The sequence below is a fragment of the Arthrobacter sp. D1-17 genome (assembly GCF_054130535.1).
The window spans coordinates 1,656,226-1,881,905 of the sequence record NZ_CP096382.1 but is presented as its reverse complement, the minus strand read 5'-3'; the positions used below and the strand labels follow the sequence as shown (position 1 = coordinate 1,881,905).

At 64.6% G+C, this 225,680-nt stretch carries 225 protein-coding genes, 9 tRNA genes, 1 other RNA gene, 3 pseudogenes and 2 riboswitches (2 of these 240 only partly in view); of the genes and pseudogenes, 68 read left to right on the top strand and 170 right to left on the bottom strand.

What is annotated here, in order from left to right; genetic code table 11:
* A protein-coding gene (locus M1E01_RS08885; protein WP_457974663.1) for a DUF349 domain-containing protein crosses the window boundary here: on the top strand, positions 1-189 show its 3' end. 1,506 nt of this gene lie to the left of the window's left edge; the window shows 189 of its 1,695 coding nt (coding positions 1,507-1,695); the start codon falls outside the window, past its left edge; its stop codon occupies positions 187-189.
* A 678-nt stretch (positions 190-867) separates the two neighbouring features.
* Here the strand turns inward: M1E01_RS08885 and M1E01_RS08880 are convergent.
* The 9 genes from M1E01_RS08880 to pdxT form a co-directional block, all read right to left on the bottom strand.
* On the bottom strand, positions 868-3,261 hold the full coding sequence (locus M1E01_RS08880) for a RelA/SpoT family protein (protein ID WP_457974662.1): 2,394 nt from the start codon (positions 3,259-3,261) through the stop codon (positions 868-870).
* Between the two features lie 146 nt (positions 3,262-3,407).
* Complete coding sequence (secF, locus tag M1E01_RS08875; protein ID WP_457974661.1) at positions 3,408-4,424, bottom strand: protein translocase subunit SecF; 1,017 nt, start codon at positions 4,422-4,424, stop codon at positions 3,408-3,410.
* Positions 4,424-6,181, bottom strand: a complete 1,758-nt coding sequence (gene secD, locus M1E01_RS08870; protein ID WP_457974660.1) for a protein translocase subunit SecD — start codon at positions 6,179-6,181, stop codon at positions 4,424-4,426. The genes secF and secD overlap by 1 nt, the downstream gene beginning before the upstream one ends.
* Positions 6,182-6,292: 111 nt before the next feature.
* A complete protein-coding gene (gene yajC / locus M1E01_RS08865; RefSeq protein WP_457974916.1) occupies positions 6,293-6,676 on the bottom strand; it encodes a preprotein translocase subunit YajC in 384 nt (127 codons plus the stop codon).
* A gap of 231 nt (positions 6,677-6,907) precedes the next feature.
* Entirely contained in the window at positions 6,908-7,996 is a 1,089-nt protein-coding gene (gene ruvB / locus M1E01_RS08860) for a Holliday junction branch migration DNA helicase RuvB (protein ID WP_457974659.1), read from the bottom strand.
* Positions 7,989-8,633 carry a Holliday junction branch migration protein RuvA gene (gene ruvA / locus M1E01_RS08855; protein ID WP_457974658.1) on the bottom strand — a complete coding sequence of 215 codons (645 nt, stop codon included), beginning with the start codon at positions 8,631-8,633 and terminating at the stop codon, positions 7,989-7,991. Before ruvA ends, ruvB begins: the two co-directional genes overlap by 8 nt.
* Positions 8,634-8,793: 160 nt before the next feature.
* Positions 8,794-9,372, bottom strand: a complete 579-nt coding sequence (gene ruvC, locus M1E01_RS08850) for a crossover junction endodeoxyribonuclease RuvC (RefSeq protein ID WP_457974657.1) — start codon at positions 9,370-9,372, stop codon at positions 8,794-8,796.
* A 16-nt stretch (positions 9,373-9,388) separates the two neighbouring features.
* Complete coding sequence (locus M1E01_RS08845; protein WP_457974656.1) at positions 9,389-10,144, bottom strand: YebC/PmpR family DNA-binding transcriptional regulator; 756 nt, start codon at positions 10,142-10,144, stop codon at positions 9,389-9,391.
* A gap of 4 nt (positions 10,145-10,148) precedes the next feature.
* Positions 10,149-10,871: a pyridoxal 5'-phosphate synthase glutaminase subunit PdxT gene (pdxT, locus tag M1E01_RS08840; protein ID WP_457974655.1), complete on the bottom strand. Its 723-nt coding sequence runs from the start codon at positions 10,869-10,871 to the stop codon at positions 10,149-10,151.
* Between the two features lie 90 nt (positions 10,872-10,961).
* Between pdxT and M1E01_RS08835 the strand changes: the two genes are divergently transcribed.
* Positions 10,962-12,251: a MurT ligase domain-containing protein gene (locus M1E01_RS08835; RefSeq protein ID WP_457974654.1), complete on the top strand. Its 1,290-nt coding sequence runs from the start codon at positions 10,962-10,964 to the stop codon at positions 12,249-12,251.
* A gap of 59 nt (positions 12,252-12,310) precedes the next feature.
* Entirely contained in the window at positions 12,311-12,988 is a 678-nt protein-coding gene (locus M1E01_RS08830) for a type 1 glutamine amidotransferase (RefSeq protein ID WP_457974915.1), read from the top strand.
* Between the two features lie 140 nt (positions 12,989-13,128).
* Here M1E01_RS08830 and M1E01_RS08825 read toward each other — a convergent pair whose 3' ends face one another.
* On the bottom strand, positions 13,129-14,277 hold the full coding sequence (locus M1E01_RS08825) for a CapA family protein (protein ID WP_457974653.1): 1,149 nt from the start codon (positions 14,275-14,277) through the stop codon (positions 13,129-13,131).
* 270 nt (positions 14,278-14,547) lie between these two features.
* On the opposite strand from M1E01_RS08825, the gene M1E01_RS08820 reads away from it, so the two are divergent.
* Positions 14,548-16,560, top strand: coding sequence for a M3 family metallopeptidase (locus M1E01_RS08820; protein ID WP_457974652.1), 2,013 nt, complete (start codon positions 14,548-14,550; stop codon positions 16,558-16,560).
* Positions 16,561-16,793: 233 nt separating this feature from the next.
* On the opposite strand, the gene pdxS is transcribed toward M1E01_RS08820, so the two are convergent.
* From pdxS to M1E01_RS08790, 6 genes are all read right to left on the bottom strand, one after another.
* Positions 16,794-17,720, bottom strand: a complete 927-nt coding sequence (pdxS, locus tag M1E01_RS08815) for a pyridoxal 5'-phosphate synthase lyase subunit PdxS (RefSeq protein WP_400480042.1) — start codon at positions 17,718-17,720, stop codon at positions 16,794-16,796.
* Between the two features lie 162 nt (positions 17,721-17,882).
* Positions 17,883-18,503 (bottom strand): phosphatidylinositol phosphate synthase, encoded by a 621-nt coding sequence (gene pgsA, locus M1E01_RS08810; protein ID WP_457974651.1) that lies wholly within the window; start codon positions 18,501-18,503, stop codon positions 17,883-17,885.
* Entirely contained in the window at positions 18,493-19,080 is a 588-nt protein-coding gene (locus M1E01_RS08805) for an HIT family protein (RefSeq protein WP_457974650.1), read from the bottom strand. The genes pgsA and M1E01_RS08805 overlap by 11 nt, the downstream gene beginning before the upstream one ends.
* A gap of 21 nt (positions 19,081-19,101) precedes the next feature.
* The gene (gene thrS, locus M1E01_RS08800; RefSeq protein ID WP_457974914.1) at positions 19,102-21,066 is read right to left on the bottom strand and encodes a threonine--tRNA ligase; all 1,965 of its coding nucleotides are present in this window, start codon (positions 21,064-21,066) and stop codon (positions 19,102-19,104) included.
* A 175-nt stretch (positions 21,067-21,241) separates the two neighbouring features.
* Positions 21,242-24,868: a DNA polymerase III subunit alpha gene (locus M1E01_RS08795; RefSeq protein ID WP_457974649.1), complete on the bottom strand. Its 3,627-nt coding sequence runs from the start codon at positions 24,866-24,868 to the stop codon at positions 21,242-21,244.
* Positions 24,865-25,236, bottom strand: a complete 372-nt coding sequence (locus tag M1E01_RS08790; protein ID WP_457974648.1) for a DUF6504 family protein — start codon at positions 25,234-25,236, stop codon at positions 24,865-24,867. The genes M1E01_RS08795 and M1E01_RS08790 overlap by 4 nt, the downstream gene beginning before the upstream one ends.
* A 143-nt stretch (positions 25,237-25,379) precedes the next feature.
* On the opposite strand from M1E01_RS08790, the gene M1E01_RS08785 reads away from it, so the two are divergent.
* Positions 25,380-25,766, top strand: a complete 387-nt coding sequence (locus M1E01_RS08785; RefSeq protein ID WP_457974647.1) for a hypothetical protein — start codon at positions 25,380-25,382, stop codon at positions 25,764-25,766.
* 51 nt (positions 25,767-25,817) lie between these two features.
* On the opposite strand, the gene M1E01_RS08780 is transcribed toward M1E01_RS08785, so the two are convergent.
* Positions 25,818-26,144 carry a chorismate mutase gene (locus tag M1E01_RS08780; RefSeq protein ID WP_457974646.1) on the bottom strand — a complete coding sequence of 109 codons (327 nt, stop codon included), beginning with the start codon at positions 26,142-26,144 and terminating at the stop codon, positions 25,818-25,820.
* 14 nt (positions 26,145-26,158) lie between these two features.
* Between M1E01_RS08780 and M1E01_RS08775 the strand changes: the two genes are divergently transcribed.
* Positions 26,159-26,578 (top strand): VOC family protein, encoded by a 420-nt coding sequence (locus M1E01_RS08775; RefSeq protein ID WP_457974645.1) that lies wholly within the window; start codon positions 26,159-26,161, stop codon positions 26,576-26,578.
* Between the two features lie 15 nt (positions 26,579-26,593).
* On the opposite strand, the gene M1E01_RS08770 is transcribed toward M1E01_RS08775, so the two are convergent.
* Complete coding sequence (locus M1E01_RS08770) at positions 26,594-27,325, bottom strand: SOS response-associated peptidase (protein WP_457974913.1); 732 nt, start codon at positions 27,323-27,325, stop codon at positions 26,594-26,596.
* Between the two features lie 122 nt (positions 27,326-27,447).
* On the opposite strand from M1E01_RS08770, the gene M1E01_RS08765 reads away from it, so the two are divergent.
* Positions 27,448-27,705, top strand: coding sequence for a mycoredoxin (locus tag M1E01_RS08765; protein WP_457974644.1), 258 nt, complete (start codon positions 27,448-27,450; stop codon positions 27,703-27,705).
* 15 nt (positions 27,706-27,720) lie between these two features.
* Here the strand turns inward: M1E01_RS08765 and M1E01_RS08760 are convergent, their stop codons facing one another.
* Positions 27,721-28,602 (bottom strand): LysR family transcriptional regulator ArgP, encoded by an 882-nt coding sequence (locus tag M1E01_RS08760; RefSeq protein ID WP_457974643.1) that lies wholly within the window; start codon positions 28,600-28,602, stop codon positions 27,721-27,723.
* Positions 28,603-28,674: 72 nt separating this feature from the next.
* On the opposite strand from M1E01_RS08760, the gene M1E01_RS08755 reads away from it, so the two are divergent.
* Positions 28,675-29,295 (top strand): LysE/ArgO family amino acid transporter, encoded by a 621-nt coding sequence (locus M1E01_RS08755; RefSeq protein ID WP_457974642.1) that lies wholly within the window; start codon positions 28,675-28,677, stop codon positions 29,293-29,295.
* A 60-nt stretch (positions 29,296-29,355) separates the two neighbouring features.
* On the opposite strand, the gene M1E01_RS08750 is transcribed toward M1E01_RS08755, so the two are convergent.
* The 4 genes from M1E01_RS08750 to M1E01_RS08735 form a co-directional block, all read right to left on the bottom strand.
* On the bottom strand, positions 29,356-29,922 hold the full coding sequence (locus M1E01_RS08750; protein WP_457974641.1) for a hypothetical protein: 567 nt from the start codon (positions 29,920-29,922) through the stop codon (positions 29,356-29,358).
* A gap of 60 nt (positions 29,923-29,982) precedes the next feature.
* Complete coding sequence (locus M1E01_RS08745) at positions 29,983-30,732, bottom strand: lipoate--protein ligase family protein (RefSeq protein ID WP_457974912.1); 750 nt, start codon at positions 30,730-30,732, stop codon at positions 29,983-29,985.
* A gap of 180 nt (positions 30,733-30,912) precedes the next feature.
* Positions 30,913-31,716, bottom strand: coding sequence for a thioesterase family protein (locus tag M1E01_RS08740; protein WP_457974640.1), 804 nt, complete (start codon positions 31,714-31,716; stop codon positions 30,913-30,915).
* A 145-nt stretch (positions 31,717-31,861) separates the two neighbouring features.
* Positions 31,862-32,146 (bottom strand): DUF427 domain-containing protein, encoded by a 285-nt coding sequence (locus M1E01_RS08735; protein ID WP_457974639.1) that lies wholly within the window; start codon positions 32,144-32,146, stop codon positions 31,862-31,864.
* Positions 32,147-32,365: 219 nt separating this feature from the next.
* Here M1E01_RS08735 and M1E01_RS08730 point away from each other — a divergent pair, with 219 nt between their 5' ends.
* A complete protein-coding gene (locus tag M1E01_RS08730) occupies positions 32,366-33,070 on the top strand; it encodes an endonuclease/exonuclease/phosphatase family protein (protein WP_457974638.1) in 705 nt (234 codons plus the stop codon).
* A 5-nt stretch (positions 33,071-33,075) separates the two neighbouring features.
* Here M1E01_RS08730 and M1E01_RS08725 read toward each other — a convergent pair whose 3' ends face one another.
* The 3 genes from M1E01_RS08725 to M1E01_RS08715 all read right to left on the bottom strand — a co-directional run bounded on the left by M1E01_RS08725 (position 33,076) and on the right by M1E01_RS08715 (position 34,218).
* The gene (locus M1E01_RS08725; protein ID WP_400480020.1) at positions 33,076-33,264 is read right to left on the bottom strand and encodes a DUF1918 domain-containing protein; all 189 of its coding nucleotides are present in this window, start codon (positions 33,262-33,264) and stop codon (positions 33,076-33,078) included.
* Positions 33,265-33,346: 82 nt separating this feature from the next.
* Positions 33,347-33,700 (bottom strand): TraR/DksA family transcriptional regulator, encoded by a 354-nt coding sequence (locus M1E01_RS08720; RefSeq protein ID WP_457974637.1) that lies wholly within the window; start codon positions 33,698-33,700, stop codon positions 33,347-33,349.
* A complete protein-coding gene (locus M1E01_RS08715; RefSeq protein WP_457974636.1) occupies positions 33,697-34,218 on the bottom strand; it encodes an NUDIX domain-containing protein in 522 nt (173 codons plus the stop codon). Before M1E01_RS08715 ends, M1E01_RS08720 begins: the two co-directional genes overlap by 4 nt.
* Before the next feature lie 32 nt (positions 34,219-34,250).
* Here M1E01_RS08715 and M1E01_RS08710 point away from each other — a divergent pair, with 32 nt between their 5' ends.
* Complete coding sequence (locus M1E01_RS08710; RefSeq protein ID WP_457974635.1) at positions 34,251-34,763, top strand: metallophosphoesterase family protein; 513 nt, start codon at positions 34,251-34,253, stop codon at positions 34,761-34,763.
* A gap of 33 nt (positions 34,764-34,796) precedes the next feature.
* On the opposite strand, the gene M1E01_RS08705 is transcribed toward M1E01_RS08710, so the two are convergent.
* From M1E01_RS08705 to M1E01_RS08695, 3 genes are all read right to left on the bottom strand, one after another.
* Positions 34,797-34,973 carry a CsbD family protein gene (locus tag M1E01_RS08705; RefSeq protein ID WP_457974634.1) on the bottom strand — a complete coding sequence of 59 codons (177 nt, stop codon included), beginning with the start codon at positions 34,971-34,973 and terminating at the stop codon, positions 34,797-34,799.
* Between the two features lie 376 nt (positions 34,974-35,349).
* Positions 35,350-35,796: a DUF1810 domain-containing protein gene (locus tag M1E01_RS08700; RefSeq protein WP_457974633.1), complete on the bottom strand. Its 447-nt coding sequence runs from the start codon at positions 35,794-35,796 to the stop codon at positions 35,350-35,352.
* A gap of 8 nt (positions 35,797-35,804) precedes the next feature.
* Positions 35,805-36,104 carry a hypothetical protein gene (locus M1E01_RS08695; protein ID WP_457974632.1) on the bottom strand — a complete coding sequence of 100 codons (300 nt, stop codon included), beginning with the start codon at positions 36,102-36,104 and terminating at the stop codon, positions 35,805-35,807.
* Positions 36,105-36,460: 356 nt separating this feature from the next.
* Here M1E01_RS08695 and M1E01_RS08690 point away from each other — a divergent pair, with 356 nt between their 5' ends.
* On the top strand, positions 36,461-37,867 hold the full coding sequence (locus tag M1E01_RS08690) for an ammonium transporter (RefSeq protein ID WP_457974631.1): 1,407 nt from the start codon (positions 36,461-36,463) through the stop codon (positions 37,865-37,867).
* Positions 37,868-37,935: 68 nt separating this feature from the next.
* Here M1E01_RS08690 and M1E01_RS08685 read toward each other — a convergent pair whose 3' ends face one another.
* Entirely contained in the window at positions 37,936-38,622 is a 687-nt protein-coding gene (locus M1E01_RS08685; protein ID WP_457974630.1) for a DNA alkylation repair protein, read from the bottom strand.
* 418 nt (positions 38,623-39,040) lie between these two features.
* Positions 39,041-40,258, bottom strand: coding sequence for a pyridoxal phosphate-dependent aminotransferase (locus M1E01_RS08680; protein WP_457974629.1), 1,218 nt, complete (start codon positions 40,256-40,258; stop codon positions 39,041-39,043).
* 74 nt (positions 40,259-40,332) lie between these two features.
* Here M1E01_RS08680 and M1E01_RS08675 point away from each other — a divergent pair, with 74 nt between their 5' ends.
* Positions 40,333-41,244, top strand: coding sequence for a ribonuclease Z (locus M1E01_RS08675; RefSeq protein WP_457974628.1), 912 nt, complete (start codon positions 40,333-40,335; stop codon positions 41,242-41,244).
* A 40-nt stretch (positions 41,245-41,284) separates the two neighbouring features.
* Positions 41,285-41,407 (top strand): hypothetical protein, encoded by a 123-nt coding sequence (locus tag M1E01_RS08670; protein ID WP_457974627.1) that lies wholly within the window; start codon positions 41,285-41,287, stop codon positions 41,405-41,407.
* A 40-nt stretch (positions 41,408-41,447) separates the two neighbouring features.
* Here M1E01_RS08670 and M1E01_RS08665 read toward each other — a convergent pair whose 3' ends face one another.
* The 3 genes from M1E01_RS08665 to M1E01_RS08655 all read right to left on the bottom strand — a co-directional run bounded on the left by M1E01_RS08665 (position 41,448) and on the right by M1E01_RS08655 (position 43,459).
* Positions 41,448-42,428, bottom strand: coding sequence for a dienelactone hydrolase family protein (locus M1E01_RS08665; RefSeq protein WP_457974626.1), 981 nt, complete (start codon positions 42,426-42,428; stop codon positions 41,448-41,450).
* 165 nt (positions 42,429-42,593) lie between these two features.
* Positions 42,594-42,995, bottom strand: a complete 402-nt coding sequence (locus tag M1E01_RS08660) for a DUF1304 domain-containing protein (protein WP_457974625.1) — start codon at positions 42,993-42,995, stop codon at positions 42,594-42,596.
* Positions 42,992-43,459, bottom strand: coding sequence for a cupin domain-containing protein (locus M1E01_RS08655; RefSeq protein ID WP_457974624.1), 468 nt, complete (start codon positions 43,457-43,459; stop codon positions 42,992-42,994). The genes M1E01_RS08660 and M1E01_RS08655 overlap by 4 nt, the downstream gene beginning before the upstream one ends.
* An 87-nt stretch (positions 43,460-43,546) precedes the next feature.
* On the opposite strand from M1E01_RS08655, the gene M1E01_RS08650 reads away from it, so the two are divergent.
* Both M1E01_RS08650 and M1E01_RS08645 read left to right on the top strand, forming a co-directional pair.
* Positions 43,547-44,593, top strand: a complete 1,047-nt coding sequence (locus tag M1E01_RS08650; RefSeq protein ID WP_457974622.1) for a helix-turn-helix transcriptional regulator — start codon at positions 43,547-43,549, stop codon at positions 44,591-44,593.
* A gap of 427 nt (positions 44,594-45,020) precedes the next feature.
* Positions 45,021-45,233, top strand: coding sequence for a hypothetical protein (locus tag M1E01_RS08645; RefSeq protein WP_457974621.1), 213 nt, complete (start codon positions 45,021-45,023; stop codon positions 45,231-45,233).
* A gap of 21 nt (positions 45,234-45,254) precedes the next feature.
* Here M1E01_RS08645 and M1E01_RS08640 read toward each other — a convergent pair whose 3' ends face one another.
* A complete protein-coding gene (locus tag M1E01_RS08640) occupies positions 45,255-45,764 on the bottom strand; it encodes a mycothiol transferase (RefSeq protein ID WP_457974620.1) in 510 nt (169 codons plus the stop codon).
* A 342-nt stretch (positions 45,765-46,106) separates the two neighbouring features.
* Between M1E01_RS08640 and M1E01_RS08635 the strand changes: the two genes are divergently transcribed.
* Positions 46,107-46,631 (top strand): DUF2087 domain-containing protein, encoded by a 525-nt coding sequence (locus M1E01_RS08635; RefSeq protein ID WP_457974619.1) that lies wholly within the window; start codon positions 46,107-46,109, stop codon positions 46,629-46,631.
* 34 nt (positions 46,632-46,665) lie between these two features.
* On the opposite strand, the gene M1E01_RS08630 is transcribed toward M1E01_RS08635, so the two are convergent.
* From M1E01_RS08630 to M1E01_RS08615, 4 genes are all read right to left on the bottom strand, one after another.
* Positions 46,666-47,091: a ChaB family protein gene (locus tag M1E01_RS08630; RefSeq protein ID WP_457974618.1), complete on the bottom strand. Its 426-nt coding sequence runs from the start codon at positions 47,089-47,091 to the stop codon at positions 46,666-46,668.
* Positions 47,092-47,133: 42 nt separating this feature from the next.
* The gene (locus M1E01_RS08625) at positions 47,134-47,988 is read right to left on the bottom strand and encodes a GPP34 family phosphoprotein (RefSeq protein WP_457974617.1); all 855 of its coding nucleotides are present in this window, start codon (positions 47,986-47,988) and stop codon (positions 47,134-47,136) included.
* A 446-nt stretch (positions 47,989-48,434) separates the two neighbouring features.
* On the bottom strand, positions 48,435-48,590 hold the full coding sequence (locus tag M1E01_RS08620; protein WP_457974616.1) for a hypothetical protein: 156 nt from the start codon (positions 48,588-48,590) through the stop codon (positions 48,435-48,437).
* Between the two features lie 50 nt (positions 48,591-48,640).
* The gene (locus M1E01_RS08615; protein WP_457974615.1) at positions 48,641-48,922 is read right to left on the bottom strand and encodes an HAD domain-containing protein; all 282 of its coding nucleotides are present in this window, start codon (positions 48,920-48,922) and stop codon (positions 48,641-48,643) included.
* 218 nt (positions 48,923-49,140) lie between these two features.
* Between M1E01_RS08615 and M1E01_RS08610 the strand changes: the two genes are divergently transcribed.
* From M1E01_RS08610 to M1E01_RS08600, 3 genes are all read left to right on the top strand, one after another.
* A complete protein-coding gene (locus tag M1E01_RS08610; RefSeq protein WP_457974614.1) occupies positions 49,141-49,539 on the top strand; it encodes a nuclear transport factor 2 family protein in 399 nt (132 codons plus the stop codon).
* A 471-nt stretch (positions 49,540-50,010) separates the two neighbouring features.
* Complete coding sequence (locus M1E01_RS08605) at positions 50,011-50,826, top strand: hypothetical protein (RefSeq protein ID WP_457974613.1); 816 nt, start codon at positions 50,011-50,013, stop codon at positions 50,824-50,826.
* A 1,071-nt stretch (positions 50,827-51,897) separates the two neighbouring features.
* Positions 51,898-52,659, top strand: a complete 762-nt coding sequence (locus M1E01_RS08600) for an SDR family oxidoreductase (RefSeq protein WP_457974612.1) — start codon at positions 51,898-51,900, stop codon at positions 52,657-52,659.
* Here M1E01_RS08600 and M1E01_RS08595 read toward each other — a convergent pair.
* From M1E01_RS08595 to M1E01_RS08545, 11 genes are all read right to left on the bottom strand, one after another.
* Entirely contained in the window at positions 52,656-52,940 is a 285-nt protein-coding gene (locus M1E01_RS08595; protein WP_457974611.1) for a hypothetical protein, read from the bottom strand. The genes M1E01_RS08600 and M1E01_RS08595 overlap by 4 nt on opposite strands.
* Complete coding sequence (locus M1E01_RS08590; RefSeq protein WP_457974610.1) at positions 52,913-53,170, bottom strand: hypothetical protein; 258 nt, start codon at positions 53,168-53,170, stop codon at positions 52,913-52,915. Before M1E01_RS08590 ends, M1E01_RS08595 begins: the two co-directional genes overlap by 28 nt.
* Positions 53,171-53,379: 209 nt before the next feature.
* Positions 53,380-53,676 carry a hypothetical protein gene (locus M1E01_RS08585; protein ID WP_457974609.1) on the bottom strand — a complete coding sequence of 99 codons (297 nt, stop codon included), beginning with the start codon at positions 53,674-53,676 and terminating at the stop codon, positions 53,380-53,382.
* A gap of 158 nt (positions 53,677-53,834) precedes the next feature.
* Positions 53,835-54,209 (bottom strand): hypothetical protein, encoded by a 375-nt coding sequence (locus tag M1E01_RS08580; RefSeq protein WP_457974608.1) that lies wholly within the window; start codon positions 54,207-54,209, stop codon positions 53,835-53,837.
* Entirely contained in the window at positions 54,187-54,495 is a 309-nt protein-coding gene (locus M1E01_RS08575; RefSeq protein ID WP_457974607.1) for a hypothetical protein, read from the bottom strand. Before M1E01_RS08575 ends, M1E01_RS08580 begins: the two co-directional genes overlap by 23 nt.
* Before the next feature lie 165 nt (positions 54,496-54,660).
* Positions 54,661-55,152 carry a hypothetical protein gene (locus M1E01_RS08570; RefSeq protein ID WP_457974606.1) on the bottom strand — a complete coding sequence of 164 codons (492 nt, stop codon included), beginning with the start codon at positions 55,150-55,152 and terminating at the stop codon, positions 54,661-54,663.
* A 507-nt stretch (positions 55,153-55,659) separates the two neighbouring features.
* Positions 55,660-56,064, bottom strand: a complete 405-nt coding sequence (locus M1E01_RS08565; RefSeq protein ID WP_457974605.1) for a hypothetical protein — start codon at positions 56,062-56,064, stop codon at positions 55,660-55,662.
* Complete coding sequence (locus M1E01_RS08560; protein ID WP_457974604.1) at positions 56,042-56,407, bottom strand: hypothetical protein; 366 nt, start codon at positions 56,405-56,407, stop codon at positions 56,042-56,044. Before M1E01_RS08560 ends, M1E01_RS08565 begins: the two co-directional genes overlap by 23 nt.
* Positions 56,408-56,537: 130 nt before the next feature.
* Entirely contained in the window at positions 56,538-56,828 is a 291-nt protein-coding gene (locus M1E01_RS08555; RefSeq protein ID WP_457974603.1) for a hypothetical protein, read from the bottom strand.
* A 639-nt stretch (positions 56,829-57,467) separates the two neighbouring features.
* A complete protein-coding gene (locus M1E01_RS08550; protein WP_457974602.1) occupies positions 57,468-57,800 on the bottom strand; it encodes a hypothetical protein in 333 nt (110 codons plus the stop codon).
* A gap of 379 nt (positions 57,801-58,179) precedes the next feature.
* Entirely contained in the window at positions 58,180-59,301 is a 1,122-nt protein-coding gene (locus tag M1E01_RS08545; RefSeq protein ID WP_457973336.1) for an IS110 family RNA-guided transposase, read from the bottom strand.
* 391 nt (positions 59,302-59,692) lie between these two features.
* Here M1E01_RS08545 and M1E01_RS08540 point away from each other — a divergent pair, with 391 nt between their 5' ends.
* Positions 59,693-60,058 carry a hypothetical protein gene (locus M1E01_RS08540; RefSeq protein WP_457974601.1) on the top strand — a complete coding sequence of 122 codons (366 nt, stop codon included), beginning with the start codon at positions 59,693-59,695 and terminating at the stop codon, positions 60,056-60,058.
* On the opposite strand, the gene M1E01_RS08535 is transcribed toward M1E01_RS08540, so the two are convergent.
* A complete protein-coding gene (locus tag M1E01_RS08535; protein ID WP_457974600.1) occupies positions 60,045-60,302 on the bottom strand; it encodes a hypothetical protein in 258 nt (85 codons plus the stop codon). The two genes, M1E01_RS08540 and M1E01_RS08535, sit on opposite strands and share 14 nt — an antisense overlap.
* Positions 60,303-60,796: 494 nt before the next feature.
* Between M1E01_RS08535 and M1E01_RS08530 the strand changes: the two genes are divergently transcribed.
* Positions 60,797-61,360 (top strand): dihydrofolate reductase family protein, encoded by a 564-nt coding sequence (locus M1E01_RS08530; protein WP_457974911.1) that lies wholly within the window; start codon positions 60,797-60,799, stop codon positions 61,358-61,360.
* Positions 61,361-62,459: 1,099 nt separating this feature from the next.
* Here the strand turns inward: M1E01_RS08530 and M1E01_RS08525 are convergent.
* Both M1E01_RS08525 and M1E01_RS08520 read right to left on the bottom strand, forming a co-directional pair.
* Positions 62,460-63,320, bottom strand: coding sequence for an alpha/beta fold hydrolase (locus M1E01_RS08525; protein WP_457974599.1), 861 nt, complete (start codon positions 63,318-63,320; stop codon positions 62,460-62,462).
* Between the two features lie 135 nt (positions 63,321-63,455).
* Positions 63,456-63,611 carry a hypothetical protein gene (locus tag M1E01_RS08520; protein ID WP_457974598.1) on the bottom strand — a complete coding sequence of 52 codons (156 nt, stop codon included), beginning with the start codon at positions 63,609-63,611 and terminating at the stop codon, positions 63,456-63,458.
* A 287-nt stretch (positions 63,612-63,898) separates the two neighbouring features.
* On the opposite strand from M1E01_RS08520, the gene M1E01_RS08515 reads away from it, so the two are divergent.
* Together M1E01_RS08515 and M1E01_RS08510 are read left to right on the top strand one after the other, a co-directional pair.
* Positions 63,899-64,693: an SDR family NAD(P)-dependent oxidoreductase gene (locus tag M1E01_RS08515; RefSeq protein WP_457974597.1), complete on the top strand. Its 795-nt coding sequence runs from the start codon at positions 63,899-63,901 to the stop codon at positions 64,691-64,693.
* 160 nt (positions 64,694-64,853) lie between these two features.
* Positions 64,854-65,336: pseudogene (locus tag M1E01_RS08510) on the top strand (SRPBCC family protein).
* Here the strand turns inward: M1E01_RS08510 and M1E01_RS08505 are convergent.
* Both M1E01_RS08505 and M1E01_RS08500 read right to left on the bottom strand, forming a co-directional pair.
* Entirely contained in the window at positions 65,284-65,529 is a 246-nt protein-coding gene (locus M1E01_RS08505) for a hypothetical protein (RefSeq protein ID WP_457974596.1), read from the bottom strand. The pseudogene M1E01_RS08510 and the gene M1E01_RS08505 overlap by 53 nt on opposite strands.
* A gap of 300 nt (positions 65,530-65,829) precedes the next feature.
* Positions 65,830-66,252, bottom strand: coding sequence for an Hsp20/alpha crystallin family protein (locus M1E01_RS08500; RefSeq protein WP_457974595.1), 423 nt, complete (start codon positions 66,250-66,252; stop codon positions 65,830-65,832).
* A 206-nt stretch (positions 66,253-66,458) separates the two neighbouring features.
* Between M1E01_RS08500 and M1E01_RS08495 the strand changes: the two genes are divergently transcribed.
* The 3 genes and pseudogenes from M1E01_RS08495 to M1E01_RS08485 all read left to right on the top strand — a co-directional run.
* The gene (locus M1E01_RS08495) at positions 66,459-66,797 is read left to right on the top strand and encodes a hypothetical protein (RefSeq protein WP_457974594.1); all 339 of its coding nucleotides are present in this window, start codon (positions 66,459-66,461) and stop codon (positions 66,795-66,797) included.
* Between the two features lie 195 nt (positions 66,798-66,992).
* Positions 66,993-67,502 (top strand): hypothetical protein, encoded by a 510-nt coding sequence (locus M1E01_RS08490; RefSeq protein WP_457974593.1) that lies wholly within the window; start codon positions 66,993-66,995, stop codon positions 67,500-67,502.
* Positions 67,503-67,704: 202 nt separating this feature from the next.
* Positions 67,705-67,839 (top strand): annotated as a pseudogene (locus M1E01_RS08485) (AMIN-like domain-containing (lipo)protein); the annotation flags it as partial.
* Positions 67,840-68,037: 198 nt separating this feature from the next.
* Here the strand turns inward: M1E01_RS08485 and M1E01_RS08480 are convergent.
* From M1E01_RS08480 to M1E01_RS08460, 5 genes are all read right to left on the bottom strand, one after another.
* The gene (locus tag M1E01_RS08480) at positions 68,038-68,901 is read right to left on the bottom strand and encodes a hypothetical protein (protein WP_457974592.1); all 864 of its coding nucleotides are present in this window, start codon (positions 68,899-68,901) and stop codon (positions 68,038-68,040) included.
* 175 nt (positions 68,902-69,076) lie between these two features.
* Positions 69,077-69,271: a hypothetical protein gene (locus M1E01_RS08475; RefSeq protein ID WP_457974591.1), complete on the bottom strand. Its 195-nt coding sequence runs from the start codon at positions 69,269-69,271 to the stop codon at positions 69,077-69,079.
* Positions 69,261-69,428: a hypothetical protein gene (locus M1E01_RS08470; protein ID WP_457974590.1), complete on the bottom strand. Its 168-nt coding sequence runs from the start codon at positions 69,426-69,428 to the stop codon at positions 69,261-69,263. The genes M1E01_RS08475 and M1E01_RS08470 overlap by 11 nt, the downstream gene beginning before the upstream one ends.
* A 5-nt stretch (positions 69,429-69,433) precedes the next feature.
* On the bottom strand, positions 69,434-69,805 hold the full coding sequence (locus tag M1E01_RS08465) for a hypothetical protein (RefSeq protein WP_457974589.1): 372 nt from the start codon (positions 69,803-69,805) through the stop codon (positions 69,434-69,436).
* Between the two features lie 1,234 nt (positions 69,806-71,039).
* Complete coding sequence (locus tag M1E01_RS08460) at positions 71,040-71,864, bottom strand: alpha/beta hydrolase (RefSeq protein ID WP_457974588.1); 825 nt, start codon at positions 71,862-71,864, stop codon at positions 71,040-71,042.
* Positions 71,865-72,012: 148 nt separating this feature from the next.
* Between M1E01_RS08460 and M1E01_RS08455 the strand changes: the two genes are divergently transcribed.
* Together M1E01_RS08455 and M1E01_RS08450 are read left to right on the top strand one after the other, a co-directional pair.
* Positions 72,013-72,309 carry a hypothetical protein gene (locus tag M1E01_RS08455; protein ID WP_457975031.1) on the top strand — a complete coding sequence of 99 codons (297 nt, stop codon included), beginning with the start codon at positions 72,013-72,015 and terminating at the stop codon, positions 72,307-72,309.
* Positions 72,310-72,677: 368 nt separating this feature from the next.
* Entirely contained in the window at positions 72,678-73,454 is a 777-nt protein-coding gene (locus M1E01_RS08450; protein ID WP_457974587.1) for a DUF429 domain-containing protein, read from the top strand.
* Here the strand turns inward: M1E01_RS08450 and M1E01_RS08445 are convergent.
* From M1E01_RS08445 to nrdH, 5 genes are all read right to left on the bottom strand, one after another.
* Positions 73,432-73,827: a hypothetical protein gene (locus M1E01_RS08445; protein ID WP_457974586.1), complete on the bottom strand. Its 396-nt coding sequence runs from the start codon at positions 73,825-73,827 to the stop codon at positions 73,432-73,434. The two genes, M1E01_RS08450 and M1E01_RS08445, sit on opposite strands and share 23 nt — an antisense overlap.
* Before the next feature lie 311 nt (positions 73,828-74,138).
* Positions 74,139-75,113 (bottom strand): class 1b ribonucleoside-diphosphate reductase subunit beta, encoded by a 975-nt coding sequence (nrdF, locus tag M1E01_RS08440; RefSeq protein ID WP_457974585.1) that lies wholly within the window; start codon positions 75,111-75,113, stop codon positions 74,139-74,141.
* Positions 75,114-75,204: 91 nt separating this feature from the next.
* Positions 75,205-77,361: a class 1b ribonucleoside-diphosphate reductase subunit alpha gene (gene nrdE, locus M1E01_RS08435; protein WP_457974584.1), complete on the bottom strand. Its 2,157-nt coding sequence runs from the start codon at positions 77,359-77,361 to the stop codon at positions 75,205-75,207.
* 26 nt (positions 77,362-77,387) lie between these two features.
* On the bottom strand, positions 77,388-77,894 hold the full coding sequence (gene nrdI, locus M1E01_RS08430; protein ID WP_457974583.1) for a class Ib ribonucleoside-diphosphate reductase assembly flavoprotein NrdI: 507 nt from the start codon (positions 77,892-77,894) through the stop codon (positions 77,388-77,390).
* Between the two features lie 54 nt (positions 77,895-77,948).
* Positions 77,949-78,194 (bottom strand): glutaredoxin-like protein NrdH, encoded by a 246-nt coding sequence (gene nrdH, locus M1E01_RS08425; protein WP_457974582.1) that lies wholly within the window; start codon positions 78,192-78,194, stop codon positions 77,949-77,951.
* A gap of 503 nt (positions 78,195-78,697) precedes the next feature.
* On the opposite strand from nrdH, the gene M1E01_RS08420 reads away from it, so the two are divergent.
* A complete protein-coding gene (locus M1E01_RS08420) occupies positions 78,698-79,615 on the top strand; it encodes a LysR family transcriptional regulator (protein WP_457974581.1) in 918 nt (305 codons plus the stop codon).
* A 44-nt stretch (positions 79,616-79,659) separates the two neighbouring features.
* The gene (locus tag M1E01_RS08415; RefSeq protein WP_457974580.1) at positions 79,660-80,166 is read left to right on the top strand and encodes a DUF2004 domain-containing protein; all 507 of its coding nucleotides are present in this window, start codon (positions 79,660-79,662) and stop codon (positions 80,164-80,166) included.
* 95 nt (positions 80,167-80,261) lie between these two features.
* Here the strand turns inward: M1E01_RS08415 and metE are convergent, their stop codons facing one another.
* Together metE and M1E01_RS08405 are read right to left on the bottom strand one after the other, a co-directional pair.
* Positions 80,262-82,592 carry a 5-methyltetrahydropteroyltriglutamate--homocysteine S-methyltransferase gene (gene metE, locus M1E01_RS08410; protein WP_457974579.1) on the bottom strand — a complete coding sequence of 777 codons (2,331 nt, stop codon included), beginning with the start codon at positions 82,590-82,592 and terminating at the stop codon, positions 80,262-80,264.
* 142 nt (positions 82,593-82,734) lie between these two features.
* Entirely contained in the window at positions 82,735-83,700 is a 966-nt protein-coding gene (locus M1E01_RS08405) for a methylenetetrahydrofolate reductase (protein WP_457974578.1), read from the bottom strand.
* A gap of 410 nt (positions 83,701-84,110) precedes the next feature.
* Between M1E01_RS08405 and M1E01_RS08400 the strand changes: the two genes are divergently transcribed.
* A complete protein-coding gene (locus tag M1E01_RS08400) occupies positions 84,111-84,308 on the top strand; it encodes a hypothetical protein (protein WP_457974577.1) in 198 nt (65 codons plus the stop codon).
* Positions 84,309-84,397: 89 nt separating this feature from the next.
* Here M1E01_RS08400 and M1E01_RS08395 read toward each other — a convergent pair whose 3' ends face one another.
* The 3 genes from M1E01_RS08395 to M1E01_RS08385 all read right to left on the bottom strand — a co-directional run bounded on the left by M1E01_RS08395 (position 84,398) and on the right by M1E01_RS08385 (position 87,224).
* Complete coding sequence (locus tag M1E01_RS08395; RefSeq protein WP_457974576.1) at positions 84,398-85,597, bottom strand: ROK family transcriptional regulator; 1,200 nt, start codon at positions 85,595-85,597, stop codon at positions 84,398-84,400.
* Positions 85,598-85,775: 178 nt separating this feature from the next.
* Entirely contained in the window at positions 85,776-86,918 is a 1,143-nt protein-coding gene (locus M1E01_RS08390; RefSeq protein ID WP_457974575.1) for a class I SAM-dependent methyltransferase, read from the bottom strand.
* A 233-nt stretch (positions 86,919-87,151) separates the two neighbouring features.
* A tRNA-Ala gene (locus M1E01_RS08385) sits at positions 87,152-87,224 on the bottom strand.
* A 240-nt stretch (positions 87,225-87,464) separates the two neighbouring features.
* Between M1E01_RS08385 and M1E01_RS08380 the strand changes: the two genes are divergently transcribed.
* Positions 87,465-87,854: a hypothetical protein gene (locus tag M1E01_RS08380; RefSeq protein ID WP_457974574.1), complete on the top strand. Its 390-nt coding sequence runs from the start codon at positions 87,465-87,467 to the stop codon at positions 87,852-87,854.
* Positions 87,855-87,908: 54 nt separating this feature from the next.
* Here M1E01_RS08380 and M1E01_RS08375 read toward each other — a convergent pair.
* The 12 genes from M1E01_RS08375 to M1E01_RS08320 all read right to left on the bottom strand — a co-directional run bounded on the left by M1E01_RS08375 (position 87,909) and on the right by M1E01_RS08320 (position 101,557).
* Positions 87,909-87,984, bottom strand: a tRNA-Ala gene (locus M1E01_RS08375).
* Positions 87,985-88,134: 150 nt separating this feature from the next.
* Complete coding sequence (rsfS, locus tag M1E01_RS08370) at positions 88,135-88,545, bottom strand: ribosome silencing factor (RefSeq protein ID WP_457974573.1); 411 nt, start codon at positions 88,543-88,545, stop codon at positions 88,135-88,137.
* Between the two features lie 43 nt (positions 88,546-88,588).
* Entirely contained in the window at positions 88,589-90,052 is a 1,464-nt protein-coding gene (locus M1E01_RS08365; protein WP_457974572.1) for a hypothetical protein, read from the bottom strand.
* Positions 90,053-90,059: 7 nt separating this feature from the next.
* Positions 90,060-90,719, bottom strand: a complete 660-nt coding sequence (gene nadD, locus M1E01_RS08360) for a nicotinate-nucleotide adenylyltransferase (protein ID WP_457974571.1) — start codon at positions 90,717-90,719, stop codon at positions 90,060-90,062.
* Between the two features lie 13 nt (positions 90,720-90,732).
* Entirely contained in the window at positions 90,733-90,957 is a 225-nt protein-coding gene (locus M1E01_RS08355) for a hypothetical protein (protein ID WP_457974570.1), read from the bottom strand.
* Positions 90,958-91,061: 104 nt separating this feature from the next.
* Positions 91,062-92,411: a glutamate-5-semialdehyde dehydrogenase gene (locus M1E01_RS08350; protein ID WP_457974569.1), complete on the bottom strand. Its 1,350-nt coding sequence runs from the start codon at positions 92,409-92,411 to the stop codon at positions 91,062-91,064.
* 26 nt (positions 92,412-92,437) lie between these two features.
* The gene (gene proB, locus M1E01_RS08345; protein ID WP_457974910.1) at positions 92,438-93,535 is read right to left on the bottom strand and encodes a glutamate 5-kinase; all 1,098 of its coding nucleotides are present in this window, start codon (positions 93,533-93,535) and stop codon (positions 92,438-92,440) included.
* Between the two features lie 64 nt (positions 93,536-93,599).
* Positions 93,600-95,189 carry a GTPase ObgE gene (obgE, locus tag M1E01_RS08340; RefSeq protein WP_457974568.1) on the bottom strand — a complete coding sequence of 530 codons (1,590 nt, stop codon included), beginning with the start codon at positions 95,187-95,189 and terminating at the stop codon, positions 93,600-93,602.
* A 117-nt stretch (positions 95,190-95,306) separates the two neighbouring features.
* On the bottom strand, positions 95,307-95,570 hold the full coding sequence (rpmA, locus tag M1E01_RS08335; protein WP_003803426.1) for a 50S ribosomal protein L27: 264 nt from the start codon (positions 95,568-95,570) through the stop codon (positions 95,307-95,309).
* Between the two features lie 59 nt (positions 95,571-95,629).
* Positions 95,630-95,938 carry a 50S ribosomal protein L21 gene (gene rplU / locus M1E01_RS08330; RefSeq protein ID WP_079596325.1) on the bottom strand — a complete coding sequence of 103 codons (309 nt, stop codon included), beginning with the start codon at positions 95,936-95,938 and terminating at the stop codon, positions 95,630-95,632.
* A gap of 347 nt (positions 95,939-96,285) precedes the next feature.
* Positions 96,286-97,824: a bifunctional hydroxymethylpyrimidine kinase/phosphomethylpyrimidine kinase gene (gene thiD, locus M1E01_RS08325; protein ID WP_457974909.1), complete on the bottom strand. Its 1,539-nt coding sequence runs from the start codon at positions 97,822-97,824 to the stop codon at positions 96,286-96,288.
* Positions 97,825-97,881: 57 nt separating this feature from the next.
* Positions 97,882-97,979: riboswitch (TPP riboswitch) on the bottom strand.
* A gap of 158 nt (positions 97,980-98,137) precedes the next feature.
* Positions 98,138-101,557 (bottom strand): Rne/Rng family ribonuclease, encoded by a 3,420-nt coding sequence (locus M1E01_RS08320; protein ID WP_457974567.1) that lies wholly within the window; start codon positions 101,555-101,557, stop codon positions 98,138-98,140.
* A gap of 463 nt (positions 101,558-102,020) precedes the next feature.
* Here M1E01_RS08320 and M1E01_RS08315 point away from each other — a divergent pair, with 463 nt between their 5' ends.
* Positions 102,021-102,704: a vitamin K epoxide reductase family protein gene (locus M1E01_RS08315; protein WP_457974566.1), complete on the top strand. Its 684-nt coding sequence runs from the start codon at positions 102,021-102,023 to the stop codon at positions 102,702-102,704.
* Positions 102,705-102,862: 158 nt separating this feature from the next.
* Here the strand turns inward: M1E01_RS08315 and ndk are convergent, their stop codons facing one another.
* The 4 genes from ndk to ileS are packed head-to-tail and all read right to left on the bottom strand — an operon-like array spanning position 102,863 to position 108,503.
* Complete coding sequence (gene ndk / locus M1E01_RS08310) at positions 102,863-103,276, bottom strand: nucleoside-diphosphate kinase (protein WP_457974565.1); 414 nt, start codon at positions 103,274-103,276, stop codon at positions 102,863-102,865.
* A 39-nt stretch (positions 103,277-103,315) separates the two neighbouring features.
* Positions 103,316-103,771: a DUF4233 domain-containing protein gene (locus tag M1E01_RS08305; RefSeq protein WP_457974564.1), complete on the bottom strand. Its 456-nt coding sequence runs from the start codon at positions 103,769-103,771 to the stop codon at positions 103,316-103,318.
* Complete coding sequence (locus M1E01_RS08300) at positions 103,771-105,132, bottom strand: bifunctional folylpolyglutamate synthase/dihydrofolate synthase (protein WP_457974563.1); 1,362 nt, start codon at positions 105,130-105,132, stop codon at positions 103,771-103,773. Before M1E01_RS08300 ends, M1E01_RS08305 begins: the two co-directional genes overlap by 1 nt.
* Positions 105,133-105,137: 5 nt before the next feature.
* Complete coding sequence (gene ileS, locus M1E01_RS08295; RefSeq protein WP_457974561.1) at positions 105,138-108,503, bottom strand: isoleucine--tRNA ligase; 3,366 nt, start codon at positions 108,501-108,503, stop codon at positions 105,138-105,140.
* 385 nt (positions 108,504-108,888) lie between these two features.
* Here ileS and M1E01_RS08290 point away from each other — a divergent pair, with 385 nt between their 5' ends.
* Entirely contained in the window at positions 108,889-110,100 is a 1,212-nt protein-coding gene (locus tag M1E01_RS08290) for an endonuclease/exonuclease/phosphatase family protein (protein WP_457974560.1), read from the top strand.
* Positions 110,101-110,113: 13 nt separating this feature from the next.
* Here M1E01_RS08290 and M1E01_RS08285 read toward each other — a convergent pair whose 3' ends face one another.
* On the bottom strand, positions 110,114-110,890 hold the full coding sequence (locus M1E01_RS08285) for an SDR family oxidoreductase (protein ID WP_457974559.1): 777 nt from the start codon (positions 110,888-110,890) through the stop codon (positions 110,114-110,116).
* Between the two features lie 48 nt (positions 110,891-110,938).
* Entirely contained in the window at positions 110,939-111,307 is a 369-nt protein-coding gene (locus M1E01_RS08280) for a DUF488 domain-containing protein (RefSeq protein WP_457974558.1), read from the bottom strand.
* Between the two features lie 65 nt (positions 111,308-111,372).
* Between M1E01_RS08280 and valS the strand changes: the two genes are divergently transcribed.
* Positions 111,373-113,994 carry a valine--tRNA ligase gene (valS, locus tag M1E01_RS08275; RefSeq protein ID WP_457974557.1) on the top strand — a complete coding sequence of 874 codons (2,622 nt, stop codon included), beginning with the start codon at positions 111,373-111,375 and terminating at the stop codon, positions 113,992-113,994.
* Between the two features lie 341 nt (positions 113,995-114,335).
* Here the strand turns inward: valS and M1E01_RS08270 are convergent, their stop codons facing one another.
* The 6 genes from M1E01_RS08270 to M1E01_RS08245 form a co-directional block, all read right to left on the bottom strand.
* Positions 114,336-114,950, bottom strand: coding sequence for a mycothiol-dependent nitroreductase Rv2466c family protein (locus M1E01_RS08270; RefSeq protein ID WP_457974556.1), 615 nt, complete (start codon positions 114,948-114,950; stop codon positions 114,336-114,338).
* A gap of 86 nt (positions 114,951-115,036) precedes the next feature.
* Positions 115,037-116,326: an ATP-dependent Clp protease ATP-binding subunit ClpX gene (gene clpX, locus M1E01_RS08265; protein ID WP_457974555.1), complete on the bottom strand. Its 1,290-nt coding sequence runs from the start codon at positions 116,324-116,326 to the stop codon at positions 115,037-115,039.
* Between the two features lie 184 nt (positions 116,327-116,510).
* On the bottom strand, positions 116,511-117,170 hold the full coding sequence (locus tag M1E01_RS08260; RefSeq protein WP_205654046.1) for an ATP-dependent Clp protease proteolytic subunit: 660 nt from the start codon (positions 117,168-117,170) through the stop codon (positions 116,511-116,513).
* Positions 117,171-117,208: 38 nt separating this feature from the next.
* Complete coding sequence (locus M1E01_RS08255) at positions 117,209-117,805, bottom strand: ATP-dependent Clp protease proteolytic subunit (RefSeq protein ID WP_457974554.1); 597 nt, start codon at positions 117,803-117,805, stop codon at positions 117,209-117,211.
* 267 nt (positions 117,806-118,072) lie between these two features.
* Complete coding sequence (gene tig, locus M1E01_RS08250; RefSeq protein WP_457974553.1) at positions 118,073-119,458, bottom strand: trigger factor; 1,386 nt, start codon at positions 119,456-119,458, stop codon at positions 118,073-118,075.
* 80 nt (positions 119,459-119,538) lie between these two features.
* Positions 119,539-119,613, bottom strand: a tRNA-Pro gene (locus M1E01_RS08245).
* Between the two features lie 132 nt (positions 119,614-119,745).
* Here M1E01_RS08245 and M1E01_RS08240 point away from each other — a divergent pair.
* A tRNA-Gly gene (locus tag M1E01_RS08240) sits at positions 119,746-119,816 on the top strand.
* A gap of 125 nt (positions 119,817-119,941) precedes the next feature.
* Here the strand turns inward: M1E01_RS08240 and M1E01_RS08235 are convergent.
* The 3 genes from M1E01_RS08235 to M1E01_RS08225 form a co-directional block, all read right to left on the bottom strand.
* A complete protein-coding gene (locus M1E01_RS08235) occupies positions 119,942-120,904 on the bottom strand; it encodes an Fpg/Nei family DNA glycosylase (RefSeq protein WP_457974552.1) in 963 nt (320 codons plus the stop codon).
* On the bottom strand, positions 120,904-121,398 hold the full coding sequence (locus M1E01_RS08230; protein ID WP_457974551.1) for a ribose-5-phosphate isomerase: 495 nt from the start codon (positions 121,396-121,398) through the stop codon (positions 120,904-120,906). Before M1E01_RS08230 ends, M1E01_RS08235 begins: the two co-directional genes overlap by 1 nt.
* 104 nt (positions 121,399-121,502) lie before the next feature.
* On the bottom strand, positions 121,503-122,519 hold the full coding sequence (locus tag M1E01_RS08225; protein ID WP_457974550.1) for a hypothetical protein: 1,017 nt from the start codon (positions 122,517-122,519) through the stop codon (positions 121,503-121,505).
* Positions 122,520-122,654: 135 nt separating this feature from the next.
* Here M1E01_RS08225 and pepN point away from each other — a divergent pair, with 135 nt between their 5' ends.
* From pepN to M1E01_RS08205, 4 genes are read left to right on the top strand one after another with little or no spacing between them, the layout of a single operon-like run.
* Positions 122,655-125,207, top strand: a complete 2,553-nt coding sequence (gene pepN / locus M1E01_RS08220) for an aminopeptidase N (protein WP_457974549.1) — start codon at positions 122,655-122,657, stop codon at positions 125,205-125,207.
* A 9-nt stretch (positions 125,208-125,216) separates the two neighbouring features.
* Entirely contained in the window at positions 125,217-125,717 is a 501-nt protein-coding gene (locus M1E01_RS08215; protein WP_457974548.1) for an OsmC family protein, read from the top strand.
* 57 nt (positions 125,718-125,774) lie between these two features.
* Positions 125,775-126,446, top strand: a complete 672-nt coding sequence (locus M1E01_RS08210; RefSeq protein ID WP_457974547.1) for a mechanosensitive ion channel family protein — start codon at positions 125,775-125,777, stop codon at positions 126,444-126,446.
* 2 nt (positions 126,447-126,448) lie between these two features.
* Positions 126,449-126,907: a globin gene (locus M1E01_RS08205; RefSeq protein ID WP_457974546.1), complete on the top strand. Its 459-nt coding sequence runs from the start codon at positions 126,449-126,451 to the stop codon at positions 126,905-126,907.
* 27 nt (positions 126,908-126,934) lie between these two features.
* Here M1E01_RS08205 and M1E01_RS08200 read toward each other — a convergent pair whose 3' ends face one another.
* Entirely contained in the window at positions 126,935-127,597 is a 663-nt protein-coding gene (locus M1E01_RS08200) for a hypothetical protein (RefSeq protein WP_457974545.1), read from the bottom strand.
* 62 nt (positions 127,598-127,659) lie between these two features.
* On the opposite strand from M1E01_RS08200, the gene M1E01_RS08195 reads away from it, so the two are divergent.
* Positions 127,660-128,631 (top strand): acyl-CoA thioesterase, encoded by a 972-nt coding sequence (locus M1E01_RS08195; RefSeq protein WP_457974544.1) that lies wholly within the window; start codon positions 127,660-127,662, stop codon positions 128,629-128,631.
* A gap of 211 nt (positions 128,632-128,842) precedes the next feature.
* On the opposite strand, the gene ettA is transcribed toward M1E01_RS08195, so the two are convergent.
* Genes ettA through M1E01_RS08180 form a run of 3 tightly spaced genes read right to left on the bottom strand, consistent with a single transcriptional unit; the run spans position 128,843 to position 131,798 of the window.
* On the bottom strand, positions 128,843-130,525 hold the full coding sequence (ettA, locus tag M1E01_RS08190) for an energy-dependent translational throttle protein EttA (RefSeq protein ID WP_457974543.1): 1,683 nt from the start codon (positions 130,523-130,525) through the stop codon (positions 128,843-128,845).
* A 45-nt stretch (positions 130,526-130,570) separates the two neighbouring features.
* Positions 130,571-131,179, bottom strand: coding sequence for a DUF6993 domain-containing protein (locus M1E01_RS08185; protein ID WP_457974542.1), 609 nt, complete (start codon positions 131,177-131,179; stop codon positions 130,571-130,573).
* A gap of 55 nt (positions 131,180-131,234) precedes the next feature.
* Entirely contained in the window at positions 131,235-131,798 is a 564-nt protein-coding gene (locus M1E01_RS08180) for a single-stranded DNA-binding protein (RefSeq protein ID WP_457974541.1), read from the bottom strand.
* Between the two features lie 182 nt (positions 131,799-131,980).
* On the opposite strand from M1E01_RS08180, the gene M1E01_RS08175 reads away from it, so the two are divergent.
* Positions 131,981-132,053: transfer RNA gene (locus tag M1E01_RS08175), tRNA-Arg, on the top strand.
* 120 nt (positions 132,054-132,173) lie between these two features.
* On the opposite strand, the gene M1E01_RS08170 is transcribed toward M1E01_RS08175, so the two are convergent.
* Positions 132,174-132,389 (bottom strand): hypothetical protein, encoded by a 216-nt coding sequence (locus tag M1E01_RS08170; protein ID WP_457974540.1) that lies wholly within the window; start codon positions 132,387-132,389, stop codon positions 132,174-132,176.
* Between the two features lie 206 nt (positions 132,390-132,595).
* On the opposite strand from M1E01_RS08170, the gene M1E01_RS08165 reads away from it, so the two are divergent.
* On the top strand, positions 132,596-133,057 hold the full coding sequence (locus M1E01_RS08165) for a LapA family protein (RefSeq protein WP_457974539.1): 462 nt from the start codon (positions 132,596-132,598) through the stop codon (positions 133,055-133,057).
* A gap of 234 nt (positions 133,058-133,291) precedes the next feature.
* Here M1E01_RS08165 and map read toward each other — a convergent pair whose 3' ends face one another.
* Together map and mptB are read right to left on the bottom strand one after the other, a co-directional pair.
* Positions 133,292-134,059: a type I methionyl aminopeptidase gene (gene map, locus M1E01_RS08160; RefSeq protein WP_457974538.1), complete on the bottom strand. Its 768-nt coding sequence runs from the start codon at positions 134,057-134,059 to the stop codon at positions 133,292-133,294.
* A 20-nt stretch (positions 134,060-134,079) separates the two neighbouring features.
* Positions 134,080-135,651: a polyprenol phosphomannose-dependent alpha 1,6 mannosyltransferase MptB gene (mptB, locus tag M1E01_RS08155; protein WP_457974537.1), complete on the bottom strand. Its 1,572-nt coding sequence runs from the start codon at positions 135,649-135,651 to the stop codon at positions 134,080-134,082.
* A gap of 184 nt (positions 135,652-135,835) precedes the next feature.
* On the opposite strand from mptB, the gene orn reads away from it, so the two are divergent.
* The 3 genes from orn to def all read left to right on the top strand — a co-directional run bounded on the left by orn (position 135,836) and on the right by def (position 137,408).
* A complete protein-coding gene (gene orn / locus M1E01_RS08150) occupies positions 135,836-136,489 on the top strand; it encodes an oligoribonuclease (RefSeq protein WP_457974908.1) in 654 nt (217 codons plus the stop codon).
* A 148-nt stretch (positions 136,490-136,637) separates the two neighbouring features.
* Positions 136,638-136,710 (top strand) — tRNA-His (locus M1E01_RS08145).
* Positions 136,711-136,835: 125 nt separating this feature from the next.
* Positions 136,836-137,408, top strand: coding sequence for a peptide deformylase (def, locus tag M1E01_RS08140; RefSeq protein ID WP_457974536.1), 573 nt, complete (start codon positions 136,836-136,838; stop codon positions 137,406-137,408).
* Between the two features lie 78 nt (positions 137,409-137,486).
* Here def and M1E01_RS08135 read toward each other — a convergent pair whose 3' ends face one another.
* The 5 genes from M1E01_RS08135 to rnpB all read right to left on the bottom strand — a co-directional run bounded on the left by M1E01_RS08135 (position 137,487) and on the right by rnpB (position 141,417).
* Entirely contained in the window at positions 137,487-138,284 is a 798-nt protein-coding gene (locus tag M1E01_RS08135) for an HNH endonuclease family protein (RefSeq protein WP_457974535.1), read from the bottom strand.
* Positions 138,285-138,401: 117 nt separating this feature from the next.
* Positions 138,402-138,611 carry a hypothetical protein gene (locus M1E01_RS08130; RefSeq protein ID WP_457974534.1) on the bottom strand — a complete coding sequence of 70 codons (210 nt, stop codon included), beginning with the start codon at positions 138,609-138,611 and terminating at the stop codon, positions 138,402-138,404.
* A 105-nt stretch (positions 138,612-138,716) separates the two neighbouring features.
* Entirely contained in the window at positions 138,717-140,210 is a 1,494-nt protein-coding gene (locus M1E01_RS08125) for a glyceraldehyde-3-phosphate dehydrogenase (RefSeq protein ID WP_457974533.1), read from the bottom strand.
* Between the two features lie 332 nt (positions 140,211-140,542).
* Entirely contained in the window at positions 140,543-140,995 is a 453-nt protein-coding gene (locus M1E01_RS08120; RefSeq protein WP_457974532.1) for a hypothetical protein, read from the bottom strand.
* 30 nt (positions 140,996-141,025) lie between these two features.
* Positions 141,026-141,417, bottom strand: an RNA gene (rnpB, locus tag M1E01_RS08115) — RNase P RNA component class A.
* A 73-nt stretch (positions 141,418-141,490) separates the two neighbouring features.
* Between rnpB and M1E01_RS08110 the strand changes: the two genes are divergently transcribed.
* Complete coding sequence (locus M1E01_RS08110) at positions 141,491-142,381, top strand: alpha/beta hydrolase (RefSeq protein WP_457974531.1); 891 nt, start codon at positions 141,491-141,493, stop codon at positions 142,379-142,381.
* Positions 142,382-142,426: 45 nt separating this feature from the next.
* On the top strand, positions 142,427-143,191 hold the full coding sequence (locus M1E01_RS08105) for a YaaA family protein (RefSeq protein ID WP_457974530.1): 765 nt from the start codon (positions 142,427-142,429) through the stop codon (positions 143,189-143,191).
* Positions 143,192-143,213: 22 nt separating this feature from the next.
* Here M1E01_RS08105 and M1E01_RS08100 read toward each other — a convergent pair whose 3' ends face one another.
* Complete coding sequence (locus M1E01_RS08100) at positions 143,214-143,951, bottom strand: zinc ribbon domain-containing protein (RefSeq protein ID WP_457974529.1); 738 nt, start codon at positions 143,949-143,951, stop codon at positions 143,214-143,216.
* 60 nt (positions 143,952-144,011) lie between these two features.
* Entirely contained in the window at positions 144,012-144,920 is a 909-nt protein-coding gene (locus M1E01_RS08095; protein WP_457974528.1) for a Nif3-like dinuclear metal center hexameric protein, read from the bottom strand.
* A gap of 98 nt (positions 144,921-145,018) precedes the next feature.
* Here M1E01_RS08095 and msrA point away from each other — a divergent pair, with 98 nt between their 5' ends.
* The 3 genes from msrA (at position 145,019) to epsC (ending at position 147,169) form a co-directional block, all read left to right on the top strand.
* Positions 145,019-145,543 carry a peptide-methionine (S)-S-oxide reductase MsrA gene (gene msrA / locus M1E01_RS08090; RefSeq protein ID WP_457974527.1) on the top strand — a complete coding sequence of 175 codons (525 nt, stop codon included), beginning with the start codon at positions 145,019-145,021 and terminating at the stop codon, positions 145,541-145,543.
* Between the two features lie 64 nt (positions 145,544-145,607).
* Positions 145,608-146,543: a cysteine synthase A gene (gene cysK / locus M1E01_RS08085; protein WP_457974526.1), complete on the top strand. Its 936-nt coding sequence runs from the start codon at positions 145,608-145,610 to the stop codon at positions 146,541-146,543.
* A gap of 41 nt (positions 146,544-146,584) precedes the next feature.
* On the top strand, positions 146,585-147,169 hold the full coding sequence (gene epsC, locus M1E01_RS08080; protein WP_457974525.1) for a serine O-acetyltransferase EpsC: 585 nt from the start codon (positions 146,585-146,587) through the stop codon (positions 147,167-147,169).
* 196 nt (positions 147,170-147,365) lie between these two features.
* On the opposite strand, the gene gndA is transcribed toward epsC, so the two are convergent.
* Complete coding sequence (gene gndA, locus M1E01_RS08075) at positions 147,366-148,802, bottom strand: NADP-dependent phosphogluconate dehydrogenase (protein ID WP_457974524.1); 1,437 nt, start codon at positions 148,800-148,802, stop codon at positions 147,366-147,368.
* 257 nt (positions 148,803-149,059) lie between these two features.
* On the opposite strand from gndA, the gene M1E01_RS08070 reads away from it, so the two are divergent.
* Complete coding sequence (locus M1E01_RS08070; protein ID WP_457974523.1) at positions 149,060-149,800, top strand: FadR/GntR family transcriptional regulator; 741 nt, start codon at positions 149,060-149,062, stop codon at positions 149,798-149,800.
* Positions 149,801-149,985: 185 nt separating this feature from the next.
* Here M1E01_RS08070 and M1E01_RS08065 read toward each other — a convergent pair whose 3' ends face one another.
* From M1E01_RS08065 to M1E01_RS08045, 5 genes are all read right to left on the bottom strand, one after another.
* Positions 149,986-150,276, bottom strand: coding sequence for a hypothetical protein (locus M1E01_RS08065; protein WP_457974522.1), 291 nt, complete (start codon positions 150,274-150,276; stop codon positions 149,986-149,988).
* Positions 150,277-150,381: 105 nt separating this feature from the next.
* A tRNA-Val gene (locus tag M1E01_RS08060) sits at positions 150,382-150,454 on the bottom strand.
* A 96-nt stretch (positions 150,455-150,550) separates the two neighbouring features.
* On the bottom strand, positions 150,551-151,480 hold the full coding sequence (locus M1E01_RS08055) for an NAD-dependent protein deacetylase (protein WP_457974521.1): 930 nt from the start codon (positions 151,478-151,480) through the stop codon (positions 150,551-150,553).
* A gap of 4 nt (positions 151,481-151,484) precedes the next feature.
* Entirely contained in the window at positions 151,485-151,988 is a 504-nt protein-coding gene (locus tag M1E01_RS08050) for a peroxiredoxin (protein WP_457974520.1), read from the bottom strand.
* Positions 151,985-152,404, bottom strand: coding sequence for a DUF3052 domain-containing protein (locus M1E01_RS08045; protein ID WP_457974519.1), 420 nt, complete (start codon positions 152,402-152,404; stop codon positions 151,985-151,987). The genes M1E01_RS08050 and M1E01_RS08045 overlap by 4 nt, the downstream gene beginning before the upstream one ends.
* A 363-nt stretch (positions 152,405-152,767) precedes the next feature.
* Here M1E01_RS08045 and aceE point away from each other — a divergent pair, with 363 nt between their 5' ends.
* The 6 genes from aceE (at position 152,768) to M1E01_RS08015 (ending at position 160,787) form a co-directional block, all read left to right on the top strand.
* Positions 152,768-155,533, top strand: coding sequence for a pyruvate dehydrogenase (acetyl-transferring), homodimeric type (aceE, locus tag M1E01_RS08040; protein WP_457974518.1), 2,766 nt, complete (start codon positions 152,768-152,770; stop codon positions 155,531-155,533).
* Positions 155,534-155,688: 155 nt separating this feature from the next.
* On the top strand, positions 155,689-156,930 hold the full coding sequence (locus M1E01_RS08035) for a PucR family transcriptional regulator (RefSeq protein ID WP_457974517.1): 1,242 nt from the start codon (positions 155,689-155,691) through the stop codon (positions 156,928-156,930).
* A gap of 88 nt (positions 156,931-157,018) precedes the next feature.
* Positions 157,019-157,948 carry an ACP S-malonyltransferase gene (locus M1E01_RS08030; protein WP_457974516.1) on the top strand — a complete coding sequence of 310 codons (930 nt, stop codon included), beginning with the start codon at positions 157,019-157,021 and terminating at the stop codon, positions 157,946-157,948.
* Positions 157,945-159,033 (top strand): beta-ketoacyl-ACP synthase III, encoded by a 1,089-nt coding sequence (locus M1E01_RS08025; protein WP_457974515.1) that lies wholly within the window; start codon positions 157,945-157,947, stop codon positions 159,031-159,033. The genes M1E01_RS08030 and M1E01_RS08025 overlap by 4 nt, the downstream gene beginning before the upstream one ends.
* Before the next feature lie 81 nt (positions 159,034-159,114).
* Positions 159,115-159,360 (top strand): acyl carrier protein, encoded by a 246-nt coding sequence (locus tag M1E01_RS08020; protein WP_003806076.1) that lies wholly within the window; start codon positions 159,115-159,117, stop codon positions 159,358-159,360.
* Between the two features lie 191 nt (positions 159,361-159,551).
* Positions 159,552-160,787 (top strand): beta-ketoacyl-[acyl-carrier-protein] synthase family protein, encoded by a 1,236-nt coding sequence (locus M1E01_RS08015; RefSeq protein ID WP_457974514.1) that lies wholly within the window; start codon positions 159,552-159,554, stop codon positions 160,785-160,787.
* 176 nt (positions 160,788-160,963) lie between these two features.
* Here M1E01_RS08015 and M1E01_RS08010 read toward each other — a convergent pair whose 3' ends face one another.
* The 17 genes and pseudogenes from M1E01_RS08010 to M1E01_RS07930 all read right to left on the bottom strand — a co-directional run bounded on the left by M1E01_RS08010 (position 160,964) and on the right by M1E01_RS07930 (position 174,781).
* Positions 160,964-161,467: a DUF3145 domain-containing protein gene (locus M1E01_RS08010; RefSeq protein WP_457974513.1), complete on the bottom strand. Its 504-nt coding sequence runs from the start codon at positions 161,465-161,467 to the stop codon at positions 160,964-160,966.
* Positions 161,468-161,702: 235 nt separating this feature from the next.
* On the bottom strand, positions 161,703-162,629 hold the full coding sequence (locus M1E01_RS08005) for a tyrosine recombinase XerC (protein WP_457974512.1): 927 nt from the start codon (positions 162,627-162,629) through the stop codon (positions 161,703-161,705).
* A 90-nt stretch (positions 162,630-162,719) separates the two neighbouring features.
* Positions 162,720-163,862 (bottom strand): DNA-processing protein DprA, encoded by a 1,143-nt coding sequence (dprA, locus tag M1E01_RS08000; RefSeq protein WP_457974907.1) that lies wholly within the window; start codon positions 163,860-163,862, stop codon positions 162,720-162,722.
* A 54-nt stretch (positions 163,863-163,916) separates the two neighbouring features.
* The gene (locus M1E01_RS07995) at positions 163,917-165,461 is read right to left on the bottom strand and encodes a YifB family Mg chelatase-like AAA ATPase (RefSeq protein ID WP_457974511.1); all 1,545 of its coding nucleotides are present in this window, start codon (positions 165,459-165,461) and stop codon (positions 163,917-163,919) included.
* Positions 165,462-165,818 carry a YraN family protein gene (locus tag M1E01_RS07990; RefSeq protein WP_457974510.1) on the bottom strand — a complete coding sequence of 119 codons (357 nt, stop codon included), beginning with the start codon at positions 165,816-165,818 and terminating at the stop codon, positions 165,462-165,464.
* A gap of 228 nt (positions 165,819-166,046) precedes the next feature.
* On the bottom strand, positions 166,047-166,373 hold the full coding sequence (locus M1E01_RS07985; RefSeq protein WP_457974509.1) for a DUF2469 domain-containing protein: 327 nt from the start codon (positions 166,371-166,373) through the stop codon (positions 166,047-166,049).
* 114 nt (positions 166,374-166,487) lie between these two features.
* Positions 166,488-167,159, bottom strand: coding sequence for a ribonuclease HII (locus tag M1E01_RS07980; protein WP_457974508.1), 672 nt, complete (start codon positions 167,157-167,159; stop codon positions 166,488-166,490).
* Positions 167,159-167,911, bottom strand: coding sequence for a signal peptidase I (lepB, locus tag M1E01_RS07975; protein WP_457974906.1), 753 nt, complete (start codon positions 167,909-167,911; stop codon positions 167,159-167,161). Before lepB (M1E01_RS07975) ends, M1E01_RS07980 begins: the two co-directional genes overlap by 1 nt.
* A gap of 315 nt (positions 167,912-168,226) precedes the next feature.
* A complete protein-coding gene (gene lepB, locus M1E01_RS07970; protein WP_457974507.1) occupies positions 168,227-168,907 on the bottom strand; it encodes a signal peptidase I in 681 nt (226 codons plus the stop codon).
* A gap of 86 nt (positions 168,908-168,993) precedes the next feature.
* A complete protein-coding gene (gene rplS, locus M1E01_RS07965; protein ID WP_003806064.1) occupies positions 168,994-169,353 on the bottom strand; it encodes a 50S ribosomal protein L19 in 360 nt (119 codons plus the stop codon).
* 404 nt (positions 169,354-169,757) lie between these two features.
* Positions 169,758-170,552 (bottom strand): annotated as a pseudogene (gene trmD / locus M1E01_RS07960) (tRNA (guanosine(37)-N1)-methyltransferase TrmD); the annotation flags it as partial.
* Positions 170,553-171,176: a ribosome maturation factor RimM gene (gene rimM, locus M1E01_RS07955; RefSeq protein ID WP_457974506.1), complete on the bottom strand. Its 624-nt coding sequence runs from the start codon at positions 171,174-171,176 to the stop codon at positions 170,553-170,555.
* A 167-nt stretch (positions 171,177-171,343) separates the two neighbouring features.
* Positions 171,344-171,586, bottom strand: a complete 243-nt coding sequence (locus M1E01_RS07950; RefSeq protein ID WP_457974505.1) for an RNA-binding protein — start codon at positions 171,584-171,586, stop codon at positions 171,344-171,346.
* 1 nt (position 171,587) lies between these two features.
* On the bottom strand, positions 171,588-171,998 hold the full coding sequence (rpsP, locus tag M1E01_RS07945) for a 30S ribosomal protein S16 (protein WP_457974504.1): 411 nt from the start codon (positions 171,996-171,998) through the stop codon (positions 171,588-171,590).
* Positions 171,999-172,217: 219 nt separating this feature from the next.
* Complete coding sequence (locus tag M1E01_RS07940) at positions 172,218-172,655, bottom strand: hypothetical protein (RefSeq protein ID WP_457974503.1); 438 nt, start codon at positions 172,653-172,655, stop codon at positions 172,218-172,220.
* 88 nt (positions 172,656-172,743) lie between these two features.
* A complete protein-coding gene (locus tag M1E01_RS07935) occupies positions 172,744-173,619 on the bottom strand; it encodes a VOC family protein (RefSeq protein WP_457974502.1) in 876 nt (291 codons plus the stop codon).
* Positions 173,620-173,698: 79 nt separating this feature from the next.
* Positions 173,699-174,781 (bottom strand): amidohydrolase family protein, encoded by a 1,083-nt coding sequence (locus M1E01_RS07930; protein WP_457974501.1) that lies wholly within the window; start codon positions 174,779-174,781, stop codon positions 173,699-173,701.
* Between the two features lie 38 nt (positions 174,782-174,819).
* A riboswitch (TPP riboswitch) is annotated at positions 174,820-174,927 on the top strand.
* Between M1E01_RS07930 and thiC the strand changes: the two genes are divergently transcribed.
* The gene (gene thiC, locus M1E01_RS07925) at positions 174,922-176,778 is read left to right on the top strand and encodes a phosphomethylpyrimidine synthase ThiC (protein WP_457974500.1); all 1,857 of its coding nucleotides are present in this window, start codon (positions 174,922-174,924) and stop codon (positions 176,776-176,778) included. (Overlaps the previous riboswitch by 6 nt.)
* A 119-nt stretch (positions 176,779-176,897) precedes the next feature.
* Here thiC and M1E01_RS07920 read toward each other — a convergent pair whose 3' ends face one another.
* Positions 176,898-177,632: an alpha/beta fold hydrolase gene (locus M1E01_RS07920; protein WP_457974499.1), complete on the bottom strand. Its 735-nt coding sequence runs from the start codon at positions 177,630-177,632 to the stop codon at positions 176,898-176,900.
* Between the two features lie 58 nt (positions 177,633-177,690).
* The gene (ffh, locus tag M1E01_RS07915) at positions 177,691-179,274 is read right to left on the bottom strand and encodes a signal recognition particle protein (RefSeq protein WP_457974498.1); all 1,584 of its coding nucleotides are present in this window, start codon (positions 179,272-179,274) and stop codon (positions 177,691-177,693) included.
* Between the two features lie 143 nt (positions 179,275-179,417).
* On the opposite strand from ffh, the gene M1E01_RS07910 reads away from it, so the two are divergent.
* Positions 179,418-180,821: a glucose-6-phosphate dehydrogenase gene (locus tag M1E01_RS07910; protein WP_457974497.1), complete on the top strand. Its 1,404-nt coding sequence runs from the start codon at positions 179,418-179,420 to the stop codon at positions 180,819-180,821.
* A 77-nt stretch (positions 180,822-180,898) separates the two neighbouring features.
* Here M1E01_RS07910 and M1E01_RS07905 read toward each other — a convergent pair whose 3' ends face one another.
* Entirely contained in the window at positions 180,899-181,237 is a 339-nt protein-coding gene (locus M1E01_RS07905; protein ID WP_009356573.1) for a P-II family nitrogen regulator, read from the bottom strand.
* Positions 181,234-182,610 carry an ammonium transporter gene (locus M1E01_RS07900; protein ID WP_457974496.1) on the bottom strand — a complete coding sequence of 459 codons (1,377 nt, stop codon included), beginning with the start codon at positions 182,608-182,610 and terminating at the stop codon, positions 181,234-181,236. The genes M1E01_RS07905 and M1E01_RS07900 overlap by 4 nt, the downstream gene beginning before the upstream one ends.
* A 227-nt stretch (positions 182,611-182,837) precedes the next feature.
* On the opposite strand from M1E01_RS07900, the gene M1E01_RS07895 reads away from it, so the two are divergent.
* Entirely contained in the window at positions 182,838-184,097 is a 1,260-nt protein-coding gene (locus tag M1E01_RS07895) for an MFS transporter (RefSeq protein WP_457974495.1), read from the top strand.
* 58 nt (positions 184,098-184,155) lie between these two features.
* Here the strand turns inward: M1E01_RS07895 and ftsY are convergent, their stop codons facing one another.
* The 7 genes from ftsY to coaD form a co-directional block, all read right to left on the bottom strand.
* Positions 184,156-185,364 (bottom strand): signal recognition particle-docking protein FtsY, encoded by a 1,209-nt coding sequence (ftsY, locus tag M1E01_RS07890; RefSeq protein WP_457974494.1) that lies wholly within the window; start codon positions 185,362-185,364, stop codon positions 184,156-184,158.
* A gap of 38 nt (positions 185,365-185,402) precedes the next feature.
* On the bottom strand, positions 185,403-189,113 hold the full coding sequence (locus M1E01_RS07885; RefSeq protein ID WP_457974493.1) for an AAA family ATPase: 3,711 nt from the start codon (positions 189,111-189,113) through the stop codon (positions 185,403-185,405).
* Positions 189,114-189,234: 121 nt separating this feature from the next.
* Positions 189,235-190,191 carry a bifunctional DNA-formamidopyrimidine glycosylase/DNA-(apurinic or apyrimidinic site) lyase gene (mutM, locus tag M1E01_RS07880; RefSeq protein ID WP_457974492.1) on the bottom strand — a complete coding sequence of 319 codons (957 nt, stop codon included), beginning with the start codon at positions 190,189-190,191 and terminating at the stop codon, positions 189,235-189,237.
* An 8-nt stretch (positions 190,192-190,199) separates the two neighbouring features.
* Complete coding sequence (gene rnc, locus M1E01_RS07875) at positions 190,200-190,925, bottom strand: ribonuclease III (RefSeq protein WP_457974491.1); 726 nt, start codon at positions 190,923-190,925, stop codon at positions 190,200-190,202.
* Between the two features lie 21 nt (positions 190,926-190,946).
* Complete coding sequence (gene rpmF / locus M1E01_RS07870; protein ID WP_009356569.1) at positions 190,947-191,150, bottom strand: 50S ribosomal protein L32; 204 nt, start codon at positions 191,148-191,150, stop codon at positions 190,947-190,949.
* 36 nt (positions 191,151-191,186) lie between these two features.
* Positions 191,187-191,711 carry a YceD family protein gene (locus M1E01_RS07865; RefSeq protein WP_457974490.1) on the bottom strand — a complete coding sequence of 175 codons (525 nt, stop codon included), beginning with the start codon at positions 191,709-191,711 and terminating at the stop codon, positions 191,187-191,189.
* Positions 191,712-191,833: 122 nt separating this feature from the next.
* Positions 191,834-192,334: a pantetheine-phosphate adenylyltransferase gene (coaD, locus tag M1E01_RS07860; protein WP_457974489.1), complete on the bottom strand. Its 501-nt coding sequence runs from the start codon at positions 192,332-192,334 to the stop codon at positions 191,834-191,836.
* Between the two features lie 93 nt (positions 192,335-192,427).
* Here coaD and M1E01_RS07855 point away from each other — a divergent pair, with 93 nt between their 5' ends.
* A complete protein-coding gene (locus M1E01_RS07855) occupies positions 192,428-193,636 on the top strand; it encodes an aminotransferase class I/II-fold pyridoxal phosphate-dependent enzyme (RefSeq protein ID WP_457974488.1) in 1,209 nt (402 codons plus the stop codon).
* Positions 193,636-194,424, top strand: coding sequence for a spermidine synthase (locus tag M1E01_RS07850; protein ID WP_457974487.1), 789 nt, complete (start codon positions 193,636-193,638; stop codon positions 194,422-194,424). Before M1E01_RS07855 ends, M1E01_RS07850 begins: the two co-directional genes overlap by 1 nt.
* Positions 194,425-194,428: 4 nt before the next feature.
* Here the strand turns inward: M1E01_RS07850 and rsmD are convergent, their stop codons facing one another.
* The 4 genes from rsmD to thiL form a co-directional block, all read right to left on the bottom strand.
* Positions 194,429-195,034, bottom strand: coding sequence for a 16S rRNA (guanine(966)-N(2))-methyltransferase RsmD (gene rsmD, locus M1E01_RS07845; RefSeq protein ID WP_457974486.1), 606 nt, complete (start codon positions 195,032-195,034; stop codon positions 194,429-194,431).
* 63 nt (positions 195,035-195,097) lie between these two features.
* Positions 195,098-197,368, bottom strand: coding sequence for an ATP-dependent DNA helicase RecG (locus M1E01_RS07840; RefSeq protein ID WP_457974485.1), 2,271 nt, complete (start codon positions 197,366-197,368; stop codon positions 195,098-195,100).
* Positions 197,369-197,370: 2 nt separating this feature from the next.
* Positions 197,371-198,366, bottom strand: a complete 996-nt coding sequence (locus tag M1E01_RS07835; protein ID WP_457974905.1) for a DAK2 domain-containing protein — start codon at positions 198,364-198,366, stop codon at positions 197,371-197,373.
* Between the two features lie 22 nt (positions 198,367-198,388).
* On the bottom strand, positions 198,389-199,414 hold the full coding sequence (thiL, locus tag M1E01_RS07830) for a thiamine-phosphate kinase (protein WP_457974484.1): 1,026 nt from the start codon (positions 199,412-199,414) through the stop codon (positions 198,389-198,391).
* A gap of 229 nt (positions 199,415-199,643) precedes the next feature.
* Between thiL and M1E01_RS07825 the strand changes: the two genes are divergently transcribed.
* Positions 199,644-200,093, top strand: coding sequence for a DUF3515 domain-containing protein (locus tag M1E01_RS07825; protein WP_457974483.1), 450 nt, complete (start codon positions 199,644-199,646; stop codon positions 200,091-200,093).
* Between the two features lie 75 nt (positions 200,094-200,168).
* Here the strand turns inward: M1E01_RS07825 and M1E01_RS07820 are convergent, their stop codons facing one another.
* From M1E01_RS07820 to leuC, 6 genes are all read right to left on the bottom strand, one after another.
* Positions 200,169-201,314 carry a D-alanine--D-alanine ligase family protein gene (locus M1E01_RS07820; RefSeq protein ID WP_457974482.1) on the bottom strand — a complete coding sequence of 382 codons (1,146 nt, stop codon included), beginning with the start codon at positions 201,312-201,314 and terminating at the stop codon, positions 200,169-200,171.
* A gap of 2 nt (positions 201,315-201,316) precedes the next feature.
* Positions 201,317-202,369 carry an NAD(P)H-dependent glycerol-3-phosphate dehydrogenase gene (locus tag M1E01_RS07815; protein WP_457974481.1) on the bottom strand — a complete coding sequence of 351 codons (1,053 nt, stop codon included), beginning with the start codon at positions 202,367-202,369 and terminating at the stop codon, positions 201,317-201,319.
* On the bottom strand, positions 202,366-203,112 hold the full coding sequence (locus tag M1E01_RS07810; protein ID WP_457974480.1) for a lysophospholipid acyltransferase family protein: 747 nt from the start codon (positions 203,110-203,112) through the stop codon (positions 202,366-202,368). Before M1E01_RS07810 ends, M1E01_RS07815 begins: the two co-directional genes overlap by 4 nt.
* Before the next feature lie 9 nt (positions 203,113-203,121).
* The gene (murA, locus tag M1E01_RS07805) at positions 203,122-204,447 is read right to left on the bottom strand and encodes a UDP-N-acetylglucosamine 1-carboxyvinyltransferase (RefSeq protein ID WP_457974479.1); all 1,326 of its coding nucleotides are present in this window, start codon (positions 204,445-204,447) and stop codon (positions 203,122-203,124) included.
* A gap of 238 nt (positions 204,448-204,685) precedes the next feature.
* Entirely contained in the window at positions 204,686-205,288 is a 603-nt protein-coding gene (leuD, locus tag M1E01_RS07800; RefSeq protein ID WP_457974478.1) for a 3-isopropylmalate dehydratase small subunit, read from the bottom strand.
* Positions 205,289-205,296: 8 nt separating this feature from the next.
* Positions 205,297-206,751 carry a 3-isopropylmalate dehydratase large subunit gene (gene leuC, locus M1E01_RS07795; RefSeq protein ID WP_457974477.1) on the bottom strand — a complete coding sequence of 485 codons (1,455 nt, stop codon included), beginning with the start codon at positions 206,749-206,751 and terminating at the stop codon, positions 205,297-205,299.
* A gap of 111 nt (positions 206,752-206,862) precedes the next feature.
* Between leuC and M1E01_RS07790 the strand changes: the two genes are divergently transcribed.
* Positions 206,863-207,582: an IclR family transcriptional regulator gene (locus tag M1E01_RS07790; RefSeq protein WP_457974476.1), complete on the top strand. Its 720-nt coding sequence runs from the start codon at positions 206,863-206,865 to the stop codon at positions 207,580-207,582.
* An 89-nt stretch (positions 207,583-207,671) separates the two neighbouring features.
* Complete coding sequence (locus M1E01_RS07785; RefSeq protein WP_457974475.1) at positions 207,672-208,223, top strand: DUF1697 domain-containing protein; 552 nt, start codon at positions 207,672-207,674, stop codon at positions 208,221-208,223.
* 38 nt (positions 208,224-208,261) lie between these two features.
* Here M1E01_RS07785 and M1E01_RS07780 read toward each other — a convergent pair whose 3' ends face one another.
* The 4 genes from M1E01_RS07780 to M1E01_RS07765 form a co-directional block, all read right to left on the bottom strand.
* Complete coding sequence (locus M1E01_RS07780; protein WP_457974474.1) at positions 208,262-209,878, bottom strand: GTPase; 1,617 nt, start codon at positions 209,876-209,878, stop codon at positions 208,262-208,264.
* On the bottom strand, positions 209,875-211,632 hold the full coding sequence (locus M1E01_RS07775; protein WP_457974904.1) for a dynamin family protein: 1,758 nt from the start codon (positions 211,630-211,632) through the stop codon (positions 209,875-209,877). Before M1E01_RS07775 ends, M1E01_RS07780 begins: the two co-directional genes overlap by 4 nt.
* Before the next feature lie 141 nt (positions 211,633-211,773).
* A tRNA-Glu gene (locus tag M1E01_RS07770) sits at positions 211,774-211,846 on the bottom strand.
* A gap of 130 nt (positions 211,847-211,976) precedes the next feature.
* Positions 211,977-212,048, bottom strand: a tRNA-Gln gene (locus M1E01_RS07765).
* 179 nt (positions 212,049-212,227) lie between these two features.
* Here M1E01_RS07765 and M1E01_RS07760 point away from each other — a divergent pair.
* Together M1E01_RS07760 and M1E01_RS07755 are read left to right on the top strand one after the other, a co-directional pair.
* The gene (locus tag M1E01_RS07760; protein ID WP_457974473.1) at positions 212,228-212,440 is read left to right on the top strand and encodes a hypothetical protein; all 213 of its coding nucleotides are present in this window, start codon (positions 212,228-212,230) and stop codon (positions 212,438-212,440) included.
* A 16-nt stretch (positions 212,441-212,456) separates the two neighbouring features.
* Positions 212,457-213,134 carry an SGNH/GDSL hydrolase family protein gene (locus M1E01_RS07755; protein ID WP_457974472.1) on the top strand — a complete coding sequence of 226 codons (678 nt, stop codon included), beginning with the start codon at positions 212,457-212,459 and terminating at the stop codon, positions 213,132-213,134.
* An 11-nt stretch (positions 213,135-213,145) separates the two neighbouring features.
* On the opposite strand, the gene M1E01_RS07750 is transcribed toward M1E01_RS07755, so the two are convergent.
* The 11 genes from M1E01_RS07750 to M1E01_RS07700 all read right to left on the bottom strand — a co-directional run.
* Positions 213,146-214,606, bottom strand: a complete 1,461-nt coding sequence (locus tag M1E01_RS07750) for a protein adenylyltransferase SelO (protein ID WP_457974471.1) — start codon at positions 214,604-214,606, stop codon at positions 213,146-213,148.
* A 131-nt stretch (positions 214,607-214,737) separates the two neighbouring features.
* Positions 214,738-215,466, bottom strand: a complete 729-nt coding sequence (locus M1E01_RS07745) for an HAD family hydrolase (protein ID WP_457974470.1) — start codon at positions 215,464-215,466, stop codon at positions 214,738-214,740.
* Positions 215,467-215,483: 17 nt separating this feature from the next.
* On the bottom strand, positions 215,484-217,007 hold the full coding sequence (gene gltX / locus M1E01_RS07740) for a glutamate--tRNA ligase (RefSeq protein WP_457974469.1): 1,524 nt from the start codon (positions 217,005-217,007) through the stop codon (positions 215,484-215,486).
* A 154-nt stretch (positions 217,008-217,161) separates the two neighbouring features.
* Positions 217,162-217,938, bottom strand: coding sequence for a fumarylacetoacetate hydrolase family protein (locus M1E01_RS07735; RefSeq protein WP_457974468.1), 777 nt, complete (start codon positions 217,936-217,938; stop codon positions 217,162-217,164).
* 70 nt (positions 217,939-218,008) lie between these two features.
* Positions 218,009-218,809 carry an MBL fold metallo-hydrolase gene (locus M1E01_RS07730; RefSeq protein ID WP_457974467.1) on the bottom strand — a complete coding sequence of 267 codons (801 nt, stop codon included), beginning with the start codon at positions 218,807-218,809 and terminating at the stop codon, positions 218,009-218,011.
* Between the two features lie 616 nt (positions 218,810-219,425).
* Positions 219,426-220,538 (bottom strand): branched-chain amino acid aminotransferase, encoded by a 1,113-nt coding sequence (locus tag M1E01_RS07725; RefSeq protein WP_457974466.1) that lies wholly within the window; start codon positions 220,536-220,538, stop codon positions 219,426-219,428.
* A gap of 100 nt (positions 220,539-220,638) precedes the next feature.
* Complete coding sequence (locus M1E01_RS07720) at positions 220,639-221,691, bottom strand: 3-isopropylmalate dehydrogenase (protein ID WP_457974465.1); 1,053 nt, start codon at positions 221,689-221,691, stop codon at positions 220,639-220,641.
* Positions 221,692-221,798: 107 nt separating this feature from the next.
* Positions 221,799-222,704, bottom strand: a complete 906-nt coding sequence (locus M1E01_RS07715) for a sortase domain-containing protein (RefSeq protein WP_457974464.1) — start codon at positions 222,702-222,704, stop codon at positions 221,799-221,801.
* Between the two features lie 95 nt (positions 222,705-222,799).
* Positions 222,800-223,564 carry a hypothetical protein gene (locus tag M1E01_RS07710; RefSeq protein ID WP_457974463.1) on the bottom strand — a complete coding sequence of 255 codons (765 nt, stop codon included), beginning with the start codon at positions 223,562-223,564 and terminating at the stop codon, positions 222,800-222,802.
* Between the two features lie 352 nt (positions 223,565-223,916).
* Positions 223,917-225,476: a methionine--tRNA ligase gene (metG, locus tag M1E01_RS07705; RefSeq protein ID WP_457974462.1), complete on the bottom strand. Its 1,560-nt coding sequence runs from the start codon at positions 225,474-225,476 to the stop codon at positions 223,917-223,919.
* A 43-nt stretch (positions 225,477-225,519) separates the two neighbouring features.
* Positions 225,520-225,680: the 3' portion of an ABC transporter ATP-binding protein gene (locus tag M1E01_RS07700; protein ID WP_457974461.1), read on the bottom strand. Its footprint extends 595 nt past the window's final position; only the last 161 of its 756 coding nucleotides appear in the window; its start codon lies beyond the right edge, outside the window; the stop codon is at positions 225,520-225,522.

Genomic DNA, 225,680 nt, shown 5'->3' with positions numbered 1-225,680 from the left:
CCGGAGACCAAGGCGCGCACCAACAGTGCCCTGAGCCAGCTGGAGTCTGCCATTGCCGGTCTGAGGGAAGACCTGGCGAAAGCGGAGAAGGTTGGCGACCAGCGCAGGATCAAGGCCGCACAGGAGGCCCTCGACGCCCGCCAGGCCTGGCTTGACCAGATCCAGCGCTCCGCAAGCGAGCTCTCCTAAATACCCTGCTTTTACCGTCGCAGGCCCCGTCCCGGTTATCCACATAGCCGGGACGGGGCCTGTTCCTGTTCGGGGCAGTTCCGGCACGATGACTGGATGAAAGCGTCCGGCATGCGCAGCCCCGACTCCCCCACGCAGCTTCTGGATCTATACGCGCCCGGGCAGCTGTTCTCGTGGCCCGAGCTCCAGTCCATGGCGGCCGACGGCGTGCTCACGCAGCTCTACCAGTACGGCTACACGCTGCCTGGTGTTCCTGCCTCGCCGCAGTTGCGCGCCCGAGCGGCAGCCTGTGCCGTGCCGCCGGCGATCCGGCGGCGGGTGGTCGCCGGAAGGATGACTGCGGCCTGGATCTACGGCTGCGCCCGGGAACCGGACCGGCTGGCCCTGCTGGTGGATGCCAAACGCCGCATCTCCAGCCTGCGCTCCACCAGAGGCTGCACTCTCCATGAGGTGCGGCTCGGTCCTTTTGACGTTGTCAGCCTCGGCGGCCTTATGGTGTCCAGCCCCCTGCGCACCGCCCTGGATATCGCCTTGCACGTGGAGGCCGAACGGGCAGTTCCCGCCCTGCGGCGCCTGCTCGAGCGCCCCGAACTCGAGGTGCGGTTGCGGCTGCTGACCCTCGCCGTGGAGGCGTCCCCCCGGCTGCCACATAAAAAGGCAGCACTGGAGAAACTGGCCCTAGCTGCGCCGGCTGTTCCCGGTGGTGCGGTAGACATCAAACACGCCGTCAATCCTGCGGACAGCACTGAGAACGTGGCTGAGGTACTTGGGATCGCCCATTTCGAAAGCGAACTTGGAGATGGCCACACGGTCGGTTGAGGTGTGGACGCTCGCAGCCAGGATGTTCACGTGGTTCTCGGACAGCACGCGAGTGACGTCCGAGAGGAGGGACTTCCTGTCCAGGGCCTCCACCTGGATCTCAACGAGGAACACGCTGGATTGCGTGGGTGCCCAGTCCACGTCCACGATTCTGTCCGGCTGGTCCTTCAGGCCGGCGACGTTGGTGCAGTCGGTGCGGTGCACGGAGACGCCTGAGCCGCGCGTGACGAAGCCCAGAATGGGATCGGGTGGCACAGGCGTGCAGCAGCGTGCCAGCTTGACCCATACGTCTCCCACGCCGCGGACCACCACACCGGAGTCTGAGAAACGTGCCTTGGTGACCTGGGTGGGGATGCTCACCTCAGTGAGGTCGTCATCCGGGGTTTCGTTTCCGCCGAGCAGATCGACGAGCTTCTCCATGACGTGCTGCGCTGAGGTGTGCCCGTCGCCCACGCCTGCGTACAGCCCGGAGATGTCGACATACTTGAATTCCTCCGCCACGGCGGCAAGGGCGTCGTGGGTCATGAGGCGCTGCAGCGGCAGGTTCTGCTTCCGCATGGCGCGGGTCAGCAGCTCCTTGCCGCGGTCAATCGCCTCTTCACGGCGCTCTTTGCTGAACCACTGGCGGATTTTGTTCCGGGCACGGGCGCTCTTGACGAAGTGCTGCCAGTCCTGACTGGGTCCGGCGCCTTCGGCCTTGGAGGTGAAGATCTCCACCCAGTCGCCGTGGTTGAGTTCGCTGTTGAGAGGCACCAGTTTCCCGTTGACCCGGGCACCGATGGTGCGGTGCCCCACCTCGGTGTGCACGGCGTAGGCAAAGTCCACGGGCGTCGAGCCTGCCGGGAGGGCCATGACCTCACCCTTGGGCGTGAAGACGAAAACTTCCCTGGCGTTGATCTCAAAGCGCAGGGAGTCCAGGAATTCGCCGGGATCGGAGGTCTCCTGCTGCCAGTCCACGAGCGACCGCAGCCATCCCATGTCCCCGTCGCGGGGGCTGCCGGGCCCGGTGGCGGTCCGGTTCGGCTGGTCCTTGTACTTCCAGTGCGCGGCCACGCCATACTCCGCGCGGCGGTGCATCTCGTGCGTGCGGATCTGGATCTCAACAGGCTTCCCGCCGGGACCGATGACGGTGGTGTGCAGCGACTGGTACATGTTGAACTTGGGCATGGCGATGTAGTCCTTGAACCGCCCGGGCAGGGGGTTCCACCGCGAATGCAGGGTGCCGAGTGCCGCGTAACAGTCGCGGACGGAATCAACCAGCACACGCACGCCCATGAGGTCGTTGATGTCGTCGAAGTCCTTGTCCCGGACGATCATCTTTTGGTAGATCGAGTAATAATGCTTCGGGCGGCCGGTGATGGTGGCTTTGATCTTGGCCACGCGCAGATCCTCGGCGATCTGGTTCCGGATAACGCTGAGGCTCTTTTCGCGCTCAGGAGTCCGGTCCCCCACCATCCGGACGATCTCCTCGTAGACCTTCGGATACAGCGCCGCGAAGGATAGATCCTCGAGCTCCCACTTGATGGTGTTCATGCCGAGGCGGTGGGCGAGCGGCGCGAAGATCTCCAGCGTCTCGCGCGCCTTGCGGGCCGAGGATTCCGCTGAAACAAAGCGCCATGTACGGGCGTTGTGCAACCTGTCCGCGAGCTTAATCATCAGCACTCGGATGTCCTTGGCCATGGCGACGACCATCTTGCGCACTGTCTCGGATTGTGCGGCCTCGCCGAAGCTGACTTTGTCCAGCTTCGTGACGCCGTCCACGAGCATAGCCACCTCGGGGCCGAAGTCGGCTTTCAGATCAGCGAGGGTGTAGGGGGTGTCTTCGACCGTATCGTGAAGCAGCGCGGCCGCAAGCGTGGTCCCGCTGAGGCCGAGTTCGGCCAAGATCGTGGCAACGGCCACGGGGTGGGTTATATAGGGGTCCCCGCTTTTGCGCTTCTGTCCGCGGTGGCTCTGCTCAGCCACGACGAACGCGCGCTGGATGAGGTCAAAGTCCTCTTTGGGATTGTTCGCCCGCACCGTGCGGAGCAGCGGCTCCAGAATCGGCGAGTACGTGGCGGTGCTTCGCCCGGTAAGACGGGCAAGCCGGGACCGCGTGCGTTCCCGGCGCCCCGGGAAAGTGGGGCGCACGCCGGAGGCGTCCACCGGCACACCCGGACCGGGGCGTCCGGCAGCCACCAGACCAGTCTGCGGGCCCTGGCCCGGACCGCTACCCCCGGCCGCCTCTGGCGCCGACGTTGAACGTTCTTCCAATGAAGCACCCCTCACGACCCGTTTAATTATTCCAGTCTATTCCCGCCGCAGGTGTGCTCAATAACCGAGGCTTCGCCAGTGGCGCAGACGGCGACGCAAAAGACCGGATGCCGCGGCAACGGCATCCGGTCTTTTTTTAGCTGCTGCTAAGCCTGCGCCGGCCCGGCGGTGGCTTTGGCGGGGGCTTCTGCCCGCCGGTGCTGCACGCGCTTGGCCTGCTTGACCAGCTCGGGTTCGTTCTGCCGCAGCCAGGCATACATCGGCGCGGCGATGAAGATAGTGGCTGCGGTACCGATCAGGATCCCCACGAACAGGGCAAGCGACAGGTCCCGCAGTGTTCCTGCTCCGAGCAGCCCGGCGCCGATGAAGAGAATCGCCGCCACAGGGAGGATCGCCACCATCATGGTATTGATCGAACGCACCAGGGTCTGGTTCACGGCCAGATTAACTTCCTCACCAAAGGTCCGTCGGGTGGACGCGTCGATGTCCGCCGTGTTTTCACGGATCTTGTCGAACACCACCACCGTGTCGTACAGCGAATAGCTGAGCACGGTCAGGAAGCCGATAACGGCTGAGGGCGTTACTTCAAAATCGCTGAGCGCATAGACGCCGGCGGTGATGAACATGGTCACGGCCATGCCTGCGATCGCAGACAGTGACATCTTCCACGTCCTGAAGTACAGCGCCATGAGCACTGTCGCCAAGGCCACGAACACGACCAGGCCCAGCAGCGCCTGCTTGGTCACGTCCGCACCCCAGGTGGGACCGACGAATGTGGAGGTCACCTCGTTGTCGGTGACTCCGTAGGCTTTGGTCAGGCCCTCCTTGATCTTGAGGGTCTCATCATCGGAAAGCTTGTCGGTCTGGATTCGCATGGTGGTCCCGGCAACGTTGGCCACGCGCGGCACGCTGCCCGGGACCACGTCCTCCACAGCCTTTTCGCCGAGCGAAGCATCTGTGGTCTTGACATTGGAGACGGTGAATTCCGAGCCTCCCCGGAACTCAATGCCCAGGTTGAATCCGCCCTTGGCTACGGGGATGAGGATCGACAAGGCAACGCCCGCGAGGGCGATCAGGAACCAAAGCTTCTTCTTACCGACGAAGTCGTAGGAGCGTTTTCCCGTGTACAGCTCGTTGCCGAAGGTCGCAAAACTTTTAGCCATTACTTGCTCTCCTTGTTGGCGCCCTTGGAGGAACCCGCAAGCTGCTGCTGCTTTTCCGCGAGGCGTCGTTCTGCAATCGTCATCCGGCGCTCCGCCTCGGCGGAGGCACCGATGTTCTTGGCACGTACTGCGACGGGCTTCTCCTCCGGGGTCCGGATCCTGCCGGCGCCCCTGTACAACGGCACGGCGCCGAGGCGTTCGGGATCCAGGCCGGAGAACCGGTGGCCCTCACCAAAGAACCGGGTGCGGGCGAGCAGCTGAAGCGTCGGGTGCGTGAACATGAACACAACGATCAGGTCGGCGATGGCAGTGAGGCCGAGCGTGAACGCGAAGCCCCGCACGTTGCCAACGGCGACAAAGTACAGCACCAGTGCTGCGAGGAGGTTGACGGCCTTGGAGGCCAGCACGGTGCGCTTGGCGCGCTTCCATCCGTTTTCAACGGCGGACACGAGGCCGCGGCCTTCACGCAGCTCATCACGGATGCGCTCGAAGTAGACGATGAAGGAGTCGGCGGTCTGGCCGATGGCGACGATAATGCCGGCGACGCCGGCAAGCGACAGGCGGTAGTTCTCCGTCCAGCCGAGGATTGCGATCGCCAGATAGGTGAGGATACCGGCCACCACCAACGACGCAATGGTGACAAAGCCCAGGACGCGGTATTGGAACAGGGAGTAGACAACCACCAGCAACAGCCCGATGATGCCTGCCAGCAGGCCCATTCGCAGCTGCTCACCACCGAGGGTCGCGGAGATCTGCTGCTCGCTTTGGATGTCGAAGCTGATGGGCAGTGCACCGAAGCGCAACTGGTCAGAGAGTGTCTTCGCCGACTGCTCGGTGAATCCCCCGGTGATCTGCGGGCGGCCGTCGGTGATGACAGCCTGCGCCCGCGGAGCAGAGATGACCTGGTCGTCCAGGACGATGGCGAACTGGGACTTCGGGTCGGTGCCTGATTCCCCGCCGGCGGCCAGGTAGAACTGGTGCAGCCGCTCGGTGACCGTCTTGAATTTGGCAGTACCTTCGGCGTTGAACTGGATGTTGACGGCCCACTCGTTGGTGACGGCACCCTGGACACCCTGCTGGAGCTGGAACGTGGAGCCCTGGATCTCGACGCCCTTGACCTCAACCGGGCCCAGGATGTACTTGATGGCCGGCTGATCTTCCGCAGCAGGCTCGCAGGTGACCAAGGGTTTGGCGGGATCGGAGCGCTCCTGCTTGTCCTGCTCAGGGTTGGCGCAATCCAGTGCCTCGAACTGCTTGTAGATGTCCGCGGTGATCCAGTTTGAATCGCTGCCGTTCGCCGGCTTGGCCGTGGGCTTGGGGAGCTGCGCCGCGGGGGTGCGCTCCTCCGGGGGAACGGGAGTGCCGGGACCGTTGAGCAGGACCGGGCGGAAGTTCATGTCCGCTGATGCCTGGATCAGGGCGCGGGTCTCGGACGACGGCGTGCCCGGGAGGCTCACCACGACGTTCCGGCCCGACTGCGTGCTGATTTCAGCTTCGGCTACGCCAGAACCGTCAACACGCTGGCGGATGATCGCGACAGCCTGGTTCAGCTGTTCCTCGTTAATGTCGGAGCCGCCCTCCACCTTGGGCGCCAGGATCATCTGGGTGCCGCCTTCAAGGTCCAAGGCAAGCTTGGGAGCCCAGCTGGCCTGCCCGGCCATGGTGCCGCCTGCGAGGACGGCGGTCATGACAGCCAGAATTACGCCAAGCCAGACCAACACCCGGATGGCTGATTTCTTGTGGCCAGTTCTTGCCATTGTCGATCTTTCTATTTATACGGAGGAACCGCCGGTGCGGGCTGGACGCCCGTCCCGACGGCGGGCCGCTGCCGAAGAGAGTGCTGCGCGGCGCACGGACGCGCCTGCGGATCAGACGTCCTTTTTGCCTTCGTCGTTGAGGCGCTTCGAGGTCTCATCCGGAGTTTCAGTCGCGGCCGGAGTGCTCTCGTCCCGGTCAACAGTGAGGGACGAAGCATCATCCGGAACCGGGGTGGCACCGGCCGCAGGCTCCATGATCTTGGTGACGGCCTGGCGGTGAACGGTGGCCAGGTTGCCGGGAGACAGTTCCAGCACCACCTTGTTGTCTTCTTCATCGATCGACACGATGCGGCCGAACAGGCCGAAGCTCGTCATGACCTCGACACCCGGAGCAAACTGCGACTGGAGGGCCGCCTGCTGCTGCTGCGTCTTCTTGTTTCGGCGGAACATCATGAAGATGAAGATGCCGAGCATGACGAACAGCAGGATGGACATGATGTCAATGCCGCCGCCGGCCTGCGGCTGGGCTTGGGCAGTGATATTTGAGAACACAGGAAAGTTCCGTTCTGTACTTGCGTAGCTGGGTTACAGCAGGTCCGTTTCGTCCCGCTGCCGGCCCACACTCATGGCCGGGAGCAGCGGCCCGTTGGGGGCCGGCCGCAGAAACGAAGGCACGGACGTGCCGAGCGTCATTCCAGTCTAGAGGGAAAAGCTGTAGGGACGCTGTTATTGGGTGTTGGAAATCCAGTCCGTAGCGGATTCTTCATCTTCCGTCTCCGGTCCGAACAGGTCCAGAGTGTCCTGTCCGAACACGCCGTCGGAAACAGCGAGGCCCAGGTGGGTCCATGCCGGGGCCATGGCAATACGCCCCCGGGGCGTCCTGCCCAGGAGACCCTCGCGGACCAGGTACGGCTCGGCAACGGTCTCGACTGTTTCGGGTTCCTCTCCCACGGCGATGGCCAGGGTGGAGAGGCCTACCGGTCCGCCGCCGAACTTGGTGATGAGCGCCGCCAGCACAGAGCGGTCGAGGCGGTCCAGGCCGCGCTTGTCCACTTCGTACATGTCCAGGGCAGCGGACGCTGATCTGGCATCTATCTGCTCGATCCCGTGTACCAGGGCCCAGTCCCGTACGCGCCGGAGGAGGCGGTTGGCGATACGGGGGGTACCGCGCGATCTGCCCGCTATTTCGCTGAAGCCCGCAGAGTTGACCTTCAGGTCCAGCAGGCCCGCAGACCTGCGCAGGACAAGTTCGAGTTCCTCGACTGAATAGAACTCAAGGTGCCCGGTGAAACCGAACCGGTCGCGCAGCGGTCCGGGGAGCAGGCCTGCGCGGGTGGTGGCACCAACCAGCGTGAAGGCCGGCAACTCCAGCGGAATGGCCGTGGCGCCCGCGCCCTTGCCGACCACAATGTCCACCCGGAAGTCCTCCATCGCCATATAGAGCATTTCCTCGGCAGGGCGGGACATCCGGTGGATTTCGTCCAGGAACAGAACCTCGCCCTCGGAGAGCGAGGAAAGGATGGCCGCGAGATCCCCGGCATGCTGAATGGCCGGGCCGCTGCTGATCCGCAGCGGCGCATTCATTTCCGCAGCCACGATCATGGCGAGAGTGGTCTTGCCCAGGCCAGGCGGACCGGAAAACAACACGTGGTCGGCCGTGCGGCCGCGCATTCGGGACGCCTGCAGCACCAAAGACAGCTGTTTGCGGACCCGGTGCTGGCCTACGAAGTCGTGCAGGTTCTTGGGTCGCAGGGCAGCTTCGATCGCGCGCTCCTCCGGCTCCTCTCCCCCGGCCACGAGGGAGGGCTCAGCCACGGCTGCCTGCCCTGTTGCCGGCCCGGGCGCCGTCCTGCCCAAGCCAGCGCAGGGTGGTACGCAGAATCTCGGCGACGTTTCCCTTCTCCGCCAGGTCCGGCGCGTCGGCCAGCGCCTTCTCGATGCTGCCTGTGGCGTCCTTCTCAGACCACCCGAGGCTTGCCATGGCGGCCACAACCTGGGGCTTCCAGACGGCTTCCCCTGACGGGACAGGGGCGGCACTCGGCGCGGTACCGTGCGGCACCAGCTTTCCGGCCAGTTCGAGCACGATGCGGCCTGCCACCTTGGGCCCGATGCCGGGGACTTTGGTGAACGTTTTGCTGTCTCCGTTGTGGGCTGCCACGCGGATGGCTTCAGGTTCGTGGACCGCGAGGACTGCCAGAGCCAGCCGGGGTCCTACTCCGCTCACACTCAGCAGAATGTCGAAGACCTCACGCTCGTCATCAGTGGCGAAGCCGAAAAGGGTGAGCGAGTCTTCGCGGACAATCAGCGAGGTGTGGAGCTTCCCTTCCTCGCCGGCGCGGAGCTTGCTCAGGGTCTGCGGAGTAGCGTACACGCTCATGCCGGCGCCGTTGAGGTCGATCACCGCGGTGGACAGTCCAATGTGGGCTACGGTTCCGCGGAGAAAACTTATCAAGGCCGGGGCTCCTGAACTTCCACCGGACGGACCAATGCCGTGTCTTCCAATGCAGTGTCTTTCATTGCAGTGTCTTTCATTGCAGTGTCGTCTTTCATTGCAGTGTCTCCGACCGGCTATCCGAACATATCTACGAATACCCTAGCAAGGGCTGCGACAATCACCGTGCACGGCGCGCCTTCGCCTCTGCCTCCGCCCAGGCACGCTGGGCCGGAGTCAGCGCCTGGCTGCCCGGCCCGGTGGTGGCAACCGCAGCGCCGCTGCCCGCCCTCCATGCGTGGGTGATGGCAAGGGCAAGGGCATCGGCCGCGTCGGCTGGCCGCGGCGGGGCGTCAAGCCGGAGGATCTTGGTGACGAGCTTGGTCACGGCGTCCTTGTTGGAGTTGCCGCTTCCCGTGACGGCCGCTTTCACTTCCGACGGCGTATGGAGAGCCACCGGGATTCCGCGCCGGGCGGCCGCCGCAATCACCACGCCGGATGCCTGGGCAACGCCCATCACGGTGCTGACGTTGAGCTGGGAAAAGACACGCTCGACGGCGAGGACGTGCGGTTCGTACCGGTCGAGCCAGTCGTCTATCGCCAGGGCTATGACGAGCAGCCGCTGGTCCAGCGTCTCCCCGGGTGATGTGCCGACCACGCCCACAGCCACCATGCTGGCGCGGCGGTTCTTTTCCACGTCCACCACACCGATGCCGCAGCGCGTCAGGCCGGGGTCAACTCCCAGCACGCGCAGCGTCACCCGCCGGCCCCAAAAGTCACTCGGCGTCCAGTGCGGCCTGCACTTCGTCACTGAGGTCTGCATTGCTGTAGACGTTCTGGACGTCGTCCAGGTCTTCCAGCGCGTCAACGAGCTTCATGAACTTCTTGGCCGCGTCCACATCCAGCGGAACCTCCATGGACGGCACGAACTCGGCTTCGTCAGTGTCGTACTCTATCCCGGCTTCCTTGAGGGCATCCCGGATGGCCTGCAGGTCCTTCGGGTCCGAGTGGATTTCGAAGTTGTCGCCGTTGTCCTTGACTTCCTCGGCCCCGGCGTCCAGCACGGCCATCAGAACGTCATCCTCGCTCAGGCCGTTCTTCGGCAGGGTGACTACGCCCTTGCGGGTAAAGAGGTAACTGACGGAACCGGGATCGGCGATGGTGCCGCCATTGCGGGAGATGGCGAGCCGGACCTCGGAAGCCGCGCGGTTCTTGTTGTCTGTGAGGCATTCGATCAGCAGGGCGGATCCCTGGGGCCCGCGGGCTTCGTACATGATCTCGGTGTAGTCCACGACTTCGCCGGTGAGCCCGGCGCCGCGCTTGATGGCGCGATCGATGTTGTCGTTGGGCACGGACGTCTTCTTGGCTTTGGTGACGGCCAGCTCCAGGCCAGGGTTGCCGGCAAGATCCGGTCCGCCCATGCGTGCCGCAACTTCGATGTTCTTGATCAGCTTGGCGAACGACTTTGCCCGGCGGCTATCAATGATGGCCTTCTTGTGCTTGGTCGTTGCCCATTTGGAGTGGCCTGACATGCTTCTACGCTTCTCCTCTGATCATGCGGATAAAAAGTTCATGCACGCGTTTCTCCCCCGTCACTTCCGGGTGGAAGGAGGTGGCCAGCAGCCGGCCGGAACGCACTGCAACAATTCTAGCTGTCCCCTGCAGATCAGCAGCGTGGGAAGCATGAGCCGGATCCGCAGGCTCCACCTGGGCAAGCACTTCGACGCCTTCGCCCACCCGTTCCACCCAGGGACCGCGGATGAAGACGGCGTGCACAGGAGCGATGCCTTCGTCCGTGGCGCTGAAGTCCAGTCCCTTGAAGTCAAGGTCCGTCTCGAACGACTCCCGCTGGCGCCCGAACGCGTTGCGCCGCACGGTGATGTCCAGCCCGCCGAAGGTCTGTTGAGGGTTTCCGGCGAGGTCGGTGGCGGGGTCGGCTATATCGTGTGCCAACAGAATCATGCCGGCACAGGACCCGTAGACCGGAAGGCCCCCGGCGATGTGCTTGCGCAGCGGCTCGGCCAGTTCGAACGCACGCGCAAGCTTGTCGATGGCCGTCGATTCCCCGCCGGGAATAATCAGGCCGTCCAGGCCGTCCAGCTCGGCCGGGCGGCGAACGCTGACGGCGACGGCACCGGCTGCTTCGACGGCACGAAGGTGCTCACGGAAGTCGCCCTGAAGTGCCAGGACGCCAATGCGGAGTCCGGCACCGATACCTGTACGGGCGCGCGGCGCCTCGGCGGAAAGGGGATTGGTCATCCAAATATCATAGTGTCCCGGGGGCCGTTGCCCTTGCCCGCGGCCCGCCGGCCGCCCTGTCCCATGCCTCAGCTGGGATATATTCAAAGCATGTTTTCCTTCAGCGTTCCGCTCGGCAAGCTCGTCCGCCGGGTAACCCGGCTCAGGGGCGGAGGCTCCGCTTTTCCCGGCCTGGTGGTCGAAAAAATTGACCCCGGCTTCATGCAAAGAACCCTGTCCACGCTGCCCCACGGGGTGGCGGTGGTCAGCGGAACCAACGGAAAAACCACCACGACGAAGATGGTGGTGGAGCTCCTCGAGAGCCAGGGACTGAAGGTGTTCACCAACCGCACCGGCAGCAACTTCACAAGGGGCGTCGCTGCTGCGCTGCTCGGCGAGGTGGACATGCTCGGACGCCTGAATGCTGACATTGCCGTGCTGGAGCTGGACGAAGCCCACGCCGTGCACTTCGTCAACCGCGTCCCCCCGCGCTACAGCCTGCTGCTGAATGTGCTCCGCGACCAGCTTGACCGCTTCGGGGAAATCGACAAGACGGCGCAGCTGCTCCAACACATCGCGTCCAAGACCACGGGAATAGTGGTCCTGAACCGCGAAGACCCCCGCGTGGCACGCATCGCCGAGACGCTGCACGGACCGGAGGTCCGGTACTTCGGCCTGGACGATTCGCTGCTGGCCACCTTTCCCAACGACGACGAGCTGCGTGCAGGCCCCGGCAGTCCGCCTCCGGCGGCCGTCCCCCAGAAGCCGGCTGCCGACGTCGTGCTTCGCCGCGTGGGCGCGGACGACGCCGACTTCGAGTACGACGGCGCCACGGTCACCACATCGATGAAGCTCCGCGGCGTCTACAACATCTTCAACGCTGCCGCTGCCCTGGTCCTGGCCCGCAGCATCTGCGGCGGCGCCGCCACGGCGGACCATGCCGCCCTGCTGACCGCGCTGTCCCAGGTGGCGCCGGCGTTTGGCCGCGGTGAGAGCCTGGTGGTGGATGGGCTGCCTTTGGATCTGGTGCTGGTGAAGAACCCCAGCGGGTTCCGGCTGGGCCTGAAGTCGTTCCCCTCGGGCGGGTACGCCACCATGATCGCGATCAACGACAACTATGCTGACGGGCGCGACATGTCCTGGCTGTGGGACGTCGACTTCGAATCCCTGCGGGCGGACGGCGTAGACCAGGTCAGCGGCTCCCGCGCCTATGACATGGCCCTGCGCCTGCAGTATGACGAGGTGCCCGTCCGCTCCGTCGACACGGAGATCTCCCCTGCCCTTGCGGCCTTCATTGCCGCCGCGCGAGACAAACCGAAGCGCATCTTCTGCACCTACACCGCCATGCTCGCCATCCGCCGCGAGCTGTCCAAAATCACCACAGTGGAGGTGGTCTCGTGACCCCGGGGACATCAGGCAGCAAGGGAACCGTCCGGGTCCTGCAGCTCTACCCGCGCGACATGAACATCTACGGCGACTGGGGCAACGCCCTGGTGCTGCAGCAGCGGCTGAAGTGGCACGGATACACCCCGGAACTCCTCGAGTACAACCCGGGTGACGATTTTCCGGACCAGGTGGATGTGATCGTTGCCGGCGGCGGGCAGGACAGCGGCCAGCTGGTGATCCAGGATGACCTGCAGATGCGGGCGGACACCCTCCGCGGACTCGCGGAGGACGGCGCGCCCATGCTCGTGATTTGCGGCCTGTACCAATTGTTCGGGCATTTCTTCAAGACACGCTCCGGCGCCGTCATTCCTGGCATCGGCATCCTGGACGTGGAGACCCACGGAACGGATGAACGCCTGATCGGCAACGTGAAGGTGACCACCCCGGAGTTCGGCGAAGTCCTTGGCTACGAGAATCACAGCGGGCAGACCACCCTCGGGCCCGGCGTAAAGCCCCTGGGCACGGTCGAAAAAGGGACCGGCAACAACAGCAAGGACGGCCATGAGGGCGCCCGCTACCGCAACATCGTGGCGAGCTACCTTCACGGCTCCCTGCTCCCAAAGAACCCCGCGATAGCCGACTACCTGATCCGTACCGCCGTCGAACGAAAATACGGTTCCTTCACGCCGGGTGATCCGGATGACCGTTTCGCGGTGCTGGCCCGGGAGCACGCAGCGCGCCGGCCGCGCTAGCTGCTGTTCTTCCAGCGCCCGCCGCCCGCATCCGCTGCGCTAAAGCCTGCACCGCTAGAGCCTGCAGCAGCTAAAGCCTGCAGCAGCCAGGGCCTGCCCGCGCGGACAGGCCGAGCAGGCAGGCTCCGTCATAATGCCCGCTATTTCTCCTTGGTGATCAGGAGTTCGTGGGCGCCGGCCTTCGCGGCGCCCATGGATTCCACCACTGCCTTGGTCCGCTGGCGTGTCTCGGCGTCGGCCGCCGGGCTGGCACAGACGCCCTGGGGCGCGTCGGAGGCCACCGAACACCAGCGGTAGGGCGCGTTGACGATGACCGAGGGTGCCCAGCCGAGGTCCGCTGCGGTCCATGTGCCGGCCGCGTCCTGGCTGAACTGAGCCCTTACCAGCAGCCCCTCATTGTTCACGGCGTAGGTGGGCGACAGCTCTGTCACTCCGTTGCCGAGCCCGTAGACGATCCACGTTCCCTTGTACTTTTCAATCGGCAGCACGGAGTGCGTGTGGTGCCCGTAGATCATGGTGAACTGCCCGCTGTCCACCAGGGCGTGCGCCGTCTCCTGCTGCTGGGCGTTGGGGGCGCTGGCGTATTCGTCCCCGGCATGCATGACACCGAGCACGATGTCCGCACCACGCTGGCGGGCCTTCTTGGCCTTGGCGATCATGGTCGGAGCGTCCAGCATGTCCACCTGCCAGTCCTGCTCCGGAATCTGGCCGTTCAAGCCGTATGTGCCCTGGATGATGGCGATGTTGGCAGCCTGCGTCGGCAGGATGAGGATGCCGTCCGATTCTGCCTTCGTCCGGTAGGAGCCGGTGTGCTGCAGGCCGGAAGCGTCGAGCGCGTCCAGTGTCCGGACCAGGCCGGCAGTGCCCTGGTCGATGGTGTGGTTGCTCGCCGTGGTGCACGCCTGGTACCCCACGGCCTTGGCGGCGGCGATGATCTGCGGGGGCACGTTGAATGACGGGTAGGCCGAGAAAGGTCCGGCTGGAGCTGCCACCGGAGTTTCCTGGTGGCAGATGGCGAGGTCGCTTTGTTCGATGTAGCGGCGTTGGCCTTCGAGCAGCGGGACGAAGTCCAGCCCCTTTGTGCCGGCCGCCAGCGCATCCTGGCGTGCCTGCTCCCACAGCTGCGTGTGCACCAGCATGTCCCCGGTGACCAGCACTGAGGCACACCGCACGCCCTTGCATTCAGGTCCGACGCCGGGTGTCGCGCCGGCCGTGGCTGTCTCACTGGGTGTCCCTGTCTGCCCGGCGGTCGAGCCGCCGGATGCTCCGGCAGCCAGCGAGTCCGACACCTCCGGTGACCCCGAAGGGCTGGACGAAGTGGTCGTTGCGGCGCCAGGTGTTCCCTGTGCTGTACCGGCTGGCGCTTGTCCGCCCTCCTGACCTGCGATGACGCCACACGAAGCCAGCGATGCAACCAGCGCCGCTGATGCAGCGCTTCTGGCCGTCCAGGTAAAAAATCTGTGAGTGTTCCCCATAACCGCAATCCTACGGCGGCGCGGTGCCCAAAACGCGCTGCTGACGTCATTGTGAACGTCCCACCTGCATGAAAGGGTTGCTGCATGACCAACCCCCTGCTGACCCCCAGCAGCCTGCCGTTCGGGCTGCCCCCCTTTGCAGCCATTGAAGACGCCCATTTCGCCGAGGCGGTGGATGTGGGACTCACACAGCACCTTGACGAAATCCGGGACATTGTCGAGAACCGTGAACCGGCAAGCTTCGAAAACACAGCATTGGCCATGGAGCGCTCGGGACGCTTGCTGCAGCGTGCTGCAGCATCCTTTTTCACGCTGGTGTCGGCCGACGCCTCAGAGGCAATCCAGGAACTGGAGACCGAGCTGTCCCCGCGGTTCTCCGCGCACCAGGACGCCGTTTACCTCAACCGGGACCTGTACACGCGGTTCGCTGCCATCGATACTGCAGGCCTCGATGCGGAGTCCGCCCGCCTGGTCGAGGAATACCTCAAGGAATTCCACCAGTCCGGGATCCAGCTCGATGATGAGGGCCAGGAGCAGCTGAGGGAGCTGAACGGGGAGCTGTCACGCCTGGGCACGGAGTTTGGCCAGCGCGTCAAGGAGGCGATGAAGAAGGCCGCCCTGCTGCTGGACGATGCCTCGGACCTGGCGGGGCTGCCGGCCGATGAGATCTCCAGCGCCGCCGAGGCCGCGCGCACGGCCGGACACGAGGGAAAGTACCTGCTGACCCTTATCCAGCCGAGCAACCAGCCGGCCTTGGCGGCACTGGAGAACCGCGAGGTGCGCCGGCGTCTGTACGAGGCGTCGATTGCCAGGGGCAGCAGCGGCGGCAGCCTCGATGTGCTGGACCTGGTGAAGTCCATGGCCCGGCTGCGTGGTGAGAAGGCTGTCCTGCTGGGGTATGGCAACTATGCCGAGCTCGTTGTGGACAGGCAGACGGCACCGGACTTCGAGGAAGTCAGGTCAATGTTGAGCCGCCTGGCGCCCCCGGCCGTCCGCAATGCAGACGCCGAAGCCGCGGCCCTGGCGGAGACCGCCGGGCACCCGCTTGAGGCATGGGACTGGGCCTACTACTCGGCGAAGGTGCGGCGGGAGCGGTACGAGGTGGATGAGCAGGCCATCCGGCCCTACTTCGAACTGGACCGTGTCCTGGCCGACGGGGTGTTTTTCGCTGCCACGTCGCTGTACGGCATCACGTTCCACGAACGTCCGGACCTCGCCGGCTACCACCCGGATGTCCGTATCTGGGAAGTCCGCAACGAGGACGCCTCCGCGCTGGGCCTCTTCCTGGGCGACTATTACACGCGCGAGTCCAAGCGGGGCGGGGCGTGGATGAATTCGCTGGTTGAGCAGTCCGATCTCCTGGACGAGCGGCCGGTGGTGATCAACAACCTCAACATCTCGAAGCCGCCCGCGGGTGAACCCACCCTGCTGACCTTGGACGAGGTCCGCAGCGTCTTCCACGAGTTCGGCCACGCCCTCCATGGGCTGTTCTCGAAAGTTACCTATCCGCGGTTTTCCGGAACCAGCGTGCCCCGTGACTTCGTGGAATACCCGTCCCAGGTCAACGAGATGTGGATCATGTGGCCCGAAGTGCTGGCAAATTATGCGCGCCACTACAGCACCGGCGAGCCGCTCCCCCAGGACGTCGTTGACCGGCTGAACGAGTCACGGCTGTGGGGCGAGGGGTTTGCGACCACCGAATATCTTGGTGCGGCGCTGCTGGACCTGGCGTGGCATGTGCTGGAGCCTGACGGCGTACCGGAGGATGCGCTCGAGTTCGAGGCGAAGGCGCTCGCGGCGGCGGGAGTTGCGCATACCCTCATACCGCCGCGGTACCGCACCGGCTACTTTCAGCACATTTTCGCCGGTGACTACTATGCGGCCGGCTATTACTCCTATATCTGGAGTGAAGTCCTGGACGCTGAGACTGTGGACTGGTTCATCGACAACGGCGGGCTGAACCGCAGCAACGGCGACCGCTTCCGCGACGAGCTGCTGTCCCGCGGGAACAGCCGGGATCCTCTGGAGTCGTTCCGCACCTTCCGCGGCCGCGACGCTGCCCTCGAGCCGCTGCTCAAGCGCCGCGGCCTGCAGTAGCCGCCTGCCGCGCCCAACTGGCTCGCAGTTGTTGTCGTCATGGCTGCTGATAAGGACAACCAGTGCGAGCCAGTTGGAAAGAACGGACGACGGCGGCCGATCACCAAGGGTGATCGGCCGCCGTCGTCGTTCGACCGCTTCTCCACAAACTCGGCGCCGGGGCGCCTCGTCTACGGAGCCTCAGCGGTCTCGCTTATCAAGCCGATAGCGTTAGGCGCGATTGTCGCCTAGTTCTACCAGCCGCGCTCGGCGAGGCGGTGCGGCTGCGGGATCTCGTCGACGTTGATACCGACCATCGCCTCGCCCAGGCCGCGGGAGGCCTTGGCGATGACGTCCGGGTCATCGAAGAAGGTGGTGGCCTTCACGACGGCGGCGGCACGCTGGGCCGGGTTGCCGGACTTGAAGATGCCGGAGCCGACGAACACGCCGTCGGCGCCGAGCTGCATCATCATGGCGGCGTCGGCCGGGGTGGCGATGCCGCCAGCGGTGAACAGCACCACGGGGAGCTTGCCGGTGGCGGCGACTTCCTTGACCAGTTCGTACGGTGCCTGCAGTTCCTTGGCCGCAACGTACAGCTCGTCCTCCGGCAGGGAGGTCAGGCGGCGGAGTTCGGCGCGGATCTGGCGCATGTGCGTGGTGGCGTTGGAAACGTCGCCGGTGCCGGCCTCACCCTTGGAACGGATCATGGCCGCGCCCTCGTTGATGCGGCGCAGGGCCTCACCGAGGTTCGTGGCGCCACAGACGAAGGGAACGGTGAATTCCCACTTGTCGATGTGGTTCGCGTAATCGGCAGGAGTCAGGACCTCGGACTCGTCGATATAGTCCACGCCCAGGGACTGCAGGACCTGCGCCTCGACGAAGTGGCCGATGCGGGCCTTGGCCATGACCGGGACGGAGACGGCCTCAATGATCTTGTCGATCATGTCCGGATCGGACATGCGGGACACGCCGCCCTGGGCGCGGATGTCGGCCGGGACGCGTTCGAGCGCCATGACGGCAACGGCACCGGCGTCTTCGGCGATGCGGGCCTGTTCGACGTTGACGACGTCCATAATGACGCCGCCCTTGAGCATCTCAGCCATGCCGCGCTTGACACGGCTGCTGCCCGTGACGCTGTTGGCGGACGAGCCGGCTTCGCTGCTTACATCAGGTGTAGACACAAAAACCCCTATGGGTAGATAGATGTTGCTGGATCCGCTCTCGCGGCCCGGCGCGGACGGCACGCGAATGCCGCAATTCGCACACACCGGATTACCGGATCCATTGACCAGGTATTCCTAATAGTAGTCCCACCGCGGCAGCCGGGCTTAATCAGGGCTGCATCAGGATTGCGGGGTGCCCTGGCAGGCCTGGCGGCGGACGGCCAGCACCCGCTGGACCACCGTGACCAGGCTTGCGCCAGCCAGCACCACGAGCGTCACCAGCAGCACGACGGGCGGCAGTCCCAGTCCGGTCAGGCCGGTGACGACAAGCACCGACACCAGCCGTTCAGCGCGCTCCGCGATGCCCACATTCGCCTGGAACCCGAGGGACTCGGCCTTTGCCCTGACATAGGACACCACCATTCCCAGGACAAGGCAGACGACGGCGGCCACGGCTATCGCTGTATCGGCGCCTCCCGTGAAGAACCAGATGGCAAGGCCGGCGAACAGCGCGCCGTCCGCCAGCCGGTCCAGCGTGGAGTCCAGGAAGTTGCCCCAGGAACCGCCCCGGTCCTGCATCCGCGCCATGATGCCGTCGATGACGTCGGAAAAGACGAAGGCCGTAATAAACAGGGTTCCCCACAGGAGATGGCCCAGCGGGTAGAACACCAAGGCGCCCACCACCACACCGGCGGTGCCGATGATCGTGATGGCGTCCGGCGAGACACCCATCTTGAGCAGCCAGCGGGCGAGCGGCGAGAACAGGGCGGTGAAGAAACCGCGCGCATGCCTATTCAGCATGCGTCTCCCCCGGCCAGGCGTCGGCCACCTGCTGGCGCACCTCGTCAAGCGTCTGCGTTATCGCCTTGGTCTGGGCGATGATCGGGAAAAAGTTCCCGTCCCCGCCCCAGCGCGGAACGACGTGCTGGTGCAGGTGTCCCGCAATTCCGGCCCCGCCCACGACCCCCTGGTTCATGCCCAGGTTGAACCCGCCGGGATTCGAGACCTTCCGCAGCACGCGCATGGCGGTCTGAGTAAGATCGGCAAATTCGGCGGTCTCCTCTACGGTCAGGTCCGTGTAGTCCGGTATGTGCCGGTACGGGCAGACCAGCAGGTGGCCGGGGTTGTAGGGAAAGAGGTTGAGCACCACGTAACTGGTACGGCCGCGGTACACGATCAGGGATTCCTCATCCGAGCGGCTCGGTGCAACACAGAAGGGGCAGTCGTCCTGGTTTTTGAACTGGTGCTGCCCGCCCTTGATGTACGCCATGCGGTGCGGAGTCCACAGTCGCTGGAATGCGTCCGGTACGCCAGCGAGGCCGAAATCGTCCGTCACCTCGGCGTCGCCCGGATAGCCTTCGCCCGTATTCTCCTGCACGTGTACCTCTCGTCCGTGTGGCTAGCTGGTCCGGTTGCGGACCGCGTCCACGATCCGCTGGACTGCCTCGGCCACCGGCACGCCGTTGTCCTGGCTCCCGTCGCGGAAGCGGAACGATACCGCTCCGGCCTCGGCATCCTCGCCGCCGGCGATCAGCACGAACGGGATCTTGTCCTTGCTGGCGGTGCGGATCTTCTTGGGGAAGCGGTCCGAGGAGATGTCTACCTCGGCCCGGATGCCGGCAGCCTTGAGCTGGTCCACGACGTCGAACATGTAGTCGTTGAAGGTTTCCGCCACGGGAATCCCGACCACCTGGACCGGGGCGAGCCAGGCAGGGAAGGCGCCGGCATAGTGCTCAGTGAGTACGCCCATGAAGCGCTCCACCGAACCGAACAGGGCGCGGTGGATCATGACGGGGCGCTGGCGGGTGCCGTCTGCAGCCTGGTACTCCAGCTCGAAGCGTTCGGGCAGGTTGAAGTCGAGCTGGATGGTGGACATCTGCCACGTACGTCCCAGCGCGTCCTTGGCCTGGACCGAGATCTTCGGGCCGTAGAACGCAGCACCCCCGGGATCCGGCACCAGCTCCAGCCCGGAGGCTTCCGCTACCTCAGCCAGAGTGCGGGTGGCTTCCTCCCAGGTGGCGTCGTCGCCGACGAACTTGTCCTCGTTCTTGGTGGACAGCTCCAGGTAGAAATCATCCAGCCCGTAGTCCTTGAGCAGGCCCAGGACGAAGTTCAGCGTGGTGGTGAGCTCGTCCTTCATCTGCTCGCGGGTGCAGTAGATGTGGGCGTCGTCCTGTGTCATCCCGCGGACACGGGTCAGGCCGTGCACAACGCCGGACTTCTCGTAACGGTAGACCGAGCCGAATTCGAACAGCCGCAGCGGGAGCTCCCGGTAGGAGCGTCCGCGGGAGCGGAAGATGAGGTTGTGCATGGGGCAGTTCATCGGCTTCAGGTAGTAGTCCTGGCCGGGCTTGCGCACCGTTCCGTCCTCATTGAGCTCCGCGTCGATGTGCATTGCGGGGAACATGCCGTCCCTGTACCAGTCAAGGTGCCCGGAGACTTCGTAGAGGTGGCCCTTGGTGATGTGGGGCGTGTAGACGAACTCGTAGCCGGCGTCCACGTGGCGCTGGCGCGAGTAGTCTTCCATGGCCTTGCGGATGATGCCGCCCTTGGGGTGGAATACCGGCAAGCCGGAACCCAGCTCATCCGGGAACGAGAACAGGTCCAGCTCGGCGCCAAGCTTGCGGTGGTCACGGCGCTCGGCTTCAGCGATGCGCTCCTGGTAGGCCTTCAGTGCGTCCTTGGTGGGCCAGGCCGTGCCGTAGATGCGCTGCAGCTGCTGGTTGTTCTGGTTGCCCAGCCAGTAGGCGGCGGAGGAGCGGGTCAGGGCAAAGGCGTTGGAGATCAGCTTGGTGTTGGGCAGGTGCGGGCCCCGGCACAGGTCGCACCAGACGCTGTCACCGCTCTTGCGGTCAATGTTGTCGTAAATGGTGATGTCCCCGGCACCGACCTCGACGCTGACGCCTTCGCCGGCCTCTGCCGCATCGTTTTTCCTGCCCAGCAGTTCCAGCTTGTAGGGCTCGTTCTTCATGGCTTCGCGGGCCTCGTCCTCGGACACAACGCGCCGCACGAACTTCTGGTTCTGGTTGACGATTTTGAGCATCATCTTTTCGAGCTGCCGGAGGTCTTCCGGAGTAAAGGGTTCCGCCACGTCGAAGTCGAAGTAAAAGCCGTCCGTGATGTAGGGGCCGATGCCGAGCTTCGCGTCGGGCCGCAGCTGCTGCACCGCCTGGGCCATGACATGGGCGGTGGAGTGGCGCAGGACATTGAGGCCGTCCGGGGAGTCGATGGTGACCCCCTCGACTTCAGCACCTTCGGGAAGCGGCTGGTCAAGGTCCTTCAGCACGCCGTCAATGCGGGCTACAACGACTTCGCGGCGGTCGAAGAAGAGCTCCGCGCCGGTGGTCCCGGTAGTCACCTTCATCTCTTCGCCATCGACGATGAGGGTGATCTGCTGGGCATCTGACACGGGTGTCTCCTATTCAAAGTTAAGGCTTCGTAGCTTGTGGCGTACGGGGACCACAGCCAGCCTCGTCAATGGTATCCACAAGGGCTGAGGCCAGCCAAAGCGGGACACGGGCCGGACGGACAGGAAAAGGTCATCCGCTCAGCCCGGTGATGGCAAGGTTCCGGCCGATTCCGCTCAGCGGGCCGGGGCTCCGGAACTCTTCGGGAATGACGGTACCGGGGTGCAGTTTTCCGTTGTCCGGCCCGTTACCGGAATCATCCCGGGAGGGAACTGTGTTTTCCGGAGAGGGGTTTTCCGGAGAGGGGTTTTCCGGAGAGGGGTTTTCCCGGGAGGAGTTTGCCGGGAAGGAATCTTCCGGGAAGGGCAGGCTTTCGACCCTGCTGAGATCCCAGGCCATGCTGGCGCTGAGGCTGATGCCACGCGGACCGGTTCTCCTGGTGGTTCCGCGGATGAGGAGCAGCCGGGTCCCGAACAGCAGGGGTCCCGCCAGTTCCTGCGCCTCATGGAAGAACACTGAGTCCACGCACCCGGTGCCGTCGTCGATGCTGATGAACACCACCCTTCTGCCCCCGCGCATGGGCGGAGTCTGGGTGGCAACACGCACTCCGGCCACCAAAACCTCGGTGCCGTTCCTCAAACCCAGGAGTTTGTCCGCGGTGGTGACGCCTAGCTTGTCCAGCAGGGGGCGGTGGCTGGCCATCAGATGCTCGCTGACGTCCACGGCCATGAGGTCCAGTTCAGCCCGGACATTCTCGACCAATGTTGGCGGCGGGAGTTCTGCCTTGACGTTCCTCAGCTCGACATCACCCAGGGGCAGGGCCAGCTGGCCCTCAATGATCTCTGTCCCCTTTTTGGACTGGCCGGTCTGCAGGTTCTGAAGGTGCTGGACAAGGTCGGCCCTATTGGCGGCTCCACCTGACTCCCGGTGCAGGGAGTCGAAGGCGCCCAGCTGGGCGAGCCTTCTGATGCTCGGTTTCGTCAGCCGTGCCCGTGCCCGGAGATCCGCCAGGGAGTCATAGGGCTGCCCTGCCACAATCCGCTTTAATTCAGCCCCTGAAAGGCCGTATATACCTTTCAGGCTCAGTCTGATCCCAAGTTTTCCGCGGTCCCGGCCCTCGCCGACCCGTTCCACCCGGTATTCATCCCCGCTGAGGTTAATGTCCAGCGGGAGAATGGGGATGCCGAGCCGGCGGGCCTCGGCGACAAGGAGACGCTTGGGATACATGCCGGGATCGTGCTCCCACAGTCCGGCAAGGAATGCCTCCGGATGATGTGCTTTCAGCCAGGCCGACTGGTACGTGGGTACGGCAAAGGCCGCGCCATGCGCCTTGCAGAAGCCAAAGCTGGCGAACGATTTCAAGGTCCCCCATACTTTGTCGACCACGCCCGGCGAATACCCCTTGGCTTTGGCCTCACGGCGGAAAAACTCCTCCACCTGGGATTCCATGACCTCGTTGCTCAACGCCCTGCGGAACTCGTCAGCCTTCGCCAGTCCACAGCCCGTCATCACGTCAAAGGTCCTCAGGATCTGTTCGTGGAACACGGTCACCCCGTGGGTCTCCTGCAGCACGGGCTTGAGGTTCGGATGCGGGTAGACCTCCGGGGCAAAGCCGTGCCGGTGCTCCAGGAACGGCCGCACCATGTCAGATTTCATGGGACCCGGCCGGAAGAGGGAAATATCGATGATGAGGTCGTTGAATTCCCGGGGCGCCAATTTGCCCACAAGTTCGCGCTGGCCGGGTGACTCGATCTGAAAGCAGCCCAGCGTGTGGGTACTCCGGATCAGTTCATACGTGGGCTCATCATCCAGCGGTACCGCGTTCAGGTCGATGAAGCCATTGTCGCTGATGTAGTCAGGTCCCGTGCCGTCCGGCCGGGTGGGATGCGCGCCCGCTGACACCACCTCGGCCTTGGACGGGTGGATGCGGATGATTTCCCGTACCGCAAACGCCATGGCGCTTTGCATCCGGACACCCAGCACGTCCAGTTTGAGCATGCCCATCGGGTCCATGTCGTGCTTATCGAACTGGCTCATGGGCAGTCCCAGCCCGCTGGGCTGGACGGGCGTCCTGTCCAGGAGGGTGGCATCTCCCAGGATCACCCCGCATGGGTGCATCGAAATGTGGCGAGGCAGCCGGTCAAGGCGCTCGGTGAGGTCAACGAGCAGATCCAGCTGCTGGTTGCCGGAATAATCCCTTTGTTCCAACCGGTCCGCAAATTCACGAAGCTCAGGCTTTTCCTCGAGCGCTTCCCGAAACTTGCGGGCTGAGAAACGCCAGAGCTGCTTGGCGATTTCACCAACATCGTTTTCGTCCATGCCCAGCGCCATTCCGGCGTCGCGGACGGCACCCCGTGCCCGGTATCCGTTCTGCATGCTCATGAGAGTCACGCGCTGGGACCCGAAACGGTCGAAGATCTTCCGGTAAACGTTGTGCCGCTCTGCGCTTTCGACGTCAATGTCGATGTCCGGCAGGGTGGACCTGTCCTGCGACAGGAACCGCTCAAAAATCAGGTCATGCTGCAGCGGGTTCACCTGGCTGACATCGATCAGGTAATTGACCAGGCTTGAAGCGCCGGATCCTCTGGCGGCTGCCCTGACTCCCATGTCCAGGATCATCCGCGACACTTCCGCCACAGTCAGGAAGTAGGAAGCGAAGCCAAGGTTGGAGATGATCTTCAGTTCGTGCTCGAGCCGGGCGCGCATGTCAGCCTCCGCCTGGCCGGAGATCCCGGGGAACCGGCGCGATACACCGGCCTCGCACCGCTGCACCAGCTCCGCCAGGGGATCTCCTTCAATGCCAATCACCGATGCTTCCGGAACCACCGGCTGCTTCCATCCCATATCCGTTGCGGGGTCCACCCTGCAGCGGTCCGCGAGCGCCTCCGTCTGCGCGAGCAGCACCTGGAGGTCGGCTGCACTGTATCCGGCGGCGGAAATGATCTCCTTTGCCAGCTGCAGCATCTGTCCAGGCGATTTCAGCCATCCCTGCCCGGTGGGCTGGAGCAGCGGAGCGGCGGAGAGCTCGGGCAACGATTTGAGGGTGCGTGCTGAATCCAGAACGTCGGCAGTAGCTGCTCCGTCCTCTGCGCAGTATCTGACGGCGTTGGTCAGAACGGCAGGAATCCCGAACTCCTGGGCAAGTTTGAGCATGCGGACGGCGTGCGCCGTGCTGAGCGCCTGTCCCGGAGGGCTGAGGTGGGAGACGACTTCGGCAACGATGCTTCCGGCCGGAAGGGCATCCAGCCAGCCCTTGAACAGGGTGCGGGGCCGGAGGTAACGGCGGCCACCCATGGCACGGCCCACGTCGGAATCAGGACCGACAAGCACGGTGAGGACAGGTTTGAGGGTTGCGGGGTCAAGGACCCTTGATGCCAGTTCCGCCCGGGTCACGGCAACGGGCACTGCTCCCCCGGCCTTACCCGTGGTGCGGGCATGTGCATCCGAAATCAGCCGGCAGAGCGCCCTGTATCCGGCACCGTTGGTGTGCCCATGCGCCAGCACCACGACGCGGCCGCCGGGCGAGCTGCGCAGGTCTGCGCCGTCGTCATACACGCCAAGGTCCACTCCGATAACGGGGTCAATCCCGGCAGCCATGCAGGCCTTGAGGTGTTTTACCGTTCCATACAGCCCGTCCCTGTCGGTGCAGGCAAGGGCGGTGGCCCCGGCGGCGGCCGCTGACTGGGCCAGCTCATCAGGCCAGGAGACCCCGTAATGGGCGCTGAAGGCGGTGGAAACGTGGAGATGCGTGAAACTCATGCTGTTTTATGCCGAAGGGCGTCGTGGATCCGGAGGAGCCGCCAGCGTCCGCTGCCGGTATGCCGGACCAGGTCAAGGGTCAGATGCTCAGGAGCAGCAGGGGTTTTCGATTCAGGAGCGCCAACGGCAGAAGCTGTCGGGCCGGGGGCGGCCTCAGAAGGCACCACCTGGACGCGCCAGATCTCGTGGTCTACGAGTCCCTGGCCGCTGCCCAAAGGAGCGCGTTGTTCCTCGGCCCACCACTGGCGGCGCTCAAACCAATGCACTGGTTCAGCACAGACTGCATAGTTCCGGCCTCCCCATCGCAGCTCGGCAGGCCGGCCATCGGGTCCGCAGACAACGTCCACGGACTCACTGAACATGCCCACTCGTGCCTCCGGATACGAAATCAACCTGCTGTAAATATGGGAGCATTCGAATATGTATTCGAATAAGAACAGTCTACGCCGGGCCGCTGACAAAACCTAGGTGAAGTGTGGACGGACGGCGGCTCAGAGGGCAGGATGGAGCCATGAGTTCCAATGACGCACTCCTGAAGCACGTAAGCATCGCCGCCGAAGACAGCGATTTGGTGGCCACCTTCGATATTGACGGCAATATTCCAGGATCGGGCGCCTTCGTCGTGGGGCTCGTCGCTGCAACTCCGGACTACTCGCATCAACGGAGGCTCGGAATAGAGTTCATGAATGGCGAAGCCGTGTCCATGTACGCCTTCAGCCATGACGGCACCGAGGAAAACTTCGACCTCAAGAGCGTCGAGCACTCGGGCAGCACCATCACGGGCAAGTTCCCCATGAGCACCGTGCTCGGCCTTGAGAAGGGCCACCTGATGTCAGCCTTCAGCGAGGCCGACGGCCGTGAATTCCAGTCAGGCGTGCCGGTAGAGGAATCGCTTTAGCCTCTTGCCGCCGGCCAGCGCAGCACAAGCGCGGGACGGGCACGTACCCACTCAGTTGTTTTCGTTGTGGATCTTCATCTCGAGTTCGATGAACTTCGAAATCATCGCCCGGTAGGTGCTTTCGACGATGTCCGGGTCAATTTCCTTTTTCTCCGCGGCGGAACGGACATGTTCAATCACGCGTTCCACCCGCCCCGGAGCCCGCACTTCAGCGTCATCGCCCTTCAGCGTTCCCGCGATCCTGATCAGGCGCTCGCGCCGTGCAATCAGGGTGACGATCTGGTCATCCACCTCATCCACGGCGATCCGGACAGCGGCGAGCTGTTCCCTGTCAGCCTGGGCGCTTTTATCGTCTCCGTGATTTGTGGGCATGTCCATGACAGTATCGAACCATGCAGCCCCGAGTCGATTTTATTTCGTTGGGAGTGCGCAGCGTGGCCGCCTCCCGCCGCTTCTATGTTGAGGGTCTCGGGTGGCCGGTCCACCGGGAATTCCCGGAGGTGGTGTTCATTCAGGCCAATCACGGACTCATGCTCTCGCTCTGGGAGGTCGGCCAGATGCAGTCCGAAGCCGGCGTCGATGCTCCCGGCCCTGTTCCCTGCATCACGCTCAGCCATAACGTCGGAAGTGCTGCCGGCGTCGATGAGGTGATGGCAGAAGCGGAGGCCGCAGGTGCCGCCATCGTATCCCCTCCGAAAACGCAGCCCTGGGGCGGCTACACGGGCTATTTCGCCGATCCGGACGGCTTCCGGTGGGAGATTGCGTTCAACCCCACATGGTCGGTGGACGACGGCGGCCGGGTCACCGTCTGATGCGGAGGCACCCCACTAGAAGAGAGCCGCAACCGGCTCGATGAGTTCGGGCGAATTGTTGCGTACGTTCCCCACAGCCTGGCCCACGGAATCCACCCGCCAGCCGGCCGCGACCTCCTTCACGCCCGAGCGCACGAGATCCACGAGGCCCGCAGCATCATCCACCTGCGGGTCCAGCCAGGCGGACATCGTGTCCCGGCCCATCGGCAGCGGCACCCGGTCATGCAGCGCGGTAAGCTCTGCGAAGATCGTGCCCTCAGCACCTGCCGGCGGGGAGTCCGCCGTCATGATGGACATCGAAAGCATCCACTGGCCGGGTTCCCCCGGCGGTACGGACGGGTCCTTCCACCACTCGTAGAGTCCGGCAAACGCCATGACGGACCCGTCCCGCGGGTGGACGTAGTAGGGCTGCTTGTTACGACCGTCACCCTGCTTCCATTCGTAATAGCCGTCGGCCGGCACAGCGCAGCGGCGCGACTGCACCGCCTTCCGGAACGCGGGTTTCTCCAGCACGGTCTCACTCCGGGCGTTGATCATCTTCGCCCCGCCCCGGAGGTCTTTTGCCCACGAAGGGACAAGACCCCAGCGGGCGACGTGCAGCTGGCGGACCGGGGCCGCGTCGGTCAGCCTTTCGAGGACGATCGGGGCATCGTCAGTCGGAGCGATGTTCCACGAAGGCGGTATTTGGACGTCGTTCTCGAGTTCAGCGTCAAATTCCGCCAGCAGGTCCCCGACAGCCCTGGCCATCACGTAGCGTCCACACATGGCTCCAGCATGCCATCGCAACACAGGCGGGGGAATACCGGCACACGCGTTACGGTTGACTGGAACGGAACCGACTTGTACGAACCTACTCCTGAGGAGCTCACGTGGACTTCACCCCCGAAGACGGCACCATCACCATGTTTTCCACCACCTGGTGCGGCTACTGCAACCGACTCAAGAAGCAGCTGGATGCCCAGGGAATCGGCTATACCGAAATCAACATCGAAGAAGTAGAGGGCACCGCCGACCTCGTCGAGCAGATCAACGGCGGCAACCGCACGGTTCCCACCGTCCTCTTCCCGGACGGGACGGCAGCAACGAACCCTTCGGCAGCCGAGGTCAAGAGCCGCCTTGCCGCGTAGGCGCGCACCAACCGCTTAGCGCAGACATGTAGCCGCCGCCTTCTCCAAGGCGGTGGCTACATGTTTAAGCGTCGCTGATTCGATCGACCACTGCTGCCAGTACAGCGGAACGTCCACATGCAGTTTGTTGTCGAGGACGGCGAGGGTGCCCGCGTCGAGAAGCGGCCGGGACTGAAGGTCGGGCAGCATGCCCCAGCCCAGCCCGAGTTCGATCGCCCGCATGAAATCCGAGGATGCCGGAACGTAGTGCCGTGGCGGATACTTCGCTGCTGGCTCCAGCCGGCCCTCGAGGTAGCGGTCCTGGAGCGCATCCTTGCGGTCAAAAACCACCACCGGCACCTGGGACAATGCTTCATCGCCAAACCCTGACGGCATCCACTGCTCCACGAAGGTGCGGCTGGCCACGGCGCGGTAGCGCATGACGCCCAGCGGCCGGACCGTGCAGCCCTGGACAGGCACAGAGTCCGAGGTGATCGCCGCCATCGCCGTGCCGTCCCTGAGCCGGTCGATGGAGTGGTCCTGGTCATCGATGGTGATCTCAAAGCTCGCGCGTTCCACTCCCGCCAAAGCCGGCAGCACCCAGGTGGCGAGGGAGTCCGCGTTGATGACGAGCGGTATGCGCGGACGGGCGCCTGCCCCTTCCAGCCCCAGCTCATTCATCGCCTCGCTCTCCAGCAGTGCCACCTGGCGGGCCAGACGGACCACCACGCTTCCCGACGTCGTAGGGCGGACTGGCTTCGTCCGCAGCAGCAGGACGCGCCCGGTCTGCTGCTCCAGCGCCTTAATCCTCTGGCTGACGGCGGAGGACGTGATGTGCAGTGCTGCGGCTGCACGGTCGAAGGTCCCGTGGTCCAGCACTGCCACCAATGTCCTAAGCTGCTCGGTGGTCGCGTCCATCCTGAAGTTTCCTTAATGTAGATAAGGAAGTTTAGCTGTACTGCTGATTTTCCGCCGCCTAAAGTCAGTCGGGTGGAAACTACTGGAACCCTTGGCGCCCTGGTCACCGGCTTTGGCGCAGGCCTTTCTCTTATCATCGCCATCGGCGCACAAAACGCCTTCGTCCTGCGCCAGGGGCTGCGGCGTGAGCACATGCTGCCCATCGTGGCAGTGTGCATCGCCAGTGATGCGCTCCTGATCGCAGCAGGCGTGGCGGGGGTGGGCGCGCTCATCGAGTCAGCGCCGCTGGCGCTGACTGCTGTGCGCTGGGCCGGCGCCGCTTTCCTGCTCGCGTACGCGCTTTTTGCGGCCCGCCGGGCGCTGAAGCCCGGTTCCCTGACGGCGGCGGCCGCTTCCGCATCCGGCACCCTGGCCGCTGCAGTGGGAACCGCCGTCGCACTGACCTGGCTGAACCCGCACGTCTATCTGGACACCGTGGTACTGCTGGGTTCGCTCGCGGCCGACCACGGCGATGATGGCCGATGGCCGTTTGCCTGGGGAGCGATAGCCGGCAGTACGGTCTGGTTCAGCCTGCTCGGATTCGGCGCCAGGTTCCTCGCCCCGGTCTTTGCGCGGCCCGGAGCCTGGCGGATTCTCGACGGCGCCATCGCCGTCCTGATGACAGTGTTGGCCGCTTTCCTTCTGGTTCCCTGAGCGGAAAAGCTGAGCGGAATCCGGCCCCCTTACTGCTGCCGTCCTATAATTCTCCTCCTGCTAATCGTCCTCCGCGCGGTGTGCTGTATCGACCGAATTCCCCGAGGGGATCTGCCGCTTGAGCAGCTCTACCTCGCCTCTCAGCAGGTCGACGGCGGCCCGATAGTCTTCGAATTCTGCCCGCCGGCGCCTGGCCGCGGCATAACTGACGGCGAGGGCGATAATGGCCAGCGGGAACGACACCAGCAGGGACCAGCCGGCAGCGGCAAAAAAGTCCAGCGCCACTGGAAGGGCCTGCTTGAACGCCAGGAAGTCATTCACTCCGCCGACCACTCCGTTCATGGCAGCGTCGAGGGGGCCCAAAAACTGGCCCACCACCGGTGCCCCGGAGAACGACGGCGCGCTCAGCCGTGACTCTCCACTTGGGGACCAGCGGGCATCACCAACGTGATTCAGGACGTAGACGCCGGCGCCTGCATTGAGGGCGGCAAAGAGCAGAACGGCACCCAGGGCAGTCAAGTGAAACCTGCGCGGACGCCAAACGGCCGCCACCAGCGCGAAGGCAATGGCTGCAACCCACGGAAGGATGCGAAGCCCATCGCTGCTGATGCCGGCCAATGCGTCCAATGGATCCCCACCTTGTCGTTGCAGTCGCTGTTTCTTCCGGTCAGCACTGACCCCCGGACGTTACCGGCGCAGGCTGCTGAAGTCCGCGTCCGAAAGCGACGCATATTTCCCGTACGTGCTGATGACCGCGTCCTCAACGGCCTGCACGTCCACCTGCGGCACGAGATCGTTCCCCGCGCCGGCGGTGGCCGGATCCCAGTCAAGCCCGAGCGCAGCATAACTGGCCGTGAGGACGTTGCGGATGGGTGCCGAATTTTCCACGACGATGACCGAGCTGAACAGCCAGCCCCCGGATACGACGCGTTGGGCTGTCCCTACCAGTTTGATGCGGTGAGCGGGGTCCTGCGGGTCCATACCGTGGACGCTGAACTCGCCCGGGCAGTACTCCCCCGGGATCTCGCCGACGGCGGCCGGAACGCCGATGCTGCGCAGCGCTTCTGCCAGCATGTCCCCGAAGAACGCAAACCTGCCCTTGGCGCCCGCGATGGCGTCAGCTTGGGGCTCCACGTGGTCCACAATCAGCGTTCCCTCGTGATAGGCGGCGGCCCGCCCCCCGGCCTTGCGCACGAGCGGCTCGAAGCCAAGTTCCCTGCATGCCTGGGCAGCGCTTTCGAACCCGGGCAAGTGTGCGTCGCGCTGGCCGAAGGCAACGGTGGCTGCCGGGCGGTACAGCCGCAGGGTCGGTCCGATCTGCCCGGTCTTGGCCAATCCCAGCAGCTCAATCCCGAAGTCCAGGTCCGGTGCCGCGCCCAATGAAGTGTGCTGGCGGACAACCGTCAGGGTCCGGGCTCCGGTCGCGGCCTGCTGCATCTCGCTAAGCTCCCTCAAGGTCATGGTGCGTTTCCGGCCGCGGCAGGCCAACAGCCGAATCTGCCGCGCTCATCTCCGGCGCCCAATCTAGGGTACGCCGTCGCTGTCCTTTCCCCTTGCATCCTGCGCTTTGGCCAGGCCGACGATACCGGTCCGGTGGCGGCGCTCCTGCGGGCGGGATCAGCTCCTCCGCAGAGTCAGGATCTGTTCCGCGCGGCCAAACGGCCCGTCAAGGTCGTGGAGCACAGTCGAAGTGAGTCCGATCCCGTCCGCGCCGAACGACACGGCGTTGTCCAGCCCCAGCCATTCGCCCACCGGCCGCCGGTACATGTGGATCTGCAGGTCCAGATTGGGGAAGGCGTAGCTGCCCTTGCCCGGCGGAACCCGCGCGGCGATGCCGTTCGCCGTGTCCACCAATCCAATCAGACGGGCCATGTCCGTGCTGTCCGCCGCGTCCGTGAGCGGGTGGTCGGTGCGCATCCAGACCTTCCCGGCCCCCGGCCGGTGCCCTTCCGCCACCCGCATCTCCAAGGAGCCGATGTACCCGCCGGGCCACACGCTTGCAGCGTCGTAGGGCTTGCAGTCTTGCGGCGACGGAATGGGGACGTCCTCGACGGCGGCAACGGCGGAGGTGTCACTCGTGATCATCCGCCAGGCCGTCGCGCGGATGATGGCCCGCCCTGCGGACACCAGCTCCGCCTGCAGGAGTTCAATGGTCCGGCCCGGCCGGAGCGTGGTGGTCGTGATGTTGAATTCGCCGCCGGGAATCAGGCCCAGGATTTCGTAGCTGAGGCGCGCCATGCGCATGTCGGGGCGGGGCTCATGCCGTTCCAACCGGTCTGCGAGCAGCCCTGACGCGGGCGCCATGTGCTGTTCGTGCTCGTTCCACGCACCCTGGGCATGGATGGTGGAGCGGAAGCGGCCCCGGCCCAGGTCCTGGTAATAGAAATCGCCTTCGGCGAGTTCGGGCAGAGCAGCAGTCAACGTTGACCCCTTCGACGCAGTAACTGAGTGCAATCACCCTATCGCCACCTGAACCGGGTCCTGCTCCGGGGTCCTGAACGGCGGCCGCACTCATACGGCTTCATTCCGCCGCGCCTCATTCCGCCGCGCCTCATTCCGCCGCGCCTCATTCCTCGATGGCCACCCCGTGCCAGAAGGCAACATGTTTCCGAATTTGCTCCGCGCGGGGTTTGGGCTCGGCGTAGTACCAGGCCGCATCCTGGTTCCGCTGGCCATTGACCACGAGGGTGTAATAGCTCGCTTCCCCTTTCCAGCCGCAGGTCGTGTGGTGGGCGCTGTCCTCCAGGTAATCCGGATTGACGGAGGACTTGGGAAAGTAGTGGTTCCCCTCCACCTTCACCGTTGTATCGCTTTCCGCAATAACGGCACCGTTCCAGACTGCCTTGACCATCACATTGCTCCTCGAGGCTCCTCCCGGCGGCTCCAGCCGTGCCGGATCACTATGACTCAAACGCCGGAGACAGCCCGATGATTCCGACTCGGCGTGCAGGTCCGGCGCACCTTCGTGTGCCGCGCCGGAGTCGGGCTTAATGTGCCGATCTCCATATGATGTTGCCGATAGACTCGGAGACAGGTCCTTCTAACAGCCCTCGGAAGAGGTGTTCCACTGATGCGAGTAATTAGCTACAACCTCCGCAAGCACAAGGCGAGCGGAGAACTGGTCAACCTGGCCCGCAATTTCGGCATTGATGCACTATGCCTGCAGGAATGTGATTCCACGGACCTGCCGGACACCCTCGGGCCCCTGCACCTGGCCGACTTCACCAAGGGCAATCGGCTCGGCCTGGCAATCTATTACCGCACCGAGCGGTTCACCGCGCTGGAAACCAAGGCCTTCGCGCTGAAGAAGTCCATGCACGACCGCGTCATGGCCCCGGCCCACGAACGCCTGATCGGCACGCGCGTGGTGGATAACGAAACCGACCACGAGCTGGTTATCGGCTCCTTTCATGCCGCGCCACTGACCGCCTCGAATGCCCTGCGGCGCAAACAGATCCATGCCGCGCACGCGGAGCTGCTGAGCATGGGCAGCGGGCTCATGACGCTGATGGTCGGAGACTTCAATTACCCGTTCTTCACCAAGAGCTTGCACGCCCACATGCGGGATTCCGGCTATGCCCTCTCGCTCAGCGACCGCAGAACATACACGCGGTACAAGGTATTCAAAGGGCACTTCGACTTCGCCACGTCCCTGGGACTCGACATCGAAAGCGTTGAGACGCTGCCCCGCGGCAAGTCGGATCACCTGCCGATCCTGGTCACTGCCGAGTACGGTCAGGACCGCTCACCGATCAAGGGCCAGCCCGTTTCCTAAACCAGCTACGTGGTATGGCGCTCGACGGTGAAATCGCCGCCGGGATACAGGATGGTCTCGTGGCCGTCGTCGAAGCGGACGTGGTACGGCGGGGTTCCGTTCGGGCCGCGGACTTCCAGGATTTCGCCGTGCCGGTCCGAGGATTCTACGGTCCGGCCCCGAATGATGATGCGGTCTCCCTGGGCTGCCTCCATGGCAATCACCTCCCAGCCCTAGGGTACGATTTTCGACCCCTCTGCGGAACAGGCTGCGGGCCGGAGAATTCCCTCGGCCCGGTCAGGCCTGACCTCTGGCGTGCAGGATGCAGAACGGTGTCCACGGCCGTGCTTCAAGCCGACCCTCCGCAATCTGCTGCCCGCATACGGCACACGAGCCGTAGGTGCCTGCTGCGATCCGCTCCAGCGCTGCTTCGATGTGGGCCAGGCCAGAGCTGCTCTGGTCTAGCAGGGCCGAAGCCTGCGAAAGTTCGAAAGCGATGGTGGCTCCCTCCGGGTCGTGTTCATCGTCCACGTTGGAGTTTTGCCGGGCAGCGTTGGCCGAGACGATGTCTGCCCGGAGCGCGGGCAGGAGCGCGATTTTCCGTTCGCGTTCCTCCTCCAAGAGGAGCCGGAACCGCTCACAATCCATCATGCAGGGCCCACCCGTTCGTGGTCGAGCAGCTTGGCGCTGAGCGCCGGCAAGGATGCGGCGAAGGCAGGATGGAGGTTGAGGCCCGGAACGTCTTCAAACGGAATCCACTTCAGTTCAATACTTTCGGGATCGGCTATTTCCGGTTCGAAGGGTTCGATCACGCGGGCTGCCACCGTTGTATAGGACCAGTAGCCGACGTCGAATACCGAGGTGAATAAAACCCGGATGTTCTGTTCCGGAACGGCAGCTTCCTCAAAGGCTTCGCGGAGTGCTCCGGTAACTGCGTCCTCGCCTTGGTGCAGTGCTCCGCCCGGCAGCCCCCATGTCCCGCCATGGTCGCTCCAAACGGCGCGGTGCTGCAGCAGGATGCCCTTCTCCCAGTCATGGGCAAGGAGGCCAGCGGAGCCGAAGCGGCCCCAAAACCGGCCACGCTCCCCCTCCACCCAGGCGTCGCCCGGGTCACGCGGGCCGAGTGGACGACGGGGATCTCCCGGCTGGGCAGGCACGATGTTTTCCATCGTCCCAGTCTGCCCCATGCGAAGATGCTTTGATGAGCCTGCGGTTGCTTCTTGTTTCCGACACCCATGTTCCCAAGCGCGCACGCGCGCTGCCTGACGAGGTGTGGGCCGCCGTCGACGAAGCAGATGTGGTGTTCCATGCAGGTGACTGGGTCACTGCCGAACTGTTGGATGAGTTCGAGCGGCGGAGCCGATGCCTGATCGGGGTCTACGGGAACAACGACGGCGACGACCTGCGCCAGCGGTTGCCGGAAACCGCCACCGTTTTGCTCGAAGGGGTGCGCTTCAGCATGATCCATGAAACAGGCGCCGCCAAAGGACGGGAAGAGCGCTGCGAGTCGCTCTTCCCGGAATCAGATGTGGTCGTCTTCGGCCACTCCCACATTCCCTGGGATACGACGTCGGCAGGCGGGTTGCGGTTGCTGAACCCCGGCTCCCCGACGGACCGCCGCCGGCAGCCTGCCTGCACCTACATGACCGCGACCGTCGGAAACGGGCACCTGCTTGACGTGAAGCTCGTGGAGGTTGGCAGGGCTTCCCGCTAAGGGCAGTCGCGTATTAAGTGCAGCCGCGAGGGGTCAGTCGCGCTTGAATGCATCCTTGACTTTTTCGCCGGCCTGCTTGAGATCAGCCTTGGCCTGGTCCGTCTTGCCTTCGCTTTCCAGGGCGTCGTCGTCCCTCGCCCTGCCAACGCCTTCCTTGGCCTTGCCGCCAAGTTTTTCAGCTGCGTTATCGATCTTGTCGTCCAGACCCATGACCCTGTCCTTCCGTCCGCGCAGCCGCTGGCTGCGGTCTGGCTCGTGCTTTCAGTGTAGGACCGCCGGTCATGGGAATGAAGGACACGGCCTTTCCGTGCAGAACCACGCGACGACCCGGAAAACCTTGGGACGACCCCCAGCCAGGGGGGTGCCGCGAAACCACCAGTTCGGGCCTGTGGCCCGGGCTTTTCCCAAGACCCAGCCGGGAGAGTGGGCATGTCCTTCAGAACAAGGGAGCCGCGACCCGTTGATAAAGGACTGCCGGGTCCGGTGCTTTCCCCAGCGGAGCACCGGACCCGGCAATACGTCATCCGGAATGCCCCTGGTCTGCGGCAGCGAGTTGGGAAGCCACTTGTTCCGCGGGCGGCGCCTGTTAGCTGTGAAGCCGTTGGGCCCTGAGCAGTTCGTCCGTTGCCGGGTCCGGTTCTCCGTCGAAGAACCGGCTGAGCACCTGCTTGAAGGCGGTCTCCCCTGGGGCTGCGCGCAGGAACAGTGTCATGGAGGAATGCAGCTTCCGTGCATCGACGCTGCCGAATATCTCCTCCGCTGTCGAGTCCTTGAGCGTGCCAATGGCGTCCGCGCATTCGAGCAGCCGCGGACCGAGCACAGGATGCTGCAGGTATGCCGTTGCCTCATCCAGGGACCGGATTGCGTATTTCTTGGAGGTGGCACTCTGCCCCAGTCCTGAGAGCTGGGGAAAGATGAACCACATCCAATGGCTTTGCTTGCGCCCGTTCTGCAGCTCGGCGAGCGCCTGGTCATAAATGCCGCCGTTGTCCTGGGCAGCGACGAAGCGCTCCAGGTGGAAAGGATCGTCCACAGCAGCTCCTACGTTGACGCGTCGCGCTCGATCTCTTCAGCCAGCTCGTCCACGTCCTCGGGGCGCATGTCGATGCCGGCTCCTTCCAGGCGTTCTTCAAGGATGTGGCTGACGTCGTCGTCGATAACATGCCCGAGCCGGATGTCATCGCGGACCTCCTCCGCAATCTCCTCCACGCTCTCCGCCCCGGAATCCGCCTGCGCGCCCTGGCCAGTGCCGCCGTCGGGCGCCGCTCCCGGATCACCACCGGTGCCTGCCTGGTGCTCGTCGTCAAAATACTCTTCGCCGGTAACTGCAGAATCTGTCATAACTCATCGTGGCCGCGCCGCATAGCGGTGGTCAATCCCCCGGGCTGCACGATCAGGCACCTTTCCCGCCGTGAGGATCCGTTCATGACACGGAAACGAGCTTCTTTAGAGCCGTTCTCACCGTCCTGACAGCTCAGGACGCAGTTTTTCCGTAACGCGACAGGAAAAGCTTCCGCCGCAGGAGGAACGGCGAGCGCGGGCGTTAACCTGGCGGAAACATACCGGTCATGCCGGCTTTACGCAGGGCCCGATTCTGAAACTTTGACGTAACTTTGCCAGCCATGGCCCGAAACAAACCTCCGCCACCATCGATGAGGGGAAGCGCCGGGCATCAAACGAGCCCGCAGGCAAACTTGATGCGAAGGGAAACGCTGGTGGAACTCACTGCGGGAGACGTCTGGGTAATGGTGTCGGGGGCACTCGTTCTGCTCATGACCCCGGCCTTGGGCCTTTTTTACGGCGGCATGACACGCGCCAAGGCAGCGCTGAACATGATCATGATGAGTTTCGTCTCGGCGGGCATCGTCGCCGTTGTCTGGGTGCTGTGGGGGTACTCGATGAGCGGCGGCGACGGCATCATGGGTGTCTTTGGAAATCCCTTCGCCAGCTTCGGTCTGTCCAACCTGGGAGGAACCGAACTCATCAAGGCCGGTTTCAGCGGCACCTTCGCCATGCTGACTGTTGCCCTGATCAGCGGGGCCATCGCCGACAGAGCGAAGTTCACCGCCTGGGTTGCTTTCGTCCCGTTGTGGATCACGGCCGTGTACTGCCCTCTCGCCTTCATGGTGTGGGGCGGAGGCATCATGAGCCAGGACGGAGCAGTCACCGCAGCGTTCGGGCAGGTCATCGACTTCGCCGGCGGCATGGTCGTCGAAATCAGCTCCGGCAGTGCGGCCCTGGTCCTGGCGCTCATCGTCGGCAAGCGCCACGGGTTCGCCAAGGATCCGGGCCATCGCCCGCACAACGTGCCGTTCATCATGCTGGGCGCCGGCCTCCTCTGGTTCGGCTGGTTCGGGTTCAACGCCGGCGCGGCCACCACAGCCGAGCAGGCAGGGCTGATCTGGGTTAACACTCTCGTTGCCCCTGCCGCTGCCGTGCTCAGCTGGCTCCTCACCGAAAAGGTCCGCCACGGCCACCCGACATCCCTGGGCGCAGCGTCCGGCGCCGTTGCCGGCCTGGTCGCCATCACCCCCTCCTGCGCGAACATCAGCCCGCTCGCCGCAGTCGGACTGGGCCTGGTCACCGGATTCGCCTGCGCCCTGTTCGTGGAACTGAAGTTCATGTTCGGTTTCGACGACTCGCTGGACGTCGTCGGCGTGCACCTTGGTGCCGGGCTCGTTGGAACGCTTGCCCTCGGTTTCATTGCCCTGCCGGCCGACGGCGTGGGCGGAGGATTGCTCTATGGCGGCGGCTTCCAGCAGCTCATCGCCCAGACGGTTGGTGTCCTCATCACCCTGGCGCTCTCCGTCGTCATGACTGCCGTCATCGGCATCGCAATCAACAGGACCATCGGCTTCCGCGTCAGCCACGAGGACGAGGTGAGGGGTGTCGACCTCTCTGAGCACGCCGAAACCGCCTACGAGTTCGGCGCCCTCGGCCACAGCCAGTTCAACCCGCTTCGGCAGCACCTTTATGCGGCAGAGCCTGTCCCGTCAGCACCCGTCCCGTCCACTGCCGCCCCCGCAGCTGGCATTGAGGAAACAGCCCCCACGCCGGTCGGAACTCTCGCCGCCGAGGACGAACTCGAAAAGGTCGGCGCCTAAGCGCCTAATCCCCGGCGGAGCTTTCCACGCCTGAAACGCCTGGCGGGACCTGCAGCTCGGGCCGGTTCTTAGCCATGGCGTCCCTTGGCCATGGCGTCCAGGACGAGCGCGACAGCCTCCCGGACTGCTCCGCCGTCGGATCCCTCGGGTTCCGGACTGGCAGGCTCGGCAAGAGCAATCCTCGCACGGGCCGAGAACCTGTCCCTGTCACCGCCGCCGCGGCGGAGGGCCTGCAGCGGTGCCAGGAGGGCGGCACGGCGCAGCCACACGTCCGGTTCCCGCACCCAGCGGTCCAGCACCGCGTCCGCGCGTGCCCGGCTTTGCTGGTCGAGCGCCTCCATCAGGGGACCGACGACGTCGACGGCGAGCGGATCCACCAGATCGCGTAACTGGGCCGTCCTGACAAACCCCTCAATGCGGGTCAGGTCCGAGTTCAGCAGGACTCCAGCCTTGGACTGCAGCAGGACCACGGCAGCGAGCCGGCGTTCGAACACCGGAACGTCCCACAGCTCGGAGCTGAGTGCTGTGACCTCATCGTGCGTCAGTCCCGGGTGCCGGCGCAGGGCGTCCCTTACTGTTCCCCGTACCGCGCCGACCGACGAGCCATAGTACTGAAGATGGCGGTTCGGTGAGTGGGCAACTGCGGCGTCGCCCGTCCCTTGGCCGCCTGCATGCCGCAGGCGCAGCTCGTCAGCCCGGTACCAGGCCCCTTCCCGCTGCAGCGCAACGTCGATGAACTCACCGGCCTCACTCACCCTCTTATTCTTCACGCCGAACATCCGGCCCGCCTAATTCCGCCGCTGCCTGAAGCAGGGCTGTAATGGGCAGTCCACAGTGCTGTCTGCAGGGCCTATACTCTTTGCACCGGCCCGTTCTCCGGGCCCTTCCACTGCGCATCAGCAGCGACCGATAATGAAAGGCCCAGGTCGCCATGGTCAAGATTCCCTTCCTCCACTTCCACCATGAGCGCCCGGATTCGCCCAGGCAGCCGCGGAAACCGTTTACTTGGCTGCAGAGGGAGGACAGCCAGTTCAGCCGGGGCAGGAGCAGTCTGTTCTACCTGGGGCACGATACGCCGCAGGCGCCTACGGTAACGTGCATTCAGGGGCACGAGATCCTGCCTGGTGAGACCACCTGCATCCACGGGCATCCCGTCGGCTGACGCCTGAAGCGCTAACCGTTCCGGTAAGTGGACAGAAATGTCCCGATCCGCCGCACGGCTTCCTCAATGTCCTCGACGGAGGGCAGGATGACAAAGCGGAAGTGATCCGTCTCGGGCCAATTGAAGGCCGTCCCGTGCGAAACCAGGATCTTTTGGTCCTTCAGGAGCTCCAGCACCAACTGCTCATCGTTTTTGACCGGATACAGGTCGGGATCGAGACGGGGAAAGAGATACATGGCCCCGGCGGCCGGAACGCACGTCACCCCGGGAATCGCTGTCAGGAGCTTGAGCGCCCGGTCCCGCTGTTCACGCAGCCTTCCCCCTGGCCGGATCAGTGCCTCGATACTCTGGTAGCCGCCGAGGCAGGTCTGGATTGCATGCTGGGCGGGAACATTCGGGCACAGTCGCAGCGAAGCCAGCAGTTCCAGCCCCTCGCGGTACGCCAGGGTCGCCATATGCGGGCCGGTAATGGCTACCCAGCCTGCACGGTAGCCCGGCATGCGGTAGGCCTTGGAGAGCCCGCTGAATGTGAGGCAGCAGACATCCTCCGCCACCGAGGCGGTATGGATGTGTTGGGCGTCCTCATAGGTGATCTTCTCGTAGATCTCGTCGGAGAAGAGGACGAGGTTGTGTTTGCGGGCAAGCGCGGCGAACTGCTCGAGAATCTGCCGGGGATAGACTGCGCCGGTGGGGTTGTTGGGGTTGATGATCACAATCCCTTTGGTGCGGGCAGTGATCCTGGCCTCGACGTCGGCCAAGTCCGGCCACCAGTTCTCGCTCTCATCGCACAGGTAGTGCACCGGTACGCCGCCGGTCAGTGAGACCGCAGCCGTCCACAGCGGATAGTCGGGAGCGGGGATGAGGATCTCATCTCCGTTCTCCATGAAGGCCTGCAGGGTCATGGAGATAAGCTCGCTGACGCCGTTGCCGATAAAAATATCCTCGACGCCGATCTGCATCAGGCCCTTGGTCTGGTAGTACTGGGAAATGGCTGTGCGCGCCGAAAAAATCCCCTTGGAATCGCTATAGCCCTGAGCGCCCCGCAGGTGATGGATCATGTCAACCACTACAGATTCGGGCGCTTCCAGTCCGAACAGTGCGGTGTCGCCCAGATTCATCTTGAGGATTCGGTGTCCCTCGGCCTCCATCCGCTTTGCCGTTTGAAGCAGGGGGCCCCGCAGTTCGTAGCGGACGTTGTTTAGTTTGCTGGAGAGCTGCATCGGACGCATGGTCGATCTTTACACACACCACCGGAAGTTCGCCCGGCATGGCCGTGCCCTGCCGGAAGTGAGAGACTCGCCCCATGCGTGAACTGGTCGTGCTCGGAACTGCCTCCCAGGTTCCAACCCGGAACCGGAACCACAACGGGTACCTGCTGCGCTGGGACGGCGAGGGACTGCTCTTCGACCCCGGCGAGGGGACCCAGCGCCAGATGATCCATGCCGGGGTCTCTGCCTCCCAGATCACCAGGATCTGCCTCACGCACGTCCATGGCGACCACTGCTTCGGCCTGCCCGGAGTGTTGTCCCGCATGGTGCTGGACGGGGCGGGACACCCGGTTTATCTCCACTATCCCGCCTCAGGTGAGGACGTTGTCCGTGCATTGGTTTCGCTCGCCTCCCCCGGCCTTGACCTGCGTCTGCAGCCACATGGTGGAGCCGGACAGGTTGCACCGGGGCTCGAAGTCAGGCCCCTTCGCCACCGCATCGAGACGTACGGATACCGGCTCACCGAACCGGACGGCCGCAGCATGCTGCCCCAGGAGCTCGCCGCTGCAGGGATCACCGGCCCCGACATAGGGCGGCTGCAGCGCGAGGGCAGCCTGCACGGGGTGCGCCTGCAGGACGTCAGCATAGAGCGGCCTGGGCAAAGCTTCGCCTTCATCATGGACACCGCGCCCTGCGAAGGCGCCGACGCCCTCGCCGAGGGCACGGATCTGCTGGTGACCGAGTCCACTTTCAGCGACGACGACGGCGGGCTGGCGCGGCAGTACGCGCACCTCACCGCCGGGCAGGCCGGCGACATCGCTGCCGCCGGCCGGGCGGACACCCTGGTGCTCACCCACTTCTCCTCACGCTACGGGGACATGGGGCCCCTCGCTGAGCAGGCCGCTGCCCGTGCCGCCGGCGCAACGGTCATTGCCGCCAACGATTTCGACAGGATCAGGGTCCCCAAACGCCGCCTGCCGCCCTCCCGGGGCAAGCCGGACACGTAGGTCGCTGCCGGCGTCGTCCCTAAAAGTAGGCGGCTTTGCCTTGCACTGCGCTGACCCCTCGCGCAAGGTGCCCGGCATCGAAACCAGCAGCGAAGCCATCGTGAGCGCGCAGCTGAGCAGCCGGGACGCCGGACTGCTGAGCGTGGACTTCCAGCGGTCCTAGCCAGCAGCTCCTTCAGGTGCCGGGCGTGCAGGTTGACCCCTTAGACGTATTGCTTGAACCAAGCCAGGGTATCGTTCCACGCCGCGGTCGCCTGCGTTTCGTTGTAGCGCTCGCCGGTGTCGTTGTGGAAGGCATGGTCGACGCCGGGATACACCTTGAGTTCGTGGCGCACCTCGGTGCCGGCAAGGGCGTCGCGTAACTCCGGCAGCGGACCGGTGATGCGGTCGTCGAGTTCGGCGTAGACGCCGAACACCGCTGGCTTGATGTTTGGCACCTTTCCCAGGTCAGGCGCGGGTCCGTAAAAGGCGGAGGTCGCCTTCAACCCGGTCAGCTCCGTCGCCGTCTGCCACGTGATGCCGCCGCCGAAGCAGTAGCCGGTCATCGCGATCCGTCCGGCATCGACGTAGTCCTGGGAGTTCAAGTACGCGAATGCGGCCTTGAAGTCGGTGACATGGCGCTGGGCGCCGGCCTTGGTCAATGCCCCCGGGATGGCATCCCGGTCAAGGTTTGCCGTGCCGCCCTCCCTGCTGAGCAGGTCCAGGGCCAGCGCGGCGTATCCTTCCTTTGCGAAGCGGCGGGCCACATCCTGGATGTGCGGGGTCAGCCCGCGGTTTTCATGGCACACCAGGACGGCAGGTACGGGCTTGTCCCCCTCGGGGCGCGCGAGGTAAGCACTGATGTCGGTTCCTTCGGCGGGGAACTGAACTGTCGCCGTCGTCATTCCTGCCGCTCCCTCGGGAACGGAGAGGGGGCTCTTGGCGCCGGGAACCGCGCCTGCAGGGGCGGTGCCCGTTCCTGTGCCCGGGGCCGACGTTGGATTGGGCGTGGGCATGGGGTCGGTGCTGCGCGGCACCTCGTTCGGGGAGCAGCCGACAAGCAACATCGCCGCAGCTGCCGCGCCCATGCTGCCGGTGATGAAGGCGACGCGCCGCGTGAAGGTGCGGCGGCTCATGGCCCCGGCCCTGTAATCGTCGAAAAATTCCTCGATCAGGTACTTCTCAAATTTGCCGAGCTGGGTCATGAGGGCCTCCTTCACTCTTGCCGGCTTCCTCTCCCGAAGTCCTGGTGCGGGCAGTGGGCGCGGCGCTTACGGGCTAAGACGCACAGTTCACCCGCGCGGTTCAGATGCTGCCCAATGGTGCCGCGGGCTGTACCGTGCCCCGTGCTCAGTTGGGGGCATTGCTGATCAGAACGCGGCCGCAACGAGAGCCATGAGTGGGGGAACGCCTTGGGCGAGTGCGCCGCCTAAGCCCTTGCCGCATGCCCTGCCCAGTTCCATGCGGTCCGCGATGAAGAGGACGAGACCCGAGAAGGCCATGAAAAGGCAGGTATAGATCACCAGGGTGCGCCCGACTGTCTCATGTCCTCCGCTCCAGGCGGCCACCCCGGCAATGGTGCCGCAGGCGAGGAACAGGTTATAGAAGCCAACGCCAAAGGCCCAGAGCCGAACGGCGGGGACATCCGCCGTCGGAGTGAAGAAGATGCGCTGATGGACAGCCGGGCGCTGGAATGCCAATGCTTCCCAGACGAAAACGAGGACGTGCAGGCCCGCCGCCAGCAGCGCGAAGGCCCACACCAACGGTGTCATTGTTGAGGTTCCTTTCCCACGTCGACGGACACATCATGACGCGTGAGGACCTTCTGAATGTCCTGCATCATTTCCTCGAACGGCCTCCCGGGGAGAACGGAGGCGTCAAGGTCAGCGTGGAAGCGCCCCATGGCATCGGTCAGACTGAACACCAGGAACTTCGCGGCGGGCGTGAGTACTGTGAAGGTGTGCAGGGCGCCGGGAGGTATGGCGATGGCCGAGCCGGGGCCCAGGTCAAAGCCCTCGTCATCGATCTGGACGATGATCCTGCCCTGCAACATGTAGTAGGTCTTCGCCCATCCGGTGCGATGCAGAGGCGTTGCGTCCCCGCGTGGTGCATCGACCTCAAAGAGTTCGTAGGAACCGTCTGTATGCTCGCTGTCCACCTTGACGGTCAGGGTGGCGTCGGGAGCTCGCAGTTCAACGCCGTCGCCGGATTGCAGGTACTGAAATGAGTGGCTCATGGCACCAACGCTAGAATCCATTGCCGGCGCGGGAAATCCCAGAATTCAGGGAATGATAAGCGGCCTGAACGGTGCCATACTGTGGTCGTGTGGGAGGAACGCGCCTATCGTGCCCGACGGGAGATCACAGCCTTGGCTGCATCGGGGCTGGGGGTCAGTGACCTGCACGCCGCGGCTATCGAGCTGATGGGCCACGACGTCAAGGCCGAGCTGACGTGTTGGGCCGCGATTGATCCGGAGACATTGGTGATCAGCGCCATGACCAACGGTAAACCCCGGATTCCGCACCAGTACGAGCCGCTGCTGGCCGAGGCGGAGTACTCCCCGCAGGAACCGCACACCTTCGCAGGGATGGCCAGGCGAAGGGAGGCGTTCAGTCGGCTGTCGGATCTGCCGCTGCAAGAACATGACCGGAGCGCCAGATTCAGGAACGTGTGGCGGCCGCTGGGCGTCAAGCAGGAACTGCGCGTCCTCTTCGCTTCCGATGGCTTGTGCTGGGGTGCCGCGGGACTGGTCCGCGCCGGCAAGGACTTCACGGAGCGCGAAGTGGAGTATTTCACTGCGGTGGCCCCAACCTTGGCGGCGGCCACGAGGTTGGCCGTGCGTTCGGAAGTTTCCGCCTGCACGCAGGCTATCCGTCCTGCGATTGTTGTCTTGGACTCTTCCGGCCAGCTGCGTTCAGCCACCCCGGAAGCCCAGCGGTGGCGGGACCGGCTCGATGAAACCGCCCCGGACAGATTCGCGATGGTGATGCGGATCATGGCTGGAGGAGTTCGGAGCGCGGCGTCGGGCGGTTTCCGCGCAAGGATACGTGACGGACGCGGGCAGTGGGCCCTCCTGCAGGCCAGTCCGCTGATGGGCGGGGACGACGACGGCGAAGTGGCGGTCTCTGTCGAGCCTGTGGCCGGGGAGCAGCTCCTGGGCATGCTCTTCGCCGCGTACGGCCTCTCGCCCCGTGAACAGGAGGTCTGCCGCGAGGTCATTGCGGGTTATGCGACGGCGGACATCGCCGGCCACCTGTTTGTCACCGCGAATACCGTGCAGGACCATCTGAAATCCGTGTTCGCTAAGACAGGCGTGCGAAGCCGGGGTGGACTCGTTGCACGGCTGCAGCCACGCGCGGAGTATCCCTGAGCTGATACATGTGTGATGCTGCATCTGGATCTCGTGCGGGATTTCCGGACGGGCTTGTAGGAGGAAACGTGCACCGGAAGCACTGGGCAGGGGAATTGGTGGGCAGCAGAACGAGAAAAGGAGGCAGCCCGGCGGCTTGAGCTGCATCCTTTCTGCCCGGATATTCACCGGGCGCTTCTCGAAGGGGCTGTTCAGCGAGCCCGGGAAGACAACCCCAGGCTTGCAAACGGCCCCTCCCCCCAATGCGGACGCGGACGCCCGGAGACCTCTAGGAACCGACCCCACTCTCCCCCCGACGGCGGGGACGGCAGGGCCTCAACCACTCCATAATTTGTTGAATTTATGAAATCGTCAACTTACCCTCAGGTAGGAGTTACCCTGTGACATAGAGGGAAATTTGCGACTGAAAGGCGAGGGGGCCTGCTGCATGCCGAACAGCACCACTATTACGGAGACAACAGCAACAGCCGCCGCAAACCTCACCACGGAGCCCGCCCGGAATTCCCCGAGCGACTGGCTTGAGGGGTCCCCATTATCGAAAAAAGACCGCGCCAACGACGATAAAGGCGCGCAGGACGCCTTTACTGAACTCAAGCAACCGCTCATTCCCAGGGTTTTTCCTGTTTATGCTTTTATCTGAGCGGCCCGGAAAGGCTGTCGGCTACCTGCTCGTGAAATTCAGGCCCTTCGCGTATGCGGCCTGCCCGGCGTGCTGGAGGCAGTCGGCGATCGTGCTCACCAGCCGCACCCCGAGCGTGACGGGCGGATCCCAGCGGATGTCGACGATTCGGTCGAAGTCCTCGTCGACCGCCGTCTTGAGGAACTCCACGGTCTGCCGGTGAACGGCGTCGTAATACTCGAGCAGCAGTTCCGGCGGAGCCTTGACCGCATCGACCTGACTGGCCGAGTGGCCGTAGCCGGTGTCGTGTTCGGGCAGCGGCAAGTGAAAACGGCCGCGAAACCCCTGCGCCGTCCAGACTTGCTCTAAGCCGGCAACGTCGGCGACCTGCGCGTCCTCGATGCGGCTGAGGTGCCAGACCAGCCATGCAATTGGATTTCCGGTGCCGGCGGGCCTACGGACGAGATCGCCGCCGTCAATCCCCTCCAGGGTGCTTGCCACCACCTCATTGATGCGGGCGAAAGCGTCCAGCAGCAGCTCGTTGGATTTCATCCCGTCCCCTCGAAGTGGTTTTCCCTGAGCCCTTGCTGCATGGATGCCGACAAGGCGGGTCACAGGCGGGCCACCTGAACCATTGGTATGACTTTCAAGAAGCCATGCGCCCAACACGGCCAGCGCAATCGTTCAGGTTGTTCTCTGCCGTTTCAGGCCCGCCAGTGCACCTTGGAACTATTTCACATCAACGTGTCAGCGAGCGCCAGACGGTCTGCTTCAGGCCTTCGCTTTCCAGCCTCCGCCGCCCGGGGCTACGATTCTTCCTGTTGTACCGGCAAACTTCTGCAGGCCACCGGCTGACAGGAACCTTCCAGCCATGCATAAGCAAGGGGAAGCGCTGTGACTCAAGGAACCAGGCAGAGCGGGCCGCATTGGCGGCGGGTGATGGCAGCCCTCGCCAACCATGACGCGCGGACCGCCTACGCACAAATAGTGCTCGGGACCGAACTCGCCAATGTTGTTGCTGACCTGGGCGCCCGACGCCGGGAACGGGCCATCGCTGTCCTCCTCGGCGCAGGCCTCGTGGAACAGATTGGCGACGGTGAACTGGAAGCGTCGGAGATGATCTTCCGCGACCTCCTCACCCAACAGCCGAAACGCCAGGCGCAGACCGGAGTGGCCCGCTTCATGCGGCTTGGCAGGATCGCGCGGTACCCGGCCAATCTGGAAGAGCGGCGGGCTCTCCTGGTGTGGATTGCCAGCGAAGCGATCAAGCCGGGCGAGGACCTCACCGAACGCCAGGTTAACGAACGGCTGCTCAGCTATACCGATGATGTGGTGTTGCTGCGCCGCTACATGATCGATTTCGGCGTGTTGGAGCGGACACCGTCCGGATCCTCGTACTGCCGGGCTATCAAGGAGTAGGGGTTGCCTGGGCTTCTGGTTAGTCCCACAGGATTCAGTCTCCGCGAGCCTTCCGGGTTGCGGCGTCGTTGGCCTTCTGCAGCGCCTGGACGAGTTCGTCCTTGTCCATCTTTGAACGTCCGTTGATGTTGAGTTCCTTGGCCCGCTTGTAAAGGTGCTCCTTCGAGGCGTTCGCGTCCACGCCTCCGGCTGCGGGTGCAGACGAATCCAGCCCCTTCTCCGCGCGATCGTCAGAGGGGCCACGCTTCTCCTTGGGCTCCCAGTGGTCGCCCACTTTTTCGTAGCTGTGCTTCAAAGATGCATAGGCGGCACGAGCGGCACGGCCCTCGTCATTGTCGTAGGACTCAAGGGCTGAGTCATAGGTCTTGGCGAAAGTGTCCTGGGCTTTCTGCTCAGAACGCTGCAGGGTCGAGGGAAGCTCGTCCTTGCGCGCGTGGTCGTTCTTACCCGTTTTGGGCATGGCACCCACACTCCTTCATCGTGCTGGGAATTCCGGGCCGGATCATAAGGTAGGTGCCTCTGCCTGCGCCAGCCTGCCCATAAGAAGTTCGTTTTCCACTGCGCGGGCGGGCCAGTAGTCTTTCGCCAGCTCATCTGCCCAGCTTTTATCTGCTGCCGGGAAAAGCTTGCCGAGCAGCCCGGACGCCTGTAGCAGTGCGATGAGCGCCGTGGTTCTGGCATCTGGCGCCTTGGGATTGGCCTTCTCCAGAGCGGGTGTCCTGGCATCAGAGACTCCGGCATCGGCTGCCGTACTATCAGCGGCTCCGGGATCGGACCGGGGCCCATCTTCGGACACTCTGGAATCAGGGGTCCCCTGGTCGGAGGACGCACCGGCGTCGGACGCCGTGGCGTCAGGGGCCCCCGTTGCCTCAGAGGCCGTGGAGTTAGGCGGTCCAGCATCGGAGGGCGCACCGTTGAGCGCGGCCTCGATCCTTTTCAGCAGCGCTGCCTCCGGAGCGTGGTCCTTCTCCGGGTAGCGCACGGTCCGGAACAGACCCAGATGCTTCTCACCGGCGGGTTCCACGATGCCCAGTGACACCATCCCCTCGTAGACACGCTGCATTTCGGCGCGGCCCTCCAGCATGGAGACCCACTGCTTAGGAGTGTGGGGCCGTTTGCCGCGGATCAGATCCAACTCGTGCTGGAAGTCTGTTTGCGATGCCGTGCCGGTAGCCCGGACGTGCTTCCCCTGCAGCCCGATTGCACCAGCCATGTCCAGCTCGGCCAATATCGCCCCTGCCAAGGTGGTTCTGAGTTCGAACATCGGCAGTTCAGGTTTGCCGTCTTTGTCGTTGGTTGCAAGAAGGAGGAAGGCCTGGGGAAGGTTCAGTTCCGCCTTCGGTGTTTGAGCGTGCATACGAACATGGTGGCGCAGTTGGCCAGCCACCACAATGGGATTCACTAGCCCCCCACCTGGGGTTTCACAAGTCGACGTCGCCGTCTACGTTGTCCTGCGCCCGAAGCATCCGGAACGATGGCCGGAGACTGCCATACTCTGACCATGCTTCCTCCCGTGTTACCTTCGGAACCTCGACGAGCAACGCAACCGGCACCTGGCGGCCCGCCTGCGCGCAGCATAGGGGCGCTAAGTGGATCTTGAGGGCCGAGCCGAAGCCCTTGAGCTGCCCACGGGAGCGACCGTGTTGTTCGGCAAGGTATACAACAGCTACGGCTTCACCGGGAACTGCCGGAGGCGGAGTAGCCGGACGCCGTCCTATTGAATACGCTCAGGTTGAATCCGCTCAAAATCCGGCAGGGACTTCCACCACATGGTTGCCATAGGCACAGTTTTTTGGCACAGCCTCACCCGCCGCCGCCATCCACGAATAACTCGACCGACTCAACTTGATCTGCCGTCAGGCCATCCTCCGGCGACGGCATCTCCAGCAGCACCGGCTGGCGGAACCGGTCCGCCCACTCCTGTGCGTCCGGTCCGAGCACGTCATCAATCCACACCACTGCATCCCAATCTGCCTCGCCTGCAGCATCCATCTGGGCTAGCCAGCCGGTTACTGCCCGCAGCTTCGGTGTCGGCTCATCAAGGTCGCTCTCACGCATTTCCAGGTCCACGGCAAAGGTTCCACCTCGAGCTGCAACTGCGACTCCAACTCCGCCGTCAGGTCCTCCGGCGACGTCGACGCCCAGGCGATTCGCCCGCACCTGGCTAGTCTTTGGACCAGCGACACTTTTTCATCTGACAGCGACAGCTCCGAGGCGTCGCCGCCTCCGTTTGGATGCGCCACCACCGGGTTCAGTACTCCGTCAATGTCCAGAAGGATCAGCGGCCTCATAAAGCGACACTAGCCTGCGTCTCGGCCCCGCCGATACCCGTAGAAACGACCCGTCTGCTCAATACGCTGGGCATCCGGACGCCCAATGGACAGTGGGCGATACCCGGGATTCAGACAGGTGTTTACCAAGTTGATGTTAGCGGGACGATGCCCGCAGGTTCGCCTTCGGCCTGGAATTTGGCTCTCGCAGTAGCTGCCATACCGGAGCATACTGAGACATGGCTGACTCCGACGACTTCCTGGCCTGGGTGAGGTCCGCCTTGCACGAGGCGGAATTGTCCCTTCACAACGGTGACGCATCTCCTCGTCGTGGGCTCTGGTCCCGCAACGATCCGGTAAGCGTCTTGGGAGCGTGGCGCAACGCCTTTGGGCAGCAAGAACTGGATGACCTGTTCACGAGTCTTGAGCGACAGTTCTCTGATTGCACCTCGTACAAGTTCGAGTTACTGGCATATGACGTCGTGGGCGACATGGCCTATACCGCCGGCCTGGAACGCACCTCAGCCTCAGTTGACGGCCAACCGCGCAGTTACATCCTCCGAGCCACTCAGATCTACCGCCGCGAAGGTGGTGAATGGAAGGTAGCCCACCGGCATGCGGACAGCGTGACCGAGTGACACTGCCGGTTCCCCTCACGAGCAGACATGCGGAGGTTCAGGGAATTCATCGGATCCTCGATTCCACAACAGCCGCCGACGCTTCCAGGCCGGAAGCCCGAAAGCGGCAGTCGTGGCCCCGGTCAATGATTGCCTGATGCAGGCCCCGGATAAAAATCCACTGCATTGATGCCTCGCGGGGATAAAATTGCTGTGTGGGCAGTGAGGCAGCGATTGCTCTGGTATTTGCGTTTGTCGTCATCTGGGTCGGCACGATCCTGGTGTTGCTCTCGCGCGTACACCACATTGAGGGGCGGGAAGGGCGCCCGGACAGGAGAGCTGGCCCGATGACCGGGCATCCCGCCCACTAGCATCCGCCCCCACACCCGATACCGTCGTGGAGCCGTCTGCCGCACGTGGAGCCAAGCCACCCGTCTTGTGCAGCAGCTGAACGGATGCATTCCCGCCGCGGCGCGATAAACTGGACCGATCATGGTCGGTGCCCAGCTCCGTCTTCTGGCTTGGTTCGTCATCCCAGCGACCCTCCTCTCGGCCTGCACCCCTGCTGTCAGACTCGATGAAGCCGCCACCGATCGACCGGTCCAGACATCGACGGCCCCGCCAGCCGCACGGGCTGATGTCCAGGCTCCCTACCAGACCCCGTCCCCCACCCCGACATCGCTGCCCACGCGGACCCCGGTGCCCCAGGCGTTCGCCCTGAACCTCTATCAGGAGGGGGACTTCGTTCCCCAGTACACCTTTGAGTGGTGTGTGGCGGCGAGCATCCAGATCATGCATAACCTCATTGACGATACGGGGGGCGGCACGTGGGCCGGCCGCACTCACCAGGGCGACTTGTGGGAGATGGCCCGGGCACGGTCGTCCAACTCGTTCAACGGCGCCAACCCCTTAGGTTGGGCGAAGGTACTGAACGAGGTCGGGATGGGACCGTACACCGTCGTCAGCGTCGCAGACTATGAGGAAGCGCTGCGGACCGCCGCGCGCGCCATCGCCGACACTGGCAGGCCTGTCGGGCTGGTCATGTGGCGCGGTCGCCACGTGTGGGTAATGAGCGGTTTCCAGTCACTCGGCGATCCCGACAAGTTCCCGGAGTTCTCGGTCACTGGGATCCGCGTCCAAGATCCGCTCTACCCGTACGGTGACCCGAAGTGGGGACCGTCTCCCGCGCCGAACGCCCTGCTCACCCCCGAGCAGCTGGCGACGCAGTTCGTCGTCCGGGAGCCGCGGCGCTGGAGCAGCAATCTGCCGGCCGGCTACATGTTGGTGCTGCCGATCGCCAAGGCCTGAAACCCACGAGGTGAAGCGCAGACACATGCAAGAAGACCTGCGGTCCGCACCCGGTGTGTGCACGCCCAAGGAGTGGAGATATGGGAAACCCTGCTGGAAAGTCCCTGAGGTGCTCCGCCTGAGAAGCCTGAAAAAAAGCTCGCCAACTAGTCAGCAATCCGCCAACTGGCTTCCGATCTCACACAAAACTATGAGACGTAGATCGTATTGGTAGAACTTCCAACAAGAATTTGGGGTTATGCCCTGGCCCCTAAAAACATAATCATTCCGTTCCTCCCTCCGGTACGAACGGATGATTAATGAGCCGCTGCCGCTGCTTCCGGTCAGCTGTGGACTCTCTGCCGCAACTCCCTGGCGGGTGAAGAAGCGGCAGGTCCCATGGCCCCTTCTGTAGCCCCGCCACAGTCCCCCATGTCGAAGTCCAGGTCAGGGCCTTCGACGGCAGAAAACCGGTTGTGGTCTCGCCGCCCAATTGCAGATGATTATGAGTACGCAGGCAAGTCCGCACCGGACCCAACGGCCAGGCCTTGCGCGCTGATCATGGCATCCGTGGTTTCGGCAACGGGAGGAGGCTGCGTGCTGATCCGGGGTCTTCGGGTTACATGCCCCAGCCCATGAGTTGTAGGGCCTGCCACCCTGAACGCGCATCGTAATCGGCACCGTGGGCATAGCCGCATTCATTGCGCTGGTCCTCATCGCCGGAGCACCCGCGTAGCATCGATCCCTCAGATGGCACATATAGGCGCCTTGAAGGGGACTGAAATCTCTTTCCGTCGCTGGCTTCACCCTGCGCATTCACTCCAATGGCAGGAGTTGATTTGCAAATTGGGAGCTCCAAAGCCCGTCAGGAGATGGCTAGCCAGAAGCAACGAGGAAATCGCTTGAAGCAAAGGTATCTGATTGGCGGCAGACCTTTGGGCTGCCAGGCTAACTCGAAGCAGTTGATTCCACCCCTGATCGTTCACGACTGAGGGCAGAATGGTGTCAGTGGCGACACTTCCGCGGCCCGACAACACAGGCCGTTTGGCATTTCGGGCTTCGGTAGGGATGAATTACAGATGGAGGAAGGTCATGGCAGACTTCGCGAGCTTGTCCGGTCAGGTCGCAGTAGTCACCGGCGGGAGCAGCGGCCTCGGCAGGGCCGCGGCCGCTTCTCTGGCGGCGGCAGGCGTCAACGTGGCAGTGCTGGCACGTTCCCGTGCCGACCTTGAGGAAACGGTCAGGGAAATCGCCGGCATCAGCAGGACAGCCACTGTTTTGGCTGTACCTGTCGATCTAGGCGAGAGCATCGCAGTAAAGCAAGCAATTGACCAAGTCAGGGCTGAACTTGGGCCTGTGGACATCCTGGTCAATGCCGCCGGAACCGACGTACCCGGGCCGATAGAGACACTGGACCCTGCGGACTGGGACAGGGTGTTGAACGTGAACCTGCGTGCGGTGTTCTTGCTCTCCAAGGCAGTCTTGCCGGATATGCGCAGCCGCGGCGGTGGGACAATTATCAACATCAGCTCAGTCGCCGGCCGGAGGGGATGGGCGAACGCCTCAGCGTACTGCGCCTCTAAATTTGCCCTGACCGGTCTTACCCAGGCCTTGGCGGCCGAAGGCAAGGAGCACCGGATAAAGGTGTCCTTGCTTTATCCGGGGGGAATGGACACCAGCTGGGGATCATGGACCCCCTCAGAACGTGGGCCACGGACGGCGGAAGCAGACCCTGCCATGGCCCTGCCGCCGACGCACGTTGCAGAACTTATCACCTGGATCGCAGCATCTCACCCGGACATGGTCCTGAATGAAATCACAGTCACGCCTATGCTGGAGCAGGGCTGGCCCTAAGTGAGACCCTTCTGGCCGGCCAAGCAACTACTTGGAGGGACGGGGCCGGCCCGCTTACTATCCACCGCGCTGTCCGAACCTGCGCTGGCGTTGTTCCCGAGCGCGCCTGGAGTTCGCCCACTTCCTCGTCCGGCACTTTCACCGTCCGGCACTTTCACCGAGGCGTGCATGTGCACGAGCTTCCAACGGGGGGCAGTGCGGTGCCAGATGGTGGTCATGCGCCATGCCTGCTTCGTTCCATCCGGGAAGGTCACTATGGGCTCTCCGACGTACCAACCCACACCGCCTTCCTCCCGGCCCCGTGGCCGAGACCGGGCTCGACGGTGAAGCCCTCGAACTCGAACCCGAAGCGCAGCCGCTCCTCCTCCCGGACGATCTCGCCCGGAGCGGTGCCCAGCACCATCGTCGCCTCGCTCAGCTCCACCAGCTCGTAAAACGCCGTGACGTCCTTTCCGGAGAGCCTGTCAAAGAACCGGTGCATGGTCTGAGTGATCTCAGTTGACTCCTCCATGCCGTGCCCCTTCTTCGCTCCCGCCGTGAACGGAGCTATCAGCAGTTCGTCCATGCCGGGCCCTACCGGTGGAACCTTTCCACGAGCTGAGCAATAGGCCGATTGAGGCCGCAGGCTTCGCGGCGCAAAGGGTTTCACTTCCGTGTGCCCTACTGATTGTGGCAGGCGGCGAACTCGTCGAGGAGCATCCCCCACGTTCAGCCGTCACGCTAAGGCATGATTTTGTATACGTCGATCACAGTCTCATCAGGCGCGGTTGCGAACCCGCCCTCGACGCCCTCTTGCAATAGCGGAAGAAGGACGTTGTCTCGGTACTGCTCCCAAGCTTCCTTCGACTCGAAGAGTGCCATGATGGTCCAGCCACCCGCGGAAGGCCCTGCCACATGGAAGGTCTGGCCGACGGGCAATTGCCCTTCGGCTGGGTGGGTCGTGGCAATCGATGCCTCGTATTGCTCTCTTGTCCCTCCTGGGAAGAAGTGCATAACTCCACAGGCCGTGGATTCCATAGCTGCTCCTTTGTGGGGTTGGATTCCCTCATCGTGGACCTCTGCACACAAAGCTGCAATAGCCCTGGTCCCCTTTGGTTGTTGTATTTGCGGCCGTAATTCGGCTTGAGCAGGGGGCTTCGTCTGGTTGCTCCTGTCGGATCTGTTGTGGGCCTGGTTCATGGTCGTCCTCTGCATTCGACCGAACCGATACCGGGACCTGGGACCGCCTCAGCGTTGCAGCCGGACCGCCTGCATGACGTCGTCCTCGTACAGGCCGTGCGCGGGTGGGCTGCCAGTTGTCGTAGCGCCCCGTAGTTTCCCGGGTCCAGGATGAACTCCCAGCTGCTCTCCAGTTCGGACCGCAGGTCCTCCGGCCAGTGCCGGTATCCGGCGTCAGGTGTGACCCCGGCGGCCCGGACCCTGGCATCGACGTCCTCGAAGGCACGCTCCAGCCGGGCCATGTACTCCTCGTCGCTCTCACCGGGAAGCTCAATGATCAGCGGACTCCGGTTCAGGGCCGAATGCCAGTCACCGAACTGCGAAAGCAGCACCCGTTCCCGAGGCACCCTTCAGGCCAGCAGCACCCCCCGGTGAATTCTCGCAGAGCTCCACGAGATCCTGGCGCCTGATCTGTGCCCAGAACCAGAGCGCCCCATCCCCCTCGGCGGGCAGCCGTGCCGCCATCTGCCGGTACATCCATTCATAAGCGTCCCCATGGAACGGCTCAACACGGGACGGATCAGGCAGGAGCACGCCGGCGGAGAGGAGTGCCTCGAATGCCTCTTCAGCCGGGATCGTGTGCAGAAGCAGCCAGTCAGCGGAGAGGTCGTAAGCCATGCGCCCCCTGGGGACGGCGTGGGCGGAACGGGCTTTCTTAATTGGAAGCGCAGGCACTGCACTATCATCGCTGAGGGCACCGACGGTGAGAGCATGTTCCGTGCCGGCCCAGGTGAGCCCTGCCAAACGGGGTGCGGCGAACGGTCGAGCCGGGTCGGCCGTCGATCAGGCGTGAGGCGCCTCAACCGGTCCGCTCACACGGACACCGCCCACTGCCCCTGTCCAGGGCGTATCACCCGGGCTGGGCAACAACAGATGCGCGAAAATGTACCCTTGCTGAAGTGCAATGACATGCGAGGTGGCGCCGGCGCAATCCAGCGCGATCTCCAACGGCCGGAAGGGGGCACCGGGATGCTCCTGTCCGACGGAGACCTTCGCGCCGGAAGCACCAACACAGGCTGCAGTGACGATGTACTGCCCGCCCGCCGGCACCTTCTCGGTTTTGCCAAAGCCCCTGACGGGACCATCCAGTGGCCCCACGTCGGAAATGAGGACTGGTTCCGGCGCTGCCTTAAGGAGCCGGTCCAGCTCAGCGTAGTTTTTGACCTCGCGCTCCAGGACTTGGGGATCAGTGTATGGCTTCGGGGGCCCTGTTACCGGCGCCAGGTCAGCTGTTGCTGTGTGCGCGGGCTCTGAATCAGCTGTTGCTGTTTGCACGGGCTCCGGGTATTCATAGACGCACCCTGTGGTCCCGTTTAGAGGGATCAGTAGGCACAGGGCGAACCCTATCCGGTGCCGTTTGTCTTTCGCTCCCACACTCCCATGGTGGTCAAGCCCGCAGTTCAAAACAACCGCTGACCGGCCCTACATTCCGTCCAGCCGGAACTCGACCCAAAGCGGGTAGTCGTCCGAGACCCATACAGCAATCTTAGGTCCGGATGGGCATCCTGGGGGTTGAGAACGGATGCCCTAAGCCAGTAGAGGGCCGGGGCAGTTCTACGGGATTCGCGCCCGGCCGATGCGGGAGAGGCTCCGGCGGTGCGCCAGCCTCCGCCCTCGTGATACCTGGTGTGACCGCTGGTGAGCAGTCCGTTCTGCTTTCCGTTCCTGACGCCGCGCCCGCCTTCCCGGCAGCCCGGAAAGCAGCACCAGAATCGTACCGACCCACATGAGGGCCATCGCGAAAACCAGTGCGATCGCTTCCTCGGGGCGCATAAATCAATTCTAGACCCTAAGGGTGGTCGTAGCAGCGGGGGTCCTGTCAAGAACATAGCTGCGGTATGCGAGCCGTCCAGCTGCCAAGCACCTCAGTCCTGAAGCCGGACCGCCGCCATGACGTCGTCCTCGTACAGGCAGTGCGCGGTGGCCTGCCAGTTGTCGTAGCGCCCCGTAGTTTCCCGGGTCCAGGATGAACTCCCAGCTCGTCTCCAGCTCGGACCGCAGATCCTCCGGCCAGTGCCGGTATCCGGCGTCAGGTGTGACCCCGGCGGCCCGGACCCTGGCATCGACGTCCTCGAAGGCACACTCCAGCCGGGCCATGTACTCCTCGTCGCTCTCACCGGGAAGCTCAATGATCAGCGGACTCCGGTTCAGGGCCGAATGCCAGTCACCGAACTGCGAAAGCAGCACCCGTTCCCGAGGCACCCTTCAGGCCAGCAGCACCCCCCGGTGACTGCTTGCAGAGCTCCACCAGATCCTGGCGACTGATCCGCGCCCAGAACCAGAGCGCCCCATCCCCCTCGGCGGGCAGCCGTGCCGCCATCTGCCGGTACATCCGCCCGTAGGCGTCCGCGTGGAGCGGCTCCGCACGGGATGAATCGGGTTCGAGCGCGCCGGTGGAGAGAAGCCCCTCGAAAGCCTCTTCGCTCTGGATGGTGTGCAGCAGCAGCCTCTCTGCCGCAAGGTCATAGCCCATGCGCCCCTTGGGGACGGCCTCGGCGGAACGGGCTTTCTTAATCGGAAGCGCAGGCACTGGACCATCATCGCGGAGAACACCGACAACTGCGGCGAAGCGTGAAGAAGCCCTTTGGGACCACTGCGGCAATGTGTAAGTCGAGGGTTCCAAGAGCCCGCTTTTTGCTTGGCGTGACCTGGCTGGAAGCTCAGTCTCTGAGACTACCGGCCGTCACCTCGAATTCCTCCACGGACAGGATCTCAGTTCTCTCAGCTGCGCTGGTCTCCGTCCTGAGCCTATTCGCCGTCTCCCGGCTCGCGACCATGGATTCTTCGGAATCCCACAACGTGATGGACAGGTCTTTGCCGGTTTCTTTCCCGTGCAGATAATAGATTCCCCTGCACCCGGGAATTTCAAGCACCCTGTTAATGATGTCTTGCGACGGCGCGTCCGAAATGGTTTCCGGTCCGGTCCCGAAGGTGCTGAGTCTGGCGAACATTTCTACTTCTCCTCCAATTAATCCGGTTAAGGCTGATCTCGGGCAAGGGTGGGACCTGCCCCGAGGTTGTGGCTCCTGGCAGCAGCAAGGATCTGAACGCCCATCCGCACAAGGCAAACCGTAAGGTGCCGCCCGGTGCCTTTAGCGGCCGGCCGTTGATTCGCAGCGGCGGAAGATAACCGAGGCAATTTCCGATCGCGCTCCCGAGCAGGCTTCTGTTCAGGCAGAAACCGACTCAAGTACACGCCCGGGCCGGAGAGGTGTCAATGGCTCCAAAATTGGTCCGATGTGTTGGTTTTCTCCTGGCTGGCCGCGCTACCTGATCGGTCACAGACTGGTTCCGGAGCTGCCCACGGGCCGTGGAGATCCTGTCCAGGTCCTGGGTGACAGCAGCTGGCGGTGCAGTCGTCATGCCTTCCATCGAAAAATGCCAGGCTCCTGGTTTCGGGGACGCCGGGGGTCCACGCCCCAATCTGGGGGTGCCGAGGCCAAAGGCCACCGGGCAACAATCAGGTGGAGAAGGCACAGTGGTCGACATCCGAAGCCGAGGGACCCCATGCCGGCCTAGGACTGCCGGGTCCGGCCGGAGTTGCCCCGCAATGTCAGCCGGACCCGGTATCAAACCTGGGCTGAGAACCTTTAGATGAACGGGTAGATGGGGAAGAACCTGGGGATCAGGGACGCCTTCGCGCCCGTGCTCTCCGTTTCCGTCGGGAGCTGGTCGATTTTCGCCTCCAGGTCCAGAGCCACGTCGTCTCCAATAAGGCAACGGGTTAGGTAGGCGGAGAGGGCCGAGTTGGTGGCGGTGTGGGCGCCCGGGATTGTTTCCCCGCTGAGCAGGGCGTAGGAGTCCCCGACATGGAACACGGTAAGGAAGCAGTCATCAATGGCATGCAGCCGCAGGTTCTGCACACTGTCCCGGAACGCATCCTCTGCGCCGTCCCTCGGCAATGCTGCCGCCGAAAATGTCACAATTCCTGGCATGTAGCTATCCCCCTAGCAATCAGCCGGTTCCCCGAAGGCCTTCGTCACACACTGATATGTAGGTCTCGTTTGTCAAGGGCATGAGGAAGCGGTCCGCGGGCTGGGTTGCCTGGGACCGCTTCCTTTTTGTGGCCCCGGGAAGAGGCGTTGGTGTGTGGCCAGCGTGTCGTTGGCGACTGCGCGGTCAGACTGATATGCGCGGGTTGGTTACCGCAGGACGAAGTGTTCGGCTGGAGGTTACCGCTGGTCTAGCAATGACGGGCGTGGCCGGGTTCTGGTTGCCCATAGGTGTATCGCGGGTTTACTCCACGCGCTGCAGGGAACCACTTCCAACTGGGTTTCCCCGGGGGTTTTGTGTTGTTTCTGATCAGTGCACGGTAGCTATCGATTTTGGGGAGCTGGTTGCCGGATGTGTGCCGGTGGCCAGGGACCAGCACCAGCCGGAGAGCTCACGGGCGATGGCGACATTGGCGATGACCGGACGCTTGCGGCGTTCGAGGTAGCCGATCCAGCGTTCGTGCAGGCGCCGGTTCCCGGCATGACCCCGGGTTCTGGCCTCTGAAGTGGCTTCTTCCCAGCGGGACCGCATCAGCCGGGACGGGTTGTTGTAGGGTCTGCGGTGGTGCCATGCGGCCTCGACCAGCAGCCGGCGGGCGTGGCTGTTGCCGGTTTTTGTGATGGAGCCCAGGGACCGGGATGCCCCCGAGGAATGCTCTGTCGGGACCAGGCCCAGGTAAGCGCCGATTGTGGAGCCGGTGAACCGCTCCCAGTCGCCGATCTCCACGGCCAGGCCGAAAGCGGTCAGCGTCGAGATGCCGCGCAGGCACTGCAGTGCCCGGACCACGGGGGTGTATTCACTGCTGTATGCCATCGCGGTGATCGCTTGGTCGAGGCGGTCACGGCGGTCCGAGATCTCATGCATCGCCTCTAGAGAGGACTCGTAGGTCAGCTGCCGGGCCGGAGCGTCGAAACGCTGGCGGGCCAGCCAGAGTTCATGGGTGCCGGTCCAGGCCTGCCCGCCCGAATACACGATGCCTTGGCGTAAGAGGAGTTTGGAGATCCGGTGCCGGGAACGCATGAGGTCTCCCCGGACGTCTTCGCGTGAGCGGACCAGATCCCGCGCCGCTTCCTGGTCTTCTGAAGGCACCCGGATACCGGCGACCTCACCCAGCTTTAGTAACCGGGCCAGATGCAGCGCATCCTTCGCATCGGTCTTTACCCGGTCCCCAGACGGGCGCTGGAGCTTGGACGGCGCTGCGACGACCGTGTCGATCCGGGCGGCGAGCAGGAACCTGGCAAGGCCGAAACCCGTTGGTCCCGCCTCGTAAACGACTCGCACCGGCGATGGCAGGGAGAGGATCCAGGCAAGAATCTCGCCATGATCCGGAGTCATCCGGTGGAGGATGATCTCACCGGTCTGCGCGTCCAATGCGCATGCGACAACGGTGCGGGCATGGACATCCAAGCCGACGCTTGTACGCTCGAACATAGCTGGAACCTCCAAATTTCAAATGTGGCTCTACCTGTCCGCCAAGTGTGGCAGGCAACCCACGCCTTGCTTTGAAAAGGAGGTTCCAGCCCCCTGAACCACACTTCCTGGTCCTTCTGACAGAGGCCATCAGCGCCGGAGATAGGATCCGGAGCGCCCCCCTGTCCCAGCAGATCACAAGCCCCACAAAGCTGGGGCGCTGCGGATCCGCTCCGGCGACAATGGCCTTCAGAAGGATCAGGCGCCCGGATGCCCGGCCTCCTCGTACCTCATATCGTCTAGCCGCTACCCTTGGCTAACTTGAAGTTTTTAGCAATTCCGGTACTTCCCGGGCGGTTTCTGGGAGGTCACCAACGACAGTGGTGGCCGGTACCTCAAGGCGCCATGGGGAATGCGGTTTGAGCAGGACTCTGGGTATTTCGAGGAAGCCCCCGACAGGGGTGGCCAGCCGCCGCGTTTTCCTCCGTGGTCCCTCGTGCTGCCGCGGTACTCGACCTTCCTGGGCCGGGAAGACGATGACTGGCAGATAGACGCCAGCCGGCCGCTGGTGGAGGAATCCGGGACGCTGACCGCTGCGCTCACGAACCTGGAAGACCCCCGGTTCACGGGCACACTAACGGTCAGCGTTCACACGAATACGATCACCTCGGCTGATCTGGGGCACATGGTGCAGACGCTCGCCATCGTCCGCACTGAACCGGACGACGACGACCTGGCGGCCCTGGAGAACATCAAGGCCAGCGTCAGGGGCCGCTGACAGACTGCCCGTCAGGACTGGCTTCTGGACCGTCGGCCGCGCGCCCTGCCACTCCGCCACCCGGGGAGGGCGGCGTCCAGGGCTTCGGCTTTCTGGGGATCGAGTTGCCCACGGCGGGCCTTGGACCGCTGAAGGTGCAGCCAGACACCAGTTCGTGCTCTTCGCCGATGATGTTGGCCTTGTGCCGGGCCAGTCGTTCCCTGCCGCCCGGTACGCCGTCAATGCTTGCAGGCGCTCCTGCCACCGTTCCTCGTCAGCCTCTGCACGGGGCTTGCCTGCCCAGCCGTCCAGCACCGCCAGCCCGTCCCGGCACTCCTGGGCGAGCGTGCCAGCCCGGGCCTCTTCGCGCCGGCGCTACAGCCACACCGCCAGCGATCGCTCGGAGGTGCTGCCGGCATTCCGGGACGGGTAGCGTCCCGTTGCCTGGACCATGGCCACCAGTTGCCGCATCCGTTCCAGCCCGCGGGCAGTCGCCTTGGCTTTCCTGGTTGCTGATCGGTGCGCCTGGTGCAGACCGGGATCCTGAACGGCAGCGAGACGAAGGCCAGCGCGGGCGTCCGTTCAGGAATCACCGTCAGGTAGTTGAGGGATTGCCTAAGGGTACCGGTGCGGGATCCTTTCCGTCCGGAGCATCTGCTTGGAATGGTGGTCAGCTGGCCCTCGGTGTGGCCTGACCGATGACTTTTCCGCGCCGTGCTGGTCTGTACAACGAATACCGACTCACGGGAGACTGACGCCATGCGCAAACTGACCTTCGCCATGAACCTGAGCCTGGACGGCTACATCGCCGCGCCCGGCGACGACCTCGGCTGGAGCGTACCGAGCGACGAGCTGTTCCAATGGTGGTCCGACCGGGTGGGGGCGACCGGCCTGGCGCTGTACGGGCGCAAACTGTGGGAGACGATGAGCTCCCATTGGCCGACCGCCGACCAGCAGCCTGGCGCCATACCGGCGCAGATCGAGTTCGCCCGCCGCTGGCGGGACATGCCGAAGGTGGTGTTCTCCTCGACGACCAGCACGGTCGACTGGGATACTCGCCTAGTCACCGGCGACGCGGTCACCGAGATCACCCGTCTCAAGGCCGACGACGGCGGCCCTATGGACATCGGCGGTGCCACACTCGCCGCGGCGGCCATGCGGGCCGGGCTGATCGACGAGTACGCGATCGTCACCCATCCGGTACTGGTGGGCGGCGGCACGCCGTTCTTCACAGCCCTGGACCACTGGGTGAACCTGAGCCTGGTGGAGACCCGGACGTTTCCCGACAGTGTGGTCCTCACCAGGTACAAGACCAGGCGCTGAGTGCCCGACATCGAAGCAGCACGGGCTTCGGGCCACCCAAGGATCTCGTAGCGCTGTGTTCCGAGGCGATCGTGACGTTCCTGCCGGATCCTGTTCTTTTACCGGACCGATTCGTCCCGCTTAGCGTTCCTCGAACGAAGGCCCGCCACGTACCGCTGCCGGAACAACGCCAAATACCGCTGCGATTCACGGGATCTGGAACACTACCGGCCCGGCGAGGCAGATGGTTCGGAGGGGTTAGCCAGGAAGGCACCAAGTCGCCTACCGACATCCTCTGTCATCCAGACCGACATCCTCTGTCATCCAGAATGAAACCCGTTGCTGACCGTCCGGGGCATCAATGTTCAATTCCACCGCGAAACCGAGTTCGTCCCCTGACACCGAAGCCAATCAGCCGGTTTCGGTCCGGGAGATCCGCTCCCATGAGAAGGTTGATTCCTGTGGACTCATGGGCGTCGTTTTCAGGTGGCAAGCTCGTGCCACCATGGACCATCCAATGAGCACCGCCCTCCAAGACCGCCTTGTGTCCAGTACAGACAGGCACTTCCAAGTTGGAACCGGGCATGAGCTTGAAGACGCTCGCTGGAGTCTCGGGGCAGCGCAGCACAGAGCACGTGGTCATGCTGGCGATGCTACCGAAGTGAGGGGCTATATGAGGTCAGGATCTCCTCAAATGCTTTGGTCTTCAGGAGTAAGCTCAGGCCATGCTTGGAGCTCAGGGAGGGGCCCAGAGGGCGAAATACCAGTGGATCATTGGTATTAGTGTTCTTCCCCTTGCCTTAGGAAGCTGCGCAGTGGACCCTGGCGATGCAGACATCACTTCCGGCACATCTGACCGCTGGATCGTAGGTGTGTCAGGCTCGCGGAGCGGCGAGATCGACCCATGCCTGAAAGACCCAGGTATCGAAGAGTCAATTCAAAGTGCAAATCTGCCATCCACGCACTTGAGCATCAAACTTCGCGAAACGGCGAAAAGAGAAGACGCTGTCCGCATTGCAGACTGCCTTTGGCGGGGCCTGAAGAGCGGAGATGTATCGATCACTAGCCCCAGAAGTTGAAGCACTCCTTCAGGCTGGTTCAAGGACCGTGCAGGGTTCCCTTATCTGAGGCTTTCGCCTAGCTTTGCCCCGCTGTCGGGCGACTTGATTCGTGCTGCTAACCAGCGGTGGAGGTCTGCCATGAGGGCCACGGGTGCGTCAAGCTGGATGAGGTGCCCAGCTCCGGGGATCATGGTCAGCGTACTTCCCGGAATGGAGGCTTGCAGACGCCCTGCCCGATCGGCTGGGATCCAGGCGTCATCTTCTCCCCAGATGATGTGAGTGGGAGCGCTTACGGAGGCGAGGTGTGGTTCGAGTTCATCCGTGTAGCGCTCATCGGCCTGCGCGATCTGCCGATAGAAGGCCGCTTTGCCCTCGTCGTCCGCCCAGGGAGCGGCAAGCAGCTCGACAGCATCAGGTCGTAGTCCGCGATGACTCGCGCCAGCGATATAGGCGTCGAATGCTCCTCGATGTACCACAGCAGGGAGTTGCGCGAAGACGTCGGCATTCTCCTTGACCAACGTGAAGAAGGGCGATCCCCAGGGCCGCAGTGCGACCACGTCCACCAGGCACAATGACGCGAACGGGTGCCTATGTAGGAGATGCGCCCGGAGCGACACAGCACCGCCGTAGTCGTGGGCGACCACATGTGGTCGATCCAACTCCCAATGAATCAAAAGCGATGAGAACGCCTCCCCCTGCACAGCGAGGTCAACCTCATGATGAGGTTCCTTCGAGGATGCGCCGTAACCCGGCATGTCCCAGAGGTACACGGTGAAGTCACGAGCGAGGGCGTCGGCGAAGGGAGCCCAGAGTGCCGAGGACCATGGTGTGCCGTGGCAGAAAACGAGCGGCGGCCCCTCACCGGCTGCTCTCCAAGCGATCTGCCGACCGCGCCACTTGAATGTTCGGTCGAGTATCACTCGTCTATGGTTGCAGGATGCTGCGAGTTTCGGCCACGGTTCGGCTTGAGCATCACAAGGAAAGCTAGGTATTTCGGCTTGTCGGTTCCACACCGTGCCCCAAAACCATCCAAAGGCGGTCGCGTTCGAATCCGCTTACGGCGGTTGTTCGAAGCTGACGTCGAGGCCGGTTCGAGGATCCGCGGTGACACAGTGCCCGCCCCGCAGTTCCTCCGCGGCATACCATGCGGGACCGTAGTCCTCTTCCGGGTATTCGCGCTCCGCATCGAGCCAGTGCACTTGCGTCCACATCCGCTCCTGCTGCACCAGAAGAAGGGGAACGACCGCATGGGCATGACGCCGGTGGTCACCCACCCCATAGTCGCGCCGCTAAGTGACAGTTCCCAGACCCATGTCGGAACACGTCCAGGCGCGGGTCTTTCGGCCAATCCGCTTCATCGAACCACTTGTCCAGCCATCCCATGCGTCGGGGAGGACGTAGGTTCATAGTAGGAGGGACGAAATGAGCGTAATGGAGGCGTCTTCCAGGTAGAGCGGAAACCTGAAGTCAAGAGACAGCGGATCATAGGAGACTCAACATGAAAATCGGGCGTTTGGGTGAAGCCGGGTCGGAGCAGCCCGTGAACGAACTTCAGGGCCTGGTGGCCATCGTGACTGGCGGGTCATCCGGCATCGGAGATGCGGTCATCCGCAGGCTTCAGGCCTTGGGCGCCCACGTCGCGGTTTTTGCCCGGAATCCGGCATCAGCGCCCGGCGCCTTCCCGGTCGCCTGCGACGTCAGCGATGACGGCTCCGTCCGTGCCGCCGTCGGCTCCCTCCTCGCGGAGTTCGGCCGGTTGGACATTGTGGTGAACAACGCCGGCATTGGCGCTCAGGGCACGGTGGAGGACAACGACGACGACGAGTGGTACCGGGTGTGGGACGTCAATGTTGTGGGCATGGTCCGCGTCAGCAGGGCGGCACTCCCTGCCCTGCGGGAGTCGCCGTCGGCGGCCATTGTCAATATGTGCTCGGTGGCCGCCACAGCCGGTCTCCAGAAGCGGGCTCTATACTCGGCCACCAAGGGTGCGGTGCTGTCGCTGACCCAGGCCATGGCGGCGGACCACCTCCATGAGGGCATCAGGGTGAATTGCGTCAATCCCGGGACGGCGGACACCCCGTGGATCTCGCGCCTGCTGGAGGCGGCCCCGGACCCTGCTGTAGAGCGCGCCGCGCTTGAAGCCCGCCAGCCCCATGGGCGGCTGGTAACAGCAGACGAGGTGGCCGGTGCCGTTGCCTACCTCGCGAGCCCGTTGTCCGGCTCCACGACGGGCACCTCCATAGCCGTCGACGGCGGTATGCAGGCGCTGCGACTGCGCCCGGCAACGCCGTGACCAGGGCCTGAAACCAAGGAATCCACGGGGCCAGCAACTCTAGCTCGCCTTGGCCGCCAATACCGGGCAATCCGAGTTGTAGCAGCTCCTGGGCGCATCCATCGGTAGCGGCAACGGGACCGGCGGTCGGAGGGAGAAAGAAGACTGACATACTCTGACCATGGCTTCTTCCTTCGAATGCACGACCCGGACGGCCCTAGGCAAAGAGGAACTCTTCGACCTGTCCCGCAGTATCGATGCGCACAAGGAATCGATGGCCCGGTCCCGGGAAGAAGCAATCGCAGGGGTGACCTCCGGCCTGATCTGACTAGGCGAGGAGGTGACCTGGCGGGCCTGGCACTTCGGTGTTCCGCTGCGGATGACGAGCCGGATCACTGAAATGGATGCAGCCGACTACTTTGTGGACGAACAGGTCCGCGGCCCGTTCCGAAGCTTCCGGCACGTCTACGAGTTCAGCGAGCACGCCGGCGGCACCGTGATGGTGGACCGGGTCGAGTTCGCGGCACCGTTCGGGCTCCTCGGGTGCCTGGTCGAGAAGCTGGTCCTCACCCGCTACCTCCGGAACCTCATCGAGACCCGAAACCGGCACCTCATTGCGGTTCGGCGAACAGGTGACCAGGTGGACCGTCCGATGCGACGGTAGCCTTTGAGCGGATGAAGTCGCGGTCCTGCGGGGACAACAGCATCTGGCCGTGCTGGTCACACTCCATGTCCTGGCCGGACTCTTCACGAATGGTCGCTGTAATGCCATGCGGCAGGATCAGGCATCCCGGATTGTCCAGGAGCCACTTCTTCGTCTCCGGATCGAGCCGGTCCCACTGATCCTCGACCGTCATTTCAACCGAAACATCCTTCCCTGCCATGAGCCACAACGTCGTGTCGCTCGCGTCAGCTTAGGCTACGTCAAGGGTAGGAGCGTCTTCCGCAACTCTGCTGTACCAGCGTGCTGGTTCCAGCAGGATCCTGGAATGCAGTCGGGCGTGAAGCGGTCCCCGGGCCGCGGGCGCCGGGGACCACTGCTGGGGGAGGAATGCCTTCGCCCTGTTGCTGCTTGTGCGCTAAAGACGCAGTGGCGCTCTTGATGAAAGCCAACCGCCCTAAATGCAGCCTCTGACGTCGGCATCCCTCCCGGTCTGCTAGGCGCTGATCTGCTGCTGTGCGCCGGCTCCGGACGTAATCTCGATCTTCCGCGGCTGCGCCTTCTCCGCCACCGGGATACGCAGCGTCAGGACGCCGCCGTCATAGGCCGCCTTGACGTTCTCGGTGTCCAGCGTTTCGCCCAGGATCAGCTGCCGGCTAAAGACACCGTGGGGCCGCTCCGCAGCAATATATTCGACCCCATCACCTGCTTTATGCGGGCACTCCGCGCGGATGCTCAGCACGTTCTGGTCAACATCCACGTCGATTGATTCGGTGTCCACGCCGGGCAGGTCAACCGCCACCACGAACTCGTTGCCTTCGCGCCAGGCATCCAGGGCCATTGCGGCCGGACGTGCGGCCGTGCCGAACACCTGCTGCGTCAGCCGGTCGAGCTGGCGGAACGGATCGCTCATCAACATGACATACCTCCTGGATCAGCAAATGACCGGATCTATATTCACTGACACAGATTTAATAGCACCGGGGACGTAGGCTGACAAGGGGAAAACGCAGGATCGCACATGCAGCGCTGGCTGCGCTTCCAACACCTGACCCGGATACCTGACCCGGGCGGATCATTGCAGTTCTCCGCTCAAAACATCCAGCGGACCGTTACAGTAGCCAGATGAAACACGCCTGGGCGCAGCACGTGCTCTCGGTGATCGAACATGCCATTGACACACTGGCAACGGGACCGGAGCGTATTCACCAGCGGCTGGCTGACGCCTACCAGTACAGCGGCCTGGCTGAGACGGTCGCCGCGGATTCGGAACTTCCGCCCGCGATCCTGGCTCTCCAGCTCGATTTGCAGGCAGCGATGGACACTGTGCATGACACCGAGCGGGGCCAGGCAGTCGCCAGTGCCCGGCGCCTCACTGACGACCAGTGCATCATCTTCGTCCGCAGAATCCTCGCCGCGGAGCGCGAGCTGCGCGAACTGTCCGCCCGGCACGACCAGGAGTGACCCCGGCGGCAAGGGCGCCCTCCACCGCCCTAAACTGGTGGCATGGGCGAGGATGGCGCATCCCCCTGCAGCACAAGGAACCATCAGATTGCGTGCCGACGACTTGCTTCACTGGCGGCAGCTGCCCTTGCACTTTCAGCCTGCACCCCGCCGGAGCCGCCAGCGGTCTCTGAACCGCTGCCGCTGACCGTAGAAGTGAACCAGTCTCGCGACCAGTACGGGAAGCAGGCCATCCAGTTCCTGCTCATCAACGTGTCCGGCGGCCCCCTTACGGTAGCCGGTGCGCAGGTCACGTCACCCCTGTTCCAAGGCGACATCCTGTGGGATCCAACACGCGGCAGTTTCGAACTGCTTCCCGGCCAGCCCACGAGCCTTCCGGCCCGGCTTCCGGCAGCAGCCTGCGGCGACGCGGCCCTTTCATCCGCGGAACAAACCATCGCCACCGTCCGGTATTTGGTGCCTGGCGAGAGGGATGCCCGGGCGGTGAGGCCCCTCGCCGACGACCCCTTCGGAGTCCTTGAACGGAACAACCGGGAGCTGTGCCTCGCCGCCGACGCCGCCGCTGTGGCGGCCATCGTTCTGGACCCCCGCCTTGTCGCGCCGGACTCGCGCACCGCCGTCATCCGGCTGGTCATCACGCCGAAGCACCCGCCCGGAACTCAGTCGGAGGCAACTGCCGGGGTCGCTGACGATTACCAGCATTGACGGACCACGCTGCTGACCGAACCGCACAACGAGCCCTGGCCGCGGAACATCCAGGTCAAGCAGGGTGATCCGCCAACCGAGATACCACTGCCGGTCAAACCAGCCCGCTGTGATCCACACGCCGTTGCCGAGGACAAGGTGGGCACCCTGCTGCCCCTACGCGTCAGCTTGCGAGGACAGGAGGGGCTGCTAAAGATGCCCTGCCTGGGCAGGCAGCTTTGAGGGCCGCACCGCCCTGGGCCTCGGCGTCCGCGCCCGGCTGCCCTTCAAGGTCTTCACCGTTGCAGGTCCCGGTAACGGATCCAAGCTCGTGATTGACGTCGCCCACCGTTGGTAACAGCTAAAGCCAGATAAGTAGCGGTGCCCCGCTCCCAATGGGAGGCGGGGCATCGTCTTGCCTGCACCGTGCGGCAATGCATCGTTGGACATCCGTCGGGGAAATTTCAGGAGCGAATTCCGCCCGCCGGCTAAAGCCCGCCGTCCCGGCGGGAGACGGGTTGAATGACGCCCGGAAAAAGGGGCATGGGACGATCGTTTAGGCCGGGGCTTGCGGGTTCGGCCGGATCGGCAGAGGAGTACCGTCCGGCCCGTCAATCACGTACTGCACCTCGTCCGGGTTCGGCCAGCGGTCCAGCTGATCCTCGACCAGTTCGTCGGTTTCGCCGACCGTATCGATGGCGAGGTGCTCGAGCTTGCCGTCGTAGATGTGCAGCATCACTTGCAGAGGGGCGCCGGTCTCCGCCTCATACCGTGCGGTGACGGGGAAGACTTGGATCTGCGGGACTGCGCGCGGCACGTCATCGGGGATCTGGAACTGAGCGGCCGGAACGAAATCCTCGTCCCAGTAAATTTCCTCGGCCTGCTCCAGCTGGGCCAGCAGGGCGTCTGCGCCAGATACATCGGCGGCACTGAGGATGGCCCTAGTCAGCTCCCCCACTGCCGGGGTTAGGGGGCGGACCTGCGTCAGTGCATCGAGGGCGACGGACTCTCGCTCTTCCTTCCTTGCTGTGGCTCGGTCAGCCAGGAACATCGCGAAGGTCAGGGCCGCCGATCCTGCGGCCAGCCACCGTCGCGGCCGGGAGATGCCGGCTGAGCTAAGCCAGTGCACCATCCGGGATTCCAGCGCATCATTGGCGTCTGCGAACCGGAGCACTAAGGCCGCCGCCGCGATCCCGGCTGCTGCATTCAGCGGCGCCAGGACAGGTCTGGTCCGGTTGACAGTGGCTGCGGTGTAGAGACCGGTCAGGGCTGCCGTGGCGGTACGCAAGGTCCGGCGTTGTGCCGTGGTCAGCTTCGCCGGGTCGACAAGTGCCAGCGCGCCGATCACGGCAGTTGACACCGTGCCGAACACGGGCGAGGCCGGGTCGGTCAGCGAAGTTCTTGGCTGGAAAGTCGTCATGTTGGCTCCTCGGGTTGAGCGTGAGTCTACTTCCCTCCCGTCTTTGCGGGCCTTCCTCGTTCACCCTCTCGTCAGGGAGCGGCTCAATCACGTCAGTGGACTTGGGCTGTAAGTGCACAGGCTAACCATCGTCCACACCGAACCCAACCATGACGACCTGGAGGCTTGAAGAGCGTCAATTGCGGCATGCGGTTCCCTCGGCAGGCAGTGCCGGGCCGGCTGTAGCGGCGGTATTCCCCTGCACCTGCTCGTAGAAATGGATGATCGTTTCGGCCTTCTCGGCGCGCAACTTCCTGATGAGCAGCACTGGCTGCTGGACGGGACCGTGGTTCCACAGCCGGGCCTCCTGCACGAAAACCTCAAGGTCCATTCAAAGCGCCTTCACGGCCTGCTGGTTCCGAGGCAGGTCCCCCGGCGGCCACCCACAGCGCCTTTTCGTAGTCCCCACCGAAGCTCACCTGAGTCAGGTCTTTGTACTTGACCTTGAAGGTCCCATCCTCCCATCGGGCATTGGTGCCGATGGTCACCAGTTTCACAGCCTTTTCGAATACTTGATCGGGACGCCCACGAAGAACGGCCTCGGCCACTTCTCCTCCATGAATACCGACAGGGGATTGGTTGTTTCGGCAGAGGATTCCAGGATGCTGCGTGGGCTCTGTGTGCTTTGGGGCGCCAGTGCGGCGGGCGGCCAGCCCGGCTGCTGCTTCAGTACGTCATCAAGGCCGTGCTCGAGTCTGACGTGGCGGATCAGGTCGAGTCTGAGGGCCATGTATCCGTTGAGATAGGCGCCGTCCCGGATAGCAGCCATCAGCATCCACTCGTCGCCTATCTCCTGCACAACTCCGTGGCGTTCGCTGCCCGTTTTGACGGACTGGGCAATGCTGACTGGATGCTGCTCGGTCATGGACTGCTCGAGCCTGGATCGGATCTTCTTTCGGGATTGTTTCTTGTGCCCCGGGACCGCTACGACCGCGACATCCTGCCGAAAGGGTGGGCCTACCCCCTTGGCCGGGATGAAGTGACCAAGGCGCTCCTCTCGGCAGGCGTCCGACTGGGGAGTCTGTCATTTGGCTCAGGCGTCCTCCGAGCGACCGAACCTCTCCACGTCCTGCAGGTTCACTGGCCGTCGGATGCACGCGCCAAATACTTCCACGCGAAGAATTTTAGTCCTCCCCGCTGATGATGTTTGTCAATGCCGTCCCTTCATCGCTGCGGCTCGCCGTCGGCCACGCAGTGCGAGCGAGACATTTGGTTACAGCAGGCAGTTGCCTGGGCAGGGCAGGCCCCGGACCAGGGCAACGCCTGGACAGCGTCAGACCACTACTGGACGTTCAAGTGTGCAGCGGATGCAGGGCTCACGGTAGAAACAAGCTAGGGCGCGAAGAGAGCCAAGAGTGTGAGACTCAGTAATTCGTGTGGGCGGGGACAGCCGCCCTTCTGGTGCTTTCAGCGGTGAGCGGTAAGACTTGCTGCAGCAGGAGGAGTGTTCCTTGGCGCAAGCGAAGCGGGAGGGGGCTCGCAAGACACCGGCTGTTCGCATCACCGCTATCGCCCGCATGCCACTCGCGGTATCGTTCTACGCCTCGGCCCGTTGTCAACTCCTTCCGGCAACAGAAGCAGCCTCCATGGCAAGCCCAGGGCGCCACTGCCCCTTTCCGGCTCGCAATGCTGGCCGGAGTCCTGTTCAGCCTCTTCGGGACCGTCTTGATGCTTTGAATCAGCGAACTTTCTGGATTCGCCAGGCGGCGGCGAGGACGACGCAGTGACCAGCCCTTGCGTGCAATTGTTGTCCCGGAGTCTGCGAGGCGCCACGCCGACTCCTGGAGTGTTCACCGCGCAGCCAGTCAAGTCGCTCCACCGGCCGCTGGAGCTGCCTCCGCAGCCAGCCGGCAGCGAAGGTTTCGTACGTCTCCGGTGCCTCGTCCGCCCGATCACTGTGAGGCCGTCTCCGTCGTAGACGTGGTTGTCGAGGTGGTCATTGCCCCATCCACTTTTTAGGACTCGGCCGAACGGGCCCTCGTGCCAGTAGCCCACCTGGAGCGTTTCCCATTGCACGGACTCCCACACTTCCACCTGTCCATTGACGTAAGGGGTGGGTGGTGAGGCCGAAACGCGCGTGTACTCGGCGTCCTGAGCCGTCACGGGCACCCGGTCGCCCCGCCGCGGCCCGCCACGTCGAGGAGGGCACCGACGAGTTCGGGACCCAGCGCCAGTGCTGCATCGTTGTGGTTCGCCTCCGCTACCTCCACCTCGATAACGTAGTTTCCGGACTCCCGGGCCGCCTGAGCCACGTCCCGGCTCTGCTGTGCGGGCACGATGGTGTCCTCGCTCCCGTAGACCACGGCGATTGGGACGTCCGCTCGCGCTACGTTCTCGCGTACCGGGTAGTGATCGCGAAGCAACCAGCCCACCGGCACGCCGTAGGCCGCCCAGCCGGCGTCGGCGAGCGAGGTAAAAGGTGAGCGCAGCAGCATCGCGGCTGGAGGGTGCTCGGTGGCGAGCTCCGTAACCACCCCGGCACCGATGCTCTCCCCGAAATAGACGAGCGAGCCCGCCGGTACTCCTGCCGCACCTGTCAGGAACTCGCGAGCGGCGCGGACATCGCGCGCGAGACCGTCCTCGGACGGGTGCCCGGGATTCGCCGCGTAACCGCGATAATCGAAGAGCAGCACGCCGAACCCGAGCTCGCTGATCGCTCGTCCCAGCCCTGCCCGATAAGCCCGGTTGCCGCCGTTGCCCGATGCGACGAGCACGGTCGCGCGGCAGCCGACTGCGGCTGGCAAGTACCAGGCACCGAGCTCGAGGCCGTCACTCGTCGTGAGCGTGACTTCCCGGGCTCCGGGCAACAGCTCCGCGGCCGGGCGTGGCTGACCGCGGTCAGGAAAATAGATGAGCGAGCGTTGGAAGAACCACGGCATGCCAACCAGGAGCCCGACGACGACGAACAGGGTTGCGAGCGGCATGATCCTTCGCACCGTCAACTTTTTCGGCACCGTCCTATGATCGCAGAGCGGTTCCCGCCGCACACGGCACGTGGCCCACGACCTGAACACCGACCGCTGACGCACGCCGTCGAGCACGTGATATAGGAGAAGAAGAAATTCGACAGTCGTGGGCAGACGGCACGTCTGCCATGACGCCGGCGACCCGGATGGCCTATCTTCCACCGCACGCGACGCGATCGAGGCCCACCTGACGATCGTGTTCACCACGCTTGCCGTCTCCAGAACCGTCCAGAACAGGACCGGGCGTGCGGTCGCCAACGTCATCAAACAACTCCGGCCCCTGCGCTCAGCAACCATCGCCATTGTGAAAATGGTGGAAAGAAGCGACGGCGGAAAGCTTGCCGTTAACCTGACTTGGCTCATTTCCTTAGTGCGTGAATTTTGGGGCCGTGGATCGCGTTGAGGATGGCTTGCTGCTCTACGTTGATGTCGGGGTCGAATCTTTGCGTGGTGCCGTTGATGATCTTTCCCTACATGCATTTACAAATAACCCGCCCTAGCGAGGCCTGACGCCCCCTTTCACAAACCGCACCCCGTCAAGGGCTTCCATGCGAGCTGAGGAAGACGGATTCGATCGGACTGGGGATTCAGGCTGATCGTTTTTCGCGGCCGCCGGCTCTGCTCAGGGAGGCGGGCGGACCCCACTGAGGTAGGCCAGCTGCTGTCCGAAAGCCCCGACTTCTTCGGGGGAAGGATCGCGTCCGGGATGCTCCAGAATTGCAGGTTGGGTTGACCTTGACCTGGGTGTCGCCGGCGATGAGAATCCTGAGAATGATGACGGTGGCCGTCGGCATCGACGTTGGGCTCCTTGACGGCAAGGGGCTTGACCCGGTTGCCTTGGACGCCTCCCGCCGGATCCGCCAGGCCGTCCCGCACCTTCGGGATCTCGACGAACTCGTACGGGTCGTGGAGACGCACGCACCTGAAGTCGTCTGCATCGATTCGCCCTCACAATGGGCGGAGCCGGGCACCCGCTGCCCCGCCGAGCTGGACTTGGCCCGACGGGGAATCAACCTCTACGCCACTCCGCCGGCAGACCGTGCCAGTCCATTCCACCGCTGGATGCAGGACGGGTTCAGTGTCTATGCAGCACTCGCCCACGCGTACCCCCGATATACCGGCGGCGACGTTCACGGGAAAGCGGCCGAGTACTTCCCGCATGCCTCTGCAGTTGCGCTGAACGGGCGGATCGGGGCGCTTGCCGAGAAGATCCCAATCCGCCGGCAGCTGTTAGCAGAGCAAGGAATCGATGAGCGGGTGCTGATTGGCGCTGACCAGGTGGACGCGGCGCTTGGAGCACTTACGGGACTCATCGCCCTGGAAGGGCGGCATTCTTGGGTGGGCGAGGGGACGGATGCGATGCTTCTTCCCGTGCAGGAGCTGCGTGCACGGTACCTACGCGCTCCTGCAGCTCCGGCCGTTCGGAGCGTAGGCGGTACTGCGCACCCGCCGTTTCCAGCCGACGAGAAGCGTGCGCCTTGTCTCTGCGGATGCGGCGGAACGCCAGCAGGGCGGCGATCACGATTCAAGCCTGGCCATCACCGGTAAACTCCGCGACGTTCGGCAGTCCAACTTTTTTCACTAGAATTGGACCGCTGGCGACTCCGACCTTCAATCCCGTGCTGGGGGCAGACGGCCACTTATCGTTTAGCTGATCAGTGAAATCACTTCCGAAGGTTCGAACAGTGATACCCGCACAGATGGCCCTTTCGTAACGACATTCACCCCAAAACAGACCGAAGCCATCGCTCTGGATGTTAACGAAATTGACGTCGAAGGTATCGAGAATCTTGACGACTCCACCGGCGCCAGCGTCATAGATGCTAGCCGTACTCGCGGGCTTGCGCCCTTTCTCCAGATTGGTTGACGACTTCAAATCGAAAAAAACCGCTACCAAATCGTCGAGGTGATGCCAGGTCAAGCCCCGAAGACGGAGCTGCTGTTCTCATCAACCCGGACGGCCTAACCGTCTACTTGGAAGACTTCCGACTAAACACGGAGTGCTCCGAGATGGGGAGCGTTCTTCCACTTAGGTCGGCATCTCACATGAGGGCCAGATTCTGAGCAAGTTGTTGAATCAAGGTCAAGCTGACCAGAACTGGTCCAACTTGGTCCTGAAGAGCTGAACTAGCTCCACATTTCACCATTTGGCTAGTTTCCGCCAAATTTCCAGTGCCGTTTCGCCGACTGGTATGCGAACCGCCACTTAGCCTCGACCTCGCAACAGCAGCCTTAGAAGTCCCAGTCTTCGTCTTCAGTGTTCACGGCCTTCCCAATGACATACGAGGAACCCGAGCCCGAGAAGAAGTCGTGGTTCTCGTCGGCGTTCGGCGACAGGGCGGACAGGATCGCAGGGTTCACGTCCGTGACGGAGGCCGGGAACATGGCTTCGTAGCCGAGGTTCATCAGGGCCTTGTTGGCGTTGTAGTGCAGGAACTTTTTGACGTCCTCGGCCAGGCCGACGCCGTCGTAGAGGTCGTGCGTGTACTGGACTTCGTTCTCGTACAGCTCGAACAGCAGCTCGAAGGTGTAGTCCTTGATCTCCTGCCGGCGCGCCTCGGAAACCGTCTCCAGTCCGCGCTGGAACTTGTAGCCGATGTAGTAGCCGTGCACGGCCTCATCGCGGATGATCAGGCGGATCAGGTCAGCCGTGTTCGTCAGCTTGGCCCTGGAGGACCAGTACATGGGCAGGTAGAAGCCCGAGTAGAACAGGAAGCTCTCCAGCAGAGTGGAGGCAACCTTCCGCTTCAGGGGATCGTCACCCTGGTAATAGTCCATGACGATCTGCGCCTTCTTCTGAAGGTTCGCGTTCTCGGTGGACCAGCGGAACGCCTCGTCGATCTCCTTAGTGGAGGCCAGCGTGGAGAAAATGGAGGAGTAGCTCTTCGCGTGCACAGACTCCATAAAGGCGATGTTCGTGTAAACAGCCTCTTCATGCGGAGTCAGCGCATCCGGAATCAGCGAGACGGCGCCGACGGTGCCCTGAATTGTGTCCAGCAGGGTCAGGCCGGTGAACACGCGCATGGTCAGCTGCTGCTCGGCGGGGGTCAGCGTGTTCCACGACTGGACGTCGTTGGACAGCGGCACCTTCTCCGGCAGCCAGAAGTTATTGACGAGGCGGTTCCAGACCTCGACGTCCTTGTCGTCCTGGATGCGGTTCCAGTTGATGGCCTCGACGTGGCTCAGCAGCTTGACCTTCTCGGTCATGTCTTCCCCTAAGAAGTTGGGTTGGTTCTTACTTAAAGCGTACGACGACGGGCGGGCACCCGCCGTCGTACTGGTGACGATTTAGTCGAAGCTACAACATGCAGCTGACGCAGCCCTCCACCTCCGTCCCTTCCAGCGCGAGCTGGCGGAGACGGATGTAGTAGATGGTCTTGATGCCCTTCTTCCAGGCGTAGATCTGGGCCTTGTTGATGTCGCGGGTGGTAGCGGTGTCCTTGAAGAACAGCGTCAGGGACAGGCCCTGGTCCACGTGCTGCGTGGCAGCGGCGTAGGTGTCGATGACCTTCTCGTAGCCGATCTCGTACGCGTCCTGGTAGTACTCCAAGTTGTCATTTGTCAGGTACGGCGCCGGGTAGTAGACGCGGCCGATCTTGCCTTCCTTGCGGATCTCGATCTTCGAGGCCACCGGGTGGATCGAGGAGGTCGAGTTGTTGATGTAGGAGATCGAGCCCGTCGGCGGAACGGCCTGCAGGTTCTGGTTGTAGATGCCGTGCTCCATGACCGAAGCCTTCAGTGCGCGCCAGTCATCCTGCGTGGGGATGTGCACGTTCTTGAAGAGCTCCTGCACCTTCTCGGTCTGCGGCACCCACTCCTGCTCCGTGTACTTGTCGAAGAACTCGCCCGAGGCGTACTTGGACTTCTCGAAGCCACCGAACGTCTGGCCGGTTTCAATGGACAGCAGGTTGGACGCGCGGATGGCGTGGAACACGACCGTGTAGAAGTAGATGTTGGTGAAATCAAGGCCCTCTTCGGAGCCGTAGTGGACCCGCTCGCGCGCCAGGTAGCCGTGCAGGTTCATCTGGCCCAGGCCGATGGCGTGCGACTGGTCATTGCCCTTGGCAATGGACGGCACCGAGGTGATGTTGGACATGTCCGACACGGCCGAAAGCGAACGGATCGCCGTCTCGATGGTGCGCCCGAAGTCCGGGGAGTCCATCGTCTTGGCGATGTTCAGCGAGCCCAGGTTGCAGGAGATGTCCTTGCCGGTCTCGTCGTAGGACAGGTCATCGTGGTACGTCGTGGGCTGGGAGACCTGGAGGATCTCGGAGCACAGGTTGGACATGATGATCTTGCCGTCAATCGGATTGGCCCGGTTCACAGTGTCCTCGAACATGATGTACGGGTAGCCAGACTCAAACTGGATCTCGGCGAGGGTCTGGAAGAACTCGCGCGCCTTGATCTTGGTCTTCTTGATCCGGGAGTCGTCCACCATCTCGTAGTACTTCTCGGTGACCGAAACGTCAGAGAACGGCATCCCGTAGACGCGTTCGACGTCGTACGGCGAGAACAGGTACATGTCCTCGTCCCTCTTGGCCAGCTCGAACGTGATGTCCGGGATCACGACGCCGAGCGAGAGGGTCTTGATGCGGATCTTTTCGTCCGCGTTCTCCCGTTTGGTGTCCAGGAACCGGTAGATGTCCGGGTGGTGCGCGTGCAGATACACGGCGCCGGCGCCTTGGCGGGCACCGAGCTGGTTGGCGTAGGAGAAGCTGTCTTCGAGGAGCTTCATCACGGGGATGACGCCGGAGGACTGGTTCTCGATCTGCTTGATCGGCGCACCGACCTCGCGGATGTTGGTCAGCGCAAAGGCCACACCGCCGCCGCGCTTGGAGAGCTGCAGGGCGGAGTTGATGGAGCGCCCGATCGACTCCATGTTGTCTTCGATGCGGAGCAGGAAGCAGGAGACGAGCTCGCCGCGCTGCTTCTTGCCGGCATTCAGGAACGTCGGGGTGGCCGGCTGGAAGCGACCCTCGATGATCTCGTCGACCATCTGGGTCGCCAGTTCCTCATTGCCGCGGGCCAGGTGCAGGGCCACCATGCACACACGGTCCTCGTAGCGCTCCAGGAAGCGTTTGCCGTCGAACGTCTTCAGCGTGTAGGACGTGTAGAACTTAAAGGCGCCCAGGAAGGTCTCGAAGCGGAACTTCTTCTTGTACGCACGGTTGAACAGCTCACGGATGAAGTTCATCGTGTACTGGTCGAGGGTCTCGCGCTCGTAGTACTGGTTCTTCACCAGGTAGTCGAGCTTCTCCTCGAGGTCGTGGAAGAAGACCGTGTTGTTGTTCACGTGCTGCAGGAAGTACTGATGGGCCGCCTCGCGGTCCGCCTCGAACTGGATCTCGCCGTTCGGACCGTACAGGTTCAGCATCGCGTTCAGCTCGTGGTAGCCCAGGCCCTTGTAGGCGGCAGGGAGTGCCGGCTTCTCCTGCTTGTCAACAGCCGTGTCCATGGACGCTTCCTTCCCTCCGGGCCTGGTTACTTCTGTGTCTGCGACAGTCGTGTCCAAAACTCTTCCAATCCTTGTCGTACGCGGGTCACGTCTTCTGGCGTGCCCATAAGTTCAAAGCGGTACAGGTGCGGAACCTTGCACTTGGCCGCAATGATGTCGCCCGCCATGCAGTAGTTGTCACCAAAATTCGTGTTTCCAGCCCCGATAACGCCCCGAAGCAGGCCGCGGTTCTGCGGGTTGTTCAGGAACCTGATGACCTGCTTGGGTACCGAGCCTTCGCCGCCGGTTCCGCCATAAGTGGGAACGACGAGCACGAACGGCTCGGAGGCAATGAGGGGCTCGTCCTTCGCGTGCAGCGGGATCCTTGCGGCGTCCGAACCCAGTTTCTCGATGAAGCGCCTGGTGTTCTCGGAGGCCGAGGAGAAGTAGATGAGGCGGCTGCTTGTCTGGTTCACGGAATGTGTCTGACTGACAGGCGTCGTGTTCGCAGCCTGGGCTGCGACCGGCGCATCGGCTAGGGCCGGCGCGGCCATTGGAGTCACCTCACCTACTGGGAAATTCTCTGCCGGAGACGGCGTGGTGCCGCCTTATGCCACCGAAGCGGAAGCGCTCAGCGCAAGCTCTTCGATCTTGTCCGGGCGGAAACCTGACCAGTGGTCCCGGTCCGTAACTACTACCGGGGCCTGCATGTAACCGAGCGACTTCAGGCGCTCAAGGGCGTCCGCGTCCTGGGAGATGTCCACGCTCTGGTAGGCGATGCCCTTCTTGTCCAGCGCGCGGTACGTCGCGTTGCACTGTACACAGGCCGGCTTGGTGTAAACCGTAACGGTCATGGTTCCTGTCCCCTTTGTTGATCTCACTGCTGCTGCACTCTTCTAAGACCTTGTTCGGGCCTGTATTCAAAATCTCTGCCATCATTGCGGTGGACTCTGCCGGACTTACTGTCCAGTACTGGCTGCGCCGGTCTCCCGCTCGATCTGTATGTCGATACTACATGTAGTGCACGGCCCCGATCAGGACCCCAAGATGATGTATTACAAGTATGTCATTTAATGCACTTTTAATCCACAGGCAGGGGCCGCCAAAATGTCCGGATTTCCGCGATTTTGCCGGACTGAATCCACACCCTGTGGAGTAGTTGCACACATTTAAACGCCTGCGTGTCGCGGGTGGGACCGGCGTGTCGCCCCCTCCCCCGAAGGCTGGCAGTTGTGGTGCCGCGCACAACGAACGGCCGGGTTGCTCCCTTCCCGCCGCACGATGTGAGCAACCGAACCCGCACTGCGGCGGCCATGCTGCTTTCCCGCCCCTGCACGACGCGGAGTAGTGTGGGCTGGTGGTCAATCCCGTACATTTGAGGACCCTGCTGGAAGTGACCAGGCTGGGCTCCTTCGCGGCCGCAGCGAGCAGGCTTGGCTACACGGCCTCCGCCGTGTCGCAGCAGATGACCGCCTTGGAGCGGGACACCGGCGTCCGCCTGTTTCAAAGATCAGCCCGCAGCGTGGTCCCCACTGACGCCGCATTCGTCATGGCCCGGCATGCGGCCAAGGTGCTCACCGACATTGAGGCCCTGATGGCCGCCGCCTCGAAAACCCACGACACCACAAGCCAGGAACTGCGGCTCGGCATCTTCCCCAGCCTCGCCACCTATGTCCTGCCCGTGATCCTGAAGAAGCCGGCCTGGAAAGACTTGGGCATCGACCTGCGCGTCTCCGTCGCTGAACCCGCGCAAACCATCCAGGGGCTCCGCACCGGCGGCGACGTCGATGTCGCGCTCGTGTACCAGGTGGGCCAGTCAGGACTCGCATGGCCGCACACCATCAACCGGCAGTGGATCGGCGATGACAACTTCCGCGTGGTCCTGCCCAGCGGCTGGGGTTTCCGCACCGAGGCCAAAGTCGCGGCGGACCATCTCTCCGACATGCCGTGGATCATGCACCACCCCGGCACAAGCGACGCCACGGTGATCGAACGGCTTTTTGCCAGCTGCAACCTGCATCCGCGCGTCGTGGCCTACAGCGATGATTTCCACGCCAGCCTCGAAATGGCAGCCGCCGGTCTGGGTGCGGCATTGGTTCCGGAGCTTGCGTTACGGAACCGCCCGAGGGGCGTCGTGGTGCTCGATGTCCCGGAGATCCGGCTGGCCCGCAACGTTTTTGCCCTGCTGATCAATGAGCGGAAGACCGCCAGGGTGCAGCTCTTCGTTGACCTCTTGGCTGACACCCTCGCCAGTCTGAGCTCACCAGATAAATAAGACCGATGCTGGAATGCTCCGCTTTTCGGGTCTATGTTGAAGATATGACCAAGGTAGCCAGCCAGCACTTCGGAGAAATAGAGCTCAATCACGGCCGTGACCACAACATCGCCATTGAGCATGAGCTGGCGGGTCAGCGGCTTGAGCTGGACCTGGTCATCACGGCCAATGACCGCTTCGACGAGGCCGCCATGCACAAGGTGGACTACCGCCTGCGCTACCTGCCCGAACTCGTGGACGAGGTCCGCGAGATGATCGCCGAAGAGCTGGAGCAGGAAGGCACCAGCCCCCACGAGTACCTTCGCTTCCACAGCAACGCGCTCAAGGACGAGCACCTGCAGAAAGTTTTCGGCGTCACGGACAAGAGCCAACTGACCAGTGCGGTCTTCCTGAAGGCCCTGAAACTGGGCCACGTCGGCATCTTCCCCGGCCAGCCCGAACGCTATTTCGTCCTGGATTTCACTCTCGGCCAGCACTTTACCGACGAGGTGCTGGTGGCGTCGGCGGACGAGGACGGCGTCGTGGACGACGAGATTGTCTGGGAGTCCTGAACACCCCTAAGAGTTAAACGCCGACGGCGGGCGGTCACCCAAGGTGACCGCCCGCCGTCGGCGTCTCAAGCCCGATCAGCGGCTACGTCATACTCCTATTTTGCACCTTCGAGCACTTCGGCGCGTACTGTCCTGGTGGCCTTGACCAGGTTGCGCAGGGACTCTTCAGTCTCGGCGTAGCCACGGGTCTTTAGGCCGCAGTCCGGGTTAACCCAGAGCTGGCGGGACGGAACGTGCTTGACTGCAGTGCTGAGGAGCTCTGTGACTTCCTGCTCACCCGGAACGCGCGGCGAGTGGATGTCGTACACGCCCGGGCCGACGCCGCGGCCGAAGCCGTGGGACTCGAGGTCATGCACGACCTCCATGCGGGAGCGGGCTGCCTCGATCGAGGTCACGTCGGCGTCCAGGCCGTCGATGGCGTCGATGATGGCCCCGAACTCGGAGTAGCACAGGTGGGTGTGGATCTGGGTTTCATCAGCTACACCGGCGGTGGACAGGCGGAACGAGTTGACAGACCAGTCCAGGTACGCGGCCTGCTCCGCCTTGCGCAGCGGCAGGAGTTCGCGCAGTGCGGGCTCGTCCACCTGGATGATCTTGATGCCGGCGGCCTCGAGGTCGGCGATCTCGTCGCGCAGGGCCAGGGCGACCTGGTTGGCGGTTTCGCCCAGCGGCTGGTCGTCGCGAACGAAGGACCAGGCGAGGATGGTGACGGGTCCGGTGAGCATGCCCTTCATCGGCTTGCTGGTCAGGGACTGCGCGTACTTGGCCCACTCCACGGTGATGGGGGCACTGCGGGTCACGTCGCCCCAGAGGATGGACGGACGGGTGCAGCGTGAGCCGTAGGACTGGACCCAGCCGTGGCCCGTGACGTCGAAGCCTTCGAGGTTCTCCGCGAAGTACTGCACCATGTCGTTGCGCTCGGGCTCGCCGTGCACCAGGACGTCGAAGCCGAGCTCTTCCTGCAGGTCCACGACGCGCTTGATCTCGTCCTTCATGAGCTGCTCGTACTGCTCCGTGGTGAGGTCGCCCTTGTTGGCGCGGGCACGGGCGGTGCGGATCTCAGACGTCTGCGGGAACGAGCCGATGGTGGTGGTGGGCAGCGGCGGCAGGGCCAGGGCCTTCTCCTGGGCTGCTTCGCGCACCCAGTAATCGGAGCGGTTGAAGTCGGCGGAGGTCAGGGCGGCGGTGCGGGCGCGGACGTCGGCACGCTGCACGCCGTCGGCCTGGGCACGGGAGGCGATGATGCGGCTGGCTTCGTCGATAACCGGCTGCACGGCAGCGGCGTCGGTCAGGAGACCGGCCAGGGTGACCACCTCAACGGCCTTCTGGTCGGCAAAGGCCAGCCAGCTGCGGAGCTGCTCGGAGAGCTGGGTCTCCTCCTCGACGTCGTGCGGGACGTGCTGGGTGGAGGTGGAGGTGCTGATGGCCAGCGTGGCGACGCTCTTGCGCAGGTCGGCGATCTTGTCCGCCGAGGCCTGCAGGTCGTTGCGCCAGATGTTGTGGCCGTCCACGACGCCAGCAACGAGGGTCTTGGTGCCCAGCGCTGCCAGGGCGGCGGCGGAGGGAACGGCGCCCTTGAAGACATCGATGTGCAGGGCGTCGATGGTGGTGGCGGCGAGGGTGCCGAGCTGGCCGTTGAGAGCGCCGTACGGCGTTGAGACGAACAGCTGGGGGCGCCTGGCTGCAGCGCCGAGGACCTCGTAAGAGCGGGCAACCGCTGCCTGGATCTCCTGTTCCGAGGTGTCCTGGTCAACCACCAGGGCAGGCTCGTCCAGCTGGACCCAGCTGGCGCCGGCGGCAGCCAGCTTCTCAAGCAGGGCGGTGTAGACGGGCAGTACGTCCTCGAGACGGGACAGCGGACTGAAGCCGGCGGGAGCGTCGTCGGAAGCCTTGCTCAGCAGCAGGAAGGTGACGGGTCCCACGATGTAGGGGCGGGTTTCGACGCCGTTGGCCAGCGCGTATTCGAACTCTTCAACGATGCGGTTCGAAGTCAGCGCGAAGTTGGTCTCCGGGCCGATTTCCGGCACCAGGTAGTGGTAGTTCGTGTCGAACCACTTCGTCATTTCCAGCGGCTGCTGGTCCTTGTTGCCGCGGGCCAGGGTGAAGTATCCGTCGATGTCCAGCTGTCCCTCAGCGTTGAGGAGGCTGCCGAAGCGGGCCGGAACCGCACCGACGTGGGCGGCTGCGTCGAGCACCTGGTCATAGAAGGAGAAGGTTCCCGGAACGGCGGCGGGCTCTGTCAGGCCCAGTGCCTGCAGGCGCCTGGCGGTACCCAGCTGGATCTCCTTGGCTGCGGCGTCAAGGGCGGCGGCGTCAATTTTGCCGGCCCAGTAGGCCTCGACGGCCTTCTTGAGTTCGCGGCGGCGGCCGATGCGGGGGTAGCCGAGGATGGAGGCGGACGGGAACGCGGTGTTCTGTTCAGTCATGACAGTTTCCTTGAAATGGTTGGGAAAGTTTGTACAGGGTCTTGCTGTCCGGGCGCACGTGCAAGCTGACGTAGCTCATCAGCTGGCAGTGCTCGTCAGCTGGCGGTGCATGCCAGCTTTGCCAATCAGCAGGCGGTGCTTGTCAGCTGGCGAGCTGGCGGCGTGCCATCGCGTTGAGACGGCTGGTGGCACGTGCCGGCCTGGCGAGCGAAAGCTTGTCGAGGACTTCCATGGCGCTCTGGTGTTCGTTGAACGTGTACAGGTGGAGGCCGGGCGCTCCGGCGTCCAAGGCAGCGTTGGCCAGGTCCACAGTGGCGCTGATACCGATGCGCATGCGCTCTGCGTCCGAATCAGCCGCGGCGAGCCGTGCGATCAGTTCCGGGGAAGGTTCGACGCCGGTCAGCTCACCAAGGCGCTTCAGCCGCCGGAGGCTCGTGAGCGGCATGACGCCGGGGATGATGGGAATGGTGACGCCTGCCCGGCGGGCCCTGGTGATGAGGTCCGCGTACTGCTCGGTGTGGAAGAACACCTGGGTGATGGCGAAATCCGCACCGGAGCGCTGCTTGGCCAGCAGCACCTCGACGTCGTGCGCCTCACTCGGGGATTCCGGGTGCCGTGTGGGGTACGCTGCCACACCGACGGCTACCTTGCCTGCACACAGCAGGGCGGACCGTCGCTGCTCCACGCGCCGGATCAGTTCGATCAGGTCCTGGGCGTAGCGCAATGAGCCGCTAATGGGCTCTCCGCTGTCCTTGGGCTGGTCCCCGCGAAGTGCCAGGATGCCCCGGACTCCGGCGTCGAGCAGTTCGCCGATGATCTCGGCCAGCTCGGCCGGCGTGTTTCCCACGCAGGTCAGGTGGGCCAACGGCCGGAGAGTGGTCTCCAGCACGAGCCGGTTGATGAGTTCGACGGCGGTGTCGCGGTTGGATCCGCTGGCACCGTACGTGACGCTGACATAGTCAGGGTCAGTGGTTTCGAGCTCCCGGATGGTGGTCCAGAGAGTTTCGGCCGCCGCGGGCGAACGCGGTGGAAAAAGCTCGTAGGACAACGCAACAGGGGCTGCGTCGGAAAGATTTGGATGTGTCTCAATAAGGCTAGGTGGTGACATTTGCGTCCTTGGCTATGGGCCATTGAAGGCTGGACTGCCTTGGCGGTGAGGCCAGTGCAGCATGCGGTCAATGAATTGAGTTTGGGGAACACGGAACAAACTTCGGCAGGGCGCAGCCGCGACTGTTACGCCTGAAGAGAAGCAAGTCCGTGAGCAAATGTCAGGCCCACATGGGGGCACCCACACCCTCCTTGGCGGATGCCTTGTGGCACCACCGCAGCGGAGGATCGCTGACACGTTACCTCGGTAACTTGTATAGAACTCTAGGAGCAGCGACGGGACTGGTTCAAGCCGAGAGTCGAATTAAGACGCATTCTTACGCCTGCTTTACCGCCCGCTACAGAATTTTGTTCGCCGGGGCGGCCCGCGGGGCCCTCCCTTTGGGACAGGATCAGGTCTATTCTTTTGCCATGATCCAGCTACCGCCCAGCTATCAGGAATATCTTGCCGACAAAGACGAGAGCTTTGTTGACATGGTACGCCCGGTCCTCCTGCAGTCCGCCGCAGACAAGCTCCACGGCGTTCGTGTGCTCTACGTCCCGCGTGGGCACCAGGCGCACCTTGATGACACCATTCCCTACGGAACGATCATCGAGGACATTGACTAAATCGTCCCGGGCAGACTAATCCCCTGCAGTGCAGTCGCCCGCGGACCCAAGCGGGGCAGAGTCACGTATCCCTGACCGGCGCCGTTGGCTCATCCCTCAAGCAGCAGCCGCTGGGCCCGGGGCGCGAGCGTGTGCTCCAGAACCAGGGACGCGGCGCCCACTGCGCCCACGTCCTCCCCCACCCCGGTTCCCACCACTTCAATGCCGTGGATATTTCCGGCGTCGCTGTTGTGCCGGATCAGTTCGGGAACCAGTTCCAGGTAGCGTTTGGACAGCGGGCCCCAAAACGGCCCGCCAAAAACCACGCGCTCTACGTCGAGCGTGTTGGCCACAACGGCGGCAGCGCGCGCGACCAGCACGGCGGACCTGTCGACGATGGCGGCTGCTGCAGTGTTTCCGGCGTCGGCAGCCTCGCACAGCCGGGCAAAGCCTTCCTGCACCTCCGGGCCGGATAAGGGGCCGTTCCCCTCAAGAACGCCGGCAGCCCGTGCTTCAGCCACCAGAACCTGCGGGATGCAGGAGGACTTTACGCACCCGCGCAGGCCGCAGTCACAGGGTGGGCCGTCCGGGTCCACGACGATGTGGCCGATTTCCCCGGCGTTGCCCGACGTGCCGCGGACTACCTCGTCATTAAGCACGATGCCGCAGCCGATGCCGGTACCCATGTACATGAAGATGAAGCTGCCGGTGCCGCTGGTCCCGCCCGCCCAGGTCTCCGCGACGGCGGCGCTGGTCACGTCCTTGTCCATCAGGACCTCCAGCCCCGTGGCGCCGGCCAGTGCGCTCCGGAGCGGAACGCGGTCCCAGCCGCTCAGCAGCGGGGGCTCCACGACCATTCCGTGGTCATGGTCGATGGGGCCCGGGGCGGCGACGCCCAGTCCGGCGATCTTGGTGCCGTCCACATCCGACGCTTGGGTCAGCTGTTCGATTTCCGCGGCAATGGCTGCGATGACGGCATCGGGGTTGCCGTCATCCGGCGTTCTGATCTGCGAATGCTGCACCACTGCGCCCACAAGGTCCAACAGCACAAACGTTGACACGGCCGGATCCAGGTGCACCCCCACGGCGTACATTCCGGAAGGGTTCAGCCGAAGGATGGTCCGCGGTTTGCCCGGTCCGCTCCCCTCCTTCCCCGCTTCAACGATAAGGTTCTGGTCCAACAGCCGTCGGGAAATGTTGGAGATGGTCTGCGGGGACAGGCCGACGATCTGCGCCAGCTCCACGCGGCTGAGCCCGCCGGCCGAACGCCGGATCGCGTCGAGAATGACTGTTAAGTTGAAGTCACCCATTCGGGGCAGGTTGGTTCCGCGCCTCGGTGAGGGCTGGCGGATCTCGGTCAATGAATCCCCTAAGCAACGTCGGGCGGGTAGCTATTGATGAGTGAATCGTACGTTACCTCCCGGTATACGGGTATGTCCCACGGTCGTGGCCGGACCAGGAGCACCCTTGCCGCAAACAAAGCTTGGCTTACTGCTTCTTGACACTCACTGCCACGGTGAATTTCGGGTTTCTGCCTTTGACGCGAGTGGGTCCTACCAGCCTCTCCAGTGCGGGCAGGTACGGCAGGTGGCTGTTGAAGACTGTCCACAGCTGCCCTCCCGGAGCCAGCACGCGGGCAGCCGCCTCGAACATTTTGACGCCGGCGCCTGCGTGCACGCTGGCATCCAGGTGAAAGGGAGGATTCAGCAGGACAAGGTCGGCGCTGCCTGCCGGGGCGGAAGCCATGGCATCATCCTGCAGCACGGTGATCTGCCCGCCCAGGCCGTTCGCCGCAGCCGTGGCTGCCGCGGAGGCCGTGGCGGCTGCTGACCGGTCTGTGGCTATGACTGCCGACGCCGGATGCGTTCGCGCGTACATTGCAGCGAGGATTCCGGTGCCGCATCCCAGATCCACGGCCGTGGCTGCCGCGGGAAGTTCCGGAAGAAAATTCAGCAGGAACCTGGTGCCGATATCCAGCCGGGTACCGGCAAACACGGCGCCGTGAGCGCATACAGCGAGGTCAAGCTCCGCATTGTGCTCAGTCACGGGGTAAGGAGGCCGCGGCGGCACGGGCCGCGGCGCGGAAGCCACGAGGAGCCGGGACTTCTGGCGTGCCAGCTGAGGCTGGACCGTTTCGAAGTAACGTCCCAGGACGGCGTTCATCCCTAGGGACATATGTTTTACGCGGCCGCCGGCCAGCAGCACTGTCCCGGGCGGCGCATACCGAGCAACGGCATCGGCAATCTCCTCGAGCTCGGCAAGGGTTCTGGGGAGCTGCAGCAAGACGAGGCCGGCATCACGGAGGAGAGGTTCTACGAGGGGCAGCTGCTCAAAGCCGCCATCGACGCCAAGCGCAGCCGCATTGTTCCGCAGGGCCCGCTCCCCCGTGATGAGATCCTGGTGCACCCGAACCCACGCCGGGGCCTCAAATGACATCCCGGAGAGCAGGCCGAGCGTAAGTGCGCCGTAGCGGTCGCCGATGACGGCGACCGTACTCTGCGCCGTCAGATGGTTTGCCGCAGCCTGCAGCAGGAGCGTGTCCGTGGCATCCCATGCCTGAAGATTCAGCGCCTCGACATCAGGGGATCTGCGCAGCCTACTGAATAGCTCCACAACACTGTTTTCCGTCACGTACCGCTGCTTCCCCTTGTTGCTGCTCTCTCAGCCCGATGTTCCTGCCGGCCGGGAAGCCATTCTGGGCCAATTTACAGTGCGATTGGACTAAGCATCCGGTTCGCAGTCTTCATCCTAATCGGCGATGTGCCGGCCGGACCGGCGTAAACCACGTCCGCTCAGCGGACACAAAACTGGAGGCAAAAAGGGAAGGACCGTCCTGTCGGACGGTCCTTCCCTTGTGTACGCGGTGGAGCTGAGGGGACTCGAACCCCTGACCCCCTGCATGCCATGCAGGTGCGCTACCAGCTGCGCCACAGCCCCGTACTTTATTTCCCCCGATGATGTTTCCCGGAAGCAACCTGAACAGCGTAATGCACAAACCGGCCGGAAGCGAAATCGAGCGCTGCCCACTGCCAAACAACAGTGACAGCCGTGCTTCCACCCGCCGTGGACAGTCTTGAGCCGAAGTTGCGGGAACGCTTCCACGGCCTTGAGGTCGTTGCCGGAGGATTCAAGACAGCCGCTCCACAAGGGTGCGGCGAGGATGACGAGGGTGGCTGAGTGGCTGACGATCAGGACCTGCCGGTGCTGGACAGCCGTGTTTTGCGCTCCCTGGCAGACGAAGCCAGCCCGGCCGTGGCCCAAGCGTACATCAACGATTACCTGCAGCTGCTGCCCGTGCGCGCGGCGACGATCCTTCGCGGGCTCGCTGGCGAGGATCAGACGGACGCCATCGAAGGACTGGTCAGCCTGAGGGTGACATCCGCCATGGCGGGCGCGCTGCGGCTGGAAGGATACTGCCGCAAACTCGAACATGCGCTGAAGCATGGTCACCGGGCGGATCCGGCCGCCGTGAAAGCTGTGCTGTTCGCGAACATCCGGTTGCTGGTGCGGGAAGCAAGACGCCAGGGACATCTCCCGAGCCCGCGGCCGGATGTGCCCGAAAGCTAAGGCGTACACAAAAAACCGCCGGGACCAGATGTTCGATCTGATTCCGGCGGTTGTTGGTGGAGCTGAGGGGACTCGAACCCCTGACCCCCTGCATGCCATGCAGGTGCGCTACCAGCTGCGCCACAGCCCCGTATTCTCGCTGCTTCTTCGGCTTCGGCTTCCGCCTCAGGCCCCGTCCTACTGTCCGGATCCCTCCGAAGCAACTCAAATATCTTAGAACAGCGTTTCCGAAAATTCCAAATCGGGCATATTCCCGGCGGTTCGGCTGATTACCGGTGGTTCAGCTGGGCTGTTCCGCCTCCGAGCCGGCTGTTGACTTGGCCGAGGAGTCATCCCCCAGCTGCAGGTCCACCACGGGGCAGTCCTTCCACAGCCGCTCAAGTGCGTAGAAAACGCGGTCTTCCTCGTGCTGGACATGGATCACCACGTCGGAATAATCAAGCAGAACCCAGCGCCCGGCTGACCGGCCCTCGCGGCGGACGGGACGACGGTCCTGCTTGAGGAGTTCTTCCTCAATGCCGTCGACGATGGCGTTGACCTGGCGTTCGCTGGGTGCCGAAGCGATCAGGAAGACGTCGGCCAGTGCGAGTCGCTCGCTGACGTCCAGAGCCACGATGTCCTGGGCAATTTTGTCGGCTGCGGCCCTCGCTGCATGTCGGGCTGTGGCGATGGATGAATCAGATGCAGTCACGGGACTCCTTGTAGTGGTGTTAAACCTGGTGTTGTTGCTGTGGTCAGCGTGCGAGTCCGCTGATGATCATGACGATGCCGGCGATAAGTGCAATGACCCCGAGGGCCAGCACCCCTACCTGCAGCAGCCGGAGCCGGTTGGCCCTGCCGAGGCCGGCCGTCGCAGCGTCCAGCGGGTCAAGGCCATAGGCAGACTGGGCCGATACCGGAGGCAGCGCGGCGAACTCGTCCTTAGACTCCGCCTCCAAAGCCGGTGACGGGTTCACGGCCGACTGCGGAGGCGGCGACTGGCGGGCCGCGGCTGGCGGGGCCGCCGGCGGCGCTGCGGGCGAAGCCGCCGCCCGGGCGGCTGCCTCTGCTCGTGCGATAACGCGTGCACGCCCCGTCGACGGTGCGTTGCCGGCTGAACGGGGAGCCTTTGACGGCTTGGATCCGCGTGCCGGTACACGCGGTCCGGGGTTGGTTACGACAGGCACGTAGGACGTGGCCGGGCGTTTCATGACCGGACGTTCGACGCCGGGAACCTGGACAAACTCCAGCGGCGTCACCATGGCAAGGTTGCTGGCGGTGGACGGACCGTTGTTTGGCTGCGAGGGCGTGTTCTTTTCGGCGAGTTTCTGTTTCGCCATGGCCCGCTTGTTGAGGATGGCCGCACGTTCCGCCAGCGCGATTTGCTGTGCCAGGATCTCAGGGTCCACGGCTTCAGGATCGGTCGCGGCGATGTGCTCCATCTTCGCGATCTGGTTCTTCGCCTGTTCGGCGATCAGGGCGCGTGCTTCGAGGGCCTGCTCAACGGTCATGCCATCGGGCAATTCGTCGGGAATGCCCGGCTGGGTATCAGCAGCCGCTTTGGGAGCCATGGTCGGCTGGGCGGGAGCCTGCGCAGCAGGCTGCCCTTGGTCGCTTGGCCGTGCGGGAGCCGCTGGGCGGTCAGGGACCGCCGGAGCCGCAGTGGTTTTACCTTGGGTAGGCGCAGCAGGGGACTGTTGGCCGGAAGCAGGCGGCACGACGGGGATGGCCGAGGTCACGGCCTTTTCCAGCTCCATCAGTCGTAGCTGGCGGCGCGTGGGCGGTCCTCCCCCGGACAGCTGCCCTTCCTTTTCCGCGAGCTCCTTAATGGTGCGCAGCGCAGCACGGTCCCTGGCCCGGATCTGTGAGGAACGCTCGGCCGCCTGGCCACCGGGCACGGAATCTACGGGTCCCGGTGCCACACGTCGGACACGGCCGGAGGCGGCTGGATCAGCGGGCCGCTGTGCAGTGGGAGTTGTGAACGCTGTCTGGCCTGCGGCAGGCGCTTTTGCAGCCAGCCGGTTCTCGGCAGGATTTTTGGCCGCTGCCTGGCCAGGGGCTGGCGTTTTTGCATCAGGCTGGTTTCCAGCACCCTGGTCTGAGGCAGGGGTTACCTCGCCGGCACCGGTGGTGCTGGCTTCCCGGATCTTGCCCTGGGCTGCATCTCTGGCCTTCCGGAGTTCACGGCGGCTGCGGACGGGTGGCTGTTCCTGACTCATTGAAAACTCATTCAGTGCTGGCGGTTGCGTCTGTCTCGGTGAGCGCGGAGCTGTCCAGTTCCGCCGGCGGCGCGGCGTACAGTCCGTATTTCGCGATGTACTGAACAACCCCGTCCGGAACGAGATACCAGACCGGGTTGTGGGCGGCCACTCGTGCCCGGCAGTCCGTTGAGGAAATGGCCATGGCCGGCACCGTCAGGAGGCTGACGTCCTTGCGGCCCATGCCGTCCAATTCATGGCCGGGGCGGGTCACTCCGACGAAGTGGGCCAGTGACCAGAGTTCATCGATGTCTTTCCACGACAGGATCTGGGCCAGGGCGTCCGCGCCGGTAATGAAGAACAAGTCAGCGTCCGGGCGCTGGCGCCGCAGATCCCGCAGGGTGTCGATGGTGTACGTGGGTCCGGGACGGTCGACGTCTACCCGGCTGACCGTGAACCGCGGGTTCGATGCGGTCGCAATGACGGTCATCAGGTAGCGGTGTTCAGGTTCGCTGACTTTCTTGCTGGACTTCTGCCACGGCTGGCCGGTCGGGACGAACACCACTTCGTCCAGCGCAAACTTTGCGGCTACCTCGCTGGCCGCTACGAGGTGGCCGTGGTGGATGGGATCGAACGTCCCACCCATCACGCCCAGCCTCAACCGGTGTTGCCGGCTGCCGTGATGCAATGCCGCGGAAATGTTAGTGACCCTGGCCGTGGTCGTGCTTGTTGGGGTGCTGGCGGTGCGGGTCCGCGTGCTCGTCAACAGCCGCGTGGCGGTTGCCGAGGTTTGTGTAGGAGAGGGTGACAAACATCATGACCAGCAGGATGGCGAACATGGACACGCCAAAGACCCATGGCTCAGCCCACAGCGGGGCCTTCTCTTCGTGTCCTGCAACTGACGCGGCGATCTGCTGGAGCAGCATTTTCTCCCCTAGGAATGAATAAAAGGATAACGACGGCGGAAATTCCCGCCGTTCCGGACTTCTGTACTATGTTACCGCTTTGCCGGCGCGGATAACGGCGGCCGCTATCCGCGGACCTGGCCCTCACCCTGGACGATCCACTTCGTGGTGGTGAGCTCCGTCAGGCCCATGGGTCCGCGGGCATGAAGCTTCTGCGTGGAAATGCCGACTTCCGCCCCCAGACCCAGCTCGCCGCCGTCGGTAAAGCGCGTGGAAGCGTTCACGATCACGGCAGCGGAATCAATCTCCGCAATGAACCGCTCGGCGTTTGCCAGGTCGTTGGTGAGAATGGCCTCGGTGTGGCCTGAGGTCCACGTGCGGATGTGCTGCACCGCGTCGTCGAGGCTGTCCACCATCGCCACGGCAAGGTCCAGGTCCATGTACTCTGTGGCCCAGTCCTCATCGGTGGCAGCCACCGCTTCAACCGACTCCGGCAGTGCTGCACGGACACGCTCATCGGCGTGGAGGCGGACACCGGCCTTGGCCAGGGCCGAGGCCACGGCCGGGAGAACAGCGGATTTGGAGTGCACTAGAAGGGTCTCCACGGTGTTGCACACGCTCGGACGCTGGGTCTTGGCGTTCAGGAGGATCTCCACGGCCATGTCCTCACCGGCGGACTCGTCGATAAAGATGTGGACGTTGCCCTCTCCCGTTTCGATGACCGGAACGGAAGAGTTGTTGACCACTGTCTGGATCAGTTCACGGCCACCGCGGGGAATCAGCACGTCAACGCGGCCGCGGGCGCGCATCAGCACATTGGCGCCCTCACGGCCGTACTGGTCCACGGTCTGGACCGCGTCCGCGGGCAGGCCGACGGACACGAGCGCCTCGCGCAATACGCCGATGAGGGCCTCGTTGGTGGCTGCCGCGGCAGTTCCGCCGCGCAGGATCACGGCGTTGCCGCTCTTCAGGGCGAGGCCGGCGATATCAACCGTGACGTTGGGGCGTGCCTCATAGATGGCGGCCACCACGCCCATGGGAACGTTGACCTGGCGCAGGCGCAGGCCATTCGGCAGGGTCTGGCCGCGAACCACGTTCCCGACAGGGTCGGGCAGTCCGGCAAGGTTCTCAAGGGCGCCTGCGAGGGCGGCGATGCGGGCGTCGTTCAGGGTCAGCCGGTCGAGCAGCGCCGCGGAGGTTCCATTGGCACGGCCGTTTTCGACGTCCTTTGCGTTAGCTGCGAGGATGTCAGCCTTCCGCTCCAGCAGGGCTCCGCCGATGGCATGCAGGCCCTTGTCCTTCAGCGCGCGGTTGGCGCGGGACATGCTCCGGGCTGCCTCCCGGGCACGGTCCGCGATGGCGTACACGGCCGATTCAACCTCGGCCGGCGTAGGCTGGCTGTTTTCAGGCATGGAAGGGACCTGCATAGCGTCGGTGGATGTCTCTGCTGCTTGGTTCATCAGTGCCTCAGTCATCATTCAAGTCTAGGTGAGTCTGCCCGTCAGACCAGAACCAGGTCGTCAACGTGAACAACCTCACGGTCAAAGCCCCGGCCCAGGGACTCCCCCAGTTCCACGGTGGAACGCCCCAGCATCTGCGGCAGCTCATCGGCCGAGTAGTTAACAAGACCGCGGGCAATCACAGTGCCGTCGGGGGCAATCATTTCAACGGCGTCACCGGACTCAAAGTGGCCCTCAACTGCCGTGATACCCGCCGGCAGCAAGGAGGCGCCCTTGTCGCGCACAGCCTTTACTGCCCCGTTGTCGAGAAGCAGCCGGCCCTGGACATGCGCGAGGTGGGCGAGCCACATCATGCGCACGGACTTGCGGCCGCTGTTGACGGAAAACCACGTTCCCACGTCCTCGCCGGCGAGGGCTGCCGCAGCATTTTCTGTGGACGTGACCAAAGCCGGAATGCCCGAATCCGCGGCCATGATGGCGGCTTCGACTTTCGTCTGCATGCCGCCGGTGCCCACGCCGGCCTTGCCGGTCTTGCCGATGTTGACGCCCTCCAGGTCCTGCGGGCCGTCAACCTGCGGAATTCGTTTGGCGCCGCTGGAGGGGGGCCCGTCGTAGAGGGAGTCGACGTCGGACAGGAGGATCAGCGCGTCGGCGCGCACCAGGTGCGCCACGAGTGCCGAGAGGCGGTCGTTGTCCCCGAAGCGGATCTTGTGCGTGGCGACGGTGTCGTTCTCATTGACGACGGGCACGACCCCGAGGTTCAGGAGCCGGTTCAATGCCCGGAACGCATTAAGGTGGTGGCTGCGCCGCATCAGGTCATCCGCCGTCAGCAGCACCTGGCTCACGGTCACGCCGTGGGCGGCGAACGCGTGGGTGTACCGGGCCATGAGCAGTCCCTGCCCAACACTGGCTGCCGCCTGCTGGGTGGCAAGGTCACGCGGACGCTTCTCAAGTCCAAGCGGCGCAAGCCCGGCGGAGATGGCGCCCGAGGAGACCAGGATGATCTCGGTGCCCTCGTTGCTCTTGGCAGCGAGCGTGTTGGAGAGTTCGATCAGCGCCTCTTCGGAAATTCCGCCCTTGATGCTGGTGAGCGACGACGATCCGACCTTGACGACGATGCGGCGCGCCTTGGCGAGCATGCTGCGGCGGTCGGTCTTGGGCTCCTCGATGACAATTGCGGACGTATCAGACACGTGTGCGCGTTCACTCCTCATGTTGGGTGTTAAGTCCACTCTCCTTGAGCGGCCGTGCGATACGGCGCCCGCTGACTGACTCCGTCCAAATGCCCGCCTTGCGCTCGGCTTCCAGCTCGGCACGCGCCGCAGCCTTCGCCTCGCGGCGTTCGATCTGTTCCTCGCGCTTCTGGGTTCGGGTGGGGCGGTCACCGACGTCTGCAAAGCGGATGTCGGTACCGCGCGGTGATGCCAGCAGTTCGGCACCGGCCATCATTGTCGGTTCCCAGTCGAACACCACGCCGTCGTCGTCACCAATTACCACGGTGTCACCCGGCTTGGCGCCCTGCTTGAACAGCTCGGTTTCAACGCCAAGCTTGGCAAGCCGGTCGGCGAGGTAGCCAATGGCTTCCTCGTTCGTAAAGTCAGTCTGCTTGACCCACCGCACGGGCTTTTCACCCAGGACCCGGAACAGCGGCTCCAGGTTCTTTTCTTCGCGGCGGATCTTGAAGCCGGTCTCGTTCACCGCACGCGGGCGCAGCACCGGGGCATGCACCTTCGGGGGCGCGGCCGCCACCGAATCACGGGCGGCCTTAACGATCTCCGCCATGGCGAATCCAAGCTGCCGAAGGCCCTCGTGGCTCGTGGCGGAAACCTCGAACACGCGGTAGCCCCTGGATTCCAGTTCGGGGCGGACAAAATCGGCCATGTCCTTGCCGTCAGGCAGGTCCACCTTGTTCAGTGCGACCAAACGGGGCCGGTGGTTAAGCGGAACAACCTCGCCGTTGTTGCCGGCGTAGCTCATGTCGACGGCATACTTTTCGAGTTCGGCTTCGATAATGGCGAGGTCTGAGAGTGGATCTCGGTCAGATTCCAGCGTACCGCAGTCCAAAACGTGCACCAAAGCTGCGCATCGCTCGACATGTCGCAGGAAGTTGTGTCCCAGGCCCTTGCCTTCGCTGGCACCCTCGATGAGCCCGGGAACGTCGGCGATGGTGAACCGGATGTCACCGGCCTGCACAACGCCAAGGTTCGGAATGAGCGTGGTGAAGGGGTAGTCGGCGATTTTGGGGCGGGCAGCGGACATTGCCGCAATCAGGCTGGACTTGCCGGCCGAGGGGAAGCCGACCAGAGCGATGTCGGCGATGGACTTCAGCTCCAGCACGATGTCGGCAGACTCGCCCTCGATGCCGAGCAGGGCGAAGCCAGGTGCCCGCCGCTTCTGGGAGGACAGGGCTGCATTGCCGAGTCCGCCCAAGCCGCCGGCGGCCGCAATGTACTCGGTGCCTTCGCCCACGAGGTCGGCGAGGACTTCGCCGTCTTTGGTCTTGACGACCGTGCCGTCCGGGACCGGCAGGACCAAGGTCTCGCCGTTCTTGCCGCCGCGCCAGTCACCCATGCCCGGGCCGCCGTTGGTGGCGTGGCGATGAGGGGCATGGTGGTAGTCCAGCAGCGTGGTGGTCTGGGAGTCCACCCGGAGGATGACGTCGCCGCCGTTGCCGCCGTTGCCGCCGTCGGGTCCGCCGAGAGGCTTGAACTTCTCGCGGTGGACAGAGACACAACCGTGGCCACCGGTACCGCCGGATACGTGCAGTACTACGCGGTCTACAAAGCTCGCCACGGTGAATCTCCTCTGTGCTGAATGTGGCCGTGTTGGAACGCCCAAATTGATTGTAATGCGGTTAAACGACCAGTGGAGCGGGCCATCATGGCCCGCTCCACCGGTTGAGTTCTGTTGTTACTCTGCAGCTGCAGCAGCAACAATGTTCACGACGCGACGGCCGCGGCGGGTGCCGAATTCGACAGCACCGGCCTGGAGTGCGAACAGCGTGTCGTCGCCACCGCGGCCAACGCCTGCACCGGGGTGGAAGTGGGTGCCGCGCTGGCGAACGATGATTTCGCCGGCGGAAACTACCTGGCCGCCGAAGCGCTTGACGCCGAGGTACTGTGCGTTGGAGTCACGACCGTTGCGAGTGGAGCTCGCGCCCTTTTTATGTGCCATTTGGAATGCCTGCCTCTAAATTCTGGGGAATCTGCTGGAAACCTGATCAGTAACCGAAGTTACTGGATGCCGGTGATCTTGACCTTGGTCAGTTCCTGACGGTGACCCTGGCGCTTCTTGTATCCGGTCTTGTTCTTGAACTTCTGGATGACAATCTTCGGACCACGCAGGTCCTGAAGGATCTCAGCCGTAACAGTTACCTTGGCCAGGTCCGCCGCAGCAGACGTGACCTTGTCGCCGTCAACCAGGAGCAGTGCGGGCAGCTCAATGGTGCTGCCGGCTCCACCGGCGACGCGGTTCAGGGTAACGAAGTCTCCAACGGAAACCTTCTCTTGGCGGCCGCCTGCGCGGACAATCGCGTACACCACTTGGGAACTCACTTCTCTCGACGTTTATTACTAAATTTGCGTGCGGAACCGGGGGTCCGATTGTGTATGGCCTGGCTCTCGCTGTGCCTCAACGCCGTGGACTCCCCGAGGGAATCCGTGAGCTAACCCAAGAACATTACCGCTTGGAATTCCAATTGGACGGTTCCCGGGGTCATAACCCAAGTGTTGGCGTAAGCACCGAAGATCTAGATTACGCTAATTTTGCCTTCGGCCGCAAATGAGGCTGGTCCCGGCGGGTAGTCCGTGATAAGCACCACAGGGGCTTTCGCTCCAAGCCTGCCGTGACCATGCCCATTTATCTTACCGGCTTAACCGCCGGTTCCCTTTCAGCTGTGACGGCGCGGCGCGTCGAAGAAATCAACCTCGAAGCGGCAGGAGTGCCGGAAGGCAGTGAGCATCTCTCGGCGTTCCGCGTCGGAAGCTTTTCGCCCCGCTGTGTCAGTGATTGAGATGGCCTGCCGGGTGGCTGCTGCAAAACCCTCATCGGCGTAGGTGCGCAGCCACTCCGCGTAGGGGTGCCCGTCCGGGGCTCCGGCTGCCAGGAATCCGGTATGCAGGGTCTGCCCTACTTCGGCGTAGAGCCAGAAGCACGGGAGCACCGCCGCCACCAGCACCGCGTAGCTGCCGGATGCCGACGCGGCCAGGAGGTGGTCCACGTAGGCCTTCGTCTCCGGGCCAAGGCCCCTGGGGACTGTTCTGGTGCTTAGCCAGCTGCGGTGCAGCTCGGACTCGACTTCGAGGCATTGCTGGGAGGACCGGGCCCAGAAGAGCTGCTCGGCCTCGGTGGGGGCGAGCGCGCTGGCCCTGGCGAGAACCCGCGAATAGCCGTTGAGGTAGATGGCATCCTGCGCAAGGTAGTAGGCAAACTGGTTTTCCGGGAGGCTTCCCTCTGACAGCCCGCGGATGAAATCCAAACCGTAAATCGCGTCGAGGTCAGCAGCGGCCTCCGCCTGCAGCAGGGCCGCGAAGCTGCCGTCGGCGGTATCGTCTGCCTGCGGCAGATGGTGGAAGTGGTGTACCGGGCCGTTTCCGTGGCCTACCTCGAGCTGCTCGGAGGCGCGCAATGCGCCCTCCAGCCAGGGCTTGACGGTGCGCAGGGCAAGTTCCCAGTTCCCCAGCCGAGCCTGTACGGTCGCCATCGCCGAGGACAGTGAGCACCCCGTGCCGTGGCTGTTTCGGGTGGATACGCGCTGCCCCTCCACCACCACAACGTCCGCAGATAAAGCCCCACCCGTGTTCACCAGGGCGTCCGGGCAGTCAGCGCCCTCCAGGTGCCCGCCCTTGACGAGGACAATAGCCCCGGTTTCGGCCGAGAGCCGCTTTCCCTGTTCCAATGCCTCGGACCAGGTGGCCGCTTCCTGCTCACCCAGCAGCATGCCCAGTTCCGCAAGGTTAGGTGTAATGAGGTCTGCGAGAGGCAGCAGCGACCGCAGCGCCCCCTCAGCGGATTCCTGAAGGAGCCGGTCGCCGCTTGTGGCAACCATGACCGGGTCCAGGACAACGACGCCGGGACGCACCTTCTCGAGCCACGTGCGGACCGCGGTGATGATGTCCGCGTCGCCCAGCATGCCGATCTTCACGGCGTCAATGGCGATGTCGTCGCTGACCGCCGCGAGCTGCGCAGCGATGAAGCCGGCCGGCGGCACGTGGACTCCTCTGACTCCCCTGGTGTTTTGTGCCGTCAGCGCAGTGATGGCGGCCATTCCGTAGCCGCCGGTGGCTGCGATGCTTTTCAGGTCGGCCTGAATGCCGGCGCCGCCGGAAGGATCTGAACCGGCGATGGCCAGGACCCGGGGAACCCTCCGGGTGGCGGGTGAAACGTGAACGGGAGCCGCTGCTCCACGGACGTCTGCACCAAAAGACATCGTGGAGATCGAAAGCGGAGCAGTCGCCAAGGGCAGGGCAGATGTTGCAGACGATGTTGCAGTCAAGGAAGACATCCCTTCGCCGGTACTAACCGGTCAGGTTCAACGGGTTTGGATCTCAGCCGGCTCCGTGCTCGGCACCCCGTGTCAGTCCCCCAGCCTAGCCTGTCCTTCCGTCCGCGGCACTGCATGTCGGTTCGCCCGTAACTCCCGGCTTAAATGCAGCGGGCCGGCCCTGCTGTTGCAGCGCCGGCCCGCTGGCCCACTCAACGAGCGGCTGCCGGAAATTATGTTCCCGGCAGCATGCCCATGTCTACAGCTCGGAAGCGGGTACGCCTACGCCCAGAATGATGGGTCCATCCGCAGCCTGCGGACCCGCGGCCTTCTCAGTCCTGTTGTCCGCCGACGGCACTTTGGCCTCATGGGAGTGCCCGGCGGCAGCCCCGGGCACAGGCTCGTGGTGTTCCACGGACGTCTCGTTGGCCGCACCCTGCGCCCGGCTGGCGCTGCGGTTGCGCCGCGGACGGCGGGTGCGCACGGCCACGTCGGAATGGTCAGCGAACCGCTCCCTGTCGCTGTCAATAGGTGCCCGGACGGCGGCAGGTGCCGGGGCTGGCATATCGGCGCCCTTAGCGGGCTCGGTTGCCTTTGAAGGCGGAGTCGCCGCGGAAGGCCGGGCCGTCGTTGAAGGCTCGGCTTCCCTGGAGGCTTCCGGTCTCGGCTCCCCGAGGTGCGCGAAGGCTTCCTCAAGGCGGTCAAGGGTCAGCGCAGGCTTCACGGCCGGAGGCTCCGTGTGCTCCACGAAAGGAAGGACTACCTTCTCGCCGCCAAAGGTCAACACGGCGCCCGGCCGGCCCGAGATGCTTTCCGTGTCAGGTGCGCGGTGCACCAACGGGCTTTCCGGAGCGGCCGCTGAGGCAGCTGCAGCCGGACGCTGCTCCCCGGCAGCCTCCGCCTGATGGGCTGCGTCCTCGTGGAGGTGGGCAGCGTGCGCAGCGGCGGCGATGTTGGCCAGTGCTGCCCGCGTTGCCTCGGCCTTGGCGTGGCGCTCGGCTTCGCTGGGTTCGTGGTGCATGACGGCCGGTGCGGCGGGTCCGGTTTCAGCCGGTCCCTGTCCGGCCTTGCCCCGGCGCCGGCTCTTACGCTCGGTGCGTACGGCGGGCTGGTGTTCGCTGCGCGGGACATGGTGTTCGGCCGCCACCACATTGGCGCGGCGGTGCTCGACGGGCTCGTCGTGCGTGACAACGCCACGGCCTGCACAAACCTCACACTGCTCGCCAAAGACTTCCAGCAGGCCGGTGCCCATGCGCTTGCGGGTCATCTGTACGAGGCCCAACGAGGTGACCTCGGCCACCTGGTGCTTGGTTCGGTCACGTCCCAGGCACTCCACCATGCGGCGCAGCACGAGGTCACGGTTTGATTCCAGGACCATGTCGATGAAGTCGATTACGATGATGCCGCCGATGTCCCGCAGCCGCAGTTGCCGGACGACTTCCTCAGCCGCTTCCAGGTTGTTCTTGGTGACGGTTTCCTCGAGGTTGCCGCCGCTGCCGGTGAACTTTCCGGTGTTGACGTCGACCACGGTCATGGCTTCGGTGCGGTCGATCACCAGTGATCCGCCGGAGGGCAGGAACACCTTGCGCTCCAGCGCCTTGTGGATCTGCTCGTCGATGCGCCAGGCAGCGAAGATGTCCTCGTCCTTGGTCCACTTCTCGAGCCGGCCCACGAGGTCCGGGGCAACGTAGGTGACGTAGGCCTCAATGGTGTCCCAGGCTTCATCACCGGAAACGATCAGCTTGGAGAAGTCCTCATTGAAGACGTCACGGACCACCTTGATAGTGAGGTCGGGTTCGCCGTACAGCAACTCGGGAGCGAGGACCTTGGTGGACTTCGCCTGGCTTTCGATGCCTTCCCACTGGGCCCGGAGGCGGTTGATGTCGTGGGTGAGCTCTTCCTCGGATGCGCCTTCGGCGGCGGTGCGGACGATGACGCCAGCGTCTTCCGGAAGGCGGTCCTTGAGGATGCGCTTCAGGCGGTTGCGCTCGACGTCGGGAAGCTTGCGCGAGATGCCCGTCATGGAACCGCCGGGCACGTACACGAGGTAACGCCCCGGCAGGGAGATCTGGCTGGTCAGGCGTGCGCCCTTGTGGCCGACAGGGTCCTTGGTGACCTGCACCAGGACGGAATCCCCGGACTTCAGGGCGTTCTCGATCCGTCGCTGCTTGCCTTCGAGGTTCACTGCTTCCCAGTTCACTTCGCCGGCGTACAGCACTGCATTGCGCCCGCGCCCGATGTCGACGAAGGCAGCTTCCATCGAGGGCAGCACATTCTGAACTTTGCCCAGGTAGACGTTGCCGATCAGGGAATCCTGCTGCGTCTTGGACACGAAGTGCTCGGCCAGCACGCCGTCTTCCAGGACGCCGATCTGAATTCTGTCGTCGCGCTGGCGCACGATCATCTGGCGGTCAACTGATTCGCGCCGGGCCAGGAACTCTGCCTCGGTGATGACGGTCCGGCGCCGGCCAGTGTCGCGGGATTCGCGGCGGCGCTGCTTCTTCGCTTCCAGCCTCGTGGAGCCCTTGACGCTGGTCACGCGGTTGCTTACGGCCGGTTCGCTGGGAACGCGGGGAGCGCGTACGCGGGTGACGGTGTTGGGGGGATCGTCGTCTCCCCCGCCGGTGAGCTCAAGGTCCTGGTCTCCGCGGCGGCGCCGGCGGCGGCGGCGCGAAGTGACGCCGTCCTCGGCCTGGCCTGCGGTCTCCTCGTCGGCGTCTCCGGCGGCATCGATGCCTTCGGCGTCTTCTTCGGTGCCGTCACGGTCGATGGCTTCGCCGTCGGTGACTTCACGGCCGTTGCGGGTCCGTCCGCGGCGGCCGCGGCTGCGGCGCCGGCGGCGTCCGCCGTCGTCGTCGTCCTGCTCGTCCCCGCTGTCGCTGGCTTCTGCATCCTGCGCACCGGCGGCCGGCACTGCCGGACGGATCACGGTATTGAGGTCGGGGGCTTGGAAGATGATGGATGTCACGGATGCCGGCTCCAGGAACAGCGCTCCGGCCGGGGCTGCCTGAGACGTGGTTTCCACGGGCTTTTCGGACTCAGCACGCTCAAATACAGCACCTTCAGATACGGCATCTTCAGTCACTGCGCCGTCAGCCGCTGAGACCTCAGCCTCGGCGGCCTCCGCCTCTGCCTCCGCGCTTCCGACGGCGGCAGCTGCTTCAGCCCGAATGTCCGCCACCGGTGTTTCTTCAACCCGGGTTTCCACTGCCGGGGCAGCCGCAGGTGCTTCAGCAGCTGTGTCGCCGGTCTTGGCCTTGGCGACCCGGCGGCGGCGTACGGGCTTGGCTTCAGGTTCAGCAATCTCCGCCGCGGCAGAACCCGGCCCGGCCTCGGCCGCGTCAGCAAAGGCGGGAAGCGGCTCCTCGGCGACCTTCTTTCGGGCACGCGTGCGCCGCACAGGCGCCTTTACCTCCGCCACGGCGGTTTCCACCTCGGTGACCTCAGCGTGCGCCGCATCCACCGGGCCTGACACCTCGGGGTCAGCGGACAGTGAAGGAGCGGCGACGACGGGTTCCTGCACTTCGGGCTCGGGCAACGAAACCTGGACGCCCGGCTCTTCTGCCTTGGGCGCCGCCTTGCGCCTGGTCCGGGTGGCCTTCTTGGGAGCTTCTGCGGCTACCGGCTCTTCCTTCTCAACCGGATCTTCATTAACGGCTACTACCTGATCATTATCCATATGTGGCAACACTCCTGCCCCTGACATGCCGCCACATCCGGCACCCATTGGGGCACATATTGTCAAAACCCGCAGGCGTTGACAGAAGTCAATTGGATACCCTCAGGTTCGCACCGGCATTGGGGTGCGGCAGCCCTGAAAGGCCGGCGGGGATGTTACTGGAACCCGTTGTTTCTGCAATCACAACCAGGTGCCGTCCAATGGAATGCGGAGGCCGGATAACCGTCTTCCGGACCTGCACCGCTTCTCATTGGCGGTCTTGTGAACAAGCCACCGGACCGGAACCCGAATGTGGTTCGTGCTCCAGCCACGTTCATTCTCTCATACTGCTGTTGAAAAACGGCGTCACTGTGTGACAAACACGGTCAAGCGGGCTCTGACAGCAACGCCATCCCAAGCTGGCATCCAGCCTGCGGCGATACAATCTGGACAGGAGCACCCCTAGACAAAGGACGCCACCGCCATGCCCAGCATTTCCCCATCCACAGGCACGGATTCCGAGCAGGCATTCGCCGACGACTCCGAGCGCACTGCCACCGCCACCGGCGCTCCTTTGCCGGCGATGACACGCGACCGCCCGTTCGGATGGCTGCTGGTGATAACCGGAGTCGTGGGTTGGCTGGCGTCCGGCGTCCTCGTGCTGGAAAAGCTTGAGGTCCTCAAGGACCCGAACCACACCACCGTCTGCGACGTGAACCCCTGGATTTCCTGCGGCCAGGTGATGCAGACGCCGCAGAGCTCAGTCTTCGGCTTCCCCAACATGTTCATCGGCATCGTGGCCTTCGCTGTCATCATCACCACCGGCATGGCGCTGCTTGCCGGAGCCAGATTCGCCCGCTGGTACTGGCTCGGACTGCAGACTGGCGTGACGCTGGGGTTCGCCTTCGTCGTGTGGCTCTGGTTCCAGGCACTGTATGAAATCCGCGTTCTGTGCCCGTTCTGCATGGTGGTGTGGGCTGCCATGATCCCGCTGTTTGTCTGGGTCACGGTCCGCAACGTTCTCCAGGGAGCCATTCCGGCACCCGCCGGCGTGGCCAGGCTCCTTGGCGACTCCGGGTGGATCATCACGGCGCTGCTTTACATAGCAGTCATCGCCACCATCTTCTTCGCCTTCATCCAGGTCTTCATCGGCACCTCCGGCTTCTAGCTGCCCCAAGCCAACACGGACAGCGCGAACGGACACTTAAGCACCCAAAGAAAAGCGCGAACGTACAGTTGTGGCCCCTGACTCCGCGGAGTGAGGGGCCACAACTGTACGTTCGCGCTGAACCGCGTTCGGGTCCGGCGGCGTCGCTTTTTACTGAGTTAGAACCAGATCTTGATTTCGCGCTCAGCCGAGTCCGCCGAGTCGGAGCCGTGAACCAGGTTCTGCTGGACCTTCACACCCCAGTCGCGGCCGAAGTCGCCGCGGATGGTACCGGGTGCCGCCGTCGTGGGATCGGTGGTGCCTGCAAGGGAGCGGAAGCCCTCGATGACGCGGTGGCCTTCGAAGATCGCCGCGACAACCGGGCCGCTCAGCATGAATTCCACGAGCGGCTCGTAGAACGGCTTGCCCAGGTGCTCTTCGTAGTGCTGCTCGAGCAGCTCCCGGGTGGCGTTGACCTTCTTGAGATCTGCCAGGGTGTAGCCCTTGGACTCGACCCGGCTGATGATTTCGCCGGTCAGGTTCCGTGCGACGCCGTCGGGCTTGATCAGGACGAGGGTGCGCTCAATGCTCACAGCTGCTCCAATGCGGTTGTTTTTGGGTTCCGGGTAAGTCTACGGGTTCTGGCCGGAGCCTTCACCGTCCGGGTGCGCGGCATCCCATTCGGCCTGTTCCCGCGCCCTCTGCGCCGCTTCCCGGTCGATCCGGATGCCGGTCCTGATCCCGTACCACCAGGCCAGCGCAAACAAGGCGCCGACGAGGAACATCATGGGTTCAACAAAGCCGGAAAGGATGAGCACCAGCTGCAGGATCCACCCGAGCTCCACGCCCCACGGCTTCGACAGCACGGCGCAGGCCAGCACCAGGACGATGCTCAATCCGATGCCCACCGACAGAATCAGAACCGGGGACACCTCGTTGCGGCGCAGTCCGAACACGGCCAGCGTGGCGAAGAAGACCACGAACGCTTCCAGCAGCAGCACCGTCGAGGCAAACATGATCTTGGTGGAGCGCCGCTTTTTCGGCATGCCCGGCCGCCATTCGCGCTGCGCCTTGGTCAGCCGTGCCATCAGGCAGCCGTCTTTCCGAGCAGGATGCGGGCGTCCGCCACCAGCGTGATCGATCCGGTCACAAGCACGCCGCCCGCGAGATCGTCGTTGGCTTCCGCACGTTCCACTGCCCACTCCAGAGCATCGTCCAGCTTTTCAGCGATGTGGACGTTTTCCTCACCAAAGCCGAGGTCGACGGCGATCTCCGCCAGTTCTCCGGCGGGCACCGCCCGCGGGGAGTTGGACTGGGTGAAGCAGAACTCGTCAGCAAGGCCGCCCAGTGACTCCTTGAGCTGGCGCAGGATCTCCTCGGCGTCCTTTTCCTTCAGCACGCCGACAACCACCACCAGTTTGCTGAAGCTGAACGCCTCCTGGATCGCTTCGGCGGACGCACGGATGCCGTCCGGGTTGTGGGCGGCATCCACGATGATGGTGGGGGCAGTCCGTACTACTTCCAGTCGCCCGGGGGACGAGACCGTGGCGAAGGCGTCCTGCAGGACCTCCGCGGACAGCTCCTTTTCCCCGCCGCCCAGGAATGCCTCCAGCGCGGCCACGGCGACGGCCGCATTCTCGGCCTGGTGGGCTCCGTGCAGCGGCACCATCAGGTCCGGGTAACGGCCGGCGATGCCCTTGACGGTCACCACCTGTCCGCCCACGGCAACCCGCCGGGATTCGACGCCGAATTCCACCCCTTCGAAGCGGAACGGCACCTGCACCTCTTTCGCCTTGTCCAGCAGAACCTGGGCGGCGTCAACCGGCTGGGCGGCGCTGATGAGGAACCCGCCGGGCTTGATGATGCCGGCCTTCTCGTACGCGATGTCCTCGGTCGTGTCGCCGAGCAAATCGGTGTGGTCCAGGGAGATGGGTGTCACCACGGACACCTGGCCGTCGCCCACGTTGGTGGCGTCGGTGATGCCGCCGAGGCCCACCTCCATAATGGCAACGTTGACGGGCTGGTCGGCGAACACTGCGAACGCAAGGATGGTCAGGCACTCGAAGTACGTGAGCCTGGGCTGGCCCTCGGCGGTGAGTTCGTCGTCGACGATCTGCAGGTAGGGCCGGATTTCGTCCCAGATGCGCACGAAGGTCTCATCTGACACCGGCTCGCCGTCCAGGCTGATGCGCTCGGTGACCTTGGACAGGTGCGGGCTCGTATAACGGCCGGTGCTGAGTCCGTGGGCGCGCAGGCCCGCCTCGATCATTCGGGCAGTGGACGTTTTTCCGTTGGTGCCGGTGATGTGGATGATCGGAAAAGCCTTGTTCGGCTCCCCCAGCACATCCATGGCGCGGAACAACGGTGCGAGCCGCGGCTCCATCTTGTTTTCCGGCGCCCGGCCCAGCAGCTCGGCGTAGACGCTCTCGACTGAGAATTCGTCGGTCATCAGGTTCAGGCCTCTGCTTTTTCGACGGTTTTTTCGACGGTGACTTTTTCGACACCGATACGGGGTTCCCCGGAGTCGCCGGGAACGGTATCCAGCTCCAGCGTCAGGGTTTCGGTTTTGACGAGTTCGGCGTTGGCCAGCAGGGCGTCCAGCACGCTCTGCGGCGCAGTGACCGTGGTCCGGATCCGGTCGCTGACATTCAGCCCGGCGTCCTTGCGTGCCTGCTGGATGGAGCGGACCATGTCCCTGGCCAGGCCCTCGGCCTCGAGCTCGGAGGTGACCTCGGTGTTCAGGACCACGAAGCCGCCGGTGGGCAATACGGCGGCAGCAGAAGACGCCGCTGCCGAACTGCCGCCGTTCGCTGCGACAACGGTCTCCAGCGTGTATTCCTGCGGCTCGAGCTCGAGGCCGCCGGCTGTCACAACGCCGGCCTCCGAAACGGACCAGTCGCCGGACTTCGAGCCCTTGATGGCCTGCTGGACGTTTTTCCCGAGGCGCGGTCCCGCGGCGCGGGCGTTAACCACCAGCTTCTGTTCGATGCCGAATTCTTCGGGCGAGGCGCTCGCCGCGTCCAGCATGCGCACCGAGCGGAGGTTCAGCTCGTCGGCGACGACGGCGGCAAAGCCTTCCAGCGCATCTGCACCGGGTGCCACGACTGTGAGTTCCTGCAGCGGCAGGCGCACACGCAGGTTCGCGGCCTTGCGCAGCGAGGAGCCGGTGGAGCAGATCTGCTGGACCCGGTCCATCGCCTCGACGAGTGCGGCGTTGGCCGGGAAGAGCGCGGCGTCGGGCCAGTCGGCCAAGTGCACGGAGCGCCGGCCGGTAAGGCCGCGCCAGATCTCCTCAGACACGAGCGGCAGCAGCGGGGCGGACACGCGGCAGACAGCCTCGAGCGCGGTGTGGAGCGCGTCGAAGGCATCCGCGCTCTCGTCGAAGAAGCGCTGGCGGCTGCGCCGGACGTACCAGTTGGTGAGCATGTCCAGGTAGCTGCGGAGTTCGTCGCACGCCCCGGAGATGTCGTAGCTGTCCAGCTGGGCGGTCATATTGCGGACCAGGTCACCGGTGTTGGCCAGCAGGTACTGGTCCAGGGTGTCGGAGTAGCCGTCGTAGCGGAGCTGCGCGTCGTAGCCGTGCCCGCCATTCGCGGCGTTGGTGTACAGCGTGAAGAAGCTGTACACGTTCCAGAGCGGCAGGATCACCTGGCGCACGCCGTCGCGGATGCCCTGCTCGGTAACCACAAGGTTGCCGCCGCGCAGGATGGGGCTGGACATCAGGAACCAGCGCATCGCGTCGGAGCCGTCGCGGTCCAGAACTTCGGAGACGTCGGGGTAGTTCCGCAGGCTCTTGGACATCTTCTGCCCGTCCGAGCCCAGCACGATGCCGTGGCTGATGACGTTCCGGAAGGCCGGGCGGTCAAACAGGGCGGTGGAGAGGATATGCAGCATGTAGAACCAGCCGCGCGTCTGGCCGATGTACTCCACGATGAAGTCGGCGGGGTTGTGGGTGTCGAACCAGGCCTCGTTCTCGAACGGGTAGTGCACCTGGCCATAGGGCATGGAACCGGAGTCAAACCAGACGTCCAGCACGTCCTCCACGCGGCGCATGACGGACTGGCCCTCTTCAGGGGTGCGGGGGTCATCCGGGTTTGGCCGGATCAGCTCGTCGATGAACGGACGGTGCAGGTCCACCTGGCCGTCCTTGTTCCGCGGCAGGCGGCCGAAGTCGGCTTCGATCTCGGAGAGGGAGCCGTAGACGTCCGTGCGCGGGTATTCAGGATCGCTGGACTGCCAGACCGGGATGGGGCTGCCCCAGTAACGGTTGCGGCTGATGGACCAGTCGCGGGCGTTTTCCAGCCACTTGCCGAACTGGCCGTCCTTAACATTTCCGGGAATCCAGTTGATCTCCTGGTTCAGTTCGGACATGCGGTCGCGGAACTTGGTGACTTCCACGTACCAGGAGGAGACGGCGCGGTAGATCAGCGGGTTGCGGCAGCGCCAGCAGTGCGGGTAACTGTGCTCGTAGCTGGCCTGGCGCACCAGGCGGCCCTGGGCGCGGAGCACCTGGGTAATGGGCTTGTTGGCCTCGAACACCTGCAGGCCGGCAATGTCGTGGAGGTCGCCGTGCTTGAACAACGGCAGGAATTTGGCGCCCTCATCCACGGACAGGACGACCGGGATGCCGGCTTCCTCACAGATCTTTTGGTCGTCCTCACCGTAGGCCGGAGCCTGGTGGACGATGCCGGTGCCATCGGTGGTGGTGACGTAGTCGGCCACCAGGACCTGCCAGGCGTTCTCAGTGCCGTATTTTTCCGTGTCCGCAAAGTCGTGCCAGAGCGGCTCATACATGAGGCCTGCAAGCTCTGCGCCGGTATGGGTGGTAACCACAGCGGCAGCCGCGGCAGCTACGCCATCGGCACCATCGCCGTACCCCAGATCCTTCGCGTAGGTGCCCAGCAGGTCTTCGGCCAGCAGGAAGCTGCCGGTGACCGGAGCCTCTGCGGAGGCAGCTTTAATGCCGTTGGGTCCGGCGGGCAGCACGGCGTAGGTGATGTCAGGTCCGACGGCGAGCGCCAGGTTGGTGGGAAGCGTCCAGGGCGTGGTGGTCCAGGCGAGCGCCTGGACGCCGGCCAGCTGCCTGGAGAGCTCAGACTCCCCTGCCTTGATCGGGAAGGTCACGGTGACGGTCTGGTCCTGGCGGTTCTTGTAGACGTCGTCATCCATGCGCAGCTCATGGTTGGACAGCGGCGTCTCGTCCTTCCAGCAGTACGGCAGCACGCGGTAGCCGTTGTACGTCAGGCCCTTCTCGTGCAGCTGCTTGAAGGCCCACAGCACCGACTCCATGTACTCGACGTTGAGCGTCTTGTAGTCGTTGTCGAAGTCCACCCAGCGGGCCTGGCGGGTGACGTACGCCTTCCACTCGTTGGCGTACTTCATGACGGAGGCGCGGCAGGCGTCGTTGAACTTATCGATGCCCATGGCCTCGATCTGGGTCTTGTCCGTCATGCCCAGCTGCTTCATGGCTTCCAGTTCGGCCGGCAGCCCGTGCGTGTCCCAGCCGAAGCGGCGCTCGACGCGCTTGCCGCGCTGGGTTTGGTAGCGGCCCACCAGGTCCTTGGCGTAGCCGGTCAGCAGGTGGCCGTAGTGGGGCAGGCCGTTGGCGAAGGGCGGTCCGTCGTAGAACACGAATTCGTTGCTGCCGGGTGTGCCGCCGGGAAGGTCTGCGCTGCGCTGGTCGATGCTCGCCTGGAAGGTGCCGTCCTCGTCCCAGTACTTGAGGATGCGCTCCTCGATCTCCGGAAACTTCACGGAGGTGGATACGCCGGAGGTGTTGGCGCCTGACGGTGCGGCAGAGGCCTTGGGGTAGTAAGTCATCTCGACATCCTGGGTTGAGCTGGTGAACAAGGATCATTCAGGATGCGAGGACGGCCCGTGCCCTGCTGGCAGGCTTCCACCTCCAACATGCCGGTACCGCGGTACCACCTCACTTACCGGCACTGCAACACGCTCCCGAAGGAGCTGTTCCGGCACCGGCCGCTCATTACTGCTGTGACGGGCTTACCCGTCCGGTTCTACTGACCCTGCTGCATACATTACGCATGCGATGCGTTTCTGATGCGGCAGGGCGTTCTTCCGGAAGCTCACCGGTGATGGCCGGGTCAAAGCTGCTGGTACCAGTCTAACGGTTGTGCTTCTGGACTCCCTAACCAAGGGCTCCGCTTAGCGGCCTCCCGGTTCCAGTCCTGCTTACACTCGTCCCATGGACGTTCCCGACTCCGTTCCGGCCCCAGGAGGGCATGCTTCCGCCGGTGCGGCCGCCTCACGAGGTGGAGCCTCGAAACACCGGATCCCGCCGCACAGTGTTTCGGAAGAGGATGTTTCGGAAGACAGTGTTTCGGAAGACGGCGCCTCGCAAGAAAATGCCTCGAACGGCGGCGGAAGGATTGCGTGGAAGCTCCTGGCGCTCGCTGTTCTGCTGCCCGTGGTCTCGGTGTCGGTTTTCCGGGCTGTTCCGGCGCCCTGGCCCACTCCGGTGGTCCAGCTGCTGGCTTTCACTCCGTGGCTGGTTGTGCCGGCAATACTGGCGCTGGGCTTGACGGTAGCGGGCAGGCGGGGCTGGCTCACAGCCTTGGCTGCTGCAGTGCTTGCCGCCCAGCTGTTCTGGCTGTTTCCGCTCGACGCGGGGCGGCCTTCGCCGGATTCCCCTGTCGCCGGCACCCGGATCACTGTCCTGAGTATCAATTCCCAGTTTGGCCAAGCGGACGCGGCCGAAACTGTCCGGATCATCCGGGAGCATGGCGTGGACCTGCTGGCAGTGCAGGAGCACACCCAGGACCTTGAGGACCGGCTGGCCGCCCAAGGGCTCCAACGCCTGCTCCCCCACATATTCAGCGATCCCAGGGACGACGCGTCGGGCAGCGCCATTTATTCGGCTCACCCGATGGAAGCCGTGGGAGTCCTGCCGGACACGCGCTTCCCGATGCCGACCGTCCGCCTCACGATCCGGCAGCGGGACAGGGCCAGTGTTCTGGAGGTCACCAACGTCCATGCGTTTCCCCCGGTGGCCGGCCGTGCGGCGCAATGGCGGAGCGACCTCGCAGCTCTGGAGCGGCTGGCCGCGACGGGAACCAGGGACACGCCGGGGCAAAGCAACCGTCTGCTGAGCGGTGACTTCAACGCGACCTTCGACCATGCCGAGTTCCGTGCCGTACTCGACGGCGGTGGCGTGCTGGACGCCGGCAGCACAGGGCCCGACGGCGGCGGAGGCGGGAAGCTGGTGGATGTGGGATCAGCAGCGGGGCTGCGCTTGCTCCCCACCTGGCCGATGGAAGGCCCGCCGCTGCCTGGCATCGCCATTGACCATCTTGTCACCAGCCCACTGATCGCGAGCTCCGGCTATGCCGTCCACCGGGTCCCGGGCACCGACCATGCGGCCGTCCTGGCGACCTTGGAGATCCCGCCCGCAGGTTAGGCGGTAGCCTTCGTTACCCCTGCTTCCGGATGAGCTTGTGGTTTGCCGCCTGCGCCACGGGGCGGATCACGATCTGGTCCAGGTTCACGTGGTGCGGGACGCAGACGGCGTAGCGGACCAGATCGGCAACGTCGCCGGCGGTCAGCGGCTTTTCCACTCCCTGATAGACCTGCTCGGCAGCCTGCGCATCACCAAGACGTTTCAGGGCAAACTCCTCCGTCTGCACCAGCCCCGGTGCCACCTCGATCACGCGGACGTTGTTTTCGACTTCCTCGAGCCGGAGCGCATTTGTCATGGCATGCTGGGCGAACTTCGCGGCGTTGTAGCCGGCACCGCCCTCGTAGGCCGCGAGCCCGGCTGTGGACGTGAGGTTCAGCACCGTCCCCTCGCCGTGTTCGCGCAGCATCGGCAGGAACGCCCGCGTGAGTTTCATGGTGCCGAGGACGTTCACCCGGTACATCCATTCCCAGTCGTCCGTCTTTGCTTGTGCCACGTAGTCGGCACCGCGCGCGCCGCCGGCGATGTTGATGAGAGTATCGATTCCGCCGCCGGCGGTGACCTCAGCCAGGATCCTGGCGACGTCGCCGTCCTCGGCGATATCGGCAGGAATGCCGACGGCGCCCGTCTCAGCTTCCAGCGCGGCCAGCCGCTCCTGGCGCCGGGCAACGGCGTACACCGTCCAGCCTTCGGCCCTCAGGGCGCGGACGGTCGCTTCCCCGATGCCGGTGCTCGCTCCGGTAACTACAGCTGCTTTAGCGTTCGATGCCCCGGTATTTGATGCCTCAGTCATGGCACCACCCTAACGGCTCGGTAGCAGGACGCCCGTGGGTGTACTGAGTCAGCAGGTCATCTTCTGCAGGTAGTCCTGCAGGACGCGGGCGTGGTTGACCTCCGGATCCTTTGCGCCGTACAGCAGCGTTACCTTCGGATGCTTGGCCGCCAGCTCCAGCAACTGCCCCACCGCAGGGTTCTGCTCCAGCTCAGCTTCATATTGCGTTCGGAAGCCGGCGAACCGCTCCTGCATATGCGCGAAGTCCTGCCTCAGGGGCGGTGAGGGCGCAATCTCCTTGAGCCACAGATCAAGTCCGGCACGTTCTTTACTGACCCCTCGCGGCCAGAGCCTGTCCACCAAAACCCGGCAGCCGTCGTCGTCCGCGGGCTCGTCATATATGCGCTTGACCACGAAGGAAGCGCCTGCTTTCTCCATAGCCGCATGCTACTGCAAAGCAGTAGCTGCAAAAGGGCTCCAGTGGGCCATGAAACAATTGCTCCATGGCTGAAGCAAATCAGGGTACAGACACGCCCACCACCGCCCCTATCAACGTTCCGGACAAGCCGGCCCTCGAAGGGCTCGAAGCTGCCCTCACGCAGCGCTGGCTCGACGAAGGCACTTACAAGTTCAACCGGGACACCACCCGTGAGCACGTCTACTCGATAGACACTCCCCCGCCGACTGCATCGGGTTCGCTGCACGTGGGCCACATGTTCTCATTCACCCAGACGGACGTCCAGGCCCGCTACATGCGGATGACCGGAAAGAACGTCTTTTACCCCATGGGCTGGGACGACAACGGGCTGCCCACCGAGCGCCGGGTCCAGAACTACTACGGTGTCCGCTGCGATCCGGCCATCCCCTACAACCCTGACTACCAGCCGCCGGCACAGCCCGCGAAGAACCAGCGCGATTTCGACGTGGTCTCCCGGCAGAACTTCATCGAACTGTGCGAGGAGCTCGCCGTCGAGGATGAAAAGGTCTTCGAGAACCTGTTCCAGACGCTGGGCCTTTCCGTGGACTGGAACCTGACGTACCGCACCATCGACGACAATTCCCGCGCCGTTTCCCAGCGCGCCTTCCTCGCGAACCTCGCCGCCGGCGATGCCTACATGGCTGAAGCCCCCACACTGTGGGACGTGACGTTCCGCACTGCCGTGGCGCAGGCCGAACTCGAGGACCGGGAAGTGCCGGGCGCCTACTACCGCTACCCGTTCTTCACCGCCGACGGCGAGAAGATCTTCATCGAAACCACCCGTCCCGAGCTGCTCGCCGCCTGCGCCGCCCTCGTGGCAAATCCTGACGACGAGCGCTACCAGCCGCTGTTCGGCAAGACCGTGAAGTCCCCGCTGTTCGATGTCGAGCTCGAGGTTAAGGCCCACCCGCTGGCCAAGGCGGAAAAGGGCTCCGGCATCGCCATGGTCTGCACCTTCGGCGACCTGACCGACGTCACCTGGTGGCGTGAGCTGCAGCTGCCCACCCGCGCCATCGTCGGACGCGACGGCAGGATCCTTGCCGACACCCCTGAGTGGATCACCACCGACGCGGGCCGTGAGGCATACGCCGCCATCGCCGGCAAGACGGTCTTTTCCGCCAAGGAGGCCGTGGTTGAGCTGCTGACGGCAGCCAACCTGCTCGATGGCGAGCCCAAGAAGATCACCCACCCCGTGAACTTCTTCGAAAAGGGCGACAAGCCCCTTGAGGTCGTCACCTCCCGCCAGTGGTACATCCGCAACGGCGGCCGCGACGAGGACCGCCGCGAACGTCTGATCCGCCGTGGCCACGACATCGATTTCCACCCGTCCTTCATGCGATCCCGCTACGAGAACTGGATCGCCGGGCTGAACGGTGACTGGCTGGTATCCCGACAGCGGTTCTTCGGTGTCCCGATCCCGGTCTGGTACCCGCTGGACGCCCAGGGCAACCCCGACTACGACTCCCCCATCCTGCCCTCGGACGAGCAGCTGCCCGTTGACCCGGCGGCGGATGCGGCACCGGGCTTCGACGAGTCGCAGCGTGACCTGCCCAACGGATTCACCGGTGACGCCGATGTGCTTGACACGTGGGCCACGTCCTCCCTGACGCCGCAGATCGTGGGCGGCTGGAGCCGGGACGAGGACCTGTTCAGCAAGGTCTTCCCCTTTGATCTCCGCCCCCAGGGCCACGACATCATCCGGACCTGGCTGTTTTCTTCAGCAGTACGGGCCGACGCCTTGCAGGACACCGCGCCGTGGAAGCATGCGGCCATCTCCGGCTGGATCCTGGACCCGGACCGCAAGAAGATGTCCAAGTCCAAGGGCAACGTGGTGGTCCCCACCGACGTCCTGAACGAGTACGGATCCGATGCCGTCCGCTACTGGGCAGCTTCGGCCAAGCTCGGTGCAGACACCGCCTATGAGATTGCGCAGATGAAGATCGGGCGCCGCCTGGCCATCAAGCTGCTGAACGCCTCCAAGTTCGTCCTTAACCTGGGAGCCACCGAGAACTCGGTGGTTACTGCAGACCCGGGTCCCGTGACCAATCCCTTGGACCGCGCGCTTCTGGCCCAGCTGTCCGACGTCGTCGCCCAGGCCACTAAGGCGTTCGACAACTACGACTACGCCCGGGCGCTGCAGATTACCGAGTCCTTCTTCTGGCAGTTCACGGACGACTACGTCGAACTCATCAAGGACCGCGCGTATGGCGCTGCAGGGGAATCCGAACAAGCCTCCGTGCTGGCTGCACTCGCCACCACCCTGGACTCGCTGCTGCGGCTTTTCGCACCGTTCCTGCCGTTCGCCACGGAGGAAGTCTGGAGCTGGTGGCGGGCGGGTTCCGTGCACCGCGCCGCCTGGCCGGCGCCGCTGGACATCACCGACGGCGATACCGCCATGCTGGGTACCGTGGGTATCGCGCTCAGCGGCATCCGCAAGGCGAAGTCCGAGGCGAAGGTCAAGCAGCGCACTGAGGTGCTGTCGGCGACGATCACTGCGCCAGAGGCGCTGGTGGCCCAGCTGCAGGCCGGTCTCAACGACCTCAAGGCTGCGGCAAATGCCCGGGATATCACGCTCGAGAGCAGCGCCGGCGAGCTGACGGTCAGCGATGTGGTGCTGGTTCCCGCTGAGGAACCGGCCCAGGCCTAGTCACCTGTTGTAGGGCAAAGGGGAAGCCCCATCAGCGTTTTGCCGTTGGTGGGGCTTCGACTTTTCGGCTGTCTGGTGACATCTTTGACAGTCTGGCAAGATCCTGGGAAATTTCAGGTCTTCCTACCTTGTCACTGGTAGCCTGCTTCTAACTTTGCCGAAGGCTGCGTTAGATGCATGTCACTGAATCTTTGGTTCTTGCGTCCCTCTTCTTTCGAAGTGGGTAGAAACTATTCTCGTCCTCCCCCTGTACATGCGCAAGAGCCCCGCACGAACTACTGTGGTGTAGTTAGTGCGGGGCTCTTCAGGGTTTGGAAGCACGCTCGGAAAGAGGGTGCGATTCAGTCGAAGGCGGGGCTTTCCGTGCGGCTGCGCTTGATTTCGAAGAAGTGCGGGTAGGACGCCAGCGTCACGGAGGCATCCCACAGCCGGCCGGCTTCTTCACCACGCGGGATCCGGGTAAGCACGGGGCCGAAAAAGGCCGTGCCGTTGAAGGCAACCACAGGGGTTCCGACGTCCTGGCCCACCAGGGAGATCCCCTGCTCGTGGCTCGCACGGAGCTGGGCATCAAACTCATCGGACTGCGCCACCTGCGCGAGTTCTGCAGGAAGGCCGCACTCAGCCAGCGCCTTGCTGATGACGACCGAAAAATCCTTCTCGCCGGCGTCGTGGATGAGCGTGCCCATGGCGTCGTACAGCGGCTTGACCACGTGGTCGCCGTGCTGCTCCTGAGCCGCAATGATGACGCGGACCGGGCCCCACGCCTTATCCATGGCCTCCCGGTATGAGGGTTCGAGCTCCCGGCCCTCATTCAGCACGGAGAGGCTCATGACGTGCCACTCGGTGGAAATGTCGCGGACAGCTTCCACTTCTCCGATCCAGCGGGAGGTGATCCAAGCGAAGGGGCACAGCGGGTCGAACCAGAAATCTGCCTTATTGGCAACGGTTTCAGACACAGTGAATCTCCTCGGAATAGTCGTCAGGGCTTGGCGCCCACGGCATGCCTGAGCCGTGGTGGGCGCTGTACAGCAACAGCGAAGAACTAGGCTGATTTATTCCGGCGCTTGGCCACCACGTCGTGGGCGATCATCGTCGGCTGCGCCTTCTTGGCCACGACGTCCTCCGTGATCACCACACTCGCGATGTCGTCGCGGCTGGGCAGGTCGAACATCACCGGAAGGAGGACTTCCTCCATGATGGCGCGGAGACCGCGGGCGCCGGTGCCGCGTTCGAGCGCCTGGTCGGCAATCAGGTTCAGCGCCGCGTCGTCGAACACGAGTTCCACGCCGTCGAGCTGGAACATCTTCTGATACTGCTTTACCAAGGCATTCTTGGGGGTCGACAGAATCTGGATCAGTGCCGGCCGGTCAAGATTGGAAACGGTGGTAATCACGGGGAGACGCCCGATGAACTCGGGGATGAGCCCGAACTTCAGCAGGTCCTCCGGCATCACCTCGCCGTAGGAATCAGTGTTGTTCTTGACCTCGTTCAGGGGGGCGCCGAATCCGATGCCTTTGCGGCCGGACCGGGACCCAATAATTTCCTCCAGGCCGGCGAATGCTCCCGCCACGATGAACAGCACGTTGGTGGTGTCGATCTGGATGAATTCCTGGTGCGGGTGCTTGCGCCCGCCCTGCGGCGGCACGGAGGCGACGGTGCCCTCAAGGATCTTCAGCAGCGCCTGCTGCACGCCTTCGCCGGAAACGTCACGGGTGATGGAGGGGTTTTCGCTCTTGCGGGAGATCTTGTCTATCTCGTCGATGTAGATAATGCCCTGTTCGGCCTTCTTGACGTCGTAATCCGCCGCCTGGATAAGCTTCAGCAGGATGTTCTCGACGTCCTCCCCGACGTAACCGGCTTCCGTCAGGGCGGTCGCATCGGCGACGGCGAAAGGGACGTTGAGCCGGCGCGCCAAGGTCTGTGCAAGATAGGTTTTACCGCAGCCGGTCGGACCGATCAGCAGGATGTTGGACTTCGCGATTTCAACGTCGTCGTGATGCACCCCGTCGGCGAGGCTGCCGCTCTTGGGGGCGTGGCCTGCCTGGATCCGCTTGTAATGGTTGTACACGGCGACGGCGAGGGACCGCTTGGCGGGCTCCTGGCCGATGACGTATTCCTGCAGGAAGTCAAAGATCTCGCGGGGCTTGGGCAGCTCGAAACTGCCCAGATCGGCTACTTCCGCGAGTTCTTCTTCAATGATCTCGTTGCAGAGTTCAATGCACTCGTCGCAGATGTAGACGCCGGGCCCGGCAATGAGCTTGCGCACCTGCTTCTGGCTCTTACCGCAGAAAGAGCACTTGAGCAGATCGGTGCTCTCGCCAATCCGAGCCATATGTGAACCCCTTAGTATCTTGCTGCGAGTGCAGCTCTGCACCGGTTGTTTGAATCACGGCCACCGATTCGTCACCCGGCCGTGATTACATCCACTCTAGGTCACATTCGCCCCGAGAGGTGGAAACCCGGCGCCGGTGCGCGTCAAAAAACCCTAACCGCACCGGCGCCGGGGACATCCACTGTTACCTGGCGATTGCCTGAGGCTTGATCTTCCGCGAATCCAGCACCTGGTCGATGAGGCCGTAGCTCTGCGCCTCGGCAGCGGTGAGGATTTTGTCACGTTCGATGTCGTTGTTGACCTGCTCGGGCGTCCGACCAGAGTGCTTGGCCAGCGTGTCCTCCAGCCAAGAGCGCATCCGCATGACCTCGGCAGCCTGGATTTCCAAGTCGGATGCCTGGCCGCCCTGGCCTCCGGACAGCGACGGCTGGTGGATCAGGACCCGCGCGTTGGGCAGTGCAAGTCGCTTTCCTGGCGTTCCTGCTGCGAGCAGGACGGCTGCGGCGCTGGCAGCCTGGCCGAGGCAGACGGTCTGGATCTCCGGGCGGATGTACGTCATGGTGTCGTAAATCGCCGTCATGGCGGTAAACGAACCGCCCGGGGAGTTGATGTACAGGGTGATGTCGCGGTCCGGGTCAGTGGACTCCAGGACCAGCAGCTGAGCCATGACATCATCGGCGGAGGCGTCGTCTACCTGGACGCCGAGGAAGATGATGCGGTCCTCGAAGAGCTTGGTGTACGGATCCTGGCGCTTGAAGCCATACGGTGTGCGCTCTTCGAACTGGGGCAGCACATAGCGGCTGGTCGGCAGGTTGCCGGCAGTCGAGCCGAAATTGTAGTTCATGATCTTTACTCCTGGATTCAGTTCGCTGTGCGTGCCGGTTAGTTCTGGGCCGTGCCGCCGCCGCCGGAAACTGAGCCGGCGTGAGCGGAGATCTTGTCGAAGAAGCCGTATTCGAGGGCTTCAGTTGCCGTGAACCACTTGTCACGGTCGTTGTCCTTCAGAATGGTTTCCACCGTCTGGCCGGTCTGCTCGGCTGTCAGTTCGGCCATGACCTTCTTCATGTGCAGGATCAGTTCGGCCTGGATCTTGATGTCAGAGGCAGTGCCGCCGATCCCGCCCGAGGGCTGGTGCATCAGGATACGGGCGTTCGGGGTGGCGTAGCGCTTCCCCTTGGTTCCGGAGGAGAGGAGGAACTGGCCCATGGAGGCAGCGAGTCCGGTGGCGACGGTGACAACGTCGTTCGGGATGAACTGCATGGTGTCGTAGATGGCCATGCCTGCCGTCACGGAACCGCCGGGCGAGTTGATGTAAAGGTAGATGTCCTTGTTCGGGTCCTCAGCGGACAGGAGCAGCAACTGCGAGCAAATGGCGTTTGCGTTCTCATCGCGGACCTCCGAGCCAAGCCAGATGATGCGCTCTTTCAGCAGGCGGTTGTAGATGTAATTGTCCTGGGCTGCCGGATCGACAGTTGCCATGCGGGGTGCCCCTGCTTGCTGTGACATATGTACTTACCTCTCGCTGGTGACGGTGACATCACTGAACTTCACTACTTGGACACTAACCGCTTTCACCGGCGTTTTGTTCGTCGGAATCGCGCTGTTCGCTGTCGGCGCACGATGACCCGGGCGTGCCGCGAAGCGGTCTTTTCCGGTGCGCCAGGGTTAAGCGCAGCGGCCCCCGGATCAGGGATCCGGGGGCCGCTGCTGGGCTGTTGTGACGCTGGCGTCAGACGCCGTCAGGCGTTAGAACTTGGCGGCTGCAGGATCTTCGCTGGGAGCGATCTCGGTGCCCTCTTCTGCCTCTTCGCCTTCGGTGGCGGCAGGTGCTTCCTCCTGGCCGGCGGGGCGGACGAAGTCGCTCAGGTCAACCTTGTTGCCCTCGGTGTCGGTGACCTCGGCCTGGCCGAGGACGACGGCCAGCGCCTTGCGGCGGCGGACCTCGGAAACCATCATGGGAACCTGCCCGCTCTGATCGATGATCTGGGCAAACTGGTTCGGGTCCATGCCGTACTGGCTGGCCGTGCTGACGATGTAGTCGATCAGCTCATTCTGGCTGACGCCCACTTCTTCCTTCTCGGCGATGGCGTCGAGGATGATCTCGTTCTGGAAGGCGCGCTCCGTGTTGGCCTTAACTTCGGCGCGGTGCTCTTCGGTGTCGTGCTCTCCCTCGCCGTGCGCGTTCTCAGCCTTGAAGTGCTGCTCAAGCTGCTCCTCGACGACCGACTCCGGAACGGGAACCTCGACGAGCTCCACCAGCTTGTCCAGGACCTTGTCGCGGGCCTCGACGCCCTGCTCGACGACCTTGGAGTCGGCTGCCTGCTTGGCGAGGTCCTCGCGCAGTTCGGCGAGGGTATCGAATTCGGAAGCCAGCTGGGCGAAGTCATCGTTGGCCTCAGGGAGTTCGCGCTCCTTGACAGCCTTCACCACGACCTTCACCTGGGCGGCCTGGCCGGCGTGGTCGCCGCCGACGAGGGTGGTGTCGAAGATGGCGTCTTCATCAATGCTCAGGCCGGTAACTGCCTCATCCAGGCCCTCGAGCATGGTGCCGGATCCGACCTGGTAGGACAGGCCCGATGCGGAATCGACCTCGGCGCCGTCGATGGACGCGGTGATATCGATGGTCAGGAAGTCGCCGTCGGCTGCCGGGCGGTCCACGGACTTCAGCGTGCCGAAGCGGCCGCGCAGCTCGTCCAAGGCCTTGTCGACGTCAGCGTCAGAGGATTCGGCAGCAGCAACCTCGACCTTGATGCCCGAGTAGTCCGGAAGCTCAATCTCGGGACGGACGTCAACCTCGGCATGGAACTTAAGTTCGCCGTCGGTGGCGGTCGGGTCCGGAACCTCGGTGATTTCAACCTCGGGACGGCTCAGCGGGCGGATGCCCGATTCCTGCACGGCAGCCTGGTACCAGCCGTTGAGGCCTTCGTTGATCGCGGTCTCCAGAACGTAGCCACGGCCAACGCGCTGGTCGATCAGCTTGGCGGGAACCTTGCCTTTACGGAAGCCAGGGACCTGGATCTGGGAAGCAACAGTCTTGTATGCCTCATCGATGCTGGGCTTCAATTCCTCAAAGGGGACCTCAACATTGAGCTTGACCCGCGTGGGGGTGAGGTTCTCGACAGCGCTCTTCACGGTCTAAGTACTCCTGGTTTGGTTGGTTGGTGTTCTGCAAAACGCGATTTCTGCCCAAGCCATCGGCCAAGGCCGCAGAGTCGGGGTGACAGGATTTGAACCTGCGACTTCCTGCTCCCAAAGCAGGTGCTCTAGCCAAGCTGAGCTACACCCCGTAACGCACAGGACAGTCTACGTTCATACCTGCCGGCTTTGCACATTTGACACCGGGGGCATGAATTAGGTTTAGTTATATCCGGCTTGAACAGTCACCCTGAAGATGTGCAGCGGCAACGCTGGCTTCCTCCGGGGACGTAGCTTAATGGTAAAGCCTCAGTCTTCCAAACTGATTACGCGGGTTCGATTCCCGTCGTCCCCTCTGCAAAGGGCCCCTCGGTGAGGGGCCCTTTTCTTTTTCAATGTAGCGCTGGTGCGCCCGCCCAGCTGCAACGGTTCCGCAGCCGGGCAGGCACCAGGATTATTGCGGGATCAGCACCGTAGCCATCAGGACTGCTGGCATGTCGGGCACCAGTACAACTTACGGCCGGCGTGCCCGGCCAATTCCACGGCTGTACCGCAGACTCGGCAGGGCTGCCCGTGGCGGCGGTAGACGAAATGCGCTTCCTCATTCGGAGGCAGCGAGCCAGGGTCACTCCAGTAGCCCGGCGTCGTGGTGATGATCCGGCCGTCGCGGACGCCATCGGCCATTACGGCTGCGGTGTCGTCCCAGAGGAGCGCGGCGGCGTCCGCTGAAAGCGCCCGGCCGGGCAGCAGCGGATCGATCTGTTGCCGGAACAGCACTTCGGCGCGGTAGACATTTCCGACGCCGGCAATCACCTTCTGGTCCATCAGCAGCGTCGCGATGGGGGTTCTTCGTGTGATGACCAAGCTAACGAAGTCCTCGCGCCCCCCGCGCCCGTCCCCGGCAGGACGTGCCGCGTGGCCCATGCCGGACGCCTGCAGCGGATCCGGGCCCAACCTCCGCAGGACTGTCGCCGCTTCAGCTTCCGTGATCGCTGCGCACGTGGTCGCACCGCGCAAATCTGCCCAGCCATGGTCGCTGGCCAAGCGCACGCGCACGGCTCCGACGGGTTCCGGCGGGCCCTCATAAACAGGTTCACCATCGGAGGCAGCCTCAGAAGGGGTGCCGGCAGCGGGCGTACCGCCGGGCACCTCCCGTTCCCCTACCCTGCGCGGCGCTCCGATGCTGGATGCTCCCTTGAATTCGCGGTCGCCGCCGAAGTCCCACGCGCCGTAGAGGCCGAGGTGGACGTGCAGCACCAGGCCGTGCTCGAAGCGCAGGAACAGGTGCTTGCCGTGGGCGTCCGAGCGCGTCAGTGTGTGGCCGTCCAGCAGGGCCGCCCCGGCGGAGAAGCGGCCCTGTGGGCTTGTGACGGCAAGCCGCCGGCCCGCGAACACGTCACGGAACTGGCGCGCGAGCCGGTGTATGGTATGCCCCTCGGGCACTACTCGACGACCTCGCCGGTGGTTTCGAAGGTGGCGATCTTGCCGATGCGGCGGATGTGGCGCTCGTCGTTGCTGAACGGTTCCTGCAGGAACGCCTCGATGAGTTCCGTCGCTTCCTCCACGCTGTGCTGCCTGCCGCCGACGGCCACCACGTTGGCGTCGTTGTGCTGCCGGGCCAGAACTGCGGTGGAGTGGTTCCAGGCGAGCGCCGCGCGGGCCCCCTTGACCTTGTTCGCTGCGATCTGCTCGCCGTTCCCTGAGCCGCCCAGCACGATGCCCAGGGCGTGCACGCCTGCCTGCTGGTCGGCCACAACGGCAAGCGTGGCGTTGATGCAGAACGACGGGTAGTCATCCAGGGCGTCGTATTCCTTGGGTCCGTGGTCCACCACTTCGTAGCCCTTGGCCGACAGATGGCTGACCAGATGGGCGCTCAGCTCCATGCCGGCGTGGTCAGTGGCGATGTGGACCCGCGGGAATGCAGGGGTTGTTGTCACGGTGGCTTCCGTTCAGTCATGAGCTCGGGGCGCGGCCGGGCTGGTACAGATCAAAATCGACAGCTCCCAGCGTACTAGGTGCTGGTTTGGCCATGACGCTGTCTTTACGCGTCCCCTTCGTCCTCGGAGGCAGGACGGCTGTCCTGCCGGGCGCGTGCGGCAACGCGTGTGAGGACTTCGGCGAGGCGGGCAGCAGAGGCGATGTTGCCGCCGCTTACGGCGAGCCTGTGGCCGTCGGTTTTGTGGACGACGACGGCGGGCCCGCTGCTCACCAGTACGGCGGCAGTTTCCCCGTGGTTGCGGTAGCCCCAGCCCCCGTAGTCGGCTGCGCGGACGTCTGCGGGGGCTGCGGCCGAAATCGCCCCGGCTGGAACATCGACGACGCGCAGTATCCCGGCGACGAAAACCCGCAGCCCACTGCGGTCGGCGGTGACGCGGGCAAACAGGAAAGCCGCGCCGATGATGGCAGCTGCCACGAGCAGGACACCCAGCCAGGGGACGGCAATCGCGATGAGCGAGGCCGGGAAGAGACTGGCGATTCCGATCATGACGAAGACGGAGCTGCGGGCGTGCACCCACAGCCTCATCGAGTCGGTGGCGAGTTCGGGATCAAGCTCCAACTCCAGCTCCCGCCGAAGCGCCCGGTCGTCCTCGGGCGTCCACTGCTGGTCAGCCTTGAAAACGAATCCCATGATGACGCCGAGCGCGAGGGCTGCGCCGCTTCCGGTAGACAGCACGATGAGGTCCACATGCGATTCCCGGGCGTCAGCCTCGCCCGCCTGCCCCACCATGCCTGCTGCGAGGACGGTGGTGACGAACAGGCTGAGCGTGAGTCCGGCGCCCATCATGATCCGCCGCATGAGGGTGGGCCGCGAGACGGGTACGGCCTGCAGGAGCACCAGCCAGCCGGCAGCGATGATCATGGCGGCGCCAACCCCTACATACGCGGCGAAGGGGGCAAAACTGATGCCGCCGCCGTCGTTCCATTGGATCGCCAGCGGTTCCGGAAGGTCAGGACGCAGCAGCACGGCGCTGAGTGCGAAGGCCGCGGCGAGCAGCACGGGAAACCCGACCGCGAAGCGCAGGGCCTTGACGTCCACCGAATCGAGGAACTTACCCATGCTTTAAAACTACTCCGGCTGAAGCGCCGCCGGGACTGGAAACGGCGTCCCTGCTGCTTGCCAAAGATCCGCCAGCTGAAACAATGGCTTCACAGTAACGACCCCCACCCTTTTGGAGGCACAACCTTGCCAGGCATGAACCTGACGCGCACCGAAGCACGTGAACGCGCCGACCTGATCGCCGTCGATTCCTATGACGTCAGCCTGGACCTCACGAGGGGAGAAAAAGTCTTCGGTGCCACAACCACCGTCAGGTTCAGCGCCGCCCCTGGATCCTCCACTTTCATTGACGCTGTCACCGAGACCGTCCACAGGGTGACGTTAAATGGGCGGGAGCTTGATCCGGCGGAGGTTTCGGACGGTGTCCGCATCCAACTGCCCGTCCTTGCCGCGCAGAACGAACTCACCGTGGTCGCCGATACGCCCTACATGAACACGGGCGAGGGGCTGCACCGCTTTGTTGACCCGGTGGACGGCGAGGTGTACCTGTACACCCAGTTCGAGGTGCCGGACTCACGCCGCATGTTCGCCGTGTTCGAACAGCCGGACCTCAAGGCCGCTTTCACGTTCCGGGTGACGGCGCCGTCGCACTGGGATGTCGTTTCCAACTCCCCCACCCCGGTTCCGGTGCAGACGTCTCCGGGTTCTGCCGGCGGTGCCCGTTCCATCTGGGAGTTCGCGCCAACGCCGCGGCTCTCTTCCTATGTGACCGCTTTGGTCGCCGGCCCCTACCAGTCGGTGCGCAGCGATGTCACCAGTTCGGATGGCCGCGTCATTCCGCTCGGCGTGTTTGCCCGCAAATCGCTGATGCAGTACCTGGACGCCGATAACATCTTTGAGCTCACGCGCCAAGGATTCGAGTTTTTCGAAGCGCAGTTCGGCTGCCCGTACCCGTTCGAGAAGTACGACCAACTCTTCGTGCCGGAATTCAATGCCGGCGCGATGGAAAACGCCGGCGCTGTGACCATCCTGGAGGGCTACGTCTTCCGCGGCAAGGTCCCGGAAGCCCAGGTGGAGCGCCGTGCCATCACCGTCCTGCATGAACTGGCGCACATGTGGTTCGGCGACCTCGTGACCATGCGCTGGTGGAATGACCTGTGGCTCAATGAGTCCTTCGCCGAGTACATGTCCCACCTCGCCGCCGTGGAAAGCACCAAGTTCCAGAGCGCCTGGACCACCTTCGCCTCCGTCGAGAAATCCTGGGCCTACCGCCAGGACCAGCTCCCCACCACGCACCCGATCTTCGCCGACATCAACGATCTTCACGATGTGGAGGTCAACTTCGACGGCATTACCTACGCCAAGGGTGCATCGGTACTGCGCCAGCTCGTGGCCTGGGTGGGTTCCGAGCAGTTCATGGCCGGCGTCCGGGAGTACTTCGGCAAGCATGCCTGGGGCAACACGGAACTGGCGGACCTGATGGCGGAACTGGAGAAAGCCAGCGGCCGAGACCTTGACCGGTGGGGCCGGCTCTGGCTCGAAACGGCCGGGGTAAACACGTTGCAGCCCGAGCTGACGGTGGATGCCGACGGCACGATCACCGACTTTGCCATCCTCCAGTCAGCCATCGCAGAACAGCCGACCCTGCGACCGCACCGCCTCGCCGTCGGGTTCTATGACGTCTCCGAGGACGGGAAGCTGGAGCGCGTCCACCGTGAGGAGCTCGACGTCGACGGCGAACGCACAGCAGTGCCTGCGCTCGCCGGACTGCGGCAGCCCGACCTGGTCCTCCTCAACGACGACGACCTCGCCTACGCCAAAGTCCGCCTGGACGGGAAGTCCCTGGCCACCGCCACGTTGCACCTGAAGGATTTCCGGGAGAGCCTGCCCCGCACGCTGGTCTGGGGTTCAGCCTGGGACGCGGCCCGCGACGGCGAGACCCCCGCACGCGGCTACGTGGACCTGATACTGGCCAACATCGCCGCGGAAAGCGATTCGTCCGTCATCCTGGTCCAGCTTCGGCAGCTTGCCACCACACTGACCTTTTATGTTGCGGAGCAGCACCGTGAACCCACGATCGTGTCGGCCGCGGACCGGCTCTGGGACTTGGCTGTTGCCGTGCCGGGAGGGTCCGATGCGCAGTTGCAGTTCGTGAAGTCGTACGCCCTGCTGGCCCGCAGTGAGCAGCAGCTCGACACTGTCGCCGGATTGCTGGACGGTTCAGCCACGCTCCCGGGCCTGACGGTGGACCAGGACCTGCGCTGGGAGCTCGTGGCCTCCCTTGTTGTGGGCGGCCGAATCGGCCAGGAACAGATCGACGCGGAACTGGAAAAGGACAACACGTCCAGTGGACAAAATGCTGCGGCGCTGGCCAAGGCAGCTATTCCGACCCCCGAAGCGAAGGCAGCGGCCTGGGAGTCGATCGTTGTCATTGGTGATCTCTCCAACGCCATCCAGGCCTCGGCGGTCGCCGGCTTCACGCGCGTGTTGGATACCGCGCTGCTCGAGCCGTACTCGGAAAAGTACTTCCAGGCAGTCCCCGGGATCGTCGCGGAGCGCACCCACGCGCTGGCGCAGCAGATCGTCCTCGGGCTCTACCCGGCCCAGCTGACCACTCAGGAGACCATCGACCGCACCGACGCGTTCCTCGCGGCGCTCCCGGAGGAGAGCGCGGCGCTGCGCCGGATGATGCTCGAAAACCGCGACGGCGTAGCCCGGGCGCTGCGGGCACGCGCGGCTGACGTCTGAGCCGGCGCCATGGCCCTTGGCGAGCATCACTATGCGCTGACCGTACGCTGGACCGGCAACCTCGGAACGGGCACGTCGTCCTACCGGGACTATTCCCGTGACCACGACATCGAAATCCCGGGCCTGCCGGTCCTTAAGGGCTCTGCCGACCCCACCTTCCACGGCGACCGTACGCGGTACAACCCGGAGCAGCTGCTGCTCACGGCGCTCGCACAGTGCCACATGCTGTCCTTCCTGCATGTCGCAGTGAAGCACGGGGTTGTGGTGATGTCCTACGAGGACAACGCCACCGGGATGCTGCGGCTCAACCGGGACGGCAGTGGGCAGTTCGAGACCGTGACGCTCCGACCCCGCGTCGTGGTGGCGGACCCCGCGCACGTCGCGCTGGCCGAGGAGATGCACCGGCAGGCCAACGCGGTGTGTTTCATCGCCCGCAGCGTAAACTTCCCCGTGCTGCACCTTCCCCATACCACACCCGCGGAGCGCCAGCTGCCCGCTCAGTCCGGCTAGGCTTAATAGGGAAACAGAGACCGGCACCCGGTGAACCACAAGGAGCAATCCCTACTGATGTACAGCATGTTTACAACGCCTACGGCCTCGCTTGAGCCCGCGGGCTTCAACGTTGCCGGAATCGCGATCAGCCTCGGCGCAGGCATTCTCCTGTGGCTGTTGGCAACGTACGTGATCTCACGGATCACCAAGCGGGTCGCCAGCGGAACTACGCTGTTCAAAAAGCCCCACTTCCGCTGGGTCGCCCCCGCCCTGCGCGCTCTCGACCATGAGCGCCGCGCCCAGCGGGCCAGGACCATCGGGTCGCTGCTGAACAGCGTTGTGGGCGTGGTCCTCGCCGTCATTACCAGTATTTATGTCCTGAAGAACCTCGACGTCGACGTCGCGCCGCTGCTGACCAGCGTCGGAATTTTCGGTATCGCCATCGGTTTCGGTGCCCAGCAGCTCATCCGCGACTTCCTGGCCGGCATCTTCATCACCATCGAGGACCAGTACGGCATCGGTGACGTCATCGAGACCAGCGAAGTGGTGGGCGTGGTGGAATCCATCGGGTTGCGGATCACCCGCGTCCGGGACGAAAACGGCGCCATCTGGTACCTCCGCAACGGCGAGATCCTCCGCGTGGGCAACCGCTCGCAGGGCAACTACGTACCTCCGGCAGAGGAGCCGGGCGCCGGGCCGCTGGAAGCGGAAGCACAGCACGGACCGCAGCAAAAGGCCGGAGAATAGCCATGACCCTTCCCACACCATCCGAACCCAATGCGCCCCGGCAGCTGATGCGCAACGATCCCTTCAGCCAGCCGGGGTACACCGACAACTTCTACGACGCCGTGGGCGGCCACGAAAGCTTCGTAAAGCTCATCGACGTCTTCTACGACGGCGTGGCCACGGACCCGCTGCTGCGGCCAATGTATCCCGAAGAGGACCTCGGCCCTGCGAAGCGGCGGTTCCTGATGTTCCTGGAGCAGTACTGGGGCGGGCCCACGACGTACGGGGAAGAGCGCGGACACCCGCGGCTGCGGATGCGCCACATGCCGTTCCGCGTCACGCCCGAGGCGAAGGACCGCTGGCTGCACCACATGCGTACGGCCGTGGACTCACTTGAGCTGCCGCCGCTGTACGAAGGCACTCTCTGGGACTACATGGAACGCGCTGCGCTCTCCATGGTCAACAGCCCGTCGGATTCCTGATCCCGGCTTAGCGCTGCTTTTGCACTCCTAGAGCAGGCCGGCGCCCGTCCGGGCCAGGACGTGCCCGCGGCTGCCGCTGAGGCGGAACCACCGCCCCGCACGATACAGGCGCTGCTCGTCACTGCCCAGGAACCCGAGCGCAAGGGCCGCGAAGGCTGCACCGGCGGGAAGTCCGGAACGGCCTTCCAACTCCCGTCCCCATACGGTGGCGCGGGCGTTGTTCACAATCAGTGCTCCCGGATTGTCCGGCACTATTTCTGCCACCTCTGACATGCCGGCCTCGGCGGCCCGCCGCAGTTCATCATCGGGAACAGAGCCAATCAGCTCCCAGCCACCGCGCGGCGCTCCCACGCCCGCCCAGGATTCAGTGACCGTCGACGGCGGAACCGGCAGTTCGGCGTCCTTCTCCCCTGCCCGGGCGAGCCGGTCCAGGACAGCCGCCAGCGGCACGGTCACGTCGACCGCGGACGGTTCGGCGAGGCCGATGGTCCGCAGGCCGAGGATGGTCGGTGTGGACTCCCCCAGGATCCGGGGCCGAAGGATGCAGACGTAGGCCGCCAGGACCTGGCCCGCACCTTGGAGGCGTATGGCGCCGTCGTCGATGGCCTTGGCGCGCGTGGCGAAGGTGCGCAGGTCGGCCAGATCGCGGGGATCTGCGAAACGGAAGGACTGGGTGAGGAGATCGGACACATCAAGAACACTACCGGGTGCGTCCGGTTGAGCGCTGCCGGGGCGACGTCTAGAGTCAAACCATGACTGAAGCGGACGCCGGATTGCAGGAACTGCCTACGAATGACCCCACGACGTCACTGATCGAACTGCTCAATCTTGGTGAACTTGAGGGCGCCCGGACGGACGAAGACATCTTCATGGGCCCGTCCCAGCGCCAGCCGCACCAGCGTGTGTTCGGCGGCCAGGTGCTCGCACAGGCACTGATAGCGGGAATGCGCACTGTGGATCCGGACCGCCCGGTGCATTCCATGCACGGCTACTTCCTGCGGCCCGGGGACGCAGACAAGCCCATCACGTTCGGCGTGCAGCGGCTGCGGGACGGCCGGTCCTTCTCTGCTCGTCGGGTCCACGCGTACCAGGACGGTACGCCGATCCTGTCCATGATCGCCTCCTTCCAGGCGGAGGACGAGGGTGTGGAGCACCAGTCGGAAATGCCTCAGGGAATCCCCGATCCTGAGTCTCTGCCCAGCACGGCCGATCTGCTGGGAAAATTTGACCACCCCGTGGCGCGGCACTGGTCCTATGAGCGGCCCTTTGACATCCGGCACGTGAACCCGGCCCTGTATGTCGCGGCCACCGGCAAAAAGGAAGCCCGCAACGCCGTCTGGATGAAGACCTTCAGCCGCATGCCGGACGACGCCAACCTCCACCGCGCGGCCCTCGCCTACGCCAGCGATTACACGCTGCTCGAATCGATCCTCCGCAAGCACGGGCTGAGCTGGATCACGCCCGGGATGAGCGTAGCGAGCCTGGACCACGCGATGTGGTGGCACCGGCCAGTGCGGGTGGACGAGTGGCTGCTCTATGTCCAGGAATCACCCAGCGCCCAGGGTGCCCGGGGGCTGGCCACCGGCAAGATCTTCAACCGCGAGGGGCTGCACGTCGCATCCGTGGCACAGGAAGGCATGGTCCGGGTGCCGACCGACTTCAAAAGCAAGGTGGCCGGGGCTTTCCAATCCAAAGTCCTGCAACACCAGATGCGCCGGGGCTGAGCAGCCCCGGCATTCCCGGTCTGGGGCACAGGCTTGTGGTCCCGGCAGGTTCTTGGCCCCGGACAGCTTCTTGGCCCCGGACAGGCGAAAGGCCGGTTCCCCTTTGAACAGGTCCCCGCAAGTAAGGACTGATTTCGCAATCCACCTTTGGGAACCGGTTCACTTCGGGAACCGGCCTTTGCCGTTGCACCTCTTGGTGCGGGCTAACGACTTAGTCGCGGGTCAGGCGGCGGTGCGTGACGCGGTGCGGCTTGGCGGCGTCGGGACCGAGCCGCTCCACCTTGTTTTCCTCGTAGGATTCGAAGTTGCCCTCGAACCAGTACCACTTCGACGGGTTCTCGTCATCGCCTTCGTAGGCCAGGATGTGGGTGGCGACCCGGTCCAGGAACCAGCGGTCGTGCGAAACCACCACGGCGCAGCCCGGGAATTCGAGCAGGGCGTTTTCGAGGCTGCTGAGGGTTTCGACATCCAGGTCGTTTGTCGGTTCGTCGAGGAGCAGCAGGTTGCCGCCCTGTTTGAGGGTCAGCGCCAGGTTCAGCCGGTTGCGCTCACCGCCTGAGAGGACTCCTGCCTTCTTCTGCTGGTCCGGGCCTTTGAAGCCGAAGGCGGCGACGTAGGCGCGGGACGGCATTTCGACGTTACCGACCTGGATGAAGTCGAGACCGTCGGACACTACCTCCCACAAGGTCTTGTTCGGGTCGATGCCGCCGCGGCTCTGGTCTGCGTAGGAGATCTTGACGGAGTCGCCAATCTTCAACTCGCCGCCATCGAGCGGCTCAAGGCCCACGATGGTCTTGAACAGCGTCGACTTGCCCACGCCGTTGGGGCCGATGACGCCGACAATGCCGTTGCGGGGCAGGGAGAAGGACAGCCCGTCGATCAGGACGCGGTCATCGAAGCCCTTCTGCAAGTTCCTGGCTTCCAGGACCAGACCGCCCAGGCGCGGTCCCGGCGGAATCTGGATCTCCTCGAAGTCCAGCTTCCTGGTGCGGTCAGCCTCCGCCGCCATCTCCTCGTAGCGGGCCAGGCGGGCCTTTGACTTGGTCTGGCGGCCCTTGGCGTTGGAGCGCACCCATTCGAGTTCCTCGGAGAGGCGCTTGGCCTGCTTGGCGTCCTTCTTGCCCTGGATTTCAAGGCGGGCGCGCTTCTTCTCCAGGTATGTGGAGTAGTTGCCCTCGTAGGGATACAGGTGACCGCGGTCGACTTCTGCAATCCACTCGGCCACGTGGTCCAGGAAGTACCGGTCGTGGGTGACCGCCAGGACGGCGCCGGCGTAGGTGGACAGGTGCTGTTCCAGCCACAGCACGCTCTCGGCGTCGAGGTGGTTGGTGGGCTCGTCGAGGAGCAGCAGGTCGGGCTTTTGCAGCAGCAGTTTGCAGAGCGCGACGCGACGGCGCTCACCGCCGGACAGCAGCGTGACATCGGCGTCGGCCGGCGGGCAGCGGAGCGCGTCCATGGCCTGCTCGAGCTGGGAATCAAGATCCCAGGCGTCGGCGGCGTCAATAGCTTCCTGGAGGTGGCCCATCTCCTCCAGCAGCGCGTCGTAGTCGGCGTCCGGGCTGGCCATCTCCTCGGAGATTTCGTTGAACCGCTGGATCTTGCCGTAGATCTCGCCAACGCCTTCCTGGACGTTGCCTAGGACGGTTTTTTCCTCGTTCAGCGGCGGTTCCTGGAGCAGGATGCCAACCGTGTAGCCGGGACTCAGCCGGGCCTCGCCGTTCGAGGGTGTGTCCAGCCCTGCCATGATCTTAAGGATGGTGGACTTACCGGCACCGTTGGGGCCAACCACGCCGATCTTGGCACCCGGGAAGAACGACATGCTGACGTCGTTAAGAATAAGTTTTTCACCAACAGCCTTACGGGCCTTGGTCATTGTGTAGATAAATTCCGCCATAGTTCCAAATCTAGTGGGTTGGCGGTGATATCTCACATTCCGTGCTCACCCGCCGGCTCCGACGAAACACTTCCCGCCCGCGAGGACGGGCAGCACCGTCACTGTTACCTTGCCGTCGCGGATCTGGCCTATGACGCAGTCGCGTCCGTGGGCTGCTGCGGCTTCGATCGAATCGACATCGAGGCCTGTCGGTGTCTTGCCGGCAGAAACCTCAAGGGTGGCGGCAGGGAATCCTGCCGCCGTTAGTGCCTGCCTGATCTGCTCCGTTCCGGGTTTCGGGGTCCCTGCTGCTACGGCGGCCAGCGTGTCCGTCATCTTCTTCTGCGCCGCGGTCAATGCCCCTCCCGCCGCCGCAGTGGGAGTTGCCGCTGCTGTTGAAGCCCCCGCACCGTGTGCCGCTCCCGGTGCCGCGCCGGGCTGGCCTGCTGCGGTGGTCTGAACTGATGCGGTGGTCTGACCTGGTCCTGCATCCGTCGTGGTGTCCGCCCCTGGCTGGGGGGTGACTCCGGAACTGCATGCTGCCAATCCAGCGAGCAACAGCCCTGTTGCAAAGATGCGGAGGGAGATGCTCCTGATCCGGAAGCGGGCGGAGCCCCGGGGGCGGACGGCGTTAGGATCGGTCTTGAGCTTAGGGTATGCCTCGGGTGGGGTCACGCTGCCATTGTGCCATGCGGCACCGCAGGGGGTACGGTGCCGCACGTTCCGGCGGTCAGGCTGCGGCTCCGGTGAGCTCGCCCGTGTCGGAGTCGAGCTGGAGGGGATCGCCGGTGGTGTCATCGACGAAAACACCGGCAGCAGAGTCGTCGTCTCCTTCGTCGTCAGTCAGCGGGTCATCGCCGTCAGGGGAGCCCGAATCGAAACCAGGCCCTCCAGCGCTCTCCCCGGCCGCCACCGCAGCGGCCGGTTGCCCTTTGTTGCCGGCGTTCCGCGTGTAATTGGCGGAACCCCACATCAGGTCATGCCCGACCGATTCGGCGTCTATCTCGACAGCGTGATAGATCCTGCCCTCCTTTTCCCAGCTGCGCAGCTTCAGCCGTCCGACGATGATGACGCGCTGCCCCTTCTTAACGCTGCACCCCATGTTTCCGGCCAGTTGCCGATAACCCTGGACGGTGAACCAGTTGGTGTGGCCGTCCACCCACGTGTTGCTGGAACGGTCGTAGCGGCGCTCTGTGGAGCCGAGGCGGAAGGAGGCAGTGGCGACGCCGCCGGATGTGGTGGAGCTCCTGATCTCCGTGGCCACGAAGCCCCGGACCGTAATGTTGTCACTCATCTTGGTGTCCTGTCTCGAAGTGTCTTGCCCTAGCAGGCACTTCCAGCATCAACCGCCGACGCGACTGCGGGGAGGCAGGCAGTGCTGTATGTGGATAACCGAAACGTTTCTGCCCGGTGCCGCCGTCGGGCCAGTAGGCAATGTAGACTTTTTGAGGCACCCGGAAAGCCGGGAAACCAGTTGCCTCAGTAGCTCAGGGGATAGAGCAGCGGCCTTCTAATCCGCCGGTCGGGGGTTCGATTCCCTCCTGGGGCACACTGTGATGTCTCGGAACATCGACTACAGATGTTCAGAGGCATCACCGACACCCCGGTCTGCGGACCGGGGTGTTTTTGTTTGTCGGGACTGTTTACGAGAGGCGTCAAGCAACAGCTACTAAGGACTGTCGGCTGGCCCTTCAGTACGGGACAGCGGAAGGTCCATGAACTCATACAGCTCCCGCCATGCGTTATCCAGCCGCAGCTCCGCAAGGACAAGTTCCTCCTTGCCGGGTGCAACGCCATCCTTTGCGCCTTGTCGTAACGCCAAGACCTCGTGGTACAGCGCATCCACACGGGCCAGCTGCTCTCTAAATTCGTCATCATCAGCCATGGGAAAAGACTAGTCCTCAGGGGGATTGCGGCCCATCACCAAACTCCCTTCCTGCGGACGACCACGCCGATGATGCGAAGCATACTTACTAATCTGCCGAAACATGCCTAGGATCGATCTAGGACCCGGCGGACTGCTGTTCTGAAGTGCTGATGCCGGGTCCTGAACCCCGCACCGCGGGCAGAACTTGGGAAGGAGTCACCGACATGTCGCAGAGTGGATCCGAGCGGGACCCGTTCGAGCAGGACCGGCCGGGACGGAAGGCCCCTGATGCAACCCCTGGCCCTCCCCTGCCCGCAGATGGCCGGCCTTCGGCCGGCGGTGAAGGGCAGCTCAGGCCTGGCACCGCGGCGCTGCCGGACTACAAGGGCACCCCGCCGCCGCCCGCCGGCGACACCCGTCGTCCGGTCACGCGGGCAGGCATGATCTGGGCAGCGGTCGCGTCCGCACTGGTCGTGCTCGTGCTGCTCATCATTTTCATCCTGCAGAACCAGGTGTTGGTGCAGGTCAAGTTCTTCGGGCTGGAGGGCGTCGTGTCCCTTGGCCTCGCCCTGTTCATCGCGGCAGTGGCCGGCGGTGTGTTAGTGGCCATGGCCGGGGCGGCCCGGATCATCCAGCTTCGCGCGGCAGATCACCGGCGGCGTGTTGCCGAGATGCGCAGGCGCTGAACAGCAGCGGAAAACCACCGCCAGGAAGCAGACCGCGGCCGCGTGGGAATCGTAGGGTATCCCACCGCCGGCGCTTCGTGAGCGGAGGGCAATCACGTGGTCCTGGTCCCGAACGAAGACCTGGCCCGCAGCGCGTTCAACAGCTCCGGCGGCTATGAGGCAGGACTTAAGCCCGCCCGTATACTGCCGACAGCCGATAGGCCGGTGAAGGCGGCCGGGGTCCCGGCGCTGTGTTCAGGGCATTGTCAGAATTACAGGCCCATCGGCCGTGATGGCCACGGTGTGCTCACTGTGGGCCGCCCGGCGGCCGTTCGCGGAACGCAGCGTCCACTCGTCCTCGTCGTGGTAATAGTCCCCCTTGCCGCCGAGGATGAGCATCGGCTCAATGGCGATGACAAGCCCTTCTGTCAATTTCAGACCCCTGCCCGGTCGTCCGTCGTTGGGCACGGACGGCTCCGCGTGCATGGTCCGACCGATACCATGTCCGCCGTGGTCGGCAAGGAGTCCGTAGCCTGCCCGGCGTGCGGCGCCGCCGATGGCGTAAGCGAGATCGCCCATCTTGTTTCCCACCCGGGCGGCGTCAATGCCTCTGGCGAGGGCCGCGTCCGTCGCGTCGATGAGCGCCTGGTCCACGGGATCGGGGGTACCCACGATGAAGCTGACGGCGGCGTCCCCACACCACCCTTCAAGGAACGCCCCGCAGTCAACGCTGAGGAGATCCCCGTCCTGCAGCCGGTATCCGTTGGGAATGCCGTGCACAACGGCGTCGTTCACGCTGGTGCAGATGACTCCCGGGAACGGCACCGGCGCCCAGCGCGGCCGGTAGTTGAGGAAGGCGGGAGTGGCGCCGGCAGCGGCGATGGCGGCGGCAGCAACGCCGTCGAGCTCCTTGAGGGAAACGCCGACGGCGGCCGCCCCGCGGACTGCGTTTAGCGCGTTCGCCACAACGCGGCCGGCTTCGCGCATCAAGGCTATTTCGTCAGGGCTCTTGAGCATGGACATCCGTGGCCTCCGGGAGTTTGTCAGATGACGGGACGGGTAGTGACCGGCTGGTCTGACTTGCTGAACAGCAGCTTGGTCCTGGGATCCATGAAGATCAGGTACAGGGCGAACAGCAGGGCAATAATCGCGGCAGCGTTCCTGGCAAGGGCCAATGCGAGCCCAAGGTCCTCGGACTGGAGATATGGGAAAACCTCAAGCTGGTCTGAAATGGCGTACACCATGAAGAAGGACACAATAAAGTAGAGCGCCTTGACCTGCCAGTCGTCCCGGATGCCGGTTATGGCAAACAGCGGGATCAGCCACACGACGTACCAGGACTGGATCATCGGCGCGAGCACGACGACGGCGGCAAAGGCCAGCGTCAGCCGGCGCATGATCCGGTCGTGGTCACCTTTGAAGATCTGCCAGGCGACGATGCCGACGGCGAGCAGCTTGCCGGCGTCGTAAACCCACTTGGCCAGTCCCCAGCCGTCCAGGCTGAAGGCGTTGGCGATGGACGCCACCACGAGACCGAGCAGCCCTACAGGGGCGTACCAGATCCAGACGCTGCCGGGGGCCGAGAGCCCGTTGATCCAGCCGAAGCCGAAGCCGTTTACCAGGCTCATGGCGTACAGCAGGGCAAAGCTGAGTCCTGCTGTCAAGCCCCAAAAAACGAATTTTCGCGTCCACCCCGCATCCTTGCCGGCCCAGAGCAGCCCGATGAACGGGAGGAACACCACGGTGATGGGCTTGATGGAGATGGACAGGGTGACGAGCACTATTCCCAGGATCACACGGCGGGTGGCGCTGTAATAGAGACCGGCGAGGGCCAGGCCGATCATGAGGGCGTCGTTGTGGACACTCGCGATGAAGTTCGTCAGGAACAGCGGGTTCGCCGCCGTGAGCCAGAGCGCCCGGTGCGGGTTGACCCCGTGAAGTTCCGCGAGTTTGGGGACGTAGATGATGCAGAGGACCACGCCCACCAGGGCGGCCAGCCGGAAGAGCATGATGCTGGCCTCGGGATGGACGTTCGTGGACCAGACGACGAGCTGTTCGATCCACAGAAAGAGCTGCCCGTACGGCACAGGCGCCTCTGTCCACATCTTGTCGGCGCCGAGCTGGAAGTAGTTTGAAAGCGCCGAGATGCCGTTCTCGTAGGGGTTAAATCCCTCCACCATCAGCCGGCCCTGCCCGATGTAGGCATAGACATCGCGGCTGAAGAGCGGAACCGTGAACATCATGGGCAGGCCCCAGGCTGCGACCGCCTGCAGGGTGGCTCTGCGGGCGGCCGGGCCCCAGACGCGGACGCGCTGGCCGAGCCGGAGCCACGCCCGCACCAGCAGCATGCCGCCGACGGCGATAAGTACGATGGAAAGGGCAACCCCCAGGGCCTCCGTACGCATCCATATGAACAGCGGCAGCCGCCGCAGTTCGGATGCCGGGGCAAGCCAGCCGACACCGAGGGAACCGATCACAAGGAAAAGCGAACCAACGAATCCGGAAAGAAGGGGCGACCAGGGGTTGTCCACTTCCGCCAGGCCCAGGTCCGCGGAAGTGCCTGTGGCTCTTTCCTCCGTCTCGGGCACTGGCGCCGTCATCTCAGGATTATCCAATCTCTTGTGGGCGTGCAGCCTCGATCTGCTGCCGGAAGTGCCCGGCCGTGAATGGAGTGCGGCGGCCGCTCCCGGCGCCGCCACGTACCCGGAAATCTTAGCACCGGACCGCTCCCCGACCACGAAACGGTAGGCTGAACGGGTGCCTATATCTAACGAACGCATCGTCTGGATCGACTGCGAAATGACCGGTCTCGACACCGTCAACGACGCCCTGATCGAAGTCGCCGCGCTGGTGACGGATTCCGAACTGAACATCCTCGGGGACGGGGTGGACGTGGTCATCAAGCCGGACGACGCGGCCCTGGCCCAGATGAATGACTTCGTCCGGGACATGCACACCCGTTCCGGTCTTCTGAAAGAGCTTCCGGCCGGCAAGACGCTCGCCGAGGCCGAGGAAGCAGTCATGGCCTACATCCGCAAGTGGGTTCCGGACGTGCGCAAGGCACCGCTGGCCGGGAACTCGGTTGGGACGGACCGGGTCTTCCTGGCCCGGGACATGCCCGCCGTCGTGGAGCACCTGCACTACAGGGTCATCGACGTCAGTACCATCAAGGAACTGGCCCGGCGCTGGTTCGCCCGCGCGTACTTCCAAGCCCCGGCCAAACTGGGCGGACACCGTGCCCTCGGCGACATTAAGGACTCCATTGATGAGCTCCGCTACTACCGGGAGGCAGTCTTCGTTCCCGCTCCGGGCCCGGACAGCGCCACTGCCCTGAAGATTTCCCGGCGCATCGCCGCCCAGCCCGAGGTCATCGATCAACTGACGCAGGGCATCGCAGGAAAGCAGGCGGCAGCAGAGGGCGCATTGCCGAGCGAAGCGGGACCATCCGCCTAAGGCGTCCGAAAAGTAATCTGCGCCACGTTCGAAGGAATTTTTGCCAAAACAGGCGAAAGTGGCAAAAGCACCCCCGAACAGCAGGTAAACTATTTGACGTTGCCTTTCCAGCCGGCCGGTAAAGACCGGAGGGACTGTAAGGCATATGGTGGGCGTAGCTCAGTTGGCAGAGCGCCTGGTTGTGGTCCAGGAGGTCGCGGGTTCAACCCCCGTCGCTCACCCTCACGAAGGATGGCATTCGACGCCGTCCCATCACAAAGGCTGCACCGGTTATCCGGTGCAGCCTTTGTTCGTTTCGACACCACGCCGGGCTGCGTCCGATCAAGTACCAAAGGAACCCTCTGCCATGACTGTTCTGCCGATCACCATCTGGGGCGAACCCGTTCTGCACCGCCGGGCGGCCGAAGTCGAAGTCTTCGACGACGAGCTCCGCCAGCTGATCGCCGACATGTTCGAAACCAATGACAAGGCCAACGGCGTGGGCCTCGCAGCGCCTCAAATCGGCGTGGGTAAGCGTATCTTCGTGTATAAGTACGAGAACGAGGACGGCGCACCGCCGAGCGGCGTGCTGGTCAACCCCGTCCTCACCCTGTCCAAGGTTTCCGGCGCCCTGCCGGATCCGGACGAGGAGGCCGAGGGCTGCCTCTCCTTTCCCGGCGGCCAGTACCCCCTGAAACGGGCCGAATGGGTGCGGGTGAAGGGGTTCGACGGATACGGGGAACCGGTCGAGTTCGAGGCCACCGGCTGGTTCGCGCGGGTGATGCAGCACGAATACGACCACCTCGACGGGAAGCTCTACGTCAACCGCCTCCTTGACCGCTATGCACGCAAGGCTCTGAAGCAAGCCAAGAAGAACGGCTGGGGTGTCCCCGGGCTGACTTGGATGCCGGGCGTCGATCCTGATCCGTTCGGGCACTGATCCGTTCGGCACTGATCCCTGGCCGGGCCGACCGCGGCTCTGGAAGGGCGGCAGCCCGGGCATCAGTGAACCACTGCCCTACCGGGCGATGATGGTCTGCTGGCCCGGACAGGAGCCGAGGACACGGTCCATAGCGTCCTTTTCGGCTTGCGTCACCCAAAGCCCGTAGGCGGCTTTCACTGAGATCTGCCGGGCGACATAGTGGCAACGGATCGCCTTGTTCCGAGGCAGCCAGCCGGCCGCATCCGAAGCGCTTTTTTCCTGGTTGGCCGGTCCGTCGGCTGCGATGAGGTTGATCGGATCGTTGGCCAGGCTCTGGCGTTCCTGGAGTGTGAGCTGCCTGGCGCCCTTTTGCCACGCGTCGCCCAGCGCCACCACATGGTCGATCTGGACGGCCTTGCTGGAATCGGCGCCGCGCGTGAACGTGACGCGCGCTCCGGTGTAGGGTTCGTGGAACGTCCCTGACGCCACTTTGCACCGGGAGCCCTTAAAGTAAACGACGCCGTTCAGGTCACGGCGCAGAATGTCATTGCGGGTGTCACACCCGTTGCGGTCAGCGTCGAACCAGGCCTGGCCGAAGGCTGACCTGTCGTAGTCGTTTTTCGCCGCCCGCCCCTTTACCGGCAGGGTCTCCAGCGCCGCGGCGGCACTGCCGGAGGGCACCCGCCGGGGCGCCACCACTGGTTTCATCCAAGCGGGATTGAAGACGGGAGCCGTGCCGGGGCCTGATATCTGCGGCTCAACGGCGAGGAATTGGCCTGCTGTGAAGAACCAGGCAACGCCGGCGACAAAAAAGGCACCCGCAATTGCGAGCAGGGCCCAGGCCTGGCGCGAGCGTCTGCGCGCCCGCCTGTAGGCGCTCCAGCTGACGGTCATCCGGGTCTGCTCTCAGGGACATGAGGTGGCTGCACCCTCAGAGCCTAGGGCAGGCCTCCGACATCCGGGACGATACCCACAGTGTTGAGGACAGGTGCCCTGTGCAGGAGCAGTGCCCTACTGCTCCCTCATAACCCGCCGCAGATCTTCATTGGCCAGTTCGAGAAGGCGCTCCAGCTGGGAGACCCGCTCTTGACCGATCTCGCCGGCGGCATGTGCTGTCTTTGCCTCGTCGAGCAGGCGCTGTGCCTCTTTTTGGTTGGCCCGCGCCACGTCGAGGGCGTGTTCCAGTGTTGTCTCGTGCTGGAGTGTCCGGTCGTGTTCCATGGGACAAGTTTGGCCCCCTTTCCCGGCTGATTCCAGAGAACCAGCCGGGAATTTAGGGAGCCATGTTTTACGCTGCTACGCGGCGGACCAGCGGAAACGCCGCTGTTAGACGGAGGCTGCGGCAGCCAGTACCGGAGCGGCGTCCTTCACGGAGTCCTTGGCGGGGAAGGTCGGCGGGTTGACCCCAGCCATTTCCTCCATGACGCGGACTACCTGGCAGCTGTACCCGAACTCGTTGTCGTACCAGACGTAAACAACCAGGTTCTTGTCGTTGGAGATGGTGGCAAGGCCGTCAACAATGCCGGCACGGCGCGAGCCCACGAAGTCGGTGGAGACCACTTCAGGGGAATCGATGTAGTCAATCTGCTTGCGCAGGTCCGAGTGCAGCGACATCTCGCGCAGGAAGTCGTTGACCTCGTCCTTGGTGGTGCCCCGTTCCAGGTTCAGGTTCAGGACAGCCAGGGACACGTCCGGGGTGGGCACCCGGATGGAGCTGCCGGTGAGCTTCCCCTGCAGTTCCGGCAGTGCCTTGGCCACGGCCTTGGCGGCGCCTGTTTCGGTGATCACCATGTTCAGAGCGGCGGAACGTCCGCGGCGGTCGCCCTTGTGGAAGTTGTCGATCAGGTTCTGGTCGTTCGTGAACGAGTGAACGGTCTCCACGTGGCCGTGGATCACACCGTACTTGTCATTGAGAGCCTTCAGCACCGGGGTGATCGCGTTCGTGGTGCAGGACGCTGCCGTCACGATCTTGTCCGAATCTGCGATGTCGCGGTGGTTGATGCCGTGCACGATGTTCTTCAGTTCACCCTTGCCCGGCGCCGTCAGGAGGACCTTGGCCACGCCCTTGCTGAGCAGGTGCTGGCCAAGGCCTTCGGCGTCGCGCCAGCGGCCGGTGTTGTCGACCACGAGGGCATTGTTGATGCCGTAGGCCGTGTAGTCGATGGTCGCAGGGTTGTCCGAGTAGATGACCTGGATCCGGACGCCGTTGGCCGTGATGGTGTTAGCCTCGGTGTCCACCTGAATGGTGCCCTCGAAGGAGCCGTGGACGGAGTCGCGGCGCAGGAGGCTGGCACGCTTGGCCAGGTCGTTGTCAGAGCCGCGGCGCACTACGATGGCGCGCAGGCGCAGGCCGTGCCCGCCGCCGGCCTTTTCGATGAGGAGACGGGCGAGCAGGCGGCCGATGCGGCCAAAACCGTACAGCACGACGTCGGTGCTGGTGCGGTCGTCTGCCCCGCGCTTGCCGACAATCTCAGCCAGTTCGGCACGGAGGAACTCCTCGAGAGTGAGGTCGCCGCCGTCGGACTTGTACTTCTGGTTCAGGCGGGCGATGTCGATGGCAGCTGCACCCAAGTCCAGCGTGGCCAGGGTGTTCAGCAGCGGGGCCGTCTCCTCCAGGAGCAGCTCATCCTTGCTCATCCGGCGGGCGAAGCGGTGCGCCTTGAGGATGTTCATGGTGGACTTGTTGATCAGGCTGCGGCCGTGGATCGACGTGACCACGTTGTTTTCCCGGTACAACCGGCCGATCACGGGGATCATGGCCTCGGCGAGTGCCTCGCGGCCCATCCACGTATCAAGACAAGAATCTGACGTCTGGCTCACAGAACTACCTTCCTTGGTTCAACCGGTTACGTCTTCGTAACCGGAAGTCGGCCACCCGAAGTTCTCCAGGGGCACTGGCACCGGCAGGGTTTCGGTCCTCCCCGGGTGCCTTGTTGACGCGGCAAAGAAAAACCGCCGGTTGCGAACGCAGATCCCGGCGGTAGAACTTCTACGTTCAAGGTCTATTCTAGGGCTCGCAGCGCGTCCGAATGGCCGGGCGGCCCGTGAAATCACTCACACCGGCGGCTCACCTCCTGCGTCGCCTGTTGGGTGAACGAAGCCGTAACCAGAAAAGTGGATGGATTAGCCGAGGCGCCGGGGGTCAGCCGTAACTATTTTTCGCCGTACTGGAGGCGGCCAATGCTCCAGGCAGCAACGTTGCGGAGGTCCACCCTCGTAGCGTTCAGGTGGATGGGGTTTCCGCCGGAGATTACTACGGGCTCAAGGAAATGGATGAACCGGATCTGGTTCTCCCGCACGCCGTTCTCCTGCACGCCGTCGGGTACTGCCGGCAAATACTCGCCTGCTGTGATGACCTGCGCATTCTGGCGCCGGGACCAGGCTTCTTCACTCGCTACCGAGCCGGAGATTATGGTCCCGTCAACAATAACCGTGAGCTCAATGGTGCCATGCGGATCCTCACGGTCAGGGCCCAGGATGGGCGCGAGGAGCATGGACAGTCTTGGGTCAATGCCGTGCCATGGCTGGGCGGCGAACCGTTCCCGGTTGCCCGTGAACTCCGCTTCCTGCTCCTCGTTGGGCTTTTCCTGCCGCTGCGCGTCCATCACCGGAGTGTACCTTTCCAGCGTGTTGAGTGGATGGGTTGACCGATACGCCGGGTTCTGTATTCCCGCACCGTTGCCGGGGCGGGAGTAGCGGCCATCCATCTACGAACGCCGTTGCCGGCGCCCTCCAGCGGCCTACCCGGGCACTCGGGCGAGCAGCCCTCAAACGTGCCCTGTCTGGCCTTGCTCCGGGTGGGGTTTACCTAGCCTTCCCGGTCACCCGGGAAGCTGGTGGTCTCTTACACCACCGTTTCACCCTTACCCGCATCGTGCCGCTTTCAAATCGGCGCGAGGCAGGCGGTCTGTTTTCTGTGGCACTGGCCTGCGGGTTACCCCGAGTGGGCGTTACCCACCACCCTGCTCTGCGGAGCCCGGACGTTCCTCGAGCCACTTGCGTGACGCGCGGCCGCCTGGTCAACCCATCCGGTGTCCATTCTACGGGGCACCGCGGATGCGCCCGCGCTAGGTCCCCGGCCCCGGGCCTATCATCAGGAAATGGACGCGTCAGCATTGACCCGCCGCCGGCTGCTTCAGCTGGCGGGCATCGCCGCCGGCATGTCCGCCGCCGCGGCATGCACGCCGCTCCCGCCCTTTCCTGCTCCCGTACCGCTTCCCGGCTACACGCGTCCGACGGCGGCTCCCGGACCGGGCGGCTGGCCCAGAATAATGGTCCGCACCGGCCAGTTCGTTTCCGCCTACCGGCCGGGACCAGCCACACGCTGGTCACTGGCGGCGCCTCACCAGCAGGACGGGGCGCAGCTTCCACTCGTGCCTGTGGCCGTGTTCCTGCACGGCCTTGGCAGCAGCCACCGGTTCATGCTCGATGACCTCGCCGCTGACGAGGTGCTGCAGCGGCATGTGGATGGAGGCGGAACCCCCTTCGCGATTGCAGCTGTGGACGGCGGCGACACCTGGTGGCATGCGCGCAGGGACGGCAGCGACACGCAGTCGATGCTGGTGCGGGAATTCGTTCCTTTCCTCGGCGTGCAGGGCTTTGATCTCGGGCAGATCGGGCTTTTCGGCCTCTCCATGGGCGGCTTCGGCGCCCTGTTGTTGGCCTCGCAGGCGCGGCTGCCCGGCATCCGGGCCGTGGCCGCGATGAGCCCGGCCATCTGGTCCCGTCACGGCGCACGAATGAAAGGCGCCTTTGACAGCCCGGCGGATTTCGCGGCGAACGACGTCTTCGCGCTCCGCCCCCGGCTGGCGGCCATTCCCAAACGTATCGACTGCGGCAGGGATGACGAGCTCGCGGCAACCGTCCGCGAATACGTCAGCGCGCTCCCGGGCCCGGTGGAAGGAGGATTCCTGCCCGGCGGGCACGACACTGCTTACTGGCGCTCAATCCTGCCCACAGTGTTGTCCTTCCTCGGCCGGAACCTTGGCTGAATTGTGAGTCCGGCTGGTCCTGCACACCACCGGTAAGATCGTACGGTGCTGATCCTGCTTCCCCCGTCCGAAGGCAAAACCCCTGCGACCCGTGGCGACGCCATGGACTGGACCTCGCTGAGCTTCCCCGACCTCAACCCCTGCCGGGCCAAAATCCTTGAGGCACTTGGTACGGTGAGCGCGCATGAGGACGCCCTCGCACTCCTGGGCGTAGGAGCGTCACTGCAGTCCGACGTCGAACGGAACACCCGGCTGCACGCCGAACCGGCCGCGCCGGCCCACCAGGTGTATTCCGGGGTGCTGTACGACGCCCTCGGCTACAAGTCGATGACGGGGCCGCAGCGCCGCAAGGCCGATGAATCGGTCCTGGTGATCTCCGCCCTCTGGGGCGCCATCCGTTTCGCGGACTCCGTGCCCGCGTACCGGCTGTCGATGTCAACGTCGCTGCCCGACGTCGGCCGTCTTGCCTCGTTCTGGAAGCCGCAGCTGACGGACGCCCTGGCCGCCGCGGTGTCCGGGCAGCTGCTGGTGGACTGCCGCTCCAGCACCTACGCCGCGGCGTGGACTCCCCCGGCGGCGTCGACGGTGACGGTCAACGTTTTCACTGAGGTGAACGGCGTGCGGAAGGTGGTCAGCCACTTCGCGAAGCACACCCGCGGCGAACTCGCGCGGCATCTGCTGACCCGGCCCGGAAAGGCACCGCAAACGCCAGCACAGCTACACAAGGCCGCCGGTGAGAAGTGGAACGCCGAACTTGTGCCCGGCACGGCGCGCAAGGCACACGCCCTGAACATCATCCTGCCCAACTAGGAGGCGCGGGGACACCCCGGCGTCACACCCACTCTGCTGAGCGCACCAGGATGCAGCCGGAGTCAGGGCAGAAGACAATGTCATCCTCGGCCGCGGCCTTGATCTCAGCAAGGTCGCCCGGGCTCAGCTGCATGCCTGACCCCTCAGAGGTGCCGTGGAAAAGCCTGGCAGCGCCGACTCCCCGCCGGGCAAGGGTCTTTTCGTAGACTGCCAGCAGACCGTCGTCCAACCCTGCGGCGAACTCTGCCCTGCGACCGCGCACAACGGCCTCTTCAGCGGTGATCTCTGCCAGCTGCTCATCCAGTTCCGCCCGGATCACGGCGAAGGAACCCTGGACGTCATCGACAATTTTCTGCTGCGCCGCCTGGCGCTCGCGCAGGGAGTCGAGCCGCTCCAGCACTTCGAGCTCTACGTCCTCGAGGTCGGACCGCCGCTTATTGAGTGATGCGATATCTTTCTGCAGCGCCACCAGGTCCTTGGACAGGCCCGTTCCGCTGTTCAGCCTGGCTTCGTCGCGTTCAATGCGCCCTGCCACCTGCTCGACGTCCGCCTCGGCGCGCTTCAGCTCCGCTTCGGCGTCATGGACGGCGAGCTTGGCGGCCCCCAATTCACCCTGGGCTACAGCGAGGGCGGCTTCCAGATCGGTGATCCGCGGATCTGCTTCCAGAGTGCGGCGGCGGTTGGCGAGGGACTTGAGTTTGGCGTCCAGCCCCTGAAGTTCGAGCAACTTAAACTGTTCCGCCGGTGCTGCCTTGGCCACGATTACCTCCGCTTGATCCCATCCGGCCTGCGCCGGGCCCCTGCAGGGGCTTTATGAACTCTAGTCCCCACCGGGAGTGAGAATGAAGTCCCACGGATCGCTGTTGGTGCTGCTGACGCGGATCTCGACGTCCAGCCCCTGGTCGGTAAGGACATTGCCCAGCGCGTCCGCCGCGGCAGGCAGCCACAGCCATTCGCTCGCGAAGTGGGACACATCAATGAGGTAGGGGCGGCCGTTGGCGGCTGCCTCACGCGCCTCGGACGCCGGATGGTGCCGCAGGTCGGCTGTCACATAGAGATCGGCGCTGCTGGCCCGCACCTCATCAAAAAGTGAATCGCCGGCACCCCCACAGACGGCAATGCGGCGCACCAGTCCATCGCGGTCCCCCGAAACCCTCACGCCGCCGGCAACGGAGGGCAGGATCCCGTACACGCGGGCGGCGAAGTCACCGAGGGACATTGCCTCGGCAAGATCACCGACACGCCCAATGCCCTCCTCGGGAAGTCCGTTGGCAGCAGGAGTGAGCGGAGTGACGTTTTCGAGCCCCAGGGCATCGGCCAGGACGTCGGAAACGCCTCCGACGGCGGAATCGCCGTTCGTGTGCACCGTCAGGAGGGCCGTGCCCGATTCGATGAGACGGTGGACCACCTTGCCCTTGGGCGTGTTGGCCGCGACAGAGGTTACGCCTTTGAGCAGCAGTGGGTGGTGCGTGATAAGCAGACCGGCGCCCCATTCGATGGCCTCGTCGATGACCTCGAGCGTGGGATCAACGGCAAACATGACCCGGCTGACGGGCGCCGACGGGTGGCCGGCAACAAGGCCCACCTCGTCCCACTCCTCCGCCAGCGACTCGGGCCAGAGCTCTTCAACGGCGAGCATGAGCTGCCCGAGCGTGGGCGCCGCCCCGGCTTCGGGCATGCCCGCTGGCTCTGCCGGTTCTTCTGCAACGCCGCTGTTCACAGGTTCCATACTCATATTTTTACCCTATAGGCGCCGCTGGCCCGCCTTGATTTCCGGGCGTAACCTGGCCGGGGAATCATCCGGACACCTCAACCATTGAAGAGGACATGAAAACTTTTGTGCTTGGCGGAGGCTGCTTCTGGTGCCTGGACGCCGTCTACCAGAAGACCAAGGGCGTGACCTCTGTGGTTTCGGGGTACACCGGCGGCCACGAACAGCACCCTGACTACTACTCCGTCTGCTCGGGAACCACTGGCCACGCGGAAGTTGTGGCGGTGACATTCGATGAGGACATCATTCCGCCCGACGTCATCCTGGACATGTTCTTCGCGCTGCACGATCCCACCACACTTAACCGCCAGGGGTACGACGTCGGAACGCAATACCGCTCGTCCATGTTCTACGAGACCACTGAAGAAAAGATCCTCTTCGAGGAAGCGATTGAACGGAACCAGGCCCTCTGGTCACATCCGATAGTCACAGAAGTCAGCCGGCTTCCCGTGTTTTACCCGGCGGAACAAATCCACCAGAACTACTACGCGAAGTTCCCCGAGCAGGGCTACTGCCAGGTGATTATCAACCCGAAACTGGCCAAGGCCCGGAAATATTACTCTTCATGGCTTAATGCTTAGCTACGTGCAGACGCCCTCGTTAGGCTGACCGAAGCATTCCCTCCTCAGAGATAGGCGTAAGTACATGGCACGGATCTACGACGATGTAACGCAGCTGGTAGGCGGCACCCCGCTCGTCAGGCTGAACCGCCTGACCGAGGGCCTGGAAGCCCAGGTCGCCGTCAAGCTCGAGTTCTACAACCCGGCCAACAGCGTCAAGGACCGCATCGGCGTCGCGATCATCGATGCCGCGGAAAAGTCCGGCGCTCTTAAGCCCGGCGGAACCATCGTCGAAGGCACCTCCGGCAACACCGGTATCGCGCTGGCTATGGTGGGTGCGGCCCGCGGCTACAAGGTCATCCTGACCATGCCGGAAACCATGTCCACCGAACGCCGCGTCATGCTGCGCGCCTTCGGCGCCGAGATCGTGCTGACCCCGGGTTCCGAGGGCATGCGCGGCGCAGTGGAAAAAGCCAAGGAAATCGTGGCCAGCACTGAGAACTCCATCTGGGCCCAGCAGTTCGCCAACGAGGCCAACCCGGAGATCCACCGCAAGACCACGGCCGAGGAGGTCTGGGAGGACACCGACGGCAAGGTCGACATCTTCGTCTCCGGGATCGGCACCGGCGGCACCATCACCGGCGTCGGTCAGGTCCTGAAGGAGCGCAAGCCGGACGTGCAGATCGTCGCGGTTGAGCCCAAGGACTCCCCTATCCTTAACGGCGGCGCACCCGGCCCGCACAAGATCCAGGGCCTCGGCGCCAACTTCATTCCGGAGCTGCTGGACACCAACGTCTACGACGAGGTACTGGACGCCACCTTGGAAGACTCCGTCGCCGTGGCCCGGGAGCTGGGCGTCAAGGAAGGCATCCTCGGCGGCATCTCCTCCGGAGCCATCGTCTGGGGCGCGCTGGAGCTGGCGAAGCGCCCCGAGAACGCAGGGAAACTGATTGTGGCAGTCGTCTGCGACTTCGGTGAGCGTTACATCTCCACCGTCCTCTATGACGACATCCGGGGCTAGGCCTTAGCCTGCCCGGCCCCGTTTCCTGTAGAAAGATCTTTGTGGCCTTCTTCGCAAGACTTAAGGAAGACCTCGACGCCGCCCGGTCCCACGACCCGGCGGCTCGAGGTTCTTTTGAGAACTTTTTCGCGTATTCCGGACTTCACGCCATCTGGGCACACCGGCTGACGCACAGGCTCTGGCAGAACCCGTCCCTGCGCTTTCCCGCACGCCTGATTTCACAGCTGGCACGGTTCCTCACCGGCATCGAGATCCATCCGGGCGCAACCATTGGCCGGCGTTTCTTCATTGACCATGGCATGGGCGTGGTCATCGGGGAGACAGCCGAAATTGGCGATGACGTGATGATCTACCACGGCGTGACGCTCGGCGGGCGGTCACTGGCGAAGGTCAAGCGGCACCCCACCATCGAGGACCGCGTCACCATCGGCGCCGGCGCCAAAATCCTCGGCCCGATCACCATCGGGCGGGACAGCGCGGTGGGTGCGAACGCCGTCGTCGTCAAGGACGCTCCGCCGGAATCCATCGTTACCGGCGTCCCCGCCACCTGGCGCCACCGCGACGCTCAGCGGGAAACCACGCCGGCTGTGGATCCCGCCGAATACTACATCGAATACCGTATCTGACCGCATAATGCCGTGTGGCGCAGGGAAACCCGCGCCACACGGCCTTAACGGCTGCAGCTTCTACCTCCGTCTGAACGTGCCTCGTTTGGACGGGAACGGCCCGCCTTTCCCCGGACTTTCGGGAAAAGGCGGGCCGTTTCTGTGTCCGACGCCGTTTCTGTGTCAGACGCAGCTTCTGTTCCGGGCCTGGATTTGCCTAGTGAGTGTCGACAGCCTCGATTTCGGACTTGTCCTCGCCCCACAGCGTGTGGAAAGTTCCCTCGGCGTCGATGCGGCCGTAGGTGTGCGCACCAAAGAGGTCACGCTGGCCCTGGATCAGGGCAGCCGGGAGGCGCTTGCGGCGCAGGCCGTCGTAGTAAGCCAGGGAGGAAGAGAACACCGGAACCGGGATGCCCAGCTGCACAGCGGTGGACACTACGCGGCGCCATGCCGGAAGGACCTCTGCGATGGCCTTGGTGAAGGCCGGAGCGAACAGCAGATTGGCCGGCTTTTCCTCGGCGGCATACGCCTTGGTGATCTCCTTCAGCAGCTCTGCGCGGATGATGCAGCCGCCGCGCCACAGCGACGCGATCTCATCGAGCTTCAGGTCCCAGCCGTACTCCGTGGCTGCCGAGGTCAGCATGTCCAGGCCCTGGGCATAAGAGACGAGCTTGGAGGCGTAGAGTGCCTGGCGGACGTCCTCCACAAAGGTCTCGGGAATCTCGGCGTTGGCTTCTTCACCGGCGAGGAGCTCCTGGCCCAGCTTGCGCTGGTCGGCCTGGGAGGAGAGGGCGCGGGCAAAGACCGACTCGGCGATGCCCGACGTCGGGGATCCCAGTTCAAGGGCGGAGATGACCGTCCAGCGGCCGGTGCCCTTCTGTCCTGCGGCATCGACGACGACGTCCACGAAGGGCTTGCCCGTGCGGCTGTCCACGTGGCCGAGTACCTCGGCGGAGATTTCGATCAGGAAGGAGGCAAGCTCGCCCTTGTTCCACTCGGCGAAAATCTTCGACTGTTCGGCCGGCTCGATGCCTGCACCGGAGCGCAGCAGGTCGAAGGCTTCGCCGATGACCTGCATGTCAGCGTATTCGATGCCGTTGTGAACCATCTTGACGAAGTGGCCGGCGCCGTCAGTGCCTATCCAGGCGCAGCAGGGCTGGCCGTCGACGTTCGCCGCGATCTTTTCCAGCAGCGGTCCGAGGGCATCGTAGGACTCCTTGGAACCGCCGGGCATGATGGAGGGGCCGTTCAGGGCGCCTTCCTCACCGCCGGAAACGCCGATGCCGACGAAGTGCAGGTCCTTCTTGGCCAGGGCGGCTTCGCGGCGGCGCGTGTCCTCGTAGTGGGAGTTGCCGGCGTCGATGATGATGTCCCCGGCTTCCAGCAGGGGTTCGAGCTGCTCGATCACGGAGTCGACCGGCTTGCCGGCCTTGACCATGATGAGGACGCGGCGCGGCTTCTCGAGGGAGTTCACCAGTTCCTCAAGGGATTCGGTGCGGACGAAGTCACCCTCGGAGCCGTACTTTTCCAGCAGCGTGTCGGTCTTTTCGACCGAGCGGTTGTGAAGTGCCACAGTGAAGCCGTTACGGGCCAGGTTGCGTGCAAGGTTGGCACCCATGACCGCAAGGCCGGTGACACCGATGTGAGCAGACATCAATACTCCAATTCATTGTTGTGCAACAAGTGCAGTGGGAGTCCCGCACACCCGGCGGAACGCGCATTGGGGAGGTGACTCGTAATAAAGCATATATATTCGTGGCTGCCGGGAAAAGCGGGCGTCCACTTCGTGGAACGCAACGCCGTCACAAAGAGTCTAAGTCGCGCTGCCCGCAGACAGGCTGGTGCGGGCCGCCCTGCCGGCCCAGTTTTACCGGGCAGGTACATCCTTCGTACCGCACTATGCTTACCCATATGTCGACCAGCCTCCACCACCGCGCCGTCGAAAACCTGGGCACCAGGATCGTCAGCGGCATCCTGCCTGCGGGCCATATCATGCTCGCCGAGCAGCTGGAGGATGAGCTTCAGGTCTCCCGGTCGGTGATCCGTGAAGCGGTGCGGGTGCTGCAGTCGCTGGGACTCGTGGAGACAACCAAGCGAGTCGGGATCAGGGTCCTTCCGCCACACCGCTGGAATCCGTTCGATCCCCTGGTGATCCGGTGGCGGCTTGCCGGTGAGGGCCGCGGCGCCCAGCTGCGCTCGCTCGCCGAACTACGAGCCGCCGTCGAACCCGTTGCAGCTGAGCTGGCGGCTGTCAATGCCCCCGCCGAGCTCCGGCAGGAGCTGCTGGACGTGGCCCTTGCCATGCGCGAGGCCGGCAAGGCCGGTGATGTGCCGCGCTTCCTGGAACTGGACATCCACTTCCATTCCCTCCTGCTAAGCGGGTCCGGCAACGAGATGTTCGCCAACCTGGTAGGGCAGGTGGCCGAGACCCTGACGGGACGGACCGTCCACGGCCTGATGCCCGACCGGCCCAGGGACCTCACGCTGCAATGGCATCTGGACGTGGCGGACGCCATCTTTGACGGCAACGCACCAGAGGCCCGGGAGGCGTCGAACAGGATCATGCGCCGGACCATTTCCGAGATGGAGCCGGTCTGGGTGGAACAGCCGCGGGTTTTTGTCCCGGTTCAGCGGCGGCAGCACACGGCCTAAGAGTCCGTTCCTGTGAAGCTGCCGGCTCTTGCGCCGGAAGTGTGTTCCATTCCACAGCCGCTGTGTCTCCTGTTCTCCAGATGTTCACGGTATATTCGAAGCCGAGCCTTCCACCGCGGCATCCCCCAATAGTCGCGGTGGAAGGCTTTTCCAATTCCCAAGCGTTTCCGCCACCGGGATGTCAACTACGCTGCGTCCGGGGTGGCATCCCGCAGTCTCCATCCGCCTCCCAGCCCGTCCCGCAGGATTTCCATGGTGGTGAGCGCAGAATCTGCGTTCCGTCCCAGCCTCGCCTGAAGGCGCCAGACCTCTACGTCGACCCGGCTGCGGCCCAGCGGCATCCGCCGCTCGGCTTCCCACCAGTTGACACGTTCAAACCACCTGACCGGCTCTGCGCCGACCATCCATTCACGTCCGCCGCGGATGACAGCGGCCGGTTGCCCGTCTGCTGCTGTTTTCACCAGTACATGTTCCATGCGGGAAGAATACGAGCCGGCACTGACATTTTTGCCTCATGCTAGGCGCGGGTTAAACCAGAAACCCCGCCGCAGGCCTGGGGCCTGAGGCGGGGTTCGTTTCTGTGGGTCCTACCGGGATCGAACCGATGACATCCACGGTGTAAACGTGGCGCTCTACCAGCTGAGCTAAAGACCCAATTGCCCGTTCCCGCTGCGAAGCGCGAACCAACGAACATAGACTCTACCTGAACAGCGCCGGTAATTGCCAATCCTGATCAGGAACCAATCCTGATCAGGGCGGGGACGCAGGAGGCAGTTCGGTGGCGAGCCAGCCCAGCGCTTCGCTCACACCGGCCGCCAGTTTGATGGTGGCGAGGGGATCACCGCGTGTGTCGCCCCGATTAATGATGACCACCGGCTTGCCCTGCTTGGCGGCGTGGCGGACAAAACGGAGACCGCTCATGACGCTGAGCGAGGACCCCGCAACGAGCAGCGCCCCGGCCTCGTCCACCATGGAATAGGCGCGTTCCACCCTGTCCTTGGGAACGTTCTCCCCGAAGTAGACGAAGTCCGGTTTCAGCACTCCACCGCAGGCTGGGCATTGCGCCACCACAAAGCTGCCGATCAGCTCGGAATCATCCACTGTGGCATCAGCGTCTGGTGCGATTTCCACCGCCCCGGATTCCATCGCCCGCTGAAGGAACATTGGGTTGAGCTCTTCGAGCAACCCTGCGAGCAACTGCCGGGAGTAGGTGCGGCGGCAGTCCAGGCAAATGACCTGGTCGAAACGCCCGTGCAGGTCCACCACGTTGGTGCTTCCGGCATCCTCATGCAGCCTGTCGACGTTTTGCGTAATGAGTCCGGTGAGCAGGCCGCTGCGTTCCAGCGCCACGACGGCGGCGTGGCCGGCATTCGGATCGGCCCGCCGGAGGTGTGACCAGCCAATATGGTTCCGTGCCCAATACCGCTGCCGGTTCCGGGCGTCCCCCACAAATTCCTGGTACGTCATGGGCGACCGGGGCGGGGATTCGGGTCCGCGGTAATCGGGTATTCCCGAATCGGTGCTGAGTCCGGCACCGGTCAGGAGCGCCAGACGCAGCCCGGACAGCAGGTCACGGATGTCTGCCAGGACACTGAGTTCCGCCGGGGAGGGCGGCGTGCGCGGCACGGCCGGCAGACTGGCAAACCCTGTCAGGCCTATGCCGGTCCGCCGCTGGTCCATGGGTTCAGCCTTGCGCCAGTCCTGCCAGCACGCGGCGGTACTCGGCAAGCTCCCGGGCCTGCCCGCGAGGATTGACTATGACGTACCGGATTGTGCCTTCGCCGTCGATGATGAATGTTCCACGGCCGGCCATGCCGCTGTCCCTGTCAAAAACGCCATACTGCTCAGCCACCGCACCGTGCGGCCAGAAGTCCGCGAGCAGGCTGAAGCTGTAGCCTTCCTGCTCGGCATAGGCACGAAGGGCATATTTGCTGTCGACCGAGATGGCCAGCACCTCGGCATCGGCATGTTCGAAGATGGACAGGTTGTCCCGGATTTCGCACAGCTCGCCGGTGCAGATTCCGGAGAATGCGAAGGGGTAAAACACGACGACGACGTTCCGTCCGCGGAAATCAGACAAACGGACCGGCTCACCGTACTGGTTGGCCAGAGTGAAGTCCGGGGCCTGCTGCCCTATGCCGGGCACTGCGCAGACAGCCGTGGAATCCACGGTGCCTGGTGCACTCACTTGTTCTTCCTGGTGACCAGGCGCGTGGCGCTCCAGTCCTTGGACACTCCAACAGAGGTGGTGCAGTGCAGCCCGGCTGTGGGGGCGGCGTCCTGGATATCGGAGGGGGAAACGTAGCCGGGGCGGCCGGACTTGGGGGTCAGAACCCACACGACGCCTCCCTCAGTGAGCGTCGTCAGCGAGTCGACAAGGGTGTCAACGAGATCGCCGTCGCCGTCGCGCCACCAGAAGATGACGGCATCTACGACGTCGTGGTCGTCCTCATCCAGCAGTTCTGCCCCGGTCAGATCCTCAATGTCATCACGCAAGTCGAAGTCGACGTCGTCGTCGTAACCGAACTCCTGAATCAGATCCCCGCCCTTGAAACCCAATTTTTCCGCCACATTTACCGAAGTGGCGGCGTCGGCCTCACTCACGCGTTCCTCCTATGAATAGTGATATCGATTACCCCAAGCCAACACCCTTTGGGCGCGGGCTTCAAGCTGCTACCGCCGCAGCGCGGCATATTGTCTGTCACACAACCAGTATGACGGGCAAAAACGTCGGGGACGCCAGGCACGGCTACGCATCGACTGGCCGTCACAGTTAGAGTGGCTGGTGACAGCTATGCCTGCAGGGCGACCCCTGCACCGCATATGCAGTCACAGACGAGATAGAACCCTGCCCGGCGCACATGACCGGGCTGTTGTAACCGATATGTCGCACACGTCGTGTTCATGCCAGGCAGCTACCCTGCCGGACCTGAGGGCGCCGGTGAATGCGCGCAAAGAGAGGCTGCCGTGGCTGCAGGAGAAGATACCTCCCATATCCTTAGCGGGTTGACTAACCAGCTGCCTGATCGTGATCCGGAAGAGACTGCCGAGTGGGTTGAGTCGCTGGATTCGTTGATCAGGGAACAGGGCACGGAGCGTGCCCAATACATCATGCGCAGTCTCCTGCAGCGTGCCGGGGCGCAGAGCGTCGGGGTTCCGATGGTGACCACGACGGATTATGTGAACACGATCCCGGCGGACCAGGAGGCGGAGTTCCCGGGTAACGAGGAGTTCGAGCGCCGGTACCGGGCGTATATGCGGTGGAACGCGGCGGTGATGGTGCACCGGGCGCAGCGGCCGGATATTGGTGTTGGCGGGCACATTTCCACGTACGCGGGCGCGGCGACGCTGTACGAGGTCGGGTTTAACCATTTCTTCCGCGGTAAGGACGCCCCCGGCGGCGGTGACCAGGTCTTCTTCCAGGGCCACGCGTCCCCGGGGATGTATGCCAGGGCGTTTATGGAGGGCCGGCTGACCGAGCAGGACCTGGACGGGTTCCGGCAGGAGAAGTCCCGGGCCGGGCATGCCCTGTCCTCGTACCCGCACCCAAGGTTGATGCCGGAGTTCTGGGAGTTCCCGACGGTCTCGATGGGCATCGGGCCGATGAACGCGATCTACCAGGCCCAGTCCAACCGGTACCTGCACAACCGGGGCCTGAAAGACACTTCTGACCAGCAGGTCTGGGCGTTTTTGGGTGACGGGGAAATGGACGAGCCCGAGTCCCGCGGCCTGCTCCAGCTCGCCGCGAACGAGAACCTGGACAACCTGAACTTCGTGATCAACTGCAACCTTCAGCGCCTGGACGGGCCGGTGCGCGGCAACGGCAAGATCATGCAGGAACTGGAGGCGTTCTTCCGCGGCGCGGGCTGGAACGTGATCAAGGTCGTCTGGGGCCGGGAATGGGATGAGCTGCTCGCCAGGGACTCCGACGGGTCGCTGGTGAAGATCATGAACGAAACCCCCGACGGGGATTACCAGACCTACAAGGCCGAGTCCGGCGGGTTCGTCCGCGAGCACTTCTTCGGCAAGACCCCGCAGACCAAGGACATGGTCGCGGACCTCTCCGATGACCAGATCTGGAACCTCAAGCGCGGCGGCCACGACTACCGCAAGGTCTACGCCGCGTACAAGGCAGCGACGGAGTTCAAGGGCAAGCCCACCGTGATCCTGGCCAAAACGGTCAAGGGCTACGGCCTGGGCCCGCACTTCGAGGGCCGCAACGCGACCCACCAGATGAAGAAACTCACCCTCGATGACCTGAAAAAGTTCCGCGACCATCTGCGGATCCCGGTCACCGACGACCAGCTCGAGCAGGACCCGTACCGGCCGCCGTACTTCCACCCCGGCACCGACGCCCCCGAAATCCGGTACCTGCTCGAACGCCGCGCCGCGCTCGGCGGAGCCGTCCCGGAGCGCCGTGCCAAGCACGCGGACATCACACTGCCCGATCCGAAGTCCTTCGAGGTCGCCAAGCGCGGCTCGGGCAAGCAGCAGGCCGCCACGACCATGGCGTTCGTGCGGCTGCTGAAGGACCTGATGCGGGATAAGGACTTCGGCAAGCACATCGCCCCGATCATCCCGGACGAGGCCCGCACCTTCGGGATGGACGCGTTCTTCCCCACCGCGAAGATCTACAACCCCAAGGGCCAGAACTACCTCTCGGTGGACCGGGACCTGGTCCTGGCCTACAAGGAATCCGCCCAGGGCCAGCTGATCCACCCCGGCATCAACGAAGCCGGCGCCGTCGCGGCGTTCACCGCCGCCGGCACCGCCTACGCCACCCACGGGGTGCCGCTGATCCCGGTCTACGTCTTCTACTCCATGTTCGGCTTCCAGCGCACCGGGGACGCCTTCTGGGCAGCAGCGGACCAAATGACCCGCGGCTTCATCATCGGCGCCACCGCAGGACGGACCACCCTCACCGGCGAAGGCCTGCAGCACGCCGACGGGCACTCCCCCATCCTGGCCTCCACCAACCCCGCCGTGGTCACCTACGACCCCGCCTACGGCTACGAAATGGGCCACATCGTCCGCGACGGCATCGAACGCATGTACGGACCCTCCGCCGCCCCCGGCCCCGACGGGAAAGACGCGGACCGGAACCTGATGTACTACATCACCGTCTACAACGAACCCATCACCCAGCCCGCCGAACCCGAAAACCTCGACGTCAACGGCGTCCTGAAAGGCATCTACAAGCTCTCCGCCTCAACCGCCGAAGGACCCAAGAGCCAGATCCTGGCCTCCGGCGTCTCCGTCCCCTGGGCCCTGGAAGCCCAGCGGATCCTCGCCCAGGACTGGGGCGTCTCGGCCGACGTCTGGTCCGTGACGTCCTGGAACGAACTGCGCCGCGACGGCCTGGCCGCCGAGGAAGAAGCGTTCCTGAACCCCGGCGAACAAGCCCGCGTGCCCTTCGTGGCGCAACAGCTCGCCGGAGCCACCGGACCGGTCATCGCCGTCTCGGACTACATGAAAGCCGTCCCGGACCAGATCCGCCAGTTCATCCCGAACCACTTCGCCTCCCTCGGCGCCGACGGCTTCGGCTTCTCCGACACCCGCGCAGCAGCCCGCCGGTTCTTCAAAAACGACACCCACTCCATCGTCACGAAGACCCTGCAACTGCTCGCCGCAAACGGCGAGGTCGACGCCCAGGCTCCGGCTCAGGCTATCGAGAAGTACCGCCTGCACAACGTGAACGCCGGAACCACCGGCAACGCTGGCGGCGAAGCGTAACAGCCCCGGATAACGCACACGACGGCGGCCCCCACCTTTTGGTGAGGGCCGCCGTCGTCGTTCTCCTGCGTGGAGGGCGGTGTGATTCAGCGCAACCGGAGTTGTAGCCTTTGCACAAAATGGAGCTTGCAGGGCGCGCACCGTATGCTCGATGCATGCCCCAGCCATCGCCCGCCCCCGCTAAGCGCCCTCCGGCGTCCCGTCTGACACCCGAAAAGACGGAGACCCTGAAGAAGCTCAGGGCAAGCGTTGGCCAGTTGTCCACCACCACCATGCGCGAGCTGGAAAAGTCCCTGCCGTGGTACAGCAGGCTCAGTTCCGACGAGCGGTCAGCGCTCGGACTGGTGGCCCAAAACGGCATTGCCGCTTTTGTTACGTGGTATGAGCGCCCGAGCTCCCCGTCCTGGATTCTTACCGACGTTTTTGGCACAGCCCCGACTGAGCTAACCCGCTCGATCAGCCTCCAGAAAGCACTCCAGCTCATCCGGATCGTAGTCGAGGTGGTCGAGGACCAGGTCCCGGTGATCGCCCCCGAAGCCGACCAGCCGTCGCTGCGGGAGGCCGTCCTCAGGTACTCACGCGAGGTGGCCTTCGCAGCAGCGGACGTTTACGCGCGTGCTGCGGAGTCGCGGGGCTCGTGGGATACGCGGCTGGAGGCCCTCATCGTGGACGCCATTCTGCGCGGTGAAAATACCGACGCCTTGCGGTCGCGGATCGCCGCCCTCGGCTGGAAAGCGCAGGAGCGCTTTACGGTGATGGTGGGAAATTCGCCGTCGGAGCCCAGTGCCAGCTATGTGAGCGAGTTGCGGCGTATGGCCGGCCGGTACGCAGAGGACGCCCTGGTGGGAATCCAGGGCGACCGGCTCATCCTGATCCTCGGCGGTGTCCATGACCGCGAGACGGCCTATATGAAACTCAGTGAGATGTTTGCGCCGGGGCCGGTGGTGTACGGCGCCGAGGCGAGCTCGCTGCTGGAGGCCAGCGGATCAGCCCAGTCCGCTTTCGCCGGACTCACCGCCGCCCGCGCATGGCCGTCGGCTCCGCGCCCGGTGGCCGCTGACGATTTGCTGCCTGAACGGGTGATCTCAGGGGACGACGCAGCCCGCAGGTCGCTCGTTAAAAATATCTACCGCCCCCTTCTCGCCGCCTCCAACGGCCTTGTGGAGACCCTCGGCACCTACCTGGAACTTGGCCATTCGCTGGAGGCTACGGCGCGCGAACTCTTTGTCCACGCCAACACCGTCCGTTACCGGCTCAAGCGGGTTTGTGACGTGACGGGGTGGGATCCGCTGCTGCCGAGGGAGGCCTTCGTGCTGCAGGCAGCCCTGGTAGTGGGACGGCTCTCGACCCCTCCAAAGGCCCCCGTAGAGCGCCACCCTGCGCGGAACCAGACGTGAACCGTTGTAGACTTCCTACAAACTGGCCCAGTGAGCTTGGTGTACGCAAACACCCTTGGTTCACGCGGTAATTTGGAAAGCTGGATACGTGCTTGCAATCGTCTGCCCTGGACAGGGCTCACAGACCCCCGGTTTTCTGGCCCCTTGGCTGGAACTGCCTTCCGTAGCGGGCCATCTGGCCTCCCTCAGCGAAATCGCAGGCATTGACCTCACTGCGCATGGGACCACCTCGGATGAGGAGACCATCAAGGACACTGCCGTCGCGCAGCCCCTCATCGTCGCAGCTGGCCTGGTGGCCGCAAAGTCCCTGTTTGACGTGGAACTCAGCACACTGCCGGTCATCCTTGCAGGCCACTCCGTGGGTGAGATCACAGCCTCGGCCCTGGCCGGTGTGCTGACGGAGAAGGAAGCGATGGTCTTCGTGCGGGAACGCGCCAACAGCATGGCCGCTGCCGCTGCTGTGACTCCCACGGGCATGAGTGCCATCGTGGGCGGCGACCCCGCCGAGGTACTCACAGCCATCGAGGCGGCAGGCGCGACCCCCGCGAACGTCAACGGTGCCGGCCAGACCGTCGCCGCCGGAACCTTCGAACAGCTCAAGGCCCTCGCGGAGAATCCGCCGGCCAAGGCCCGCGTCATTCCACTTAAGGTTGCCGGAGCATTCCACACGTCACACATGAAGCCGGCTGTAAGTGCCCTGGAGGCCCTCCGCCCCGAGCTCCAGCCGCAGGCCCCTGCCGTCCCGCTGCTGTCCAACTTCGATGGCAAGGAAGTCACGGACGGTGCAGCAGCCGTGAACAGCCTGATCGCCCAGGTTTCCCGCCCTGTCCGGTGGGACCTCTGCATGGAAACCCTCGTTCAGCGCGGCGTCACCGGCGTCATCGAACTCGCTCCGGCCGGCACCCTGGCAGGATTGGCGAAGCGTGGCATGCCAGGAGTCAAAACCGTCGCCGTCAAGACTCCTGAGGACCTGTCGGCAGCCCTGGCACTTTTCGCAGAACTGGAGGGCCAGGCATGAGCACCCCCACACTGAAGCAGGCGCCGGTCAACAAGTACACCCGCATGCTGGGTCTCGGCGCCTACCGGCCGGACGTCGTCGTGACCAACGAGGATGTCTGCCAGTGGATCGATTCCTCCGACGAGTGGATCCGGCAGCGCACCGGTATTATCACCCGACACCGGGCCCCTGCCGAAGTAAGCGTGATCGACATGGCCGAAGGTGCTGCCCGGGAGGCCCTGGCTCAAGCGGGCATCGAGGCCTCGCAGCTCGGAGCCGTCATCGTCTCGACGGTGACCCACCCCTACGCAACACCATCGGCAGCAGCCAGCCTCGCCGACCGGCTCGGCGCAACGCCGGCCCCGGCCTTCGACATCTCTGCAGCGTGCGCCGGATACTGCTACGGCATCGCCCAAGGCGATGCGCTGGTCCGCTCCGGCGCTGCCCAGTACGTACTGGTGGTCGGTGCCGAGAAGCTTTCCGACGTCATCGACAACACCGAACGCACCATTTCCTTCCTCCTGGGTGACGGTGCCGGCGCGGTCATCATCGGTCCGTCCGAAACACCGGGCATTGGACCCTCCGTCTGGGGATCCGATGGCAGCAAATGGGATGCAATTGGCATGACCCACTCCCTGGTTGATGTGCGCGACTTCTCGGCTGCGCGCTCAGGTGTGCTGGCCCATGCGGGGTCATCGCAGGGAGGCGCGCTCACTTCTGAAGAAGCCGCCATCACGGACGCCGCCATCTGGCCCACCCTTCGCCAGGACGGCCAGACCGTGTTCCGTTGGGCCGTCTGGGAAATGGCGAAGGTTGCCCAGCAGGCGCTGGACGCCGCCGGCATTCAGGCCGAGGACCTTGTGGCTTTCATTCCGCACCAGGCCAATATGCGCATCATTGATGAGATGGTCAAGAAACTTAAGCTGCCCGAAACCGTCACAGTGGCCCGGGATATCGCAGATGCCGGGAACACGTCGGCTGCCTCGATCCCGCTGGCCACCCACCGGCTGCTGCAGGAGCACCCCCAGCTCAGCGGCGGCCTGGCGCTCCAGATCGGTTTCGGTGCCGGACTGGTGTTCGGCGCCCAGGTTGTAGTCCTTCCGTAGGAAATCACCACATCAAACCGCAACCGCGGTTTGCCCCGTTTCCGGCAGACCCTGCCGGCAATACAAGAAAAGGAGCCACCAATGGCTAGCAACGAAGAGATCCTGGCCGGACTGGCTGAAATCGTCAACGAAGAGACGGGCCTTGCCCCCGAGGCCGTCGAGCTGGACAAGTCCTTCACCGAGGACCTCGACATCGACTCCATCTCAATGATGACCATCGTGGTTAACGCTGAAGAGAAGTTCGGCGTGCGCATCCCCGACGAAGAGGTCAAGAACCTCAAGACCGTCGGCGACGCTGTGGACTTCATCTCCAACGCCCAGGCTTAAGCAGGACCCGGCCGCACAGCGGCCGAAAACCGGCTGGCCGGCCCGCAGTTCGCTGCCCGGGTCGGCCAGCCGATGCATCACCTGAGACTTTTTCTCACCACAGACTTTTCGCAGACCCCTCGCACGCCACCGATGCAGGCCTCCGGCCGGACAGCACGGGACAGGCAGGTGCACCGACAGAGAGTGATCCCATGACACGCAAAGTAGTCATTACCGGTCTGGGTGCCACCACGCCCATCGGCGGCGATGTACCCACAATGTGGAAGAACGCGCTGAAGGGGGTATCCGGCGCACGGACGCTGGAGGACGACTGGGTTGGCAAGTACGAGCTCCCGGTTCACTTCGCGGCACGGTGCTCGACGCCGGCCCTCGACGTTCTGAGCCGCGTTGAAGCCAAGCGCATGGACCCGTCCACACAGTTCGGCGTTATCGCCGCCCGTGAAGCCTGGGCAGACTCCGGCGTTACCGACGTCGACCATGACCGCTTTGCGGTGGCCTTTGCCACAGGCATCGGCGGTGTCTGGACTCTGCTCGATGCGTGGGACACGCTGAAAGAAAAGGGCCCCCGCCGCGTCCTGCCCATGACAGTCCCCATGCTCATGCCCAACGGCGTGGCCGCTGCGGTCAGCCTCGACCTCGGAGCCCGGGCGGGTGCTCACACCCCTGTCTCCGCGTGCGCCTCGGGCACCGAGGCCCTGCACCTGGGCCTGGACCTGATCCGCTCGGGCAAGGCCGACATCGTCATGTGCGGCGGTGCGGAAGCTGCCATCCACCCCATGCCGCTGGCTGCCTTCGCGTCCATGCAGGCCCTCTCCAGGCGCAACCATGAGCCCGAGCGCGCGTCCCGCCCTTACGACATGGACCGCGACGGCTTCGTCATGGGTGAGGGAGCCGGTGCCCTCGTCCTCGAAGCGGAGGAGCACGCGCTGGCCCGCGGCGCCCGGATCTACGGCGAACTCGCCGGCACCTCCGTGACGTCTGACTCGTACCACATCACCGCTCCCGATCCGCAGGGACTGGGCGCCACCCGCGCTCTTAAGGCCGCCATGTTCGACGGCCGGATCCAGGCCGAGGACGTTGTCCACGTGAATGCCCATGCCACGTCCACTCCGGTGGGCGACAAGCCGGAGTACACAGCACTGAAGGCCGCCCTCGGCGCCCAGGTAGACAACGTGGCCGTCTCCGCGACCAAGTCGCAGATGGGCCACCTGCTCGGCGCATCGGGTGCGGTTGAAGCCGTGCTCACCGTGCTGGCCGTCCACGAGCGCAAGGCACCCCTTACCATCAACCTGGAAAACCAGGATCCGGAGATCCCGCTCGACGTCGTCACCTCCGAGCGCATCCTGCCCGCCGGCGACATCGTGGCACTGAGCAACTCGTTCGGCTTTGGCGGCCACAACGCCGTTATCGCTGTACGAAGCGTGTGATCACTGACTGAAACAGCCATTGGCTGCGCGCCAAGAAGCCCCCGCCGGATGGCGGGGGCTTCTTGCGTTGCTACGGAAATGGGCGCCGCGGGCCGTCTGGTGCCTTAGCAGGCTTTGCGTGGTCCTTAGCCGGCTCGGTGTGCCCTGGCTGGCCGGCGTCTTGGCGAACTTGAGTGTTAGCCGACCTGGTGCAGCCAGCGGACCGGAGCACCCTCTGCTGCATGGCGGAAGGGCTCGAGTTCCTCGTCCCACGCCTCCCCAAGGGCAAGCGAGAGCTCATGGTAGACGGCGGAGGGGTCGCCCGCACCGGACTCGTAGGCGTACCGGATCCGGTCCTCGGACACCATGATGTTTCCGTGGACATCCGTCACCGCATGAAAAATTCCCAGTTCGGGCGTGTGCGACCAGCGGCCGCCGTCCACACCCTGGCTGGGTTCCTCGGTCACCTCAAAGCGCAGATGCGCCCAGCCCCGGAGGGCAGACGCCAGCTGCGCACCTGTCCCCTGAGGACCAATCCAGGACAGTTCCGAACGGAACATTCCGGGCGCGGCCGGCTGAGGGGTCCACTCAAGATCTGTCCGCTTGTCCACGACAGATCCGATGGCCCACTCGACGTGGGGGCACAGCGCAGTAGGCGCCGAGTGAATAAACAGCACACCGCGGGTCATTGCAACAGACATTCCATCCTCCATAGCTGTAGGTACGTCTTCCCCAACGACCTGCATGAATGGATCTCTGGTGCTCCGGGCGCCGCATAGTGCCGGATATTCCTGCCAATCTATGAAACTGTTACCGGGCTTGCAAGATGGCCAAAGGCTTAAAGCACAACTTGAAAGTTGCCGGACCTGGCTCTTATTGTGCCGTACCCCGTCTAATTACGCCAGTGGGATTCGGCGCGCCGTCACGGCGCGCCGCCTAAGCCCGAGGATGGGCTTGCTGGTAACTCCGTCGCAGCCGATCCACGGAGACGTGTGTATAAATCTGCGTAGTCGCCAGGCTGTTGTGCCCGAGTATTTCCTGCACGGCGCGCAGGTCAGCACCGCCGTCCAGCAAATGCGTGGCGGCCGAGTGGCGCAGGGCGTGCGGGCCGGTGGCGGCGGTGTCGCCTAGCGCTTCGAAGAGGCCCTTGACCACACTCCTGACCTGGCGCTGGTCCACACGGCTTCCCCTCATACCCAGAAACAGTGCGGGGCCGCTGCCGGAGGTGACGAGCTTGCCACGGCCCCGGCGCAGCCAATCGTCGACAGCGAGCGCGGCTGGCAGCCCGTAGGGAACCGTGCGCTCCTTGTTGCCCTTGCCGAGGACCCGCAGCGTCCGGCGGTCCGGGTCGAGGTCATCGATGTCCAGTCCAGCCAGTTCGCCGACACGAATCCCAGTGGCGTACAGCAGCTCCACCATGGCCCGGTCCCGCAGCGCCATGGGAGCTCCGTCCTGCGCCGCATGGTTCAAGTCGGTGAGCAGCCGGACAAGCTGCTGTTGCTGAAGCACCCCCGGCAGGGCGCCTTCCTTCTTCGGTGCCTTCAGTCGTAGGGCAGGATCCTTCTCGATGAGTTCCTCCCGCAGCGCCCAGGCCATGAAGCTTCGGGCAGTGGCGGAGCGTCGGGCCAAGGTGGAACGGGAGGCGCCTGCCTCGCTTTGGCTGCCCAGCCAGCGCCTAAGCGTGCCCAGCTCGATCTGGCCCAGTGCGCCGGCACCCTCTTGGGCCGCGTGTTCAAGCAGACTGTTCACGTCCGAAAGGTATGCCCGGACTGTATGCACGGAACGCGCCCGCTCGCCTTCCAGGTACCGCCCAAAGCTGGTGAGGGCCTCGGCCAGGGCCCGCGGCAGCTCCTTGTTTTCCACGCTCTCACTTTCCCAGTATTCGGCGGACGGTCAAGGATTGTGCCCGGCGAGCCGCCAGCCGTCCCCGTGGCTGCTCCCCTGGCTTGAGGTTCAGCCCGCATTCTTGGACCGCTTCCATCCGGCGCCATGGGATTCTGCCAGCCCGAGCAGGCCCAGCCTGCCGAGCCCGGCCCTCACCGATTCTGCCCCCAGCCCGGCGACGGTGCAGAGTTTCTCCACTGAGCTGGTGGATCGGAGCGGCAGGGCGTCCAGCAGAATCAGGTCCTCCAGTGTCAAGCCGTCGTGGACGGCACTTCCGCCGTCGCGTGGGTCCGGCAGGGAACCACCGCTTGGTGCTGCCAGCTCTGCGATCTCCGCGGCATCCGTTACGCAGACGGCACCGCCCTCGCGGAGGAGGCGGTGGCAGCCGGCGGAGTTGGCGCTATGCACCGATCCCGGAACGGCGCCAACTGCCCTGCCCAGCGTCTCGGCATGGTGGGCGGTGTTCAGCGCTCCGGACCGCCACCGGGCCTCCACCACAACCGTCACCGAAGCCAGTGCGGCAATGAGTCTGTTCCGTTGCAGGAAGCGGTAACGCGTGGGCGCCGACCCTGGCGGCACCTCGGCCAGAACGGCTCCTTGGTTCACCACAGCCCGCAGCAGACCCTCGTTCCCTGAAGGGTAGAAACGGTCCACTCCCCCGGCCATCACGGCGATGGTCGGCAGGGCTTCAGCCACGCCTGCCAGCGCACCCCGATGCGCGTGGGCGTCTATGCCGTAGGCCCCTCCCGAGACAACTGTGAAGCCCCGTTGCGCCAGGGAGTAGGCAAGATCTCCCGTCACGGCTGCGCCGTAACTCGTACTGTCCCGCGAGCCGACCAGCGCGATGGATTTCGGCGCCGGCGGAAGCTCCTGCTCAACGCCGCGCCACCACAGGCAGATTGGTTCATGGATTGCGAGGTCGCCGAGCTGCTGCGGCCATAGATCGTCTCCCGGAATGATCACCCGACCGCCAAGACGTTGCATGGTCACCAGGTCCCGTTCTGGTGCCAGGTCAGGTATCCTCGGTGCCCACCGTTTCAGCGCCGCTGTCAGTCCGGCCCAGGACGTCGCGGCACCATGTTCTGCAAGAACACGCGTCAGTTCCTGTTCCAAGGCAGGGCTGACGGTGATCTCTCCCGTGGCGATCCGGAGTGCATCCTGTGCTCCCACTGCCTGCACCAGCGCAAGGCCGGCCGAATCCTGAGGCTCCATCAGTCTGGAAAGGGCGGCGCGTGCGGTTCTCTCGTTGTCCAAGGTCGGTTCCTTTCAGACGGCGGCCGAAGCCGCCTGCCGGAGGCTCAGGGCATGTCCGATGTCGTTAATGTCCGGGTGGTCCCGGCAGGCCAGGTCCGCGAGGGTCCATGCCAGGCGCAGCACGCGGTCGTACCCACGTGCTGTCAGCGCCCCCCTTTCGAGGGCGCGGTCCAGAATGCGGGTGGCCCCGGACGCCAGCCTCAGCTCCCCGCGCAGGACGCTCCCGGGGACCTGGGAGTTGGTCTCCATCCCCAAGGGGCCAAGCCGCCGCAGTTGCCGCCCTCTCGCTGCCCGGACCCGGCCGGCGACTGCGGCACTGTCCTCCTCGTCGCCGGACTGGCCGAAGCTGGCAAGTGAGACACGCTCCACCTCCAGCTGGATGTCCACCCGGTCGAGGAGCGGTCCCGACAGGCGCCCCAGATACCGCCGGCGCATCGTGGGCGTGCAGGTACAGCCGATGCCTTTTCCTGATGCCTTGCCGCAAGGACACGGGTTGGCCGCCAGCACCAACTGGAAGCGGGCAGGATAGGCCGCTGTGCCGGCAGAACGGTGAATAACGAGCTCACCGCTTTCCAGCGGCTGGCGGAGCGCATCGAGAACCCTGCGCTCGTACTCCGGAGCCTCGTCAAGGAAAAGAATGCCGCGGTGCGCCCGGGATGCAGCGCCGGGCCGGGGCAGGCCGGAACCGCCACCAATGATGGCAGCGGGCGTCGCGGTGTGATGGGGATTCTCGAACGGTGGTCGCCGCACCAGCCGAAGTGCCGAGGAGGAAAGTGCGCACAGGGAATGGATGGCAGTGACCTCCATTGCCTCCGTGTCGCCCAGGTCGGGAAGGAGCCCGGGGAGCCGCTCGGCGAGCATGGTCTTGCCTGCTCCCGGCGGCCCGGTGAGGAGAAGATGGTGAGCCCCGGCCGCGGCCACCTCAAGGGCACGCCGCGCCTCGGCCTGGCCTGAGACGTCACGCATGTCGGGAATGCTGCCGGGCGCGGACGAGGTTTCCTCACCCGATGGTTCTTCATCCGGTTCAGAGTCCAGGGACAGCTCCTGGGGATCGGCTCCGAAATCCAGGGCAAGCCGCGCAAGCGTTCGGTACCCCTTGACATGGGCACCCGGCACGAGCGCGGCCTCGGCGGCATTGGCCTTGGCCACCACAACATCTGAATAGCCCGCCTGAACCGCGGCCATGACGGCAGGGAGGACACCGCGGACGGGCCGCAGCCTGCCATCCAGGCCCAGTTCGGCGATGAAGACAGTACGCCCCGGGGTCCGGATGTCACCGGCGGCGCACAATGCCGCCATGGTGATGGCAAGGTCGAAGCCCGAGCCGCTCTTGGGCAAGGACGCCGGAATGAGGTTGGCCGTGATCTTCCGCCGGCTCAGCGGGATGCCGGAGTTCTGCGCCGCAGACCTGATCCGTTCCTTCGCCTCATTCAAAGAAGCATCGGGAAGCCCGAGAATGATGAATGCCGGCAGCGTCTGGCCGATATCGGCTTCAACCTCCACAATGTAGCCGTTCAGCCCCACCAGTGCCACAGAGTACGTTCGTCCCAGGGTCATCTAACCCACCCCCTTGAGATGCTCCAGGATGGGCTCGCACACGCCGTCGTCCAGCACCGCAACCACATCCACCCGGCGCAGCGGAATCCGGAGCCCGTGCTGGCCGCACCAGGCGGCTCCGAGCCGGTGGAGCCGTGCGAGCTTCTCGCGGCCCACCGCTTCGAAGGGGTGGCCGTAGGCAAGGGACCGGCGCGTTTTCACCTCGGCAATGACCAGCGCATCGGCGTCGAGGGCCACGATGTCGATTTCACCCTCAGGGCAGCGCCAGTTGCGCTCCACGATCAGCATGCCCAGTGATTCCAAGTACGCCGCCGCGAGCTCTTCCCCACGCCGGCCCAGCACGTCTTTGGCTTTCATATCTACCTCCGCAACCAGCGTGCGGGTACAGCGTCAGCGCGGGATATGGAGCTGTTGGTCTATGTGGGAAACCAGCCGAAGGCAGGGGTGTGGAGGGGTAGTGGGCCTTGCAATGGCCGGTGCACTGAACGACAGTGGGCCGTGGAACGGCACGGGACTCTGAGCGAACAGTTCAGGGCCCACCCGGGTATCAGAAAACTCAGGTATCAGGGGCGCAACCAGGCCGGATCAGTTGCCCAGGTCGACGTCCTTGGGCAGTGCAAGCTCCTCGTTGCGCGGAAGCTCCTCAACGTTGACGTCCTTGAAGGTGATGACGCGGACGCTCCTGACGAAGCGGGCGGAGCGGTAGACGTCCCAGACCCAGGCATCCTGCAGGGTCAGGTCGAAGTAGACCTCGCCGTCGGCGCTGCGTGCCTGCAGGTCCACGTGGTTGGCGAGGTAGAAGCGGCGTTCGGTCTCGACCACGTAGCTGAACAGCCCGACGACATCGCGGTATTCGCGGTAGAGCTGGAGCTCCATGTCGGTTTCGTAGTTTTCAAGATCCTCGGCGCTCATGGTTCCATCTTGCACCATGGAGCGCTCCCCCGCGCACCACGAGCTGACGCACCGGTCGCCACCGGTCAGTACGCACAGGTGTGCGGCCGGAGAGGGTTCCGTTGCCAAGGAAGATTATTCGGACAGCAGGTTCCAGCTGACGCGGTGGTGCGGGCTCGGGCCGGCAGTCCGGATAGCCTCCCGGTGCGCGGCCGTCCCGTAGCCCTTGTTGACGTCCCAGCCGAAGGCGGGGTACTCGACGTGCAGCTCCTGCATGGTGCGGTCCCGTTCCACCTTGGCCAGGACGCTGGCCGCGGCGACGCTCAGGCACTGCATGTCCGCCTTGACCAGTGTCTGGACTGGAGCGTCGCAGCCGGGGTCCACCACGACCTCGTCAAACAGCGAGGGCTGCGTGTCCGGGGATAGCCAGTTGTGGCTCCCGTCCAGCAGCACGACGTCGGGCCTGATACCTGCAGCAAGGATCTGGAACCACGCCCGGTTGCCTGCCGTCCTGAGGGCCCCCATGATGCCCAGTTGATCGATTTCCCGGGCGGTGGCGTGCCCTACAGCTGACGCGACGCTCCAGGCCCGCACCAGCGGAACCAGGCGTTCACGCTCGGCCGCCTTCAGCAGCTTGCTGTCCCGGACGTCCGCCAGCAGTTCCATGCGGCGCAGGTCCACCACGGCGATGCCCACACTCACCGGCCCGGCCAGGGCACCGCGGCCTACTTCATCGACGCCGGCGAGGAACTGTGCTCCACGGGGCAGGAAACGCTTCTCGTAGTCGAGCGTTGGGGCAGCGGACATCACTCACCTGCCGGAGGAACGTTCTCGAACACGTCCGGATAGTTGTCGAGACCCGACCAGCGGTTCATCGGCCACGCGATGACTGCCGCGCGGCCTTCGATGTCGGCAATGTCCACGAAGCCGCCGTTGGAATCGGTGTGGGCCCGGGAATCCGCCGAGTGGTTGCGGTTGTCGCCCATGACCCAGACCTTGCCCTCCGGGACAACCACGTCGAAGTTGCGCACCATCGGCACTTCGGCAGGGTTAACGTACTTTTCGTCCAGCGAGGCCCCGTTGACGGTCACTTTCCCGTCGGCGTCACAGCACAGGACATGGTCACCGGGCAGGCCGATAACGCGCTTGACGAGGTGCTGCTCCGAGTTGTCAGGGAGCAGGCCAACAAACGTCAGACCGTCCTCAACCCAGGTGAAGGGACCCTCGGCTTTCTGGGGTGTGGGCGGCAGCCAGCCCTTGGTGTCCTTGAACACCACCACGTCGCCGCGTTCGAGGGCGAACGGTTCCGGAACCAGCAGATTGACGAAGATGCGGTCGTTGACGTCCAGCGTGCTCACCATGGACTCTGACGGAATGTAGAAGGCACGGAACAGGAACGTTTTGATGAGGAAAGAGAGGACGACGGCGATGATCACCACCGTGGCGATCTCCTTCAGCCACACCATGAAGGGGTTGCGGGCAGGAGCCTGCTTGTTCCGATCGACCCCGGCAAGCCTTGCGCCCGCACGGGGACGTTTGTCCTGCGGAGGAACGGTCAGGTCCCCGGTGGCGGGCCCACCGTTGTTGCCGCGCGGGGCAGGTTCAGTGGATGTACCAGCATCGATGGGCCCGACGGTAAAGGGCTTTTCCCCGCCTGCAGGAACAGCCGCGTCAGCACGGTCGGCCGTATGAGCCCGGTCGGCCGCTTCAGGAAGCGGTTGTGCCGGTCTGGGAGGCTGCGCCGGGCCAGCGGGCTGCGCGGGCGCGGGGCCATCGGGGACGGCCGGTGCCGAAACGGGCTCGCCCAAAGCGCGCCTTCCAGGCCTGGCAGCAGCCTGCTGCGGCTCGGAAGTCCCAGGGTCTGTCTCGGGCATTTACTGTCCGTCCTTAGTCGTTGAAGTGGCCGCCTTGGACGGCCGGACCAGTGAGCCAAATCTATCAAGCGGCCAGATGATCTGTACCGGTCTGCCGATGACCCGGTCGATGCGCACCATGCCGCCGCCGGGTGCGCCGAGAAGGCTGCGGGAGTCTGCGGATAAGGAGCGGTGGTCCCCCAGCAGCCAAAGCCGGCCGGCTGGCACGGAGACACTGAACTTGTGGTTACTGGGCGCGTCCCCGCCGTGGATGTAGGGTTCCACGATCGGCTTGCCGTTGACGGTGAGCCGCTGCCGGGCATCACAGCACACGACCTTGTCTCCCGGCAGGCCGATGACGCGTTTGACGTACGTGGTGTCGCTGCCCGTCAGTCCCAGCCAGTTCCCGGCAGAGACCAGCGCCTCGCGCATCGGACCCGCGCCGGAGCTCAAGGGGGCAAATGATCCGCGGCCGTCGAATACCACCACGTCACCGCGGCGGATTGGTTCGGTCTGGAAGTCTGTGCGCGAGACCAGAATGCGGTCCCCGGCCCTGAAGAGCGGCTCCATGGACGCCGAGGGGATGTAGTAGACGTCCAGCCACAGTGAACGGACGACGCCGCTGAGCAGCACGGCCAGACCGAACGCAAGAAACACACAACGCCAGCCCGGTTTCCCTGGCTGGCGTTGTGTGGTGTCCATGATCCGTATCCTGTGGCGCTGTTGCGGATGGCTCCGGCGCTGGCCGGATACGGGTCGCGGACCCGCCGTGCAAGTCCGGCAGGGACTTACTTGGCGGTGCTGAAGTCGCGCTTTTCCTTGATCTTCGCAGCCTTACCGCGCAGTGCACGCATGTAGTAAAGCTTGGCGCGGCGCACATCACCCTTGGTGACGAGCTCGATCTTCTCGATGATCGGGGAGTGCACCGGGAAGGTACGCTCCACGCCAACACCGAAGGAAACCTTGCGGACCGTGAAGGTCTCGCGGATGCCGTCGCCCTGGCGGCCCAGGACGAAGCCCTGGAAGACCTGGACACGGGAGTTCTTGCCTTCGATGATGTTCACGTGCACCTTGAGGGTGTCACCCGCGCGGAACTCGGGAACGTCGGTACGCAGCGAGGCTGCATCTACGGAATCGAGAATATGCATTGATCCACTCCTGGCGAACGCCACAGGTCATTCACTTTGGGTCACGGCGGCCAAGCCCGGAATGCCGGGAATCGCCGCCGAAGTGTTGAGGTCCGGTCCCGCCACCCTTTGGCGGCACCGGGGTGTCCCGCTGTTGGTTACGCTCCCCCTGTGGCAGGTGCGGACCCAGCAGACACAAGGCTTAATTATGCCCCATATGCCCCAAATCGGTTAATTATGGGACGCTTCGCGCCCTATCGCTGATGCTGAACTGCTGAGGCTCAGGCGCCCGGCCCGCCTTCATGGTCCGGCCCGCCTTCATGGCCCGGCCCGCCTTCATGGCCCGGCCCGCCTTCATGGCCCGGCCCGCCTTCATGGACCGGCCCGCCTTCATGGAGCGGCCCGCCTTCATGGTCCGGCCCGCCTTCAGCGTCCGGCTGCCGTTTCAGGCGGCCGTCGACGACGTCGTAACCCAGGTCCCCGAGAGCGGTGCGGTCCGCGCGGGACAGGCGTCCGGCGTCGAACTTCTCCAGCAGGTCAGGGCGGCGCTCCGCCGTCCGCCGGTACTGTTCGTGGCGGCGCCACTGGGCGATCTTTCCATGGTTTCCGCTGAGCAGGACGGCCGGAACCTCCCGGTCCCGCCATACTGAAGGTTTCGTGTAGACCGGGTACTCGAGCAGACCGTCCGAGTGGGATTCCTCCACGAGGGACTCCGGATTGCCCACCACGCCGGGCAGCAGCCGGCCGATGGCCTCGACCATTGCCAGCACGGCCACCTCGCCGCCGTTGAGCACGTAGTCACCCAGGCTGACGGGACGCACCGTGAAGTGCTCCGCCGCCCATTCGATGACCCGCTCGTCGATCCCTTCGTAGCGGCCACAGGCGAAGACCAACTGGTCCTCCTCGGCCAGTTCGTAGGCCAGAGCCTGATTGAACCGCTCCCCCGCCGGCGACGGCACGATCAGCACCGGCTTCCCCGCACCGGCTGGACGCGCCTGCGCCACCGACGCCAGCGCCTGTGCCCACGGCTCCGCCTTCATGACCATGCCTGCGCCGCCGCCGTAAGGAGTGTCATCCACGGTGCGGTGGCGGTCAGTGGTGAAAGTCCGGAGATCGTGGACGTTGAGCTCCAGCAGTCCGTCCTGTCGCGCCTTGCCGATCAGGGACAGGTCCAGCGGTGCCAGGTACTCGGGAAAGATACTGACGACATCGATTCTCATCTAGGCATTGACTCCCGGCTGAGGCCCGCCGGCTTCCCCGTTGGCACGGTGACCCTCGACATGGTCACCTTGGTCACCGTCATCTTCAACGCCGTCGCTCTCGGAACCGCCGCCCTCCTCGTTGAGTTCAAACAGCCCGGCCGGCGGAACCACCAGGACATAGCCGTCCTCGACGTTCACCTCGGGAACGATCTGTTCCACGAACGGAATCAGAATCTCCTTGCCGTCCGGAGTCTCCACCACCAGCAGATCCTGGACGGGCATCGTGTTCAGCGCGGAGATCTTCCCGACAACCGCCGGCCCGACGCGCACATCCAGACCCACGAGCTCATGCTCGTACCAGCCTTCGTCATCGTCCTCGTCGAGTTCCTCCGTCTCGATGAACAGTTTCGCGCCCCGGAGGGTCTCCGCCTCGTTCCGGGTCACAACCTCTTCGAAGCAGAGGAGGAGGATGTCCTTGTTCCAGCGGGCGCTCTGCACCGTCAGCGGCCCGGCCGACGCCGGCTCCACCACGAATTCGGTCCCGGGGACGAACCGGTCCTCTGGGGCGTCGGTGAGTACCTGGACGGTCACCTCGCCACGGATTCCGTGGGGCTTGCCGATTCGTGCCACCTGGAGCTGCATGTGTTCCTCTGTTCGGAGTGCGGTTGTAAAAGTTGGCTGCCTTTGCGGACGTCCCGCTCTGCCATGTCTCGGAGGCCGTCCGCTAAGACAGTGTGCCGGGAAAGCAGTACGGCCCCTCCACCGCTGCGGGTGGAGGGGCCGGGCATAAGACAAGTGTTGCAGGCGCGTTACCGGCGGCGGTCGGTGTCGACGACGTCAACCCTGACCTGTTCGCCGCCTGCCAGCGCCGCCACGACCGTGCGCAGTGCACGGGCGGTCCTGCCCTGGCGTCCGATTACCCGTCCAAGGTCTTCCTGATGAACGCGCACCTCGAGGGTATCCCCGCGGCGGTTGCTCTTCTGGCTGACCTTGACATCTTCCGGGGAGTCAACGATTCCGCGGACCAGGTGTTCGAGCGCTTCTGCCAGCAACTTACTCAGCCTCGGTGGTCTCTGCTTCAGCCTCGGCGGGAGCTTCTGCCTTGGCCTTCTTGGTGATGGCTTCCGGAATGATCACGGAACCCTTTTCCGGGGCAGCGAAAGCTTCCTTGTCGGCCTTGGTCTTCAAGGTGCCTTCCTGACCCGGGAGGCCCTTGAACTTCTGCCAGTCGCCGGTGATCTTGAGGATCGCAGCAACCTGCTCGGACGGCTGGGCGCCGACGGACAGCCAGTACTGGGCACGCTCAGAGTTGACCTCGATGTATGAGGGCTCTTCGGTGGGGTGGTACTTGCCGATCTCTTCGATCGCACGGCCATCGCGCTTGGTGCGGGAGTCGGCGACGACGATACGGTAGTACGGTGCGCGCATCTTACCGAAGCGCTTAAGGCGAATCTTTACGGCCACTTTTGTGGTCACTCCTGTTTCTGAAACGGGCTGAACCCACGTTTCTGCACCCGTGGGGCGGGCCATACTTGGGGGTTCGAAAGGACAAGATCCAGACGCGGAGAGAGGGGCCACGCAGATCGAGTACCTGTTTATTGTGCCAGATCAGCGGCACGATTTCGACTTGACGCGGACACGGCGCTGCCCGGAGGACCATGGCGGGGCAAGAAGCGCGGCCCCTCAGGAAGACCAGACGTAAAGGCCGGTGCGGCTGCTTTCATCCACACTGGCGGCCAGTTCGGCCACCTGCTGCACGTACTTCCGCGCCTCGTCGGCTGCGAAGGGCATGTCCTCCTCGGCCGCCCACCGCTCAGCGACCTCATCCAGCACATTGCCCTCGCCCTCGGATTCATAGCTGAGCAGTTCCGAAAGAGCCCGCACCATGGCCGCCGGCACGCCGAGCAGCGAGTCGCTGGCAACATCCACCATGGCCAGCTCGTAGTCGGCACCGGCTGCGTGCACGGCCGCTCCAGCCAGGTCGCCGAGCTGTTCGAACTCGAAGTCGCTGATTTCCGGAATGCGGACACCGCCGGACGGCGCTGGGCCGCCGGACTCTAGCGCGGCGGCCCGCTTAAGGGCTTCATTGTGAGTGGCAACAAAGATTTCGGTGAAACCCATGGGAAATTCGGCCTCGTTCCGTCGGCGGCGGCTACCCCGGACAGCAGTGCCGCGGCCCGGGATGATCGACTTCAGCCTAACCCAGAGCTCAGCGGACGGCGACGCGGATGCGGTTGCGCCAGGGGTCCTCGAACCGCAGCTCCGCTCCGGTGTGGTGAGCAGCGACGCCGGCGAGCTTCAGCCGGTCAGCGAGCGCGCCGACGTCGTCCCCGGCCGGAACCTCAATGAGCACCTCACCCAGCCCGAGAGTGTTACGGCGCGGACCTGCGCCCCGGCTGTTCCAGACGTTCATGGCCATGTGGTGGTGGTAGCCTCCGGCTGAGACGAACAGCGCCTGGCCGTGCCAGCCTGCCGTCTTTTCGAATCCGAGGGTCCCGACGTAGAAGTCGTGGGCCGTCTGCACGTCACCTACCTGCAGGTGCACGTGGCCTACTCCCGCCTCCGTGCCGTGCTGGCCCTCCAGCGCACTCTCGGTCAGGTGCTCCTGCAGGTACTTCTGTGGGGGCAGCGCCAGGCTATCCATGACCACGTTCTTTCCGTCCCAGGACCAGGCTTCACGGGGGCGATCCCAGTAGAGCTCAATGCCGTTACCCTCCGGGTCGGTGAAGTAGAACGCTTCACTGACAAGGTGGTCAGCGCTGCCGGCGAAGAGCTGCGGATCGTACTGCGCCGCGGTGGCGATGGTGGCTGCCAGTGCGGCCTGGTGGTCAAAGAGAAGGGCGGTGTGGAAGAGGCCGGCTTCGCCCCTGCCCGGGATGTTCAGCCCCGGCGCCGGGGAGAGATGCACCAGGGGCGTGCTGAGCCGGCCGAGGTAGAGGCCGCCGTCCTGCTCGGCCACCACATCAAGGCCTAGTGCCCGCTGGTAGTAATCGGTCATGAGCTTCATATCCCCGACCTTGAGCATGACGGTGCCCATGGTGAGGTCGGCAGGAAGAAGGTCGTGGCTGCTGGCTGCTGGTGTCATGTGAATGCTCCCGGACTCACTGGCCACCGGATTTCGATGGTCCCTATACCTCTAAATTACTTGAAGCTTCAATTTATTCCTAACGAACCACTCTTCCTCGCAGCACCACGGCCCTCAGCTCCCTGACGGTCTCAGGCACGGACCGCGGATCCTCCGAGCACACCACCACATCCGCGCTTGCACCTTCGGCAACACCGTCGGCGCGCAGCCAACGGCGCGCTGCCCAGCACGCCGCATCCAGTGCTGCAGACGCAGGAAGGCCGGCACGGTGGAGGGCAAGGATTTCGTCCGCGATCCTGCCGTGCCGGATCACACTGCCGGCGTCGGTGCCTGCGTAAATCTGCACGCCGGACTCGTACGCCTCCCGGACGCGTTCGTTGCGGCGTTCCCACAGTGCCCGCATGTGGGCGGCGTAGCGCGGAAACTTGGACTCCGCCCGGGAGGCGATATCCGGAAAGGTAGCGATGTTGACCAGGGTCGGCACTATCGGCACTCCCTGCTCCACAAAGCGGGGAATGTGCCGCGGCAGCAGTCCGGTGGCATGTTCGATGCAGTCGATTCCGGCATTCAGCATGTCGTCAAGGGTGTCTTCGCCGAAGCAGTGCGCCGTAACCCTTGCGCCCTCATCATGCGCAGCGCGGACAGCGTCCCGGACAGCCCGGGCCGGAAAGGAGGGTGCAAGGTCGCCGATCCCGCGGTCAATCCAGTCCCCCACAAGCTTGACCCAGCCGTCTCCGGAACGCGCCTGCTTTCGCACCGCCTCAACAAGGCCCTCCGGTTCAACCTCCACTGCGAAGTCCCTCAGGTACCGGCGTACCCGCGCGATGTGCCGTCCGGCACGGATAATCCGCGGCGCTTCCGGAGTTTGCTGCAGCCAGCGGGTGTCGCTTACCACTCCGGCGTCCCGCACCAGCAGCGTGCCGGCGTCCCGGTCGGTCAGGGCCTGCGCATAGGCGACGTCGTCATCCACCGCCCCTGCAGGGCCCAGGCCGATGTGGCAGTGCGCGTCCACGAAGCCGGGCAGCACCCACCCGTCCAGAACCAGGTCCGGGCTGCGGTGCGGACGGTGGAAGGTCAGTGTGCCGTCCACAGCCCACAGCCCCGTCCGTTCCCGGTCCGGGCCCGTGAGCACCGTCCCGGTGAATTCGATGATGTGCGACATGGCTCCAGCCTAATCCGGCTGCCCTGTGGTAGCTTCGTTTACGACCACACGGGTGCCCCTGCAGGGGCTGAGATCGGGCTGACGCAGCCTGCGACCGTTGAACCTGTCCGGGTAATGCCGGCGAAGGAAGTGAGCCTTAAATGAGCACCCAGAAATCACAGCTGAGCCCTATCCAAAATCACGCTGCCAAAAACCGTGCTGCCAAAAATGATGCGCCCCGGAAGGACGCTGCCAACGATGAAGGCCCCGTGACACAGTCGCTGAAGTCGCACTCCCTGGCCTACATCGAAGGGGATGGCCTGCGCGTTCCCGTAACTGAAATTGCCCTGGATCCGTCGCCCAACGGGGAGCGGAACGAACCGCTGCGGGTCTACCGTACCGCTGGCCCAGGCAGCGATCCCGTGGTGGGCCTCCCACCGTTCCGAGCGGCATGGATTGAAGCCCGCGGCGACACCGAGCCCTACAGCGGGCGGCAACGGAACCTGCTCGACGACGGCCGGTCCGCCGTACGCCGCGGCGCCGCCTCCGCCGAGTGGAAGGGAGCGCAGCCGGTGCCCCGCCGCGCCGTCGGCGGCAAGACGGTGACCCAGATGCACTACGCACGGCAGGGCGTCATCACCCCTGAAATGCGGTTCGTGGCGCTGCGTGAAAACTGCGACGTCGAACTGGTGCGCAGCGAGCTGGCGGCGGGCCGCGCAATCATCCCCAACAACATCAACCACCCCGAGTCCGAGCCCATGATCATCGGCAAGGCGTTCCTGGTGAAAATCAACGCCAACATCGGCAACTCGGCAGTAACGAGCTCCATTGCCGAGGAGGTTGACAAGCTGCAGTGGGCGACCCAGTGGGGCGCGGACACGGTCATGGACCTCTCCACGGGCGATGACATCCACACCACGCGCGAATGGCTGATCCGGAACTCCCCTGTTCCGATTGGCACCGTTCCGATCTACCAGGCGCTGGAAAAGGTCAACGGCGAGGCCAACGCGCTGACCTGGGACATTTTCCGGGACACCGTGATCGAACAGTGCGAGCAGGGAGTGGACTACATGACCATCCACGCCGGCGTCCTGCTGCGCTACGTGCCTCTGACGGCAAACCGCGTGACCGGCATCGTCTCCCGCGGCGGGTCCATCATGGCCGGATGGTGCCTGGCACACCATCAGGAGAACTTCCTCTACACGCACTTCGACGAGCTGTGTGAAATTTTCGCGAAGTACGACGTCGCCTTTTCGCTGGGGGACGGCCTGCGGCCCGGCGCCACCGCCGACGCCAACGACGCCGCCCAGTTCGCCGAGCTCGACACCCTTGCTGAGCTGACGCAGCGTGCGTGGGAATACGACGTCCAGGTCATGGTTGAGGGTCCGGGACACATCCCTTTCCATCTGGTGCGGGAGAACGTGGAGCGCCAGCAGGAGCTGTGCAAGGGCGCCCCCTTCTACACCCTCGGCCCGCTCGTGACGGATGTGGCACCGGGCTACGACCACATCACCTCTGCCATCGGCGCGACGGAGATCGCCCGGTACGGCACGGCGATGCTTTGCTATGTGACGCCGAAGGAACACCTCGGCCTGCCGAACAAGGACGACGTGAAGACCGGCGTGATCACCTACAAGATCGCTGCCCACGCCGCAGACCTCGCCAAGGGCCACCCGGGAGCGAATGAGCGCGATGACGCACTGTCCAAGGCCCGCTTCGAGTTCCGCTGGCGTGACCAGTTCGCCCTGTCCCTTGACCCCGTCACGGCCGAGGCCTTCCATGATGAAACGCTGCCGGCCGAACCAGCCAAGACCGCCCACTTCTGTTCCATGTGCGGGCCCAAGTTCTGCTCCATGCGCATCAGCCAGGACATCCGCAACGAGTACGGGTCCGCGGAGGCGCAGGCCGCACTGGCGGAGATGGCCGAAGGGATGCGCGAGAAGAGCCAGGAGTTCCTGGCTGCCGGCGGAAAAGTCTACCTGCCCGAGCTGACGCTCCCCGAGTCAGCCCGCCGGTAGCGATGGTTTCGGGCCTTCGTGCGGCAGGCGTTGGGGGCCGGCCGGACGAAGGCCCGAATTTGAGCACGAGGCCCCGAGCGCAGCGGGTCAGGAGGCGCAGCGGGCCCAGGCGCAACGGGTCAGGAGGCCTGCAGCTGCTGTCCGCGGCTGACCTCGGCAATGAATGACCTGATCAGACGGTCGCCTTCGGCAGAGTCCTGGGGCCGGTGGCCGCCCGGGGCGATGCGGTGCAGTGCTCCGGTTTCCTGAAGGTACCCGGCGATCTCCTCGTACAGCGGCTCCCACCCGCCCGTGAGGACGAGGGTAGGTACGCCGGGAACAATCTCCAGCGGCGCCTGCCAGGGAGGTGCCTGCAGCCGCAGCCTCCTGGCAGCCCGCTTCGCCTCCGGCGTGCTGGGTCCGGGCGCCTCGGCGGCGAAGGCCCTCCGCACGAATTCCCGCTCATAGTCGTCATCGCCGAGCTGGTGGCGGATATCGAACAGTGGCTCCATGAGCGCCCGGTGTGCGGCAGTGGCCGGCAGTTCAGCGGTCAGCGACAGGCATGCCGGCTCCACCAGCGTCAGCGAGAACACAAGGTCGGGCCGTTCCACCGCAGCCATCATCGCTGCTATCGCACCCTGGGAGTGGGCAACGATGTGGCCGCCGGCAGCGCCCCGCCCGTCGTCGCCCAGGGAGCGCAGCACAATGCGGGCGTCTTCGGCAAAATCGGTTTCCAGCGGCTCGGCCTCGGCATCGAAGCCGTGCCGCCGCAGGAACAGGGCGTCGTACTGCAGGGCCATGCCGTGCTGGCGCGGCCAGGCGGCGGAGCCGAAGCTTCCGGCACCGTGGACGAACACTACCCGCTGCTTAAACATGACCCAACCTTATGGCAGCGGTCGGACATCGGCGCAGGCCGACATGACCGCGACATGCCTACTTGCCCAGGAACTTGTCGAAGCCCTTGGGGAGATTCAGCTGCGACGGATCGAAGTCGCCGCCCTGCTGCCCGAAGGAGGCGCCAGTCGGCAGTGCCTTGGCAGCATTGGCGCGCCGGGCCTCGGCATCGCGCAGTTCCTGTGCAGCCTTGGCGGGGTTGCCTGACCGGGCCTTCTTCTTGGGCGCGTTCTTGGCACCCTTGCGGGCACCGCCGCCACCACCACCCATGCCGGGCATTCCGGGCATTCCCGGCATGCCGCCGCCTTGGGCCATTTTCTTCATCATCTTCTGCGCCTGGGCGAAGCGCTCCAGCAGGCCGTTAACCTCGGAGACGTGAACGCCCGAGCCCTTGGCGATACGGGCACGCCGTGAACCGTTGATGATCTTGGGCGCGAGCCGCTCGTGCGGCGTCATGGACCTGACGATAGCTTCGACCCGGTCAATCTCGCGCTCGTCGAACTGCTCCAGCTGCTGGCGGATGTTCTGCGCCCCGGGCATCATCATGAGCATCTTCTTCATGGAGCCCATGTTGCGGATTTGCTGCATCTGGGCGAGGAAATCGTCCAGGGTGAAGTCTTCCTGGTCGGCGAACTTCTTCGCCATCCGGGCAGCTTCGTCCTTGTCCCAGGACTTCTCCGCCTGCTCGATCAGGGTGAGGATATCGCCCATGTCGAGGATGCGGGACGCCATGCGGTCCGGGTGGAACATTTCGAAGTCGTCCACGCCTTCGCCCGTGGACGCGAACATCACAGGCTTGCCGGTGACGGACGCGACGGACAGCGCGGCGCCGCCGCGCGCATCGCCGTCGAGCTTTGACAGCACAACGCCGGTGAAGTTGACGCCTTCATCGAAGGCCATCGCCGTGTTCACTGCGTCCTGGCCGATCATGGCGTCAATCACGAAGAGGACTTCGTTGGGGACGATGGCCCGCCGGATCTGGCGGGCCTGCTCCATCATTTCGGCGTCGACGCCGAGACGGCCGGCGGTGTCCACGATGACAACGTCGTGCAGCTTCTGGCGGGCCTCCTCGACACCAGCCCGGGCGACGGCGACCGGGTCACCGGCCGGGTGTTCCAGCTCGGAGGTCGCTCCAGGGTGCGGGGCGAAGACGGGGACGCCGGCGCGCTTGCCAACGACCTGCAGCTGGGTCACGGCGTTGGGGCGCTGGAGGTCGCAGGCCACGAGAATGGGGCTGTGGCCCTGCCCCTTAAGCCACTTGGCGAGCTTGCCCGCGAGCGTCGTCTTACCGGCGCCCTGAAGGCCGGCGAGCATGATGATGGTGGGGCCGGTCTTGGCCAGGCGGATCCGGCGCGTCTCACCGCCAAGGATCTCAACGAGCTCCTCGTTGACGATCTTCACGATCTGCTGGCTCGGGTTCAGCGCCGCGGACACCTCGACTCCAAGGGCGCGCTCCCGGACCTGTCCGGTGAACTCGCGGACCACGGGCACAGCTACGTCGGCGTCCAGCAGCGCCCGGCGGATCTCGCGGACTGTGGCGTCAACATCAGCCTCCGTGAGGCGGCCCTTGCCGCGGAGGTTCTTGAAGGTTGCTGTCAACCGGTCAGAGAGTGAATTGAACACGCGCCGTGCACTTCTTTCAGTGGATGTACGGATGGCGGCCCTGCGGCACACCAGCGCCTCGGCCGCTGTTGCCAGCTGCGTCGACGACGGGACTCGACTATCTAGGGTACCAAGACGGGCCCCCAAGATGGCATGCTGGCACAGTGACGAGGCAAACAACTGTGAAAACCCTGCTCATCCTCGGCGCTTCCGGTGATCTGACGGGCCGGCTCCTGCTCCCGGGGCTGGCCCGCCTGGCAGCCGCGGGACGGACGGAAGGGCTCCGGCTTGTGGGTGCGGGCTCTGATCCGTGGCTCCAGGAACAGTGGCGGGAGCGCGTCCATACCGCCTTCGCCGATGCGGCGCAGAACGCCGGCGCTGTGGGGAAGCAGGCCATCGAGGCGCTTGAACAGTCCACCGCCTACCACCAGCTGGACGTCACAGCGGACGGCCCTTTGGCGTCCCTGCTGTCAGAACTCGAAGGTCCGGTGGCTGTTTATTTTGCCCTGCCTCCGCACGTGAGCCAGAAGGCCTGCGAAATCCTGCAGCCCGGCCAGGTTGCGGCCGGTACCCGCCTTGTCATGGAGAAGCCGTTCGGGTCCGGCCAAGACTCTGCCCGCGAACTCAACCGGACCCTGCTGGGCCTCGTCCCGGAAGACCGCATCCACAGGGTGGACCATTTTCTCGGCAAGGCCACCGTGCTGAACATTCTCGGACTGCGCTTTGCCAACAATTTCCTGGAGCCGGTCTGGAACCGGGAGCACATTGACAAAGTTGAGATCATTTTCGATGAGGACCTGGCGTTGGAGGGCCGCGCCCGCTATTACGACAGTGCCGGCGCGCTGCGCGACATGATCCAGAGCCATCTCCTGCAGATCATGGCTCTGATGGCCATGGATCCGCCGGCCACAATCGGGGAGCGCGACCTGCGGGACGCGGTGGGCATGGTGCTGCGGGCCAGCAGCATCAAGCCTCCTTACGGGGTAACCACGGGCCGTGCGCGCTACACGGCCGGGAGCCTCGGCGGCAGGTCCGTCCCTGACTACGCGGATGAAGAGGGCGTGGACGCTTCGCTCAACACCGAAACCTTCGCCGAAGTCCGGGTGGAAATCGACAACTGGCGGTGGAAGGGCGTGCCGTTCATTCTGCGGTCGGGCAAGGCCTTAGGAAAAAAACGGAAGGAAGCGGTGGTGACCTTCCGGCCGGTGCCGCACCTGCCCAAGGGATTCCTGGGCACCGACGTCCCCAACCAGCTGCGGATCGGCTTCGGGCCGGACACCCTGGAGCTGGACGTGGACGTCAACGGTCCCGGCGACGTCTTCACGCTGGACCGGGCCTCGCTGGTTGCCGAGCTGAACGCCTCGGACCTGCTGCCCTACGGGGAAGTTTTGGAGGGCGTCCTCACCGGCGACCCCCTGCTGTCCGTGCGCGGTGACACCGCCGAGGAGTGCTGGCGGATCGTTGAGCCGGTGCTCAAGGCCTGGGCGGACGGCACAGTTCCGCTTGAGGAGTACGACGCCGGCTCCGCGGGCCCGGAGGCACGGTTAGGTTCCGCGCGGAAGGGCTAAGTTCCTGGCAGGCAAAGAGCCGGTCACCTTGCGGTGACCGGCCCCCTGGCATTCCCCGCGGCTGCGGGTGGCACTTATCAGATGGCTGCTACGCCACGTTCGCCTGTCCGCACCCTGACTGCTTCAAAGACATCCACTGTCCAGACCTTGCCGTCGCCTGCGCGTCCGGTGTTGGAGCTGGCGATGATGACATCCAGGATGTCGTCGGCCTGTTCGTCCGTGGCCAGGACTTCCACCCGGATCTTGGGCAGCAGGTCCACGTTGTACTCCGCGCCCCGATAGACCTCGGTGTACCCCCGCTGGCGGCCGTAGCCGCTGGCTGCGCTGACCGTGAGCCCCTGGACCCCGTAGGCCTCCAGCCCTTCCCGGATAGTTTCCAGCTTCTCCGGCCGGACGATTGCCGTAATCAGTTTCATGCCCCCACGCTTTCCTTGCCTGATGCTGTTTCTTTCTTCTCTTCGGCGCCTTGTGCAGAGGCATCCGCCGCAGGCGGAGTGTCCGTGCCGCTTGTCGGAGCATTCCCGGTGATCAGTTCATGCAGCGGCTGGAAGCTTCCGCCGTGGCCGCCGACACCGAACTCGTAAGCGGTCTCAGCGTGCAGGCTGAGGTCCACGCCCACAACTTCCTGTTCCTGGGAGACCCGGAAGCCCATGGTCTTGTGGATCGCCAGTGCGATGATCACCGTCAGGACGGCCGAGTAGGCGATGGCGATGCCGGCCGCTGCGAGCTGCGCCCAGAGCTGCGCCGCTCCTCCGCCGTAGAACAGGCCGCCGCCCACGCCGTCCGTGGGGACGGCGATGAAGCCGAGAGCCACGGTGCCGATGATGCCCGAGACCAGGTGGACGCCCACGACGTCAAGCGAGTCATCGAAGCCCCACCGGAACTTAAGACCGACAGCCAGGGCTGAAGCCATGCCTGCGACGAGGCCGAGACCCAGGGCGCCGACCGGGCTGACGTTGGCGCAGGCGGGGGTGATGGCAACCAGGCCGGCTACCACGCCGGATGCTGCACCGAGGGAGGTGGGGTGTCCGTCGCGGATGCGCTCCGTGATGAGCCAGCCGATCATGGCGGCGGCAGGTGCGGCAAGGGTGTTGACCCAGATGAGGCCGCCCTGTTCTGCGGTAGCGGCGAGGCCGCCATTGAAGCCGAACCAGCCGAACCAGAGGATGGCAGCCCCGAGCATCACGAAGGGGATGTTGTGCGGGCGGTGGTTCGGATCCTTGCCGAAGCCCTTGCGGTTGCCGATGATCAGGACGAGGATCAGAGCCGCGACACCGGCGTTGATGTGGACCACGGTGCCGCCGGCGAAGTCGATGGCCGGGCCGAGCGCTTGGCCGATTGCGCCTTCCTCGCCGAAGAGTCCGCCGCCCCAGACCATGTAGGCAAGCGGGCAGTACACAAGAGTTACCCACACGGGCACGAACACGGACCAGGCGCCGAACTTGGCGCGGTCTGCGATGGCACCGCTGATCAGGGCCACGGTAATGATGGCGAAGGTTGCGCCATAGCCGACAAGGATGAGACCGTCCGGTTCCGTGATTCCCTCAAGACCGAAGTTGGCGAAAGGATTCCCGACCATCTGCAGGAAGCCATCGCCGCCCGACATGGAGTAACCCCAAAGTACCCACACAACGCTGACAATGCCGATGGAGATGAAGCTCATCATCATCATGTTCAGTGCTGCCTTGGCGCGCGTCATGCCGCCGTAGAAAAATGCCAGCCCTGGTGTCATGAGCAGCACGAGTGCCGCCGCCACCATGAGCCATACGTGACCTGCGGTAAGTTCCATGGTGCACGTCCTCCCTATGATCAATGCTGCGGATAGATCCGCCTGGCCAACGCCTTTTGCGTCCTACATAAAGTTTTGCCCCGGCGTGTTTCGCCGGCGGAGGATTTAGATTGCCGGTCTGTTACAAGAACCTCCCGGAAGTAAATGGTGCATATCTGGCTTGTTACGGTTATGTTTCACCGTTCCCATCCCTCCGTTTCCACCCGCTTTGCAAGGATCACTGCTCCATGACTCCACACCCGCGTCCCGCCGCCGGAAGGCTCCGCTTCCCATCCGGCAGGCGGAACGGCGGCTCCCCGCTCCCCCGTGACATCAAGGTGATGCTGGTTGCGGCGTTCCTGATAGCCCTCGGATTTGGCCTCGTGGCACCGGTGCTCCCCCAGTTCGCCACCACGTTCGACGTCGGTGCCACCGCCGCCGCCGTGATCGTCAGCATCTTCGCGTTCATGCGGCTGCTTTTCGCGCCGGCGGGAGGTGCTTTGATAGGAAAACTCGGGGAGCGGCCTGTCTACGTAACGGGGCTGCTGATCGTGGCTGCGTCCACCGCGGCCTGTGCCTTCGCACAGAATTACTGGCAGCTCCTGGTCTTCCGCGGCCTCGGCGGTGCCGGCTCGGTCATGTTCACAGTTGCGTCGATGGCGCTGGTCATTAGGCTGGCCCCTCCCGAGAGCCGCGGCAGGGTCTCAGGTGCCTACGCCTCTGCGTTCCTGATTGGCAACGTCTGCGGGCCGATTGTGGGCGGTCTGCTGGCAGGGTTTGGGCTGCGGGTTCCGTTCCTCGCCTATGCCGGCGCTCTTGTCCTGGCGGCACTGGTGGTGCAGACGCAACTGAGCCATAACCCGGGCTCGGGCGGCCGCGACGGAGCGGCGGCGCCGGCCATGAAGCTCGGAGAAGCTATGGGTGACTCTGCGTACCGGGCCTCGCTGCTCTCGAGCTTTGCCAACGGCTGGGCCACGTTCGGGGTGAGAATGGCCACCGTGCCCTTGTTCGCCGTCGCCGCGCTCGGCGCCGGACCGGAGGCGGCTGGCTGGGCACTGGCTGTCTTTGCCGCCGGCAATGCGCTGGCGCTGACCTTCTCCGGAAGGCTGGCCGACAGTCTGGGCCGCAAGCCCATGATGGTCGCCGGGCTCGTGCTGACGGGGGCTGCTACCGGCGGCATTGGGCTCACCCAGGGACTGCTCCTTTTTCTTGCCGCATCGCTGCTGGCGGGAGTCGGCGCCGGTTTGCTTGGCCCGGCGCAGCAGGCCGCCGTGGCGGATGTGATCGGACGTGAACGGTCCGGAGGGCGGGTGCTGGCGGTGTACCAGATGACCGCCGATATTGGAGCGATCCTGGGTCCGGTCCTCACAGGTGTGGTGGCGGACGCTTTCGGATATGGCTGGGCGTTTGCGGCAACGGGGGCAGTGCTGCTGCTCGCGGCGGCCGCCTGGCTGCTCGCGCGGGAGACCGTGCTGCGGCAACCCGCGGACGCAGGCAAGCCCAACTGACCCGCAGCTGTAGTCGTTACTCAAAACGACCACTATTGCGAGTCAGTTGGGATGGGTGTCAGTTCAGGAGTGCGTCCACGAAACCTTCGGCCTCGAACGGCGCGAGGTCGTCCGCTCCCTCGCCAAGCCCGATGAGCTTGACGGGAACGCCGAGGGCCTTCTGGATGGCAACCACGATGCCGCCCTTGGCCGTTCCGTCCAGCTTGGTCAGGACGATGCCCGTGATGTTGACGACCTCGGAGAACACGCGCGCCTGGTTAAGGCCGTTCTGCCCGGTTGTGGCGTCGAGCACGAGGAGGACTTCGTCAACCTCGGCGAGCTTCTCGATGACGCGCTTGACCTTGCCCAGCTCGTCCATCAGGCCGACCTTGTTTTGCAGGCGTCCGGCTGTATCGATCATGACGACGTCGACCTCCTGATCGATGCCCGCCTTGACTGCCTCGTAGGCGACGGATGCAGGGTCCGCCCCGTCGACGTCGGACTTTACCGTGGGAACGCCGACGCGCTGGCCCCACGTGGCCAGCTGCTCCGCGGCGGCAGCGCGGAAGGTGTCTGCCGCGCCGAGCAGGACATCCTTGTCCTCGGCGACGAGGACGCGGGCCAGCTTGCCCACGGTGGTGGTCTTGCCGACGCCGTTGACCCCCACCACCATCATCACGGCCGGCTTGTCCGCGTGCCGTTCGACGCGGAGGCTCCGGTCCATCGTAGGGTCTACCAGCTTGATGAGTTCCTCGCGGAGGAGGGCTTTAACGTGCTCCGGCGACCGCGTGCCGAGGACCTTCACGCGTTCGCGGAGGGCGTCCACGAGCTGCATGGTGGGTTCCGTACCGAGATCGGCCAGGAGCAGGGTCTCTTCGACTTCGTCCCACACGTCCTCGTCGATCCTGTCGCTGGCCAGCAGCGCAAGGAGTCCCTTGCCCAGGACGTTGTTCGACCTGACGAGCCGCTCACGGAGGCGGGTGAGCCGACCGGCGGCCGGCAGCGGAGTCTCGACGGGAATTGTTTCCAGGCCGGCTACGTCGTCGGGAACTTCTGTTTCCAGGCCTTCGACGTCGGCCAGGTCAGGGGCCGTCCGCCCGGGAGCCGCCCCTGGGCGGTCCTCGAGGAGCGTGGCACCGCCGGCCTGCGGCTGCACGGGATCGTTGGCGTCACGGGTTCCCGAGTACTGCTTTCCGGACTTCCGTGACTTGAGCAGCACCGGAATCAGCCCGCCGATGACCGCCAGGACAGCGAGAATGGGCAGAAGAATTGGAAGGATGTCGTTCACATCCCCTAGCTTCTCACAACAGCCCCTGCAGCCCCGTGCTACACCTCGGCGCGCAGGCGCTGGCTGATCACGGTGGATACGCCGTCACCGCGCATCGTCACCCCGTAGAGGGCGTCTGCGACCTCCATGGTCCGCTTCTGGTGCGTGATGACGATGAGCTGGCTGGATTCGCGCAGCTCTTCGAAGATCGTGATGAGCCGCCCCAGGTTGGTGTCGTCAAGCGCGGCCTCAACTTCGTCCATGACGTAAAACGGCGAAGGCCTGGCCTTGAAGATCGCCACGAGCAGCGCTACCGCCGTCAGGGACCGCTCGCCGCCGGACAGCAGCGACAGGCGCTTGATCTTCTTTCCCGCGGGCCGTGCCTCGACCTCGATGCCGGTGGTCAGCATGTCGTCGGGGTCGGTGAGGACGAGCCGGCCCTCACCGCCTGGAAACAGCCGTGAAAAGACGTGGACGAACTGCGCTGCGGTGTCCGCGAAGGCCTCCGCGAAGACCCGCTGAACCCGGTCATCAACTTCCTGGATGATGTCCAGCAGGTCCCTGCGGCTGGACCTGAGGTCTTCGAGCTGCGTGCTCAGGAACTGGTGCCTCTCCTCCAGCGCGGCAAACTCCTCGAGCGCCAGCGGATTGACCTTGCCCAGCGAGGAGAGGTCACGCTCGGCTTTACGGAGCCGCTTTTCCTGCTCTTCGCGGACAAAGGGCTTCCCCTCCAGAATCGGGCTGCCGTCCTCGTCAACGGGTGCCCGGAGCTCAGCCCATTTGTCGGCGGATGCCGTGGCGGGCTGCGGAACCGGCTGGTCCGGTCCGTAGTCCGCCACCAGCTGGTCGGCGGTCAGGCCGAGTTCCTCCACGGATCTGACTTCCAGCGCTTCGATTCGAAGCTTCTGCTGGGTGCGTGCCAGTTCGTCGCGGTGCACCGAGTCTGTCAGCTCCGCGAGCTCCCGGGCCAGGGCGTCGTTGACGGTGCGGATGTCCACCAGTTCACGCTCCCGCTGTTCGCGGTTCTGTTCGGCAACGTCGCGCTCACGGCCAGCCAGTTCGACGGAGGCATCGCTGAACCTGATGATATGGTCCGCGGCTTCCGCGACTGCCGCGGCCCTGCGGGCCTGGATCCTGCGGCGCCGGGCACGTTCGGCAGCAGCCTCCCTCGCCCGGCGTTCCGAGGCTGCTGCCCGTTCCAACGACGCTGCCCTGTTGGACGTAGCCGAGAGCTGCTCCTCGGCGCTGCGCAGCGCAAGCCGGGCCTCCATTTCGGCCGAGCGGGCCTGTGCCGCCGCGGCCGTAAGGGCGTCCCTTTCCGCGGTGGACGGTTCCTCCTCCGCCGGGGCTTCCTGGGCAGCGGCGAGCCGCGCCGCGACCGCGGTCAGCGCTTCCTGTTCGCTGGCCATGTTGGCTTCCGCCCGCGCCAGCGAAGCGGCGAGCCGCTCGCTCTCCCCTACTGCGCTGCGGAGTACGGAATTGAGATGGCCCAGCCGTTCAGCGACCGCGGCCATCCGCGCGTCGGAGTCATGGAGCCCTTCGAGGGCAGCGTCCGTCCGGTCCTGCGCCTCTGCCCGCCGCGACTCTGCACCCGCCATCGCGAAACGGCCCTTCTCCAGGTCGGCCGTCACCGATGCCAGCCGGGCGGCGGCATCGTCGACGGCGGCCTGCACCTCGAGCAACGACGGCGCCTTGGCCGAGCCCCCGCTGACGGTCACGGACGTAAAGACATCGCCCGCCAGTGTGACGGCGGTCAGCGCCGGCTGCTCGCTGATGAGGGCGGCCGCGGCGTCCAGATCGTCGACGACGGCGATCCCCGCCACCAGGCGTTGTACAGCCTGCCCTGCGGCCCCCTTCGCGGAGACGAGGCGGGTTGCCCAGCGGGCACCTTCGGGCAGAGCCCAGCGGGCACCTTCGGGCAGAGCCCAGCGGGCACCTTCGGGCAGAGCCCAGCGGGCACCTTCGGGCAGAGCCCAGCGGGCACCTTCGGGCAGAGCCCAGCGGGCACCTTCGGGCAGAGGCTCCGCCGGGTGTCCGTCGGAGCCCTCAGCTTCGGGCGGGGTTTCCAGCAGCAGCGTGGCGCGGCCGGCGTCGTCGTCCTTGAGGAGCTGTACGACGGCGGCGGCTGTGCCGCTGTCCCGGACCACCACCGCGTCCGAGGCAGTGCCGAGGGCAGCGGCGATGGCGGTTTCGCAGCCGGGTTCAACCGTCAGCGCCGATGCCAGGGTGCCTGCTATTCCCGGCAGTCCGGCGCCGAGTGCGTGCCCGGACCCGTCCTTCAGCTGCAGGCCCAGGAGGAGCGCATCGTGGCGGGCCTTGAGCGTATCGCGTTCCCGCAGGGCTTCCCGCTGGGCCACGCGGAGGGTTTCGATTTCGGCAGTAACGTCATCCAGCTCCGCGCTGGCTTCCTCGTACTCTGCGTCGAGGGACTCTTCGCCCTCTTCGACACCGGCAACCTGAGATTCCAACGCCGTGAACTCTGACTGGGCCTGCTTCCGCCGCTCTTCGCCGGCAACCTGGGATTCGCGCAGCCTGCCGATCTCTGCCTGCGCTGCTTCAACCCTCGACCTCGCCGCCGCGACCTGGCCGGCCAGCCTGGCAAGGCCTTCCCGCCGGTCGGCAGCAGCGCGCAGAGCGGCAGTGAGCCGCTTCTCCTCTGCGGCCGCAGCGTATTCCGCTTCGCTTTTGGCTGCGGTGGCAGCTTCCAGGGCGCCGCGCCGGGCCGCGATCTGCTGCTCGAGGTCTGCCTGTTCGGTGCGGACGCGGACTGCCTGCTTCTCAAGCTGGTCGGGGTCGCGGCCCGGCTCTGGCGCGGCATCTGCCGAGCCGAGCAGCCGGCAACGGTCGCGGGCCAGCGAGCTGAGGGAGCGGAGCCGCTCGCGGCCGGCGGTCAGCTGGTACCACGTGTCCCGGGCAGAATTGAGCTTCGGGGTGGCCTCCGCGGCCAGCTGTTCCAGTTCGGCCTGGCGCTGCCGACCCGCCTCAAGCTCGCGTTCGACGGCGGCGCGCCGGGCTTTCACGGCCGTTTCGTCCGCGATGTCCCGGGCCAGGTCTGTCCGGAGCCGGACGAGGTCGTCGGCGAGCAGCCGCGCCCGGGCATCCCGCACCTCGAACTGAACCGTCTGTGCCCGGCGCGCCACTTCCGCCTGCTTACCCAGCGGCGTCAGCTGCCGGCGGATTTCTGCTGTGAGGTCGCTCAGCCGTTGCAGGTTCGCCTGCATTGCCTCAAGTTTGCGGACGGTCTTTTCCTTGCGGCGGCGGTGTTTGAGGATTCCGGCAGCTTCCTCGATGAAGCCGCGCCGGTCTTCGGGGGTGGCATGCAGGACCTTGTCCAGCTGCCCCTGGCCCACGATGACGTGCATCTCCCGCCCCAGGCCCGAATCGGAGAGAAGCTCCTGGATGTCCAGCAGGCGGCAGGCAGCACCGTTGATTGCATACTCGGAGCCGCCGGTGCGGAACAGGGTCCGGGAGATGGTCACCTCGCTGTACTCGATCGGGAGGGCGCCGTCGGTGTTGTCGATGGTCAGCGAAACGTGGGCGCGTCCGAGCGGCGGCCGGCCGGAGGTGCCGGCGAAAATGACGTCCTCCATTTTCCCGCCGCGCAGGGTCTTGGCGCCCTGCTCACCCATGACCCAGGACAGTGCATCGACTACATTGGACTTTCCGGAACCGTTGGGTCCCACGACGGCGGTGACGCCGGGCTCAAAGTCGAAAGTCGTCGCCGAGGCAAAGGACTTGAAGCCCCGGACGGTCAGACTTTTGAGGTGCAAGGTGTTTCTGGTCTCCTGAGTGGCTGCAGCGGCTGCTTTCCCTGCCCTAAATTTACTGCCATCGGGCAGGAAACCCGCGGATTTCCGCGCCTTCCCATGGGTGGGAATGGGGAGGCGAAGGTCACCACCGGCCGTTGCGGGGCCGCGGCTGGCACACAGGGCATGTGTAGGAAGAACGGTTCATGAAGATCTCGCGCTTCATGATGGAGTGGCGGCCGGACTCGGCGCAGCGGCGGCATTGCTCCCCCGCGCGTCCGTAGGCGTTCAGGGAGCGTTCGAAGTACCCCGAGGCACCATTGACGTTCACGTACAGCGAGTCGAAGCTGGTCCCGCCGGCGTCGAGGGCGTCACTCATGACTTCCCTGGCTGCAGTAAGCACCCGTTCAGCTTCCGCCCGCCGCAGGGTGTCCGTGGCACGGGCGTAATGGAGCCTGGCCCGCCATAGGGCTTCGTCCGCATAGATGTTGCCGATGCCGGAAACCAGGCCTTGGTCCAGCAGCGCGCGCTTAAGTCCGGTCTTGCGGTTCCGCAGTCTGCGGTAGAAGTCCGCGAAAGAAAAGTGGGGGTCCAGGGGGTCGCGGGCAATGTGCGAGGCCTCCTCTGCAATCAGCGGCATCGGATTTTCAGCCAGCCCGCCGGGTCCGGCGTCGCTCGTGGGTACGAGCGACGTCACGAAGAGGCCGCCGAAAATCCTTTGGTCGACGAACCGCAGCTCACCGGGCATCCCGCTGCAGTGACTTAGCCGGATACGGACCTTAAGATGTTTCTCATCGGGGACGGAGGCGTCCTGCATCAGAAGCTGCCCGCTCATCCCGAGGTGCGCCATCAGCGCCACTTTGGGAGGCTCTGCAGAGGGAGGAGCGGTGCCCTCACCGTGCAGGGGCATCCACAGGAACTTGCCGCGGCGGACCACGTCCAGGACTGTGGCGCCCTGGAGGTTTCCTGCGAAATCCTCGGGCCCCAGGGCATGACGCCGCAGGGATCTGGGGTCGATGACGTCGACGCCGGTGATGGTCCTGCCGAGGACCCAGCTGACCAGGCCCCGGCGGACCACCTCCACTTCAGGAAGTTCAGGCACGCGTCACCTTAGGTGCTGGCAGCGGATTCCGTGGACGTGTCCGACGTTGCCGCGCCGCCGCCGGAGAGGGAACGCCAGGCGTCGGCTGCAGCTTCCTGCTCCGCTTCCTTCTTCGAGTGTCCGGTGCCCTTGCCGTAGGCCCTGCCGCCGATCTGCAGCTCCGCGATGAACGTCCGCGCGTGATCGGGTCCGGAGCCTTCCACGGCATAGTAGATGCTGCCGAGCTGACGGCTGGCTGCCAATTCCTGGATGCTTGTTTTCCAGTCGGTGCCGGCGCCGAGGGCGGCGGCGTCCTTCAGGAGCGGACCAATCAGGCGCATGACCAGCTGCCGGGCAGTCTCGATGTCATTCGAGACGTAGGTTGCTCCGATGAGCGCTTCCATCGTGTCAGCCAGGATGGAGGCCTTGTTCTTTCCTTCGGTGAGCTTCTCGCCCTGCCCGAGGTAGATGAACTCACCAATGCCGAGGCTGCGACCGATGCCCGCCAGGGCCCGTGTGCTAACCACTGCCGACCGCCGCTTGGCAAGGTCGCCTTCGGGAAGCGTCGGGTTGTCGCGGTAGAGGGCGTCCGTCACGGAGAACCCCAGGATGGAATCGCCCAGGAACTCAAGTCGCTCGTTGGTGGGAATCCCGCCGTTTTCGTAGGCGTAGGAACGGTGTGTGAGAGCAAGACGAAGCGTCTCGGCGTCAATATAGACACCGAGACGCTTCAGAAGCTCTTCAGTTGAAGACATCCTTTTCAGCCTGTGGGCCGATTAGACGTCCGCGACCTTGCGGCCCTTGTACTCAAGGAACAGCGCAGTGCCAGCCGAGTCGGTAACGACCTTTGCCTGGTGCGGCAGGCTGTAAGTAACCTGGCCGTTCTCAACAGTCTTCACCAGGTGGGGGGCAGTCGCCTTCCACTGGGAGCGGCGGGCGCGGGTATTCGAGCGAGACATTTTCCGCTTGGGAACAGCCACGGCTAACTCATTTCTCTCTAGAAAAACACTTACACATCAATTTTGCCGGTCAGGCTTGGCCAGATCAGCCAGGGCAGCCCAGCGAGGATCTACGACCTCGTGGTGGTGCCCCGGCTCGTCGTCCAGGCGCACCCCGCATTCGGAGCACAGACCCTGGCAGTCTTCCCGGCACACCGGCTGGAACGGCAGCATGGTTACAACCGCGTCCCGCAACACCGGCTCAAGATCGATCAGATCGTGCTCGACTCGACGTTGCTCTTCGTCGTCTTCCTCGTCGGAAGGCAAGGCGCCTTCGTAGAAGAAAAGTTCTTGCACATTGACTTCGAGGTCATACGCAAGGGGATCCAGGCATCGGCCGCATTCACCGGTTACTTCGGCGATTGCGGTTCCTGATACCAGAATTCCTTCGTGTACGGCCTCAAGCCTCAGGTCGAGCTCGATATCCGAGCCTTCCTGAACGCCAATGAGCGCCACGCCAAGGTCACTTGGCGCGGGTACATGTTCCGTCAGTGTACGCATGCTCCCCGGACTGCGTCCGAGGTCCTTGACATCAAGCATCAAGGGCGAACTAGCATCTCGCTTAATGAGAACTCCTGTTGAACATATGACCGACGTATCATCTTAGCCCGAAGTCCTTCACGACTCAAACCAAGCACCCTAACCGGGGAAACTACCGCTCAAGCCTACCCTCTTGGGGGCTGGCCCGTGGCAGGCGCGCCCGCAAGCAGCCGCTTCAGGACTGACCGCGGAACAAAGTCTGACACATTGCCGCCCAGTGTGAACACTTCCTTGATCAGCGTCGAGGACAGGTGCACATAGTGGGCCTCCGCCGGCAGGAACACGGTCTCAACGCCGCTGAGTTGGCGGTTCATGGTGGCCATGGGCAGTTCATAGTCAAAATCAGACGACGAGCGCAGTCCTTTGACGATGGCAGAGACACCCCTTTGCCGGCAGTACTCAGCGAGGAGGCCCTCGCCCACCGGCTCAACGACGATGCCGCGCAGCGATGCGAGAGTTTCCTTGGCCATCTCGATCCGCTCCTCCAGAGGGAAACGGTATTTCTTGGCGTAGTTGGTGGACACCGCCACGATCACTTCGTCAAAGAGGCTCGCAGCGCGGGCGATCACCTCAAGGTGTCCGTTGTGGATGGGGTCGAAGGACCCTGGGCATACGGCACGTCTCATGGTCCGAACCTACCGCATCCTCGAGCCGGGATACCATGACTGGATGCAGCGGCCGCGCGGGAAATCCGGCGGAAACGGACAGGCAGGACGGCAATGACAGAGACACTACCGGCGCCCTGGCAGCGCGCGGCGACGGGCGCCAATCTCCTGGGTTCCGACGGCACCCTGGGTGTGACGATCTTTGAGGAGATGACCACACTGGCCGTCCGCACCGGCGCCATCAACCTCGGGCAGGGCTTCCCCGACGAGGACGGTCCGGCGGAGATCAAGGCAGCCGCCCAGGAAGCCATCGCGCGGGGCTCAAACCAGTACGCGCCGGGCAAGGGCATCCCCGAGCTGCGTCACGCCATCTCCGCACACCAGCAGCGTTTCTACGGCCTGGCGCCGGACCCTGACACCGAGGTCATTGTGACGACGGGCGCCACCGAGGCGATCGCGGCGTCCGTTATGGCATTCGTGGGTCCAGGCGACGAAGTCCTGACCTTCGAGCCGTTCTATGACTCCTACGGCGCAATCATCGGCCTGTCCGGTGCCACGCATGTGACGGCTCCCCTCCTCGCACCCGATTTCATGCCGGACATGGCGGCGCTGGAACAAGCCTTCAGCCCGCGTACGAGGGTGGTGCTCGTCAACAACCCGCACAACCCCACAGGCGCCGTCTTTCCGGCCGAGGTCCTCCAGCGAGTGGTTGATCTTGCCCGGCGTCACGATGCCCTCATCATCACTGACGAGGTCTACGAACACCTCACCTTCGGTGTGCGCCACATCCCGGTGGCCTCCCTTCCCGGCGCCGCCGAGCGTACCGTCACCATCTCGTCGGCGGGGAAGACCTTTTCCTTTACGGGATGGAAGGTGGGCTGGCTCAGCGGACCGGAGGACCTGGTCTCCGCAGTCCGCACCGTCAAGCAGTTCCTCACGTACAGCTCCGGCACGCCCTTCCAGAGCGCGATCGCAACCGGGCTGGGGTTGCCGGACTCGTTCTATGAGGACATCGCGCTCACCCTGGGAAAGAAGCGTGACATCCTGAGCGACGGACTCCGGGCCGCAGGACTGGACGTGTTCACACCTCAGGGCACGTATTTCGTCAACGTGGACACCTCGCCCCTGGGCATCAGTGACTCCGTGGAGCTCGCCCGCCGCCTGCCCTCGCTCGTCGGGGTGGCCGCCATTCCCGTTCCGGTGTTCTGCCATGCCGAGGGAGCGGAACGGACCAAGAGCCTGCTGCGGTTTGCCTTCTGCAAGCAAACCGCAGTCCTGGAAGAAGCAGCCGCCAGACTGGCAACCCTCAGCGACAGGCTCTGATGGTGGAGGAAGCTCGGAAGCGGGCGTCGCGGTACCTGCGCACCACCGGCCAGCATGCGGTAATCGAACCCGACACGTACACTGACGGCGGCTTCGTCCTCAGCATCGGCGGGGCCGAACAGTCGCACGTCGATCTGGCCGAGCCCGAAGAGATCTTCTATGAGTACCTGCGCAGGATCGGACACGTGGTGGATCTCGCCGCCCCGTACGGGGAACCCATCGCTGCGCTGCATCTCGGAGCCGGAGCGCTGACGCTGGCACGGTACATCCAGGCGACCCGGCCGGGCTCGGTGCAGTTCGCCGTGGAGCTGGAACGGGAGCTGCTGGACTTTGTGCTCGAACACCTCCCGCTGCCGGAAGGAATCGAGCTGCACACGGTCATCGGTGACGCCCGGGAGTCGCTCGCCCAACTGCCGGCCGAACTGCGCTTCGACGTCGTGATCCTGGACATTTTCTCCGGTCCTGACGCGCCGGCCCACATTGCCTGTGCGGAGTTCTACCGGGAAGCAGCGGCGCGCCTGTCCGGGCGGGGCGTGCTGATTGTCAATGTCGGTGACGAACCGGGCCTGACTTTGGTCCGCAGCCAGGCCGCGGCGCTGCGGCAGGTCATGGCCGATGTGGCCGCCTTCGCCGAGGCCGGGATGTTCTCAGGCCGGTACCCCGGAAACATCATCCTGGCGGGCACGCAAAAACCCTGGCCTGCGCCCTGGACAGCCGCCCTGGCTGCCCGCGGACCGCATCCTGCCAAGGTGCTCACCGGTGTTGAGCTGGACCATCTCTCCGGCTGACGGCTCAGTCCTCCGCCTCAAGATCGACGTCTGCGTCCGTTTCGCTGGGCGGCTCGGCGAACCACAGCCGGGTCTCACCGTATTTCTTCTCCGTAAACCGCTCCATGGTCGGGGGCCAGGACGGCTCCGGAGACCTCGACGACCTCTCGACGACGACAACCGCGCCCACGGCCAGGTGCCGGCCGAGCTTCTCAAGGACAGCTCCCAGCGCCTGTTCGTCCAGCGTGTACGGCGGGTCGAGAAAGGCGACGTCCCACTGCGTGTCCTCCTCAGTGCGCTCCAGGAATGACTCCACCCGGGATCGGTGCACCGTCAGTGCCTTGCGGCCCAGCACGGTGTTGATGAGGTCCGCATTCCGCTGGCACACCGCACTGGCTTTCTCGGCGAATTCAACGAGGTCAACCGTGCCGGCTCCCCTGCTGGCGCTCTCGACGCCCAGCGAACCGGAGCCGGCGTAAAGATCAAGCACACGTGAGCCTGCCAGGACGTCGAAGGCATCGAGCCGGGAGAACAGAGCTTCCTTGACCCGGTCCGTGGTGGGGCGGGTAAGTGAGCCTGGAACGCTAACCAGGGGGGTTCCTCCGGCGGCCCCCGCCACAATCCGGCTCATGCTGCCGGCCCCGCTTCCGCTGTCACAGGTTCCGCCCTCACAGGTTCCACCGCTTCCGTGCTGCTAACCGCGTTCAAGGAACGCCTCCTTTTCGGGGTTCAGGTAGTGGTCGATGGCTTCCGCCAGCGCAGGATGGGCGGTCAGCGAGGGGTCGCACCCCACGATGTCCTGGGCATCCTGGCGGGCACGGGCAATAATCTCCTCATGCTCGAGCACCCGCAGGAGCTTCAGCGTGGACCTGCCGCCGGACTGGGAGGCACCGAGGATGTCGCCTTCACGCCTCAGCTTCAGGTCCTCCTGGGACAGCTCAAATCCGTCAGTCGTGGCCGCGACGGCGTCGAGGCGGCGGCGGCTCGGATGCCCCGGCTCCAGCGTGGTCACCAGCAGGCAGGTTCCCGGGAGCCCGCCGCGGCCCACGCGGCCGCGCAGCTGGTGAAGCTGCGAGATGCCGAACCGGTCCGCATCCAGGATGACCATGAGCGTGGCGTTGTGCACGTCCACGCCCACCTCGATGACCGTGGTGGATACCAGGAGTTTTGTCTTATTGGCCGTGAACGAGGCCATAGTCTCTGATTTCACGAGGGGATCCTGGCGCCCGTGCAGTGGTGCCAGGGGCACCCCCGCCAGGGACGGCTCCTCACGGAGGTGCTCGACGACGGCAGTCACCGAAGCGAGTTCGCGGGCGGGGCCGTCGCCCTCCGGTTCCCCGGGGCCTGGTTCCGCCTCCCCCGGACTGAAATCGCCGTCGTCGTCCGTTCCGATCTTCGGGCATACGACGTAGACCTGATGGCCGGCTTCGATTTCTTCGCGGGACCGGGACCAGATGCGGGACGCCCAGGCGGGGTTCTCCGCCAGGCCCACCACATGGGTGGTGATCGGCGCCCGGCCGGACGGCAGCTCATCGAGAACGGATGTTTCGAGGTCCCCGAACACCGTCATCGCGACTGTACGGGGAATGGGGGTGGCGGTCATGACCAGCAGGTGCGGCGGCCTGCTGGCCTTGGCGCGCAGGGCGTCGCGCTGTTCCACGCCGAAGCGGTGCTGCTCGTCCACCACTATGAGTCCGAGGTCGTAGAAGGAGACGTTGTCGCTGAGCAGGGCGTGGGTGCCGATGATGATGCCTGCTGTGCCTGAAGCGGCGTCAAGCAGCGACTGCTTCCGGGCGGCTGTGGGCATGGATCCGCTGAGCAGGCTGACCTGGACGGTGTGGTCGCCCATACCGCCGAGCAGGCCGTCGCTTGCCAGTGGCCCCAGCGTCCGCCTGATCGAGTCGAAGTGCTGCGCCGCCAGGACTTCGGTGGGTGCCAGCAGGGCAGCCTGTCCCCCGGCATCCACCACCTGGAGCATGGCACGGAGCGCCACAATGGTCTTGCCCGAACCGACTTCACCCTGCAGCAGCCTATTCATGGGGACATCCTGGGCCAGTTCTCCCGAAAGCGTCTTGCCCACTGCTGCCTGGCCGGAGGTCAGGGTGAAGGGAAGCTGCCGGTCAAAGGCTGCCAGCAGCCCGTCGCCGACCGGCCGGCGGGCCGTCGCCTCCTCCGCTGCCAGCTGGGCACGGCGGCGCGCCAGGGCGGACTGCAGGACCAGAGCCTCCTGGTACCTGAACCTGTCCTGTGCCCGGCGCCAGTCCTGAGGTGTCTGCGGTGCGTGGATCAGCCGGTAGGCCTCGGGCAGCGGCAGGAACTTTCCGCGGGCGGAAATGCCGGCAGGCAGCGGGTCCGCCAGCGCGGCGAGGTCCACGGTGTCCAGCAACGTGGAGATGACTTTCTGGATGGACCAACTGGTCAGTTTCGCCGTGGCCGGATAGACCGGGATGGGCATCGCCGCGAGCTTTTCCGGGTCCATGCCAGGGCTGTCCGGGTCTTCGTCAAGCAGCAGGAAGTCCGGGTTGGTCAGTCCCAGGGACCCGCCGTAGCGGGTGACCTTGCCGGAGAACAAGGCGCGGCGGCCGGGCTGGAGCTCGGCCTTGGCGCGGTAGCCATTGAAAAAACTGATCTTCAGAGTCCCGGTGTGCCCCGGTACCGCGGAGCCCGTGCCCGGCAGCCCTGCGCCTTGGCGGCCGGCGGCGCCATCGGAAATCACGACGTCGGTCAGGGAACCGCGGCGCGCACGCATCTGCCGGGTGCTGTTCGAAATGACCCGGGCGATGATCGTTACTTCTTCATCCAGGGGCAGCCCACTGATCGGGGTGAGCTCGCCCCTGCTGAGGTAGCGCCGGGGGAAATAATTGAGCAGGCCGCCGACCGTGGTGATGCCCAGGTGCTTTTCAACCACGGCCGCAGAACGCTTGCCGATCCGGCGTTCCAAACCCAGTTCAAGCTCAGCGTTCATGCTCACCGTCCCTCAAGGCTGCTCCCGGCATCGGCCTGCACCGGGGCGGGGTCGCGCGGCCGCACAAGCTCACTGAAGGACACATCTGTGGGTTCACCAAGGGAGCGGATCAGCTCCAGTGCGGGGACGGAGTCAAGGACATGGGCATGGACCCGCCAGCGGTACCGGCCCTCCGGGTCCGGTGAACGCTCCACCTGGCTCATGATCACAGAATCACCGAGTTCGTCGAGGCGCTGCCTCAGGGTGGCGGCATCGAGCGGCGACAGGCTGACGGTGCACATGACCTCGACACCGTCATCATCCGGAAGGTCGGCATGGATATGGGGATCCTGCACGTCGTAGCCGTGCAGGCCGTCCAGCAGCTCGCTCTGGAGCTCCTCGCCCAGCACCGCGGACCGCAGGCAGTCGAGGATCAGCAGCATGCCCACGCCGCCTGCATCCACCACGTGCGCAGCCTGCAGGGCATCGAGCTGCTCTTCGGTATGCACCACCGCCTCCAGTGCTGCAGCGACGGCGGCGTCGAGCACCAATCCCAGGGCGTGGTTGCTGTCGTTGCCCTGCTGGGCAACATCAACAGCGGCCGCGGCACGCGCCGCCGCCTCCATAACCGACAGCATGGTTCCGGGAACAGGATTGCTCAGCGCGGACCATGCCCTGATCTGGGCCCTGTTAAGGGCGGTGGCAAGCAGACTGGCGGTAAGCCTCGGCTGGTCGGACAGGGGCTCGGCGGCGGCGCAGAGGAAGACCGCAAACAGGGTGCCGGAGTTGCCTCTGGCCTGCTCCATTGCAGCCTGGCCGGCCCTGGCGAGGACTGCACCGACGTCGTTCTGGCCAGCCGCATCCGGCAGAGGCTGCTGAAGGGAGCGCGTTGCCGCGCGGACCGTGAGATAAAGATTGGTGCCGGTGTCGCCGTCGGCCACGGGAAAGATGTTGATCGCGTTGAGGCGGTCGCTGTGGTTGCCCAGCGCCGTTTCGGCCTTGCCCAACCACCGCTTCATCGCTGGCGCGTTGGCGGCAATCTTAGTCTGCAAAGTGATCCCATCCCACGGAGTCAGCGGGCCGTCCCGCTACGGTTACGCCCGCCGCTTCAGTCGTGCCGCGGGCCTGTACTGAGCCTATCCCAGTGAACCCCGGCGGCAGCTGGACTCCCGCAGGGAATGTGGCAAGGAGCCCGTGGTCCTCCCCGCCGCCCAGTACCCAGGCCAGGGGGTCGGCTTTCAACAGAAGTCCGGCGGACTGCAGCGGCGCTGCCAGGAGCCTGAGGGAGGGGACATCCAGGTCGAGTACCACGTTGCTGGCCCGGGCGAGCCTGGCGCCGTCCCTGACGAGGCCGTCCGAAATGTCCATCATGGCCGTGGCTCCTGACAGCCGGGCGGCGGGGCCGGCTTCCAGCGGCGGCTCCGGCCGGCACTGAAGGTCCAGCAGCAGCCGCAGTTCGGGTGTGAGCGACTCCAGGGGGTGCTCCGATTCCAGCAGCGCCAATCCTGCTGCCGCGCATCCGGCGTTGCCTGCAATCGCCAGCGTCTCTCCGGCAGCCGCCCCGGAACGGAGCACGGGCTGTCCCCCTGCCAGGGTGCCGAGGACTGCGGCCGTGATGGAAAGTTCGCCGCCCCGGCCGAGGTCTCCGCCCGCCACAGAACATGATCCGGCACCCAGTTTCCCGATCGCGGCCGCAAGTCCATCAGCGAGATCTTCGACCCACTCGACGGGCGTCGCGGACGGCATTGTCAGGCTGACGACCAGCGAGGTGGCGACTGCACCCATGGCGTTAATGTCGCTGAGGTTCTGCGCCGCGGCCTTCCACCCCACGTCATAGCCGGAGCTCCGGTAGCCATTGCGCCACTGAAGGCGGAAGTCCTGGTCCTGGACCTGGGTGTCGATGCTGACGACCGTCCGGCCATCCGGCGCGGCGACGACGGCGGCGTCATCACCGGGCCCGAGGAGCACGGCAGCGTGGTGTGCAGCGTCCAACTCCAGCCGGGGGAAGATCCGCGTGAGCAGATCGGTTTCGGAAAGGTCGGCGACAGTCAGGGGAGTTGGATGCACGCCACTACGCTACCGCGGCAGGGCGACATTGTTCCCGCCTGCGTCTCCTGGCTGCACCATGGCCCGGTGACGGCTACGGCTACGGCTACGGCTCTATCCGGCAGCCGCTGCAGGATAGGGTTGACTTATGCTCTGCCGCTCCGCCGCCCCTGTAACAGCCGGAAACATCTCAGCATCAGGAAGTAGGTCGGCGGCCGGAACCAGGCGCCGGGTCGGGGCGGTGCTGGCCGTGACAGCCGCCGCGTTTGCGCTCGGCGGCTGCTCCCCCGCCGTCGATGTCGCCCCCGCGGCAGATGCGGCGAACCCGGACTGTGCGCCGATGATGGTGGCGCTCCCGGACGCCATCGGCGATGCCCGCCTACGCAAGACGAACAGCCAGGCAACGGCGGCGTGGGGAGATCCGTCCCGGGTAATCCTGCGCTGTGGTGTGAACGTGCCGGGGCCAACCACGGACCGCTGCGTCACCGTCAACGGCGTTGACTGGGTGATCAAGGAGGGGAACCCGGTCTGGACGCTGACGACGTACGGGCGGGAGCCGGCCACGGAGATCCTGATGGACCCGGAACAGATCAGCTCGGCCACCGTTCTGGCCGACCTCTCAGCAGCGGCCGCGAAGGTTCCGGCCAGCCGAAACTGCGTCGGCCAGGAGGAGCTTCAGGACCTGCCGGCCAGCAAATAGACAGGTCCCGCTCCTGGGCCCACGCCGGCAGGGTTCCCTGGCCGAAGCGGAGCGAGGTTAGGGTGCCGGTGGGTATTAGCGGAGGCCGGTCTTGCGGGACAGTGCCAGCTGGATCAGTTCGTCGATCAGCTCCGGATAGCTTAGGCCGGACGCGGCCCACATCTGCGGGTACATGCTCTTCGGGGTGAAGCCGGGCATTGTGTTGATCTCGTTGATGATGACGGCGCCGTCAGGAGTGTAGAAAAAGTCGACCCGGCTCAGGCCCTCGGCACCCACAGCGTCGAATGCCAGCGCTGCGAGTTCACGGACGCGCGCGATGGCTTCCTCGGGCATGTCGGCGGGGCAGCTCAGCTCAGCAGCGTCGTCGACGTACTTTGCGTTGAAGTCGTAGAACTGGTGGTCGCCCTCCGCAACCGTGATTTCGCCGGGGAGGGAGGTCCGCGGGGCGTCGGAACCGCGGCCTTCAAGCACAGCGCACTCAATTTCGCGGCCCACGATGCCGGCCTCGATCACGAGCTTGGGGTCGTGTTTGCGGGCTGCTTCAATGGCGGCGTCAAGGTCGTCGAGGGAATCAACTTTGGAAATGCCCATGGATGAGCCGGCACGTGCAGGCTTGACGAAAACGGGAAAGCCCAGGAGGTCAACGCGCTTGCGGACGGATTCGGGGTCATTGCGCCACTGCCGGTCAGTCACCGCGATGTAGGGACCCACCCGCAGCCCGGCGGCCTCGAAGACCACCTTCATGAAGTGTTTATCCATGCCCACGGCTGAGGCGAGCACGCCGGCGCCGACGTAACGGGTGTCCGAAAGCTCCAGGAGCCCCTGGATGGTGCCGTCCTCACCGAACGGCCCATGCAGCAGGGGAAAGACCACGTCAACCGTGCCGAGTTCCTGCGGCACCTCATTGGGCGAGGCCACGATAAGCTGCTGCTCGCCGCCGATCTCGGTCAGCGTGACCGTCTGGGCCGACGCAAGCACCTCGGGCAGCGAGGATGACGAGAGCGACCACTGGGCGGTGTCCTCGCCGGCCAGGACCCACTGTCCTGACTTGGCGATACCGATGGGAATGACGTCGTATTTCGTCCGGTCAATTGCCCCCAGAACGCCTGCTGCAGTCACGCAGCTGACAGCGTGTTCGCTGGAACGCCCGCCGAAAAGCACCGCAACACGGGGCTTGCGCGTAGTGGCATTGTCCGCTGCGGTCAAGTTTTCTTCCGACACTGTCAGTTATCGCCTTCGGGTTTCAGTTCCCGGGCCAGCAGTAGCGGCCCCAGTTGGTCAACGGACAATTTTCCGGCCAGCACTGCGACCACGGCCGCGGTAATTGGCATTTCGACTCCGAGCTTACCGGCAAGTTCGTGCACTGCCTGCCCGGACTTGATGCCTTCGGCGGTTTGGGTCATTTTTTCCGCCACCTCATCCAAGGTCAGGCCCTGCCCGAGGAGGCGTCCGGCCGTGTGGTTCCGCGACAGCGGCGAGGAACACGTAGCAACGAGGTCCCCGAGACCGGCGAGCCCGGCCATGGTCTGCGCCTCCCCGCCCAGCGCAAGAGCCAGCCGGGACGTTTCAGCGAGCCCGCGGGTAATGACGGAAGCTTTGGTGTTGTCCCCCATCTGCTTTCCCTCGCAGATTCCCACGGCCAACGCAATGACGTTTTTGACGATGCCGCCGATTTCGACGCCAACAACATCGGAGGTGGTGTAGGGGCGGAAGTACGGGGCTGTGCAGCTGCGTGCCAGCCAGCCGGCAGCCGCCGAGTCGGCGCAGGCGACGACGGAGGCGGTGGGCTCCTCCCTGGCGATTTCCATGGCCAGGTTGGGTCCGGAGACGACGGCGATGCGCTCGACGGGAATGTCCAGCTCCTCCCGGATCACCTCGCTCATGCGCGCGTCGGTACTCAGCTCGAGGCCCTTCATCAGGGACACCACAAGGGCATCCCCTGCGATCAGGGATTTCCACTCGCGTAATTGCAGCCGCAGGGACTGTGCCGGCACGGCAAGCACCACGAGGTCGGCCCCCGAGAGCACCTCGGCGACATCGGTGGACGCCGAGATGCTGGGGGGCAGTTCGACGTCAGCGAGGTATTGGGGGTTCCGATGAAGGCTGTTGATCTGCTCCACGACCTCCGGGCGCCGGCCCCAGATCCGGATCCGCCGGTCAACGTCTGAGGCAGTGGCGGCGTCGGCGAGGATTTTCGCGAACGTGGTACCCCACGAGCCGGCGCCGAGGACTGCCACCGACACGGCAGAGCCGGTGCGGCGCTGCCCAGTCGTCATTTCCCGCCCCGCTGGACGTCGCGGCCATGCTTAGTCTGGTTGTGAGCCGCCGGGTCCCAGCGCTCAGCCGGCGCCTGTTCGCCGCGCAGCTCGGCCAACAATGCAGTGACAGCGTCCATGATGACCTCAGTCGCTTCGATGAGCGTGGCCTTGTCCCGGGGACGGCCTTCGAAGCGGGACAGGTCCACCGGGTCACCGACCAGGATCTTTGAGGTCTTCCGCGGGAACAGGTGGAACCGCTTGGCGTAGCGCGGGAAGACCTCGTGGGCGCCCCAATGGGCCATGGGCACCACAGGGATACCGCCCTCGAGGGCAAGTCGCGCGGCACCCGTGTGGCCTTTCATCGGCCACAGGTCGGGATCGCGTGTCAGCGTTCCTTCCGGGTAGATCACAATCGCTCCGCCCTCCGCAACGATCTCCTTGGCCAGCTGCAGGGAGCGGTTCGCCCCCGCCGTCGAGCGTTCCACCGGGATCTGCTTGACGGCGCGGAGCACGCTGCCCAGCACGGGCACCCGGAAAAGCCCGGCCTTGGCGAGGAAGTGCGGCGCCCGCTTCTGGTTATAGAGCAGGTGCCCGATCACGATGGGGTCGATCTCGGTGCAGTGGTTGGGTGCGGCAATGAAGCCCCCTGCGGGGAGCTTTTCCATCCCTTCCCACTTCTTGTTCATCATCAGGTTCAGCAGGGGCCGCGCAATCGTGGCGATCATCATGAACGTGATGTGGCTCTTGGCCGATTCCTTCACTGGGGCACGCTACTTCTCAGAGGTGATGTCGAAATCGGCGCCGAGCCCGGCCAGCTTCTCGGTGAAGCGCTCGTAGCCGCGGTTGATGATGTCGATGCCCGTCACCCGGGAAGTGCCGGTAGCAGCGAGGGCAGCGATGAGGTGGCTGAAGCCGCCGCGCAGGTCCGGAACATCGATATCCGTTCCCTTGAGCTGCATCGGTCCGGAAATGACGGCCGAGTGCAGGAAGTTGCGCTGGCCAAAACGGCACGGCACGCTGCCCAGGCATTCACGGTGGACCTGGATGGAAGCGCCCATGCGGATCAGGGCGTCCGTAAACCCAAACCGGTTCTCGTAGACAGTCTCGTGGACGATCGACACCCCTTCAGCCTGCGTGAGAGCGACGACGAGCGGCTGCTGCCAGTCGGTCATGAACCCCGGGTGGACGTCAGTCTCAAGCACCAGCGGGGAGAGCTTTCCGCCGCGGTGGTAGAAGCGGATGCCGTCGTCGCCGATGTCCATGCCGCCTCCCACCTTGCGGAAGGTGTTCAGGAAGGTCATCATGTCGCGCTGAGAGGCGCCCTCAACAAAAATGTCGCCGCGGGTCACAAGGGCAGCGGAGGCCCAGGATGCTGACTCGTTGCGGTCCGAGAGTGCACGGTGGTTATAGCCGCCGAGATCGCGCACACCCTCGATGCGGATGGTGCGGTCGGTCTGGACGCTGATGATGGCGCCCATCTTCTGCAGCACAGCGATCAGGTCGACAATTTCAGGCTCGGTGGCCGCACCGGAGAGTTCGGTGATGCCCTCGGCGCGGGTTGCGCTCAGCAGGACCTGCTCCGTGGCGCCGACCGAGGGGTAGGGCAGGGAGATCTTGGCTCCGTGCAGTCCCCTGGGTGCAGAAATGTGGATGCCGCCCGGGCGCTTTTCGACGACGGCTCCGAACTGGCGCAGCACGTCCAGGTGGAAGTCGATGGGGCGGTCGCCGATCTTGCAGCCCCCGAGGTCCGGAATGAAGGCCTCGCCGATCGCGTGGATCAGGGGTCCGCAGAGCAGGATCGGGATTCGGGAATCGCCGGCGTGGGCGTCAATCGCCGTGCTGGGAGCCGTCTTTGCATCCTTGGGGTCCAGGGTGAGGTCACCGCTAACAGGATCCTTAACGACGGTGACGCCATGCAGCTGCAGCAGGCTGGTGACAACCTCGACATCCTTAATTTCCGGAACGTTCCGGAGCACTGAGGGTTCGTTGCCCAGCAGCGCGGCCACCATGGCCTTGGGCACAAGGTTCTTGGCACCGCGGACCGTTACTCGGCCTGTCAGCGGGACGCCTCCGCGGATTGTCAGAACACTACTCATTTACCGGTTTCCTCACGACTACTCGCCCCCAAATCCTTACAAAGGCACCAGCTAAGCATATGAGCTTGCGTTACCGAACCGAAATACGGGCCCGTCCGCCCCGGGGGCGCCAGGCGGTCCGGAGGTATGCGCAAGGCCCGCCAGGGCGGGTAAAACCCGGCCCACGGCGGGCCCTGCAGCGCTTTCCAGTATCAGTTTTTGCCGGGCGCGCCGCCGCCCATACAGGCAGGAGAGCCCTTTAGGAAAGCTTGGCCGGCAGCGTCTTTGGCTTGAATGCCGGGCGGGTGGCTTCGTAGGCCGTGATGTCTGCCTCGTGCTGCAGGGTCAGCCCGATGTCGTCCAAGCCCTCAAGCAGGCGCCAGCGCGTGTAGTCATCAATGGAGAACGGAGCCACCACGTTGCCACACATGACGGTCTTCGACACGAGATCGACAGTCACCTCGGTGCCGGGTGCGTTTTCCAGGGTCTTCCAGATGAGCTCGATGTCATCCTGGGCTACCTCGGCGGCCAGGAGCCCCTGCTTGCCCGAGTTGCCCCGGAAAATGTCCGCGAACCGGGATGACAGGACGGCCTTGAAGCCATAGTCCTTCAGCGCCCACACGGCGTGTTCACGGGAGGAGCCGGTACCGAAGTCCGGACCTGCAACCAGTACGGAGCCGGCATTGAACGGCTCCTGGTTCAGGATGAAGGCGGGGTCCTTCCGCCAGGCCGAGAACAGTGCGTCCTCAAAGCCCGTGCGGGTGATCCGCTTCAGGTAGACAGCGGGGATGATCTGGTCGGTGTCGACGTTGCTCTGGCGCAGCGGGACGCCGATTCCGGTGTGGGTTGTGAACTTTTCCATGGGTTTTCCTAGGCTGCGTCGGTCTGGAGGGCTGCGGATTCCGGTGCCGGATCAAGATCCGACGGTGAGCTCAGCGTGCCGCGCACGGCAGTGGCGGCTGCCACGACCGGCGACACCAGGTGGGTGCGTCCGCCCTTGCCCTGGCGTCCTTCGAAGTTGCGGTTGGAGGTAGAGGCGCAGCGCTCCCCCGGCTCCAGCTGGTCCGGGTTCATGCCCAGGCACATGGAGCAGCCCGCGAAGCGCCACTCCGCACCGAAGTCCTTGAACACCTTGTCCAGGCCCTCGGCCTCGGCCTCAAGGCGGACCCTGGCAGAGCCGGGAACCACCAGCATGCGGACCTTGGGATCCTTTTCCCGCCCGCGGATGATGTCCGCGGCGGCGCGCAGGTCCTCGATGCGGGAGTTGGTGCAGGAGCCAAGGAAGACAGTGTCCACCCGGATCTCCTTCATGGGCGTGCCGGCCTGGAGTCCCATGTACTGCAGGGCCCGTTCGGCGGCGGCCTTGGCGTTCTCGTCGCCGAAGTCGTTGGGCGAGGGGACCTTGGCGGAGAGGGAGACGCCCTGGCCGGGGTTGGTGCCCCATGTGACGAACGGCTCGAGCGTGTCGGCGTCGAGATCCACCTGGGCGTCGAAGACCGCGTCGTCGTCGCTCCGCAGCGTGTTCCAGTACTCGACGGCGGCATCCCACTCGGCGCCTTCGGGCGCGTGCGGGCGGCCCTTCATGTAGGCGTAGGTTGTCTCGTCCGGAGCGACCAGGCCGGCGCGGGCACCTGCCTCGATGGACATGTTGCAGATGGTCATCCGCGCTTCCATGGACAACGCCCGGATGGCCGAGCCGCGGTACTCCAGGACGTAACCCTGGCCGCCGCCGGTGCCAATCTTGGCGATGACGGCCAGGATGATGTCCTTAGCCGTGACGCCGGGGCGCAGGGTGCCCTCGACGTTGATGGCCATCGTCTTGAAGGGCTTCAGGGACAGCGTCTGGGTGGCCATGACGTGCTCCACCTCGGATGTGCCGATACCCATGGCCAGAGCGCCGAAGGCGCCATGGGTGGAGGTGTGGGAGTCGCCGCAAACAACGGTCATGCCGGGCTGGGTCAGTCCGAGCTGGGGACCGACCACGTGCACGATGCCCTGTTCGGCATCACCAAGAGAATGCAGGCGGACGCCGAACTCGGCGCAGTTGTTTCGCAGGGTCTGGATCTGGGTGCGGCTGGTCAGGTCGGCAATTGGTTTGTCGATGTCCAGTGTGGGAGTGTTGTGGTCCTCGGTGGCGATGGTGAGGTCCGGGCGGCGCAGCTTGCGGCCGGCCAGGCGCAGGCCCTCGAAGGCCTGCGGTGACGTCACCTCGTGGACGAGGTGAAGGTCGATGTACAGAAGGTCGGGCTGGGCACTGGCACCATCGCCGTCGCCCTTGCGCACCACATGCGCGTCCCAGACTTTCTCGGCCAATGTGTTCGCCATGGCCATCTCCCTTCACAGCTGTTGATTGTTAGTTCTACTGAAACAGCAGACGGCTGTTATAAGCCAGTCAAAAGATTTGCATCTCAGATAATGAGACGGCAATATCATTACATGGACAATTCTAGTGGAGTCGGTGTCATTGATAAAGCCGCGCAGGTGCTCGATGCGCTTGAGGCCGGACCTACGACTCTTGCACAGTTGGTAGCGGCAACGGGGCTGGCACGACCCACAGTGCACCGGCTCGCGCTGGCGCTTGTCCACCACCGCCTGGTGAGCCGGGACATCCAGGGCAGGTTCGTGCTCGGCAGCCGCCTGGTGGAGCTCGCCTCCGCTGCGGGGGAGGACCGGCTCATTGCCTCGGCTGGTCCGGTTCTGATGCAGCTGCGCGACGCCACCGGCGAGAGCGCCCAGATCTTCCGCCGACAAGGCGACTGGCGGGTCTGCGTCGCCTCCGCTGAACGGCCCATAGGACTCCGCGACACAATTCCTGTCGGTACCCAGCTGTCCATGAAGGCCGGTTCCGCGGCCCAGGTTCTGCTCGCCTGGGAGGACCACGACCGCCTGCTGGAGGGGCTGCAGTCCGCCCGCTTCACGCCCACTGTCCTGGCAGGAGTACGACGGCGGGGCTGGGGTCAGAGCCTTGGCGAACGTGAGCCTGGAGTCGCCTCAGTCTCAGCGCCCGTCCGCGGACCGTCCGGTCGGGTGATCGCGGCCGTTTCGATCTCAGGTCCCATCGAGCGGCTCACGCGGCAGCCCGGCCGCCTGCATGCGGAAGTTGTCTGCAACGCTGCTCGGGCCCTCACTGAGGCGCTGCGCAAGAACAGCGACTAACACATCGTCGAGCAACTGGCCGCAGGGCAACTCGCCACGGAACGGCCCGCCCACGCCTCCTAAATCGGCCGGCACAGTATTCTGGGCCGATGACCAGCTATGCAGTGTTCCTTCGCGGAATCAACGTAGGGGGCATCAACATCAAGATGGCCGACCTCAAACGTGCCCTCGAGGCCTGCCCGTTCAAAGGGGTGAAGACGCTGCTGGCCAGCGGCAATGTCGTGCTGGCCAGCGAGCTGGACCCTGCAGCCGTGAAGGAAGCCGTCGAGGCCTGCCTCCGCGACTCCTTCGGCTATGACGCGTGGGTGGTGGTGCTCACAGCAGACCGCGTGGCCGAGCTCGTGAACGCATGCCCCTACCCTGCCGATGACAAAACCACGCACACGTACCTCACCCTCGCTTCGGATAAGGGAGCACTTGACGAACTGTTCGATGCCGCCGCCGAGCTGGGTGGCGTGGAGCAGACACGGCTGGGGCCGGAAGCCACAGCATGGCTGGCACCGGCCGGGGGAACACTGGAAAGCCCCTTCAGCAGGCTCTCCGCCAAGCCCAAGTACAAGGCCTCGACGACCACACGGAACCTCCGCACCATGATAAAGGTACGTGATGCCGCAGGGGCCCTCGAACACGGCGGCCTCTGACAGCCTCCAGGGCACCTGACCACCGTCCAGCCAGCCTGCTACTTGCTGGCAGCCTGGAGAGCCACCGTGAAGGCCTTCAGCCGGCCGATTTCCGCTTCCACCGGCTGAATGACGTGTTTCCCCGCCACTTGGCTAACGGCCGCCTTAAGGCGTTTACGGGCGGCCGTGGCCCGGGCATGCGCAACCCCGGCAGTGATGAATTTCGCGGTGACGGCGAGCACTATCCCCAGCAGCGCGCCTCCGGCAATCATGAGCGTGGGAATCGGCCAGCCCTCCACCTTGGGAACCTCCGGGACCGGAAGCTGCAGGTAGCCGAGGACGGCGAGCACGCCGAGCCACACCAGACCGGCCAGCGCGGTCAGCAGCGCAAGCCACTGGACCACATTGCAGAGCCCCCACCACCAGGATTTCTTTCCCGCCTTCAGGTCGGTGCCCGCAATGGCCTGGTCCAACGCGTCCGGGAGCCGGTCCCGGCCCTGCCGCGCAGCACTCCGGATCGAGGCGCGCCAGGGCCCGGGCGCGCCGTCGCTCGCGGTATCCGCAAACTCACGGACGGCGGCGTCCGTGCGGGCCCGTTCCGGCGCCCCCGGCGCCGGAAGGGAGGTCCTGTTCACTTCCGGATTGGCACCGCTGCGAAGGTTCAGACGCCGCAGCGGGTCCGGCCTGAACCGCACCAGCCACCTTGTCACCGGCCAGCCGGTGCGGCGGGCCGATTCCTGCCGATAGGACCTGCCTACGGCATCCACCACAAGGGGGACATTGGCAGCAACGGCCAGCTCCTCAGCAAGGCGGGAGCGGGCGCTTCCAGTCACCCCTGCAGCCTCCCCCTCCCCGGACACGTCGAGCAGCTGGGTGGCAGCCCGCGAGACATCGGCGGAGAGGCGCAAGGACAGTGCCGCCTTCTGGGCCACAACTCCGCGGATTGCAGCACGGACAGCGTCCACGCCAGTGCCGGTAAGCGCCGAAGCACCGATGACCTGGACTTTGCCCAGGCCGTCCTGTGCGAGGATTCCCTTCAGCGACTCCAGGACCATGGGGACGTCGGCCTCCGGAAGCCTGTCGATCTGGTTCAGCACCACCAGGGTGACAGCGCCGTGGGAAGCCAACGGGGCCAGGAAATCCTGATGCACGGCTGCATCGGCGTACTTCTGTGGGTCCAGCACCCAGACAAGAACGTCCACCATGCCCACCAGCCGCTGCACTGTTTCCCGGTTTGCCGTCCTGGTCGAATCGAAGTCCGGCAGGTCCAGGAGGATCAGCCCGCTGGATTCGTCTGCGAACCCCGGCACAGGATCGGCGGGGTGCCGCTGACGCACCTCCAGCCAGTCAAGAAGGGATTCACTGCCCTCCACTCCCCACACGCTCGCCAGCGGTTCCGATGTGGTGGGCCGGCGCGCCGCCGCCGTCGCTATTTCAGCCCCGTTGACGGCATTGAACAGCGTGGACTTGCCGCTGCCGGTGGCACCGAAAAAGCCCACCACGGTGTGGTCCGCGGACAGCGACCTTCGTGAACTGGCGCGGTCCAGGACCTGTGAGACCTCGTCCAGCGCCTCCCGCGGCAGCACACCGTCGGCCAACTGCCGCGCTGTGTTGAGCGCCTCGAGCCTGGTTCCCAGCCGGCTTGCTTCCCGCGCCAGGCTGTGGCGGCTGCTCATGCGGCGTCCGCCAGCCGGACCAATGACCTCGCATAGTTGGCCAGCGTTTCAGGCGACGGCCCCTCATCAAATTCCAGCCGTTCCAGGAACCGCTGCTGCTCCCCTTGCAGCAGTTTCTGGCACCGGGCATGGAGGTCCTCACGGGCGGTCTGGGCAAGCCGCCGCACAGCGTCCTCGCCAAAGAAGGCTTCGAGCAACCTCTGACCGACGACGGCGGTGCCGCCTGCCACGCCGATCTCCAGTCCGGTCAGGCCCGCCGTCATCGAAAACACCACGATCATGAGGGCCGCTCCGAGGCCGTTGATGCCAAAGGACAGCCATCTGGCCTGGGTCCGTTTGCCCTGCCCTTCGGTCCGGATCAGTTCCATCAGGCTCCCCTGCCAGGCCCTGATCTCGGCCGCAACGTCTTCGGCAAAACCCGGTGACGTTCCGGAGAGATCGTCCGTGCCGAGCAACTGCCTCCCGGCCTGGTTCGACCGCCAGCGATGGTCTGTGTCCTCGGCCGCGTTGGCCGCTTCATCCAGGATGACCGCCTGCAGGCCCGTTTCGATCGCAGTTTCCACTTTGACAGCAGGGGCGGGCTCCCCCCGGAAAAACGCGCCCATCCGGTCCCTGAACCGGCCGATGTTCTGTTCTACGTTGCGGAAGAATTCGCCGGTGCCCACGAAATCCTGCCAGCGGGCCAGCACCTCGCCCCTCAGGAGCGCGCCGTCCCTGGTGGCATTAAGAATCCGTGACACTGCGTCTTCATATGCGCTCCGCGCATCACCCGCCAGCAGCGCGGTGCCGCGCTGCTGCCCGATGGCTGCTTCAGCAGCGGATTCGACACGCTGTCCCAGTGCTTTCACGGTCCCGTTCAGTGTCCGCCGGGCAATGTCTGCCCGCGCCGAGGCATCGGCGGCAAGACTTGCCAGCCAGGTCTTCAACGGTTCGACGGCGCCGGCCGGCAGCATGCCCAGGGCGTCAAGCGCGACCTCCGGGACGATGAAAAGCTGGGCGCCGCCAAGCCCTTCGCGGGCCAGCATGGACCGCAGGTCGGTGCTGACTTCCTCTTCTGCGGCGGCCGGAACCCGGTCCAGCACCACGGCAACCATGATGTCCCGGGCAGCAGCGTCCAGCAGCAGCTTCCACGGAACGGCGTCTGCATAGCGGTTGGCGGTGGTGACAAAGACCCAGAGGTCGGCCGCTGCCAGCAGCTGCCGTGCGAGCCTGCGGTTGTCGTCGGAGATGGAATCAACGTCAGGCGCGTCAAGAAGGGCTATTCCGGCAGGGACGGCGGTGTCTGCCACCAGAACGAGCGAAGAGATGGAGGCCGGGTCCGGAGCCGGCCCCGCCTGGTTGGCCGGGACCTGGGTCGAGACGACGGCACCGCGGATGCGGCTGAGGTGGGGCAGGACACGCTGGTTCTCAAACCAGTCCCCTTCTGCAGGGTGGTGCAGCAGGATTGGCTGCCGCGTTGTGGGGCGGATTGCTCCCGCCCGAGTGACCGGATGCCCGACGAGGGCGTTGACCAGCGTCGACTTGCCCGCTCCGGTGGATCCGCCGACGACAGCCAGCAGCGGAGCATCCAGGCTGCGGTAGCGCGGCAGGATGTAGTCCTCGAGCTGGGCCACGGACCGGCGGATCTCCAGCCTGGCTTCCTCAACGCCGGGCAGGGCCAGCGGGAGGGAGACGGCGGCCAGGTCGCGGTGCACGGCCTCAAGGAGCGCCACTGCACCGGTTGCCTGTTCGACGGATGACTGGCCACTGGACAGCGTGTTGTCAGAAGACGGCGCCGGCTCGTTGGAAGAGGTCACAGCTTCATCATGCCAGCTGCTGTCCGGGTCCGTATCCGCCCAAGCACAACAGGCATGGCAAAAAAGAAATCCCCCGGAGCCTGGCTCCGGGGGATTTTGTGACCCCAGCGGGATTCGAACCCGCGTTACCGCCGTGAGAGGGCGGCGTACTAGGCCGCTATACGATGGGGCCTTGTACTTTTCCGACCAGCATTTCTGCCGTTCGGGCTGAATGATTCTTTCACACATTCAGCGTGAATTTCAAATCGGTAATTCGCTTTGAAATTCCAGAAAACCGGCGCCATTGCGCCGAGAATTCTGAGCTGGGATACCAGGACTCGAACCTAGAATGACGGTACCAGAAACCGTAGTGTTGCCAATTACACCATATCCCAATGTCGCTTTCGGGCCGGTCCCGCAGGATCAATCCTGCGCTCCGAGCGCCTCAGCACGAGTAATTACTTTACCCGAGAGACCGGCCCTGCACAAATCGGCAGCGGCGTCATCGGCTGTTAGGTGCATCACCCCCTGGTCCTGCCCTCGCCAAGGGAAAATTTTCATGTCAGTATGCGGCATGAGTACGGTGAGCGATGTTGGCAGGATCATCGATACGGCCCGCGAAGAGATGATTTTCATCGGGCCCGACCACCCCTATTACCCGTTGCTGGCCGGTCTGGTCTCCGCTGTGCGGGATGCATGGCAGCACGGCTACGACCAATGCCGCAGCGGAGGGTCCGGCACGAATCCCTATGCCTGGAATACAACAGTTGAAGGGGACGCCACGTGAGGGACGGGGAGACGCAATGACAATGGCGGGCGAGCCGGCCCCATCCGGCCACGTGGTGCTGCTGGGCGATTCTATTTTCGATAACAAGGCGTACGTGGGCGATGACCCGGATGTCATCACGCAACTCCGCCAGGAGCTCCCGCCCGGGTGGCAGGCCACCCTGCTGGCTGTCGACGGCGACGTGATGGCTGGTGTGGACCGGCAGCTGCGCCTTCTGCCGGAGGATGCAACACACCTTGTGGTCAGTGTCGGCGGCAATGACGCCCTCGGTTTCGCCGACATTCTGCACATGCCTGCAGGAGATGTCACAGGTGCGCTGGACATTCTCGCCGCTGCCCAGGATGACTTCGCTGCCGGCTACCAGGCCATGGCAAAGGCAGTGGCCTCTACAGGCCTGCCCGCCGCCGTGTGCACCATCTACGACACTCCTTCCAGCGGACCCGGGTACCGGACCATTAGGACTGCCCTCGCGGTTTTCAACGACTGCATTACCCGGGCCGCGTTCTCCCTGCGTATGTCCCTGATCGACCTGCGCCTCCTCTGCGGCGAGGACAGCGATTATGCGAACCCCATCGAGCCGTCTGCCCTGGGCGGCGCGAAAATCGCCCGGGGCATCGCCGTGCTGGCCACGCAGGGTTCCCAGCCAGGCATCACCACCGTCATCGTGGACAATACACAACTGGGCGGCCGATAATGTTCGTCCTCTCAGGTTCCGCAGAAGGTGCGGTAGGGTCCAAAGCTCTCCGGGGCGGCGGCCGCGTACCGCTCCAGTCCGGGGCGCTCGTCGTATGGAGCGCTTACCGCTTCCACCAACCGTTCGAAGGGACCGAGGTCGCCGCCGACAGCGGAGGCCAGGGCCTCCTCGACCAGGTGATTGCGGGGAATGTACAAGGGATTGACCCTGTCCATCGAGGCTGCGTCCGGACCGAATGCCAGCCAATTCTCCGCCCAGGCATCAAAACCGGCCGGATCCCGGAACAGGGCCCGAACGGTTTCGGCATCGCCCCGGGCCGCGGCGCCGAGCCGCCGGAAGAACGTCGTGTAGTCAACGCGTCCGGCCTGGAGAACGGTGACCACGCCGTCCACCAAAGGCGACGTCTCGTCGTCGTCGAGCGTTTCCAGACCGAGCTTGGCCACCATCCCGGCCGACCAGGCGGCACTGTACTGGGGGCGGAACGCGCCGAGAGACTCCACCGCCAGCGCGACTGCCTGTTCCTGGTCCTCGTGGATCAGGGGCAGGAGAACTTCGGCAAGCCTGGCCAGGTTCCACTCGGCGACGACGGGCTGGTTGGCGTAGGCGTAGCGTCCGCCCTCGTCGATGGAGCTGTAGACCGTGGCGGGGTCGAATCCCTCCATGAAGGCACACGGGCCATAGTCGATGGTCTCCCCTGAGATGGTCATGTTGTCGGTGTTCATGACTCCGTGAATGAATCCCACGAGCATCCATTTCGCCACGAGCGCCGCCTGGGAGGCCAGTACAGCCTCAAAGAAGGCGAGATAAGGGTTGTCCGCATTCGCGGCGGCAGGGTAATGCCGGGCGATTGCGTGGTCGGCGAGCCGCCGCAGGAGATCGTCGTCGCCCGTCGCCCGCGCGTACTGGAAGCTGCCGACCCTAAGGTGGCTGCTGGCCACCCGTGCCAGCACTGCCCCCGGCAGCTCGGTCTCCCGGTACACCGGCCTGCCGGTCGCCACCACGGCCAGGGAACGCGTTGTGGGGATACCCAGCGCGTACATGGCTTCGCTCACGATGTACTCACGCAGCATCGGGCCGACGGCGGCGAGGCCGTCGCCTCCCCGGGCGAAGGGGGTGCGGCCGGAGCCCTTGAGATGGATGTCCCGCAGGCGCCCGTCAGCGTCGGCGACCTCACCGAGCAGGACAGCCCGGCCGTCACCAAGGCGGGGGGTGAACCAGCCGAACTGGTGGCCGGCGTACGCCTGCGCCACGGGGGTCGCCCCCACAGGAAGACTGTTGCCCGTGAGGAGATGCAGACCGTCAGGGCTCCTCAGGGCAGCGGGGTCAAAGCCGAGCTCGGCGGCCAGCGGCTCGTTGAGCACGAGCAGCCGCGGCTCCGGGACCTCCGCCGCCTGCCAGGGGATGGCCATTTCAGCGAGCTCCCGGGCGAAGCGCCCGTCAAACGTCACCGTCGAAGGGGTTGCGGTACTCATCAACCAAGACTACCGGCGGTCCGCCGACTACGGCCAGACCAGTGGCCCCGCCGGTGCCCCCGCCGGTTGCCCCGCCGCCAACCAAGGCGGCGGCATGCAGACGCCTGGCCGCCGGCGCCGCCGCCTGCCTGCTACGCCTGGACCAGCAACTCGAGCAGTGTCCCGACCTCATGCCCCTCGTAGTCCTGCGCGGACTCCCCCGTCCGGTTCAGCCAGACGCCAACCAGGCCGGCCGCCGTCGAGCCTTCCGCATCGAGCAGGAGGTTGTCGCCGACATAAAGGGTGCTGCCCGGGGAACTGCCCAGCAGGCGCACGCCTTCCAGGTAGATGGCAGGATCTGGCTTCGGCACGCCCACAGTGTCGGTGCCCACGAGGCTTCGGATCCGTTCCAGCCCCGCGCTGTCGAGCTTGGCGCGCTGGTAGTCATGCACGTTGTTGCTCACGGCGCCGTACGGTATGCCGGCAGCGTCCAGCGCATCAAGCAGCGGCGGGACGTCCTCGAAGGCCCTGACGTAGCTCGGCTGAAGGCGGGCATAGGACGTGAGCCAGGTATGCGCTTCTTCGCCTTCGCCGAGATCAACGCCAAAATGCCCCAGTGCCGCACGCCCACGGAGCAGCCGCTGCTCGTTGAAGGTCAGTTCGCCGGTCAGGTAGCGGTCGTAGTAATGCGTGGTTTCGTGCGTGAAGATCCTGCCGAACCTCTCCCACCCGGCCTGGTCCAGGCCGGGCAGGAGATGTTCACTCACGTCGCGCAGGGCCGTGGTCATGGAAAAGGCCAAGTCAACCAGTGTGTCGTCAATGTCGAAAAGGACCCCGGCCACCGCGCCGAAGCGGGGGTCAAGGACGACGCTGGCTTCCATGCCCGTCTGCCCCTGCATCAGCCGCGGAAAGCGCGCAGGCGGGCCAGTGACGATTCCTTGCCCAGGATCACCATGGACTCGAACAGGGGCGGGGATATACGGCGGCCGGAGACAGCGGTGCGGACCGGTCCGAAGGCCTGCCGCGGCTTGATTCCCAGATCTTCCACCAGCGCCTGCTTCAGGGCCGTCTGGATGTTCTCTGCGCTCCAGTCCTCGATGGGCCCGAGCGCTGCCAGCGCGGCGTCGAGCACCTCGTCCAGGTTCTGGGGCAGCCCCTTGCGGGCGTCATCCGCAATGTCGATCCCGTCGTCGCTCTTGAACAGGAAGGCCAGCATTTCAGGTGCTTCACCCAGCAGGGAGATGCGCTCCTGGATCAGCGGGGCCGCCTCGGCCAGGATCTCCTCCTGGCGCGGGGTCAGGTTCTCCCCCACGAACCCTGCAGCCCGGAGGTAGGGAACCAGCCGGCCGCGGAAATCCTCCGGGTCGAGCATGCGGATGTGCGTGCCGTTGATGGCTTCGGCCTTTTTGATGTCGAAGCGCGCAGGGTTGGCCAGGACGTCCTTGACGTCAAAGTTCTCCACGAGCTGGTCCACAGTGAAGATGTCCTCGTCCGCGGACAGGCTCCAACCCAGCAGCGAGAGGTAGTTGAGCAGGCCCTCGCGGATGAAGCCGCGGTCACGGAGCAGGAAGAGGTTCGACTGCGGGTCACGCTTGGACAGCTTCTTGTTTCCCTCCCCCATGACATACGGAAGGTGGCCGAAAACCGGCATGTAGCTCGCCACGCCGATGTCCATGAGGGCCCGGATCAGCACCACCTGGCGGGGTGTGGAGGAGAGCAGGTCCTCGCCGCGGAGAACGTGCGTGATACCCATCAGGGCATCGTCCACCGGGTTGACCAGCGTGTACAGCGGGGAGCCGTCGGCGCGGACGATGACGTAGTCCGGGATACTGCCGGGCTTGAAGGTGATCTCACCGCGCACCAGGTCCGTGAACGTGACGTCCTCGTCGGGCATGCGGACGCGCAGCACGGGCTCGCGGCCCTCGGCTTTGAACGCTGCCACCTGCTCGTCCGACAGGTCACGGTCGAAGTTGTCGTAGCCCAGCTTGGGGTCGCGCCCGGCAGCTCGGTGGCGTGCCTCCACTTCTTCCGGTGAGGAGTAGCACTCGTAGGCGTAGCCGGCCTCGACAAGCTTGGCGACCACGTCCTTGTAGAGGTCCAGTCGCTGTGACTGGCGGTACGGCTCGTGCGGTCCGCCGACTTCCACGCCTTCTTCCCACGTGATGCCAAGCCACTTCAGCGCCTCGAGCAGCTGCTGGTAGCTCTCCTCCGAGTCGCGCGCGGCGTCTGTGTCCTCAATGCGGAACACGAACGTGCCCTTTGTGTGCCGGGCGTAGGCCCAGTTGAACAGGGCGGTGCGGATTAGGCCTACGTGCGGGGTGCCGGTAGGCGAAGGGCAGAACCGGACACGCACGGGTGTTTCGGCAGTGACTTCACGGAGGGCAGAGCTGGAGACGGCGTTCGACGCAGAAGGAGTAGTCATAGTGACTCCAACTTTACCGCCTGCCCGTTCACCGATTTCGACGACGGTTCGCCCGCCGGCACGGGGGCGGGAACGCAGGAAGGCCGCCACGCGGTCCCACGTGCCGGCCTTCCTGTTGAGGTTCTGAGGTCGAGATTTACGCTGAAGCGGACGGCTAGCGGCGGACCACGGGGTTGGACAACCGGCCGATGCCTTCGATTTCCACCTCAAACCGGTCGCCGGCCTGCACGAGGTCGACGCCGGCAGGGGTGCCGGTCATGATGACGTCACCGGGCAGCAGTGTAAACGCGCTGGAGACAATGGAGACGAGCTCCCGGACGCCCCGAATCATCTGGTTGGTGCTGCCGTCCTGGCGCAGTTCGCCGTTCAGCCTGCCCTTGATGGCAAGGTCCTCGGGATCGAGGTCCGTTTCGATCCAGGGTCCCAGCGGAGCGGAGGTGTCGAAGCCCTTGGCCCGGGCCCACTGCAGGTCTGTCTTCTGAACGTCGCGGGCCGTGAGGTCGTTGCCGCAGGTGTATCCGAATATGACGTCGTCCGCGCGCTCTTCCGGCACGTCCTTGCAAATCCTGCCGATCACGACGCACAGTTCAGCCTCGTAGGAGATCTCCTCGGAGAACTCGGGAAGCACGATGGGATCGTTGGGGCCGATGACGGACGTGTTGGGCTTCAGAAACAGCAGCGGGTGCTGGGGCACCTCGTTGCCAAGTTCACGCGCGTGGTCGGCGAAGTTCCGCCCTACCCCGATGACCTTGCTACGGGGAATGATGGGCGCGAGCAGCCGGACGTCCTCCAGCTTGTGGCGGACGTGGGTGCGCTCCACGCCGTTGAAGAACGGGTCGCCGTTGATGACAGTGATTTCCTCACTGCCTGGCTCGCCTTCAACGACGCCGTAGAGGGGATCAGAATCGACTACAAACCGGGCAATACGCATGCTCCCAAGCCTACAGTCCCGGCCCGGGCGTCCGGCCTGCTGCCCGGGGCGTCCGGCCTGCTCCCTTTGGTCAGGCCGGTTCCCGAAGGGAGCGGAGGTATTCCAGCTGGGCCGCCACCGAGTTCTCTGCCGCGCGGCGCACGGACGCATCGACGTCGGCATAAACAACATCGGTGACCTGCGGCACGCCGGCGTCCGGTCCGAGCTGCGCAAGGGCGGCACGGATTTGCGAGAGGCGGTCCAGACGGTGGCTGCGGTAGGCGCGGACTACGGCGTCAAGTGCAGGCAGGACGGGGCCATGGGCGGGCAGCACCGTGGCTGGCCCCAATATTTCGAGCCGGTCCAGGGAGGCCAGATAATCGCCGAGCCCACCGTCCGGGTAGTCCAGCACGGTGGTTCCCCGGCCGAGGATGGTGTCGCCGGTGAGGACGGAACTCCCGGGCCCGTCGAGGGGCAGGTGGAAGCACACGGAATCGGACGTGTGTCCCGGCGTGGGCACAACCCTGACTTCCGTGCCGGCGACGGAGATGACCTCGCCGGGCTGAAGCGGTGGTTGGCCGATGCAGTGGCTGGGATCGGCGGCGCGGACCGGCGCCCCCGTCAGTTCGTGGAGGCGCGCGGCCCCTGCCGTGTGGTCTGCATGCCGGTGCGTAATCAGGATCAGCTCAACGGTGCCAACCGCCTGCGCAAGCTCTTGGAGATGCTTTTCATCCAGCGGCCCGGGATCCACCACGGCTCCTCCCGGATGGCCTTCCGCAGCAATCAGGTAGGAGTTTGTGCCGTCCAGGCTCATGGGCCCCGGATTCGGCGCAAGCCTGAAGCGGGTCAGGTCGGTGCAGCGGACCAGGGCGGAGGAATTTTCGGCTGTCACCGTTCCATCTTCGCACCACTCCCCACAGGGTGTATCGCTGAACCGGCGGGCAGTGTTTCGCTGAACCGGCCCGCAGGCGACCGCCAGGTCCCCAACGCTCCTGCACTTTCCGCCACATTTTCCCCAACGCTCACGCAGCTTGCAGCTGAGGGTACTTTCGGCGGGATTGTCCGCATCAAGGGGTCCAGGGTCTGGCGCAATTCTTCCTTCGAAGATGATGGCGGAGATGCAGGAGCGTCCGGTTGAACGCCCTCTACGTCAGGCTGGATCTGGGAACAGGTCCACCATTTTTCCGTTAGGAGGTTAGAGACCGTCCTGCAGAACCCTGCAGAACCCTGCGGGACCTGAGAGAGCGCTGCGTTAGTTCGGCACAAAACGGACGACGCCGGAACTCGCCTGAGTTCCGGCGTCGTCATGAAGGGTCTGCGATGCAGTTCCGCCAGCCCGGTGCTAAAGCGGCCAGTCTCATGCGAAGCGGCCCCGCACGAGGTGCGGGGCCGCCGTCGTACGCTCTTTGGCCAGGGCCCCAAGTGTCCGTTCGCGCTGTGTCTATTCGCGCTGTTTCGTTCGCGCTGGGTGGCGTCTGCTCGCTCGGGATGGCGGTGGCTGGGTGCAGCTAGGCGAGCCGGGTGAGCCAGCCGTGCTTGTCTGCGACCTTGCCGGTCTGGATTCCCAGAAGCTGCTCGCGGATCGCCATGGTGGTTTCGCCCGCCTTGGCGTCCTCCGCGCCGATGAACTCGGTCTCGTCCCGGAGGACTCCGATGGGAGTGATCACGGCGGCCGTACCGCAGGCGAAGACCTCAGCGATGTCCCCGGAAGCAACGCCGTCCCGCCATTCGTCCAGCGTGATTTTGCGCTCGGCAACCTCCCTGCCCATATCCTTAGCGACCTGGATAACGGAGGAACGGGTGACGCCCTCCAAAATGGTTCCCGTCAGGGCCGGGGTGGCGAGCGAGCCGTCCTTCATGACGAAGAAGACATTCATGCCGCCCAGTTCCTCGACAGCGTTGTCGTTGAACTGGTCCAGGAACAGGACCTGCTTGCAGCCATTGGCCTCGGCCTCCTGCTGGGCGATCAGGGATGCCGCGTAGTTGCCGCCGCACTTGGCCGCGCCGGTGCCGCCGCGGCCTGCCCGGGCATACTTACGGGAGATCCAGATCGAAACCGGCTTGACCTCGCCCCCAAAGTAGTTGCCGACGGGCGAGGCGATGACCCGGAAGGACACTTCGCGGGCAGCCCGGACCCCCAGGAACGCTTCCGTGGCGATCATGAACGGACGCAGGTAGAGCGCTTCACCGTCACCCGACGGGACCCAGTCCTTGTCCATGCTGACGAGTTCACGGATCGCGCCGAGGAAGTATTCTGCCGGCAGCTCCGGAAGGGCCAGCCGGCGGGCCGACTGGTTGAGGCGTGCTGCGTTGGCTTCCGCACGGAATGTCCAGACGGTGCCGTCGGCATGGCGGTAGGCCTTCAGGCCCTCGAAAATCTCCTGGCCGTAGTGCAGCACTGCGGCAGAGGGATCGAGCATGATGGGCCCGTAGGCCTCGATCCGGGCACTGTGCCAGCCGCCGTTCCCGTGCTCGTCCACCTTGTAGTCAACGACCGCCGTGTGGTCGGTGAAGTAGTTGCCAAATCCCGGGTTCGCCAGGATGGCTGCACGTTCTTCAGCAGACTTCGGGGTTGCCGAGGGCTGCTGGGTGAATTCGACGCCATGGGCAGTCTGAGTCATGGTTCCTCCACGGTCGGCTGCCTGGCAGGTGAACGTGGTTCAGCATCGGACCACGGCAGCAATTGGTGATTCAGGACAAGCTTACGCCTGCCGTGTGGGGCTAAACGGCAGCGGCGATGGCATCGCCGATGGCGCTGGTGCTCCGTGCTTCGCCGTCGCGGCTTTCGATGTCGGCCGCTACAGCTGCCTCGATCTTCCGTGCCGCGCCGGCATAGCCCAGGTGCTCCAGCAGCAGCGCCGCCGAGAGGATAGCGGCCGTGGGGTCCGCCTTCTGCTGCCCGGCGATGTCCGGCGCCGAACCGTGGACCGGCTCGAACATGGAGGGTGCGGTGCGGTCCATATTGATGTTGCCTGAGGCTGCGAGTCCAATGCCGCCGGTGATGGCCGCGGCAAGGTCCGTGATGATGTCTCCGAAGAGGTTGTCAGTGACGATCACATCAAAGCGCGCGGGATCGGTGACCATGAAAATGGTGGCGGCGTCGATGTGCAGGTAATCGTGGGTGACCTCAGGGAACTCCTGCCCCACAGCCTCGACAGTGCGCTTCCACAGGTGACCGGCGTAGACGAGTACATTGTGCTTGTGGACCAGCGTGACCTTCTTGCGCGGCCGCTCGCTGGCACGCCGGAAGGCGTCCCGGACCACCCTCTCCACACCGTGCGCGGTGTTCAGCGACACCTCGGTGGCCACTTCATGCCGCGTTCCGCCGCGCAAAGTGCCGCCATTGCCCACATAGGGACCTTCGGTGCCTTCGCGGACCACGACAAAGTCGATGTCTCCTGGGTTGGAAAGAGGGCTGCCCACTGTGCCATAGAGCCTGGACGGGCGCAGGTTCACGTAGTGGTCAAGGCTGAAGCGCAGCTTCAGGAGCATCTCCCGCTCAATGATGCCGGAGGGAATCCGCGTGTCACCCGGCGCTGCCCCGACTGCGCCGAACAGGATCGCGTCGCGGGTCCGCAGGTCTTCCAGAACCTCGTCCGGGAGCGTCTCGCCGGTCTCAAGCCAGTGCTGCGCGCCGAGCTTGTAATAGGTCTGCTCGAGGGTGACACCTTCAGCGGCGACCACCTTCTCGAGGACCTTGACAGCCTCGGCGGTAACCTCGGGGCCGATGCCGTCCCCGGGAATAACAGCAAGATTAATCGTTGATGCGCTCATGTTTTTAGCGTAGCCAAGCCATCCACATTCTGGGCACACCGTCTCACAATCCGAAACGCCGCCAGGGGCCGGGCCCTGCTCCGTCCAGCCCTTCCCATTCCCGGCGGTTACCTTCCTTTAACCGGCGACGCCACCAGGGCCACATTCTTGCCCCACAAGTCTTCCGTGTAGCAGCTGATAAGGACCAGCCGGTTTGGCGCCACGGCCCAGATGGAGCTGTCCTTCAGGCTGGACTTCGTATATGTGGTCACAGAATCGACCCTGTAAAGGAGCTTTGCCTTGGAGGTGACCACAGTGAAAACATCACCCGGCGCCGCAGACGAGCTCAGGTGGTTGAACGGGGCATCCCGGCCTTCCCAGCTGTGGCCTATTACGTAAGTGGTGTTCGCCGATCCGGCCCCGGGCATGCCATAGGGCGTGAGCCAGTACCCGTCCAGGGTCTCTGGCGGCACGATTGACCTGCTTGCGGTGGCAGCGCGGTCCGGCTTCAGATGGTGCACCACCACATCAATGCCGGCGGCGGGATAGATGATCCGCTGCGGCGGCGCGGCCGTGACTCGTACAGGTTTCGGCGCTGCTTTGGCAGCTGTTGTCCTGACTGGTCTTGTTTTGGCAGGTGCTGTTTTGCCAGGTGCCGGCTTATCGGCGCCCGGTATTGCCGTGCCGGCAATTGCCCAGCCTGGCTGGATCCCCGCCGCTTGCGGCTGGCCTGCCGGAATCAGGCCCGGCCGGAACTGGGCAGGCGGAATCAGGCCCGGCGGGAACTGGGCAGGCGGAATCAGGCCCGGCGGGAACTGGGCATGGGGTGCCACCGGGGAATATCGGGCCACTGGACCGTTCCCGGCGATGCTGTGCCCGGCGATGCTGTGCCCGGCGCTTGCTGCCCCGTAGATGAGCCATGCGCCCAGGATCCCAAGGCAGCAAAAGGAAAGGATCAGAAGATCGGCATGGCCCAGCAGCAACCGGCGGCTGCCTGCGGACCGGGACCGCCTGGTCCCTAGGTGTCTGGCCACGTTTTCTCCTTGGAACGGAAGGAAGAGCGAACGGAATCAGGAAGAGCGGGTGCCACGTCCAGCCCGCGGCACCCGCCAATCCCTGTTGCTCAGCCTTAGAGCCTCCTGGCGCGCGCCCCACCGCGCAGAAGCACCAGGCCTGACAGACCGGCCAAGGCGCCCGTCAGCGTGGCAAGCCACGACGGAATACCGTTTCCGGCATCCCCGCCCGCCGCCGTCTGGACGTTGTACCCGGCGTTGATTGCCTGCGCCACGGGCGGCATTGCGGCGACTGGGGCCGCTGCCGCAGGCGCTGCCGCGACCGGCGCTGCTGCCTCCGGCTTGGCCAGAGGCTTGGCCGCTGGCTTCACCACCGGCTTTACCGCCGGGGCCGCGGGTGCTTTCGGCACGACAGCCGGAGGCGCCGCAACCGGAGGTGCCACAACCGGCGGGCCAGCCACCGGAGGTGCCACCACGGGCGGGCCAGCCACCGGAGGTGCCACCACGGGCGGGGAATCAACCGGAGGCTCCTCCGCAGATGGTTCCACTACCGGCGGCACGTTGGGCTCCTCGTTGCCCCCCGGCTCCTGGTAGCACTCGTCGTCGTTATGCCCGCCTTGCCCGTTGTTGTCCCCGGGCCCGCCGCCTTGCCCGTTGTTGTCCCCGGGCCCGCCGCCTTGCCCGCTGTTGCCCCCGGGCCCATGGCCGTTGACGGCATTTTCATTGACGTCGATTTCCACGATCGGGTTGGTTTCCGAGCCGGTTTCATGGCAGATGCTGACGTTATTGCCCTGCCCGTTGCCCGGCGTGGCGATTGCCGGGAGTGTGGTGCCCATGATCCCAAGACCCAAAAGGCCCACTGCCGCGATAGTTCGTCTCATTTTCGTGTCCCTCCATACTGCTGGATCGGACTGACCGGACCGGGCGGCATTCCTCTCGCATGCCACCACTGCCTGACCATCAAACGGCAGTAGTGAGGATATAAAGCTCCCAGGTCGTCGTCAGTCCGCTTGCAGCTTCAGGGTAGGATCCGGCTCTGTGGCAATCCCGAGTAGCGTGTACGCCTTCTTTGGGGCCTGCTACTTGACAGCGGTGGGCTTACGGTCCCGTTGTACTCGGCACTACTTGCTGCGCGCGCCGTCCAGACCCACCGGAAAAGAAACGCCCCCGTGCCCGGGAATCAGGGCAAGGGGGCGTGCGGCCGGCGGCAACAGCCCGGCAGGAGCGGAAGGCCTAAGCTTCGGCCGGCTCTTCGTACTTCGGGAAGACCGGAACGGGTGCAGGCAGGTCCGTGCCCGCGGCAATGGGCACCGGGATAGCCGCGAACTGCCGTGCCTCGCCTTCGGACTGGCCCAGGGAGCCCAGCAGTTTGGCCATCGCGGACGGCATCACCGGCTGGGCCAGGATCGCCACAATGCGCAATACCTCGAGGGTCACGTACAGCACCGTCTGCATGCGTTCGACGTCGGTCTTCCGCAGCACCCACGGGGCCTGCTCTGCAAAGTACGCATTCGTGTCACCCAGAACGCCCCAAATGGCCTCGAGCGCACGGCTGAACTCCTGTTTGTGGAAGGCCGCGCGTGCCTGGTCGAGCAGGGCGTTCGCCTGGGCCAGGATGGCGTCGTCGGCTGCGGTGAACGCTCCCGGAACCGGGACCTTCCCCTCACAGTTCTTCGCAACCATGGAGAGCGATCGCTGGGCAAGGTTGCCGAAGTTGTTGGCGAGGTCCGAGTTCATCCTGCCGACGATTGCTTCGTGGTTGTAACTGCCGTCGGCACCGAAGGGAACTTCCCGCAGAAAAAAGAACCGGACCTGGTCGAGGCCGTACTGGGCGACGAAGTCCTCAGGGGCCACGACGTTGCCCAGGGACTTGGACATCTTGACCCCGTTGTTGTTCAGGAAGCCATGGATCATGATGCGCTTGGGCAGTTCCAGGCCGGCGCTCATGAGGAAGGCGGGCCAGTAGATGGCATGGAACCGCGAGATGTCCTTGCCGATCACGTGCACGTCGGCAGGCCAGTACTTCCTGAACGACTCCGACTCGGTGTCCGGGTAGCCGGCGCCCGTCAGGTAGTTGGTCAGGGCGTCGACCCAGACGTACATGACGTGCTTGTCGTTGCCGGGCACCGGCACGCCCCAGTCAAAGGTGGTGCGGCTGATCGACAGGTCCTCGAGGCCGCGGCGCACAAAGCTGATGACCTCGTTGAAGCGGTACTGCGGGGCACCGAACTCCGGCTGGGCCTCGTAGAGCGCAAGCAGCTTGTCCTGATAGCCGGAGAGGCGGAAGAAGTAGCTTTCCTCAGCCGTCCAGGTCACAGGGGTGTCGGTCTCCTTGGTGTACCTGGCACCGTCCTCCTTGACCACGGTGTCATCTTCCCCGTAGTAGGCCTCGTCGCGGACGGAGTACCAGCCCTCGTACTTGGAAAGGTAGATGTCACCGTTGGCTTCCATCTTCTTCCAGATGGCCTGTGAGGCGGCGTAGTGATCGGCGTCCGTGGTGCGGATGAACCGGTCATAGGAAATGCCGAGGGCAGCATGGGCGGCCTTGTAGATTTCCGAATTGCGGTCCACGAGCTGCTTGGGCGTGATGCCTTCCTTTTCCGCAGTCTGGGCAATCTTCAGCCCGTGCTCATCAGTGCCGGTCAGGAACATCACGTCATAACCATCCAGCCGCTTGAAACGTGCCATCGCGTCGGTGGCGATGTATTCGTAGGCGTGGCCGATGTGCGGCACACCGTTGGGGTAGGTGATGGCCGTAGTGATGTAGAACGGGCTCTTGTCTGAGGAAGTCACGGGCGGAAAGTTACCTTAGGTGCGGAGGGAGGAGCTAGAGGAGCTAGATCAGTTCAGTCAGCGTATCGCTCAGCCGGACAAGTTCGTGATCATGTGAAGCGACAAGGACTGCAATGCCGTCGGACGTGGTGTCCTTCAGGATGCTGATGATGCGGTTGGCCGAGGCCCTGTCCAGGCTGGCGGTGGGTTCATCGACCACGAGCA

Coding starts and splice junctions, on each gene's coding strand:
- M1E01_RS08715 (WP_457974636.1), bottom strand. CDS start 34,218: ATGGAAAACATCGTGCCTGCCCAGCCGGGAGATCCCCGTCGTCCACTC.
- M1E01_RS08170 (WP_457974540.1), bottom strand. CDS start 132,389: ATGGCTGATGATGACGAATTTAGAGAGCAGCTGGCCCGTGTGGATGCG.
- M1E01_RS08280 (WP_457974558.1), bottom strand. CDS start 111,307: ATGGAGAAAGCAGGCGCTTCCTTCGTGGTCAAGCGCATATATGACGAG.
- def (WP_457974536.1), top strand. CDS start 136,836: ATGACTGTTCTGCCGATCACCATCTGGGGCGAACCCGTTCTGCACCGC.
- orn (WP_457974908.1), top strand. CDS start 135,836: ATGACCGGTCTCGACACCGTCAACGACGCCCTGATCGAAGTCGCCGCG.
- M1E01_RS08630 (WP_457974618.1), bottom strand. CDS start 47,091: ATGCCCAAAACGGGTAAGAACGACCACGCGCGCAAGGACGAGCTTCCC.
- lepB (WP_457974507.1), bottom strand. CDS start 168,907: ATGGACACCACACAACGCCAGCCAGGGAAACCGGGCTGGCGTTGTGTG.
- M1E01_RS08365 (WP_457974572.1), bottom strand. CDS start 90,052: ATGAGTCAGGAACAGCCACCCGTCCGCAGCCGCCGTGAACTCCGGAAG.
- ettA (WP_457974543.1), bottom strand. CDS start 130,525: ATGGCGGAATTTATCTACACAATGACCAAGGCCCGTAAGGCTGTTGGT.
- M1E01_RS08035 (WP_457974517.1), top strand. CDS start 155,689: ATGCCCCAGCCATCGCCCGCCCCCGCTAAGCGCCCTCCGGCGTCCCGT.
- M1E01_RS08705 (WP_457974634.1), bottom strand. CDS start 34,973: ATGGGTCTGGACGACAAGATCGATAACGCAGCTGAAAAACTTGGCGGC.
- M1E01_RS08710 (WP_457974635.1), top strand. CDS start 34,251: ATGAGCCTGCGGTTGCTTCTTGTTTCCGACACCCATGTTCCCAAGCGC.
- M1E01_RS08165 (WP_457974539.1), top strand. CDS start 132,596: ATGTCGCAGAGTGGATCCGAGCGGGACCCGTTCGAGCAGGACCGGCCG.
- M1E01_RS08070 (WP_457974523.1), top strand. CDS start 149,060: ATGTCGACCAGCCTCCACCACCGCGCCGTCGAAAACCTGGGCACCAGG.
- M1E01_RS08775 (WP_457974645.1), top strand. CDS start 26,159: ATGCAGCCCCGAGTCGATTTTATTTCGTTGGGAGTGCGCAGCGTGGCC.
- M1E01_RS08010 (WP_457974513.1), bottom strand. CDS start 161,467: ATGTCTGTTGCAATGACCCGCGGTGTGCTGTTTATTCACTCGGCGCCT.
- M1E01_RS07995 (WP_457974511.1), bottom strand. CDS start 165,461: ATGACCCTGGGACGAACGTACTCTGTGGCACTGGTGGGGCTGAACGGC.
- thiC (WP_457974500.1), top strand. CDS start 174,922: ATGAGCACCCAGAAATCACAGCTGAGCCCTATCCAAAATCACGCTGCC.
- M1E01_RS08350 (WP_457974569.1), bottom strand. CDS start 92,411: ATGACTGAGGCACTGATGAACCAAGCAGCAGAGACATCCACCGACGCT.
- secF (WP_457974661.1), bottom strand. CDS start 4,424: ATGGCTAAAAGTTTTGCGACCTTCGGCAACGAGCTGTACACGGGAAAA.
- metE (WP_457974579.1), bottom strand. CDS start 82,592: ATGACTGAACAGAACACCGCGTTCCCGTCCGCCTCCATCCTCGGCTAC.
- M1E01_RS08285 (WP_457974559.1), bottom strand. CDS start 110,890: ATGACTGAGGCATCAAATACCGGGGCATCGAACGCTAAAGCAGCTGTA.
- M1E01_RS08720 (WP_457974637.1), bottom strand. CDS start 33,700: ATGATGGATTGTGAGCGGTTCCGGCTCCTCTTGGAGGAGGAACGCGAA.
- M1E01_RS08095 (WP_457974528.1), bottom strand. CDS start 144,920: ATGGAACCTGTGAACAGCGGCGTTGCAGAAGAACCGGCAGAGCCAGCG.
- M1E01_RS08555 (WP_457974603.1), bottom strand. CDS start 56,828: ATGTTCGCCAGACTCAGCACCTTCGGGACCGGACCGGAAACCATTTCG.
- M1E01_RS07710 (WP_457974463.1), bottom strand. CDS start 223,564: ATGAGACGAACTATCGCGGCAGTGGGCCTTTTGGGTCTTGGGATCATG.
- M1E01_RS08680 (WP_457974629.1), bottom strand. CDS start 40,258: ATGCGTCCGATGCAGCTCTCCAGCAAACTAAACAACGTCCGCTACGAA.
- M1E01_RS08025 (WP_457974515.1), top strand. CDS start 157,945: ATGAGCACCCCCACACTGAAGCAGGCGCCGGTCAACAAGTACACCCGC.
- M1E01_RS08725 (WP_400480020.1), bottom strand. CDS start 33,264: ATGGAGGCAGCCCAGGGAGACCGCATCATCATTCGGGGCCGGACCGTA.
- M1E01_RS08835 (WP_457974654.1), top strand. CDS start 10,962: ATGTTTTCCTTCAGCGTTCCGCTCGGCAAGCTCGTCCGCCGGGTAACC.
- M1E01_RS07980 (WP_457974508.1), bottom strand. CDS start 167,159: ATGTCCGCTGCCCCAACGCTCGACTACGAGAAGCGTTTCCTGCCCCGT.
- M1E01_RS08845 (WP_457974656.1), bottom strand. CDS start 10,144: ATGTCAGGCCACTCCAAATGGGCAACGACCAAGCACAAGAAGGCCATC.
- M1E01_RS07940 (WP_457974503.1), bottom strand. CDS start 172,655: ATGGGTTTCACCGAAATCTTTGTTGCCACTCACAATGAAGCCCTTAAG.
- M1E01_RS08515 (WP_457974597.1), top strand. CDS start 63,899: ATGAAAATCGGGCGTTTGGGTGAAGCCGGGTCGGAGCAGCCCGTGAAC.
- M1E01_RS07985 (WP_457974509.1), bottom strand. CDS start 166,373: ATGAGCGCCGAGGATCTTGAAAACTACGAAACCGACATGGAGCTCCAG.
- M1E01_RS08465 (WP_457974589.1), bottom strand. CDS start 69,805: ATGACCGAGCAGCATCCAGTCAGCATTGCCCAGTCCGTCAAAACGGGC.
- murA (WP_457974479.1), bottom strand. CDS start 204,447: ATGAGTAGTGTTCTGACAATCCGCGGAGGCGTCCCGCTGACAGGCCGA.
- M1E01_RS07780 (WP_457974474.1), bottom strand. CDS start 209,878: ATGAGCAGCCGCCACAGCCTGGCGCGGGAAGCAAGCCGGCTGGGAACC.
- M1E01_RS08785 (WP_457974647.1), top strand. CDS start 25,380: ATGAGTTCCAATGACGCACTCCTGAAGCACGTAAGCATCGCCGCCGAA.
- M1E01_RS08695 (WP_457974632.1), bottom strand. CDS start 36,104: ATGACAGATTCTGCAGTTACCGGCGAAGAGTATTTTGACGACGAGCAC.
- M1E01_RS07760 (WP_457974473.1), top strand. CDS start 212,228: ATGAGTACGGTGAGCGATGTTGGCAGGATCATCGATACGGCCCGCGAA.
- M1E01_RS08135 (WP_457974535.1), bottom strand. CDS start 138,284: ATGACCGTCAGCTGGAGCGCCTACAGGCGGGCGCGCAGACGCTCGCGC.
- M1E01_RS07720 (WP_457974465.1), bottom strand. CDS start 221,691: ATGAGCGCATCAACGATTAATCTTGCTGTTATTCCCGGGGACGGCATC.
- M1E01_RS08660 (WP_457974625.1), bottom strand. CDS start 42,995: ATGACACCGTTGGTGTGGGCCTTCGCGCTGCTGGCGGCGGGCCTGCAC.
- M1E01_RS08520 (WP_457974598.1), bottom strand. CDS start 63,611: ATGTGGACGCAAGTGCACTGGCTCGATGCGGAGCGCGAATACCCGGAA.
- M1E01_RS08540 (WP_457974601.1), top strand. CDS start 59,693: ATGCGGTTTGAGCAGGACTCTGGGTATTTCGAGGAAGCCCCCGACAGG.
- M1E01_RS08605 (WP_457974613.1), top strand. CDS start 50,011: ATGGTCGGTGCCCAGCTCCGTCTTCTGGCTTGGTTCGTCATCCCAGCG.
- M1E01_RS08210 (WP_457974547.1), top strand. CDS start 125,775: ATGTACAGCATGTTTACAACGCCTACGGCCTCGCTTGAGCCCGCGGGC.
- M1E01_RS07990 (WP_457974510.1), bottom strand. CDS start 165,818: ATGAAAGCCAAAGACGTGCTGGGCCGGCGTGGGGAAGAGCTCGCGGCG.
- M1E01_RS08055 (WP_457974521.1), bottom strand. CDS start 151,480: ATGGACCAGCGGCGGACCGGCATAGGCCTGACAGGGTTTGCCAGTCTG.
- M1E01_RS08405 (WP_457974578.1), bottom strand. CDS start 83,700: ATGTCACCACCTAGCCTTATTGAGACACATCCAAATCTTTCCGACGCA.
- M1E01_RS08480 (WP_457974592.1), bottom strand. CDS start 68,901: ATGACGACTTTCCAGCCAAGAACTTCGCTGACCGACCCGGCCTCGCCC.
- M1E01_RS08475 (WP_457974591.1), bottom strand. CDS start 69,271: ATGGACCTTGAGGTTTTCGTGCAGGAGGCCCGGCTGTGGAACCACGGT.
- M1E01_RS07935 (WP_457974502.1), bottom strand. CDS start 173,619: ATGACACCAGCAGCCAGCAGCCACGACCTTCTTCCTGCCGACCTCACC.
- M1E01_RS07895 (WP_457974495.1), top strand. CDS start 182,838: ATGACTCCACACCCGCGTCCCGCCGCCGGAAGGCTCCGCTTCCCATCC.
- M1E01_RS07905 (WP_009356573.1), bottom strand. CDS start 181,237: ATGAAACTGATTACGGCAATCGTCCGGCCGGAGAAGCTGGAAACTATC.
- M1E01_RS07790 (WP_457974476.1), top strand. CDS start 206,863: ATGGACAATTCTAGTGGAGTCGGTGTCATTGATAAAGCCGCGCAGGTG.
- M1E01_RS08020 (WP_003806076.1), top strand. CDS start 159,115: ATGGCTAGCAACGAAGAGATCCTGGCCGGACTGGCTGAAATCGTCAAC.
- M1E01_RS08760 (WP_457974643.1), bottom strand. CDS start 28,602: ATGGACGCGACCACCGAGCAGCTTAGGACATTGGTGGCAGTGCTGGAC.
- M1E01_RS07840 (WP_457974485.1), bottom strand. CDS start 197,368: ATGAACGCTGAGCTTGAACTGGGTTTGGAACGCCGGATCGGCAAGCGT.
- thrS (WP_457974914.1), bottom strand. CDS start 21,066: ATGAAGGTGACTACCGGGACCACCGGCGCGGAGCTCTTCTTCGACCGC.
- M1E01_RS08260 (WP_205654046.1), bottom strand. CDS start 117,170: ATGAACTACAATTTCGGCTCGACTGCCGGCAACCTGCCGACCAGCCGC.
- rplS (WP_003806064.1), bottom strand. CDS start 169,353: ATGCATATTCTCGATTCCGTAGATGCAGCCTCGCTGCGTACCGACGTT.
- M1E01_RS08590 (WP_457974610.1), bottom strand. CDS start 53,170: ATGGAGGAGTCAACTGAGATCACTCAGACCATGCACCGGTTCTTTGAC.
- coaD (WP_457974489.1), bottom strand. CDS start 192,334: ATGAGACGTGCCGTATGCCCAGGGTCCTTCGACCCCATCCACAACGGA.
- ileS (WP_457974561.1), bottom strand. CDS start 108,503: ATGACTTACTACCCCAAGGCCTCTGCCGCACCGTCAGGCGCCAACACC.
- M1E01_RS07750 (WP_457974471.1), bottom strand. CDS start 214,606: ATGAGTACCGCAACCCCTTCGACGGTGACGTTTGACGGGCGCTTCGCC.
- M1E01_RS08320 (WP_457974567.1), bottom strand. CDS start 101,557: ATGGATAATGATCAGGTAGTAGCCGTTAATGAAGATCCGGTTGAGAAG.
- M1E01_RS08665 (WP_457974626.1), bottom strand. CDS start 42,428: ATGACCCAGCTCGGCAAATTTGAGAAGTACCTGATCGAGGAATTTTTC.
- M1E01_RS07785 (WP_457974475.1), top strand. CDS start 207,672: ATGACCAGCTATGCAGTGTTCCTTCGCGGAATCAACGTAGGGGGCATC.
- M1E01_RS08395 (WP_457974576.1), bottom strand. CDS start 85,597: ATGGGTGACTTCAACTTAACAGTCATTCTCGACGCGATCCGGCGTTCG.
- proB (WP_457974910.1), bottom strand. CDS start 93,535: ATGCTCGCCAAGGCGCGCCGCATCGTCGTCAAGGTCGGATCGTCGTCG.
- dprA (WP_457974907.1), bottom strand. CDS start 163,862: ATGGAGCCTCAGGATTCGGCCGGCCTTGCGCTGGTGCAGGCAGTGGGA.
- msrA (WP_457974527.1), top strand. CDS start 145,019: ATGAAAACTTTTGTGCTTGGCGGAGGCTGCTTCTGGTGCCTGGACGCC.
- M1E01_RS08130 (WP_457974534.1), bottom strand. CDS start 138,611: ATGGAACACGACCGGACACTCCAGCACGAGACAACACTGGAACACGCC.
- map (WP_457974538.1), bottom strand. CDS start 134,059: ATGTCCATGCTCAAGAGCCCTGACGAAATAGCCTTGATGCGCGAAGCC.
- M1E01_RS07755 (WP_457974472.1), top strand. CDS start 212,457: ATGACAATGGCGGGCGAGCCGGCCCCATCCGGCCACGTGGTGCTGCTG.
- M1E01_RS08315 (WP_457974566.1), top strand. CDS start 102,021: ATGCCCAGCATTTCCCCATCCACAGGCACGGATTCCGAGCAGGCATTC.
- M1E01_RS08745 (WP_457974912.1), bottom strand. CDS start 30,732: ATGCAGCAGGCCGCGACCGGAGCCCGGACCCTGACGGTTGTCCGCCAG.
- M1E01_RS07735 (WP_457974468.1), bottom strand. CDS start 217,938: ATGCGTATTGCCCGGTTTGTAGTCGATTCTGATCCCCTCTACGGCGTC.
- M1E01_RS08530 (WP_457974911.1), top strand. CDS start 60,797: ATGCGCAAACTGACCTTCGCCATGAACCTGAGCCTGGACGGCTACATC.
- nrdI (WP_457974583.1), bottom strand. CDS start 77,894: ATGGCCGCGCCGGCCCTAGCCGATGCGCCGGTCGCAGCCCAGGCTGCG.
- M1E01_RS08600 (WP_457974612.1), top strand. CDS start 51,898: ATGGCAGACTTCGCGAGCTTGTCCGGTCAGGTCGCAGTAGTCACCGGC.
- pdxT (WP_457974655.1), bottom strand. CDS start 10,871: ATGACCAATCCCCTTTCCGCCGAGGCGCCGCGCGCCCGTACAGGTATC.
- M1E01_RS08585 (WP_457974609.1), bottom strand. CDS start 53,676: ATGGAATCCACGGCCTGTGGAGTTATGCACTTCTTCCCAGGAGGGACA.
- M1E01_RS08415 (WP_457974580.1), top strand. CDS start 79,660: ATGACCAAGGTAGCCAGCCAGCACTTCGGAGAAATAGAGCTCAATCAC.
- nrdH (WP_457974582.1), bottom strand. CDS start 78,194: ATGACCGTTACGGTTTACACCAAGCCGGCCTGTGTACAGTGCAACGCG.
- M1E01_RS08450 (WP_457974587.1), top strand. CDS start 72,678: ATGATGACGGTGGCCGTCGGCATCGACGTTGGGCTCCTTGACGGCAAG.
- M1E01_RS07920 (WP_457974499.1), bottom strand. CDS start 177,632: ATGTTTAAGCAGCGGGTAGTGTTCGTCCACGGTGCCGGAAGCTTCGGC.
- nrdE (WP_457974584.1), bottom strand. CDS start 77,361: ATGGACACGGCTGTTGACAAGCAGGAGAAGCCGGCACTCCCTGCCGCC.
- M1E01_RS08225 (WP_457974550.1), bottom strand. CDS start 122,519: ATGGGTAAGTTCCTCGATTCGGTGGACGTCAAGGCCCTGCGCTTCGCG.
- clpX (WP_457974555.1), bottom strand. CDS start 116,326: ATGGCTCGGATTGGCGAGAGCACCGATCTGCTCAAGTGCTCTTTCTGC.
- M1E01_RS07745 (WP_457974470.1), bottom strand. CDS start 215,466: ATGGAAGCCAGCGTCGTCCTTGACCCCCGCTTCGGCGCGGTGGCCGGG.
- M1E01_RS07815 (WP_457974481.1), bottom strand. CDS start 202,369: ATGACGACTGGGCAGCGCCGCACCGGCTCTGCCGTGTCGGTGGCAGTC.
- rimM (WP_457974506.1), bottom strand. CDS start 171,176: ATGCAGCTCCAGGTGGCACGAATCGGCAAGCCCCACGGAATCCGTGGC.
- M1E01_RS08400 (WP_457974577.1), top strand. CDS start 84,111: ATGATCCAGCTACCGCCCAGCTATCAGGAATATCTTGCCGACAAAGAC.
- gndA (WP_457974524.1), bottom strand. CDS start 148,802: ATGTCTGCTCACATCGGTGTCACCGGCCTTGCGGTCATGGGTGCCAAC.
- M1E01_RS08795 (WP_457974649.1), bottom strand. CDS start 24,868: ATGAGTTTCACGCATCTCCACGTTTCCACCGCCTTCAGCGCCCATTAC.
- nrdF (WP_457974585.1), bottom strand. CDS start 75,113: ATGACCGAGAAGGTCAAGCTGCTGAGCCACGTCGAGGCCATCAACTGG.
- thiD (WP_457974909.1), bottom strand. CDS start 97,824: ATGTCTTTTGGTGCAGACGTCCGTGGAGCAGCGGCTCCCGTTCACGTT.
- M1E01_RS08290 (WP_457974560.1), top strand. CDS start 108,889: ATGGACGTTCCCGACTCCGTTCCGGCCCCAGGAGGGCATGCTTCCGCC.
- M1E01_RS08690 (WP_457974631.1), top strand. CDS start 36,461: ATGCGAAGGGAAACGCTGGTGGAACTCACTGCGGGAGACGTCTGGGTA.
- M1E01_RS08355 (WP_457974570.1), bottom strand. CDS start 90,957: ATGCTGCTCCAGCAGATCGCCGCGTCAGTTGCAGGACACGAAGAGAAG.
- cysK (WP_457974526.1), top strand. CDS start 145,608: ATGGCACGGATCTACGACGATGTAACGCAGCTGGTAGGCGGCACCCCG.
- M1E01_RS08065 (WP_457974522.1), bottom strand. CDS start 150,276: ATGGAACATGTACTGGTGAAAACAGCAGCAGACGGGCAACCGGCCGCT.
- pgsA (WP_457974651.1), bottom strand. CDS start 18,503: ATGCTGAATAGGCATGCGCGCGGTTTCTTCACCGCCCTGTTCTCGCCG.
- M1E01_RS08735 (WP_457974639.1), bottom strand. CDS start 32,146: ATGGTCAAGGCAGTCTGGAACGGTGCCGTTATTGCGGAAAGCGATACA.
- valS (WP_457974557.1), top strand. CDS start 111,373: ATGGCTGAAGCAAATCAGGGTACAGACACGCCCACCACCGCCCCTATC.
- M1E01_RS08500 (WP_457974595.1), bottom strand. CDS start 66,252: ATGTTGATGAGCGATCCGTTCCGCCAGCTCGACCGGCTGACGCAGCAG.
- M1E01_RS07930 (WP_457974501.1), bottom strand. CDS start 174,781: ATGTCGCACATCATCGAATTCACCGGGACGGTGCTCACGGGCCCGGAC.
- M1E01_RS08545 (WP_457973336.1), bottom strand. CDS start 59,301: ATGTTCGAGCGTACAAGCGTCGGCTTGGATGTCCATGCCCGCACCGTT.
- M1E01_RS07900 (WP_457974496.1), bottom strand. CDS start 182,610: ATGGAACTTACCGCAGGTCACGTATGGCTCATGGTGGCGGCGGCACTC.
- M1E01_RS08195 (WP_457974544.1), top strand. CDS start 127,660: ATGACTGAAGCGGACGCCGGATTGCAGGAACTGCCTACGAATGACCCC.
- M1E01_RS08215 (WP_457974548.1), top strand. CDS start 125,217: ATGGCCCTTGGCGAGCATCACTATGCGCTGACCGTACGCTGGACCGGC.
- M1E01_RS08505 (WP_457974596.1), bottom strand. CDS start 65,529: ATGACGGTCGAGGATCAGTGGGACCGGCTCGATCCGGAGACGAAGAAG.
- M1E01_RS08300 (WP_457974563.1), bottom strand. CDS start 105,132: ATGACCGACGAATTCTCAGTCGAGAGCGTCTACGCCGAGCTGCTGGGC.
- M1E01_RS08610 (WP_457974614.1), top strand. CDS start 49,141: ATGGCTGACTCCGACGACTTCCTGGCCTGGGTGAGGTCCGCCTTGCAC.
- rpmA (WP_003803426.1), bottom strand. CDS start 95,570: ATGGCACATAAAAAGGGCGCGAGCTCCACTCGCAACGGTCGTGACTCC.
- rnc (WP_457974491.1), bottom strand. CDS start 190,925: ATGTCTTCAACTGAAGAGCTTCTGAAGCGTCTCGGTGTCTATATTGAC.
- M1E01_RS08495 (WP_457974594.1), top strand. CDS start 66,459: ATGAAACACGCCTGGGCGCAGCACGTGCTCTCGGTGATCGAACATGCC.
- M1E01_RS08820 (WP_457974652.1), top strand. CDS start 14,548: ATGACCAACCCCCTGCTGACCCCCAGCAGCCTGCCGTTCGGGCTGCCC.
- M1E01_RS08180 (WP_457974541.1), bottom strand. CDS start 131,798: ATGAGTGACAACATTACGGTCCGGGGCTTCGTGGCCACGGAGATCAGG.
- M1E01_RS08625 (WP_457974617.1), bottom strand. CDS start 47,988: ATGCACGCTCAAACACCGAAGGCGGAACTGAACCTTCCCCAGGCCTTC.
- M1E01_RS08255 (WP_457974554.1), bottom strand. CDS start 117,805: ATGGCAACTGTCGATCCGGCAGCCCAGGACAATTACATCTACAACCGC.
- yajC (WP_457974916.1), bottom strand. CDS start 6,676: ATGTCCATCCTGCTGTTCGTCATGCTCGGCATCTTCATCTTCATGATG.
- M1E01_RS08460 (WP_457974588.1), bottom strand. CDS start 71,864: ATGCCGCTCGCAACCCTGTTCGTCGTCGTCGGGCTCCTGGTTGGCATG.
- M1E01_RS07835 (WP_457974905.1), bottom strand. CDS start 198,366: ATGAAGCGGTGGTTGGGCAAGGCCGAAACGGCGCTGGGCAACCACAGC.
- secD (WP_457974660.1), bottom strand. CDS start 6,181: ATGGCAAGAACTGGCCACAAGAAATCAGCCATCCGGGTGTTGGTCTGG.
- M1E01_RS08675 (WP_457974628.1), top strand. CDS start 40,333: ATGCGTGAACTGGTCGTGCTCGGAACTGCCTCCCAGGTTCCAACCCGG.
- M1E01_RS08830 (WP_457974915.1), top strand. CDS start 12,311: ATGAACATCTACGGCGACTGGGGCAACGCCCTGGTGCTGCAGCAGCGG.
- pepN (WP_457974549.1), top strand. CDS start 122,655: ATGAACCTGACGCGCACCGAAGCACGTGAACGCGCCGACCTGATCGCC.
- leuC (WP_457974477.1), bottom strand. CDS start 206,751: ATGGCGAACACATTGGCCGAGAAAGTCTGGGACGCGCATGTGGTGCGC.
- M1E01_RS08780 (WP_457974646.1), bottom strand. CDS start 26,144: ATGGACATGCCCACAAATCACGGAGACGATAAAAGCGCCCAGGCTGAC.
- M1E01_RS08575 (WP_457974607.1), bottom strand. CDS start 54,495: ATGGCTTACGACCTCTCCGCTGACTGGCTGCTTCTGCACACGATCCCG.
- M1E01_RS07855 (WP_457974488.1), top strand. CDS start 192,428: ATGACAGAGACACTACCGGCGCCCTGGCAGCGCGCGGCGACGGGCGCC.
- gltX (WP_457974469.1), bottom strand. CDS start 217,007: ATGACTACTCCTTCTGCGTCGAACGCCGTCTCCAGCTCTGCCCTCCGT.
- M1E01_RS08645 (WP_457974621.1), top strand. CDS start 45,021: ATGCCGAACAGCACCACTATTACGGAGACAACAGCAACAGCCGCCGCA.
- M1E01_RS08640 (WP_457974620.1), bottom strand. CDS start 45,764: ATGAAATCCAACGAGCTGCTGCTGGACGCTTTCGCCCGCATCAATGAG.
- M1E01_RS08015 (WP_457974514.1), top strand. CDS start 159,552: ATGACACGCAAAGTAGTCATTACCGGTCTGGGTGCCACCACGCCCATC.
- M1E01_RS08305 (WP_457974564.1), bottom strand. CDS start 103,771: ATGGCACGGCTGACCAAGGCGCAGCGCGAATGGCGGCCGGGCATGCCG.
- M1E01_RS07850 (WP_457974487.1), top strand. CDS start 193,636: ATGGTGGAGGAAGCTCGGAAGCGGGCGTCGCGGTACCTGCGCACCACC.
- M1E01_RS08120 (WP_457974532.1), bottom strand. CDS start 140,995: ATGGACGCGCAGCGGCAGGAAAAGCCCAACGAGGAGCAGGAAGCGGAG.
- M1E01_RS08730 (WP_457974638.1), top strand. CDS start 32,366: ATGCGAGTAATTAGCTACAACCTCCGCAAGCACAAGGCGAGCGGAGAA.
- leuD (WP_457974478.1), bottom strand. CDS start 205,288: ATGGAAAAGTTCACAACCCACACCGGAATCGGCGTCCCGCTGCGCCAG.
- M1E01_RS07725 (WP_457974466.1), bottom strand. CDS start 220,538: ATGACTCAGACTGCCCATGGCGTCGAATTCACCCAGCAGCCCTCGGCA.
- M1E01_RS08615 (WP_457974615.1), bottom strand. CDS start 48,922: ATGAGGCCGCTGATCCTTCTGGACATTGACGGAGTACTGAACCCGGTG.
- M1E01_RS08110 (WP_457974531.1), top strand. CDS start 141,491: ATGGACGCGTCAGCATTGACCCGCCGCCGGCTGCTTCAGCTGGCGGGC.
- rsmD (WP_457974486.1), bottom strand. CDS start 195,034: ATGAGCCGGATTGTGGCGGGGGCCGCCGGAGGAACCCCCCTGGTTAGC.
- M1E01_RS08205 (WP_457974546.1), top strand. CDS start 126,449: ATGACCCTTCCCACACCATCCGAACCCAATGCGCCCCGGCAGCTGATG.
- M1E01_RS08655 (WP_457974624.1), bottom strand. CDS start 43,459: ATGAGCCACTCATTTCAGTACCTGCAATCCGGCGACGGCGTTGAACTG.
- M1E01_RS08770 (WP_457974913.1), bottom strand. CDS start 27,325: ATGGCCAGGGCTGTCGGGGACCTGCTGGCGGAATTTGACGCTGAACTC.